The sequence below is a fragment of the Candidatus Pelagibacter sp. HIMB1485 genome (genome assembly GCF_052048055.1).
Classification (GTDB): domain Bacteria; phylum Pseudomonadota; class Alphaproteobacteria; order Pelagibacterales; family Pelagibacteraceae; genus Pelagibacter.
Genome location: NZ_JBNAIN010000002.1, coordinates 1 through 230,686, shown reverse-complemented (window position 1 = coordinate 230,686; position 230,686 = coordinate 1). Strand labels below are relative to the sequence as shown.

256 protein-coding genes, 7 tRNA genes, 1 pseudogene and 1 riboswitch (1 of these 265 cut by a window edge) are annotated in these 230,686 nt (G+C 30.1%); of the genes and pseudogenes, 182 read left to right on the top strand and 82 right to left on the bottom strand.

Annotation, left to right across the window (positions count from 1 at the left end; genetic code table 11):
- The 9 genes in view from ACTTA4_RS03720 to ACTTA4_RS03680 are tightly spaced (at most 57 nt apart) and all read left to right on the top strand, a layout consistent with a single transcriptional unit that may run on beyond the window.
- Positions 1-125 carry the 3' portion of a YeeE/YedE family protein gene (locus ACTTA4_RS03720; RefSeq protein WP_440633579.1) on the top strand. 295 nt of this gene lie to the left of the window's left edge, so 125 of the gene's 420 nt are visible here — the last part of the coding sequence; the start codon falls outside the window, past its left edge; it ends in the stop codon at positions 123-125.
- Positions 122-541 (top strand): DUF6691 family protein, encoded by a 420-nt coding sequence (locus ACTTA4_RS03715; protein ID WP_440633578.1) that lies wholly within the window; start codon positions 122-124, stop codon positions 539-541. Before ACTTA4_RS03720 ends, ACTTA4_RS03715 begins: the two co-directional genes overlap by 4 nt.
- A 46-nt stretch (positions 542-587) precedes the next feature.
- Positions 588-2,198: a hypothetical protein gene (locus tag ACTTA4_RS03710; protein ID WP_440633577.1), complete on the top strand. Its 1,611-nt coding sequence runs from the start codon at positions 588-590 to the stop codon at positions 2,196-2,198.
- A gap of 46 nt (positions 2,199-2,244) precedes the next feature.
- A complete protein-coding gene (locus ACTTA4_RS03705) occupies positions 2,245-2,814 on the top strand; it encodes an NAD(P)H-dependent oxidoreductase (protein WP_440633576.1) in 570 nt (189 codons plus the stop codon).
- The gene (locus ACTTA4_RS03700) at positions 2,786-3,259 is read left to right on the top strand and encodes a hypothetical protein (protein WP_440633575.1); all 474 of its coding nucleotides are present in this window, start codon (positions 2,786-2,788) and stop codon (positions 3,257-3,259) included. Before ACTTA4_RS03705 ends, ACTTA4_RS03700 begins: the two co-directional genes overlap by 29 nt.
- 57 nt (positions 3,260-3,316) lie before the next feature.
- Positions 3,317-5,749 carry a GcvT family protein gene (locus ACTTA4_RS03695; protein ID WP_440633574.1) on the top strand — a complete coding sequence of 811 codons (2,433 nt, stop codon included), beginning with the start codon at positions 3,317-3,319 and terminating at the stop codon, positions 5,747-5,749.
- On the top strand, positions 5,749-6,498 hold the full coding sequence (locus tag ACTTA4_RS03690) for an electron transfer flavoprotein subunit beta/FixA family protein (RefSeq protein ID WP_440633573.1): 750 nt from the start codon (positions 5,749-5,751) through the stop codon (positions 6,496-6,498). The genes ACTTA4_RS03695 and ACTTA4_RS03690 overlap by 1 nt, the downstream gene beginning before the upstream one ends.
- Positions 6,498-7,451 (top strand): electron transfer flavoprotein subunit alpha/FixB family protein, encoded by a 954-nt coding sequence (locus tag ACTTA4_RS03685; protein WP_075506139.1) that lies wholly within the window; start codon positions 6,498-6,500, stop codon positions 7,449-7,451. The genes ACTTA4_RS03690 and ACTTA4_RS03685 overlap by 1 nt, the downstream gene beginning before the upstream one ends.
- 23 nt (positions 7,452-7,474) lie before the next feature.
- Positions 7,475-9,094 (top strand): electron transfer flavoprotein-ubiquinone oxidoreductase, encoded by a 1,620-nt coding sequence (locus tag ACTTA4_RS03680; protein WP_440633572.1) that lies wholly within the window; start codon positions 7,475-7,477, stop codon positions 9,092-9,094.
- Position 9,095: 1 nt separating this feature from the next.
- Here ACTTA4_RS03680 and ACTTA4_RS03675 read toward each other — a convergent pair whose 3' ends face one another.
- From ACTTA4_RS03675 to hisI, 3 genes are read right to left on the bottom strand one after another with little or no spacing between them, the layout of a single operon-like run.
- The gene (locus ACTTA4_RS03675; RefSeq protein WP_440634176.1) at positions 9,096-9,470 is read right to left on the bottom strand and encodes a DUF2237 family protein; all 375 of its coding nucleotides are present in this window, start codon (positions 9,468-9,470) and stop codon (positions 9,096-9,098) included.
- The gene (locus ACTTA4_RS03670; protein WP_440633571.1) at positions 9,460-10,101 is read right to left on the bottom strand and encodes a putative 2OG-Fe(II) oxygenase; all 642 of its coding nucleotides are present in this window, start codon (positions 10,099-10,101) and stop codon (positions 9,460-9,462) included. Before ACTTA4_RS03670 ends, ACTTA4_RS03675 begins: the two co-directional genes overlap by 11 nt.
- A 5-nt stretch (positions 10,102-10,106) precedes the next feature.
- Positions 10,107-10,574: a phosphoribosyl-AMP cyclohydrolase gene (gene hisI / locus ACTTA4_RS03665; RefSeq protein ID WP_075506137.1), complete on the bottom strand. Its 468-nt coding sequence runs from the start codon at positions 10,572-10,574 to the stop codon at positions 10,107-10,109.
- Positions 10,575-10,650: 76 nt separating this feature from the next.
- Between hisI and folE the strand changes: the two genes are divergently transcribed.
- The 10 genes from folE (at position 10,651) to ACTTA4_RS03615 (ending at position 19,516) form a co-directional block, all read left to right on the top strand.
- Entirely contained in the window at positions 10,651-11,271 is a 621-nt protein-coding gene (gene folE / locus ACTTA4_RS03660; protein ID WP_440633570.1) for a GTP cyclohydrolase I FolE, read from the top strand.
- 1 nt (position 11,272) lies between these two features.
- Positions 11,273-12,274, top strand: coding sequence for an MDR family oxidoreductase (locus ACTTA4_RS03655; RefSeq protein ID WP_440633569.1), 1,002 nt, complete (start codon positions 11,273-11,275; stop codon positions 12,272-12,274).
- Positions 12,274-13,161 (top strand): LysR family transcriptional regulator, encoded by an 888-nt coding sequence (locus tag ACTTA4_RS03650; RefSeq protein WP_075506134.1) that lies wholly within the window; start codon positions 12,274-12,276, stop codon positions 13,159-13,161. The genes ACTTA4_RS03655 and ACTTA4_RS03650 overlap by 1 nt, the downstream gene beginning before the upstream one ends.
- 126 nt (positions 13,162-13,287) lie before the next feature.
- Positions 13,288-14,307, top strand: coding sequence for an extracellular solute-binding protein (locus ACTTA4_RS03645; protein ID WP_440633568.1), 1,020 nt, complete (start codon positions 13,288-13,290; stop codon positions 14,305-14,307).
- Positions 14,308-14,379: 72 nt separating this feature from the next.
- Positions 14,380-15,990 (top strand): ABC transporter permease, encoded by a 1,611-nt coding sequence (locus ACTTA4_RS03640; RefSeq protein WP_440633567.1) that lies wholly within the window; start codon positions 14,380-14,382, stop codon positions 15,988-15,990.
- Position 15,991: 1 nt separating this feature from the next.
- Positions 15,992-17,050, top strand: a complete 1,059-nt coding sequence (locus ACTTA4_RS03635; protein WP_440633566.1) for an ABC transporter ATP-binding protein — start codon at positions 15,992-15,994, stop codon at positions 17,048-17,050.
- A 14-nt stretch (positions 17,051-17,064) separates the two neighbouring features.
- Positions 17,065-17,751, top strand: a complete 687-nt coding sequence (locus ACTTA4_RS03630; RefSeq protein ID WP_440633565.1) for an AzlC family ABC transporter permease — start codon at positions 17,065-17,067, stop codon at positions 17,749-17,751.
- A gap of 1 nt (position 17,752) precedes the next feature.
- Complete coding sequence (locus ACTTA4_RS03625) at positions 17,753-18,061, top strand: AzlD domain-containing protein (protein ID WP_440633564.1); 309 nt, start codon at positions 17,753-17,755, stop codon at positions 18,059-18,061.
- A 1-nt stretch (position 18,062) separates the two neighbouring features.
- Positions 18,063-19,079: an MBL fold metallo-hydrolase gene (locus ACTTA4_RS03620; RefSeq protein ID WP_440633563.1), complete on the top strand. Its 1,017-nt coding sequence runs from the start codon at positions 18,063-18,065 to the stop codon at positions 19,077-19,079.
- Complete coding sequence (locus ACTTA4_RS03615; RefSeq protein ID WP_440633562.1) at positions 19,079-19,516, top strand: DUF4396 domain-containing protein; 438 nt, start codon at positions 19,079-19,081, stop codon at positions 19,514-19,516. Before ACTTA4_RS03620 ends, ACTTA4_RS03615 begins: the two co-directional genes overlap by 1 nt.
- Here the strand turns inward: ACTTA4_RS03615 and ACTTA4_RS03610 are convergent.
- Positions 19,503-20,819 (bottom strand): MATE family efflux transporter, encoded by a 1,317-nt coding sequence (locus ACTTA4_RS03610; protein ID WP_440633561.1) that lies wholly within the window; start codon positions 20,817-20,819, stop codon positions 19,503-19,505. The genes ACTTA4_RS03615 and ACTTA4_RS03610 overlap by 14 nt on opposite strands.
- Positions 20,820-20,835: 16 nt before the next feature.
- Entirely contained in the window at positions 20,836-21,363 is a 528-nt protein-coding gene (locus ACTTA4_RS03605; protein WP_440633560.1) for a cytochrome b, read from the bottom strand.
- On the opposite strand from ACTTA4_RS03605, the gene ACTTA4_RS03600 reads away from it, so the two are divergent.
- From ACTTA4_RS03600 to ACTTA4_RS03590, 3 genes are all read left to right on the top strand, one after another.
- The gene (locus tag ACTTA4_RS03600) at positions 21,358-21,825 is read left to right on the top strand and encodes a c-type cytochrome (protein WP_440633559.1); all 468 of its coding nucleotides are present in this window, start codon (positions 21,358-21,360) and stop codon (positions 21,823-21,825) included. The genes ACTTA4_RS03605 and ACTTA4_RS03600 overlap by 6 nt on opposite strands.
- Positions 21,826-21,902: 77 nt before the next feature.
- Positions 21,903-24,332, top strand: coding sequence for an FAD-dependent oxidoreductase (locus ACTTA4_RS03595; protein ID WP_440633558.1), 2,430 nt, complete (start codon positions 21,903-21,905; stop codon positions 24,330-24,332).
- A gap of 8 nt (positions 24,333-24,340) precedes the next feature.
- Complete coding sequence (locus ACTTA4_RS03590) at positions 24,341-24,862, top strand: hypothetical protein (RefSeq protein ID WP_440633557.1); 522 nt, start codon at positions 24,341-24,343, stop codon at positions 24,860-24,862.
- Between the two features lie 284 nt (positions 24,863-25,146).
- Here the strand turns inward: ACTTA4_RS03590 and ACTTA4_RS03585 are convergent, their stop codons facing one another.
- Genes ACTTA4_RS03585 through ACTTA4_RS03575 form a run of 3 tightly spaced genes read right to left on the bottom strand, consistent with a single transcriptional unit; the run spans position 25,147 to position 28,400 of the window.
- The gene (locus ACTTA4_RS03585) at positions 25,147-26,004 is read right to left on the bottom strand and encodes an NAD(P)-dependent oxidoreductase (protein ID WP_440633556.1); all 858 of its coding nucleotides are present in this window, start codon (positions 26,002-26,004) and stop codon (positions 25,147-25,149) included.
- Between the two features lie 13 nt (positions 26,005-26,017).
- Entirely contained in the window at positions 26,018-26,881 is an 864-nt protein-coding gene (locus tag ACTTA4_RS03580) for a DMT family transporter (protein ID WP_440614164.1), read from the bottom strand.
- A 13-nt stretch (positions 26,882-26,894) separates the two neighbouring features.
- A complete protein-coding gene (locus tag ACTTA4_RS03575) occupies positions 26,895-28,400 on the bottom strand; it encodes a UxaA family hydrolase (protein ID WP_440633555.1) in 1,506 nt (501 codons plus the stop codon).
- Positions 28,401-28,446: 46 nt separating this feature from the next.
- On the opposite strand from ACTTA4_RS03575, the gene ACTTA4_RS03570 reads away from it, so the two are divergent.
- The 13 genes from ACTTA4_RS03570 (at position 28,447) to ACTTA4_RS03510 (ending at position 42,817) form a co-directional block, all read left to right on the top strand.
- The gene (locus ACTTA4_RS03570) at positions 28,447-30,231 is read left to right on the top strand and encodes an IlvD/Edd family dehydratase (protein WP_440633554.1); all 1,785 of its coding nucleotides are present in this window, start codon (positions 28,447-28,449) and stop codon (positions 30,229-30,231) included.
- Entirely contained in the window at positions 30,232-31,200 is a 969-nt protein-coding gene (locus ACTTA4_RS03565) for a 2-hydroxyacid dehydrogenase (RefSeq protein ID WP_440633553.1), read from the top strand.
- A gap of 125 nt (positions 31,201-31,325) precedes the next feature.
- Entirely contained in the window at positions 31,326-32,342 is a 1,017-nt protein-coding gene (gene dctP / locus ACTTA4_RS03560) for a TRAP transporter substrate-binding protein DctP (RefSeq protein ID WP_440633552.1), read from the top strand.
- Between the two features lie 59 nt (positions 32,343-32,401).
- Entirely contained in the window at positions 32,402-32,971 is a 570-nt protein-coding gene (locus ACTTA4_RS03555; RefSeq protein WP_262590473.1) for a TRAP transporter small permease subunit, read from the top strand.
- Between the two features lies 1 nt (position 32,972).
- Entirely contained in the window at positions 32,973-34,295 is a 1,323-nt protein-coding gene (locus ACTTA4_RS03550) for a TRAP transporter large permease (RefSeq protein ID WP_440614168.1), read from the top strand.
- On the top strand, positions 34,292-35,161 hold the full coding sequence (locus tag ACTTA4_RS03545) for an NAD(P)-dependent oxidoreductase (protein ID WP_440633551.1): 870 nt from the start codon (positions 34,292-34,294) through the stop codon (positions 35,159-35,161). Before ACTTA4_RS03550 ends, ACTTA4_RS03545 begins: the two co-directional genes overlap by 4 nt.
- Positions 35,158-35,901, top strand: a complete 744-nt coding sequence (locus ACTTA4_RS03540) for an SDR family oxidoreductase (RefSeq protein ID WP_440633550.1) — start codon at positions 35,158-35,160, stop codon at positions 35,899-35,901. The genes ACTTA4_RS03545 and ACTTA4_RS03540 overlap by 4 nt, the downstream gene beginning before the upstream one ends.
- A 21-nt stretch (positions 35,902-35,922) precedes the next feature.
- The gene (locus ACTTA4_RS03535) at positions 35,923-36,765 is read left to right on the top strand and encodes a fumarylacetoacetate hydrolase family protein (protein ID WP_440614171.1); all 843 of its coding nucleotides are present in this window, start codon (positions 35,923-35,925) and stop codon (positions 36,763-36,765) included.
- A gap of 6 nt (positions 36,766-36,771) precedes the next feature.
- Positions 36,772-37,944, top strand: a complete 1,173-nt coding sequence (locus ACTTA4_RS03530) for a mandelate racemase/muconate lactonizing enzyme family protein (protein WP_440633549.1) — start codon at positions 36,772-36,774, stop codon at positions 37,942-37,944.
- Positions 37,937-38,848, top strand: coding sequence for an SMP-30/gluconolactonase/LRE family protein (locus ACTTA4_RS03525; protein ID WP_440633548.1), 912 nt, complete (start codon positions 37,937-37,939; stop codon positions 38,846-38,848). Before ACTTA4_RS03530 ends, ACTTA4_RS03525 begins: the two co-directional genes overlap by 8 nt.
- The gene (ppc, locus tag ACTTA4_RS03520; protein ID WP_440633547.1) at positions 38,823-41,513 is read left to right on the top strand and encodes a phosphoenolpyruvate carboxylase; all 2,691 of its coding nucleotides are present in this window, start codon (positions 38,823-38,825) and stop codon (positions 41,511-41,513) included. The genes ACTTA4_RS03525 and ppc overlap by 26 nt, the downstream gene beginning before the upstream one ends.
- The gene (locus ACTTA4_RS03515; protein WP_440618235.1) at positions 41,514-42,221 is read left to right on the top strand and encodes a cytochrome c biogenesis CcdA family protein; all 708 of its coding nucleotides are present in this window, start codon (positions 41,514-41,516) and stop codon (positions 42,219-42,221) included. It begins immediately after the preceding gene.
- Positions 42,222-42,229: 8 nt separating this feature from the next.
- Positions 42,230-42,817 carry an FMN-dependent NADH-azoreductase gene (locus tag ACTTA4_RS03510; RefSeq protein WP_440633546.1) on the top strand — a complete coding sequence of 196 codons (588 nt, stop codon included), beginning with the start codon at positions 42,230-42,232 and terminating at the stop codon, positions 42,815-42,817.
- Here ACTTA4_RS03510 and ACTTA4_RS03505 read toward each other — a convergent pair.
- Positions 42,807-43,910: a TauD/TfdA family dioxygenase gene (locus ACTTA4_RS03505; protein ID WP_440633545.1), complete on the bottom strand. Its 1,104-nt coding sequence runs from the start codon at positions 43,908-43,910 to the stop codon at positions 42,807-42,809. The two genes, ACTTA4_RS03510 and ACTTA4_RS03505, sit on opposite strands and share 11 nt — an antisense overlap.
- 67 nt (positions 43,911-43,977) lie before the next feature.
- Here ACTTA4_RS03505 and ACTTA4_RS03500 point away from each other — a divergent pair, with 67 nt between their 5' ends.
- Genes ACTTA4_RS03500 through ACTTA4_RS03490 form a run of 3 tightly spaced genes read left to right on the top strand, consistent with a single transcriptional unit; the run spans position 43,978 to position 45,717 of the window.
- Positions 43,978-44,784 (top strand): inositol monophosphatase family protein, encoded by an 807-nt coding sequence (locus tag ACTTA4_RS03500; protein ID WP_262590483.1) that lies wholly within the window; start codon positions 43,978-43,980, stop codon positions 44,782-44,784.
- A complete protein-coding gene (locus tag ACTTA4_RS03495; RefSeq protein WP_440633544.1) occupies positions 44,781-45,344 on the top strand; it encodes a DUF924 family protein in 564 nt (187 codons plus the stop codon). Before ACTTA4_RS03500 ends, ACTTA4_RS03495 begins: the two co-directional genes overlap by 4 nt.
- A gap of 1 nt (position 45,345) precedes the next feature.
- Positions 45,346-45,717: a DUF952 domain-containing protein gene (locus ACTTA4_RS03490; RefSeq protein WP_440618239.1), complete on the top strand. Its 372-nt coding sequence runs from the start codon at positions 45,346-45,348 to the stop codon at positions 45,715-45,717.
- On the opposite strand, the gene ACTTA4_RS03485 is transcribed toward ACTTA4_RS03490, so the two are convergent.
- The 7 genes from ACTTA4_RS03485 to ACTTA4_RS03455 all read right to left on the bottom strand — a co-directional run bounded on the left by ACTTA4_RS03485 (position 45,696) and on the right by ACTTA4_RS03455 (position 48,259).
- The gene (locus tag ACTTA4_RS03485; RefSeq protein WP_440614179.1) at positions 45,696-46,031 is read right to left on the bottom strand and encodes a DMT family transporter; all 336 of its coding nucleotides are present in this window, start codon (positions 46,029-46,031) and stop codon (positions 45,696-45,698) included. The two genes, ACTTA4_RS03490 and ACTTA4_RS03485, sit on opposite strands and share 22 nt — an antisense overlap.
- A 1-nt stretch (position 46,032) precedes the next feature.
- Complete coding sequence (locus tag ACTTA4_RS03480) at positions 46,033-46,365, bottom strand: DMT family transporter (protein WP_440618240.1); 333 nt, start codon at positions 46,363-46,365, stop codon at positions 46,033-46,035.
- A gap of 38 nt (positions 46,366-46,403) precedes the next feature.
- On the bottom strand, positions 46,404-46,724 hold the full coding sequence (locus ACTTA4_RS03475; protein ID WP_075505086.1) for a nuclear transport factor 2 family protein: 321 nt from the start codon (positions 46,722-46,724) through the stop codon (positions 46,404-46,406).
- Positions 46,725-46,737: 13 nt separating this feature from the next.
- The gene (locus ACTTA4_RS03470; RefSeq protein WP_075505873.1) at positions 46,738-47,061 is read right to left on the bottom strand and encodes a GYD domain-containing protein; all 324 of its coding nucleotides are present in this window, start codon (positions 47,059-47,061) and stop codon (positions 46,738-46,740) included.
- Positions 47,062-47,134: 73 nt separating this feature from the next.
- Positions 47,135-47,416: a hypothetical protein gene (locus ACTTA4_RS03465; protein ID WP_440618241.1), complete on the bottom strand. Its 282-nt coding sequence runs from the start codon at positions 47,414-47,416 to the stop codon at positions 47,135-47,137.
- Positions 47,417-47,442: 26 nt separating this feature from the next.
- Entirely contained in the window at positions 47,443-47,817 is a 375-nt protein-coding gene (locus ACTTA4_RS03460; RefSeq protein ID WP_440633543.1) for a hypothetical protein, read from the bottom strand.
- A gap of 13 nt (positions 47,818-47,830) precedes the next feature.
- The gene (locus ACTTA4_RS03455) at positions 47,831-48,259 is read right to left on the bottom strand and encodes a hypothetical protein (protein WP_440614184.1); all 429 of its coding nucleotides are present in this window, start codon (positions 48,257-48,259) and stop codon (positions 47,831-47,833) included.
- A gap of 163 nt (positions 48,260-48,422) precedes the next feature.
- Here ACTTA4_RS03455 and ACTTA4_RS03450 point away from each other — a divergent pair, with 163 nt between their 5' ends.
- Entirely contained in the window at positions 48,423-48,839 is a 417-nt protein-coding gene (locus tag ACTTA4_RS03450; protein WP_075505089.1) for a hypothetical protein, read from the top strand.
- Here ACTTA4_RS03450 and ACTTA4_RS03445 read toward each other — a convergent pair.
- On the bottom strand, positions 48,836-49,837 hold the full coding sequence (locus ACTTA4_RS03445; protein WP_440633542.1) for a cysteine synthase A: 1,002 nt from the start codon (positions 49,835-49,837) through the stop codon (positions 48,836-48,838). The two genes, ACTTA4_RS03450 and ACTTA4_RS03445, sit on opposite strands and share 4 nt — an antisense overlap.
- A complete protein-coding gene (gene epsC / locus ACTTA4_RS03440; protein ID WP_262590495.1) occupies positions 49,830-50,414 on the bottom strand; it encodes a serine O-acetyltransferase EpsC in 585 nt (194 codons plus the stop codon). The genes ACTTA4_RS03445 and epsC overlap by 8 nt, the downstream gene beginning before the upstream one ends.
- Before the next feature lie 73 nt (positions 50,415-50,487).
- On the opposite strand from epsC, the gene ACTTA4_RS03435 reads away from it, so the two are divergent.
- From ACTTA4_RS03435 to ACTTA4_RS03410, 6 genes are all read left to right on the top strand, one after another.
- Positions 50,488-50,898, top strand: a complete 411-nt coding sequence (locus ACTTA4_RS03435) for a VOC family protein (RefSeq protein WP_145595791.1) — start codon at positions 50,488-50,490, stop codon at positions 50,896-50,898.
- Positions 50,899-50,990: 92 nt separating this feature from the next.
- Positions 50,991-51,953: an ABC transporter substrate-binding protein gene (locus tag ACTTA4_RS03430; RefSeq protein ID WP_440633541.1), complete on the top strand. Its 963-nt coding sequence runs from the start codon at positions 50,991-50,993 to the stop codon at positions 51,951-51,953.
- Positions 51,954-52,021: 68 nt separating this feature from the next.
- Positions 52,022-53,083: a quaternary amine ABC transporter ATP-binding protein gene (locus ACTTA4_RS03425; RefSeq protein ID WP_440633540.1), complete on the top strand. Its 1,062-nt coding sequence runs from the start codon at positions 52,022-52,024 to the stop codon at positions 53,081-53,083.
- Positions 53,073-54,578 (top strand): ABC transporter permease, encoded by a 1,506-nt coding sequence (locus ACTTA4_RS03420; protein ID WP_440633539.1) that lies wholly within the window; start codon positions 53,073-53,075, stop codon positions 54,576-54,578. The genes ACTTA4_RS03425 and ACTTA4_RS03420 overlap by 11 nt, the downstream gene beginning before the upstream one ends.
- 9 nt (positions 54,579-54,587) lie before the next feature.
- Positions 54,588-55,205 (top strand): LysE/ArgO family amino acid transporter, encoded by a 618-nt coding sequence (locus tag ACTTA4_RS03415; protein ID WP_440633538.1) that lies wholly within the window; start codon positions 54,588-54,590, stop codon positions 55,203-55,205.
- The gene (locus ACTTA4_RS03410) at positions 55,202-55,957 is read left to right on the top strand and encodes an alpha/beta fold hydrolase (protein ID WP_440633537.1); all 756 of its coding nucleotides are present in this window, start codon (positions 55,202-55,204) and stop codon (positions 55,955-55,957) included. Before ACTTA4_RS03415 ends, ACTTA4_RS03410 begins: the two co-directional genes overlap by 4 nt.
- On the opposite strand, the gene ACTTA4_RS03405 is transcribed toward ACTTA4_RS03410, so the two are convergent.
- From ACTTA4_RS03405 to ACTTA4_RS03375, 7 genes are all read right to left on the bottom strand, one after another.
- Positions 55,944-56,609, bottom strand: a complete 666-nt coding sequence (locus ACTTA4_RS03405; RefSeq protein WP_440633536.1) for an HAD-IA family hydrolase — start codon at positions 56,607-56,609, stop codon at positions 55,944-55,946. The two genes, ACTTA4_RS03410 and ACTTA4_RS03405, sit on opposite strands and share 14 nt — an antisense overlap.
- Complete coding sequence (locus ACTTA4_RS03400; RefSeq protein ID WP_440618252.1) at positions 56,606-57,487, bottom strand: carbohydrate ABC transporter permease; 882 nt, start codon at positions 57,485-57,487, stop codon at positions 56,606-56,608. The genes ACTTA4_RS03405 and ACTTA4_RS03400 overlap by 4 nt, the downstream gene beginning before the upstream one ends.
- 2 nt (positions 57,488-57,489) lie before the next feature.
- On the bottom strand, positions 57,490-58,518 hold the full coding sequence (locus tag ACTTA4_RS03395; protein ID WP_440633535.1) for a carbohydrate ABC transporter permease: 1,029 nt from the start codon (positions 58,516-58,518) through the stop codon (positions 57,490-57,492).
- Between the two features lie 50 nt (positions 58,519-58,568).
- On the bottom strand, positions 58,569-59,789 hold the full coding sequence (locus tag ACTTA4_RS03390; RefSeq protein WP_440633534.1) for an ABC transporter substrate-binding protein: 1,221 nt from the start codon (positions 59,787-59,789) through the stop codon (positions 58,569-58,571).
- A gap of 85 nt (positions 59,790-59,874) precedes the next feature.
- On the bottom strand, positions 59,875-61,002 hold the full coding sequence (locus ACTTA4_RS03385; RefSeq protein ID WP_440633533.1) for a cobalamin-independent methionine synthase II family protein: 1,128 nt from the start codon (positions 61,000-61,002) through the stop codon (positions 59,875-59,877).
- Positions 61,003-61,005: 3 nt separating this feature from the next.
- The gene (locus ACTTA4_RS03380) at positions 61,006-61,968 is read right to left on the bottom strand and encodes an ester cyclase (protein ID WP_440633532.1); all 963 of its coding nucleotides are present in this window, start codon (positions 61,966-61,968) and stop codon (positions 61,006-61,008) included.
- Positions 61,968-62,912, bottom strand: a complete 945-nt coding sequence (locus ACTTA4_RS03375) for a cupin domain-containing protein (protein WP_440633531.1) — start codon at positions 62,910-62,912, stop codon at positions 61,968-61,970. Before ACTTA4_RS03375 ends, ACTTA4_RS03380 begins: the two co-directional genes overlap by 1 nt.
- Before the next feature lie 49 nt (positions 62,913-62,961).
- Between ACTTA4_RS03375 and ACTTA4_RS03370 the strand changes: the two genes are divergently transcribed.
- The gene (locus tag ACTTA4_RS03370) at positions 62,962-64,047 is read left to right on the top strand and encodes an ester cyclase (RefSeq protein ID WP_440633530.1); all 1,086 of its coding nucleotides are present in this window, start codon (positions 62,962-62,964) and stop codon (positions 64,045-64,047) included.
- On the opposite strand, the gene ACTTA4_RS03365 is transcribed toward ACTTA4_RS03370, so the two are convergent.
- The 6 genes from ACTTA4_RS03365 to ACTTA4_RS03340 are packed head-to-tail and all read right to left on the bottom strand — an operon-like array spanning position 64,044 to position 70,991.
- Positions 64,044-64,409, bottom strand: a complete 366-nt coding sequence (locus ACTTA4_RS03365; protein WP_440633529.1) for a rhodanese-like domain-containing protein — start codon at positions 64,407-64,409, stop codon at positions 64,044-64,046. The genes ACTTA4_RS03370 and ACTTA4_RS03365 overlap by 4 nt on opposite strands.
- A gap of 23 nt (positions 64,410-64,432) precedes the next feature.
- Positions 64,433-65,713 (bottom strand): histidinol dehydrogenase, encoded by a 1,281-nt coding sequence (hisD, locus tag ACTTA4_RS03360; protein ID WP_440614200.1) that lies wholly within the window; start codon positions 65,711-65,713, stop codon positions 64,433-64,435.
- A gap of 60 nt (positions 65,714-65,773) precedes the next feature.
- Positions 65,774-66,685: a bifunctional enoyl-CoA hydratase/phosphate acetyltransferase gene (locus ACTTA4_RS03355; protein WP_440633528.1), complete on the bottom strand. Its 912-nt coding sequence runs from the start codon at positions 66,683-66,685 to the stop codon at positions 65,774-65,776.
- Between the two features lie 4 nt (positions 66,686-66,689).
- Entirely contained in the window at positions 66,690-67,745 is a 1,056-nt protein-coding gene (locus ACTTA4_RS03350; RefSeq protein ID WP_440633527.1) for an ABC transporter ATP-binding protein, read from the bottom strand.
- A gap of 3 nt (positions 67,746-67,748) precedes the next feature.
- A complete protein-coding gene (locus tag ACTTA4_RS03345) occupies positions 67,749-69,941 on the bottom strand; it encodes an ABC transporter permease (protein ID WP_440633526.1) in 2,193 nt (730 codons plus the stop codon).
- 12 nt (positions 69,942-69,953) lie between these two features.
- A complete protein-coding gene (locus tag ACTTA4_RS03340; protein WP_262590513.1) occupies positions 69,954-70,991 on the bottom strand; it encodes an ABC transporter substrate-binding protein in 1,038 nt (345 codons plus the stop codon).
- 155 nt (positions 70,992-71,146) lie between these two features.
- Between ACTTA4_RS03340 and ACTTA4_RS03335 the strand changes: the two genes are divergently transcribed.
- Positions 71,147-71,995, top strand: a complete 849-nt coding sequence (locus ACTTA4_RS03335; RefSeq protein WP_440633525.1) for a bile acid:sodium symporter family protein — start codon at positions 71,147-71,149, stop codon at positions 71,993-71,995.
- Here ACTTA4_RS03335 and ACTTA4_RS03330 read toward each other — a convergent pair.
- Positions 71,988-72,944, bottom strand: a complete 957-nt coding sequence (locus ACTTA4_RS03330; protein WP_440633524.1) for a MarR family transcriptional regulator — start codon at positions 72,942-72,944, stop codon at positions 71,988-71,990. The two genes, ACTTA4_RS03335 and ACTTA4_RS03330, sit on opposite strands and share 8 nt — an antisense overlap.
- 114 nt (positions 72,945-73,058) lie before the next feature.
- Between ACTTA4_RS03330 and ACTTA4_RS03325 the strand changes: the two genes are divergently transcribed.
- A complete protein-coding gene (locus ACTTA4_RS03325; protein WP_440633523.1) occupies positions 73,059-73,256 on the top strand; it encodes a hypothetical protein in 198 nt (65 codons plus the stop codon).
- Here the strand turns inward: ACTTA4_RS03325 and ACTTA4_RS03320 are convergent.
- The 3 genes from ACTTA4_RS03320 to ACTTA4_RS03310 are packed head-to-tail and all read right to left on the bottom strand — an operon-like array spanning position 73,245 to position 76,895.
- Positions 73,245-74,249 carry an Ldh family oxidoreductase gene (locus tag ACTTA4_RS03320; RefSeq protein ID WP_440633522.1) on the bottom strand — a complete coding sequence of 335 codons (1,005 nt, stop codon included), beginning with the start codon at positions 74,247-74,249 and terminating at the stop codon, positions 73,245-73,247. The two genes, ACTTA4_RS03325 and ACTTA4_RS03320, sit on opposite strands and share 12 nt — an antisense overlap.
- On the bottom strand, positions 74,250-75,404 hold the full coding sequence (locus tag ACTTA4_RS03315; RefSeq protein ID WP_440633521.1) for an epoxide hydrolase family protein: 1,155 nt from the start codon (positions 75,402-75,404) through the stop codon (positions 74,250-74,252).
- Positions 75,405-75,407: 3 nt separating this feature from the next.
- Positions 75,408-76,895 (bottom strand): aldehyde dehydrogenase, encoded by a 1,488-nt coding sequence (locus tag ACTTA4_RS03310; RefSeq protein WP_440633520.1) that lies wholly within the window; start codon positions 76,893-76,895, stop codon positions 75,408-75,410.
- Between the two features lie 221 nt (positions 76,896-77,116).
- On the opposite strand from ACTTA4_RS03310, the gene ACTTA4_RS03305 reads away from it, so the two are divergent.
- The 3 genes from ACTTA4_RS03305 to ACTTA4_RS03295 all read left to right on the top strand — a co-directional run bounded on the left by ACTTA4_RS03305 (position 77,117) and on the right by ACTTA4_RS03295 (position 80,040).
- Positions 77,117-78,157, top strand: coding sequence for a TRAP transporter substrate-binding protein (locus ACTTA4_RS03305; RefSeq protein WP_440633519.1), 1,041 nt, complete (start codon positions 77,117-77,119; stop codon positions 78,155-78,157).
- Positions 78,158-78,247: 90 nt separating this feature from the next.
- A complete protein-coding gene (locus ACTTA4_RS03300; protein WP_440633518.1) occupies positions 78,248-79,531 on the top strand; it encodes a TRAP transporter large permease in 1,284 nt (427 codons plus the stop codon).
- Positions 79,531-80,040: a TRAP transporter small permease gene (locus ACTTA4_RS03295; RefSeq protein WP_440633517.1), complete on the top strand. Its 510-nt coding sequence runs from the start codon at positions 79,531-79,533 to the stop codon at positions 80,038-80,040. Before ACTTA4_RS03300 ends, ACTTA4_RS03295 begins: the two co-directional genes overlap by 1 nt.
- Before the next feature lie 18 nt (positions 80,041-80,058).
- Here the strand turns inward: ACTTA4_RS03295 and ACTTA4_RS03290 are convergent, their stop codons facing one another.
- The 3 genes from ACTTA4_RS03290 to ACTTA4_RS03280 all read right to left on the bottom strand — a co-directional run bounded on the left by ACTTA4_RS03290 (position 80,059) and on the right by ACTTA4_RS03280 (position 83,809).
- Complete coding sequence (locus ACTTA4_RS03290; protein ID WP_440633516.1) at positions 80,059-81,984, bottom strand: ABC transporter permease; 1,926 nt, start codon at positions 81,982-81,984, stop codon at positions 80,059-80,061.
- Positions 81,984-82,781 (bottom strand): ATP-binding cassette domain-containing protein, encoded by a 798-nt coding sequence (locus ACTTA4_RS03285; RefSeq protein WP_440633515.1) that lies wholly within the window; start codon positions 82,779-82,781, stop codon positions 81,984-81,986. Before ACTTA4_RS03285 ends, ACTTA4_RS03290 begins: the two co-directional genes overlap by 1 nt.
- 86 nt (positions 82,782-82,867) lie before the next feature.
- Positions 82,868-83,809, bottom strand: a complete 942-nt coding sequence (locus ACTTA4_RS03280; RefSeq protein ID WP_440633514.1) for an ABC transporter substrate-binding protein — start codon at positions 83,807-83,809, stop codon at positions 82,868-82,870.
- A 203-nt stretch (positions 83,810-84,012) separates the two neighbouring features.
- Between ACTTA4_RS03280 and ACTTA4_RS03275 the strand changes: the two genes are divergently transcribed.
- From ACTTA4_RS03275 to ACTTA4_RS03260, 4 genes are all read left to right on the top strand, one after another.
- Positions 84,013-85,359: an aspartate aminotransferase family protein gene (locus tag ACTTA4_RS03275; protein ID WP_075505902.1), complete on the top strand. Its 1,347-nt coding sequence runs from the start codon at positions 84,013-84,015 to the stop codon at positions 85,357-85,359.
- 31 nt (positions 85,360-85,390) lie between these two features.
- Positions 85,391-86,509: an alanine dehydrogenase gene (gene ald / locus ACTTA4_RS03270; RefSeq protein ID WP_440633513.1), complete on the top strand. Its 1,119-nt coding sequence runs from the start codon at positions 85,391-85,393 to the stop codon at positions 86,507-86,509.
- A 2-nt stretch (positions 86,510-86,511) separates the two neighbouring features.
- A complete protein-coding gene (locus tag ACTTA4_RS03265; protein ID WP_440633512.1) occupies positions 86,512-88,956 on the top strand; it encodes a GcvT family protein in 2,445 nt (814 codons plus the stop codon).
- 64 nt (positions 88,957-89,020) lie between these two features.
- Positions 89,021-89,097, top strand: a tRNA-Met gene (locus ACTTA4_RS03260).
- Positions 89,098-89,111: 14 nt separating this feature from the next.
- Here ACTTA4_RS03260 and ACTTA4_RS03255 read toward each other — a convergent pair.
- Both ACTTA4_RS03255 and ACTTA4_RS03250 read right to left on the bottom strand, forming a co-directional pair.
- On the bottom strand, positions 89,112-90,392 hold the full coding sequence (locus ACTTA4_RS03255) for a tetratricopeptide repeat protein (protein WP_440633511.1): 1,281 nt from the start codon (positions 90,390-90,392) through the stop codon (positions 89,112-89,114).
- A 47-nt stretch (positions 90,393-90,439) separates the two neighbouring features.
- A complete protein-coding gene (locus ACTTA4_RS03250; RefSeq protein WP_440633510.1) occupies positions 90,440-90,967 on the bottom strand; it encodes an adenine phosphoribosyltransferase in 528 nt (175 codons plus the stop codon).
- Between the two features lie 33 nt (positions 90,968-91,000).
- On the opposite strand from ACTTA4_RS03250, the gene ACTTA4_RS03245 reads away from it, so the two are divergent.
- Genes ACTTA4_RS03245 through ACTTA4_RS03210 form a run of 8 tightly spaced genes read left to right on the top strand, consistent with a single transcriptional unit; the run spans position 91,001 to position 97,725 of the window.
- Positions 91,001-91,873, top strand: a complete 873-nt coding sequence (locus tag ACTTA4_RS03245) for an S-methyl-5'-thioadenosine phosphorylase (RefSeq protein WP_440633509.1) — start codon at positions 91,001-91,003, stop codon at positions 91,871-91,873.
- The gene (mtnA, locus tag ACTTA4_RS03240) at positions 91,870-92,940 is read left to right on the top strand and encodes an S-methyl-5-thioribose-1-phosphate isomerase (protein ID WP_440633508.1); all 1,071 of its coding nucleotides are present in this window, start codon (positions 91,870-91,872) and stop codon (positions 92,938-92,940) included. Before ACTTA4_RS03245 ends, mtnA begins: the two co-directional genes overlap by 4 nt.
- Complete coding sequence (locus ACTTA4_RS03235) at positions 92,937-93,572, top strand: class II aldolase/adducin family protein (protein ID WP_440633507.1); 636 nt, start codon at positions 92,937-92,939, stop codon at positions 93,570-93,572. The genes mtnA and ACTTA4_RS03235 overlap by 4 nt, the downstream gene beginning before the upstream one ends.
- The gene (speD, locus tag ACTTA4_RS03230) at positions 93,572-94,612 is read left to right on the top strand and encodes an adenosylmethionine decarboxylase (protein ID WP_440633506.1); all 1,041 of its coding nucleotides are present in this window, start codon (positions 93,572-93,574) and stop codon (positions 94,610-94,612) included. Before ACTTA4_RS03235 ends, speD begins: the two co-directional genes overlap by 1 nt.
- 57 nt (positions 94,613-94,669) lie before the next feature.
- Positions 94,670-95,521 carry a transporter substrate-binding domain-containing protein gene (locus tag ACTTA4_RS03225; RefSeq protein ID WP_440633505.1) on the top strand — a complete coding sequence of 284 codons (852 nt, stop codon included), beginning with the start codon at positions 94,670-94,672 and terminating at the stop codon, positions 95,519-95,521.
- Between the two features lie 44 nt (positions 95,522-95,565).
- On the top strand, positions 95,566-96,258 hold the full coding sequence (locus ACTTA4_RS03220) for an ABC transporter permease (protein ID WP_440633504.1): 693 nt from the start codon (positions 95,566-95,568) through the stop codon (positions 96,256-96,258).
- Complete coding sequence (locus tag ACTTA4_RS03215; protein WP_440633503.1) at positions 96,258-96,935, top strand: ABC transporter permease; 678 nt, start codon at positions 96,258-96,260, stop codon at positions 96,933-96,935. The genes ACTTA4_RS03220 and ACTTA4_RS03215 overlap by 1 nt, the downstream gene beginning before the upstream one ends.
- Before the next feature lies 1 nt (position 96,936).
- Positions 96,937-97,725 carry a phytanoyl-CoA dioxygenase family protein gene (locus tag ACTTA4_RS03210; protein WP_440633502.1) on the top strand — a complete coding sequence of 263 codons (789 nt, stop codon included), beginning with the start codon at positions 96,937-96,939 and terminating at the stop codon, positions 97,723-97,725.
- Here ACTTA4_RS03210 and ACTTA4_RS03205 read toward each other — a convergent pair.
- Positions 97,715-98,104, bottom strand: coding sequence for a DUF6165 family protein (locus tag ACTTA4_RS03205; protein WP_440633501.1), 390 nt, complete (start codon positions 98,102-98,104; stop codon positions 97,715-97,717). The two genes, ACTTA4_RS03210 and ACTTA4_RS03205, sit on opposite strands and share 11 nt — an antisense overlap.
- Positions 98,105-98,136: 32 nt before the next feature.
- On the opposite strand from ACTTA4_RS03205, the gene ACTTA4_RS03200 reads away from it, so the two are divergent.
- Positions 98,137-99,078, top strand: coding sequence for a glycosyltransferase family 9 protein (locus tag ACTTA4_RS03200; RefSeq protein ID WP_440633500.1), 942 nt, complete (start codon positions 98,137-98,139; stop codon positions 99,076-99,078).
- On the opposite strand, the gene ACTTA4_RS03195 is transcribed toward ACTTA4_RS03200, so the two are convergent.
- Both ACTTA4_RS03195 and ACTTA4_RS03190 read right to left on the bottom strand, forming a co-directional pair.
- Entirely contained in the window at positions 99,068-100,120 is a 1,053-nt protein-coding gene (locus ACTTA4_RS03195; RefSeq protein WP_440633499.1) for an AbrB family transcriptional regulator, read from the bottom strand. The two genes, ACTTA4_RS03200 and ACTTA4_RS03195, sit on opposite strands and share 11 nt — an antisense overlap.
- Complete coding sequence (locus tag ACTTA4_RS03190; RefSeq protein WP_440633498.1) at positions 100,120-100,818, bottom strand: IclR family transcriptional regulator; 699 nt, start codon at positions 100,816-100,818, stop codon at positions 100,120-100,122. Before ACTTA4_RS03190 ends, ACTTA4_RS03195 begins: the two co-directional genes overlap by 1 nt.
- Positions 100,819-100,935: 117 nt before the next feature.
- On the opposite strand from ACTTA4_RS03190, the gene ACTTA4_RS03185 reads away from it, so the two are divergent.
- The 3 genes from ACTTA4_RS03185 to ACTTA4_RS03175 are packed head-to-tail and all read left to right on the top strand — an operon-like array spanning position 100,936 to position 103,911.
- Positions 100,936-101,916 carry a tripartite tricarboxylate transporter substrate binding protein gene (locus tag ACTTA4_RS03185; RefSeq protein ID WP_440633497.1) on the top strand — a complete coding sequence of 327 codons (981 nt, stop codon included), beginning with the start codon at positions 100,936-100,938 and terminating at the stop codon, positions 101,914-101,916.
- 28 nt (positions 101,917-101,944) lie between these two features.
- Entirely contained in the window at positions 101,945-102,415 is a 471-nt protein-coding gene (locus ACTTA4_RS03180) for a tripartite tricarboxylate transporter TctB family protein (protein WP_440618295.1), read from the top strand.
- Entirely contained in the window at positions 102,412-103,911 is a 1,500-nt protein-coding gene (locus tag ACTTA4_RS03175; protein WP_440633496.1) for a tripartite tricarboxylate transporter permease, read from the top strand. The genes ACTTA4_RS03180 and ACTTA4_RS03175 overlap by 4 nt, the downstream gene beginning before the upstream one ends.
- Here ACTTA4_RS03175 and ACTTA4_RS03170 read toward each other — a convergent pair.
- The 3 genes from ACTTA4_RS03170 to ACTTA4_RS03160 are packed head-to-tail and all read right to left on the bottom strand — an operon-like array spanning position 103,908 to position 106,431.
- A complete protein-coding gene (locus tag ACTTA4_RS03170; RefSeq protein ID WP_440633495.1) occupies positions 103,908-104,798 on the bottom strand; it encodes a DMT family transporter in 891 nt (296 codons plus the stop codon). The two genes, ACTTA4_RS03175 and ACTTA4_RS03170, sit on opposite strands and share 4 nt — an antisense overlap.
- On the bottom strand, positions 104,795-105,877 hold the full coding sequence (locus ACTTA4_RS03165) for a glycosyltransferase family 4 protein (RefSeq protein ID WP_440633494.1): 1,083 nt from the start codon (positions 105,875-105,877) through the stop codon (positions 104,795-104,797). Before ACTTA4_RS03165 ends, ACTTA4_RS03170 begins: the two co-directional genes overlap by 4 nt.
- Positions 105,877-106,431, bottom strand: a complete 555-nt coding sequence (locus ACTTA4_RS03160) for a thioredoxin family protein (RefSeq protein ID WP_440633493.1) — start codon at positions 106,429-106,431, stop codon at positions 105,877-105,879. The genes ACTTA4_RS03165 and ACTTA4_RS03160 overlap by 1 nt, the downstream gene beginning before the upstream one ends.
- A 20-nt stretch (positions 106,432-106,451) precedes the next feature.
- Here ACTTA4_RS03160 and ACTTA4_RS03155 point away from each other — a divergent pair, with 20 nt between their 5' ends.
- From ACTTA4_RS03155 to ACTTA4_RS03145, 3 genes are read left to right on the top strand one after another with little or no spacing between them, the layout of a single operon-like run.
- The gene (locus ACTTA4_RS03155; protein WP_440633492.1) at positions 106,452-106,964 is read left to right on the top strand and encodes a gamma carbonic anhydrase family protein; all 513 of its coding nucleotides are present in this window, start codon (positions 106,452-106,454) and stop codon (positions 106,962-106,964) included.
- A gap of 11 nt (positions 106,965-106,975) precedes the next feature.
- A complete protein-coding gene (locus tag ACTTA4_RS03150) occupies positions 106,976-107,896 on the top strand; it encodes an ROK family protein (RefSeq protein ID WP_440633491.1) in 921 nt (306 codons plus the stop codon).
- A 24-nt stretch (positions 107,897-107,920) separates the two neighbouring features.
- Positions 107,921-108,211 carry a DUF1330 domain-containing protein gene (locus ACTTA4_RS03145; RefSeq protein ID WP_440633490.1) on the top strand — a complete coding sequence of 97 codons (291 nt, stop codon included), beginning with the start codon at positions 107,921-107,923 and terminating at the stop codon, positions 108,209-108,211.
- Here ACTTA4_RS03145 and ACTTA4_RS03140 read toward each other — a convergent pair.
- Positions 108,208-108,813 carry a flavin-binding protein gene (locus ACTTA4_RS03140; RefSeq protein WP_440633489.1) on the bottom strand — a complete coding sequence of 202 codons (606 nt, stop codon included), beginning with the start codon at positions 108,811-108,813 and terminating at the stop codon, positions 108,208-108,210. The two genes, ACTTA4_RS03145 and ACTTA4_RS03140, sit on opposite strands and share 4 nt — an antisense overlap.
- Positions 108,814-108,816: 3 nt before the next feature.
- Positions 108,817-109,692 carry an NAD(P)-dependent oxidoreductase gene (locus ACTTA4_RS03135; RefSeq protein WP_440633488.1) on the bottom strand — a complete coding sequence of 292 codons (876 nt, stop codon included), beginning with the start codon at positions 109,690-109,692 and terminating at the stop codon, positions 108,817-108,819.
- Between the two features lie 11 nt (positions 109,693-109,703).
- Between ACTTA4_RS03135 and ACTTA4_RS03130 the strand changes: the two genes are divergently transcribed.
- The 5 genes and pseudogenes from ACTTA4_RS03130 (at position 109,704) to ACTTA4_RS03110 (ending at position 113,739) form a co-directional block, all read left to right on the top strand.
- Entirely contained in the window at positions 109,704-110,912 is a 1,209-nt protein-coding gene (locus tag ACTTA4_RS03130) for an MFS transporter (protein ID WP_440633487.1), read from the top strand.
- A 43-nt stretch (positions 110,913-110,955) separates the two neighbouring features.
- Positions 110,956-111,336 (top strand): annotated as a pseudogene (rpoZ, locus tag ACTTA4_RS03125) (DNA-directed RNA polymerase subunit omega); the annotation flags it as partial.
- Positions 111,337-111,516: 180 nt separating this feature from the next.
- Positions 111,517-112,509, top strand: a complete 993-nt coding sequence (gene dusA / locus ACTTA4_RS03120) for a tRNA dihydrouridine(20/20a) synthase DusA (RefSeq protein ID WP_440633486.1) — start codon at positions 111,517-111,519, stop codon at positions 112,507-112,509.
- A gap of 40 nt (positions 112,510-112,549) precedes the next feature.
- Positions 112,550-113,335, top strand: a complete 786-nt coding sequence (locus ACTTA4_RS03115; RefSeq protein ID WP_440633485.1) for a sulfite exporter TauE/SafE family protein — start codon at positions 112,550-112,552, stop codon at positions 113,333-113,335.
- Between the two features lie 2 nt (positions 113,336-113,337).
- Positions 113,338-113,739 (top strand): HIT domain-containing protein, encoded by a 402-nt coding sequence (locus ACTTA4_RS03110; RefSeq protein WP_440633484.1) that lies wholly within the window; start codon positions 113,338-113,340, stop codon positions 113,737-113,739.
- Positions 113,740-113,842: 103 nt separating this feature from the next.
- On the opposite strand, the gene ACTTA4_RS03105 is transcribed toward ACTTA4_RS03110, so the two are convergent.
- Entirely contained in the window at positions 113,843-115,297 is a 1,455-nt protein-coding gene (locus ACTTA4_RS03105; RefSeq protein ID WP_440633483.1) for a phosphomannomutase/phosphoglucomutase, read from the bottom strand.
- A 179-nt stretch (positions 115,298-115,476) separates the two neighbouring features.
- On the opposite strand from ACTTA4_RS03105, the gene ACTTA4_RS03100 reads away from it, so the two are divergent.
- Positions 115,477-117,414, top strand: a complete 1,938-nt coding sequence (locus ACTTA4_RS03100) for a ribonucleoside-diphosphate reductase subunit alpha (protein WP_440633482.1) — start codon at positions 115,477-115,479, stop codon at positions 117,412-117,414.
- Entirely contained in the window at positions 117,405-118,418 is a 1,014-nt protein-coding gene (locus ACTTA4_RS03095; protein ID WP_440633481.1) for a ribonucleotide-diphosphate reductase subunit beta, read from the top strand. The genes ACTTA4_RS03100 and ACTTA4_RS03095 overlap by 10 nt, the downstream gene beginning before the upstream one ends.
- Positions 118,419-118,432: 14 nt before the next feature.
- Here the strand turns inward: ACTTA4_RS03095 and ACTTA4_RS03090 are convergent, their stop codons facing one another.
- From ACTTA4_RS03090 to ACTTA4_RS03075, 4 genes are read right to left on the bottom strand one after another with little or no spacing between them, the layout of a single operon-like run.
- A complete protein-coding gene (locus ACTTA4_RS03090; protein WP_262589057.1) occupies positions 118,433-119,557 on the bottom strand; it encodes a bifunctional 2-methylcitrate synthase/citrate synthase in 1,125 nt (374 codons plus the stop codon).
- Positions 119,557-120,453: a methylisocitrate lyase gene (gene prpB / locus ACTTA4_RS03085; protein ID WP_440633480.1), complete on the bottom strand. Its 897-nt coding sequence runs from the start codon at positions 120,451-120,453 to the stop codon at positions 119,557-119,559. Before prpB ends, ACTTA4_RS03090 begins: the two co-directional genes overlap by 1 nt.
- Positions 120,453-121,955 carry an MmgE/PrpD family protein gene (locus tag ACTTA4_RS03080; RefSeq protein ID WP_440633479.1) on the bottom strand — a complete coding sequence of 501 codons (1,503 nt, stop codon included), beginning with the start codon at positions 121,953-121,955 and terminating at the stop codon, positions 120,453-120,455. The genes prpB and ACTTA4_RS03080 overlap by 1 nt, the downstream gene beginning before the upstream one ends.
- 53 nt (positions 121,956-122,008) lie before the next feature.
- A complete protein-coding gene (locus tag ACTTA4_RS03075; RefSeq protein WP_440633478.1) occupies positions 122,009-122,689 on the bottom strand; it encodes an HAD-IA family hydrolase in 681 nt (226 codons plus the stop codon).
- A gap of 69 nt (positions 122,690-122,758) precedes the next feature.
- Between ACTTA4_RS03075 and ACTTA4_RS03070 the strand changes: the two genes are divergently transcribed.
- Genes ACTTA4_RS03070 through rpsD form a run of 9 tightly spaced genes read left to right on the top strand, consistent with a single transcriptional unit; the run spans position 122,759 to position 132,634 of the window.
- Positions 122,759-123,382, top strand: a complete 624-nt coding sequence (locus ACTTA4_RS03070; protein WP_440633477.1) for a DapH/DapD/GlmU-related protein — start codon at positions 122,759-122,761, stop codon at positions 123,380-123,382.
- Between the two features lie 3 nt (positions 123,383-123,385).
- A complete protein-coding gene (gene glmS, locus ACTTA4_RS03065) occupies positions 123,386-125,206 on the top strand; it encodes a glutamine--fructose-6-phosphate transaminase (isomerizing) (RefSeq protein WP_440633476.1) in 1,821 nt (606 codons plus the stop codon).
- A gap of 35 nt (positions 125,207-125,241) precedes the next feature.
- Entirely contained in the window at positions 125,242-126,621 is a 1,380-nt protein-coding gene (locus ACTTA4_RS03060) for a class II 3-deoxy-7-phosphoheptulonate synthase (protein WP_440633475.1), read from the top strand.
- Between the two features lie 39 nt (positions 126,622-126,660).
- A complete protein-coding gene (nadE, locus tag ACTTA4_RS03055; RefSeq protein ID WP_440633474.1) occupies positions 126,661-127,398 on the top strand; it encodes an NAD(+) synthase in 738 nt (245 codons plus the stop codon).
- A 45-nt stretch (positions 127,399-127,443) separates the two neighbouring features.
- Positions 127,444-128,799 (top strand): cysteine--tRNA ligase, encoded by a 1,356-nt coding sequence (gene cysS / locus ACTTA4_RS03050; protein ID WP_440633473.1) that lies wholly within the window; start codon positions 127,444-127,446, stop codon positions 128,797-128,799.
- Positions 128,796-130,397: a citramalate synthase gene (gene cimA / locus ACTTA4_RS03045; protein WP_440633472.1), complete on the top strand. Its 1,602-nt coding sequence runs from the start codon at positions 128,796-128,798 to the stop codon at positions 130,395-130,397. The genes cysS and cimA overlap by 4 nt, the downstream gene beginning before the upstream one ends.
- Positions 130,398-130,399: 2 nt before the next feature.
- On the top strand, positions 130,400-131,263 hold the full coding sequence (locus ACTTA4_RS03040) for an urea carboxylase-associated family protein (RefSeq protein ID WP_440633471.1): 864 nt from the start codon (positions 130,400-130,402) through the stop codon (positions 131,261-131,263).
- Entirely contained in the window at positions 131,263-131,976 is a 714-nt protein-coding gene (locus ACTTA4_RS03035) for an RNA methyltransferase (protein ID WP_440633470.1), read from the top strand. Before ACTTA4_RS03040 ends, ACTTA4_RS03035 begins: the two co-directional genes overlap by 1 nt.
- A gap of 40 nt (positions 131,977-132,016) precedes the next feature.
- Positions 132,017-132,634 (top strand): 30S ribosomal protein S4, encoded by a 618-nt coding sequence (rpsD, locus tag ACTTA4_RS03030; RefSeq protein WP_440633469.1) that lies wholly within the window; start codon positions 132,017-132,019, stop codon positions 132,632-132,634.
- A 9-nt stretch (positions 132,635-132,643) separates the two neighbouring features.
- On the opposite strand, the gene grxD is transcribed toward rpsD, so the two are convergent.
- The 9 genes from grxD to sfsA are packed head-to-tail and all read right to left on the bottom strand — an operon-like array spanning position 132,644 to position 139,863.
- A complete protein-coding gene (gene grxD, locus ACTTA4_RS03025; protein WP_440633468.1) occupies positions 132,644-132,976 on the bottom strand; it encodes a Grx4 family monothiol glutaredoxin in 333 nt (110 codons plus the stop codon).
- Positions 132,976-133,206: a BolA/IbaG family iron-sulfur metabolism protein gene (locus ACTTA4_RS03020; protein ID WP_262589071.1), complete on the bottom strand. Its 231-nt coding sequence runs from the start codon at positions 133,204-133,206 to the stop codon at positions 132,976-132,978. The genes grxD and ACTTA4_RS03020 overlap by 1 nt, the downstream gene beginning before the upstream one ends.
- Complete coding sequence (purL, locus tag ACTTA4_RS03015) at positions 133,206-135,398, bottom strand: phosphoribosylformylglycinamidine synthase subunit PurL (protein ID WP_440633467.1); 2,193 nt, start codon at positions 135,396-135,398, stop codon at positions 133,206-133,208. Before purL ends, ACTTA4_RS03020 begins: the two co-directional genes overlap by 1 nt.
- Positions 135,395-136,078: a phosphoribosylformylglycinamidine synthase I gene (gene purQ / locus ACTTA4_RS03010; protein ID WP_440633466.1), complete on the bottom strand. Its 684-nt coding sequence runs from the start codon at positions 136,076-136,078 to the stop codon at positions 135,395-135,397. Before purQ ends, purL begins: the two co-directional genes overlap by 4 nt.
- A gap of 3 nt (positions 136,079-136,081) precedes the next feature.
- The gene (gene purS / locus ACTTA4_RS03005) at positions 136,082-136,324 is read right to left on the bottom strand and encodes a phosphoribosylformylglycinamidine synthase subunit PurS (RefSeq protein ID WP_440633465.1); all 243 of its coding nucleotides are present in this window, start codon (positions 136,322-136,324) and stop codon (positions 136,082-136,084) included.
- Positions 136,321-137,106, bottom strand: coding sequence for a phosphoribosylaminoimidazolesuccinocarboxamide synthase (gene purC / locus ACTTA4_RS03000; RefSeq protein WP_440633464.1), 786 nt, complete (start codon positions 137,104-137,106; stop codon positions 136,321-136,323). Before purC ends, purS begins: the two co-directional genes overlap by 4 nt.
- Positions 137,106-138,398: an adenylosuccinate lyase gene (gene purB / locus ACTTA4_RS02995; RefSeq protein WP_440633463.1), complete on the bottom strand. Its 1,293-nt coding sequence runs from the start codon at positions 138,396-138,398 to the stop codon at positions 137,106-137,108. The genes purC and purB overlap by 1 nt, the downstream gene beginning before the upstream one ends.
- A 3-nt stretch (positions 138,399-138,401) precedes the next feature.
- A complete protein-coding gene (gene map, locus ACTTA4_RS02990) occupies positions 138,402-139,172 on the bottom strand; it encodes a type I methionyl aminopeptidase (protein WP_440633462.1) in 771 nt (256 codons plus the stop codon).
- On the bottom strand, positions 139,165-139,863 hold the full coding sequence (gene sfsA, locus ACTTA4_RS02985) for a DNA/RNA nuclease SfsA (protein WP_440633461.1): 699 nt from the start codon (positions 139,861-139,863) through the stop codon (positions 139,165-139,167). The genes map and sfsA overlap by 8 nt, the downstream gene beginning before the upstream one ends.
- 20 nt (positions 139,864-139,883) lie before the next feature.
- On the opposite strand from sfsA, the gene ACTTA4_RS02980 reads away from it, so the two are divergent.
- The 8 genes from ACTTA4_RS02980 to ACTTA4_RS02945 all read left to right on the top strand — a co-directional run bounded on the left by ACTTA4_RS02980 (position 139,884) and on the right by ACTTA4_RS02945 (position 145,242).
- On the top strand, positions 139,884-140,633 hold the full coding sequence (locus ACTTA4_RS02980; protein WP_440633460.1) for a competence/damage-inducible protein A: 750 nt from the start codon (positions 139,884-139,886) through the stop codon (positions 140,631-140,633).
- The gene (locus tag ACTTA4_RS02975) at positions 140,633-141,034 is read left to right on the top strand and encodes a gamma-glutamylcyclotransferase family protein (RefSeq protein ID WP_440633459.1); all 402 of its coding nucleotides are present in this window, start codon (positions 140,633-140,635) and stop codon (positions 141,032-141,034) included. Before ACTTA4_RS02980 ends, ACTTA4_RS02975 begins: the two co-directional genes overlap by 1 nt.
- A gap of 5 nt (positions 141,035-141,039) precedes the next feature.
- Entirely contained in the window at positions 141,040-141,738 is a 699-nt protein-coding gene (locus ACTTA4_RS02970; protein ID WP_440633458.1) for a hypothetical protein, read from the top strand.
- 105 nt (positions 141,739-141,843) lie between these two features.
- Positions 141,844-142,968, top strand: coding sequence for a glycosyltransferase family 4 protein (locus tag ACTTA4_RS02965; protein WP_440633457.1), 1,125 nt, complete (start codon positions 141,844-141,846; stop codon positions 142,966-142,968).
- Positions 142,969-143,199: 231 nt separating this feature from the next.
- Positions 143,200-144,114, top strand: a complete 915-nt coding sequence (locus tag ACTTA4_RS02960) for an NAD-dependent epimerase/dehydratase family protein (protein ID WP_440633456.1) — start codon at positions 143,200-143,202, stop codon at positions 144,112-144,114.
- Between the two features lie 124 nt (positions 144,115-144,238).
- Positions 144,239-144,324: transfer RNA gene (locus tag ACTTA4_RS02955), tRNA-Leu, on the top strand.
- 4 nt (positions 144,325-144,328) lie between these two features.
- Positions 144,329-145,099, top strand: a complete 771-nt coding sequence (locus ACTTA4_RS02950; RefSeq protein WP_440633455.1) for an NAD kinase — start codon at positions 144,329-144,331, stop codon at positions 145,097-145,099.
- A 5-nt stretch (positions 145,100-145,104) separates the two neighbouring features.
- Positions 145,105-145,242 carry a hypothetical protein gene (locus ACTTA4_RS02945; RefSeq protein ID WP_440633454.1) on the top strand — a complete coding sequence of 46 codons (138 nt, stop codon included), beginning with the start codon at positions 145,105-145,107 and terminating at the stop codon, positions 145,240-145,242.
- A gap of 9 nt (positions 145,243-145,251) precedes the next feature.
- Here ACTTA4_RS02945 and ACTTA4_RS02940 read toward each other — a convergent pair.
- A tRNA-Thr gene (locus ACTTA4_RS02940) sits at positions 145,252-145,327 on the bottom strand.
- A 33-nt stretch (positions 145,328-145,360) separates the two neighbouring features.
- Entirely contained in the window at positions 145,361-146,104 is a 744-nt protein-coding gene (rlmB, locus tag ACTTA4_RS02935; RefSeq protein WP_440633453.1) for a 23S rRNA (guanosine(2251)-2'-O)-methyltransferase RlmB, read from the bottom strand.
- Positions 146,105-146,234: 130 nt separating this feature from the next.
- Here rlmB and ACTTA4_RS02930 point away from each other — a divergent pair.
- From ACTTA4_RS02930 to ACTTA4_RS02725, 42 genes are all read left to right on the top strand, one after another.
- Positions 146,235-146,320, top strand: a tRNA-Tyr gene (locus tag ACTTA4_RS02930).
- Positions 146,321-146,366: 46 nt separating this feature from the next.
- Positions 146,367-146,440, top strand: a tRNA-Gly gene (locus ACTTA4_RS02925).
- Between the two features lie 46 nt (positions 146,441-146,486).
- Positions 146,487-147,677: an elongation factor Tu gene (gene tuf, locus ACTTA4_RS02920; protein WP_262589086.1), complete on the top strand. Its 1,191-nt coding sequence runs from the start codon at positions 146,487-146,489 to the stop codon at positions 147,675-147,677.
- A 10-nt stretch (positions 147,678-147,687) separates the two neighbouring features.
- Positions 147,688-147,763, top strand: a tRNA-Trp gene (locus ACTTA4_RS02915).
- 17 nt (positions 147,764-147,780) lie between these two features.
- Positions 147,781-147,972, top strand: a complete 192-nt coding sequence (gene secE / locus ACTTA4_RS02910; protein WP_262589088.1) for a preprotein translocase subunit SecE — start codon at positions 147,781-147,783, stop codon at positions 147,970-147,972.
- Positions 147,972-148,502, top strand: coding sequence for a transcription termination/antitermination protein NusG (gene nusG / locus ACTTA4_RS02905; protein WP_262589089.1), 531 nt, complete (start codon positions 147,972-147,974; stop codon positions 148,500-148,502). Before secE ends, nusG begins: the two co-directional genes overlap by 1 nt.
- Entirely contained in the window at positions 148,502-148,927 is a 426-nt protein-coding gene (gene rplK / locus ACTTA4_RS02900; RefSeq protein WP_262589090.1) for a 50S ribosomal protein L11, read from the top strand. The genes nusG and rplK overlap by 1 nt, the downstream gene beginning before the upstream one ends.
- Positions 148,927-149,616: a 50S ribosomal protein L1 gene (rplA, locus tag ACTTA4_RS02895; protein ID WP_440633452.1), complete on the top strand. Its 690-nt coding sequence runs from the start codon at positions 148,927-148,929 to the stop codon at positions 149,614-149,616. Before rplK ends, rplA begins: the two co-directional genes overlap by 1 nt.
- Before the next feature lie 5 nt (positions 149,617-149,621).
- A complete protein-coding gene (gene rplJ, locus ACTTA4_RS02890) occupies positions 149,622-150,140 on the top strand; it encodes a 50S ribosomal protein L10 (protein WP_428081222.1) in 519 nt (172 codons plus the stop codon).
- Positions 150,141-150,146: 6 nt separating this feature from the next.
- Positions 150,147-150,512, top strand: coding sequence for a 50S ribosomal protein L7/L12 (rplL, locus tag ACTTA4_RS02885; protein WP_262589092.1), 366 nt, complete (start codon positions 150,147-150,149; stop codon positions 150,510-150,512).
- A gap of 56 nt (positions 150,513-150,568) precedes the next feature.
- Complete coding sequence (gene rpoB, locus ACTTA4_RS02880) at positions 150,569-154,654, top strand: DNA-directed RNA polymerase subunit beta (protein WP_440633451.1); 4,086 nt, start codon at positions 150,569-150,571, stop codon at positions 154,652-154,654.
- Positions 154,654-158,826 (top strand): DNA-directed RNA polymerase subunit beta', encoded by a 4,173-nt coding sequence (gene rpoC, locus ACTTA4_RS02875; RefSeq protein ID WP_440633450.1) that lies wholly within the window; start codon positions 154,654-154,656, stop codon positions 158,824-158,826. The genes rpoB and rpoC overlap by 1 nt, the downstream gene beginning before the upstream one ends.
- Before the next feature lie 169 nt (positions 158,827-158,995).
- The gene (gene rpsL, locus ACTTA4_RS02870; protein ID WP_075506813.1) at positions 158,996-159,367 is read left to right on the top strand and encodes a 30S ribosomal protein S12; all 372 of its coding nucleotides are present in this window, start codon (positions 158,996-158,998) and stop codon (positions 159,365-159,367) included.
- Positions 159,367-159,837, top strand: coding sequence for a 30S ribosomal protein S7 (gene rpsG, locus ACTTA4_RS02865; RefSeq protein ID WP_075506812.1), 471 nt, complete (start codon positions 159,367-159,369; stop codon positions 159,835-159,837). The genes rpsL and rpsG overlap by 1 nt, the downstream gene beginning before the upstream one ends.
- Positions 159,838-159,843: 6 nt before the next feature.
- A complete protein-coding gene (gene fusA / locus ACTTA4_RS02860) occupies positions 159,844-161,922 on the top strand; it encodes an elongation factor G (protein WP_440633449.1) in 2,079 nt (692 codons plus the stop codon).
- Positions 161,922-162,230, top strand: coding sequence for a 30S ribosomal protein S10 (gene rpsJ / locus ACTTA4_RS02855; RefSeq protein ID WP_023853699.1), 309 nt, complete (start codon positions 161,922-161,924; stop codon positions 162,228-162,230). The genes fusA and rpsJ overlap by 1 nt, the downstream gene beginning before the upstream one ends.
- 2 nt (positions 162,231-162,232) lie before the next feature.
- On the top strand, positions 162,233-162,943 hold the full coding sequence (gene rplC / locus ACTTA4_RS02850) for a 50S ribosomal protein L3 (protein ID WP_440633448.1): 711 nt from the start codon (positions 162,233-162,235) through the stop codon (positions 162,941-162,943).
- Positions 162,943-163,566 (top strand): 50S ribosomal protein L4, encoded by a 624-nt coding sequence (rplD, locus tag ACTTA4_RS02845; protein ID WP_440633447.1) that lies wholly within the window; start codon positions 162,943-162,945, stop codon positions 163,564-163,566. Before rplC ends, rplD begins: the two co-directional genes overlap by 1 nt.
- Position 163,567: 1 nt before the next feature.
- Positions 163,568-163,861 (top strand): 50S ribosomal protein L23, encoded by a 294-nt coding sequence (gene rplW, locus ACTTA4_RS02840; protein WP_262589101.1) that lies wholly within the window; start codon positions 163,568-163,570, stop codon positions 163,859-163,861.
- A 4-nt stretch (positions 163,862-163,865) separates the two neighbouring features.
- On the top strand, positions 163,866-164,705 hold the full coding sequence (gene rplB, locus ACTTA4_RS02835) for a 50S ribosomal protein L2 (protein ID WP_075506807.1): 840 nt from the start codon (positions 163,866-163,868) through the stop codon (positions 164,703-164,705).
- Positions 164,705-164,995: a 30S ribosomal protein S19 gene (gene rpsS, locus ACTTA4_RS02830; RefSeq protein ID WP_075506806.1), complete on the top strand. Its 291-nt coding sequence runs from the start codon at positions 164,705-164,707 to the stop codon at positions 164,993-164,995. Before rplB ends, rpsS begins: the two co-directional genes overlap by 1 nt.
- Positions 164,996-164,997: 2 nt before the next feature.
- Positions 164,998-165,396, top strand: a complete 399-nt coding sequence (rplV, locus tag ACTTA4_RS02825; RefSeq protein WP_440614293.1) for a 50S ribosomal protein L22 — start codon at positions 164,998-165,000, stop codon at positions 165,394-165,396.
- Positions 165,380-166,060, top strand: a complete 681-nt coding sequence (rpsC, locus tag ACTTA4_RS02820; RefSeq protein ID WP_075506804.1) for a 30S ribosomal protein S3 — start codon at positions 165,380-165,382, stop codon at positions 166,058-166,060. Before rplV ends, rpsC begins: the two co-directional genes overlap by 17 nt.
- Complete coding sequence (rplP, locus tag ACTTA4_RS02815; protein WP_075506803.1) at positions 166,060-166,470, top strand: 50S ribosomal protein L16; 411 nt, start codon at positions 166,060-166,062, stop codon at positions 166,468-166,470. Before rpsC ends, rplP begins: the two co-directional genes overlap by 1 nt.
- Positions 166,471-166,662: a 50S ribosomal protein L29 gene (rpmC, locus tag ACTTA4_RS02810; protein ID WP_440633446.1), complete on the top strand. Its 192-nt coding sequence runs from the start codon at positions 166,471-166,473 to the stop codon at positions 166,660-166,662.
- Positions 166,655-166,891 carry a 30S ribosomal protein S17 gene (gene rpsQ / locus ACTTA4_RS02805; protein ID WP_428080011.1) on the top strand — a complete coding sequence of 79 codons (237 nt, stop codon included), beginning with the start codon at positions 166,655-166,657 and terminating at the stop codon, positions 166,889-166,891. Before rpmC ends, rpsQ begins: the two co-directional genes overlap by 8 nt.
- On the top strand, positions 166,891-167,259 hold the full coding sequence (gene rplN, locus ACTTA4_RS02800) for a 50S ribosomal protein L14 (protein ID WP_008544079.1): 369 nt from the start codon (positions 166,891-166,893) through the stop codon (positions 167,257-167,259). Before rpsQ ends, rplN begins: the two co-directional genes overlap by 1 nt.
- 1 nt (position 167,260) lies before the next feature.
- On the top strand, positions 167,261-167,506 hold the full coding sequence (gene rplX / locus ACTTA4_RS02795; RefSeq protein ID WP_262589105.1) for a 50S ribosomal protein L24: 246 nt from the start codon (positions 167,261-167,263) through the stop codon (positions 167,504-167,506).
- Entirely contained in the window at positions 167,506-168,060 is a 555-nt protein-coding gene (gene rplE / locus ACTTA4_RS02790; protein ID WP_262589106.1) for a 50S ribosomal protein L5, read from the top strand. Before rplX ends, rplE begins: the two co-directional genes overlap by 1 nt.
- Positions 168,061-168,062: 2 nt before the next feature.
- Complete coding sequence (gene rpsN / locus ACTTA4_RS02785; RefSeq protein ID WP_075506797.1) at positions 168,063-168,368, top strand: 30S ribosomal protein S14; 306 nt, start codon at positions 168,063-168,065, stop codon at positions 168,366-168,368.
- 11 nt (positions 168,369-168,379) lie between these two features.
- The gene (gene rpsH / locus ACTTA4_RS02780; RefSeq protein WP_428080012.1) at positions 168,380-168,775 is read left to right on the top strand and encodes a 30S ribosomal protein S8; all 396 of its coding nucleotides are present in this window, start codon (positions 168,380-168,382) and stop codon (positions 168,773-168,775) included.
- A complete protein-coding gene (gene rplF / locus ACTTA4_RS02775; RefSeq protein ID WP_262589108.1) occupies positions 168,775-169,314 on the top strand; it encodes a 50S ribosomal protein L6 in 540 nt (179 codons plus the stop codon). The genes rpsH and rplF overlap by 1 nt, the downstream gene beginning before the upstream one ends.
- Positions 169,314-169,670, top strand: a complete 357-nt coding sequence (gene rplR, locus ACTTA4_RS02770) for a 50S ribosomal protein L18 (protein WP_440633445.1) — start codon at positions 169,314-169,316, stop codon at positions 169,668-169,670. The genes rplF and rplR overlap by 1 nt, the downstream gene beginning before the upstream one ends.
- 2 nt (positions 169,671-169,672) lie before the next feature.
- Complete coding sequence (gene rpsE / locus ACTTA4_RS02765; protein WP_075506793.1) at positions 169,673-170,188, top strand: 30S ribosomal protein S5; 516 nt, start codon at positions 169,673-169,675, stop codon at positions 170,186-170,188.
- The gene (gene rplO, locus ACTTA4_RS02760) at positions 170,188-170,640 is read left to right on the top strand and encodes a 50S ribosomal protein L15 (RefSeq protein WP_440633444.1); all 453 of its coding nucleotides are present in this window, start codon (positions 170,188-170,190) and stop codon (positions 170,638-170,640) included. The genes rpsE and rplO overlap by 1 nt, the downstream gene beginning before the upstream one ends.
- A 9-nt stretch (positions 170,641-170,649) precedes the next feature.
- On the top strand, positions 170,650-171,930 hold the full coding sequence (secY, locus tag ACTTA4_RS02755; RefSeq protein ID WP_075506791.1) for a preprotein translocase subunit SecY: 1,281 nt from the start codon (positions 170,650-170,652) through the stop codon (positions 171,928-171,930).
- Complete coding sequence (locus tag ACTTA4_RS02750) at positions 171,931-172,494, top strand: adenylate kinase (protein WP_440633443.1); 564 nt, start codon at positions 171,931-171,933, stop codon at positions 172,492-172,494.
- Between the two features lie 55 nt (positions 172,495-172,549).
- The gene (rpsM, locus tag ACTTA4_RS02745) at positions 172,550-172,933 is read left to right on the top strand and encodes a 30S ribosomal protein S13 (protein WP_075506789.1); all 384 of its coding nucleotides are present in this window, start codon (positions 172,550-172,552) and stop codon (positions 172,931-172,933) included.
- A gap of 2 nt (positions 172,934-172,935) precedes the next feature.
- Entirely contained in the window at positions 172,936-173,385 is a 450-nt protein-coding gene (rpsK, locus tag ACTTA4_RS02740) for a 30S ribosomal protein S11 (RefSeq protein WP_075506788.1), read from the top strand.
- On the top strand, positions 173,385-174,413 hold the full coding sequence (locus ACTTA4_RS02735) for a DNA-directed RNA polymerase subunit alpha (RefSeq protein ID WP_075506787.1): 1,029 nt from the start codon (positions 173,385-173,387) through the stop codon (positions 174,411-174,413). The genes rpsK and ACTTA4_RS02735 overlap by 1 nt, the downstream gene beginning before the upstream one ends.
- A complete protein-coding gene (gene rplQ, locus ACTTA4_RS02730; protein WP_262589113.1) occupies positions 174,413-174,856 on the top strand; it encodes a 50S ribosomal protein L17 in 444 nt (147 codons plus the stop codon). The genes ACTTA4_RS02735 and rplQ overlap by 1 nt, the downstream gene beginning before the upstream one ends.
- A 10-nt stretch (positions 174,857-174,866) precedes the next feature.
- Positions 174,867-175,784, top strand: coding sequence for an RluA family pseudouridine synthase (locus ACTTA4_RS02725; RefSeq protein WP_440633442.1), 918 nt, complete (start codon positions 174,867-174,869; stop codon positions 175,782-175,784).
- Here the strand turns inward: ACTTA4_RS02725 and lipB are convergent.
- Entirely contained in the window at positions 175,762-176,379 is a 618-nt protein-coding gene (gene lipB, locus ACTTA4_RS02720; protein WP_440633441.1) for a lipoyl(octanoyl) transferase LipB, read from the bottom strand. The genes ACTTA4_RS02725 and lipB overlap by 23 nt on opposite strands.
- Positions 176,380-176,440: 61 nt before the next feature.
- Between lipB and mgtE the strand changes: the two genes are divergently transcribed.
- Complete coding sequence (mgtE, locus tag ACTTA4_RS02715; RefSeq protein WP_440633440.1) at positions 176,441-177,814, top strand: magnesium transporter; 1,374 nt, start codon at positions 176,441-176,443, stop codon at positions 177,812-177,814.
- Here the strand turns inward: mgtE and ACTTA4_RS02710 are convergent.
- Entirely contained in the window at positions 177,811-178,656 is an 846-nt protein-coding gene (locus tag ACTTA4_RS02710; protein ID WP_440633439.1) for a pantoate--beta-alanine ligase, read from the bottom strand. The two genes, mgtE and ACTTA4_RS02710, sit on opposite strands and share 4 nt — an antisense overlap.
- A 4-nt stretch (positions 178,657-178,660) precedes the next feature.
- On the opposite strand from ACTTA4_RS02710, the gene ACTTA4_RS02705 reads away from it, so the two are divergent.
- Both ACTTA4_RS02705 and ACTTA4_RS02700 read left to right on the top strand, forming a co-directional pair.
- Positions 178,661-179,476, top strand: a complete 816-nt coding sequence (locus ACTTA4_RS02705) for a sugar phosphate nucleotidyltransferase (RefSeq protein WP_440633438.1) — start codon at positions 178,661-178,663, stop codon at positions 179,474-179,476.
- Complete coding sequence (locus tag ACTTA4_RS02700; RefSeq protein WP_440633437.1) at positions 179,473-180,771, top strand: UDP-glucose dehydrogenase family protein; 1,299 nt, start codon at positions 179,473-179,475, stop codon at positions 180,769-180,771. Before ACTTA4_RS02705 ends, ACTTA4_RS02700 begins: the two co-directional genes overlap by 4 nt.
- Position 180,772: 1 nt before the next feature.
- Here the strand turns inward: ACTTA4_RS02700 and ACTTA4_RS02695 are convergent, their stop codons facing one another.
- Genes ACTTA4_RS02695 through ruvX form a run of 7 tightly spaced genes read right to left on the bottom strand, consistent with a single transcriptional unit; the run spans position 180,773 to position 187,411 of the window.
- Positions 180,773-181,234 (bottom strand): RidA family protein, encoded by a 462-nt coding sequence (locus ACTTA4_RS02695; RefSeq protein ID WP_440633436.1) that lies wholly within the window; start codon positions 181,232-181,234, stop codon positions 180,773-180,775.
- The gene (locus ACTTA4_RS02690) at positions 181,224-181,487 is read right to left on the bottom strand and encodes a hypothetical protein (RefSeq protein WP_440633435.1); all 264 of its coding nucleotides are present in this window, start codon (positions 181,485-181,487) and stop codon (positions 181,224-181,226) included. Before ACTTA4_RS02690 ends, ACTTA4_RS02695 begins: the two co-directional genes overlap by 11 nt.
- Positions 181,487-184,069, bottom strand: coding sequence for a type I DNA topoisomerase (topA, locus tag ACTTA4_RS02685; RefSeq protein ID WP_440633434.1), 2,583 nt, complete (start codon positions 184,067-184,069; stop codon positions 181,487-181,489). The genes ACTTA4_RS02690 and topA overlap by 1 nt, the downstream gene beginning before the upstream one ends.
- A 37-nt stretch (positions 184,070-184,106) precedes the next feature.
- Positions 184,107-184,685, bottom strand: coding sequence for a glycerol-3-phosphate 1-O-acyltransferase PlsY (gene plsY / locus ACTTA4_RS02680; protein WP_440633433.1), 579 nt, complete (start codon positions 184,683-184,685; stop codon positions 184,107-184,109).
- Positions 184,686-184,687: 2 nt separating this feature from the next.
- Complete coding sequence (gene pyrC / locus ACTTA4_RS02675) at positions 184,688-185,974, bottom strand: dihydroorotase (protein ID WP_440633432.1); 1,287 nt, start codon at positions 185,972-185,974, stop codon at positions 184,688-184,690.
- The gene (locus tag ACTTA4_RS02670; protein ID WP_440633431.1) at positions 185,975-186,913 is read right to left on the bottom strand and encodes an aspartate carbamoyltransferase catalytic subunit; all 939 of its coding nucleotides are present in this window, start codon (positions 186,911-186,913) and stop codon (positions 185,975-185,977) included. It abuts the gene before it with no gap.
- A gap of 42 nt (positions 186,914-186,955) precedes the next feature.
- Complete coding sequence (ruvX, locus tag ACTTA4_RS02665) at positions 186,956-187,411, bottom strand: Holliday junction resolvase RuvX (RefSeq protein WP_440633430.1); 456 nt, start codon at positions 187,409-187,411, stop codon at positions 186,956-186,958.
- 50 nt (positions 187,412-187,461) lie between these two features.
- On the opposite strand from ruvX, the gene gatC reads away from it, so the two are divergent.
- Genes gatC through ACTTA4_RS02630 form a run of 7 tightly spaced genes read left to right on the top strand, consistent with a single transcriptional unit; the run spans position 187,462 to position 194,110 of the window.
- The gene (gene gatC / locus ACTTA4_RS02660) at positions 187,462-187,749 is read left to right on the top strand and encodes an Asp-tRNA(Asn)/Glu-tRNA(Gln) amidotransferase subunit GatC (protein ID WP_440633429.1); all 288 of its coding nucleotides are present in this window, start codon (positions 187,462-187,464) and stop codon (positions 187,747-187,749) included.
- On the top strand, positions 187,749-189,206 hold the full coding sequence (gene gatA / locus ACTTA4_RS02655; protein WP_440633428.1) for an Asp-tRNA(Asn)/Glu-tRNA(Gln) amidotransferase subunit GatA: 1,458 nt from the start codon (positions 187,749-187,751) through the stop codon (positions 189,204-189,206). Before gatC ends, gatA begins: the two co-directional genes overlap by 1 nt.
- Positions 189,203-190,666 (top strand): Asp-tRNA(Asn)/Glu-tRNA(Gln) amidotransferase subunit GatB, encoded by a 1,464-nt coding sequence (gene gatB / locus ACTTA4_RS02650; RefSeq protein ID WP_440633427.1) that lies wholly within the window; start codon positions 189,203-189,205, stop codon positions 190,664-190,666. The genes gatA and gatB overlap by 4 nt, the downstream gene beginning before the upstream one ends.
- 4 nt (positions 190,667-190,670) lie before the next feature.
- Positions 190,671-191,321, top strand: coding sequence for an O-methyltransferase (locus ACTTA4_RS02645; RefSeq protein ID WP_440633426.1), 651 nt, complete (start codon positions 190,671-190,673; stop codon positions 191,319-191,321).
- A complete protein-coding gene (trhO, locus tag ACTTA4_RS02640; RefSeq protein ID WP_440633425.1) occupies positions 191,321-192,226 on the top strand; it encodes an oxygen-dependent tRNA uridine(34) hydroxylase TrhO in 906 nt (301 codons plus the stop codon). The genes ACTTA4_RS02645 and trhO overlap by 1 nt, the downstream gene beginning before the upstream one ends.
- Before the next feature lie 19 nt (positions 192,227-192,245).
- Complete coding sequence (locus ACTTA4_RS02635; RefSeq protein WP_440633424.1) at positions 192,246-193,583, top strand: MATE family efflux transporter; 1,338 nt, start codon at positions 192,246-192,248, stop codon at positions 193,581-193,583.
- Positions 193,583-194,110: a thermonuclease family protein gene (locus ACTTA4_RS02630; protein WP_440633423.1), complete on the top strand. Its 528-nt coding sequence runs from the start codon at positions 193,583-193,585 to the stop codon at positions 194,108-194,110. The genes ACTTA4_RS02635 and ACTTA4_RS02630 overlap by 1 nt, the downstream gene beginning before the upstream one ends.
- Before the next feature lie 3 nt (positions 194,111-194,113).
- On the opposite strand, the gene ACTTA4_RS02625 is transcribed toward ACTTA4_RS02630, so the two are convergent.
- Genes ACTTA4_RS02625 through ACTTA4_RS02610 form a run of 4 tightly spaced genes read right to left on the bottom strand, consistent with a single transcriptional unit; the run spans position 194,114 to position 199,209 of the window.
- Positions 194,114-194,677, bottom strand: coding sequence for a sarcosine oxidase subunit gamma (locus tag ACTTA4_RS02625; RefSeq protein ID WP_440633422.1), 564 nt, complete (start codon positions 194,675-194,677; stop codon positions 194,114-194,116).
- Positions 194,664-197,675 (bottom strand): sarcosine oxidase subunit alpha family protein, encoded by a 3,012-nt coding sequence (locus ACTTA4_RS02620; protein WP_440633421.1) that lies wholly within the window; start codon positions 197,673-197,675, stop codon positions 194,664-194,666. The genes ACTTA4_RS02625 and ACTTA4_RS02620 overlap by 14 nt, the downstream gene beginning before the upstream one ends.
- Positions 197,676-197,680: 5 nt before the next feature.
- Positions 197,681-197,956, bottom strand: a complete 276-nt coding sequence (locus ACTTA4_RS02615; RefSeq protein ID WP_075506763.1) for a sarcosine oxidase subunit delta — start codon at positions 197,954-197,956, stop codon at positions 197,681-197,683.
- Positions 197,956-199,209, bottom strand: a complete 1,254-nt coding sequence (locus tag ACTTA4_RS02610; protein ID WP_440633420.1) for a sarcosine oxidase subunit beta family protein — start codon at positions 199,207-199,209, stop codon at positions 197,956-197,958. The genes ACTTA4_RS02615 and ACTTA4_RS02610 overlap by 1 nt, the downstream gene beginning before the upstream one ends.
- A gap of 67 nt (positions 199,210-199,276) precedes the next feature.
- Here ACTTA4_RS02610 and ACTTA4_RS02605 point away from each other — a divergent pair.
- Positions 199,277-199,368, top strand: a tRNA-Ser gene (locus ACTTA4_RS02605).
- Here ACTTA4_RS02605 and ACTTA4_RS02600 read toward each other — a convergent pair.
- The gene (locus tag ACTTA4_RS02600; protein ID WP_440633419.1) at positions 199,369-201,555 is read right to left on the bottom strand and encodes a lytic transglycosylase domain-containing protein; all 2,187 of its coding nucleotides are present in this window, start codon (positions 201,553-201,555) and stop codon (positions 199,369-199,371) included.
- Positions 201,556-201,598: 43 nt separating this feature from the next.
- On the opposite strand from ACTTA4_RS02600, the gene dapA reads away from it, so the two are divergent.
- The 10 genes from dapA to recO are packed head-to-tail and all read left to right on the top strand — an operon-like array spanning position 201,599 to position 208,921.
- Complete coding sequence (gene dapA, locus ACTTA4_RS02595) at positions 201,599-202,474, top strand: 4-hydroxy-tetrahydrodipicolinate synthase (RefSeq protein ID WP_440633418.1); 876 nt, start codon at positions 201,599-201,601, stop codon at positions 202,472-202,474.
- Positions 202,474-202,944 (top strand): SsrA-binding protein SmpB, encoded by a 471-nt coding sequence (smpB, locus tag ACTTA4_RS02590; RefSeq protein WP_440633417.1) that lies wholly within the window; start codon positions 202,474-202,476, stop codon positions 202,942-202,944. The genes dapA and smpB overlap by 1 nt, the downstream gene beginning before the upstream one ends.
- Positions 202,910-203,428: a 2-amino-4-hydroxy-6-hydroxymethyldihydropteridine diphosphokinase gene (folK, locus tag ACTTA4_RS02585; protein WP_440633416.1), complete on the top strand. Its 519-nt coding sequence runs from the start codon at positions 202,910-202,912 to the stop codon at positions 203,426-203,428. Before smpB ends, folK begins: the two co-directional genes overlap by 35 nt.
- Before the next feature lie 20 nt (positions 203,429-203,448).
- Positions 203,449-205,194 carry a RelA/SpoT family protein gene (locus tag ACTTA4_RS02580; protein WP_440633415.1) on the top strand — a complete coding sequence of 582 codons (1,746 nt, stop codon included), beginning with the start codon at positions 203,449-203,451 and terminating at the stop codon, positions 205,192-205,194.
- Positions 205,151-205,738: an orotate phosphoribosyltransferase gene (gene pyrE, locus ACTTA4_RS02575; RefSeq protein WP_075506756.1), complete on the top strand. Its 588-nt coding sequence runs from the start codon at positions 205,151-205,153 to the stop codon at positions 205,736-205,738. Before ACTTA4_RS02580 ends, pyrE begins: the two co-directional genes overlap by 44 nt.
- Positions 205,735-206,454, top strand: a complete 720-nt coding sequence (locus ACTTA4_RS02570) for a pyridoxine 5'-phosphate synthase (RefSeq protein WP_440633414.1) — start codon at positions 205,735-205,737, stop codon at positions 206,452-206,454. Before pyrE ends, ACTTA4_RS02570 begins: the two co-directional genes overlap by 4 nt.
- A complete protein-coding gene (acpS, locus tag ACTTA4_RS02565; protein WP_440633413.1) occupies positions 206,454-206,837 on the top strand; it encodes a holo-ACP synthase in 384 nt (127 codons plus the stop codon). The genes ACTTA4_RS02570 and acpS overlap by 1 nt, the downstream gene beginning before the upstream one ends.
- On the top strand, positions 206,837-207,574 hold the full coding sequence (gene lepB / locus ACTTA4_RS02560) for a signal peptidase I (RefSeq protein WP_440633412.1): 738 nt from the start codon (positions 206,837-206,839) through the stop codon (positions 207,572-207,574). The genes acpS and lepB overlap by 1 nt, the downstream gene beginning before the upstream one ends.
- Positions 207,574-208,239, top strand: a complete 666-nt coding sequence (gene rnc, locus ACTTA4_RS02555; RefSeq protein WP_440633411.1) for a ribonuclease III — start codon at positions 207,574-207,576, stop codon at positions 208,237-208,239. Before lepB ends, rnc begins: the two co-directional genes overlap by 1 nt.
- A 1-nt stretch (position 208,240) precedes the next feature.
- Positions 208,241-208,921, top strand: a complete 681-nt coding sequence (recO, locus tag ACTTA4_RS02550) for a DNA repair protein RecO (RefSeq protein WP_440633410.1) — start codon at positions 208,241-208,243, stop codon at positions 208,919-208,921.
- Here the strand turns inward: recO and hemB are convergent, their stop codons facing one another.
- Positions 208,922-209,911: a porphobilinogen synthase gene (gene hemB, locus ACTTA4_RS02545; protein ID WP_440633409.1), complete on the bottom strand. Its 990-nt coding sequence runs from the start codon at positions 209,909-209,911 to the stop codon at positions 208,922-208,924.
- Positions 209,912-209,984: 73 nt separating this feature from the next.
- On the opposite strand from hemB, the gene ACTTA4_RS02540 reads away from it, so the two are divergent.
- The 11 genes from ACTTA4_RS02540 to ACTTA4_RS02490 all read left to right on the top strand — a co-directional run bounded on the left by ACTTA4_RS02540 (position 209,985) and on the right by ACTTA4_RS02490 (position 219,513).
- On the top strand, positions 209,985-210,623 hold the full coding sequence (locus ACTTA4_RS02540; RefSeq protein ID WP_262589157.1) for an aspartyl/asparaginyl beta-hydroxylase domain-containing protein: 639 nt from the start codon (positions 209,985-209,987) through the stop codon (positions 210,621-210,623).
- A gap of 1 nt (position 210,624) precedes the next feature.
- Complete coding sequence (gene rpiB / locus ACTTA4_RS02535; RefSeq protein ID WP_075506748.1) at positions 210,625-211,050, top strand: ribose 5-phosphate isomerase B; 426 nt, start codon at positions 210,625-210,627, stop codon at positions 211,048-211,050.
- A 6-nt stretch (positions 211,051-211,056) separates the two neighbouring features.
- Complete coding sequence (gene glyA, locus ACTTA4_RS02530; RefSeq protein WP_262589158.1) at positions 211,057-212,364, top strand: serine hydroxymethyltransferase; 1,308 nt, start codon at positions 211,057-211,059, stop codon at positions 212,362-212,364.
- A gap of 3 nt (positions 212,365-212,367) precedes the next feature.
- Positions 212,368-212,826 (top strand): transcriptional regulator NrdR, encoded by a 459-nt coding sequence (nrdR, locus tag ACTTA4_RS02525; RefSeq protein ID WP_075506746.1) that lies wholly within the window; start codon positions 212,368-212,370, stop codon positions 212,824-212,826.
- A complete protein-coding gene (gene ribD, locus ACTTA4_RS02520; protein ID WP_440633408.1) occupies positions 212,807-213,919 on the top strand; it encodes a bifunctional diaminohydroxyphosphoribosylaminopyrimidine deaminase/5-amino-6-(5-phosphoribosylamino)uracil reductase RibD in 1,113 nt (370 codons plus the stop codon). The genes nrdR and ribD overlap by 20 nt, the downstream gene beginning before the upstream one ends.
- On the top strand, positions 213,912-214,505 hold the full coding sequence (locus ACTTA4_RS02515; protein WP_440633407.1) for a riboflavin synthase: 594 nt from the start codon (positions 213,912-213,914) through the stop codon (positions 214,503-214,505). The genes ribD and ACTTA4_RS02515 overlap by 8 nt, the downstream gene beginning before the upstream one ends.
- Positions 214,492-215,592, top strand: a complete 1,101-nt coding sequence (gene ribB, locus ACTTA4_RS02510) for a 3,4-dihydroxy-2-butanone-4-phosphate synthase (protein WP_440633406.1) — start codon at positions 214,492-214,494, stop codon at positions 215,590-215,592. Before ACTTA4_RS02515 ends, ribB begins: the two co-directional genes overlap by 14 nt.
- Positions 215,592-215,981, top strand: coding sequence for a 6,7-dimethyl-8-ribityllumazine synthase (ribH, locus tag ACTTA4_RS02505; RefSeq protein WP_075506742.1), 390 nt, complete (start codon positions 215,592-215,594; stop codon positions 215,979-215,981). Before ribB ends, ribH begins: the two co-directional genes overlap by 1 nt.
- Positions 215,978-216,379 carry a transcription antitermination factor NusB gene (locus tag ACTTA4_RS02500; RefSeq protein ID WP_262589163.1) on the top strand — a complete coding sequence of 134 codons (402 nt, stop codon included), beginning with the start codon at positions 215,978-215,980 and terminating at the stop codon, positions 216,377-216,379. Before ribH ends, ACTTA4_RS02500 begins: the two co-directional genes overlap by 4 nt.
- Positions 216,372-217,331: a thiamine-phosphate kinase gene (gene thiL / locus ACTTA4_RS02495; protein ID WP_440633405.1), complete on the top strand. Its 960-nt coding sequence runs from the start codon at positions 216,372-216,374 to the stop codon at positions 217,329-217,331. The genes ACTTA4_RS02500 and thiL overlap by 8 nt, the downstream gene beginning before the upstream one ends.
- Before the next feature lie 76 nt (positions 217,332-217,407).
- A complete protein-coding gene (locus tag ACTTA4_RS02490; RefSeq protein ID WP_440633404.1) occupies positions 217,408-219,513 on the top strand; it encodes a sodium-translocating pyrophosphatase in 2,106 nt (701 codons plus the stop codon).
- Here ACTTA4_RS02490 and bamE read toward each other — a convergent pair.
- A complete protein-coding gene (gene bamE, locus ACTTA4_RS02485; protein WP_440633403.1) occupies positions 219,500-219,982 on the bottom strand; it encodes an outer membrane protein assembly factor BamE domain-containing protein in 483 nt (160 codons plus the stop codon). The two genes, ACTTA4_RS02490 and bamE, sit on opposite strands and share 14 nt — an antisense overlap.
- On the opposite strand from bamE, the gene ACTTA4_RS02480 reads away from it, so the two are divergent.
- Genes ACTTA4_RS02480 through ACTTA4_RS02455 form a run of 6 tightly spaced genes read left to right on the top strand, consistent with a single transcriptional unit; the run spans position 219,981 to position 222,495 of the window.
- Complete coding sequence (locus tag ACTTA4_RS02480; protein ID WP_440633402.1) at positions 219,981-220,448, top strand: ubiquinol-cytochrome C chaperone family protein; 468 nt, start codon at positions 219,981-219,983, stop codon at positions 220,446-220,448. The two genes, bamE and ACTTA4_RS02480, sit on opposite strands and share 2 nt — an antisense overlap.
- A gap of 2 nt (positions 220,449-220,450) precedes the next feature.
- Positions 220,451-220,633 carry a 50S ribosomal protein L32 gene (gene rpmF, locus ACTTA4_RS02475; RefSeq protein ID WP_023853776.1) on the top strand — a complete coding sequence of 61 codons (183 nt, stop codon included), beginning with the start codon at positions 220,451-220,453 and terminating at the stop codon, positions 220,631-220,633.
- Between the two features lie 13 nt (positions 220,634-220,646).
- A complete protein-coding gene (gene plsX / locus ACTTA4_RS02470) occupies positions 220,647-221,648 on the top strand; it encodes a phosphate acyltransferase PlsX (RefSeq protein WP_440633401.1) in 1,002 nt (333 codons plus the stop codon).
- Positions 221,649-221,948 (top strand): HU family DNA-binding protein, encoded by a 300-nt coding sequence (locus ACTTA4_RS02465; RefSeq protein ID WP_440633400.1) that lies wholly within the window; start codon positions 221,649-221,651, stop codon positions 221,946-221,948. It abuts the gene before it with no gap.
- Positions 221,941-222,303: a MerR family transcriptional regulator gene (locus tag ACTTA4_RS02460; protein WP_440633399.1), complete on the top strand. Its 363-nt coding sequence runs from the start codon at positions 221,941-221,943 to the stop codon at positions 222,301-222,303. The genes ACTTA4_RS02465 and ACTTA4_RS02460 overlap by 8 nt, the downstream gene beginning before the upstream one ends.
- A complete protein-coding gene (locus ACTTA4_RS02455) occupies positions 222,304-222,495 on the top strand; it encodes a 50S ribosomal protein L33 (RefSeq protein WP_023853780.1) in 192 nt (63 codons plus the stop codon).
- Position 222,496: 1 nt separating this feature from the next.
- Here the strand turns inward: ACTTA4_RS02455 and ACTTA4_RS02450 are convergent, their stop codons facing one another.
- Entirely contained in the window at positions 222,497-222,787 is a 291-nt protein-coding gene (locus tag ACTTA4_RS02450) for a chorismate mutase (protein ID WP_440633398.1), read from the bottom strand.
- Positions 222,788-222,830: 43 nt separating this feature from the next.
- Between ACTTA4_RS02450 and ACTTA4_RS02445 the strand changes: the two genes are divergently transcribed.
- Complete coding sequence (locus ACTTA4_RS02445) at positions 222,831-223,856, top strand: COX15/CtaA family protein (protein ID WP_440633397.1); 1,026 nt, start codon at positions 222,831-222,833, stop codon at positions 223,854-223,856.
- A gap of 27 nt (positions 223,857-223,883) precedes the next feature.
- Here the strand turns inward: ACTTA4_RS02445 and ACTTA4_RS02440 are convergent, their stop codons facing one another.
- Positions 223,884-225,212, bottom strand: a complete 1,329-nt coding sequence (locus tag ACTTA4_RS02440; protein WP_440633396.1) for an O-acetylhomoserine aminocarboxypropyltransferase/cysteine synthase family protein — start codon at positions 225,210-225,212, stop codon at positions 223,884-223,886.
- A gap of 2 nt (positions 225,213-225,214) precedes the next feature.
- A riboswitch (SAM riboswitch) is annotated at positions 225,215-225,281 on the bottom strand.
- A gap of 141 nt (positions 225,282-225,422) precedes the next feature.
- On the opposite strand from ACTTA4_RS02440, the gene rplM reads away from it, so the two are divergent.
- From rplM to ACTTA4_RS02405, 7 genes are read left to right on the top strand one after another with little or no spacing between them, the layout of a single operon-like run.
- The gene (rplM, locus tag ACTTA4_RS02435) at positions 225,423-225,881 is read left to right on the top strand and encodes a 50S ribosomal protein L13 (protein WP_440614344.1); all 459 of its coding nucleotides are present in this window, start codon (positions 225,423-225,425) and stop codon (positions 225,879-225,881) included.
- Between the two features lies 1 nt (position 225,882).
- Positions 225,883-226,320, top strand: coding sequence for a 30S ribosomal protein S9 (gene rpsI / locus ACTTA4_RS02430; protein ID WP_440633395.1), 438 nt, complete (start codon positions 225,883-225,885; stop codon positions 226,318-226,320).
- A 33-nt stretch (positions 226,321-226,353) separates the two neighbouring features.
- A complete protein-coding gene (argC, locus tag ACTTA4_RS02425; RefSeq protein WP_440633394.1) occupies positions 226,354-227,376 on the top strand; it encodes an N-acetyl-gamma-glutamyl-phosphate reductase in 1,023 nt (340 codons plus the stop codon).
- Positions 227,373-227,597, top strand: a complete 225-nt coding sequence (locus ACTTA4_RS02420) for a hypothetical protein (protein WP_440633393.1) — start codon at positions 227,373-227,375, stop codon at positions 227,595-227,597. Before argC ends, ACTTA4_RS02420 begins: the two co-directional genes overlap by 4 nt.
- Positions 227,594-228,886 (top strand): homoserine dehydrogenase, encoded by a 1,293-nt coding sequence (locus ACTTA4_RS02415; protein ID WP_440633392.1) that lies wholly within the window; start codon positions 227,594-227,596, stop codon positions 228,884-228,886. Before ACTTA4_RS02420 ends, ACTTA4_RS02415 begins: the two co-directional genes overlap by 4 nt.
- On the top strand, positions 228,886-229,788 hold the full coding sequence (locus tag ACTTA4_RS02410) for an AEC family transporter (RefSeq protein WP_440633391.1): 903 nt from the start codon (positions 228,886-228,888) through the stop codon (positions 229,786-229,788). The genes ACTTA4_RS02415 and ACTTA4_RS02410 overlap by 1 nt, the downstream gene beginning before the upstream one ends.
- Positions 229,789-229,804: 16 nt before the next feature.
- The gene (locus tag ACTTA4_RS02405; protein ID WP_440633390.1) at positions 229,805-230,656 is read left to right on the top strand and encodes a DMT family transporter; all 852 of its coding nucleotides are present in this window, start codon (positions 229,805-229,807) and stop codon (positions 230,654-230,656) included.
- The last annotated feature ends 30 nt before the right edge of the window (positions 230,657-230,686 follow it).

Here is a 230,686-nt window from a genome sequence, read left to right as displayed (position 1 = left end):
GTGGTGGCTGTACAAGTGGCCACGGTATAAGTGGTATTGGAAGATTTTCTTTAAGATCAATTATTGCAACAATTACATTTATGATTGTTGGAATATTAACTGTATTTATAAAAAATTTATTATGAACAAATTAGCTTCCCTTATTTCAGGTATAATATTTGGTATTGGTTTAGTGATATCTGAAATGGTTAATCCAGCAAAAGTATTAGGCTTTTTAGATTTATTTGGAGATTGGGATCCTTCTCTTGCATTTGTCATGATGGGAGCTTTGGCTGTTTCATCTCCTTTGTTTCATATAATTAAGAAAAAAGAAAAACCACTACTTGCAGAGAAATTTAATTATTCAAATAACAAAACAATTAATAATCAATTAATATTAGGTTCAGCATTATTTGGTGCTGGATGGGGCTTAGGAGGGTTATGTCCTGGTCCAGCGATAACATCTGTTGCTTTATTGAATATTTACTCAATAACTTTTGTTGTTTCAATGTTTGTAGGATTTTACTTAGTTAAATCATTCAATTTAAGCTCCTCAAGATAAATTTATAATTTTTCTTAATTGTTTATAATGAGTAGAAATAATTTTTATGAATAAAGTTTTAAAATTTTTAGACAGTACTTTTTTAGATTTAGGTCGACAATTTAAATGGACTTATTTGCCTCCTTTGATGGTTTATGTTGCGGCTGGTATTTCTGGATTAACTGGAATAGTTGGAACTTTTTTTGTTAAAGATTATTTAAATTTATCTGCAGCTTTTTTAGCTGGACTTGGGTTCTGGGCTGGAATTCCATGGGCATTAAAAATGCCTTTAGGACATTTGGTAGATCTTATATGGAATAGAAAAAATTATATGGTTTACTTTGGCGCTTCTTTAATCGCTTTAAGTTTGCTGATTATGTATGGACTTATAATTCATACAGAAGACATGTCTGAAATTTTCACAGTTGAGACTTGGTTTGTGATTAGCGTAATTTTAGCACCTGTTGGTTATGTAATTCAAGATGTTGTTGCTGATGCTATGACTGTTGAAGCTGTCCCATTAACTGATGAGAGTGGAAATGATTACAGTAAAGATCAAGTTAAAATTATGCATACAACAATGCAAACCCTTGGTCGTTTTGCAATTATTGGAGGCACTGTTTTAGTTGCGTTGGTGAATGTAATTTTATTTAGAGATGTAGATAGCCTAGATCAGTCTGCTAAAATTTCTCTATACGGTAAAATTTATTTATATGCGTTAGTTATTCCAGTTGTTTCAATCTTAGGGGTATTTTTAGCAAAATATTTAAGGAATAAGAAAATTCAAAATTTAAAATCTAAAGGACTTGAATTTAAAGAAGAAAGAGGAACTGAGAAAACAAAAATTAATTGGTGGATCCTTGGAGGAAGCTTAATTTTTGTTATTTTCACTTTATCTATCGGATCGTTCAAAGTTCCTTTTGCACAAGAAATTGTTTTCATTGGTTCAGTTATCATAATTTTATTTTTGATGTTTAAGCTCATCAAAGAGTTGCCAGAAAATTTAAGGTTAACAATTGTTGGTACTGCAGTAATTATATTTATATTTAGAGCAATGCCAGGTCCTGGTCCTGGTCTAACATGGTTTGAAATTGATGAACTTGGTTTTAATGAACAATTTTTTTCAATTTTGTCTTTACTGGCATCAATTTTAACATTGGCTGGAATTGTTTTATTGAGACCTTTTATGGCCAATAACTCAATTGCAAAAATTATTGTTGTATTAAGTATAGCTGGTGCAATTTTATTTTTACCAAGTGTTGGAATGTATTATGGATTTCATAATTGGACCGCTTCAATAACAGGTGGTGTAGTTGATGCTAAATTTATAGCGATACTAAATACAGCTTTAGAGTCTCCATTAGGTCAGGTATCAATGATACCTTTATTAGCTTGGATTGCTAAAAATGCCCCTTCACATCTTAAAGCAACTTTTTTTGCAGTTTTTGCTTCTTTTACAAATTTAGCTCTTTCAGCAAGTGCTTTAGGGACAAAATATTTAAATCAAATTTTTACAGTTACTAGAGAAGTAAAAGATAAAGTTTCAGGAGAAATTCAAACTACTGCTGATTATTCAGAGCTTGGGATATTGTTAATTGTTGTAACTTTACTTACACTTATTTTGCCTATTTTATTTGTCTATATAATTAACAATAGTAAGTACAAAACCTCAGAATAAACAATAATTTTATAGTTTTTTTGGTTTTTTTTGTTAATTAAAAATTATGAAAAAAATTTTCCTAGTTTACGGTCATTATAATGAAAATTCATTTAACGCAGCAATTAAAAATGAATTCATAAAACATTCTGAATTAAAAGGTAACAAAGTAGACGTTGTAGATTTATACAAAGAAAAATTTGATCCTGTATTTGCTGGAGAAGACCCAAGTGCTGAAGTCTTAGATCATCGTAAGAGAATAGAAGAGTGTGATACAATTGTATTAGTTGCGCCAATATGGAATTTTAGAATGCCAGCAATTGTTGAAGGGTGGATTGATAAAGTATTGGCACCACCATGGGCATTTAGATTTAAACAACTAGTTGGAAACTATGGTTATCCAATTGGTAATTTAAGAAAAAAGAAAGCGGTAATTTTTTGCACATATGGTTCACCAAGACTAGCTATCACAACATTTTTTTTAAATTTACCGATTAGAAGACTTAAAAGAGGGGTATTTCATATGTGTGGCATATATAACATTACCTATCGAAGATATTTTGCAGTACCTTTTGTAAGCGACTCAAAAAGACAAGAGTTCTTAGAAGATGTTAGAAAAACTGCGAATAATATTTAGTACTTTATTAATTCTATTATTAACTACCGTTTATTCATTTTCGGAACTGGTAAATCCAAATAAAAATATTACTCCAAAAGAAGTTGTTGAAATTCAACTTAATGGTCTCAAACAAAATGATTTAGAATATAAAGATAGAGGGATAGAACAAACCTGGACCTTTGCTCACCCTAATAATAAAAGAGTAACAGGTCCCCTAGGTAATTTTAAGCGAATGATCAAAGGAGCCTCATATAAAATGATGATTAATCATCTAAGCCACACTATTACAGAGCTTGGCAGTAGTGACAAATGGGCTCAATTTGAGGTCATCATTTTAGATAAGGACAAAATTTATCACAAGTTCAATTGGCAGGTTGAAAAATATACAGACGAAGGAGTTTTAAAAGATTGCTGGTTGACCACAATGGTCTCAAGTCCAATTCCACTCGGCAGCTCAATTTGATTATCCACAGATACATTTTTGTTTCGTTACTAATAAAAATTTAGTAGGAATCACGAAATGAAAACAAAAACTAAAGTCGTAGTAGTTGGTGGTGGAGTAGTTGGTGTCAGTGCTCTTTATCATTTAGCAAAAAAAGGTTGGTCTGATGTTGTGCTTGTTGAGAGAAAAGAATTAACTTCAGGTTCAACTTGGCATGCCGCAGGTTTATTGCCGTTATTTAATATGAGTTACTCTGTAGGTCAGCTACATAAGTATGCAGTAAATCTTTATAAAACTTTAGAAGAAGAAACTGGAAAAAATGTTGGCTTTAGCGTTGTTTCAAATATTCGTTTAGCAAGTACTAAAGATAGAATGGATGAGTACCATCAGTATGCAGGTGTTGCTCGAACAATTGGAGTAGATGTAAAATTTTTAACTCCACAACAAGTAAAAGAAATTTGGCCTCTATGTCATACAGATGATTTAGTTGGAGCAATTCAACACCCAGAAGATGGATACATCCAACCTGCAGATTTAACTCAAGCTTTAGCTACTGGTGCAAGAAATAGGGGAGCCGAGATTTATAGAAACACAACTGTTCTATCAATGAGACAAACAAAAGATGGATGGATTGTTGAAACAGATAAAGGATCAATAGAGTGTGAACATGTAATTTCTTGTTCTGGAAATTTTGCAAGGCAAACTGGTGAAATGGTTGGATTAGATATTCCAGTTATTCCTGTTGAACATCAATATATCGTAACTGAACCTCATCCTGCTATTCAACAAAGAAAAAAAGATGGTTTACCAGAAATGGGTGTTTTAAGAGATAGTGATAGCAGATGGTATATGAGAGAAGAAGCAGGTGGATTAATTTTAGGACCTTATGAAGATGGTGCACCAGCATGTTATGTAGAAGGACCATCAAAGAATTCTGAATACGAATTATTTCAAGAAGATTTAGATAGATTAGCTCCACATATTGAAGGGGCAATACATAGAGTTCCGGCTTTTGGAGAAGTTGGAGTAAAGAAAGTTTATAATGGAGCAATTTGTTATACACCTGATGGAAATCCAATTGTTGGACCAGCTTGGGGATTAAAGAATTTTTGGATTAATGAAGGTCATAGTTTTGGAATAACTGCAGCAGGTGGTGCTGGTTGGCAACTTGCTGAATGGATTGTAGACGGTGAACCAACAATTGATATGTTGGGAGTTGAGCCAAGACGATATGGAAACTATGCAACAAAATCTTATTTAAAAGCTAAAAATGAAGAGGCTTACAGTCATGTTTTTATAGTTCACTATCCAGATGAAGAAAGACCTGCAGCAAGACCTTTAAGAACAGCTCCATGTTATGAAAGAATGAAAAATTTAGGAGCAGTCTTTGGTCAAAAATTTGGATGGGAAAGACCTAATTTTTTTGCAACAGATGGAATGGAACAAAAAGATGATTGGTCGTTTAGAAGATCAAAATGGTTTGATGCTATTAAAAAAGAATGTCAAAACGTAAAAGAAAATGTTGGTCTTTTAGATATGACTGCTTTTGCAAAATGTAGAATAAGAGGACCTAAAGCAGAAGAGTTTTTAGACTATTTAGTTGCAAACAAACTTCCAAAAAAGATTGGAAGAATAAATCTATGTCATGCATTAAATACTAAAGGTGGTGTGCATTCAGAATTTACAATTATGAAAGAAGCTGAAAATAGTTATTACTTAGTATCAGCTGGAGCAAATTTAAGATTAGATCATGATTGGATTCAAAAATGGATGCCAGATGATGGATCTGTAATTTTTGAAGATTTAACAAATAGTACAGGTGTATTGGTAGTTGCTGGCCCTAAAGCAAGACAACTAATGCAAAAAGTTTCAACAGATGATTTTTCTAATGAAAACTTTAAATGGCTTACAGCAAAAAATGTAAATGTAGGATATGCACCAGTTAATGCCATGAGAGTAAATTTTGTTGGTGAACTTGGATGGGAACTTCATCATCCAATCGAGTATCAAAATCATATTTTTGATAAATTAATGGAAGCTGGTAAAGATTTAGGAATTAAACCATTCGGTATCAGAGCAATGAATAGTTTAAGAGTAGAAAAATCTTACAAACTAGTAGGAACAGAATTATCGATTGAATATTCTCCTTATGAGTCTGGACTTGATAGATTTATTCATCCAAATAAAGGAAACTTTATTGGTTTAGAGGCACTTAATAAATGGAGAGAAAAAGGTTTTGATAACAAATTAGTAACTTTAGAAGTTCACAATACTAAAGATGCAGATGTTCTAGGAAATAATCCTATATTTAAAGACGGTAAAGTTGTTGGAAGAGCAACAGGTGGTGAGTTTGGATTTAGATTAGATAAATCAATTGCTCTTGCAATGGTAAAACCTGATTGTTCTAATGTGGGCGACAAATTACAAGTTGATATATTGGGTGAAATGTATGACGCTACCGTTTTAGATGAAAGTCCATACGATTCAGAAAATAATTTGTTGAGAGCTTAATGAAAATCTTAGTAGCAGTAAAAAGAGTTATTGATTATAACGTTCAAATCAGAGTCAAAGAGGATGGCACTGGTGTAGTTACAGACAATGTAAAAATGTCAACCAATCCACCAGATGATAATGCAATCGAAGAGGCAGTAAAAATTAAAGAAGCAGGAAAGGCAACTGAAGTGGTTGCAATAACTGTAGGTGAAGAAAAAGCTCAAGAAACTGTTAGAAAGGCTTTAGCAGTTGGAGCAGATAGAGGAATTCATGTTAAAGCAGATGGAATACTAGAACCTTTAGCTGTTTCAAAAATTTTACAAAAGATTGTTGAAAAAGAAAATCCAGATTTAGTTTTTATGGGAAAACAAGCAATTGATGATGATTGTAATCAAACAGGTCAAATGTTGAGTGCATTATTAAATTGGCCACAAGCAACTTTTGCATCAAAGATTGATGTAAAAGATAATAAGCTAGAAGTTACTAGAGAAATAGATGAGGGACTTGAAACAATTGAAATAAATGTTCCTGCTATTGTAACTTGCGATTTAAGATTAAATGAACCAAGATACGCTTCTCTTCCAAACATTATGAAGGCAAAGAAAAAACCAATTGAAGAAATTTCTGCATCTGATCTAGGTATTGATACTTCTCCAAGAGTAGAGCAAATTAAAGTAGAAGAGCCACCAAAAAGAAAAGCGGGCATTAAAGTGGCTAATGTAGCAGAATTAGTTCAAAAATTAAAAAATGAGGCAAAGGTAATATAATGGCAGTTTTACTTATAGCAGAGCATAATAATAAAGAGTTAAGACCATTTACATTAAATGCGGCTACAGCCGCTTCACAAATTGATAGCGAAGTTCATGCTGTGATAATTGGAAATGATAGTGCAGAGGCATCAAAACAATTATCAGAACTTCCAGTAATTAAAAAAGTATTAAGTGTTGAAGCACCACACTATGAAAATTTCACTGCAGAAAATTTTGCTCCAGTTGTGGTTAAGTTAGCAGAAAATTATTCTCATATTATTTGTTCAGCAAATACATTTGGTAAAAATTTAATGCCAAGGATTGCAGCTCATCTTGATACTTCACAAGTTAGTGACATTATCAAAGTAATATCATCTGATACTTTTGTTAGACCAATTTATGCTGGAAATGCTTTTGCAACAGTTAAAAGTAATGATGCAAAAAAATGTGTAACTATTAGACCAACTTCATTTGAACCTTGTGAAAGCTCAGGAGGTTCAGCACCAATTGAGAAAATTGATGCTGGTGAAGAATTTTCAAATACAAAATTTATAAAAAGAGAAGAAATTAAATCTGATAGACCTGAACTAGGTACAGCTAGAATTGTTGTATCAGGTGGAAGAGGAATGCAAAGTGGAGATAACTTTAAATTAATTACAGAAATTGCTGATAAGCTTGGAGCAGCTATTGGAGCATCAAGAGCTGCAGTTGATGCAGGTTATATAAGCAATGATCATCAAGTTGGGCAAACAGGAAAAGTTGTTGTGCCAGATTTATATATAGCTGTAGGAATATCAGGAGCAATTCAGCATTTAGCGGGCATGAAAGAAAGTAAAGTTATAGTTGCAATTAATAAAGATGGTGAGGCCCCAATTTTTAGCGTTGCTGATTATGGTCTTGAAGCAGATCTCTTTGAAGCTTTGCCTCAGTTCATGGAAGAGCTGAACAAATTAAACACTATACAAAAATAATCCTTACAGTTAAAAATTAGATTATGTCTAGAGAATCTATGGAATATGATGTTGTAATCATTGGTGGTGGCCCATCAGGATTAGCGACTGCAATTAAATTAAAACAATTAGATTCAAATTTGAATGTTTGTTTGCTTGAAAAAGCTTCAGAAATAGGAGCTCATATTTTGAGTGGGAATGTTTTTGAAACAAGAGCTCTAGATGAGTTATTACCTAATTGGAGAGAACTTAACTCGCCAATTAAAACAAAAGTAACAAAAGAAAAATTTTTATTTTTAGGAAAAACAAAATCTTTAAGTTGGCCAACTTGGCTTTTGCCAGCAGTTCAACAAAATCATAAAAATTATATTATTAGTTTAGCTAACTTATGTAGATGGTTAGCTGAACAAGCAGAAGCTTTGGGTGTAGAAATTTTTCCAGGTTTCCCAGCAAGTGAAATTTTATATAACGATGACGGGTCTGTTAAAGGAGTAGCTACCCAAGATATGGGTATAGATAAAGAGGGTAACAAAAAAGATAGTTTTGAACCAGGCATTGAGCTTTTAGGAAAAGTAACAGTATTTGCTGAAGGTTGCAGAGGTCATCTAGGAAAACAATTAATTCAAAAATTTGAACTGAGTAAAGGAAAAGATCCCCAGCAATATGGAATTGGTTTTAAGGAAATTTGGGAAATAGAAGAAAAAAATCATGAAGAAGGACTAGTAATGCATACAGCTGGATGGCCACTTGATAACAATACTTACGGTGGAAGCTTTATGTATCACGCTGAAAATAAACAAGTGTTTTTAGGCTATGTAATAGGATTGGATTACAAAAATCCACATTTATCTCCATATGATGAATTTCAAAGATTTAAAACTCATCCAGCAATTAAAAAAATAATAGAAGGAGGAAAAAGAATTTCATATGGCGCAAGAGCATTAATCGAGGGAGGATTTCAAAGTTTACCTAAAATGTTTATGCCAGGTGCATTATTAGTAGGATGTGATGCCGGTACATTAAATATGCCTAAAATTAAAGGCTCTCATACCGCAATGAAAAGTGGAATGATAGCAGCTGAAACTATTAATGAACACTTAAAAGAAAATAAAGATTTATCTAATTATGAAGATAAATTTAAAAAAAGTTGGTTATATAAAGAATTATTTGAGGCTCGAAATGTAAAACCTAGTTTTAGTTGGGGACTAATTTTAGGGATTATCTTTACAGGTATTGATCAAATTTTGTTTAGAGGAAAACTTCCTTTCACTCTTAAACACAAACATGCAGATCATGAAACATTAAAACCTGCAAGTCAAATGCCTAAAATTGATTATCCAAAGTACGATAATGTAATAACTTTTGATAAAACTAGTTCAGTTTATCTTACAGGAACTAACCATGCTGACAATCAACCTGTCCACTTACAACTTAAAGATCCCGATTTACCAATCAAATACACTTTAGAAAAATTTGATGAACCTGCACAAAGATATTGTCCTGCTGGAGTATACGAAGTGCAGAGAGAAAATGATGTTAATAAGTTTGTAATTAATTCGCAAAATTGTATTCACTGTAAAACTTGCGATATTAAAGAACCTTCACAAAACATAACTTGGGTGACACCAGAAGGTGGTGGCGGACCAAGATATGGAAATATGTAAATTAGGACAAATCTATTGCAAACTTTTTTAAAGTTTCAATAGGCACATATTTAAGAGTGTTTTCGTGGGTTCTTTTTAGAAATATTGGACATCCTTTACCAGCTTCAACTGCCCGTGCATACCAACTTGCACACACGCACCAGCCATCTCCATCTTTTAATCCAGGAAATCCAAATTCCGGATGAGGTGTAATTAAATCATTTCCTGCTTCCTTTAACCAATCTAAAAATTCATTTGTAACTTTTGCACAGACAGTGTGTATACCGTGGTCATTTTCATCTGTATTACAGCACCCATCTCTAAACCAACCTGTAAGTGGATCATTGGAACATTCTTCTAGGTCTTCGCCTAGAACATTTTTTTGATTAATATTTATAGACATTGTAAATATTTTCATCAATAGTTGCATTAAATGAAATTGATCTTCTCTCTTCATTTGTATTTTTAAATGGGAAAACTGAATGCATCAGATAATTAGGAAAAAAATAAAAATCCCCAACTTCTGGTTTAATATCAAGAATAGAATTACACAAAAACATTCTTGAACCATGTATTAGCTGTAAATTTCCACCAGAGTATTCTATATCATTTTTCTTTTGCTTATGTTTTCCTAAAGATTCTGGAACCTTTAAAAATCCAGCACCCGAAACATGTCCTCCATGCCAATGTGTTGGATTGTATTCATTTTCAAACTGTCTAACAATCCATGTTTTTTCTAAATGAAATTTTTTAATTTTTTTACCTGTTTCAATTTCTATCCATTTTTGCACACATGTTGATAAAAAATTTAACCATCCAGTCTCTTTGATAGTGTCTGGTTCTAAAAAAAATTCTTGAGTGACATCACCTACTAGATTATTTCCAAAATTTAATTTTTTTTGTTTTTCTTTATCCTCAATGATTTTATCAACATAAGAATTTAACTTATCAACTATTTTATTAGGTATTTTGATTTTAAATATTGATGGCCCAAATTTTTTTATAACTAAATATTTAACTTCTTCCATAAATATTAAATTTTTGTAGGATTTGGTTGTCCTTTATAAACTTCTTCAGGATCAAATTTTTTTTCTTTTTCAAGAAATTCCATTTCTACTTTACGTCCATTATCAATTGGTCCCATAGGAATAGATCTATAAAAGCATGATCTGTATCCAACATGGCAGCTAGCACCGTCTCCTATATCAACTGTTAACCAAATTGAGTCTTGATCATCATCAATTCTGATCTCTGTTACTTTTTGAGTGAACCCACTTGTTTTACCTTTGTGCCAGATTGCTTTTCTAGATCTACTAAAGTAGTGAGCTTCTTTGGTTTCAATTGTTTTTTTTAATGCTTCAACATTCATATAGCCGTGCATTAAAATATCTTTGGTTTTTGAACACATAGTAATGACAGGTATTAAGCCATCATTATCAAATTTTGGAGAAAGAAGATTTCCTTCCTCGATATCGTAGATATTTTCTCTTTTTTTGAACATAGAATGTGATTATGTAGCACATATCTAGATATAATAAATATTTTAAAATTAGGTAATTACTGTATAAAAAGGCGCTATGAAATTAGTAAAAGACACTAACAACAAGTTAAATGAAAATAAGCAAGTTTCAGACAAAGATGCTGAAGAAGCTTTTAAAACAATTTTAACATGGATGGGAGAGGACCCAAATAGAGAAGGTTTATTAGAAACTCCAAAAAGAGTTGTTAAAGCATTTAAAGAATATTTTAAAGGTTACAAAGAGGATCCAGATAAAATTTTGGATAAAACATTTGGTGATGTAGAAGGATATGATGACATGGTTGTTCAGAAAAATATTTCTGTTCAAAGTCATTGCGAACATCACATGGCACCAATTATTGGAAAAGCTCATGTTGCTTATATTCCGAAAGAAAGAGTTGTAGGCTTAAGTAAACTCGCAAGAGTAGTTGAAGTATTTTCTAAAAGACTTCAAACTCAAGAAAGACTTACAATGCAAATTGCAAATACTTTAATGGAATCATTAGATGCAAAAGGTGTTGCAGTAACAATTGATTCAACTCATCAGTGTATGACTATGAGAGGAATTAAAAAAGAACAAGCAACTACGGTAACAAATTATTATTTAGGTCAATTTAAAGAAGATTTAAGTTTTCAAAATAGATATTTACGATTTATTAGCACTACGCTAAAAGATTAAAGTGTCTGATCAATTCAAAGCAATAGTTCTTAATCAAGAAGGTGAAAATTTTTCTAGAGAAGTAAAATCTTTAGATAGAAGTTTTTTAAAACATGGGGATGTAACTGTTCAGGTAGAATATTCAGATTTAAATTTTAAAGATGGAATGATTCTAAAGAATGGTGGAAGACTAGTAAAAGAGTATCCGCACATACCAGGAATAGATTTTTCAGGAAAAGTAATTGAAAGTGAAAATTCAAAATTTAAATCAGGCGATGAAGTAATATTAACTGGTTTTAGAGTTGGAGAAGTATTTTTTGGTGGTTATTCTCAGATAGCAAAAGTTAATGCAGACTTCCTAGTAAAAAAACCTGATAACTTAAGTAGCAAGCAGGCAATGATTTTAGGGACAGCAGGCTTAACTTCTTTAATGAGTGCTTTTGCAATTCAAGCAAGAGAAAGTATTTTGCTTGGGGAAAAAGTAAATGATGTTTTGGTAACAGGAGCAACTGGAGGCGTTGGCAGTGTTGCAATAATGGTTTTAACAAAATTAGGATACAATGTAACTGCAGTATCTGGAAAAGAAAGTAAGTCAGATTATTTAAAATCTTTAGGAGCAAAAAACATTATAAATAGAGCTGAATTTGATAAAGACCCTAGACCAATAGATAAAGGTTTATGGGACGGAGTGGTAGACACTGTTGGAGGAAAAATTTTAGCAAACGCAATTGCACAAACAAAGCCTAATGGAATTATAGCTGTATGTGGAAATGCTAACAGTAATGAACTTAACACCAATTTACTTCCTTTTATGTTACGAGGAATTAAGGTTTGGGGAATGGATTCTGCAAATTGCAGTATAAAAAGAAGAGAATTTATGTGGGGTGAAGCCTCGAAGTTAATTGATTTTGAATTGCTTGAAAAATCAGTTTTAACAGTAGGTTTAGAGGAGCTAATTGAAACTTATCCAAAAATTTTAAAAGGTGAAATTTCTGGAAGAGTATTAGTAGATGTAAATAAATAATGGATTGGGATAAATTAAAAATTTTTCATGCTGTTGCAGAAGCTGGAAGTTTTACAAATGCTACTGTAAATTTAAACCTTAGCCAATCTGCAATCAGTAGACAGATACAGTCCCTAGAACAAGATTTGAAAGTACAACTATTTGAAAGACATGCAAGAGGATTAACACTTACAGAAAACGGTGAATATGTTTTTAAAACTGCACATGAAGTAATAAGTAAGTTGAAAGAAGTTGAAACATCTTTAGGTGATCAGAAGAATAAACCAACAGGAAAATTAACCATAACAACAGTAAGAAGTTTTGGGACTCACTGGTTAACGCCTAGAATTCAAGAATTTATGAGACTTAATCCAGAGATTGAGATTGAATTAGTATTTGATGATAAAGAATTAGATTTAAGCACAAGACAGGCTGATATTGGAATTTTCATGAGAAGGCCAAAACAGCTTAACTATATTCAAAAAAAGCTAGTTGATATTAAATATTATATTTATGGATCAAATAAGTACTTAGAAAAAAATGGAATGCCAAAGACAATAAATGATCTAAATAAACATAAATTTATTTCGTTTGGAAAAGGAGCACCTTCTCCAGTTTATAATCCAGATTGGGCATTAAAAATTGGAATGCATGATGGTAAAAAAAGAAAATCAATCATGAAGGTAAATAGTGTAATGGGTCTTTTGTTAGCCGTAGAATCCGGTGTAGGATTGGCGGCACTTCCTGAATATCTAGTAACAAACTCAAACAATGTAATTAAAGTACTTCCGAAAGTAGAAGGGCCCATAACAGAAGCGCACTTTGTTTATCCTCAGTCATTAAAAAATACTGCTAGAGTTCAAGCATTTAGAAATTTCTTATTTAGCAAAATCGGCGACTGGAAATAAAAATACTCTACATTTATTAATTGTAAAAAAAGTATTGATATATGCGTCAATATATGCGATTGATAATCATTCGCATTGAGAATAATTCTCATTCGCAAATAAACCAGGGTAAAGAAAGAGATACAAATGAAAAAAATAACATTATTAGCATTAATTTTATTTTTCTTTGCCAAAATGAGTATAGCAGGTGAAGTAAATGTTTTTAGTGCAAGACATTACGACTCTGACATTCAGTTGTATGAAAAGTTTACGAACAAAACAGGTATAAAAGTTAACGTAGTTTCAGGTAAAGACAAAGCGTTGCAAAAAAGAATAACTGAAGAAGGAAAAGACTCTAAGGCTGATTTATATATTACAGCAGATGCTGGAAGATTAGGTGCATTTGATACAAAAGGTATGTTCCAAAACTCTATGACGGCGACTATAGAGGCTTCTGTACCATCAAACTTTAGATCTGATAATTGGACAGGTATCGCTAAAAGAGCAAGAATTATTTATTATTCACCAGAAAGAGTAAGTTCAGAAGATTTAAAAGGGATAACTTATGAAAGTTTATCAGATTCAAAATGGAAAGGGAAAATTGTAATTAGAAAATCTAATAATATTTACAATCAATCTCTTGTTGCATCATTAATTAAAAATAATGGTAAAGAACAAACTTTAGAGTGGGCAAAAAAACTAGTTTCAAATTTTGCAAGAAATCCTAAAGGAAATGATAGAGCTCAAATTTTAGCTGTTGCTGCTGGTGAAGCTGATTTAGCTATAGCAAATACTTACTACTATGCTTTGATGTTATCTGGTCAAAAAGGAGAAGATCAAAAAGAAGCTGCTCAGAAAGTCTTACCTTATTTCCCAAATCAAAATGATAGAGGGACACATATGAATATAAGCGGTGGAGGTATTTTAAAAAATTCTCCTAATCCTGAAAATGCAAAAAAATTACTAGAGTTTCTTCTAACAAAAGAAGCACAACAACATATAGTAAACAATACATTTGAATACCCAATGATAGATGGTGTTGAACCACATCCTCTTATAAAAAAAATGGGTGAAAATTTTAAACAGGATTTAAAAACAAAAGTTGGAGATTATAAAAAAAATCAGGCTGATGCACTAGAGGTAATGTTGATGTCTGGTTGGAAATAAAAGAGGTTAACACTAAGTACTTTTGGTATAAAGTTTATTACCCTACTTAATACCATTAGTACTTCGTTAAAAATGGGTAATAAAATTAATATTTGGTTTTTGAGCTCTTTGCTCATTTCTATTATAGTTGCGATACCAATTATAACTGTATTTAGTAGTTTTTTTGAACCAACTGGTGAGTATTTATCAATAGTTAAAAACACATTTTTGTTTGAATATATCTTCAATTCAATAATTCTTGTAATTGGAGTTTTAATTACAACTTTTATAATTGGTGTTGGATCTGCTTATTTAGTTTCATTTTATAAATTTCCTGGAGTTAATTTTTTTAAATGGGTTTTAATTTTATCTTTTGCAGTTCCAGCTTATATCTATGCATATTCATTAACTGCTTTTTTTGAATATTATGGAACAGCTTTTTCAATTATGAAAAGCTTATTTGGTGATGGAAATTATAATACTGTTTTACCTAAATTTGATGGAATGCTAGGAGCTATAATTTCAATTTCATTTTCACTATTTGGTTATGTTTACGTGTTAACAAGAACTTCATTTCATTATCAATCTCAAAATTTGCTAGAACTTGGTAAAAACCTTGGTTTTTCAACAAAAAAAACATTTTTTAATATTATTTTACCATCAGCAAGACCAGCAATTATTGCAGGATTATCTTTAGTTGCTATGGAGACTTTATCAGATTTTGGTGCAGTATCTTTTTTTGGGATATCCACTCTAACTACTGGAATTTATGATGCGTGGATATCTTTTGATGATTTGGCTTTAGCAAACAGAATATCTTTTTTTCTTTTAATTTTCATATTTGGATTATTTTTTTTAGAGAATATATCTAGAAAAAAAGCACAGTATCATTCGCCTGCTAAAGGAAATTTTAAAACGAAAACTCTCAAAAAATTAACTGGTTATAAATCTTTAATGGCAATAACGTTTTGTTCATTTGTATTTATCGCTAGCTTTATATTTCCAGTTTTGCAAATGCTGTATTGGACAATTAAATTTCCAAAGCATTTTATGGATTTGAATATTGTAGTATTACTGTCAAATACATTGATGTTAGTCTTCTTATCAGGATTTCTTTTAATATTTTTATCTTTCGTATCAAATTATGGAAATAGAATTAGCAAAAATAAGTTACTAAATGTATTAACAACTTTTTCAATTACTGGTTATGCTATACCAGGAATAATATTAGCTGTAGCTTTCATAACTTTTATTTCTTGGTTTGATGAAAATGTTTTTTATTTTTTTGATATAAAACAAATTTTTATTGGATCTATACTTGGTTTAGTAATTGTTTATTTTGTAAGATTTTATTCATTAGCTAACAATGGTATTAAATCTGGATATTTAAAAATTAATTATTCAATTGATGAAAGTGCATATCTATTAGGTTATTCAAAATTAAAAACTTTTTTAAATATTCATATCCCTTATCTTAAAAACTCAGTCTTATTAATTGCTATTTTGCTATCAATCGAAATAATCAAAGAATTACCAATTACATTAATTATGCGTCCTTTTAATTTTGAAACATTTGCTACCCAGGCCTATATATTTGCCTCACAAGATTTATTAGAAGCTGCTGCTGCACCTTCATTAATACTTATTATGATTGCAAGTATTTTTATTTTAATTACATCTAAGTATATGTTTAAAGATAAATAAAATGAGAAATAATTTTTTAGAAATTGAGAATGTTACTTTTGCTGCAAGCTCTAAAAATAAAGTAATTAATGTTTCATTTAATATTGAAAATGAAGGAGATATAGTTTGTTTGCTAGGCCCTTCTGGAATTGGAAAAACTACAATTTTAAGAACAATAGCTGGACTTGAAAAAATTCAGTCTGGTAAAATTATTTTAAAAAATAAAATTATTTCATCTAAACAAAACCATGTTGAGCCCGAGGATAGAAATATATCTTTGGCTTTTCAAGACAACTCTCTATTTCCTCATTACAATGTTATGGAAAATATTAATTTTGGTGCTGAGAGAAATAAAAAAAAGAAGAAAGGTCTAAACCTTAAAGAAATAGTGAAATTTCTACATTTAGAAAAAATCTTAGAAAAATATCCTCATGAAATTAGCTCTGGAGAAGCTCAAAGAGCCTCTTTAGCTAGATCTTTGTTATCAAACCCTGATTTGTTACTTTTAGATGAACCGTTGTCAAATATAGATCAAAGTTTCAAAGAGGAAATACAAGTAAAGTTAAAGCAAATTTTAAAAGAATTAAAAATTACAACAATAATTGTTACTCACGACTCTTACGAAGCATTCTATTTAGGTAACAAATGTGGAATTATTTTAGACGGAGAACTCAAACAATTTGATGATCCCTATAATGTTTATCACTTCCCAAATTCTGTTGATGTAGTTAATTTTTTAAACAGAGGAATATTAATTCCAGCAAAAGTTACAGATGAAAATACTTTAGAAAATGATGATTTAGGTACAATTAAAGGTAAATTTACAAAACATTATCCAAAAGGATCTAAAGTCCAACTATTGTTACAGCCAGAAGATCTAGAACATGACGATAAAAGCAATTTAAAATTAGAAGTGGTAGATAGAAAGTTTAGAGGAACAAATTTTATATATACTCTAAAAACTAGCAGTGATTTATTAATACCTGTTTTTGTTCATTCTCATCACGTCCACCAACATGAAATTGATGAAAAATTTGGGATTAAACGACCGATAAATATTGATCACATAGTTTGTTTTTAATAGAACCCAAATAAATGCTTACAAAAAAACAATTATTTACTAGGGGTATGCTGGATATTTCTCCACACATGTTATCTGTGATTCCATTTGGAATAATTTGTGGAGCTATCGGTGTTGAATTGGGATTTGACCCATTATTAGTATATGCGATGTCTATTATTATTTTTGGTGGTGCATCACAAATTGTTTTTTTGCAATTATTATCAGGTGGTGCGTCTGGATTGGTAGCAGCAACATCTGTTGGCGTTATTAATTCAAGACATCTTTTGTATGGAGCAGTTTTATCAGAGTACTTAGAAAAATTATCATTAATAAAAAAATTATTAATCTCTTATATTATAGTCGATCAAGGTTTTGCAGAATCTAATAAATTTTTTAAAAAAAATAAATCAGAGCAATACTTACATTATCATTTGATTGGTACAGGTTGTACAATGTGGGTTTGTTGGCAAATTGCTACATTGTCAGGAATCATTTTAGGTTCATTTGTTCCAGAGGAACTTGGATTAAAATTTGCAATACCACTTACGTTTATAGCTATCATAATACAAGATTTAAAAAAAATTGATCATTTAATTGTAATGATTGTATGTGGATTGAGTTCATTATTATTTTATGATGCTCCATTTAGATCTTACATAATTATTTCACCTATACTTGCTTTGTTTGTTGCAGCTTTAATATTAAGGTTAAAAAAATAAAATGACTTGGTTATCTATTATAGTTGCAGGAATATTAACTTACTTTACTAGGATGACGATGGTGGCTTTAGTGAGTAGAGACATGTTGGGAGATAAAATAAAAGCTGTTTTAGCTTATGTTCCATCAGCAGTATTTCCAGCAATAATTTTTCCAGGAATTTTTATAAATGACTACGGCCAGTTTATTGAAATGGATGACCCTAAAATATTTGCTGCAATTGTTGCTGTAATTGTTGGTTTTTTTTCAAAAAATATAATCGCAACTATTTTGTCTGGTTTAATTTCTTATTGGTTTTTGATATTTATCTAAAATGATCTTTAGACAAATATTCGACAGTGTTTCTTCCACTTATACCTATTTAATTGCATCTGGAAGGGGACGTGAAGCTTTAATAATAGACCCAGTCTTAGAAAAAGTTGATCAGTATATTAATTTGTTAAATCAATTAGATTTAAAATTAGTAAAAGTGATAGATACCCATATTCACGCAGATCATATCTCTGGAATTGCTGAACTAAGAGATAAAACTAATTGTGTAACTGTTATGGGCAATAAAACACCTGCCGATGTAGTTGCAATGAGAGTATCAGATGAAGAGATAATTAAAATAGATGGAATTGATCTACAAGCTTTATATACACCTGGTCATACTTCTGAGAGCTTTAGTTTTTTGATGGGTGATAGAGTTTTTACAGGAGATACATTATTAATTAGAGGTACAGGTAGAACAGATTTTCAAAACGGTGATCCTAAAGACTCTTATAATTCAATATTTAACAAATTATTAAAACTACCTGATCAAACTCTAGTTTATCCAGCACATGATTATAAAGGAGAAATGGTAAGTACTATTATAGAAGAAAGACAATTTAATCCAAGATTACAGGTAAAATCAGTAGAAGAGTACGTGGATATTATGAATAATTTAAATTTACCAGATCCCAAAATGATGGATGTTGCAGTTCCTAGTAATCTTAAGTTAGGTATTGATTTAAACCGTCAAAAAGTAAACAATGGAATTGAGCCAGAGGAGTTTAACAAGATTAAAAAAGATGAGAATACAGTTCTGATAGATTTAAGAGAACAAATTGAAATAGATAAAGAAGGTAAACTAGATAACAGCAATATAGTCCCATTTCCTTCCATGCATGACTACATTGAGAAAAATAAAGATAGTTTAAAAAATAAAAAAATTCTTTTCTACTGTGCTCATGGACACAGATCTACTTTGGCAGTTCAGATTTCTAAATCGTATAATTTTGTTAACTGCTTTCACTTAATTGGTGGTTTAGAAAAATGGAAAAAAAAAGGATTAGAAATTAACTAATGACAGCATCAACTTTTCATTGGTCTTGTAAACATACATGGAGAAGAAGCGCAAAGAATACAGCATGGTGTCTATTAGGTTGTGCCATCGGAGATTTTGGAACAATTTTATTTTTTCAACTTACACAAATTCCGTTTCCAGTATTAGGAATAATGATTCTAGCAATAATAAACGGTTTAATCACAAGTATAATATTAGAAACAATAATTCTAATGAGACAAGGTTTTGAATTTAATAATGCTTTGAAGACAGCTTCTGGAATGAGTTTGATTTCAATGATTAGCATGGAAGTGATGATGAATTTGACTGACTTTGTTTTAACAGGTGGTGCAATTTTAACTTGGTGGGTTATTCCAATTATGTTGATAGTAGGTTTTTTAACTCCGTGGCCTTATAATTACTGGAGATTAAAAAAATACGGGATTAACTGTCATTAAATCTTAAATAAATCCTGTTTAAATAAAAATATAAAGATAAAGCTCTCAAGATCATAAATATCGTTAAAGATATCCATACCCCATGATTTGAAATGTAATTTGTTAGAACTAAAGAAATTAGTAAATATAAAGAAACAGAAAAAAACATAGCATTTCTAATTTCTTTTGTTTGAGAGGCTCCAATAAAAATACCGTCAAATTGATAACAAAAGGATGCAAAAAAAGGCAAAATAATCATCCAAATTGAATAATCTAAACTTAAAGATCTTATTAAATCAATATCAGACATCATAAAGATCACATTCTTATGAATAAAATAATACACAATAGAAATACCTAAGCCTGTTACTGAACTTAAAATAAATGAATTTTTTACAATAGAACTAAATAAATTTTTATCTTTTTTGCCCAAAGAATAACCAATAATGCCTTCAGTTGAAAATGCATAAGCATCTAAAATAAATGCGGATAGAAAAACAAGATTAATTAAAATCGCGTTAGCAGCTATATACTTCTCTCCAATTTTTGATCCAAGGTATGTGAACCATAAAAAAGAAAAAGTAAGCAATATAGTTCGAATAAAAATATTAAAATTAATATCAAAAATATTTTTTAATTTATTTAGATCAACAATTTCCCTTATTATAAAATTAATTTTTGTAAGATTGTTTAAATAAAAAAAAGTATAAATTAAAAATACTGTAGAGGTAATTATCCCAGAAAAAAGAGTTCCATAAGCAACACCTTTAATATTTAAATTGTATTGGGTTACAAGAATTATACTAAGTATAATATTTAATATTGAAAAAAAACCTACTGCAATACTTGAAATTTTTGTTTTTTGTAATCCAACAAAAAGACCTGTTATTATATAAAGAGTAAGTTCTCCAGGAGCTGAATAAATTCTAATTTTAAAATATTCCTTATAAAAAGTAGTAGTTTGTGAATTTAGATCAAATATTTGAAGACTTATCTTAAGAATTAAATTCTGAGCAAAAAATAAGACAATAGAAAGAATAATTACAAATAACAAATTTCTTAAAATAATATTTAGAATTTCTTTATAATTTTCTGCTCCATTTGCTTGAGAAACCATACCGACAGTCCCCATTCTTAGAAATCCAAAACTCCAAAAAATCATTGAAAATAAATTTGCTGCAACAGACGTCGCAGATAAATAGGAAACATTTCCTAAATTACCCATTAAAGAAGTATCAATTATAGCCACTAATGGAATAGCTAGATTGGCAAAAAATATTGGAATAGATAATTTTAGAATATATCCAATAGATGATTTTTCCATGTCTGATGATTAATTATTATAATATTTTTTTTAATAAATTTTCTTTAAAGAATAATTTATGTATTATTACAGCACTTACATGTAAGGCAACTAAACCAATAAGTACATAGTTAGATATAATATGAATATTATAAAATTGATCAGCAAGCTCAAAATTGTCTTTTATTTTTATTTCTTTTAAAAAAATCATCAGAGGCTCACCATTGAAGAGTTTCTTCAATATTCCTGAAATGGTTACTGATAAGACAGTGATGTATAATAATAAATGATTGAGTTTAGCAATAAACCTTTGTCCTATAAAAGTAGCAGGTCCTAACTTTGGAACAGGGTTAATTAAATTATTAAGTAACCTAAAAATTATAACGTAAAATATCCCAAGCCCAATTGTCACATGTATATTTTCAATAGTTATTCTTTCCTCTCCAAAATCTAAATCTACTAAATAAAAGCCAAGAGGAATTTGTATCAAAAGTAAAATTGCACTTAGCCAATGCAGAGACTTGGAAATAAATCCGTATTCTGTTAAAGTGTTCTTAACATGCATAGCATATTAAAACATACCAAGAAGATCTTTGGTACAGTAATCTTATCTTTAATAATGGTATTTTCTGGTTCATTAGCTAATGCAGAGTTGTCAGTAGAAGATATTATTAAAAGTAGAAAAGCACTATTTAGTAAAAATTATAGTACTGCAAAGAGGGTACAGTCTTTTTCTTCAAATGGAGATTTTGATAAAGCAATAGAGCTAATGAAGGAAATGAATGAAAATTACATTACATTGTTAGATCTATTCCCAGAAAATTCTAAAGAAGGATTTAAAACAGAGGCACTACCTATAATTTGGGAAGAAAAAGATGCTTTCAATGCATTAATGCAAAAATCTGCTGATGACATGATTAAACTCACTTCCATTATAGAAGATGTAGATGATATTAGAGGAACTCTAGGAAAATTAATGTGGGCGAATTGTAAGGCCTGTCATTCCAAATATAGAAAACCTCATTAATAAATTTATATACCCATTTTGGTTAATTAAAATTAATTTTGTTTAATTAATTTAAAATCTAAGTAGTTTCTTTTTCCATGGATAAAATTCAATCTCACGCCAAGCTCGTAATTGTTGGTGGTGGAATAATGGGAGTTAGTTTACTCTATCATCTTACAAAAGAAGGATGGAGTGATGTCGTATTAATTGAAAAAAGCGAACTTACTTCTGGATCAACTTGGCATGCTGCAGGTCAATGTCCTCATATGTTAACGAGTCTAAATCTTGCAAAAATACATCTTCATTCAACTAACCTTTATAAGTCGCTAGAAAAAGAAACTGAACAACCAACAGGATTTCATGAAACAGGAAGTTTAAGGTTAGCTTATACTAAAGAGGATCTTGAGTGGTTTGATTATACTAAAGGAATTTTAGATATAGCTGGTTCTCCATGTTCAATTATATCAACAGAAGAAATTCATCAATATCATCCTTTTATAAAGTTAGATGGAATTAAAGGTGCTTTTTTAACTCCAGAAGATGGCTACACAGATCCAACTAGCACAACAAATGCAATGGCTAAAGGAGCAAGAAATAGTGGAGCCAAAATTTATAGAAAAAATAGAGTAACTGATATTGAACAATTGCCTTCAGGAGAGTGGAAAGTAATTACTGAAAAGGGTGATATTGTTTGTGAGCATGTTGTTAATGCTGCAGGAAGTTTTTGTCCAGAAGTAGCACAGATGGTTGGTTTAAAAAATGTTCCAAGTATAAACATGATCCATCAATACTTAGTTACAGAAGCACATCCTGAAATAGAAAAATTAAGTAAAGAATTACCAGTTGTAAGAGATCCAGACTCTTCTTCTTATCTAAGACAAGAGGGTAAAGGACTTTTAATTGGTCCTTATGAAAAAGATGTAGCAGCTTGGGCTTTAGATGGAATGGATTGGAAATTTGATATGGAGTTGTTAGATCCAGATCTTGATAGAATTGCAGAACACTTAGAAAAAGGAATGGATCGTATTCCACAGTTTAAAGATGTGGGTATTAAAAGAATTATATGTGGTCCTATTACACATACACCTGATGATAATTTTTTAGCTGGTCCTGCACCAGGACTTAAAAACTTTTGGATGTTTTGTGCAGCAAGTATTGGAATTGCTCATGGAGGGGGAGCTGGAAAATATATGGCTCAGTGGATTGTACATGGTGACTCGGAAATAAATATGATGGAATTTGAACCAAGAAGATACATGAGTTGGGTTGATAAAAATTATTCAGTTGAAAAATCAAAAGAGCAATATCGAAGAATGTATGTAACTCCAATGCCTAATGATGTTGTAGAGGTTGGAAGACCAATGAAAACAACACCAATTTATCAAAAGTTGAAAGAAAAAGGTGCTGAATATTTTGATTTATATGGATGGGAAAAACCAGCTTGGTTTAATAAAGATAATATTAAAGAAGAATTAAGTTATAAAAGAAATAATTTATTTCCTATAATTCAAAAAGAATGTCTGCATGTTCATAACAATGTAGGCTTGATAGATCTATCAACTTTTTCAAAATATGAAATTACTGGAGAAGATAGTTATAACTTTTTAGAAAGACTTTGTGTTAATAGAGTTCCAAAAAAAGATGGAAGTATTGTTTTAACTCATCTTTTAAATGATATTGGAAGAATTCAAACTGAACTAACTTTAACTAAACTAAAAGATAACCATTATTACGCATTATCAGGAGCAGTATCAGAAATTAGAGATTTGGATTGGCTAAATCAGAATAAAAAAGAAAACGAAAAAGTTGAAATTAAAAATATAACTTTAGACAAAGGTGTAATTGGTATCATAGGACCAAAATCAAGAATGGTTTTACAAAAATTAACAAATACAGATTTAGGAAATGAAAATTTCCCTTGGTTAAAAAGTAAGGAAATAAGTTTAGGCGACATTACTGTAACAGCCTTAAGAGTAAACTATATGGGTGAACTTGGCTGGGAGTTGCATCATGACTTTAAAGATATGGAAAAACTATATGAGTTATTAAGCGAAGCTGGTAAGGAATTTGATATTATAGATTTTGGAACTCATGCAATGAATTCTATGAGAATTGAGAAGGGATATAGAGGTTGGGGTTCAGAATTAACTCCAGAAATTAGTGTAGTTGAAGCAGGCTTGGAAAGATTTTTTAATATTGAAAAAAAATCTGAATTTAAAGGGTCTAAAATTGTATCTAATTTAGTAAAAAATGACCCAAAGATTAAATTAGTTTATATGGAAGTTGATGCTGTAGATGCGGATGCTCATGGAAATGAACCAATTTACTTTAATGGTATTATAGTTGGTCTTACAACATCAGGGGCTTATGGGTATAGAGTAAACAAAAGTTTAGCTTTTGGATATGTTGAATCTAAATTTGCTAAAGTTGGAAATGAGTTTTTGATTAAAATCCAAGGAAAAGATGTTAAATCAAAAGTTATTGATGAACCTGCTTTTGATGTAAATAACGATAGGCTAAAATCTTAAAATAAACAATGCTTCCAGTATCAGTAACAGATCATATAGAGGAATACGTTTCTCAAGAGATATATGTTCAGGTTGCAATAATTAAGGGTAAAGAAAAAATTTCTACAGATTCAGCAATCAAAAAATATTTTATTAGTAATCATTTTAAAGAATTAAGTTTAGGAAAACCTTATGATCATTTTATTGATGGTTTAAGAGACAAATGTTTAGGTAAATTAAAAAATTCTCCTATGAGAAACACAGAAACAGATGATGAAACAATTATAATGTTACAAAAAAAATTAAATGAATTAAGTGAAGTAGAATTAGAGGATACTTATTGGGAAATAGAAACTGGAGAATTTTTTTCAGGTGAGCAAATTAAAGAGTTAGAAAAATATCGAGATAAATTAATTACAAAATTAAACTCAAGAGATGAAAATGAAGTTGTAAAAACAATTTTTAACTTTTGTGAAATTTATGAAAAGTTGTGTGAAAAAAAATATCCAGAAGCACCACTTCCACTAAAAATATTAAAATCTAAAAATTAATTTTTTTAAGGGTTCGCTCTTTAGTTGATACCTAAAGAGCTCCCTTTTTATCGCCTCTTTGGCATTAAATCCAAACGGATTTTATTATTTTAAGTTTTTTTATATCTAAAGATCTTCAGCTAAGTATCAGGTGGTAGCAATTTTAACATAAACCTCCTTCATATAAAAAGGTAATTATATCAAAATTATTTGCAATAAATTTATTTGCATTTAATGCAAATATATAAGTTGAATACAACCTACTGCTTTAGTAGATTCCCGATATCTTATTTAACTTCCTTCAATTAATTTTTATTAATTAATTCACTAATAAAATTTTCTCCATGACCATCATCAACAGCTTTTTGAAAATAATTTTTATTTAGTTCAGCAACTTTTTCTGCTTCAGGAAAATCTTTTAAAAGATCCTGAATGTAAGTTAAATCTTTAACAGAATTACTTGCAGTAAATTTAAATCCTGTGTAATCACCTTTAAGTAAATTATCAAAAACTCTGTTCAGAGCCGCAGAGTTTCCAGATCCTAGTTTTGCAACATCAAATACTTTTTTTAGATCTAATCCTAATCCAGTAGCACATTTTGCTAAATGATTTACTAATGCTCCATTTCCTAAAGATAAAAAGTTATTTAAAAGTTTTGATTTTGCACCCATACCTACTAGACCAAAATGAAAATAATCCTTACAAAATATATTAAAATAAGGCTCTGCTATTTTAAAATTCTCATCTGACGCCCCAACTATACCACCCAAAACACCTTCTTCTGCTTGAACAGGTCCTCCCATTACTGGACATTCAACGTAGTTGATATTATTTGATTTAAAAATTGCCTCAGTTTCAATAGAGCCCGTTTTATTGTGAGTAGTAATATCAATTACAATTGTTTTATTGCTTAAGATATTTGATAATTTTTCTGAAATAGATTTCGCAATAGGTGTATTGGTAACACACATAAACAAAGCATCTAAATTTTTAGATGCAAAATCTTCAAAAGATTTAACTTCTTTAGCTCCCTCACTTACTATCTTTTCAATAGGTTTACGATTTTTGTTAGCAATTACAAAAAGATTATTTTTGTGCTTAATGATGTTTTTAGCAATTCCATAACCCATATAACCAACACCAATAAAACCAATATTTTTCATCAAACCTCCAATTTTAAGTTTTTTTACCTTCAGTTCTTATAAATAATAAACCAAATATTATTACACCCACAACACCCACAATCTTATTTATATCAAATGGTACACCAAAAATGAAAAAATTAAAAATTGTAGACCAAACTAATTGAGAATATTGAAAATTAGTTACAAAAGATAAATTTGATAATTGAATTGCATAAATAATTAAAGAGTGGCTTACAAAGCCTGCAAAACCAAGTAGCGCTAAGTATAACCAAAAAATATTATTACTTAATGGTTCCCATTTAAAAAAAATATAAATACTAAATATTATTGCTCCCAAAATAGAAGTATAAAATATTGCTGCAAATGGATCGTTATCACTTGATACTACTTTTGTAAAAAATTGGTAAAGCGCCCAACATATAGGTGGAACGATTGGAAAAATTAAATCTACACTAAATATTTTCATGCTAGGACTTAAAGAATAAACAATTGAACTAAAACTAAGGAGCATCAAAAGAATTCCTTTAAAAGTCAAAATATCTTTTAAAAAATAAGCAGAAAGTAAAGCAACGATTAATGGGGCTGTAAAGAAAACTACATAAATATCTACTAGGTCAAACTTTTGAAGAGAAAAAAACATAAACGTTGTAGCTGTCACCATTAATGTTGATCTAATTATTTGAACTTTGAAATTTTTTTTTAAGTTTACTTTTGGCTTAAAAATTAAAAAAAACACAATTAAAGATACTAGATGAAAAAAAAATCTTCCCCATATAGCCTGTGGAATAGGCATGACTGTACCTAGGTATTTTGCACTAGAATCCATACAAACAAACATAAAGAAACCACCTGCAGCTAATAAAATTACGTTTAATAAAGATGTTTGATTTTGCACTTTAGGAAATTTTTTACATTACAACGCCTACTTGCCAAGGATTAAACTCCTCGTCACCGTAGCCATTGATTTCGCTTTTTGATTTATTTCCTGATGCAGTATTTACTACTAATTCAAATATTTTTTGACCAACTTCCTCAACTTTTTCTTTTCCTTCAGCTATTGTTCCGCAATTAATATCCATATCTTCTGACATTCTTTCAAACATTGCTGAATTAGTTGAGAGCTTTAAACTTGGAACTGGCTTACATCCAAAACAAGATCCTCTTCCAGTTGTAAAACAAATTACATTTGCGCCTGATGCAACTTGCCCTGTAACAGATACTGGATCATATCCAGGTGAATCCATAAAATTGAAACCTTTATTTTTTAAAGGTTCAGCATAATTCAATACGTCTTGTAAAATTGAGTTTCCACCTTTAGCAACTGCTCCTAAAGATTTTTCTAAAATAGTTGTAAGTCCACCTTTTTTATTTCCTGGTGCGGGGTTATTATCCATAGAACTATTATTTATCGATGTATAATGTCTCCACCATTCAATTCTTTTAATTAATTTATCTGCAGTTTGTTGTGAATTAGCTCTATTAATTAATAAATGTTCTGCTCCATATATTTCTGGTGTTTCAGATAATATTGAGCTTCCACCTTTTTTAACTAAAATATCTGCAGCAACTCCCAATGCAGGATTTGCTGTAATTCCTGAATAACCATCAGATCCTCCACATTGTAAGGCTAAAGTTAAATGACTAACAGGCTGAGATGTTCTTTGAACATTATTTGCTTCAGATAAAAGGTTTTTTATTTGAGATAATACTTTATCAACAATTTTTTTTGTTCCACCTTCATCTTGGATAGTTAAGAAGTGAATTCTGTTGTGCTTTTTAAGAGACTCATCAAATAAACTTACCTGTGCACATTCACAACCTAAACCTATAACAAAAACATGAGAAAAATTTGGATGATTTTTAAAACCATCAATCGTTCTTTGAAAAATTTGCATTCCTTCACTTTCAGTATTCATTCCACATCCTGTTGAGTGAGTAATAGGAACAATTCCATCTATATTTGGATAATCTTTTAAAATGTCTGAATATTTTATTTTTTCAACAATCATTTTTGTAACTGTTGCAGAGCAATTAACGGTACTAACTATTCCAATATAATTTCTTGTAGCTACTTGGCCGTTATCCCTTAAAATTCCATTGAAAAAAGTATCTGCTTTTTCGTCAACATTGTGTGATTTATCAGTTACTTTGAAATCTCTTTTAAATTCTCTAAATTCTAAATTATGAGAGTGAACATGCTCTCCTGGTTTAATATCATTTAAAGCAAATCCAATAATTTGATCATATTTGATAATAGGATCACCTTTTTTAATCTCTTTTAAACATACTTTGTGACCAAAAGGGATTGGATCTAACGTACTTATATCATGTCCTTCAATTTTAGTTTTTTCTGGTATGATAAATTGACTTACGCCAACATTGTCATTGCCATTTAAAACTATTAGATTATTCATAAATTTATTATATAACCAATAACTTAAACAAACCATTATATTAATTATGCCTAAAAAAAGAAAAAAGAGTTTCCGAAGTCAACAGTGGTTCAATAATCCAAAAAACCCTGACATGACGGCTTTATATTTAGAAAGGTACTTAAATTATGGTCTTACAAGAAAAGAATTACAATCTGGAAATCCAATTATAGGTATTGCTCAATCAGGCAGTGATCTTTCTCCATGTAACAGACATTTTATGTCTTTAACTAAAAGGATTAAAGATGGGATCAGAAGAGCTGGAGGAATTCCAATGGAATTTCCAACTCACCCTATTCAAGAAACTGGAAAAAGACCAACAGCTATGTTGGATAGAAATTTATCTTATTTATCTTTGGTAGAAGTTTTGTATGGTTATCCAATCGATGGAGTTATTTTAACTACAGGGTGTGATAAAACTACTCCTGCAGCCTTAATGGCAGCAGCCACAGTTAATATTCCTGCAATAGTTCTCTCAGGTGGTCCAATGTTAGATGGAGTTTACAAAGGAAAACTTGCCGGATCTGGATTAGTAGTTTGGGAAGCTAGAAAAATGTTAGCTAAGGGAGAAATTAAATACGAAGAATTTATGGACATGGTTGCATCTTCTGCGCCAAGTGCTGGTCATTGCAATACTATGGGAACAGCATCTTCAATGAATTCAGTTGCAGAAGCTTTGGGAATGTCATTACCTGGAGGAGCTGTAATCCCTGCACCTTATAGAGAAAGAGAACAGATTTCATATGAAACAGGAAAAAGAATTGTCGGAATGGTTCATGAAGATTTAACACCATCAAAAATTATGACACGTAAAGCATTTGAAAACGCAGTAGTGGTTGCAAGTGCAATAGGTGGATCAAGTAACTGCACAACACATTTAAGTGCAATAGCTAAACACATGGGAATTAAGTTTGATTTATCCGATTGGCAAAAATTAGGTCATGATATTCCTTTGCTAGTCAATTGTCAGCCAGCTGGTGAATATTTAATGGAAAGTTTTCACAGAGCAGGAGCAATACCAGCTGTTATGAAAGAATTAATTAAGAATAAAAAAATTCACACTAATATAAAGACTGTAACTGGAAAAACAGTTGGTGAAAATTTGAAAAAGAAAATTGATGTTGATAGTAAAGTAATCAAAACATTTAAAAATGCTTTAACAGAAAAAGCTGGTTTCTTAGTTATGAGAAGTAATTTCTTCTCATCTGCAATAATGAAAACATCAGTAATCAGTAAAGAATTTAGAGATCAATATCTATCAAACCCTAAACATCCAAATGCTTTTGAGTGTAAGGCAATTGTTTTTGAAGGTCCTGAAGATTACCATAAAAGACTTAATGACAAGAAATTAAAAATTGATGAGAACTCAATATTAATTGTTAGAGGATGTGGTCCAGTAGGTTACCCTGGTTCTGCAGAAGTAGTTAATATGCAACCACCTGACAGGTTGTTAAAAAAAGGTATTAGACATCTACCTACTTTAGGAGATGGAAGACAAAGTGGAACATCTGAAAGTCCTTCAATACTTCATGTATCACCAGAGTCTGCAGTTGGAGGAGATTTAGGAATAGTTAAAACAGGTGACAAAATTAAAATTGATTTAAATAAAAGAAGAGTTGATTTACTAATTTCTCAGGCTGAGTTTAAGAAGCGAAGAAAAAATAGAAAGAAATTTAAAGCAAATAATCAAACTCCTTGGCAAGAAATATTCAGAGATACAGTAGGTCAATTAGATGATGGTGCTTGTATTAATTCTAGAGGAAAATATTTGGATGTATCTCATACAAAAGGTTTACCTAGAGACTCTCATTAAATGAAACCAAAGATATTAGTTTCTAGAAAAATTTCAGATTTAGCAGAAGAAAAATTAAGCAAAGAATTTGATGTAACATTAAATCCAAAAGACGAGCCAATTCCAGAAAGTGAATTAATTAAGATAATAAATGACTATGATGGGATGATTTCTACAGGATTTGATAAAATTGGAGAAAATTTTTTCAATAATCTAAATGGTAAATTAAAAATCATTGCTCAGGTAGGAGTAGGTTACGATAATATTTCTGTTAACTCTGCTTTAGAAAAAAAAATAAAAGTTACCAATACACCTAACGTTTTAAATGAAGCTGTTGCAGAGCTTACTATTCTTTTAATTTTAGCTGCCTCAAGAAGAATTGGTGAAGCTTATAATTTAGTTAGAACTGATAATTGGAAAAATCAAAAACCCGACTTAACTAAATTTATGATTGGTAATTCGGTTACCGGCAAAACTTTAGGTATTATTGGCATGGGACGAATAGGAAGAATGGCTGCTAAAAGTGCAAAAGCATTTGGCATGAAAATAATTTATTATAATAGAAATAAGTTGTCTGCAGATTTAGAGGATGGTGCAAAATATTATTCGGATTTAAATTCAATGTTACCGAATTGTGATTTTGTAAGCATACACACACCAGCTACCGCAGAAACAAAATACATTCTTAATAAAGATACAATAAGTTTATTACCAAAACATGCAGTTGTCATAAATACATCAAGAGGATCAACAATTGATGACGATGCATTAATTGATGCACTAGAAAATAAAAAAATTTATGCAGCAGGTTTAGATGTTTTCAACAATGAACCAAATTTAGATAACAGATATTTAAAACTAGATAACTGTTTTGTTCTTCCTCATGTAGGTAGTGCGACACATGAAACACGTCTTGCAATGAGTATGATGGCAGTAGACAATATCTATTGTTTTTTTAATGAAAAACCTTTGATTTCAGAAGTAGTTTAGAACAATTCTATTCTCTGTGTTTATAAAATATATATAATTTCTATATATAATAATTAAACCGATTTAATTGAAATAGAAAATCATTTATGATTAACTTTCGAAAAAACATAAACGAGAGGAAGATAATGTTTAATTTAATATCTAAAACTTTAGCAGCGGTGGCTATGGTTTCAGTTGCTTTATTTGGCTCTGCAAATGCAAAGACTTTAAAGATTGAAACTCACTTTACTGCTAGCTCACCAAATGGTGAAGTTGCGGCTCAGTTCGCAAAAAATGTAGAAAAGTTTTCTGGTGGAAGCTTGAAAATTGAAATGTTCTACTCATCTTCAGTAACAGGTAAATCTGCTGAGGTATTTAACTCTGCACAAACTGGAATTATCGATTGTGATATGACTGGTGCTGGTTACCAAACTGGTAAAAATGCAGCATTCCAATTCGCAGGTGATGTAATGGGTGGATACGATAACCCATACCAACAATATGAATTCTTGAACTACCCAGGTGCTCAAGATGCTGTTGATGCATTATACAACAAATATGGAATGACTTTAATTGGTTGGTGGATACCAGGACATGAGTCTTTAATATCTAGCAGACCAATTCCAGATGTTGCTTCATTGAAAGACTTTAAATTTAGATCACCTCCAGGAATGGAAAGTATGATCTTTACAACTTTAGGTGCGAAGCCAATCGTTATGGACTTTGGTGAAGTTCCTACAGCTTTACAAACTGGTCTAATCGACGGTGCTGACTATTCATCTTTAGCAACTAACTATGCTGGTGGACACTATGAGCAAAACAAATATGCTACATACCCAGGTTTCCACTCTATGCCGGCTGACCACTTAGCTTGTAACACAAAAGTATGGAACAAGTTAAAGCCACATGAGCAAGGTGCTATGAAAGCTGGAATAGAAATCGCTGGAAGAACTATTACTAGCTTAGTTGAGAGAAAAAACGCTGAAGCTGTTAAAGCTTTAAATGAAATGGGCGTTACTCTTCATGACTGGTCTAGAGAAGATAGACTTAAATTCAGAACAGCTGCACTTGCTGCTTGGGAAGAATGGAAGACTAAATCTCCAGAAGCTGCGGCTTTAATCGAAATACACAAAGCTTACATGAAAGCTAATGGTATTATGTAATAAATAATTTTTGAAGGGCCTGAAAAGGCCCTTCGAATAAAATCTAAAATTTTTACTCAATGATAGATAAAGAGTTACAAGAACAAAACGAAAAAGTAGCGAGTAAAGATGATTTTCCAATTAATTGGATTGATAGAGTTTCCTTATTTTTAAGTCACACAATAAAATATTTAATTCCTGTAATTGTAATTGTGATGATGTATGAAATTTTTATGAGATATGTTTTATTTAAGCCAACCTTGTGGGCAAATGAGTTATGTTTGTGGCTTGCTGGTGTTTGCTATTTGGTTGGTGGAATATACGCAACAAGATTAAGAAGCCATATTAGAATAGTTTTACTTTACGACTGGGTTGGAAGACCAACTCAAAGAATTTTTGACTTAATTAGTACTATAATTATTGTTCTTTTTGCTACAGCAGTAATTTATGGTGGATGGGAAGATGCACATAGATCTTTTACTACCTGGGAGAGATTTGCAACTTATTGGGATCCTCCAATTCCAGCTACAATGAAACCACTTACACTTTTATGTGTATTTCTTATAGCAGTTCAATCTGTAAATAACCTAATCATTGATTGGAGAAATCCAAAAGAGAAACAATACGACCCTTCTAAAGAATTAAAGTAAGATGGAATTTGAAATAGGAACACTCTCGATAATATTAATAGTTGGATTATTAGCACTGATATCTATTGGTGTTCCGATGGGATTTGCATCAGGTTTCATGGGTGCAGTACTAGTATTTTTATACATAGGTGAGCATGCATTAGGAATATTGCTTTCAAGGTATTACTCACTGGTTGTTACTTATTCATTTTTATCAGTACCTTTGTTTATCTTTATGGCCTCCTTGCTCGAACGCTCTAATATTGCACGAGATCTTTATGATGCATTAAACGCGTGGTTAAGAAAAACTAGAGGTGGAGTAGGTGTAGTTACTGCAATCATGGCAACCATCATGGCTGCAATGAGTGGAATTATTGGAGGAGAAATAGTTTTATTAGGATTAATTGCATTACCACAAATGTTAAGACTTAAATATGATCAAGACATGTCTATTGGTATTATTTGTGCATCTGGATCTTTAGGAACAATGATACCTCCATCAATTGTTTTAATTATTTATGGATTAACAACAGAGACTTCTATTACGATGTTATTCCAAGAAGCAATTGTTCCAGGTTTAATGATCTCAGGTTTAATTATTACATACATTCTTATTAGAACAAGATTACAGCCTCATTTAGCTCCATTAAGTGATGAGCCGGCTTTAACTTTAAAAGAAAAAATGTCTTACCTACCAGGTCTACTTCCGCCAATTGGAATTGTAATTATTGTATTAGGTTCAATTTATTCTGGAATGACCGGTATTACTGAGGCAGCAGGAATGGGTGTTGTTGCTACTTTAATTATTATTTTTGCAAGAAAAGAACTGACATGGTTTTTATTTAAGGATGCATTAACAAGAACTTTCAAAGCATCTGGAACTATTTTGACAATTACATTTGGTGCAACAGTTTTAGCGGGAGCTTATTCTCTTGCTGGTGGCCCAAAATACGTTGCAGAAACAATTTTAGCTTATGATTTAAAACCAATGTATTTAATTTTTATGATGCAGATTATGTTTTTAATCATGGGAGCATTTATGGATTGGGTTGGAATTGTATTGTTAGCAATGCCAGTATTTTTACCTATAGTACTTGCACTTGGTTTTGATCCGATTTGGTTTGGAATATTATTCTGTGTAAATATGCAGGTTTCATTTTTAAGCCCACCATTTGGACCCGCTGCTTTCTATTTAAAATCAGTTGCTCCTCCACATATATCTTTAACAGATATCTTTAGAGGTTTTGCTCCATTTATAGTTATTCAGTTAATTGTATTAGCATGTGTTATGTTCTTCCCAGAAATAATGACACAAAATTTCCACGAGTTTAAACCAAAACCATGATAACAATTGGATTTATTGGAACAGGCCTAATGGGCCTACCAATGGCAAAAAATATATTAAAATCTGGATTTAAATTAAAAGCTTTCAATCGATCAATAGAAAAAGCAGAACCCTTAAAAGAGTTTGGTGCAGAAATTTCAAAAACAATAAGTGATGTAGTTAAAGATAGTGATTTTGTCATTACCATGTTAACTGATGATAGTGCTGTAGATGCAATAACTTCTAGTTCAGATTTTCTAGACAATTTAAAATCAGGCTCAACAGTCATTGATATGAGTTCTGTAAAACCTACGACAGCAACAAAACACGGAACTAATTTAAAATCAAAAAATGTAAATTATTTAGATGCACCAGTTTCAGGAGGAACAATCGGAGCAGAAGAAGCTTCTCTAGCCATCATGGTTGGCGGTGAACAAATTATTTTTGATAATTCAGAAAAAATTTTAAAAGCAATGGGAAACCCAACATTGGTTGGACCTATTGGAAGTGGACAAGTATCAAAACTAGCAAATCAAATTGTTGTTGGAGTTACAATAGGAGCTGTTGCAGAAGCCATAACATTATGTGAAAAAGCTGGAGCAGATCCAAATAAATTAATCAAAGCTCTTTCAGGTGGATGGGCGGATAGTAAAATACTTCAAACACATGGAAAAAGAATGATTGATAAAGATTTTAGCCCTAAGGGCAAGACCTATACTCATTTGAAAGATATGAATAATATTTTAGAATGTGCAAATTCTTATAATACTCATTTACCTATTTCAAATTTAGTTAAAGAAATGTATAAAACCTTAGTTGATAATGGTCATGGTAACACTGATCACAGTTCACTTTATAACGAGATTGAAAGGATAAATAAAAAATGAGCGGAAGACTTAATGGGAAACAAATTGTTGTAACAGCAGCAGGACAAGGAATTGGAAAAGCAACAGCAATTGCATTTCATAAAGAAGGAGCTCATGTAACGGCTACAGATTTAAACGATAAAACTTTAACAGAATTAAATAAAGAATATCCAGATATTAAAGTTACCAAATTAGACTCAACTGATAACAACGCTATCTTAGAATTTACTAAAACTCTTGATAAAGTAGATGTATTATTTAATGCAGTTGGATTTGTTCACCATGGAACAATATTGGAATGTGAAGAAAAAGATTGGGATTTTTCTTCTAATGTAAACGTCAAGTCGATGTATTTTATGTGTAAAGCTATTTTACCTTTAATGGTCAAACAAAATGGTGGAAGTATTATTAATATATCTTCATGTGCATCTAGCTTTAAAGGTTTTCCAAATAGATTTGTTTATGGGACAACTAAAGGTGCTGTTATCGGTTTAACCAAAGCAATTGCAGCAGATTTTGTGAAACAAAATATCAGATGTAATTCAATTGCTCCTGGAACAGTTTATTCACCTTCTTGGCAAGATAGGGTAAATCAAAGTCCAGATCCTGTTCAAGCAAAAAAAGATTTTATAGCAAGACAACCTATGGGAAGATTAGGTACCGCAGAAGAGATTGCTGCAGTTGCAGTTTATCTAGCAAGTGATGATGCAACATTTACAACAGGAAGTACAATTCATGTTGATGGTGGAATTTCAATATAATTTAATAACAAAAGGACAATTATGAAATTATTAAGAGTAGGCCAAAAAGGACAAGAAAAACCAGCAGCTTTAGACAAAGATGGTAAAATTAGAGATATAAGTTCACATATTTCAGATTTAAATCCTGATCATTTAAATTTTGAAACTATTTCAAAATTACAAAGCGCTGATTTGTCATCTCTTCCAGAAATATCTTCAAGTGAAAGAATTGGTTCATGTATTACTAAACCAGGAAAATTTATTGCAATTGGTTTAAACTTTTCAGATCACGCTGCTGAAACAGGAGCAGAAGTTCCATCTGAGCCAATTACTTTTATGAAAGCAACAAGTTGTATCAATGGTCCTAACGATGATATCGAAATTGTGTCTGGTTCAAAAAAATTAGACTGGGAAGTAGAATTAGGAATTGTAATTGGAAAACATACAAAACATATTTCAGAAGCTCAATCACAAGATCACATCTTAGGATATTGTTTAGTAAACGATATTAGTGAAAGAGAATGGCAAATAGAAAAAATGGGTCAATGGGTAAAAGGAAAATCTCATGACACGTATGGACCAATTGGACCTTACTTGGTAACCAAAGATGAAATTGCTGACATTAATAATTTAAAAATGAGTTTAGATGTTAACGGTCAAAGAATGCAGACTGGAAATACTAATACTATGATTTTTAATGTTAACGTTATTGTATCTTATTTAAGTAAATTTATGTCATTACAGCCAGGTGATATAATTACAACTGGTACACCTCCAGGAGTTGGTATGGGAATGAAGCCACAACAATTCTTGAAAGCTGGTGATACAATGAGATTATCAATTGAAAATTTAGGAGAGCAAAACTCTAAAGTAGTTGCTTTATAATCTTTTGTGAAAATAACTTCTATTAAAAGTCATGTACTTAAATATGAGTTAGAGAAAGAACTAGGTTATTCACAACAATATTATAAACACCGAACAGCCCATTTGGTTGAAGTACAAACTGACGAAGGCATTACGGGATGGGGTGAATGTTTTGGTCCAGGTAATATTACTTTAGCCAATAAGGTCATTGTTGAAAAGGTAATTCAGCCTTTAATAATAGGTGAAAACCCTTTGAATAAAGAACATATCTGGCAAAAAGTTTACAATCTTTTAAGAGATAGTGGTCAAAAAGGAATGCCAATACAAGCTTTGTCAGGAGTTGACATAGCTCTATGGGATATCTTAGGAAAAAAAACAAACTCTCCTCTTTACCAACTTGTTGGTGGGAAATGTAATAATGAAGTTCCTGTTTATGGATATGGAATGATGTTACAAAAAAAATCAGTGGATGAACTAATTCCGTTGTTTGAAGAAGAAGCTAAACAGATTAAATCAAAAAATTTTAAAGCGATGAAAATGAAGGTTGGATTAGGTCCAAAAGAAGATTTAAAGTTAGTTCAAGCAGTTAGAAATTCTATAGGTGAAGATTTTAAATTAATGGTGGATGCTAACCATGCTTATAATTTGAAAGATGCTCTTTATGTTGGAAAAGGACTTGATGAACTAGATGTTTATTGGTTTGAAGAACCTGTCGCTCCCGAAGATTACAACGGTTATCGAGAATTGAAAAAAAATATATCAACTAGTGTAGCTGGAGGTGAGGCAGAATTTACAAAGTATGGATGGAATAAATTAATTACCAATAATTGCATTGATATAGCTCAACCAGAAGTATGTGGATTAGGAGGTATTACAGAATATTTGAAAGTTGCAGCCTTGGCGCAGGCTAACTTTGTTCCTGTAATTAATCATGTTTGGGGATCTGCTGTAAGTATAGCGGTAAATCTTCATTTATTGACTGCACAACCAGATATGCCAGGGGGATTATTCCCAACAAAATCTATGCTAGAATTTGATACAACAGAGAAAAATATCTTTATTACAGATCTACCAAAAGAAAATTTTTCAATTTTAGATCAAGTTAAAAACAATAATGGATTTGCATCAGTGACAGACAATGTAGGTATTGGTATAAATCCTAATGAGGACTTTATTAAGGAGTTTGAAGTAAATGAATAAAATTAAAACTACAGAGCCAAAACCTATTTGGAAAATAAGATGTACTTTAGGTGAAGGAACACTTTGGGTTAAAGAACACAACTCAATTTATTTTGTTGATATAAAGAAAAAGAAAATTTGTTCTTTAAATATTAAAAATAAAAAAAAGAAAATATTTAAAGTAAATAAAGAAGTAGGTTTCATTGCTCATGTAAGAGATGATATATTTATTTTAGGATTGCAGGGTGAAATAAGAATTCAAAATTTAAAATCAAAAAAAGTTTTAAAATCGATACCTATAGAACCTAAATTAAAATTGAATAGAATAAACGATGGTAAAACAGATCCTGCTGGAAATCTTTGGTTTGGAACTATGGATAACTTAGAGAGAAAAATTGAAAAAGGATCTTTGTATAAATTAGATAAAAATCTTAAATTAACTAGAGTTGATAAAAATTATAGAATTACAAATGGCCCAGCATTTATTGATCAATATAATTTTTACCACACTGATAGTCCTAAAAAAACTATCTATAAAATTAAGATAAATAAAAATAATAAAATAATTAGTAAAAAAATATTTAAAAAGTTAACTCCTGAAGAAGGAGTTCCAGATGGAATGACTGTAGATAAAAATAAAAATTTATGGGTTGCCCATTTTCGTGGGGCATGTGTTTCAGTATTTAATAGTAGAGCAAAATTAATTCACAGAATTAAGTTTCCAGCCAAAAATATTACTAATTGTGCGTTTGGTGGTAAGAATAATCAAGAACTGTACGTTTCAACAGCTACAAAAGGAATGGACAAGGCTGATTTGCGAAAATTTAGATATTCAGGATTCTTTTTTGGTGTAAAAACAAACACAAAAGGAGTTTTACAAAAAAAATTTATTTTAAGTAATGAAGCAGAGAGATCTTTACTATGAACGAATACCTACTAAGCTTTTAAGAGAAGATATAAGATTATTAGGAACTTTTCTTGGAAGAGTAATTAAAGATCAAGAAGGCACAAAATTTTTTAATATTGTTGAGCGATTAAGATTATTATCTAAAAACACCTTATTAGATAAAAATAAAAGTAAGGTATTTTCCAAAATTTCAAAAGACATAAGAAAGCTTTCACCTGAAATTACATTTAAGGTCACTCGAGCTTTTTCACATATTCTAAATTTAATGAATTTAGCTGAGTCGTTAGATGCTTCTAGAAAACTTAATGAATACGACAATCCATATTTTAAGAATAAAAAACAAAATCTATTTATTGAAGATATAATCAACAGTCTATTTAAAAATAGAAAAATCTCTGACAAAAAAATTTATGATCAGGCAACAAAACTTGATATTGGAATAGTTCTCACCGCACATCCAACAGAAGTTAAGAGAAGAACACTAATTCAAAAATACGCAAATTTAACCACTTTGATGGAGCAACGCCATCTTTATAAAAAATACCCTGCAAAGATTATTGAAATTGATCGAAAACTATATTCGGAGATAGCTATTATTTGGAAAACTGATGAACTAAAAAGAACCAAGCCATCACCACTTGATGAAGCTAGATGGGGCTTGGCTGTAATAGAAGATAGTTTATGGGATACAATTCCAAGAGTTTATAAAAGGTTGAATGATATTTTTAGAAAAAACTTAAATAAAGATCTTCCTAGAAACTTTAATCCTATTCAATTTGGTTCGTGGATGGGTGGAGATAGAGATGGAAATCCAAATGTTACATCTGAAGTAACAAAAAAAGTAATTTTATTTTCAAGATGGCAAGCTGCAAAGTTATACGAAAGAGAGCTCACAAAATTAATTCAAGATTTATCAATGGAAGAATGTTCTAATAAAATTAAAAAAGTTACTGGAAATAGTTTTGAACCATATAGAGTTTATTTAAGACCTTTAAGAGATAAAGTAAGAAGAACACATCAGTTAATCGAAGCACATATAAATTACGATAAACCATTAGATGAAAATAAATTACTAAAAGATAAGTATGAAATTATAAACCCATTAAGAGAAGTTAGAACTTCCTTAAACATGCACAAAGGTCAACATATAGCAAATGCAGATTTGTTGGATTTGATAAGAAGAGTTAGATGTTTTGGAATAAATTTAGCAAGATTAGATATCAGGCAGGAGTCTGATAGACATGAAAAACTTTTAAATGAAATATTTAAAAAGAAAAATAAAATAAATTATTCACAATTACCTGAAGAAAAGAAAATTGAATTACTTAATAAATCAATAAAACAAAAAAAATCTTTTGTTAATAAAATTAATTTAAGAGACAAAGAGAATTTAGAAGTTTGGAAAACATTTAAACAAATATCTAAAGAGCCAGAACAATGTATGGGTGCGTATGTAATTTCAATGACTTCAAAAGCATCTGATATTTTATCTGTTTATTTATTGCAATTACAGGCCGAAACAAAGAATTTGTTAAGAGTAGTACCACTTTTTGAAACTTTAGATGATTTAAAGAATGCCAATGGTGTTATGCAAAATTTATTTAAACTTCCTTGGTACAGAAAAATGATCAACTCAAAACAAGAGGTAATGATTGGATATTCAGACTCTAGTAAAGATGCGGGAAAACTATCTGCAAGTTGGCATCAATACAAACTTCAAGAAGAACTTAGAAATTTAGCTAAAAAATATAAAATAGATCTTGTATTTTTCCATGGAAGAGGAGGATCTCCAGGAAGAGGAGGAGGACCAATTCAGGCAACTCTTAAATCTCAACCATCTGGAACAGTAAATGGAAAAATTAGAATTACTGATCAAGGAGAGGTGATACAACAAAAATATGGATATAAACCTTTAGCTGAATACAACCTATGTAGTTATATCGGTGCAGTAATGGAGGCAACTCTAAATCCACCTCCTAGATCAAAACCAAATTGGCGAGAGCTTATTCAAAAAATGTCTGAGATTTCTACATCTGCTTACAGAAAGTATTTAAATCAAAGTGAAGATTTTATTAGATATTTTAAAACTGTTACTCCACATAAATCTCTTGGAAAACTTGCAATTGGTTCAAGACCCACCAAGAGAAAAAATGTTGATAATATTCAAAGTTTAAGGGCAATTCCCTGGGTATTTGCATGGACACAAATTAGATTAATGCTACCTGCATGGCTTGGTACAACTGAGGCTTTGAGATATGGATCAATAAAAAAATTTAAAAAAACTATGACAGACATGGAGAGGAACTGGCCTTATTTTGTATCAACAATGGATATTTTGGACATGGTGATTTCAAAGGTTGATCCTGAAATATCAGTGATTTATGAAAATAATTTAGCTGACAAATCTTTGATAAGAATTGGAAAAAGATTAAGGTTTCAATTTGATGCATTGGTCAAATTGCACAATAAAATTACTCCAAAAGAAGTTATAAAAGAGAGAAAAGAGTTTAGAAAAGCATTATTTATCAGAAACAACTACACTGAGATGCTAAACATTCTTCAGGCAAATATAATGAATAAATTAACAAATAAAAAATATAAAAATTTAGATAAGAAATATTTAGACGATGCTTTAATGACATCTATTGCAGGAATTTCTGCAGCAATGAAAAACACTGGATAGATGATTGAATATTTAATTGCTTTTGGGGCAGGGTTAATAAGTTTTTTATCTCCTTGTGTTTTACCCTTAATCCCTGGATACATTTCTTATATCTCAGGTCAGTCACTACAAGAAATTTTAAATAAAAAACAAACAAATATTTTCCCATTGATTTTATTTTGTCTAGGGTTTTCAACTGTATTTGTTATCTTAGGAGCATCTGCATCTTTTTTAGGACAAGCACTTTTACAAAATTCAGAAATATTAAGAATTTTAGCTGGAATTATAATTGTAATTTTTTCTCTTCAATTAATTGGAATTATTAATATTTCGTATTTAAACTTTGAAAAAAGATTTGATGCAAAAGAATCAAGAAATATTCTTTTTCCATATGTAATTGGTGTTGCTTTTGGTTTCGGTTGGACACCATGTATTGGTCCAATTTTAGGATCAATTTTAGCTTTAGCATCTATCGAAGAAACATTATCAAAAGCAGTCATAATGTTAATTTTTTATTCTTTAGGTTTGGCTATACCATTTGTTTTATCAGGATATTTAATTCAAAGATTTTTATTATTTTCTAAAAACTTTAAGAAGAATATTAATTTAATATCAAAAATAGGTGGAATAACTTTATTAATAACTGGAATTTTGATTTTAACTAATCAATTGCAAGCAGTTGGTTTTTATATAATTAAAATCTTTCCTTTTATGCAAAATTTTGGTTAGTGTGTTTTATGAAAATTTATCAAATAGATTCAAGCGCTAGAAAAAAAGGCTCAACATCAAGAGCATTAGCAAAAAAACTTTTGGAAAAAATCAAAAAACCAGAGGATGAAGTAATTTATAGAGATTTAGATGATGAAATGCTTTTTGTAAGTGGCTTAACAGAATCTGGAATGAAAATTGATGAGAAGGATCAAACTGCAGAACATAAGAAAATGTTTGAACTTTCTGACAAGCTTGTAAAAGAATTAAAAGAGAGTGATATTATTATAATTTCAGCTCCAATATATAATTACGGACCACCCGCAACTCTTAAAGCTTGGTCAGATTTAGCTGCAAGAATAGGGGAAACCTTTAAATTTAAACCTAATGGTAGAAGAGAAGGGTTATTAAAAAATAAAAAAGCATACCTTGTAATTACTTCTGGCGGAACAAAACTAAATAGCTCAGAAGATTTTTTAACGCCTTGGTTAAAATTTATTTTAAATTTTTTTGGAATTGAAAAAGTTGAAGTTATAAGCGCTGATCAAATGGCCTTAGATTATGAAAAATCTATTAGGGATGCAGAAGCTCAAATAGAAAATATTTCTACAAATTAAACTTTCTTTTTAAGTGTCTTAATTTTCCTTCGGTACTATCGTAGTCTATATAGCAACCTTGTAAAAATCTTTCTCCTTCATTAGCATCATAAACTGTTCGTCCATGAAGCAACCTATGATTATCCATCATCATTAAATCTTTTGGGACAAGTTTAAATTCTATTCTATATTTATCTGAATTGTACATTTCAGACAGTTTTTTTCTTGCTTGATAGTATAAATCTAATTCTTCTTTATCTAAGATTGGAACAAAATCTAATCTTGGACTAAATCTTACTTGCTTAAAATTTTTATACTCATCTAATTCAATTAAAGGACATAAAGATTCTAAAATTACTTCTTTATCAATAAATTTAAATCTTACTTTTACTTCTGTTAAGATTTTATAATAATCAGGATAACTTTTTTTTAAATCTTCAGTAACAGTATATCCATCAACCAATGTAGAATATCCTCCTGAAACTTTACTTTCTATGCAATGCAAAAGTTGGATACATGGTACAGGGTTTCGATATGGATTATCTGTGTGCGGTGCAAGAGCTAAAGAAGTATATGCAAGATCATTAGGGTCAGGTTTTGATTTAACATCAAAATATTCTCCAAAGTTTGTTCGTCTAACACTGCCTATTGAGTTTGCAAACTCAACAATATAATTTTTATTTGTTGGTATATTTTTAATTACAACAAATCCAAACTTATAGAAAGAAACGAGTAAGTCATGCATTTCTTTACTTTCATAAAAATTATCTTGGTATTCAAAATTTTTGATATTGCTTAAACTGGAATCCCATTTAGTTTTTTCTATAGATTTTATAACTGTATCTTCTTTTGAGAATTCTAAAGCAATTTTATTAAGATTAAGCCTAGAACTAATTCCATCATTAAAGTTGACTTCTAAAAATTCCTCATGAATGGAGGCTTTATTAATGATTATATCATCACTCAAACTAGTTGGGTCAAAAAGTCTTTGTTGAGTTCCTTTATCAACAAATTCTTCACCATCCACTCTTTCTCTTAACCAAAAAGGATGTATTTCTTTTTTTTCAGTACCATTATTGAAGTAGACTTTATTTTCGTGAAGCTCAATTTTCATAAATAATCATTGAGCATTATTTAAAATTTAACTTTAATCAATATAAATTAAATAGTATGAGTTCTTTGTGAATAATTTTGATACAAAAAAATATCCAGTATTTTCAAGTTTTTTAAACCAGTTAGCAAAAGATCTAACAAAATTTTATTATGCTAAGTTGGATAAGCCATTCAAGATAACCAACAAGATGAAAGGTAAAGGTTACGATCCAGTAACTACATCTGACAAAGCTTTTGAAAAGTTTATAAGGTCTAAAATTTCTAAAAGATTTCCAGATCATCAAATTATAGGTGAGGAGTATGGTCACAAAAATACCAAAAGTGAATTTTCATGGGTAATAGATCCAATTGATGGAACTAGATCATATGTTGTTGGTAATCCTAGTTGGAGTAATTTGATTTCATTAAATTATAATGGGGAGCCAATTTTAGGATTAGCAAATTTTCCTAAAATGAAAAAATATTACTTAAATGTAAATAAAAACACCGCATACGTTTTTGAAAATAATAAAAAAAGAAAACTAAAAGTTAATTCTAAATTAAATTTTGCAAATTCGAAATTAGCTGCAGCTTTTCATAATCAATTAACCTTAAAACAACAATCCAAAATTCAAAAATTTATTAAAAGAATGCAATTTCCATGTTTTGATGCTTTAACATATTGTCAACTAGCTGAAGGTAGATTGGAAATGGTTGCACAGTGTGCAAACAAAATTTGGGACATTCATCCAATAATGCCAATAGTGAGAGCAAGTGGAGCCATAGTAACTACTTGGGGTAATAGAAATCCTGTTGTAGGAGGAAATATTATTGTCTCAAATAATAAAGCAAATCATAAACAAATATTAAAATTATTAAAGCCTTTAGCTGAATGATACCAGAACGAGCGCAATCAATTTTAGATTTCTGGTTTAAAGAAACTCCTTTTGAAATGAGATTTAAGAAGGACGATAAATTTGATCAAAAGATAAAAAAAAAATTTTTAAATGATTATGAGCTTGCTTGTCAAAATGAATATGATGATTGGCAGGATAATCCCATGAGCTGTTTAGCTTTAGTAATTTTGTTTGATCAATTTTCAAGAAATATATTTAGAGATAATAAAAAAGCATTTGCTCAAGATCAAAAAACTAGATTGATAGTAAATGATGCAGTGTATTCTGGATATTTAGAAGCTATGAATGTTGATCAAAGACTTTTTATGCTTTTACCTTTAATTCATAGTGAAGAAATTAGTGATCATGAAATGGCTTATTACTTATTAAATAAATATTTAAGGGAACATGAAGGATACAATAAGATTAAAAAATTTTGGCAAGACCACACCAAAACTATTAGACAATTTCATAGATATCCTCATAGAAATGAAATTTTAGGAAGAGAGTCTACTGAAGAAGAACTAGAATTTTTAAAAGGACCGAACTCTTCCTGGTAAAATGAATTTAGAATTTATTTTTAAAGTTATAGATAAAGAAGAATGGCAAAAAGCTAAGCAATTTGGAACTTATGGTGGATCTGAAAAAGATATTAAAGATGGCTATATTCATTTCTCAGAAGAAGATCAGGTCGAGGAAACCTTAAAAAAACATTTTCCAAATAAAGAAAACCTTGTTTTGCTTAGAGTAAATGCTTTTAAACTTGAGCACTTACTTTGGGAACAAGCATCAAATGGTGATATGTACCCACATTTATATTCTCCATTAGATATAACTACTGTTGTTAATGAATATGAACTATCTTTAAATGAAGATGGAAGTTATCAACTTCCAGACATTTTAAAAAAATATCAATTTAATCGACCTAAGTAATTAACCATTACTACACCAATAATAATCAAAGCAATTCCAATTATCCCATAAACATTAGGAACTTGATTAAATTTTAATACAGCAAAAAGAACAACTCCTGTTACTGTCAAACCACTATAAATTGAATAGGCAAATCCAACAGGTATTGCATGCATAGCTTTTGCAATTGAAAACATTGTAATACACATAAAAAGGATACATAAAATTGAAGGAGTTAGCTTTGTAAAACCTTCAGAGATTTTAGCAAAACTGTTTGAAGCTATTCCAAAAATTATACCGTTAGCTAAAAACAAATATCCTATAAGAGGTTTCATATTATTTACTACCTAACAAATTAACCATTAAAACTCCAATGATAATAAATGCTAATCCGATCATGGAGTAAAGGTTCGGAACTTGATTATATTTAATTACACCTACTATAACTGTTGCAATGATTGTTAATCCTGCAAATGAAGCGTAAGTGATACCCATTGGTATATTCTTCATCACCAATGAAAGCGCATACATGCACAATACAATTGTAATTGCGGTAATTATACTTGGGAAGAGAAGAGTGAAACCTTCAGCACTTTTAGCAAAACTATTTGAAGTAACTCCTAGGAATACAGCAACACCTAGGAACAAGTATGAAGTAGCGAGACTCATTTAATAATATTAAATGAAATCCCGCTAAATATATATAATTATTTAGGCATTGGAGTAGCACCAGTTTCTAAACTAACAATTTTTCCATTGTCATATTTATAAACTGCCATTACAGCTTCAACATTTCCATCATTAAATGTAACAAAAGCATGATGAATTCCAACTTCATCATTCTCGTAAACAATTCTAACTTTATCTTGATTGATGTCACCACTCATTGCCCATTTGATAACATCACCTTTAGTTAAAACATTTCCTGATTTATGCATTGTAAATTTAAAATCATCATGCAAAAGCTCATTCATCGCTGCTTCGTCTTTATTTTTTAATGCAGCACTATATTTTTCTAAGATAGACATTTATTCCTTTCTTTTATTCACCTGGTTTTTTAAAGTTTTTTCCAGCATCTGCAGCTTTGTTGAAAGTTTTATTATAATCAAATACTTCATGAATCATAATATCTTCCATTAAACCTGCATTCATAATTGCAACTTTCATTCCAAGAACACTTTCGTAATCACCTTCAATCACGTTAATTACATCAAATCTTCCTCGAACCCATTCATAACTGTGAAATTTTACTCCAACAGTATCACAAATAGCTTTGATAGCTGCTCCTCTGTCTGCATTAGGATCACTTTGCATTCTTAAAGCAAGATCACGACTTATCTTTCCAATAATATAAAATTTAGACATTTTTTCTCCTGTTGCTTAATTTAATAATTAAAGTCTAGCAGAGATAATCCAACATGTGGAGTCTCTGTTCTTTTTATACTTTAGCTAACTCGTAAATTTCATAACCATCCATTACTTCATCAAATACAGGTTTTGAAACTGGGTTTGACCCATCCATAAATGAATGAAGTGCTGCCATATCATGAACTACAATTTTAAACATTACTGTTGATTTATCAGGTGAAACACTAGCTATTGTTTTAGTAACATCAGCTACTTTTTTTCTTTCAGCCATACCTTCATCTGATTGCATAAAGCTCATAAACTTTTCAAAGCATCCTTCTTTTAATTTTCCTACTACCAATATATCTTTCATTTTTTTTCCCTTATCTTTATCTTTTATTAATATAGAGTTTGAACTACTTTCTTAACTCTATCTTCTCCATTAGGTACTGTTGAATTTATAAAGTCATGACAAGCGTTAGTTTTAGCCTCATCAAATTTAGATCCATAAAACTTATCAACAGCTTTGTTTACTCCTTCATCCCATTGCTTTTCAGGGACTCCAACTTCTAGGGCATAAGCTTTTAAAACTTTAACTGATGCCATAGATTTTTCTTTCATACTATATTCAAATGTTTCACCAATTGGCAAGAAATAGTTAGCCATATAAATACCACTACATTCCCAAGCTCTATTCTTGTCACTATCAGACATATCCGCATATGCAGAGGTCAGAAATAAAACACTGAATAAAATCACTATTATTTTTTTCATAATTTTCTTCTATTTATTTTATTGTAACAACAGTTGTTCCGGGAAAAGTATATCCCACAACATAACTAAATAGCATTTTTTGAAATTCTTGTATCATTGGCCATTTGCTTCCAAGCTCTTGGTGATTTTGAAAACCAGCAGGATTTTCATAATACTCAGTTAAAATAAAATACATATTTCCAGTCATACCTTGTGAAGGATCTGCAGGATTATTCCATTCAGGTCCTTTGATAACTGAATATGAATTTAATTTTTTTTCACCGGTCATTGGATGAGTTTCTTTCATCCATTTATGGTGCGTTTTTAACATTTCTTCGACTTTAGCAACATCACTAGCTGGAACTTTCAAAGTAATAGCAAACGCATTTGCTTTTGCATGGCCGTCAGCGTTAGCAATTGTAGTAAATAAACTAAGCATCAAAATTATTATTATTTTTTTCATTTTATCTTTCTTTTTAATTATTAATTATAAGTAACCGAAGACTGTTACATATTCATGACAAAGTCTCTCGTGTTTATAACGCGCGTCAGTTATGCAATTAAGGAGCACAAAAATTGCTGATTATGTTGTTTTATCTGATTATAAAATTTGATAGAGTTTTAATATGATCGAAAAGTTTAATGGAATTTTCTATTTAATAGTGTTCCTTGCCCATTTTATTGGAATAGGAGTTTATTGTTTTCAAACCATTGTTGGAACTAAAAAATTCATGGACAAATTTGAAATCGATCATAGTGCGGCAGTCATTGTTAGATTTGTAGGAGCTTTAATGCTTGGATGGGTAATCATGGCTCTTTATATAATGTTTGTTAGACCAAACGGAGTTGAAGATACTTGGGCATTTTTTACCTTAATAGTAATTATTCATGCATGTGTTTTTCTAACAAACTTTTATTCTATCAAAATTGATAAAACTGGAATAAATGAAAAAACTTCTAACGAAGGAATAATTGCTCCTGTTGTATTTCTAATTTTAAGTTCTATTCTTTGCTACGGTTTGGCAGATAAAATTTACGTTTAAAACCAAGAAGGTATTGGTAGACCTTTTTCTTCTAAGAATTTTTTATTAAACATTTTAGTTGCATACTTATCACTTCTGTCACAAAGAATAGTTACTATAGTTTTACCAGGTCCTAATTCTTTTCCCATTCTAATAGCGCCAGCAATATTTATTCCACAACTAGTTCCTAAACTTAGACCTTCATTTTGAATTAAATCATAAAGAATAGGTAGAGCTTCATGGTCATCAATAGAGTAAGCATCATCAATTTTAGCCTCACCAAAGTTTGCTGTAACTCTACTTGAACCAATTCCCTCTGTTATAGATCCTCCTTCAGATTTTAACTCTCCATTCTTTATATAATTATAAAGAGCAGAACCTTTGGGGTCTGAAAGGTAAATTTTGATATCTTTATTCTTTTCTTTTAATGCATTACTTACACCCGAAATGGTGCCACCAGTTCCAGATGAACACACAAAACCATCTACCTTACCATCTGTCTGTTCCCAGATCTCTTGACCTGTTCCCTCATAATGACCTTTTGCATTTGCAGTATTATCAAATTGATTAGCCCAAATAACTCCATTGTTATTTGAGGGTCTTAACTCATCTGCAAGTCTTGCAGCAATCTTTACAAAGTTATTGTCATCTTTATAGGGCTTCGGTTCAACTAATCTTAACTCAGCACCAAGGTTTCTTAGTAAATCTTTTTTTTCCTGAGTTTGATTGTTGTTCATTACAATAATAGTTTTGTAACCTAAAGAATTTCCCAAAAGACCTAATCCAATTCCAGTGTTACCGGCAGTACCTTCAACAACAGTTCCTCCTTTGGAGATTAATTTTTTTTCCTGTGCGTCTTTTATTAATGCAAGTGCAGCTCTATCTTTTACGGATCCACCTGGATTTAAAAATTCTGCCTTACCATAAATATTACATCCGGTAATTTCTGATGCAGCTCTAAGTTTTATAAGTGGAGTATTTCCAATCCCAGAAATAAAATCGTTTTGTGTATTATTCATTTTCTGATTTTTTATCACTATCAGGAGTAATTCCGTAAGGTTTAAATTCACTATCAGCTATTCCAACATTCTTAGCAGGAATTCCGACCATAACAGCATTCTCAGGAACATCTTTTGTAATTACAGCGTTTGCACCAATTTTTGCACATCGTCCAACAGTTACTGGACCTAACACTTGTGCTCCTGATCCAATGACTACTTCATCTTTAATTGTTGGATGTCTCTTCATGTTTCTTTGGTCATTTGAATTTATACTTGGTGCAATTCCACCTAATGTAACCATATGGTAGATAGTAACATTATCTCCAATATCTGAAGTTTCACCAATCACAACTCCCATGCCATGATCTATAAATAAATTTTTTCCAATTTTTGCATTAGGATGAATTTCAATTCCAGTTAAGAATCTTGAAAATTGAGAAATGATTCTTGCAACTAGATAAAATTTAGCAGTACTAAAAAAGTTTGCTATTCTATGAAAGAATACTGCTTTGACACCTGGATAGGTTAAAATCAAACTAAGCTTTGATTTTGCTGCAGGATCTCTATCAATTATCGATTGTAAATAATCATTCATTGTATTTTATGCTCACTTGAAATTTTAATAAGTGGCTTATATAGTCATTATATTCTGTTATTAAAGATTAATTATGTACAAAAACACTAATTGTTTTCATTTAGCTATACCTTGTGGTGATCTAGAGGTCGCAAAAAAATTTTATAGCGAAACTTTAGGATGTAGATTGGATAATTCTGCTCAAGAGTGGGCTGATGTTGACTTTTGGGGTAATGAATTAACACTTCATAAAAGTGATCATAAATTAGATAACGAAAGACATGATGTGGACATGGGAAATGTGTCTGTACCCCATTTTGGTGTACACTTATCTAGAAAAGATTTTGATGCACTTAAACAAAGATTAAAAGATAGTGGCACTAAATATTATGACGAACCATACTTAAGATTTAAAGGCACTAAGTATGAACAAGAAACATTCTTCGTAAAAGACCCTAACGAAAATATACTAGAGATTAAAACTCTTACATCTAACCCAGAATAGTAAAAATACATCTAATTTTTAGATACTTATTTTCTTTGACACCTTCTCTCAATTCGCGTTAGACTTTATTTATAAATAATTAAGGAGACATAATGAAAATAATCAAATCTACACTTGTAGCTGGATTAATTTCAATTTTATCAATTTTCTCTGCAAACGCTGAAAAAGTTAAAATTGGAGATCCAGGTTGGACAGGTGCAACTGCAATTGCAAATTTACTTGCTGCAGTAGTTATAGACAAAATGGGTGGTGAAGCAGAATTAGTTCCTGGAAACAATACTGCAATTTATGCAGCAATTGACAGAGGAAAAGGTGAAATCGATGTTCACCCTGATATTTGGTTACCAAACCAAGAAGCTTACACTAATGATTTAGTTCCAAAAGGAACTTTAAAATTAAGCAGCAAACCATATGAAGGAAACCAAGGTTACTGTGTTTCTCAACAGTTTGCAAAAAAAATGAATATTACAGCTATTGAAGACTTAGCTAGACCAGAAGTTGTTAAAGCAATGGACAGCGATGGAAATGGTAAAGGTGAGTTTTGGATTGGTGCTGATGGTTGGGCTTCTGCAAATGTTAACCAAGTTAAATTAAGAGACTATGGTTTATATGACGCTGGTATCGAAGAAGTTAGAGCTGCTGAAGCAGTTAAAAATGCAAGAGTACTAGACTCAATCAAAAAAGGTGAAGGTTATGCATTCTATTGTTACAAGCCTCATGCAATTTGGGGAATGGCTGACGTAGTAATGTTAACAGAACCAAAATATGATCCTGCAAAATATAAAATGATTCAACCTAAAGCAGATGCTGACTGGTACAAGAAATCTTATGTTGCATCAAAAGATGCTCTTAAGCAAATCCAAATCGGTTGGGCTACTTCTTTAGAGAGTCAATCACCAGCAATTGTAGAATTCTTTAAGAATTTTCAATTAACAGCTGATGATGTTTCTGCAATGGCTTATGCAGTTTCAGTTGAGAAAAAAGATCCAGCTGATGTAGCAAGAGCTTGGATGGAAGCAAATAAATCAACTGTAGACGGTTGGTTAGGACTATAATCTAAATCAAAATCTATACTCGGCAATTTAAGATTGCCGAGTATATTTTCCTATAATAAAAGACAAAAATGGATTCATCGAGTTCAGCAATACAAATTCAAAATGTTTGGAAAGTATTTGGTAATACTTCTAAAGAAGCATTAGATGCAATCCAAAATAAAAAAATTTCAAAAACAGAAGCTTTAGAAAATTACAACTCAGTTATTGGAGTTTCAGATGTTTCATTTGATGTTAAACAAGGTGAAATATTCTGTGTTATGGGGCTTTCTGGAAGTGGAAAATCTACATTAGTAAGGCATATTAATAGACTTTTAGAACCAACATCAGGAAAAATTTTAATTAATGGTCAAGATGTAATGGCCCTAGATAGAGAAAACCTTCAAGAATTAAGAAATAAAAAAATAGGTATGGTTTTTCAAAACTTTGCACTCATGCCTCATAGGTCTGTTGTTGATAATATTGCAATGCCGCTTGAGATAAGAGGTGTAAGCAAAAATGATAGATTAGATGCTGCAAATAAAATTTTAGAAATTGTAGAGCTGCAAGGTTGGGGTAATAAGTTTGCTCACGAACTATCTGGAGGAATGCAACAAAGGGTAGGTCTTGCAAGAGCACTAGCAGCTGATCCAGAATTTCTTTTGATGGACGAGCCTTTTAGTGCATTAGATCCACTGATAAGAAGACAGCTTCAAGCTGAGTTCATAAAACTCTCGAAACAAATGAAAAAAACCACAGTATTTATTACTCATGATTTAGATGAAGCAGTAAGAGTAGGACACAGAATTGCTATTATGAGAGATGGAAAAGTAATCCAAATAGGTACACCCGAAGAAATAGTTGTAAGTCCTGCAGACGAATATGTTGCTGACTTTGTAAAAGGAATTTCAAGACTTAAAGTTGTTCAAGCAAAAACAATTATGCAATCTATTGAGAGTTACGAAAGTGCTAATGAAAAATTAAATGAAAACAGCAATAGTGTTGGAGAAAATGAATTACTAAGCAAGCTCATAGAGTTATCAAAATCTAGCGAAGGACCATTGGTAGTTAAAGATAGTAATCAAAATAATATTGGTGTGTTAACACAATCAGATCTTTTAAAAGCGGTTATAGAAGGTGGAGATGGAGAATAAACAAATTCATAATCCAACCAGATCAGAATTAATTACAGATTTTGTAAAATCTAATCCTGAATATTATATTAAAGAATTTCAAAAAATTGGAAGCAAGCCTTCTTTTTCATTTTCATTTAATTTGTATGCTGGAATTCTAGGACCTATTTGGTTTGGAATGAGAAATATTTGGAATTGGGCTTTAGCTTTCTTAATTATAGAGACGTTTTCAGTTGTTCAAATTATTAGAGGTTTGTTTGGTAATATTACTAAAGAAGCTGTAGAAAAAATTAAACAAGTTGAGTCAACTATAGCTTTTAGAAACAAACAGTTAGAAGCAGCTATTACAAATAATCCAGACAAAGTTGAGGTTTATAAAAGAAATATCAAATCACTAGAGGATGCAATGCAAGGCTACATAGATGAAGTAGCAAGGATTGAGGCATCAGCTATTTGGATTACAATTTTTGGTATTGGATTGTTAATTGCCATTAAAATTGTTCAAGGAATACTAGCTAACTCGATATTAGAAAAAAGATATTCAGAATGGTTATCAGACAAAACTCTAAGACCTGGAATGCAAGTTAAGAATTTTGTCTCAAGTACAATGTTTGCTGCAGTTATTATGTTTTTTTCTGTAGTGCATTATAGTTTTCCAGGTGTCATTACATTAATGGATGATTTTCCAACTCATCCAGATATCAGGTTAACATCAATAAAATGGGTAGAAACAATCTTTGATTATGCAGTATTAAAAGGAGATGCGTTATTTACGGCAATAACTATAGGTATTAGATCAGTACTAGATTTCTTAGAGTTACTTTTTGTAAAAACTCCTTGGATAGTAATTATTACAACTATTGTAACCTTAACGGGATTAGCGGCAGGACCTAGAGCTGCAATATATTCAGCAGGATTTTTATGTTACATGGGATTTTTAGGTTTCTGGGTTAAAGCTATGACAACATTAGCTCTTTTAGGAACAGCAGCAGTATTAAGTATTGTAATTGGTATTCCTCTTGGAATTTTTTGTGCAAGGAGACAAAAATTTTATTCAATGATCAGACCAATTATGGATTTCATGCAAACAATGCCTGCTTTCGTATTCATGATTCCTGTAATAGCATTTTTTGGAACTGGAAAAGTTGCAGCAGTTATTATTACAATGATATTTGGTGGAACACCAGTTGTTAGATTAACTGTTCTTGGTTTAAGAGGAGTGCCAGAAACAATTAGAGAAGCTGCAATCGCTTATGGTGCATCCAAATGGTATTTGCTTAGAAAAGTAGATTTACCATTAGCAACTCCATCTATATTAGCAGGTGTTAACCAAACAGTAATGTTAAGTTTAGCAATGGTAGTTGTAGCATCATTAATTGGAGCCAAAGGTTTAGGTCAAGATGTATTAGAAGCACTTCAATACGCCAATGTAGGACAAGGTATTTTAGCAGGTGTTGCTATATTATTTGTAGCTCTTATTCTTGATAGAGTTGTTCAGGGTAGAAAAAGAGTTTAAGAAAAATCAATGGAATACGCACTGTTAGGTTTTTTTACTGGCCTAAGTTTAATTTTAGCAATTGGTGCTCAAAACATTTTTGTAATTGAACAAGGTTTAAAAAAACAACATGTATTTATAGTTTGTTTTATTTGCTCAGTTTCTGATTTAATATTAATTTTTTTTGGAATTTTTTTATTTCATTTCTTTAATCAATATTTTAACCCAATTGTAGAATTTATTTTTAACCTTCTTTTAGTGGTTTTTTTAATTCATTTTATCTATTCAAAAATTAAAACTCATTACAAAGAAGTTAATTTTCAAAGTAATGTTAGTGCAGTATCAAGGTTAAATATTTTCTTAAAAACATTGGGGTTCACATATTTAAATCCACATGTTTACTCTGATACGGTTTTTATTCTTGGAAATTTCTCTAAGAACTACTTATTAAATCAAAAATTTTCATTTGCGATAGGCGCATCTTTAGCTTCTTTTTTATTTTTTTTTATTCTAGGATATTTATCAAATTACCTTTCTAAGTATGCTAATGACAAAAAAATATGGCAGGTAATAAATATATTCATCATAGTTTTTATGAGTTTTTTAGTTTTGTTTATTTTAAAGGAAATGATAATTAAGCTTTTATGAGTAATATTTTTGTAGATGATAAAGGTGAAGGTTTTCCATTTGTTTTAGTACATGGATATTTAGGTTCCTCAGAGATGTGGTGCTTTCAAAAAGATTACTTTTCAAAAAATTTTAGAGTTATTGCACCAGCACTTCCTGGTTTTGGTGAAAGTCACAGTGCACAATCATTAAATTCTATTAATGCGATGGCAAAAAAAATCATTGAAATACTAGATGAAAAAAAAATCGAAAAATTTAATTTAATTGGACATTCAATGGGTGGAATGATTGTTCAAGAAATAACAAAATTAATTGGTGATAGAGTTAATAAATTAATCTGTTTTGCAACAGGATCTATTGGAGATATCCCCGGTAGATTTGAAACTATGGACGAAACAAGAGAGAAACTTAAGAAAGAGGGTGCTGAAGTATCATTTTCAAGAGTTCCACCTAAATGGTTTGTAAAAGGGGATAAAGATAAAAATTATTTTTTATGTGCTAATGCAGTTAAAAATGTTTCATTAGAAACTGCTGATAACGCCTTGCTTGCAATGAAAAATTGGAGAGGTATTGATAATTTAAAAAAAATTAAAAATGACACCTTAATTATATGGGGTGATAAAGATATCTCTTATAATTTTGAACAAGTCGATACATTAAATAAAAATATTAAGAATAGTCGATTAGAGATATTTGAAAATTGCAGTCACAATGTTCACTTAGAAGAACCAGATAGATTTAATAATCTAGTATATGATTTTATTTCAGAATAATATTTTTATTTAATTTCTCTAATTTTTTAAAAGCGTTCTTAAACTTTTTATTTAAGTGAAACTTTCCTGGACAAATTATGCATCTAATTTTTGCATTAACTGCTGAATTCAAACTTTCTTGAGAATCTTCAATAGCTAAACATTCCTTAGGTTTTAATTTAAGTTTTTTTAATGCAAGAAGGTATATGTCTGGATTTGGTTTTAAATTTTTAACTAATTTTGAATTTCCAATAAAATCAAAGTTTTTTTGACTAATTGATTTTCTTAATGAGAAAAGAATAGAATTAATATTATTTTTTGATGTAGAGGTTACAAAAGCTAATTTAATTTTTTCTTTATTACAAAGATTAATTATATTTTTAACACCTGGTCTTAATTTTAAATGATTTTTCTTTAAGTAATTATTGAATAGTTTAGTTTTTAAATCTCTTAATTGCTTAGCATTAACTTTAATACCTTTTGTTCTTGCATATTCTGTTATTCTGTCTTTACCACCTGATTTGTTTAGAAGTTTGATATATTCTTTTTTAGTCCAATACCAATCCAATCCTTTTTTTTTAAAAGCTTCATTAAAGGATTTTCTCTGAATTTCTGATGTTTCAACAAGGGTTCCAATAGAACCGAATAACAAAGCTTTGTAATATTTCTTCAACCTTTTACAGCTCCAGTAGTTAAACCACTGATAACTTGTCTCTGGAAGAACATGACTAACATAAATAATGGTGCCGTTGCAGAAACTACTGCTGAAACTGCCCACATTAGATTACCCTCATGTTGGTTAGTTCCTAAATAACTTTGTATCTTTGGAACCATTGTATGATTTTCTTGATTAAGTAGTAAAGCCGTTACAGTGAAATCATTGTAAGCAAGCATTAAACTAAATAATCCAGCAGTAATAACTCCAGGCCACATCACTGGCATTATGATATGTCTAAATGCTTGAAAATATGAACATCCATCAATCAACGCACTTTCATCAAGCTCTTTTGGAATTGTTTTAAAGAATGAATAGAGTAACCATAAAGTAAATGGTTGATTAATAGCAACCAAAACTACAATAGTTGTTGGCAGTATTCCCCATATTTGTAATTCAAAAAATGGAAATAGATAACCCGAGACTAGAGTTATATGTGGCATAGCTCTAAAGATTAAAGCTGCCATTAAAATCCAAAATGCATATTTCTCAGTTGATCTTGAAAGAGCGTAAGCTCCTAAAGTTCCCAAAAATAATGAAATACTAACAACAAACACAGTAACGATAATGGTATTTTTTGATGCTTTCCAAAATTCACCCTCAAACCAAGCTTCATGATAAGCATTTGTTGTAAATTTTTCACCAGTTTCAATTAATGTATTGAAAGCTGAAATCGCATACCACCAATCTGATCTTGAAAAAAAGTCTGCTCTTACTTTAAATGATCCCCAAAAAGTCCAGATGAACGGAAAACATGCAACTAATAACCAAGAAATAATAAATATGGTATTAAATGTTTTTAAAGTATTTGATTTTTTATCTAAACCGTAATCCATATTTATCTCGCAGTTTTAAATTCTTTCCATGTTCTAATTAATACAGGGGCAAGCAAAATAGCTATTCCTATGATTGTCATCATTGATGTTGCTGCAGCTGAACCAAATAAAATAACCTCTTCATTTACTAAGTTATCGTAAATTAACCATGAAAGAGATTGTGCACTACCTTCAGCACTAAAACCGATAATTGGTTCAAATACTCTAAAATTATCCATCAATGATATTAATGCAACAAATGTTACTACAGGGTAAATATGAGGTAGCACAATATGTTTAATTCTCTGAAATCTTGAAGCACCATCAATAATTGCAGCTTCAATAGGTTCCTGCGGGACAGTTTGAAGTGCAGCATAAAAAACTACGAATGCAAAAGGGGAGTGATGCCAAATTCCATATATTATAATTGTTATCCATGTAAGAGTTTTAGAGGATTTTAAAGATAAATATGGATCATCCATTAAATTTTGAATGTTGGCTCCTATTATTCCTTGAGAATCTATCATCCAGAATAATACTAAAGACCCAACTAATGGGGTTACAATCATTGGTAAAATAGTACCAAAGATTAAAGGACCTCTAATTTTTCTTGAGATTGCGTTTAAACTCAAAGCTATAATAAAACCTAACAACAAGACATTTGGAGTTACAAATATACAATAAGTTAATGTAAATATTAGTGCTTTGTAAAAAGGTAGATTAGTTACTTGATCAACAAATTCACCAAAAGTTTCTGTTTCATTCCAAAATTTTTTTATTTCTTCTGTTGCTAAATGGTTTCTATCTATATACGTCCCAAAACCATTAAATTTTCCAAGAGGTTTTGCTTCTCTTATTTTAGTAGTTGCTTCATTGTCGACTACAATTGAAACAGTACAGCCAAATGGATCACATTTTTTAACTTCTTTAACTACTTGATCATGCTGAGCGTAAAAAGATTGAATTCCTGTAGATATTATAGGAAGCCCAATAAATAGGATCATTGCTAATCCTGTTGGTAAAAAAAACCAAAAAAATGTTTTATTAGGCATTGAGAATTTTATTTAAAGTGGGGACTAAGTCCCCACTTAAAGATTAGATTTTATAGAAAGCCTTGTTCTTTAGCTTTACTAGTGTAAGCAGCTTCAACATCTTTTAATGCTTGTTCAGCTGACTCTTTACCTTGTAAAAACTCAACAATCTCACTTCCTAATGCACCATGCATTAAACCCATTTGTGGTAACATTGGATAAGGTTTTGCACCCATTTTTACAGCTTCAATTACACCAATAGATTTTGGTCCTGGTACAAATCCTTCTACTAACCAAACAGCTTGGTCAGCAGCATCAGCAACCATTTTCTTATTCGATGCAGCGTGAGCTAAAGCTCTAAATGTAGCTTCAGCATCAGCATCAGATCTATTTTTTGCAAGTGTGAAACCATCCCACCATAAAGTTGCAGCTGGGATATTTCCACCAGCAACTGTAGCTGGACCTGTTAGTTTTGTAGCTTTAGTAATATTAGCATCACCTTCATCATCTAAAAGTGTACCTGATCTAGAAGCCCATAATGTCATTAATGCAACATTTCCAGACTCCCATTCAACTTTAATAGCTTCACTATCATGAGTTAAATAATCTGGGTTACTTAACTCAGATAATTTTTTAAGCATGTTTAAAGTAGCAACACCTTTTGCATTATTTACATTTGGTTCTGCACTTCCAGACTTAAAGAATTCACCACCATGACCAATGTACATGTTCACAAATTCCTCAGCTAAGTTCCAACCTGCTTTGTAAGCAGCAGCATATGGATATTGCATTTTTCCTGAAGCTCTAATTTTTTCAGAAGCAGCAACTACCTCTTCATATGTTTTTGGAACAGCTATGCCAAGATCCTTTAAAACGTCTTCTCTATAGTATAAGTGTTGAGTGTTAGCCATAAATGCTACAGCCATTACTTTTCCATCAATTGTGATCAATTGAGAGTCTTGAATTCCTTTTCCATATTTTTTAACAAGATCATCTAAAGGTCTTATTAAATCTTGGTTCATCAAAGGAACGATTGAACTGTTTGCTGCAATTCTAGCTGAAAATTCAGATGGATTTGCAGTAAGAGCTGGCACTGCGATTTTATTGTGTTCAGAAGAATGAGTCACTTTAAAATCTGCACTTCCTTTACATTGTTTAGAAGTTTCAACGAAAGTTCTTAATGCAGGAAAATCATTAGCCAAAATATTTATTGAACCACTTTTTATGTTACAATCTGCGTTAGCAGAAGTTCCAAAAAGTAAAAACAATAAAGTAACTAGTATTTTTCTCATATGTTTTCTCTCTTTATATTTGTTGTTAAATTATAATTTAAGTTCAAAAACTATATCTATTACGAAGTTTAAATTAAAGAGGAAATTAAATCACTTTTGACGCAAGTTCTGCACCAAGCACCAAAGATTCTAGCTTCTTATAAACAATATTTTCATCAACATTTCCAAAGCCAGCAAAGGTACTAAAACCACAATCTGTTCCAGCAACCAGTTGATCTTTATCAATTACTTTTGAATAAGTTACAATTCTATTTTTTACAACCTCGGGATGTTCGACAAAGTTTGTGGTTGAGTCGATTACTCCAGGAGCAATTATTTTATCTTTGGGAATTTTTAAATTTTCAAAAATTTGCCACTCATGAGAATGTCTTGGATTTGACGACTCAATTAAGTAGGTTTGTATATTTGCCTTTAAAGCTATTGGCATAATTTTTTCTAGCGCAATATCGTGTAGATGGGGTCCTTCATAATTACCCCAGCAAATGTGCATTCTTATTTTGGAACTATCAATATTACTAATAGCGTTGTTTAAACACTCTATTTGTTTTTCTGCTCTGATTAAAAATTCTTCCTCAGACAAATCTTTAAAAGTCATATGTCTTGCAAGAGCTAAATCTGGACAATCTAACTGAAGTTTTAATCCATTTGATGTAATTTCTTCATATTCATCTTTCATCAGATTAGATAAATTTTCTAAATATTCATCATCATTTTTATAAAATTTATTTGGTAAGAAAGCTGAAATAACTCCTGGCGAGGCAGCATTCATAAAGGCATCTTTATGATTATTTTTTTCTAAAGCTTGTTTAAAATTATTTATATCTTTTGTTAGAGAAGTTTTGTCTTTAATTTTTAATTCACTTGTACAACAAGGTCTTGTGTAAGTAGGAGTACCGCCTGTTCTTGCAATTCTTTCTTTAAAAGATGGAAAGTCATCTAAATCTTTTGGCGCTTTTCTTTCACTCTCTCCTGAAAAGCCATCAATTCTATCTTTAACATAAGTTGCATAGCTAATCTTAGACATTTCACCGTCACTAATATAGTCAATTCCAACTTCTATTTGTTTTTTAACAATATTATCTACATCTCTTTGAACAATTTCATCAAATTGATTTAAATCTATTTTTTCTTTTTGATCTTTCTTAAATAAAAGATCAGATAATTCATCTGATCTTGGTAAACTTCCTACATGTGTTGTTTTAATTTTACTCATAATTTATTTCATTAAAATTTGTTTCCAAATTGCAACCTCATCAAACAAAACCCATTCTCTTATAACATTTCCATCAATTATTTCTGCATGGTTTATACCCATTATAAAAATATTTTGATTTGATTTTTCTCCAAATTCTTCAGTGTCTTTAGAATGTTTACCTTCTAGAAACCATCTTATTGATACTTTAGGATTTTTATCTGCTTCTTCTAAATAACCAATGTGCTCAACAGAAAACTTCATATCACTCAAAGTATTTTTCAAAGTATTCCAAAATTTGATTATATCCTCTCTCCCATGTCCGATTTTGTTTCCGGGCCAATAAATAGTTGCAGCTCTTGCATAATCGGAAAAATCATAATCATCTTTAAAGATATTTTTTAATATTTTGGAGTATTTACCTCCAGCAGAATCATTAGGTACAACGCCTTGCTTGTAATCTGAAATCATCTCAGAATTTGAATTAAATAATTGTTTTGCTTTTTCAACGCCGCCTTCTTTATCTATAAGCATTTGAGCAAAATCTTTTGGTGTAAATCCTATTTGTCTTACCATTGCACCTTGATCACGAACAATCCATTCATCATAGACTTGATTATTTTTGCATGCACAATCAGCAATTACTCTGTAATAAATATCTTTACCGGTTGGTTTGCCGTATGAACCATCACCAAGATGTGTTCCTTTACTTAAAATTCTATGAGATGAATGATAACCAATATCATCATTTCCATTCCAAATCACATCTTCTCCAAGCAGTTGTCTGTTAGGAAATTCTTTTAAGGTTGCATAAGTAGCATCAATCACAGGTTTATTTCCATACGTGACACCAAAAGGTGATCTAACTGGAATATTATCACTATAAAATTGAGCAATAGACTCAACATCTTTGTTTTCCCAAATTTGTTTAGTTATTTTTAGTATGTAATCAGGAAAATTTTTATATTTTGGATCAAAACCTTTCATTAGATTTGTGTTACACAATTTAAGTAACATTCCTCATTTTCATCTATTTTAATATTAACGTTAGAATTAATTGGAATAGAAATTGTATCTTTAGAATTTAAAATACACTGAAAATCATCAATCATTATTTCCCATTTTCCAGTTCTTGAGAACATTATTGTAGGTTTTTCAAATTTTAAATTAGCAATATGGCCTTTACTGGATTTTAAAATTGAAAGATTAAATCCTGTATCTTGATTTATAACTGGAGAGAATTCCTTCTTTTCAAATTTATTTCCAAGAATTTGAATTAAATTAATATTCTCATTTAGTTTACTCTCATATTTCGAATTTTCATTACCTTTACATATAAATTTTTCTAGTTGATCTAATTTGTAGTTATCAAATTTTTTTATTTCTTCTTGAGAAATAGGCTCAAGAATTGTTTTTCCCTCTGGAATTTTATTTACAGATAAATCAATTAATGAATTATCGTTTAATAGTGCCATACCAGTTTTTTTTGCTTTTTCCAAAACACTTGGAACCCAAGTTATAATTCCAGGATCATCTCCACCCAAAACAACAAAAATTAATCCTTCTTCGTCACCTGCGTTTTCAAATGCTCTAAACATGTTAGTTGGCATTGAAATTATGTCACCAGCATTCAAAATTGTTTCATCTTTTCCTTCTGCTCCCCAATAAAATCTCCATCTACCAGAATAAATAACAAATACTTCTGCAGTTGTATGACTATGTAGGCCTGAACCATTTTGGGGAAGTGCTGACACAGCGCCTAAATTAAAACTATGAGGCATAGCAATTTTTATAAATTGTTTGCTATCTTCAGCTACACCAGGTCCAACTATAGAGTAATTTTTTCTTTCTTTGTGACCTTCAAGTTTTCCTTCTACAAACGGTAGGGTACTTGGAACCAGCTCATTAAATTTTGCCAACCTATTTTCCATATGTTTTTCTAATTGAATTATGATATTAACCCTACTTAAATTATTATAAATGCCAATACAACAATTTGATACAGGTTTAAAAGAACAACAGGGTGTAAAAAAATTAGAAATTACACCTGAAGAAAATTTCAATAATAAAACAAAAGTAAGAAACTACTTAAAAACAATCATAGAAGGTGGAATATCTAAATTAGATCAAAATATAGAAAATTATTTTGATAAAGATGTAAAAGTTAATTGTTTTCACCCTGTTAATGAATTTGAGGGTTCAAATACTTTTAAAGAAAAATTTTGGCTACCTCTATTTGAAGCTTTCCCAGACATTGAGAGGAGAGAACAGATAGTTATTGGAGGTACATTTAGAGATAAAGTTCAAGTTGGATCAGTATCGATGCTTTCAGGCACATTCAAAAAACCTATTTTTGGGATAAAGCCAATTAATAAAATGGTAAATCTTAAATGCTGCGAAGTCCATGAATTGAAAAATGATAAAATTGTAGAGAGTTATATCTTAATTGATTTATTAGATTTGATATTTCAAACAGGAAAAAATCCAATTAATCCTTCAAGAGGTTCTGAGGGAAATTGGCTAAATCCAATTAATACCGATGGTGTAAATTATTTCGAAAAAGATATGAAAGTTTCTGAAGCAAGTTTAGACCAATCTTTAACGATGCAAAGGAGCTTGAACATAAAGCCAGAGTTGGAAACTAATTCAAATGAAGAATTAAAAGATAAATTAATTAATCATCCACAAAGTGAATTTTGGCATGATAAAATGATATGGTATGGACCAAGTGGAATAGGCACTGGAAGAAACTTAGAGGGATTTGTTGATAATCATCAGTTACCATTTAGAAAAACTTTTAAAGAAAGAAATTATTGGAAGCTAGGACATTATTGTGAACTTGGCGATGGAAACTTTTCAATGACTGCTGGCTGGCATAGCATACAAGCAATTTATGGGTCAGATGACTGGTTAGGATACAAATCTGATAATCAAAAAGTTACTATGAGAGTAATGGATTTTTACCATCACCACGAAGGTAAAATTAGAGAAAACTGGGTACCTATAGACTTAATACATATACTAAAGCAAATAGGTATTGATGTTTTAGATTTAATAAAAGACTAATCTTTTAACTTATTCCACTCAGACATACCGCCTGTAATATTTTTAACGTTCTTAATTCCCATTTCCTTCATTGTTTTTGTAGCAAGAGTTCCTTGACCACCTAAACCACAAAATACAACATATTCTTTGTCAGGATTATTTTTAAAAGTATCATTTTCAATAGGACTTCCTTCAGCTAAATAAAATTCTAGCAAACCTCTATCTAAATGCATTGCATTTCCAATAGTCCCTTTAGAAAAGCTTTCTTTGTCTCTAACATCAATAAATTGAACATTAGGATCATTTAATTTCTTTTTAGCTTCTTCAGCAGTGATATTTTCAATTTCATTGCTGACGCTCATTACTTCTTCAAATTTTTTCATTTTAAATCCTATTTATAAATTTTTTAGTAACCGTATTTTTTTAATCTAACATCGCCAGTTCTTGCATGAGCTTCCATTCCTTCATATCTTGAAAGTCTAGCAGCAGCTGCTCCAACAAGTTCAGTAGATTCTTTGGTCATTCTTTGGAAACTTAAAGTTTTGATAAATTTACCTACAAACAAACCACCCGTATATCTTCCAGCACCTTTAGTTGGAAGAATATGATTTGTTCCTGAACATTTATCACCATAAGCAACAGTTGTTTCTTCACCGATAAATAAAGAACCGTAATTTTTTAATCTTTTGTGGAACCACTCTAAGTTTTTAGTTTGAACTTCCAAGTGTTCAGGTGCGTACTCATCACTAATTGTAGCCATTTCCTCGTCTGTATCACAAAGAACAACTTCTCCGTAATCCCTCCAAGCAGCTTCAGCATTAGTTCTTGGTAACTCAGGAAGATCAGCAATAAGTTCAGGCACTCTTTTAATTACCTTTTCTGCTAATTCTTTACTTGTTGTCCAAAGCCATGCTGGTGAATTATATCCGTGCTCTGCTTGACCAACTAAATCTACTGCAACGATTTCTGGATCTGCGTTTTCATCAGCAATAATTCCAATTTCTGTCGGGCCTGCAAATAAATCAATACCTACTTTACCAAATAAAATTCTTTTAGCTTCAGCAACAAATTGGTTTCCAGGACCCACTAATATATCAGCAGGCGCATTTCCAAATAAACCATTTGTCATTGCAGCTATTGCTTGAACACCACCAAGGTTCATAATTACATCTGCACCACAAAGATCAGCTGTGTAAACAATAGTTGGATGAACACCAACACCAGGTTTTGGAGAGCTACATACTAAAATATTTTTAACTCCGGCTACTTTTGCAGTTGTTACACTCATTACTGCAGATGCAATGTGAGCATATCTTCCAGCAGGTACATAACATCCAGCTGTATTAACAGGAATTAATCTTTGACCTGCATATAAACCTTCAGACAATTCAACTTCAAAATCTTGACCATAATTTTTTAATTGAGCTTCCGCAAATTTTCTCACTCTTTCGTGAGCGAACTGAACATCATCTTTAGTTTTTTGATCTAAATTTTTTTTAATATCTTCAATTTTTTCTTTAGAGATAACTACTTCACCTTCATACTTATCAAATTTTTTAGAAAGTTCTTTGCAACCTTCTTCTTTACTTGTTTCAATATCTTTAAGAATATTTTCAACTATTTCTCTAGTTTTTGTATCGTCAGTTGATGATGTCTTTGGTGATTTTTTTAAGTATGTAATTGCCATTTCTCTCCTTTTAAATTTAAAGTTTTTTAGGTTAATTTTTTATAAAATTCAATTAATCATTTAGTCCAAAGCTACTACTGCCGCAGCTATTGATGCTAATCTTGCTTGCGCTTCATCAGATCTACTAGTTATTACAACTGGGACTTTTCCTCCCACCACAACTCCTGCAGCACATGCACCCATAAAATAAATCATCATTTTAACTAGGGCATTTCCAGTTTCAACACTCGGAACTAATAATACATCAGCTTCTCCAGCAACTAAATTTTTAATACCTTTTATTCCAGCAGATTTTTTTGAAATACTGTTATCAAATGCTAAGGGTCCAAAAACATCTGCATTCAAATTTTCTTCTTTAGCAAGTTTTGTTATTTCAGCTGCTTCAATAGAACTTGGTACACTTTCTAAAACTTCTTCTGTTGCAGACAATACAGAAACTTTTGGTCTTTCTATTCCAATACGATTTGAAAAATTTATTACATTTTTGAGAATATGCATTTTGGTTTTAACATTTGGCAAAACATTTAAAGCACCATCTGTTATTATTAATGGCTTATCCTCTTTTTCAACTGTCATATGCCAGATATGACTTAATCTAGTTTTTCCTAATAAGTTGTACTCTCTCTTTAAAACTTCTTTCATTAGAACATCAGTATGAATATGTCCTTTAACAATTATTTTAACTTTACCTTCACTTGCAAGTTTAGCAGCAATTTTTGCCGTATTGTTTTCAACTGGCTCATGGATAAGTTCATATTTTGAAATATCCCAACCAAGATCCTCAGCACATTTTTGTATTTCAACATCATGACCAATAAAAACTGGTTCAATTAGATTTTCATTTACAGCATCTTGAACAGACAGCATGGGTAGGGGTTTGCCAGCATTTACAACTGCAACTCTTACTCCTTTTTTACTGTGAGCTATATCTAACAGTTTATTTGGACAGACAATTTCTTTATTTGAAAGCATAATTTTAGTCGTTAAGAATTTTTACTTCTTGCTCATTTATACTCAAGAAAACTTCTTCTCCAACTTTAAAAATGTCATTTGTATCACCTGATACAACATATAATTTCCCAACTTTAGAATTTAAAATGTATTGATAACTACTGCCCACAAAAGATGCATTATTTACAGTAGCATGAATACAATTATCACCTTTATTTCTATCAATTGATATTTTTTCGGGTCTTAAGGCAACAGAAATATCTCCATTTAACTCGTTGTCACTTTGAATTTTGATATTCATTTCAGCTATTTTGATATCATATGAATTTGAATTTTTATTTATGACCTCAGCTTTCACAACATTTGCATCACCAATAAAGTTTGCAACAAATTTGTTTCTAGGAAAATTATATAGATCTTTTGGACTACCTTCTTGAGCAATTACTGCATTATTCATTACAATTACTTTATCCGAGATAGCTAAAGCTTCCTCTTGATCATGCGTTACGTAAATAGTTGTTACCCCCAACTTTTGTTGTATTTCCCTAATGTCTTCTCTCACTTGTCTTCTTAATTTTGCATCTAAGTTTGAAAGAGGCTCATCAAACAGAAGCACTTTTGGCTCCAATACAATTGCTCTTGCAACAGCAACTCTTTGTTGTTGTCCTCCAGATAGTTCAGAAGGCATTCTGTTTTCATATCCTTCAAGGTTTACTAGTTTTAATGTTTCTAATGATTTTTGAACGTATTCCTCTTTATTTACATTGATCATTTTTAAACCATAAGAAACATTTTCCAATACACTCATGTGTGGAAATAAAGCGTAAGATTGAAATACCATAGACACATCTCTATCTGTTGCAGGCAGTAATGTTACGTCCTCATCATCAACTAAAATTTTTCCACTTGTAGCTCTTTCTAGACCTGCAATAATTCTTAGTGAAGTAGTTTTCCCACATCCAGATGGACCAAGCAAAGTTGTCAACGTTCCAGCTTCAAATTTACAACTAACATTATCAACAGCTGTAGTTTCGTTAAATTTCTTTGTAATATTTTCAAACTTTACTTCAGCTTTTTTCATTATCTAAATTCCCTGTAAAATTGATGAGTTTTGATCTCTTCTTCCTAGTTTACGTTTTCCTATTATTAATTGCATTAACATAATTGTAAACAACATTACTACAATTAAAGCAGATGAATATACTATCGCTAAACCATAGTCATTATTTTCTAATCTTCCTAAAATATAAGATACTGCTAGATCGTAATTTGCACTGACCAAGAATATAACAGCACTAATTGCTGTCATTGCTCTTACAAAACTAAATACTAATGAAGCAGTAATTGCTGGTTTAAGCAATGGAAGAATTATATTTCTAAAAGTTTGAGCACTTGATGCATTTAAAGTTGAAGAAGCTTCATCTAAATGAGGATCAAGTTGGTTCATGGCGGCTATTCCAGCTCTTACACCAACTGGCATATTTCTAAATACAAATGCAATTACTAAAATAATTCCTGTTCCTGTTAGCTCTAATGGTGGGACGTTAAAAGCAAAAACATAACTAACACCAATAACACTACCAGGTATTGCAAAACTCAACATGGTTCCAAATTCAAAAGCATTTTTACCTTTAAATCTATGTCTTGTTAAAAGATAAGCAGTCAAAATTCCTATTGCAGCAGTTGGTAAAGATGAAATTAAAGCAATTGTAAATGTTGTATTAAATGAATTCCACGCAGTTCCAGTCCATAAAAATCCTCTATCTTCTACCCACTCAACACTGAAGGCTTCAATGTAATGTTTTAAAGTAAAGCTATGATCAATGCCCCACATCTCCACAAATCCACCAAACATAATCATGACGTAGATAATAAAAGTTAGTAAAGCCCATGGAAGTACTGTTGAATAAATGACCCATTTTGTTTTATTTGGTAGCTCAGGATGAACACCGCTATCTCCTTTACCTGAAATTGAAATATAAGATTTTTTTCCTAACCACTGATTTTGAAGATAAAAAACAACTAAGACAACAGACAGTAAAATCATTGCAAGTATTGCCGCTTTAGTTTCATCATATTGTGCACCAACAATTGCAAAAAATATTTCGGTAGATAAAACATCATATTCGGCTCCAAGCACCAAAGGGTTTCCAAAGTCTGCTAAACTTTCAATAAACCCAAGTAAAAATGCATTGGCTATTCCTGGCCTCATTAAAGGTAATGTAACAGTTTTAAAAACTTGCCATTTAGAGGCTCTCAATGTTTGTGATGCCTCTTCCATTGATGGGCTGACACTTTCAACAACTCCAATTAAAACTAAAAATGCAATAGGTGTGAAAGCAAGTGTTTGTGCAAACCAAATCCCTGGTAAGCCATAAATCCATCTTGAAGGTTCGATATCAAATCCCCATTCAAGAAACGAACTTACAACACCGGTTCTTCCAAATAAAATTATGATAGCTAAACCAATTACAAATGGAGGGGTAATGATTGGTAAAACAGATAATATTCTAACTGTTTTTTTAAATCTAAAACTGGTTCTTGCAATTAAAAGAGCAAAACCTAAACCTAAAATTGTTGACGAAAAAGCAGTAAGTGTACCCATGGTAATAGTATTCCAAAAAACACCACAAGCATAATCACTGTATAAACAATCTAATCCCCATATCCCTTTGTTAAAAATCTTTTCTGAAAAATTACTTATTTCGTAACCACCTTCTGTACCTTTAAAGGCAACACCAAACATTCTAAAAATTGGAAAAAATACAAATGTTGATACTAAAATAATTATACTTCCAATACTTCCTACAATAAAATTATCTCCATTTAACCAGCCACGAGATGCAAGACCATGAGTAATATAAAATATAAAAGCACAACATGTTAGTACTGCACCTGAACCCATTCCATATTGATTTTCTACATCTCCAAAAATTGATTGGAATATTTCATAATTCCACCCTCTGATCCCAACAGCAAAACCTTGTAAGAAAAAATAAAAGAAACCAAATAAACCTGAGTATAAAAATATTTTTGAATACAGAGGATTGGTTTGATTTAATTTAATTGTAGTTAAGGGTAAAAATAATGGAAAGATTAATGGGAATAACCAATATTTTTTATTTATAAAAACTTGAGGTAGGGCAGATCCGTAATCTTCTAAAGAATACTCTAAAATCCAATTGATTGAGAAAAACCCGTCACCTGTTACATACCATGGAAAGAGAAAGAAACCTGTTCCACCAATTAGTATCCAGCAAATGACGAGCCCTCTCATTAATTCCTAAAATTATCTAGGAATTACAGATACGTCTTTATCCCACTTAGATAACAGACTCGCTCTTGTTGCTTTATCTCCATAAACTTTAAAATTGTAATCAATCAAGTTTATAGTTGATAAATCTGGAGCATCAGGATCAGCTTTTGCTTTAGTATTAGATGGTACTTGCAAAGATTTTCCTGAAGTGAACACCATAGTTTGTATTGCAGGACTTAATGCCCAGTCATAAAACTTTTTAGCTTCTTTCATATTTCTTGCACCAGCAATAATACTCATTGATCCAACTTCATAACCAGTTCCTTCTTCAGGAGAAACAGTTACTACAGGTAAACCTTTCTTAGTTTGTTTCACACCATCGTGTTGGAAACAAATACCAATTAAGTTTTCACCTCTTCCAGTAGCTTTAATTGGAGCAGAACCAGATTTAGTATAAGTGTTTATATTTGCATGAAGTTTCTTCATGTAATCCCAGCCTTTATCTTCTCCAAAAATTTGAAGAATTGTAGCTAAAGTTGTGTAAGCAGTTCCAGATGAATTTGGATTAGCTACTTGGATTTCACCTTTGTAAATAGGTTTTGTTAAGTCCATCCATGATTTAGGAGCTGGAAGACCTTTTTTTGCTAAAAGATCTTTGTTGTATCCAAAACCTAATGCACCAACATAAATCCCTACAGATTTATAGTCAGCATTTTTTGCTTGGTTTTGTGCTGCTGGCAATAAATCATCAAAGTGTTTTGATTTATATTTTTCAGTTAAATTTTCCTGAGCAGCTGTTAAGTGTGGATCACCTGTTCCACCAAACCAAACATCACCTTTTGGATTAGAAGCTTCTGCTTTAATTTTTGCAAAAGTTTCACCACTACTTGCTCTTGTCATTGCAACTTTTGTGCCTGTTTCTTTTTCATAAGCTTGTTCAAGCATTTCACAAACATCAATTTCAACACTGCAATATAAAGTTAATTTTGCAGCTGAAGCTTTGTTTGTTAAGCCAAACATTGTTAATGAAAAAAGAAGGACAATAGATGCTATTTTTAATAGTTTATTCATAATATCCTCTCTAAAGTTATATTAACGAGAAAGTTATTATGATTTTAATTTAATTGTTACCGTTTTATTACAAAATACACCTTCAGGTTTAATTTTTTTTTTAGTTATCCATATCAGATGTATGATATAAAAATTTTTATTGAGAGGGTAGATATTTGGAGATTGTAACTAAAATAGCACCGTTAGCTTTAGCGTTGATAATGCTTGGCCTAGGACTTGGTTTATCTATTAAAGATTTTACAAGAGTAATTAGAAATCCAAAAGATTTTTTAATTGGAATAACTTGCCAATTAATTCTTTTACCAATTGTAGCTTACATATTAGTTTTGATTTTAAGATTACCAATCGAAATAGCCTTAGGTTTAATGATTATAGCTGCAGCACCAGGAGGTATTACATCAAATGTTCTTACAAAGTTTGCAGATGGAGATGTAGCTTTATCAATTTCCTTAACAGCTGTTGGAAGTTTAATTAGTATTATTTCAGTTCCATTTATAGTTTTTACCTCAGCTGGAATGCTAGGGGTTACTGAAATGTCTACAGATATTACTATGACTGGGATTGCATTAAAAATGGCTTTAGTTGTAACTGTTCCAGTGATTATAGGAATGGTTATAAGAGGATTTGCAGAAAATTTTATCTCTTCAAATATTAACATCGTCAATAGAACTACTAGTTTATTATTTGTTATTGTGTTTGCAGCAATATGGATTGAGGAAAGAGAAAATATTTTTAATTATTTAGCTCAAGCTGGAATAGCGGTTTTAATTTTAAATATAGTGATGATGATTTTAGCTTTTTATATTGCTAAAGTTTTTGCAACTGGAGTTGCTCAGAGAAAATGCATTTCTTTAGAGTGTGGTCTTCAAAATGGAACTTTAGCAGTATTTGTTGCATCTCAAATTTTTAATGATGTTGCTTACATGATACCAACAGCTGCTTATGCTTTAGTCATGTATATTACGGGATTTATTTTTATATATATTTTAAGAAGATCTAGTTAATTGTAGTTTTATTTAAAATTCTATAAATTAGTTCTGAAATCTCTTGGATTGTTTTTTCTTGTATTTTTTGGGTTTTTGAAAAAACTTTTTTTTCAATACTAAGTGAAATTAATTTTTTTTGATCTATTTTAGCATAACCCTTTTTAATTAAAAAATTTACTTTTCGAACAACAGTTGGTCTTGGGATACCCGTAATGTCTGATATAGACATAGAATTTAAACCAACTTTGTCTGCAAAAGATATTCTTTTTCTCCATTTTTCAATATCTATATCTTGAATAACTAAATCTTTATTTGATGATGCATTAGCTATTAAAAGTAAGCCTATACATAATGTTTCTAAATCACCGAATTCTTTCCTCCATCGAAAATAGTAAGAAAAAATAAATTTATAAAATTCGTACCAACAAAAAGAAAAATGTTTCTTAATACCATCTGATATTTCTGTTGAGGAAAGAGAGTTTGTAATTTGATTTTCTTGTTTTAAAATTTTTGAAGAAATAGATATTAAATACGATAAATTTTTTAATGCAGATATTGGCTGCACTGTTTCATAAGCAGATCTATCAATAAAAATTTTCTTCCTTGTTCGTTTTATTACGCCTATTTTTTCTAAATAAATAATCTTTCTTCTTACACTTTCTTTTGGGATTTGAAGATCTCTAGAAATTTCAATAATTTTAATTTCTTCGATTTCTAAAGTTTTGTCTTTATAAAAGGTGTTGTAATCGACCTGAATTCCATTTTTTCTATAGAATTTAAAATCATTATTAACTAAATAGATTAAGACCATATACATTTCTATATCTTTGAAATTGGAATAAGCATTAATTATCCATTCAGATACAAATTTATAAAAAGCTGGAACGAAATTATTAAATTTTTTATTGATTACTGAAGTAACCATTTTTTCATCTAGTGCGTCAGATATGCTCGGTAGTGTGCTCATGATTTAAAAAAACCCAATATGGACAATACATAAATAAGAGTCAACCCATTTTGGACATTCCTAATATGTAATAATGTAACTATTAATGATTAAATGATTTTGTATTTAAAAATTATGAGTACAGAAAGCTTAAATAGAACATCCGTTGAAATTGAGAACCCCCCTCAAAATATTGAAGCTCCACAAAGAGTGAATGTGGATGTTCTAAAGCAAAGACTTCTTGAAGAGAAAAAAAAGGAAAAAGTTAAAAGAACAATTATTGTTTCTTCTGTTGTTGCTTGTTTAGGAGTTCTAACTTTTTTAACTTATTAAAGTTTCTAAATCTTTTTTAATAATATCTGGAATATTAATTTCTTTTTTAAGATTTTGTTTGAAACGATTAAATTTGTTTTGTCCTGGATACATTATTTCTTTAACACCTTTAATCTTAGGAAGTTTTTTTATTGTTTTAATATTGTCTTTAATTCTTTCATTATAATTTTTTTGAAATAAGTTTGCTTTAAACGTTATAAATAAATGTCCAATATTTTGTGGTCCTGAAAAGTCATCAAAAGGATCTTTAACTCGACCTGCATGATTTCCTCCAGTTAGTACACCACTTAAAATATCTACCATCCAAGCAAGTCCCGAACCTCTAAATCCAGCAATAGGCAATTGAACTCCTGCTAATGCTTTTTTCGCATCAGTAGTTGGTTTTCCAAATTTATCTAATGCTACACCAGCTGGAATTGTTTGATTGTTTCTTGCAGCAACTCTAATTTTACCTCTGTTAATCATTGAAATTGATGTATCTAAAATAAAAGGAATTTTAGAACCAGTGGGAGTTCCAAAACAAATTGGATTAGTTCCAAATAAAGTTTTTAACGCACCATGAGGAGCAACTGCTGGGGGAGCATTTGTATAAATCATTGCTATTAAATTTTTCTTAACCGCTTGTTCTGCGTAATAACCTGATAAACCATAGTGACCACTATTTTTTACCGCAACCATTCCAATACCAGTTTTTTGAGCATTTTTGATTGCAGTTTTTATTCCAAGATCAGCAGCAACAAATCCAATACTATTGTTTGCATCAATATGTGAGATAGAAGATGAAATTTTTTTAATTTTTATTTTTGGTTTTGGATTAATTACTTTCTTAGAAATTCTATCACAATACATTTTAAGTCTTGATAAACCATGACCATAAGCACCAACTAGTTCTGCATTGATTAAAGCATTAGCAGAAATTAAAGCATGATCTTTACTTAAACCGAATTTTTGAAAAATCTTAATTACTTGTTTTTTTAATAGGGGTGTTTTCACTTATTTGAATATTTTTAAATCTTCGTTAAAAAAATTTTTAATATCATTAATTAATAAATTTGGAACCTCTAAAGCTGCAAAATGACCACCTTTAGGAAATTTTTTCCATCTTTTAATATTAAAAATTCTGTTTACGTAAGATTTTGGAGGCCACTCTAGCATTTCTTTTGGAAATTCTGCTATTGCTGTTGGAACATTTATTTTTTTAAAATTTTTTGGAAAAGACCTGCCACCTTCTTTTCTTCTTCCAAAATAAATCCAAGCAGCAGTATTAAAACTATTTGTAATAATATAGATCATTATGTTTGATATTAATTCATCATTTGAAAATGTTTTTTCTATCTTCCCTTTATTTAGGTGTGACCAACCGTGAAACTTTTCTAAAATCCAGGCGGCTGTTCCGACCGGACTATCTATCATTGCATAAGATAAACTTTGTGGCTTTGTTGCTTGTTGAGTTCTGTAGCCTTCTTGCATTATTTGATCAAAGTTGAATTTTTTTTCCCATTTTTTCTCTTTATTATTTCTTGGTCCTTTTGGATGTCGGATTGGCAAACAATTAATATGAATTCCCTTACAATTTTTTGCACTATCAAGACCAATCCATGCAGCAATAGTCGCTCCCCAATCTCCACCTTGCACAATGTAATTTTTATGACCTAAATTTTTGACCATAAATTTATTTAAAATTTTTCCAATCTTTCTTGGACCTAAAGCTTTTTTAATCGGAGTTGAAAAACCAAATCCTGGTAATGAGGGCACAATGACATCAAAACCATCTTCAATTTTTCCACCAAATTTTTCAGGATGAGCAAGCTTTGGAATGATATCAAAAAACTCAATTACACTGCCAGGCCATCCGTGCAAAAGTAATAATGGTCTTGATTTAGGGTTTTTACTTTTTTCAACAATAAAATGCAGATTTATACCATCCACATTAGTCTTATAGTTTTTAAAAGAATTAATTTTGTTTTCAAATTTCTTCCAGTTATATTTTGAAACCCAATATTGAGATATTTTTTTTAAATAATTATAATTAGTTCCATACTCCCATCCATTTACATTTTGCATCATGTTCCACGGATAGGCTCTTACTTTTTTGTAAATATTATTAAGCGTGCTTTTAGGCACACTTATTTTGTATGGTTTGATCATCAATTAGTTATGACTTATCCAAATAGTTTTCGTTTGAAGAAATGAATTTAAAGCTTCAGTACCTTGATCTCTACTTAAAGAGCCTGATTGCTTATATCCCCCAAAAGGTGTTTTGATATCTCCCTCAGAAAAAGTATTCACTGACACAGTTCCACAAGGTAAACTTTTAGCTAAATGAAATGCTCTATTTATATCTTGAGTAAACACACTTGCATGCAATCCATATTTAGAATTACTAGCAATTTTCAAAGCTTCTTCATCATTTTTTACAGTTAACACTCCAAGCACAGGTCCAAAAATTTCCTCTTGAGCGATAGTCATATTTTCTTTTAATCCATCAAACAAAGTTGGTTTTGCATAAAAACCCTTTTGCTTCTTACTTGAAACTCCACCAGATAAAAGTTTTGCTCCTTCATCAATACCTGTTTGAATATATCCATCAACAGTTTGTAGGTGACCTTTAGAAATCATAGATCCCATATTTGATTTAAGATCTAATGGATCTCCAACTTTTAACTTTTTAACTTTTTTGATAATTTTATGTAAAAATTCATCTTTAACTTTCTTATGAACTATCTGTCTCATATTGGCTGAACAGTTTTGTCCACCATTCCAAAATGCAGAATTCATCGCGTTATCTATTAAGTCATCAGTAATTTTAGCATCTTCTAATACTATAAACGGACTTTTTCCTCCCATTTCTAATGCAACAGGTTTTAAATTACTTTCACTTGCGTATTTTAAAAAGTATCCTCCAACCTCAGTTGAACCTGTAAATGAAACTGCATCAACATCTTTATGTCGACCTAAAGCTTCACCAACATCACCATAACCTGGAAGCACATTTAAAACACCATCCGGAACACCAGCTTCTTTTGCAATTTGAGCAACTCTAATAGCTGTGAGTGGTGTATCCTCCGCTGGTTTAATTATTACTGAACAACCTGCTGCAAGTGCTGGGGCCATTTTCCATACTGCCATCATTAAAGGAAAGTTCCAAGGAACAATTCCAGCAACAACACCAATTGGTTCTTTAACAATTAAACTAGTTATAGACGGCTCCGTTGGACCAACTTTTCCAAAAACTTTATCAATTAATTCTCCATACCACTGAAAATGCATTGGAGCATCATTTGCGACTTCATTGATACAATCAGCAATAAGTTTACCAGTGTCTATACATTCTAAAACTGAATTTTCATCTCCATGTTTTCTAAGTAATTCAGCAAATTTTAATAAAACTTCTTTCCTGTGTTCTGGAGAACTTTTAGACCAAACTCCACTGTTAAAAGCTTTTCTTGAAACTTTAACTGCTAGATCAACATCTTTATGATTACATTTTGCAACAGCACAAAGTTTTTTACCAGTTGCAGGATTTATTGTTTCAAATTTTTTTCCATCAATAGCATTTACATATTTTCCATTAATAAATGCTCTTCCTTCAAATTTAATTTTACTGGCTATTACTTTATATTTGTTACCTGAGCTCATAAATTTTCCTATAAATTGAATTTATTTTTCTTCTTAAATTAAGTCTAAGACACCTTGCGACTAAAATAAATACATTAACTATTAAATTATTAATACAACTTTAAATTGTAATCCCATTTTGATTAGACAAGTTTTTTTTTGTGTGTACTTCCGTTGTAAACTTAATTAGGCTTAAATTAATTTAAATTGATACTTTAACTAACTAAGAGGAGATAAATAAAATGTTTATTAAAACAATAAGCAAGACACTTATTAAAGTGGTTGCGATTATTTTCTTTGCACAAGCTGCTTATGCAGAAGTAACTCTTAAGCTTGGAACTACTGGTAGATTGGGCATGCCAATTGGCGACGCAATCGATCAGGCTTTAATACCAGCTATGGAGAAAGCATCTGGAGGTAAAATGAAAATTGAACCTCACTACCAAAGAAGCTTATGCGCAGAACAAAAATGTGGTGAACAAGCTAACCAAGGGCTTATAGCTTTGTGGACTAGTTCTACTGCAAACTATGGTAACTTTGGTCCTGAATTAGCAATTTTCGATTTGCCTTTTATTTTCAAATCATTAGAGGATGCTAAAAGAATATCAGATGAATGGTTAGCTGAAAGACAGTGTAAACTAGCTCTTGAAAATGCTGGTCACATTTGCCTTTCTGTATATTCAAGTGGAGGATTTAGACAGCTTGGAAATGCAACAAAACCCGTTCACGAACCAGATGATATGAAAGGACTTAAATGGAGAACTACTAAAAGTCCAGTTGAGTTCATGCTAGTTAAAAATTGGGGTGCAACACCAACACCTTATGACTGGAGTCAATTATATCAAGGTCTTCAATCAGGTGTAGTTGAAGGTCAGTATGTTGCTACTCCATGGCAGCATGTAGCAAAACTTCATGAAGTTGCAAAATATTTCACTGAGATCGGAGGAATGTGGTCTGGAAATATTTTAGCGATGGATGCTAAACAGTATAATGCATTGTCTGACCAACAAAGAAAATGGTTACACGAAGCAGCTGATGCTTATGGAGAAAAAGTAAACGAGTTGGATAACGCTTGGATTAAAAATGGTGAAGATGCAATTAAAGCATCTGCTAAAGAGTGGTATGTTCCAACAGAAGCAGAAATGACTAAGTGGAGAGCTGGTGCAATCGGTGCTTGGTTAGATGCTAAGGGTACTTTTGAACCAGAAGTAGCTAAAAGAGTACTTCTAGAACAAGGTATGGATGGATTTGTAGCTCAGTTAGAAGCAGCTGGAGCTCTATAAATCTTCAATTAAAACTTTGTGAAGACCATTTAGTTCTATTTTAGAATTAGATGGTCTTTACCTAAAAAAAATCATAACTTATAAATATCTATGGAAAGTATTATTTTACTTGTCGTACTTCTTTTGCTAATTTTATTAGGAGCTCCAATTGGCTTTATATTAATACTGATACCATTTGTTTATATTCTATTAACAGATGCTGTTCCTCTTGTTTTAATTCCTAGTCAAATGTTTACCGCTATAGACTCGGTTCCATTGACCGCCATTGCATTCTTCATGTTAACAGGTGAGCTGATGACAAGCGCAACAATTACTGACCGTTTAGTTGCTTTAAGTAGAGCATTAATTGGACGTATAAGAGGAGGGTTGGCTCAAGTTAATGTTCTTGTGAGTATGTTTTTTGCAGGCATGAATGGTTCTGTTGTAGCAGATACAGCAACCGTTGGAGCGTTAGTTTTACCAGCTATGAAGAAAGCAGGTTATCCTGCAGCATTTTCAGCTGCGGTTACAGGTGTAAGTTCCACAATAGGAGGAATTATTCCACCTAGTATCATGATGATCGTTCTTGCTAACGCAACTGAAATTTCAATTGCATCTTTATTTGCTGCTGGGATTGTTCCAGGTATTTTGATTGGTGTTGTGATAATGGTAATCAATCATTACTTTGCAGTTAAATATAATTTCGAGCGTAGTGATCAGCCGTTCTCAGTTCGTCGAGCTGGTAAAGAATTGTATCGTTCTTCATTTGCTCTTTTGATACCTTTGGTATTGGTAGGTTCAGTAATGGGAGGTGTCGCATCGGTTGTTGAGGCAGGTGCTATCACTGCTTTAGTTGCATTGTTTACAGGCGTATTTGTATACCGAACTATCAAATGGAAAGATTGCACAGGTGCTTTTCGTAGAGCATTCCGTAATTCAGCAATGGTTTTTATTATCATAGCTGCTTCAGGACCTTTTAGTTGGTTACTTACCTCACTTGGAGCAATTGGTGACCTTGAAACTTGGCTTTTAGGTTTAGCGGATTCTCCAATATTATTTATTTTAGCATTAATATTGTTTATTTTTCTTCTTGGAACCGTAATGGATTCAGCAGTAAACATTATTATTGTTGGCCCAGTACTTGTGAATGTTATGTCTCAAGCAGGTTTTCCAGAGGTACAAGCTGCAATCGTTGTAATAGTAGGGTTTTTAATTGGGTCAGTTACACCACCAGTTGGCGTTGCGTACTTTACATCTGCAACAATAGCACAAGTTCGTTTAGAAAAAGTAGCTGTTGCTTTAATTCCTTACCTGGTTGGACTTTTTTTACTTTTATTTTTTATCTTGGTTGTTCCAGAATTAACAATGTTTCTTCCTAATCTATTGAGTAATTAATGATGAAATTTTTGAATAGTATTGATCGTTTTGTTCATAGGATACTCGAAGCTATGTGCTCAATATTTTTGGCGGCGATGGTTGGCTTTACTCTTTATAACGTTACGATGAGATATGTTTTTAATAATCCTCCTGTATGGGGAGACCTACTAACAGTATTAAGTAATATTTGGCTGATGTTTATAGCACTCTCTTTGACAGCTAGAGATAATGAACATGTAGCTTTAAATTTAATATATGAAAAATTACCTGAGAGAGTTTCCTTGTATATTCGTCAGTTCTGGAAAGTTATGATTATGATAATTGGTATCGTCTTAATTATATATGGAATTGAACTTGTAGAGGGTATGAGAGGGAAGTATTGGGAAATGTGGTACTTTGAAATTAGTATGCAGGGTATTGAGTTCAAACCAAATTATATGCCTAAAAAATATGCAGTTGCAATTTTGCCATTAGCTGGATTTTTAACTACCGTTGGTGCTGCAATAAGTTTTATTAAAAAAGTCTAACTTTAAAATAAAAGCTAATTAACCTTTACCTCTCCAAGGTATAGTTTTATCGATTATTTTTCTTAAAGTTACATCAAACAACAAACCAAGAAGACCCATTATAAATATTGTTATCCATATAACTTCGTACTGGAAGTATTTTTTAGCAACGTTTTCAACGAAACCAATACCAGTTGTTCCAGCTAAAAATTCTGCTGCAACCAATGTTCCCCAGCACATACCAACCGCAACTCTTATTCCTGTTAGAATTTCTGGAAGAGAATTTGGGAAAATTACATATCTTAAGATTTGTTTTTTTGTAGCTCCTAATGAGTGAGCAGCATGAATTTTTGATAATTGAGTTCCTGATGCTCCAGCTCTTGCTGAAATAATCATGATAGATAAAGAGACCATAAATAATAAAAATATTTTTCCAGAGTTATCAATTCCAAGTACAGAAATAATTAATGGAGCCCAAGCAAGTGGGGGAACGGGTCTATAAAGTTCAATTAATGGATCAAAGAAACCTTTTGCAAATCTATTAAGACCCATAAATAATCCTAATGGAACACCAATAATAATTCCAAACACTAATCCTAAAAATACCCTCATAAAAGAGTCCCAGATATGTCCGTATGGAACAGGAACTTTGAATAATTTAAAGTCACCAGTAACAACTTTTAAAACATTGCTTTTAAAGTTCTCTTTAACTATTCCATCTTTTGTATGAACCGGATATTCACCTGGCAAAATATCAGCTATCCAATCTGGTAAAACGAAGCCAATCATTTTACTAACATCAACCATTTCAATCCATAAAAGAGGAACATTTTTGTATCCAACACTTGGTTTAGACATCAATACAAATTTATTAAAAGTATCAGATGGTTTAGGTAACCATCTACCAGAACCTTGCTCTGAACAAGTAGGTCCACTTGCTACAATTGTTCCAGCAGGAAATAAAAGTATATCGATTAATCTTAATCCAGCTTGTTCTTTATTTTGTAACTCATCAAATTCTATGATTGCTGCTTGCATTTCATTTAATGCATTAGGAGGGTAGATACTTGCAAATTCTATTCTTCTTGCAATTTTAACAATATTTTTTGCATAGTCAGAAGCTATCTCTTCACTGTCATCTAAACCTTTTCTGTAAGCTTTAATGTCATCTTTAAGTTGTTTAATTGAGTTTTTGAAAGGTGGATTATGATTTTTTAATTTAAAAAACTTGTCGTCAATTTTTTTTAATTCTGCTGCAGCTGCATGAAATTTTAAACCTTTATTTGTTTGAGGTGCAGTTGGTATTTCAATTGTATTTTCAATAGAACCACTTCCAGCGTCTATTGTAGTAATTCCCCAACCACCTTGCTCATCAATAAGTTTTTGTCTTTCATTTTTTTGTGCATCTGTCTCAAAAGGATAATCTTTCTTTTTGAAGTTTGAACTTAGAAGTTTTATTTCCTCTGTTATTTCTTGAAGTTTAATTTTGGTATCCATTTCCATTAATTCTTCACTTGTTAAAAGTGGAATTAATTTAGAAGTTCTATCAATGTAGCTTACAAGAATTGTTTTTTGTTGATCATTTAGATCAGGAGATCCATTTATTTCATTTGCAATTTTTACTAGATTTTTATTTTCAATTTTAATAATGGATGTACTTTTGAATTCTCTTTCTTCAATAGGGAATTGATATTTTAAACCTAACAAAGACTCATTAATTTTAGCAACCTGACATAATTCATTTGCTGATTTTGGATAAAAACCTTTTGCAATATCCCATGAATAATAAAGCCAGAGCATTAAGATTGCACTACTTCCAACAATTACCCAGTGTGTTCCACCTTTAGCTCTTTCTGGATTTCCAAAAACAGCATCTACTTTTTCAGTTCTAATTAATCTTCTTCCATAAAGAACACATCCAATAACAGAAACGATAATTAGTATTGTTACAAATTGGGTTAACATTAACTATCTTTCCCCATTATCTCTTCTTCCATATTCCAGATCATGGATAAAATTTCTTCTCTAGTAGATGAAAATTCTTTATTTTTTTTAATTTCTCTTAAATCTTGAGTAAGACCCATTTCAGCAAATGGAAGATTGTACTCTTTATGTATTCTTCCAGGTCTTGGCGCCATTACATATAATCTTTCACCAAGTAAAAGAGCTTCTTCTACAGAGTGAGTAATTAAAATAATTGTTTTTCCAGTTTCTTTCCAAATTTTTAAAACTAAAGACTGCATCTTTTCTCTTGTTAATGCATCTAAGGCACCTAATGGCTCATCCATTAAAATTAAATCAGGATCATTGATCAAACATCTTGCAAGAGCAACTCTTTGCTGCATACCACCTGATAATTGATAGGTTGGGGTGTTACCAAATCCTTTTAGTCCAACTATATCTAACCATTCTTCAACTTTTTTTGCTGTTACTTCTGGATCTTCACTTTTCATACGAAGACCAAAGTTTACGTTTTCAGCAACTGTTAACCATTCAAATAAAGCACCTTGTTGAAACACCATTCCTCGTTCAACACCAGGTCCATCTATTTCGTTGTTGTTTAAAGTAATTTTTCCTGAAGTAGGTCTTAAAAATCCTGCAGTAATATTTAATAAAGTTGTTTTTCCACAACCAGATGGGCCAAGAACAGTAAGTAGTTCTCCTTTTTTTAAAGTAAAACTAACATCTTTTAATGCATGAACTGTTTCTCCTTTTGGAGTTTTAAAAATCATATTTAGATTTTGAGAAACAAGATCACTCATAGCGCCCTTATATTAGAAATTTTTTAAAAAAAATAGGCACTAATTTTTAAATCAGTGCCTATTTAAAAAGTTTTAAACCTTTAAAATTATAAAGGTAAGAAACTTGTGTCTACGTTACCAGATGGAGTTCCCATTCCTTTTAAGAAACCATCTAAGTTTCCGCTCTCCATAGATGCTTTAGTTTCTTCTGGAGTTAAGAATTTAAATCCACTTAAAGTTTCTTTCATATCAGCAACTTTCATTTCAGAAGCTTTTGCCATAGAATTCATATCAGATTTACCTGATCTGTATCTGTCGTTTGCTTCGTGAGTTACTTCGATGAAAGTTCTTAGCATTCCTGGATTTTCTTTCATGAATTTATCTGTAACAGATGTGATATCTATACCTAAGATACCAGCAGCTCTTGCTTCATCTACAGTTAATAATCTTGAACCAACTGCAGTTGCTGCTTTAATAGAGTTACCACCAAATAAACATGCCATTACAACATCACCACTTACTAATGCAGCAGCACCTTCTTCTGGGTCCATTTGAATGATATCCATTTTGCCTCTGTCAGCACCAACAACTTTCATACTTTCATCAAAAACGTATTCAGCCATTGTTCCTAGTGGAACAGCAACTTTTTTACCTTCTAATTCAGTAGCGTTAGCTTTTGTAATTCCAGATGCATTTGATGTTACACAAGTAGTTCCACCCATTCCGTATTCCATTGCGATATCAACTAATTTTATTGGCGCGTTAGATTTTACAGCGTTAATGAAAGGTACTAAACCTTGTGAGTAAGAAATATCAATATCTCCTGCTAACATTGCATCAGTCATAGCTCCACCGTTAGTGAAGTTTGTCCACTTAACTGGTACACCAAGAGCTTTTGCAAAATTTTTCTTCTGCATGTCCTCTAGATTTGGACTTGGCCATTCTAGAAAGTATGCAACTCTAACTTCAGTAGCTGCAGAATTTGCAACTGAAATTGAAAGGTTAAGAGCAAAAATAGATCCTAGAATAAAACTTAGTATTTTTTTCATTTATTCCCCTATGTTAATTTAATTAAATTATCGTTATTTAAATTCAATTTTGAGCGGTTGTAAAACAAAAAGATAAGTTCAATTAAAAGTTGTATACTTATGACGCATCATTTTGGGTGGTCAAAATATTTCTAGCAAACTAATTGATTTAGTCTAATAGTTGGAAATATTTATAACAGTTAATAAAGAGAGAAAAAAATTTTATGAGCTCAGAAACAAGAACTTCAGTTCCAAATTCATTAAATGAACATTGGATGCCATTTACATCGAATAAAGATTTCAAAGCAAACCCAAGATTAATTACTGAAGCAAAAGGAGTTTATTTAAAAACTCACCATGGAAAAACACAAATTGATGCGAGCTCAGGATTATTTTGTAATCCATTAGGACATGGAAGAAGAGAAATTACAGAAGCAGTTACTAAACAATTAGAGACTCTTGATTATGCTCAACCATTTCAACAAGGCTTTGGTGGATCATTTGAATTAGCTACAAAAATTTCAAAACACACTCCAGGTGATTTAAACAAAATGTTTTTCACTATTTGTGGTTCAACTGCTGTTGAAACAGCAATTAAAATCGCAATTGCTTATCATAGAGCAAAAGGAAATGCTCATAGATTTAGATTTGTAGGACGTGAAAGAGGTTATCACGGAATGAACATTGGATGTGTTTCAGTTGGTGGAATGATTAACAATGTTAAAACATTTGCAAGTATTTTAATGCCAGGTGTTCAACACATGAGGCATACACATTTACCAGAACATAAATTTGTTAGTGGTCAGCCTGAAACAGGAGGAGATCTTGCAGATGATCTAGAGAGAATTGCAAGTAACTTTGGACCAGAAAATATTGCAGCATGTATCGTAGAACCAATTGCTGGATCTACTGGTACGTTAGTTCCACCAAAAGGATATTTACAGAGATTAAGAGAAATTTGTGACAAGCATGGGATTCTTTTGATATTTGATGAAGTGATTACTGGATGGGGAAGAACAGGTTCTTCTTTTGCAAGTCATGAGTTTGGTGTTACTCCAGATTTAATGACTATGGCTAAAGCAACAACTAATGGTGTCGTTCCAATGGGTGTAGTTGCATGTAAAGATGAAATTTATGATGCAGTAATGGATGCTTCTCCAATGGGATCTGTTGAATTATTTCATGGTTATACTTATTCAGGAATTCCAGTTGCAGTAGCAGCAGGTTTAGCTGTTCAAGATATTTTTGAAAAAGAAGATATTTTTAACAGAGCAAAAAATTTAGCACCTTATTTCCAAAAAGGATTATTTTCTCTTCAAGACTTAGAGTCTGTTGAGAACATAAGAGGTTATGGAATGATGGGTGGTATTGATATGAAAATGAATACCAAACCAGGTAAAGCAGGTTATGAATGTTTTAAAGCTTGTTATGAAGCAGGAGTAAACTTTAAAGCAACTGGTGACTGTCTAATTATCGCTCCTCAATTTATATGTGAAGAAAAACATATAGATGAGATTATTGATAAACTAAGAACAGGTATTACGAACTATCAAAAAAACCAAAAGAACTAATTAGTTTTTTTTAAAGACATGGAGAGTGCTTATGAAGATAGGCGTACCTAAGGAGATAAAACCTCAAGAAAACAGAATAGGGTTAACACCAGAGAGTGTTAAAACTTTAGTTTCGGAAGGTCACGAAGTTATTGTTGAAAACAATGGTGGGTTTGAAGCTGGATTTGAAAATGATCAATATACAAATGCAGGCGCAAAAATAGCTAGCACTGCAGCTGATATTTTTAATGATGCAGATATAATTGTAAAAGTTAAAGAACCTCAAAAAGTTGAGGTTGATATGATTAGAGAAAATCAAATCGTTTATACCTATCTTCATTTAGCAGCAGCGAAAGAATTAACTGAAGGCTTAATTAAATCAAAGAGTGTAAATATAGCTTATGAAACAGTAACAGATGATAATGGGAGATTACCATTATTAGCCCCAATGAGTGCAGTTGCAGGACGTATGTCAGTACAAGCTGGTGCTCATTGTTTAGAAAAAAATCAAAGTGGAAGAGGACTTTTGTTGGGAGGTGCTCCAGGCGTTACCGGTGGAACTGTTGTAATTTTAGGTGGTGGTGTTGTAGGTGAAAACGCTGCAGTTATTGCAACAGGAATGCAAGCTAAAGTTCATATCGTTGATAAATCAGAGGCTAGATTAAAACAATTAGTAGAGATGTTTGGTGACAAAATTATTCCAGAGCAAAGTGATAAAATTGATCTTCCAAAATTAGTTTCTGAAGCAGACTTATTGGTTGGTGGGGTTTTAATTCCAGGTGCGGAGGCTCCAAAATTAGTTACTAAAGATATGATTAAAAGTATGAAAAGAGGCTCTGTAATAGTTGATGTTGCAATTGATCAAGGTGGATGTGTTGAAACAAGCAAACCAACTACTCACGGCGAACCAACTTATATTGTTGATGATGTTGTTCATTATTGTGTAGCAAATATGCCAGGTGGAGTTCCAAGAACTTCAACATTAGCATTAAATAATGCAACATTACCTTATCTAGTTAAACTTGCTAACAATGGTTATCAAAAAGCATTAAGTGAAGATAAAAACTTTTTAGCTGGATTAAATGTTCATAAAGGAATGGTAACTTATAAAGCAGTTGCAGATGTGTTTGGTCACAACTTTGTAGATCCAGGAGAAGCTGTCAAACATTAGTAATGGAAAAAAAGTATCCTTCTAGCACAAAGGTAGTTGTTGTTGGAGGTGGAGTTATTGGTTGCTCTGTTGCTTATCACTTAACAAAATTTGGTTGGAAAGATGTTGTTCTTTTAGAAAGAGATCAATTAACATCAGGTACAACTTGGCACGCAGCAGGATTAGTTAGTCAGTTAGGTCCAACAGCTGCAGTTACAAAAATTAGAAAATATACTTTAGATTTATATAAAAAATTAGAAAAAGAAGTTGATCACTCGGCTGGTTTAAGAATTAACGGAGCTTTATCTATTGCTCAAACAGATGCTAGATGGCAAGAGCTTCAAAGACAGGCAACTACGGCTCAATTATATGATGTTGATATTAAGATTTTAGATAAAGATCAAATAAAGAAAAATTATCCAATTATGTACACAGAAGATTTAAAAGGTGGAGTATTAATGCCTGGTGATGGTGCAGCTGATCCAAGTGGTGTTACACACATGTTAGCAAAAGGTGCAAGATTAGGTGGTGCAAAAATATTTGAACAATCACCTGTTGAAACAATATTAACTAAAAATGGTAGAGTTAGTGGTGTTAGAGTTAATGGGCAAGATATTGAATGTGAATATGTGGTTCTTGCAACAGGTATGTGGTCCAGACAAATTGGAGAAAGAATAGGAGTAAGTATTCCTTTGTACCCTGCAGAACACTTCTATGTAATTACAGAGCCAATTGAAAATCTTTCACCAACATTACCTGTAATAAGAGATTTTGACAGTAGTACTTATATTAAAGAAGATGCTGGAAAACTTTTAATTGGAATATTTGAAGGTAAATCAATCCCAGCATTTAATAACACTAATAAAGTTCCAGAAGATTTTTCATTTGGTGAATTTCCAGAAAATTTTGATCATTTTGAACCATATTTAGAAAAATCGATGAAACGATTTCCAGTTTTAGAGCAAGCTGGAATTAGAAAGTTTTTTTCTGGGCCAGAGTCTTTTACGCCTGATACAAATTCTTTATTGGGTGAAGTTCCTGAGGTTAAGAATTTATTTGTTAGTTGTGGCTTGAATAGCATTGGTATTGGTAGTGGAGGCGGAGTTGGAAAAGTAACTGCAGAATGGTTAATGACTGGTCATATCAATGAAGATATTTTTAATTATGATATAAAGAGATTTCAAAAGTTTCATTCAGAATTAGGTTTTATTAAAGATCGTATCACGGAGTCACTTGGGGATTTGTATGGAATGCATTGGCCTTATAAACAACACAAAACATCAAGAAATGTAAAAAAACTACCATACCATGATGAATTGAAAAGTTTTGGGGCATGCTTTGGAGTTTCTGCTGGATACGAAAGACCAATGTGGTTTGCTTTAGATGGAGAAAAAGCTGAGTATGAATACAGTTATAACTATCAAAATTGGTATCCATCAGTTGAATACGAGACTAACAATACTCTTACAAATGTTGGTCTATATGATTTATCTCCGTTTTCTAAATTCGAAATTAAATCTGATAAAGCTTATGAAGATCTTCAGAGAATTTGTACATCAAATATAAAACAGGAACCTGGAAAATGTACTTATACTCATATGCTTAATAATGATGGAGGAATTGAAACAGATCTTACAGTAGTTTGTATTGATCAAAATCATTTTAGAATAATTAGTTCTGCGGCAACAAGAGAAAGAGATAAGTTTCATATTAAAAAGCATCTATCTGAAGATGTTGAGTTAATTGATGTTACTGATGATTATTGTGTATTTGGAATATTTGGACCAAAGAGCAGACTGTTGTTGCAAGATTTAAGTTCAGATGATTTTAGCAATGAAAATTTTAAGTTTGCAAATTCAAAATATATAGAAATTGATGGAATTAAAATATGGTCCCAAAGATTATCTTATGTTGGTGAGTTAGGGTATGAACTTTATGTTAAAATTTCAGACTCTAAAAATATTTATGAGAAATTAATAGAAAAAGGTAAAAAATATAATTTATCTAATTGTGGAATGCATGCACTAGATACAATGAGAATGGAAAGTGGTTTTTTACATTGGGGTCATGACATTTCACCTGAAGAAAATCAATATCAAGCGGGTCTTAATTTTACAATTAGTTATAAAAAAGATTTTAATTTCATAGGTCGAGAAGCACTGGAAAAAATTAAAGATAAAAAAGTTGATAGGAAATTTGCTATGTTTGTCCTTAAAAATAATGAACCTGGAAAACCTCTTCTACTTCATGATGAACCAATTTATAAAGATAATAAAATAGTTGGAAGAACTACATCAGGTAATTATTCTTTTAACTTTAAAAAAAATCTAGCATTTGGTTATATAAATAACGACTATTCAGATAATGAACTTTTAAATGGAAATATTTCAATAGAAATTGAAAAAGTTAAATATCCAGCAGAAATTATCTTTAAACCATTGAAACAAACTAATTTTAAAAATAATTAGTTTTGGTTTAGATTAAAAGTTTATTGAAAAATTATTGATTTATAATAAAAGTAAGATTTTTTATGGCGGGGTAGCTCAGTTGGTTAGAGCGCGGGACTCATAAGCCCGAGGTCAGTGGTTCGATCCCACTTCCCGCTACCATTCCAAAAACTATATCAATTCGCAATCACATCAAAAGCGAGAACGATTCTATCTTCGTCAGATTTGAAAGGTATTGTGTAATGAAATAAAGATGCGGGAAAAAGACATAAAGTACCAGTTTTTAAATTAATAATTTTAAAATTTGAATTCTGAGAATTTTCTAAATCTTCTTTCTTTTTATCATCAAGAGACACAACTAGATTTCCACTATTTAAATCCATTTTTTTTGGAACATTTATATAAATACTTCCACTTAACCACCCATGCTCATGAATATGAGGTTTTATATTGCCACCACTCTTCATTTTAATTAACCATCCATCTATATAATAATTTCTAGGCCAATTTTTCAAAAAACCTTCCTCGCTTCTTAAAAATTTCTTATAGTAATTTTGAATTTCAGTATCGATTACTTTTTTTATTTTTGGAATATTATTATTTTTGTTAAAAAAAATATTATTTGCACTCTGAACACCATTAATTAATAAAGGTTGTGGATTAATTTTAAATTCATCGCTTTCAATAATATTCTTACTCGTTTTTACAAACAAATCTTTAAAATCACATATTTCATTTAAGTCAATTACTTGAATAAAATCTAATGGATTTTCACAAAATAAATTTTTTTTTCTAATACCAAATTTATTTTTTGATAAATATATAATAGAACCATTTAAGGCATTAATATTTTTATTCTTTATTTCAATATCAAGTTTTTTTGATAATTTTTCTTTATCATTTAACTCATATAAGCTTTTTAAAAGATAGCTTTGACTTTTTTTAAAATTAATATTCTTAAAAATTTTAATTGCTTTTTTATATTGTTTAATTTTAAAATATAAAAGCCCCAAATTATATTGAGCGTTTAAATAATTTTTGTCTTCACTAGGTACCATATTGTATGCATGAATAGCTTTTTCTGCTTCATTTATTTTTTCATAACATAAACCTAAATTACAATAAGCTGCAAATTGATGTGAGTTGATACTTATTAGCTTTTTAAAATTATCAATTGCATTATAGAAATTACCTTTTTCTAGGAAAACTATACCGAGATTATTGTATGCATTTTGATATGATGCATCTATTTTAATTGCTCTATTAAATAACTTTATTGCTTCATCAAAATTTCCAATTTGTTTATGTATCAATCCTAAGTTATTGTGACTTTGTAAATTTAAAGGGTCTAATTCAATAATTTCTTCATATTTACTTTTAGACTGTTCTAATTTTTGTTCATTATAAAATTCAAATGCCTCTGTAAAAAGTTGATTAATTTTTAAGTTGTTAATCATTTTAGTTGTTTTTTAAATTAATTAATTATTAGATTAAATTAATTTTTTTAATGACCTGGAAAATCAATTAAATTTTCTACTTTGTAATTTTTCTTTATTAAATTATTAGACCCTCCTAAATCAAATAGATTAATGACAAAAACAAATGCACTTACTTTAGCATCGCACATTTCTACTAATTTAGCAGCAGCTTCAGCGGTACCTCCAGTTGCAATTAAATCGTCTATTATCAAAACAGATTCATCTTTTTGAATAGAATCTTTATGAACTTCAATAGTTGCAGTTCCATACTCCAATTCAAAATCTACTGAATGCACTTCAGCTGGTAATTTATTTTTTTTTCTTAACATTATGAAAGGTTTTTTAAGAATATAAGAAACCGCAGAGGCAAATACAAAACCTCTAGATTCTATTGCAGCAATTTTGTCAATTTTATATTTTTTAGATCTTTCAATAATTTGATTAATACTTTCAGCAAAAGCTTCCTCATTCTTAATTAAGGTAGTTATATCTCTAAATAGAATGCCTTTTTTAGGATAATCGGGAATCGATCTAATATGATCTTTTAAATTCATAATACTTATTTATAAATAAATATATTTTAAATTATGACAACAAATAAATTGGGAATAATTGGTGGAAGTGGACTTTATGATGTTGAAGAATTTACAAAAAGAGAATTATTAGAAATCAATACGCCTTGGGGTAAACCATCTGATCAAATATTAAAGACAAATTACAATAATAAAGAAGTTTATTTTTTACCTAGACATGGAAGAGGGCATTTTGTTTCTCCATCGAATATAAATTTTAGAGCAAACATTGATGCACTTAAACAACTAGGTGTTACTGATATTGTTTCAGTCTCAGCTGTAGGATCTTTGAAAGAAGATTTACCACCTGGAAAATTTGTTATTGTTGATCAGTTTGTTGATAGAACTTTTGCACGAGTAAAAACTTTTTTTGATGATGAAATCGTTGCTCATGTATCGATGGCACATCCTACATCGAATGGACTAATGAATGCTTGTGAAGATGCGATTAAAAAATCCAATATAGAATATCAAAGAAATGGAACTTATGTTGTTATGGAAGGACCTCAATTTTCAACATTAGCAGAGTCTAATTTATATAGATCTTGGAAAGCCGATGTAATAGGCATGACCAATATGCCTGAAGCAAAACTCGCAAGAGAAGCTGAAATTAGATATGCATCAGTTTCAATGGTAACAGATTTTGATTGTTGGCATCCAGATCATGAAAATGTTGATGTTCAACAAGTGATTAAAGTTTTATTAGGAAATGCTGAAAAAGCAAAAGTTATGATAAAAAATTTAATTGATAATTTTGAGAACCATATAGATCCAAATGATCCAACCAATAATTGCTTAGATGTAGCTATTATTACTGCTCCGGAAAAACGAACCCAAAAAACAATAGATAAGTTAAAAACGGTTGCGGGTAGAGTTTTAAGTAAATGATAATTAAAGGAAAAGAATACCGAACAATATGGTACGAGGATAAAATAGTAAAAATAATTGATCAAACAAAACTTCCACATCAATTTATAATAAAAGGTCTTAAATCAGTTAAAGATGCAATAAATGCAATCAAAGTTATGGAAGTTAGAGGTGCTCCCTTAATTGGGGCAACAGCTGCCTACGGAATAGTTTTAGCTATTCATGAGGACAACTCTCAAGAATTTATAAACAAATGTTCAGAAGAATTAATTAAATCAAGACCTACTGCTATAAATTTAAAATGGGCAGTTGATCGTATGATGAAAAAGTTATCTGGCATCAATAGTGATCAAATTTTAGATATAGCTTTAAAAGAAGCTAAAGATATTTGTGATGAAGATGAAAAGTTTTGTGAGAATATAGGTATTAATGGATTTAAAATAATTGAAGAAATTTACAATAAGAAAAAAAGTACAGTAAATATTTTAACTCATTGTAATGCAGGTTGGTTAGCAACTATTAACTGGGGAACAGCGACTTCACCTATTTATCACGCTCATAAAAAAGGAATTCCAGTTCATGTCTGGGTAGATGAAACAAGACCAAGAAATCAAGGTGCAAATTTAACTTCATATGAGCTAAACGAAGAAGAAATTCCAAATACAATTATTGCTGATAATACTGGAGGTATCTTAATGCAGAGAGGGGAAGTTGATATGTGTATTGTTGGAACAGATAGAACTTTATCAAATGGAGATGTATGTAATAAAATTGGAACTTATCTAAAAGCTTTAGCTGCACATGATAATAAAGTTCCTTTTTATGTTGCACTTCCAAGTTCAACAATTGATTGGAATATTAAAGATGCAAAAGACATTCCTATTGAAGAAAGAAATTTTGAGGAATTGTCTCATGTTGAGGGTATTGATGAAAACAATCAAGTTAAGAAAGTTTTGATATACCCACAAAAAAGTAAAGCAATGAATTTAGCTTTTGATGTAACTCCTGCAAAATATGTAAGTGGATTTATTACTGAGAGAGGAGTATGCGAAGCTTCCACCAATGGACTAAAAAACTTATTTAAATGAAAAATTTAATTTCTGAAATTATTCGATATTCAAAAATGTTGAATACAAAAAAATTATCAGCTTTAAGATCTGGAAATATTTCAGTAAGGTATAAAAATGGTTTCCTAATTACCCCTTCTGGAAAAAAATACTCAACTTTAAAAAGTAAAGATATAGTTTTCGTTTCATTAGATGGTAAGTTTGACAAGAAAAAAGGTATTCCATCTTCAGAATGGAAATTTCATCAAGATATTTATAAAAATAAAAAAGATGCTAAAGCAATTGTTCACGCTCACTCAACAAATGCAACTGCTGTATCTACTCATAATAAAGGAATCCCTTCTTTTCATTACATGGTTGCAATGGCTGGTGGCCATGACATTAAATGTGCAAAATATGCAACCTTTGGAACAAGAGAGTTATCCAAAAATGTTTTAAGAGCTTTAAAAGGTAGAAAAGCTTGCTTAATTGCAAATCACGGTCAGATTGCATTTGAAGATAATTTACCAAAAGCTTTTGAGTTAGCTGAAGAGGTTGAAAATATATCGCTTCAGTATATAACGAGCCTGAAATTGGGTAAGCCGCGAATTCTTTCTATTGCAGAAATGAATAAAGTTTTATCCAAAGCTAAAAATTATAAAAAGGATAGCTAATGACCAAAGTTGGAGAGCACATAACTTTAGACATCATTGGAACCACAAAAGAGTACGAACCCTCTGTTTATGAAAAAATAATTCATGAAATTGCAAAAGCTGCAAAAGTAACAATACTAAATATTTCAAAATATAAATTTGAGCCTCAAGGTTTCACAATATTGGCTCTTTTAGCAGAAAGTCATATTAGCTTTCATACATTTCCTGAAAAAGGAATTATTAGTTTTGATTTTTTTACTTGTGGAAAAGTAAGTCCATCAGTTGCAATTGATATAATTAAAAAAGAATTTGAACATACAAGAATTGTTAAAAAAGAATTTAATAGAGACACAAAATCACTATATCATGACATTTATAGCTCTCCAGGTTTGCAAAAATCTTATGTTGTAAATGATGTTTTAGAAGATTTTAAATCTAAAGTTGGTCAACATATTGAAATTTTAGATCTTGAGCAGTTTGGAAAATCATTATTTATAGATGGTGAAATCCAAGTTGCTGCAACAGATGAACACTTATACAGCTCTACATTTGTTGGTTCAGGTTTAAATCTAAACAAAGATAATGAAAGGGTAGCTATAATCGGAGGAGGTGATGGTGGAGTTGCAAGAGAATGTATTTCTAAAAATTTTAATTTTATCGATTGGTATGAGTTAGATCCAGAAGTTGTAGATGTTTGTAATAAACATCTTGGTGATATTGGAAAAAAAGCTACAGAAAAAAATTCAGTTAAATGTGTATGGGGAGATGCATTTGAAAGCATTAAATCAGTAGCTGATGATACTTACGATCATATTTTTGTAGATCTAAATGATGACCAGTTTTGCATCGACTTAGCTGCAAAAAATATGGATTCTTTGGTTAGAATATTAAAACCAAAAGGAGTAATTACAGCTCAAGTTGGTAGCCAAGATAAAAAACCTAAGCAAGTTGATAACTGGTTAAATGTATTTAATCAAAATTTTGGTAATGCTAAATTATCTAGAGTTTACATACCAAGTTTTGATTGTGCTTGGAATTTTTCGTCATCAATAAATCATTAATTTTTCTTTTTTCTTTCTAAAAATTGTGAAATAATTATTCCAATTAAAGGAGAAAATATGAATATATTCAAAAAAACTATTTTAACAGTTCTAGCTTCTTTTTTGATCATCGGAAATGTTTCTGCTGAGAAAATTAAAATTGGAACTGAAGGTGCTTATCCTCCATGGAATTCAAAAGATGCTTCTGGCAATTTAATTGGATTTGAGGTTGAGCTAGCCCAAGAGCTTTGCAAAATTATGAAATATGAGTGTACAATCGTTGAGCAAGATTGGGATGGAATGATACCTGCGTTAGTAATGAGAAAATTCGATGCAATCATGGCCGGTATGTCAATCACTGATGAAAGAAAGAAAACTATCACTTTCTCACAAGGTTATGCTGATGAAGTTGCATCTCTTGCTGTAATGAAAGGTTCAAGCTTAGAAGGCATGGATACACCAGAGGGTATCAACTTATCTTTAGGTGGGTCAGATGTTAAAAAAGCTCTAAAAACTTTAACAGGAGCTCTTGCTGGAAAAACAGTCTGTACTCAAACAGGTACAATTCACCAAAACTTTTTAGAGTCTGGTGATGTTGGGAGTGTGAATGTTAGAACTTACAAAACTCAAGACGAGGTAAACTTAGATTTAACTTCTGGAAGATGTGATGTTGCACTTGCTGCGGCTGTAGCATTTACAGATTATGCAGATAAATCTGGTAAGCCAGTTGTTTTAGTTGGACCAACTTTTTCAGGTGGAGCATTTGGAAATGGAGTTGGTGTTGGAATCAGACAAGCTAGTGATAGTGCTATTGGAAAAAGAGACGCTAAAATCTTAAAAGATTTCAATAAAGCAATTAACAAAGCTAGAAAACAAGGAATTATTAGCAAACTTGCAATTAAACATTTTGGTTTCGACGCTTCTATGTAATTAATTTTGGATTTGGCGACTATAATATATAGTCGCCAATCTATATGGAACTTCTTGCATTTGGAAAAACAGGTTGGGGTGATGAGTTATTTTACGCAACCTTAATGACAGTTGCTGTATCTGTTACAGCAATGTTTGTTGGGTTTCTTTTTGCTTTAATTTTTACTCCGCTTAAACTTTCAAAGTATAAAACACTAAACTTTGTAGGTAATTTTTACACCACAGTAATTAGAGGTGTACCAGAACTATTAGTAATATATTTATTATTTTTTGGTGGGAGTGGTGCAATCATGTATGTTGCATCAATATTTGGTTATTACGAATATATAGAGATTAATGCATTTATCACTGGCGCAGTTGCTATTGGTATAATTTCAGGAGCTTACTCAACAGAAGTTTTTAGAGGAGCTATTCAATCAATAGATAAAGGGCAATTCGAAGCTGCAAAAGTTTTAGGAATAAACAAGTTTGGTAAATTTTATAAAATTATTCTTCCTCAAATGTTAAGACTTGCGATTCCAAATTTAAGTAATGTTTGGCAAATTACTTTAAAGGACACCTCTTTAATATCAGTAACTGGTTTGGTTGAAATCATGAGACAGTCTTACATTGCTGCAGGGTCTACAAGAGATCCATTATTTTTTTATTCTTTTGCAGCAGTTTTATATTTATTGCTCACTTACATAAGTATGAAGTTAATTAATAAATTAGAAGCAAAATATAGTAGGGGTTATTAATGGATTTTGATTTAATGATCACTAGTTTTCCAAAACTTTTAGGAGCAACTGTTATTACTTTAAAACTTTTATCAGCTTCTTTATTTTTTGGATTATTCCTTGGACTATTTTTTGCAATTTTAAGATTAAACAAAAATATATTTATTAACAAATTTGCTTATGGATACTCATATGTTTTCAGGGGCACTCCGTTATTAGTTCAAATTTTTATTATTTACTTTGGTTTAGGACAAATTGAATATTTAAGATCAACAGTTTTATGGGTTGTTTTAAAAGAACCTTATTGGTGTGCAATTATTGCTTTTACATTAAATACAGGTGCTTATACCTCAGAGATTTTAAGATCTGCATTTCAAACTATAAAACCAGGAATTATTGAAGCTGGAAAAAGTCTAGGTATTTCAAATAAAATTATATTTTATAAAATTCAAATACCTATTGCTATTAGACAATCACTTCCTGCATATGGAAATGAAATTATTTTAATGATGAAAGGTACTTCATTAGCAAGCACCGTAACACTAATGGACTTAACTGGTGTTGCAAAATACATCATATCAACAACATTTAAACCTATTGAAGTATTTATTGTAGCTGGTGGAATATATTTATTTATGACTTTTGTTATTCATAATGTGATTAAGTATTTAGAAAAAAAATATAGCTTCCAACAATAAAATGTATCTTTCTCAAAAACAGATTGATGATTATCAAAATCTTGGTGCAATAATAATTAAAGGTGCATTTCAAGATTGGATTGAACCATTAAGAAATGGTTTTCAAAAAGTTTTAGACAACCCTAGTAAACATGGAAGGGAAAATGTGAGTGTGAATGAGGGAAGATTTTTTGAAGATTATTGCAATTGGGAAAGAATAAAAGAATTCAAAAATTGTATGTTTAATTCTCCTGCAGCTCAAATAGTTGCTGAGGCTACAAATTCAAAATCTATAAAGATTTTTCATGATCATCTTTTTATTAAAGATCCAGGTACAAATAAAGAAACACCTTGGCATCAAGACATGCCATATTATTGTGTTGATGGAGATGATACAGGAAGTTTTTGGATACCATTAGATGAAGTAAATAAAGAAAATAACCTTAAATTAATTTTAGGATCACATAAATGGCAAAAACTTTTAAGACCTACTAAATGGTCTAACGATCAACCTTGGTATGAAGATGATAGTTCATTTATGAGTCTTCCAAAAAAAGAAGAATTTGAGGAAAATATATTAGTTCCAGACCTAAAATTAGGTGATGCAGTTTTGTTTAATTTTAAAACTGTTCATGGTTCCACAGGAAATCAAAGTTCTCAATCCCGTAGAGCATTCTCTATGAGATTTATAGGTGATGATGTTACTTTTACTGAAAGAGGTGGTCCAACATCACCACCATTTGATGGAATTAATTTAAAATCAGGAGATCAAATGAGGGAGGATTGGTTTCCAAAAGTTTTTAGTAACTAGTATACTCTTTAATTTCTTTAATAGCAGAACCAGTATGGTTATTCATTTCTAGTTTTATTTTTGCACGATCATCATTTAAAAAATGAACATCTCTAGAAAGTTTTATAAATTTTTCTCCAAAATCTTTATTTTTTTCACAATCTCTTTTATCATCTTCAATAACCCAAAGTTTGGCATTTATATCTTTTAAGTCTTGAAATAATTTTTCAAGCTTCTCATCAGACTTAACATTTTTTTCTAACTGATTTTTAAGAATAGAGTGTTCGTTATTTATGAAATTTAATTTTTCTGGGTCTTTTATTTTACCTTGTTTGATTTCTAATATTGAAATCTTGTCTAAAAGCTCTCCAACAGAAACCTCGACTATAATTTTATTCATAAAACTTTATACTATGTTAAGTTGTTAGAATTATGTCTAATATTTTAATTATTAAACATGGATCTTTAGGCGATATAGCTCAAGCATGTGGGGCAATTCAAGATATTTCTGAAAATCATAAAGAAGATCAAATTCATTTATTAACAACCAAACCTTATTTTGAACTATTTAAAAAAAACCCACATATTTCAAATGTTATTCTAGATAAGAGATTGTCAAAGATTAACTTAATTTATTTATATTTACTAATGAGAGAGATTAAAAAACATAATTTCTCAAAAGTTTATGATCTTCAAAATTCTAGCAGAACATCATTTTACAAAAATATATTATTTCCTAAGGCTGACAAAACCATCTGGTGTTCAACAGAAACAACTCTACCAGAAGGAACAACTAAAAAAGATTTTGATAAAGATTCTGTTCTTTCAAGATTTGATCATCAGTTAAAATCTTCAGGAATTAATACCAATCATACAATGAAACCAGACTTTTCATGGAGTACAGTTGATATTTCAGAAATAAAAAATAATTATGAATTAGTTAAATACATAATACTTTTTCCTTTTTGCTCACCTCATTTAACTTCAAAGAAATGGCCTTACTACAACGACCTAATCTCTTTAATAAATGAAAAATTTGAAAATAAATTTAAAGTTGTTACTGCACCTGGACCAGATGAAATTAAAGATGCAAAAAATATAAATGCTTTATGTGTTTTAGATAATGGTAAAGCTTTAAATATTTCGCAATTATCTGGATTGATTAAAGATAGTTCGTTTGTCGTTGCTAATGATACTGGACCCGCTCATATAACCGCACACTTAGGATCAAAGGGTGTTGCTTTATTTGGTTCACATACAACTCCTTTTAAAGTCAGTATTGAAAGAGATAACTTTAAAGCGATACAAGCCCCTGAATTATCAAAACTCTCAGCAGAAAAAGTTTTTGAAAGACTTTCTGAAATTATTTCTTAATTTTTTCTAAAACTCTTAAAAATATTGGAACTGTGAAAAGTATAAAAAGCAATCTTATTATATGGTGAAAAGCAACAAAGTCTGGGTCTAAATCAAAAGCAATTGCTATAACTGCCACTTCATAAATTCCTCCAGGACTAAAAGATAATATTAAAGTTAAAATATTTGTATCAACAAAGAATGTCGCAAGATAGGCTGCAATCAAACCTAATACTACCAAAATAGTGGTAGCAACAATACTATGAAGAGAATTATTGGCTATCTCTTTAACAGTTTTTTCAGCAAACCTACATCCGACAGAAGAGCCAAGAATTAGCAGACAAAAATTTACCGTTTCATCTGGTAATTTATATGAGGCTATATCTGTAATTTGTAATAAACCACTCGCAAATAATGTTCCAGATAGTAAAGCAGCAGGAATTCTAATTTTATCAAAAACAAAAATAAAAAATAAAGATACAACAATAAGTAAAATTAAATTTAAATGATTTTGAGCTAAATAATTGAAGTTATCATTTAACAAAACATTGTTGTCAGTATTATTAACTATAATAAATGGAATGACGGTTATAATAATTATCAATCTAATTAAGTGAGAGGTTGCAACTTGAGATAAATCCGTTTTTTCATTTTCAGCTAAAATCATTAAAGGACCCAGGGCACCAGGAGCTGCCGAAAAAATGGAAGCTTTTTCTCCATAACTAGCAAATTTTTGGAGGTATTTAGCAACAACTAAAATACAAATTATTATGTAGATTAGCATAATTAGTGAAGTCCAAATCCAATCAAACATTTGATTAAATAGATTTTGATCGATGTAATTTCCAATATGCAAACCTAAAATTATCAAGATAAAACTTAACACAATTTTAGGCATAATGATTTTTAGTCCTGACAATGCAGCAATTGAAGTGATTATCATTGGCCCTAAAAACCATGCTAGAGGTATATTTAAATATTCTGCAAATATTGCACTAGGAAAAGCAATAATTAAAACAGAAATAAATTTAACTGTGAAAATTTGATTAATCTGTTTTAGCATTATCTAGTTTGAATTAAATTCTTTTCAATTTTTACTCTAGATGACCTAAGAACATTTAGAAAGTTAATACAGTTTTTTTTATTAAAATTAGAAATATGACCAGCAACAGTTAATGCACCAAGAATTTGATTTTTTTTTCTAAATATTGGAACTGATATAGATGCCATTTCAGAATCTCTTTCTCCAAAAGTCATAGCATATCCATTTTTTAACACGTCATTTTTATCTTTAATTTCTAAATTATTATAAGCCGACAAAACATGACCACTTGAACCTTTGTTAATAGGTTTTTTGCCTCCAATTACTTCTTGGTGTCTTATTGATTTGTTAGGTGAACTTGATTGGATACATACTCTTACATCATTTTGTCTAACAAAAAAACTTGCTGTCTCTTTTGTTTTGGATGATATGAAATCTAATTCAGCTTTAATAGAATTTTTTAAATTAAAACTACTTTCATAAATTTCAAATAATCTTGGGATTGTATGACCAATTTTAAATTCACCACTTTTTATTTTTCTAATGTATCCAAAATTCTCAAGTGATTTTGATATTCTTGAAATTCTACTTTTATGATCTCCTGTAATATTAGCGATCTTTGTTATAGTTAAAGCTTCATTTTTTTCGGTAAAACAATTTAGTATTTCTAAAGCCTTATTTACAGCATCTACTCCAATAGTTTTTTTGTCAGTTTTCATAATGTTCTATTAATTAGAATATATTGTTCTATTCAATAGAACAATAGTATTTATTTATTTAGACAACGGTCATTAAAATAAATTAAATCCAATTAAATTAAATAGAGAGGGAAAATAATGAAAAACATAAAAAAACTATTTTCAGTATTATTCTCAGCAATCCTATTATTCTCAGCAACAACTACTAGCTCAGTAGCAATTGATAAATTGCACTTTGTAATCGGTGGTGGTGCTGGTGGTGGTTGGGATGGAACTGCTAGAGGTACTGGAGAAGCTTTAACAAAAGCTGGTATGTTAAAAAGTGCATCATTTGAAAATATGTCAGGTGGTGGTGGTGGTAAAGCACTTGCTTACATGATTAATACTAAACCTGCTAATACAGTTTTAGTTCAATCTACACCATTAGTATTAAGATCAATTACTAGACACGAAGGTTACGTAAAAGGTAGTGGAACTTTATCTTATAAAGATGTTGTGCCGATTGCTGGTGTTATTGGTGACTACGGTGCTATTGCAGTTGCAAAAAACTCACCTTACAAAAACTTTAAAGATGTAGTTGATGCATACAAAAAAGATCCAAGCTCAATTAAAATGGCTGGTGGATCAGTAAGAGGAAGTATGGACCATTTAATTGGTGCTTTAGCATTCCAAGCTGCAGGTGCAGATCCAAATGCTGTTGCATACATTCCTTATGATGCTGGTGGAAAAGCTTTAGCAGGACTTTTATCTGGAGAAACTCAAATCATTTCAACTGGTTTAGGTGAATTGATGGGTGCAAGAGATCAAGTAACAATTATTGGTATTACTGCTCCTTCAAGAGTTTCTGATGCACCAGATGCACCAACTCTTAAAGAACAGGGTTACGATGTACAATTCGTTAACTGGAGAGGTTTCTTTGGCCCTCCAGGTATGAGCAATGCTGATAAAGCAGCAATTGCAAAAATGCTTGGCGATGTACAAAAAACTCCTGAATGGGAAACAGTGAGAGCAAGAAATGCATGGGTTAATATTTATAACCCTGAAGGTAAGTTTGTTTCTTTCTTAGAAAAACAAACTGAAGAAATGACAGCTCTTATGAAAAAACTAGGAGTAATCTAACCTTTGGTTAGAAATTAAAATTAGAGCAGTGAATATAAATACTACAAAAATTATATCACTGCTCTTTTTTGTTTTTTCTGCATTCTATTTATATTTAGCTTATCAAATTCAAGTTTTCACGTTTGATGAAAATGCTCCATTTAATGCTAGAACATTTCCAATTTATTTAGGTTATGCAGGATTATTTTTTTCTGGATTAAAACTTATTTTACCAGACCCAAATACGATTAAAGTAGAGCATAAAAATTTAGAGTATAAAAAAACTGGTATACTTATATTAATTGCAATTATTTACGGAGCTACAATTTTAAAAGTTGGTTATTTTTTAACCACTTCATTATTTTTATTTGCTTCATATTATTTTTTAGGAGAACGAAGGTGGATTTTAATGTTTTTATTATCCTTTCCATTTGTTGCTGCCTTTATGTATTTGCTTCATGGTATTCTTGATATTTATTTAAGAGATCCATTTTTACAATTAATTGGAGTAATGGGATGATTGAAGGAATACTAATTGGATTAACAACAGCACTTACACTTCAAAACATATTAATGGTAATGGTTGGTTGTTTTTTTGGAACAATCATTGGAATGCTTCCTGGTCTTGGTCCAATGACGGCAATAGCCTTAATGATACCTATTACATATGGTTTTGAACCTGCAACTGGATTAATATTGATGGCTGGAGTTTATTATGGAGCAGTGTTTGGAGGTTCAACTTCTTCAATATTATTAAATGCCCCTGGTGTTCCAGGAACAGTTGCAACTTCATTTGATGGTTATCCAATGGCACAACAAGGTAAAGCTGGAAAAGCTTTAGCAATTGCTGCTTGGAGTTCATTTGCAGGTGGAACACTATCTGCAATTTACTTATTATTTATGGCACCAAGTTTATCTAAAGTGAGTTTATCTTTTAGATCACCTGATTATTTTGCTTTGATGATTTTAGGTTTAACGGCCATTGCAGCTTTTTCATCTAAGGGACAATTTTTAAAAGCAATGATGATGGTTGTTCTAGGTTTAATGTTAGCTTCAGTTGGTCAAGACAGTTTGTCTGATATTACAAGATATACATTTAACAATATGAACTTAACTGATGGTATTAGCTTTGTACTAGTTGTGATGGCTACTTTTGCAATGAGTGAAGCTTTAACAATTATTTTAAAGAGAAATGATCCAACAACTGCTGCTAAACAAGTTTCATTAACTGAATTAGGCTCAATTAAGATTAATAAAGAAGAACGAACTAAAATGTATAAAACAATTCCAAGATCATCAGTAATTGGTTTTTTAATTGGTGTTTTACCTGGAGCTGGCGCAACAATTGCTTCTTTTTTAGCTTATGGAATGGAAAGAAATGTAGTTAGTGATCAGGAAAAAGAAAAATTTGGTAAGGGAAGTGTAAATGGTTTATCAGCACCAGAAACTGCAAACAATGCTGCTTGCTCTGGTTCTTTTGTGCCAATGCTTACTTTAGGGATTCCTGGGAGTGGAACTACAGCAGTAATGCTTGGGGCTCTTTTAGGTTTTGGTGTTCAGCCTGGTCCTAGACTTTATATGACTAATCCAGAGATTTTTTGGTCGATAATTATGTCTATGTATATTGGAATGGTAATTCTTCTTATATTAAACTTACCACTCATACCTTATATAGCTAGAATTCTTGCTGTACCTAAAAATTATTTAATTCCTTTAATTTTATTTTTTTCTGTTACTGGCATTTACGTCATGTCATTTAATAATTTTGATATTTATTTAATGATTGGGATTGCAGTAGTAGCAACTTTTTTAAGATTATATGATTTCCCTATGCCACCTTTGATATTAGCTTTTGTACTTGGTGGATTGATGGAAGAAAACTTGAGACGATCTTTATTATTAAGTAATGGTTCGTGGGAATTTTTGTGGGACAGAACATTAACTGCGTGTATCCTTGCTACTACAATTTTAATTGTAGTTTGGCATATTTACAAAACTTTTAAGAAGAAAAATTAAGATTTAATATCTATTCGTTTTCTAATTATTTCTTTATTAAGCTTCATTTCACGATAAGACATAATGAAAACTCCTAAAAATATAATACTAGCACCAATCCAAGTGAAGAGATCAGGGATTTCGCTAAATACAAAGTAACCAATTAGAGATGCAAATACTAAACTTAGAAAAGAATAGGGTTGTGTCATGCTTACATCAACTAATTTATAAGCGTGATTAATACAAAGATGCAACAATGTACCAGATAGACCTGCAAAAAATAAATAAACCAAAGTTTGTAGACTAGGTGTTTGCCAATAAAACAATGCAATAAGGAAACTAAAAATAGTCATATAACAGTATCCATAAGATAAAATTGTAATCGAACTATCGTCTTTTGTTATAGTCTTTGTAATTATGATCACAATTGACCACATAAAAGATGATGCCAGCGCCATATACACTCCAATAGAGATGTCAATAATACCTGGTCTTAAAATTACCAGCATACCTATAAATCCTAAAATCAGTGCAAAACTTCTGTAGATATAAATTTTTTCTCCAAGAAACAAAACAGCCAAAATAGTTACTATAAAAGGAACAACAAAAGATATTGCAGTAGCTTTTTCAATTGGCATCATTGTTAAAGCTGAAAAATATAAAAGCATTGAAGGCAAGTTTAAAACTGCTCTAAGAAAATGTTTTTTATGATGATTTGATTTAAAAACTGCAAATTTAGTTTTTAACATATAAGGAAAAATAATCAGAAAACCAAATAAAAATCTAAAAAAACCTGCTATATAAACATTAACTTCCTCTTGTGCTAATTTTAAAAAAGTTAACATTAATGTTCCACAAAAAACTGAGATTATAATTAAAAAAATTGCTAATTTATTATTCGAAATCAATTTAATATTTTTTTGTATTCTTCAATTATTTTTGACCATTGAAATTTATTCGCAAATTCTTTTGCATTTTTTCCATGTTCTAAATATTTTTTATTTTCTAACATTGAATTAATTGAAGAATAAATATCATCAAGATTATTTCCATCACATATTAAACCAGTATTTTCATGATTTATTGCATCTGCCGCACCTCCATCTTTACCACCTATAGATGGTACACCGTACTGTGCTGCTTCAACATATGCAATTCCAAACCCTTCAACAGATTTTTTATGAATTATAGAAGGCATTACAAATAAATTTGATTTAGCGATTAGTGCATTTTTTAAATCATCACTTATGTCTTTAAAAAACATTACTTGTTCATCTAAATTTAATTCTTTTACTAATTTTTTGATATTCTCTTCTTCATCACCGTATCCAATACAAATGTAGACAATATCTGGGTAAATTTGTTTTAGATTTCTAAGAGCCATAACTACTTTTTCATGATTTTTTCTTTTATCAAATCTTGAAACAGTAATTAATCTTGGCGTTTTAACTTTTAGTAAGCTTTCAACTTTTTCCAATGATTTTTTGTTTAATTCTTGAGCTGGATCAACACCAGGATTAATTACAATAATTTTATTTTCATTAACCCCACATTCAATAGCAAGGTTTTTGGTATATTGTGAGTTAGCAATAACTTTTTCTACATTGTTAAGAACATTCAAAACTCTTTTATTTTGACTTGATCCTTTAGGATGATTGATCTCTTTGCTATGAATAAGACAGTATTTTTTTTTAGAAGTTTTAATTAATTCTAAACTTTTCCAATGATCTCCTATTATTCCTTCAACCTTATTCTCTTTGATAAATTCATTAATTAATTGAGCTTTTCTATATTTTCTAAGAAGTTTTATTCCACCAACTCTTTCAATTGAAAACGAAGCTTGTTCATCAAAATCTTTATGATTATCAATATAATCTGCAAACACTTTTATCATAAAGTTTTTAGATAACTCTCTTGATAAACCCCACATCAAGCTTTGCATTCCACCTAGTTCAGGAGGAAAAGATCTAGTAACAATTAAATACATTAATTAGTTTTCCACTTTATGCTGCAGCCAGCACTAGGAATTTGGTCTTTAGGACCTTCACCTGTATTAGCAATTTGTTTCATAGCTTTTAACAAATCACTTTCACCTTCTTTTAAAGGTATAAGATTTCTTAACTCTCTTAATCTTCCTCGATATTGAAGTTCTAAATTTTTGTTATATCCAAAAAAATCTGGCGTACATACAGCATCATATGCTTTTGCAATATTTTGCGTTTCGTCGTTTAAGTAAGGAAAATTAAAATTATTATCTTTTGAAAATTTAATCATATTTTCAAAAGAGTCTTCAGGATAATTTTCTGCATCATTTGCACAGATTGCAACTGAATTTATTCCAATTTTTTTTAATTCATTACAATCTTCAACTATTTCTTTTGTAACTGCTTTTACATATGGACAATGATTGCAAATAAACATTATCAAAGTTCCATTTTCTCCTTTGATATCCTCTAATGAAAGAATTTTATTATCTGTTGATTTTAATTCAAATGGAATAGCTTTTTGACCAAAATCACATATTGGAGTTTGTATTGGCATACTGTAAGAATATATAAATTATGTTTTATGATTTAAAAGATAAAAAACCAAAAAACTCTGGCGAAAATTGGGTAGCTCCTAATGCAACCATAATTGGAGATGTTACATTGGAGAAAAATACAAGCATTTGGTTTAATGCTGTTTTAAGAGGCGATATAGAAAATATTCATATAGGTGAGGGATCTAATATTCAGGATGGTAGTGTTTTACACACAGATCCTGGCTGCCCATTAAAAGTAGGAAAAAATGTTACTGTAGGTCATTTAGTAATGCTTCATGGATGTACCATTGGAGATAATAGTTTAATTGGGATTGGTGCAGTAATTTTAAATAAAGCAAATATAGGAAAAAACTGCATTATTGGAGCAAAAGCTTTAATAACTGAAAATAAAGTTATACCGGATAATTCTTTAGTAGTGGGATCACCTGGAAAAATTGTAAGAGAAGTTACCGAGGAAGAAAAAAAAGCAGTAGAGCAAAATACCAAACACTATCAAAATAACTGGAAGAAATATTCTAAATCTATTTTTTAAAAGTTAAATTTATGAAGAGTAAATTTAAAATAGGGATTGATTATGGAGGTACTAAAATTGAAGGTATTCTTTTAGATCATGATGGCAAACAGCTGGAAAGAAAAAGATATTCATATGAAAGAAATTATTTATCAGGAATTGAAACTGTAAAAAAACTTGTAGATGAATTTGATAAAATTAGTGAAGAAGTATGTTCTGTTGGTATTGGAATACCTGGATTTTCCTCGAGACAAACTGGAATAATTACTAATGCAAATTCTCTTTGGTTAAATGACAAACCTTATAAAAAAGATTTAGAATTAGCTTTAAATAGAGAAGTAAGATTAATGAATGATGCAAATTGTTTTACATTGTCTGAAGCTGTAGATGGAGCTGGAAAAGATTATAAATCTATCTTTGGAATAATTATTGGCACAGGTTTTGGGGGTGGATTATCTTACAATAAATCAATAATTGAGGGATCAAATCAAATTGCAGGGGATTGGGGACATCAACCATTGCCTTATCCAACTAAAGAGGAACAAGAAATAAAAATAAGCTGTCCTTCAAATAACTGTGGCAGAGCTTTGTGCGCAGAACAATTTATGTCTGGTATTGGTTTTAAAGATAGGTTCAATCAAAAATATGATACTAATTTTACTTCAGAAGAAATTGTTAAACTTGATTTAGAAAAGGATCCAAGAGCTAATTTAGAATTGGGTTTGTATGAAGATAGAATGGCAAGATTAATGGCTGTAATGATAGGAATTTTTGATCCTGATGCAATAATTCTTGGTGGAGGAATGTCAAATATTGATCGGTTTTATAAAAATATTCCAACTTTGATACCCAAGTACACTTTTTCAAATAAAGTAGAAACTAAAGTGTTAAAAAATTTACATGGGGATTCAAGTGGAGTGAGAGGGGCAGCTTGGCTTTGGAATAATGAGTAGAACAATTAAAAAAAGGAGATAATTATGTCAGCAGGTTACGTTATAGCTCAATTAAAAGTAACAAATTCAGAAAACTATAAAGAATATGTAGCTAAAGTTACAGAGGTTGTAAAAAAATTTGGTGGAGAATATCTAGTTAGAAATGGTGAATACCAAGTAGTAGAGGGTGAAGATAATTTTCCAAGATTAGTAATCATTAAATTTCCATCATATGAAAAAGCTTTAGAATGGTATCACTCTGATGAATATAAGCCAGTTAAAGACATACGTCTTCAAAACTCTGAAGGAAGCAATATAATTGTGAAAGGAATTTAAGGTACTAGCCAGGTATCTTTATTATTTTCTAAATCAAATTTTGCTCTTCGATGACCTTTAGCGGCTAAATATAACCATTCTATTGATTTTATTTTGCACTGAATAACCGTAAAGTTTTTATAACCTTCTTCACTTTGTTCTTTAGTGTAATCAAAATTATCAAGTTCAGGTTTCAGTCCAGATGTAGGAGTATCAGACTCAGTTCCTGGTCCATTATCAACTAAATAACATTTTCTAGATATGTGCTGGGTTTTTGACCAAGATTCTTTAGTTACTTCGTTATTATGATTAATAGTACACTCTACTTTCAGTCTAACCTGAATTTTTTCATCTTTATCATAAAATAACATTGCTGCATTTTTGTTTGATTTTAATTTTTCAATTTTATCTGAGCGAATATCACTATGATACTGAACTAAATTATTAGATTGATCTGATTTTCGAAGAACTACAATTCTACCATCTAAATCAGATTGGCTACCACATATAAACACAGGTATTCTAAAAGGCGAACTTCTGTCTTTGACAGCTCTATTTAACATAGACCAAATTTTCTTTTTGATCTCTACAAAGTCCTCATAATAAGGAACAGTATCAGTCACAAATTATTTTTTCTTTTTTAATCTAGCAATAAGTGCAGAGCTATCCCAACGATTACCACCCATTTCTTGGACTTCAGCATAGTAACCATCTATGATTTCTGTAATTGGTACAGGCGAACCATTTCTTTTTGCTTCTTCAATTGCAATTTTTAAATCTTTTCTCATCCAATCAATAGCAAATCCATAATCAAACTTATCATCAGTCATAGTTCGATATCTATTTTCCATCTGCCAGGACTGTGCTGCACCTTTAGATATAGTTTCCATTACTTTGTCCATGTCTAAACCTGCATTTATTCCAAAGTTAATTGCTTCTGATAAACCTTGAACTGCTCCAGCTATACACATCTGGTTCATCATTTTAGTAAGCTGTCCACTTCCACAAGATCCAATTAATTTTACTTTTTTACTGTAACAATCAATTACTGGTTCTGCTTTTTTAAAAACTTCTTCATCACCACCAACCATAACAGTAAGTATTCCACCTTCAGCACCAGATTGACCTCCAGATATAGGTGCATCTAAAAAATCAAAACCTTTTTCTTTTGCAGCCTTATATAATTCTCTGGATACTTCTGCTGATACAGTTGAGTTATCAATAAATATTGATCCAGCTTTTGCTGTGTTAAATAATCCATTTTCTCCTGTAGCTACTTCTCTTAAATCATTATCGTTACCCACACATGTAAAAATAAAATCTGCACCTTCTGCTGCCTTAGCAGGAGTATTAGCCATTTTACCTTTGTATTCACCAATCCATTTTTCAGCTTTAGATTTTGTTCTATTAAAAACAGTTACATTGTGTCCGGCTTTTGATATATAACCAGCCATTGGGTAGCCCATAACCCCAAGACCTATGAAAGCAACATTACAAGTCATAATTTTTTTCTATGTTTAAAAGTTTAAGTTTAAAAGTAATTGTATTTGGATTTATTTTTACATTTTTTTCTAGTTTTGGACAGAGTTTTTTTCTTGGACTTTTTAATTCAAGTATAAGAGATACTTTATCGATTACCCATGGACAATTTGGCTCAATTTATGCTTCAGCAACATTATTTAGTAGTATACTTTTTATATGGTTAGGAAAAAAAATTGATGATGTAAATGTATTTAAGTTTTCTTTATTCGTAATTCCGCTTTTAGCCTTTTCATGTTTTTTCTTTTCTAAAATATATTCAATACCATTTTTATTTGCTGCAATATTTTTAATGAGATTTTCAGGTCAAGGAATGATGTCTCACACAGCAAGCACAACAATTTCAAGATACTTTACTAAATCAAGAGGTAAAGCTCTTAGCGCAGGTTGGTTTGGATTATCTTGTGGTGAATTTATTTTACCTGTTTTAATTGTTTATTTATTAACTTTATATACTTGGCAAAATATTTGGTTAACAATTTCAATTATTGTAATTTTATTTTTACCAATTGCTTCTTATTTATTAATTAAAAACTTAAGTTTGGATTCAAGAGAAGTTGACAATAACCAAAAGAAAGAAGATAAAAGTATTAAGCAGTGGACAAGACTTGAAGTATTAAAAGATTATAGATTTTATATTGTTAGTTCAAACATGCTTGCTATGCCATGGATTGCAACAGGAGTTTTTGTTTACCAATCTTTTGTCACAAGCTCTAAAGGTTGGGGTGAATTTACTATCGCACAATCATTTATGTCTTATTCTATATTCACTGTTTCAACATTATTATTAGCAGGTCCATTAATAGATAAATTTAGTAGTAGAAAACTATTAATTTATATGAATATCCCATTGTTGATCTCTACTTTTGTAATTATTTTATTTGATTCATCTGTCACAGCATTTGTGTTTCTTGGGTTGATTGGAATATCAAATGGATTTGCCAATGTGTTAGGTTCAGCTACTTGGGCTGAAATTTATGGAGTGAAACATATTGGATCAATTAAAGCTTTAACTACTGCATTAATGGTATTTTCTACAGCATTTGGAACCGCTTTATTTGGTGTTTTGATCGACATTGGTTTTTCAATTGAAAAAATTGCCGTTGTTTCTGCGATTTATATATTCTCGTCTTTAGCTCTATTATTTTTAACAAGAAAGAAGCTAAATCCTATTTATATTTAGAAAACACTTGATTTTTTTGAGCCTCAGGTATAAACAACCGCCCATGGCTAGAGTAACCGTAGAAGACTGTATAGATAAAGTAGAAAGTCCTTATGAATTAGTTTTAGTAGCTAAAGAGAGAGCTACTCAACTTAATGCTGGTTTAGAACCAACAATAGATAGGGATAATGACAAAAATACAGTGATATCTTTAAGAGAAATTGCTGAAGAGAAAATTAAAGTATCAGATTTAACTGAAAGCGCTGTTTACAAACTTAGAAAACATGTTGAACAAGTTGATGACGGGGTAGAGGATGATGAAGATATTGGTGATGATTTTGAAAATCTTTACAAAGGAGAAATTTCAAAAAGTGGTACTCCAATTTTACCATCTAAAAGAGCAAGAAAAACTCCAGAAAAAATTCAAGTGTCAAAGGAAGATTTAGCTGAATTGTCTGAAACAGCTGCACCTGAAGTTGATGCTGCAGTTGGCCAAGAAACTATGAATGAACAAGGTGAAGTTTCATTAGATGAAGTTTCAGAATCAGAAAATCAAGAAGCAGATGTTGCTTCTGAAGATCCAGAAGCTTCAAACTCATAAAAAAATAATATAAAGTCTTAGTTTATGAATAGGTTAGTATCAGTTGCTCCTATGATGGACTGTACAGATCGTCATGAACGATATTTTTTAAGACTAATATCCAAAAATATACTTCTTTATACTGAAATGGTTGTCGATGAAGCAATCAATAGAGGTGATAAAAAAAAATTACTAGAATTCAATATCAATGAAAAGCCAGTTGCACTCCAATTAGGTGGATCTTCACCTAAGTTGCTTGCGGAGGCAACAAAAGTTGGAGAAGACTTTGGTTACGATGAAATTAATTTAAATTTAGGATGTCCAAGTAGAAAAGTAGAGAAAAATAGATTTGGTGCTTGTTTAATGAAAGAGCCAAACTTAGTTGCAGATTGTTTAACTGAAATGCAATCAAAAACTAAATTACCTGTAACCATAAAAACTAGAATTGGATATGACAATGTCGAAGATTATGAAAACTTACATAATTTCATATCTACTCTAAAATCTACGGGTGTTAAAACTTTTATAATCCATGCAAGAAAGGCTATGCTTGGCAAGTTTACACCTAAACAAAATCTAAATATTCCACCTTTAAAGTACGAGTTTGTTTATAAGTTAAAAGAAGATTTTCCAAATGAAGAAATAATAATCAATGGAGGAATAATCTCTGTTGATCAAATTAAACCTCATTTAGAAAAAACAGATGGCGTTATGATTGGAAGAGCTGCTTATCATACACCTTATTTGTTAGCAGATATTGAGAGAGAAATTTTTAATAATGAGGATATTCCTAGTAGGCAAGATGTTATTGAGCAGTTAATTCCTTATGTAAAAGATGAGCTAAAAAAAGGAACTCGTTTAAACCAAATCATGAGACACACATTAGGTTTATTTCACGGTCAATCTGGTGCTAGTCATTGGAAAAGATATTTAAGTGAAAATATGTGTGTTAGAGATGCTGATGTAAAAAAAATTGATCACATAATGGATAAAATTAAATACAACAATGTTGATATGAGAGAAGGTCAATCTGCTTAGTTCAATCTTAGCAAATGAATATATCTATATTGTTTTATTAATGGTTTTGACTGCAATTCCAGTAGGATTTGTAGCTGGCCTTTTTGGTATCGGCGGTGGTTTAATAACAGTCCCGTTTCTTTATTACATATTTGGCAAACTTGGAATTGATCAAGCTTATATAATGCACTTAGCGGTAGGAACTTCTTTTGCAATAATAATTCCAACATCAATAGTTTCAGTTTTAACTCATCATAAATTTAATTCAGTCGATTTTAATGTAGTTAAAAGCTATGGTTTTTTTGTAGTTGCAGGAGTTGTTTTGGGAACAATATTTGCTGCAACTTTCAAAACAAAATCATTAGTACTTTTTTTTGCAATCGTAATCTTTTTTTTAGGAATTTATTTACTTACAATTAAAGAAAAGGAACAAAATGTAATATCTGAAATGAAATTGTATTTAAAAATAATACTTGGTGCGATTGTTGGATTTATTTCAGCTATAACAGGTATAGGTGGTGCTGTTATGAATGTACCAATCCTAAAATTTTTCGGTTATTCAATTAATAAAGCAATTGGAAGTGCTGCAGCGATTGGTTTTTTAATTGCACTATTTGGTGCTACAGGTTTTTTTATTTCAGGAAGTTATTTAAAAACAAATTTACCATTTAGTATTGGATTTTTAAATGTACCAGCTTTTTTAATCTTTATTCCGATTACAACTTTTATGGCAAGACTAGGTGCAAGAACAGCTCACAGAATAGATAAAAATAAAATTAGTAAATTACTTGCTATTTTCTTACTAATCGTAGCAGTTAAGTTTTTCTACGAATATATTAAATTATAAGTATGTCGTTTAAGTTAAATAGGAAATTTTTAAAGACTTCATATCATCTTCTTGATCTTAAATTATGTACTATTAGGCTAAACGATAATTCTAAATTTCCATGGATAATTCTAATTCCCAAAAGAAATAAGATTACCGACATAACCGACCTTAATTCTAAAGATCAAACTCTTCTAATGAAGGAAATTGTTTATGTCAGTAAAGTAATGAAAAAATTATTTAAAACTTCAAAACTCAACGTAGAAAAAATTGGAAATATTGTTCCTCAGTTGCATATACATATTATTGCTAGAAGTATAAAAGATAGTTCTTGGCCATTATCTGTATGGGTTGTTAAAGGAAACAATTACTCAAAAACAGCTCTAAAAGTAATAGTTGATAAATTAAGAAAAGCTTTAAAATAAAAAGAGGTGACTTCAGTCTCCCTCCATCACCTCAATTAATTTTTTAAATGATTCTTTACAGTTTTATGAACACTTATTAGTTGAAAATTAACTTTATTAAGTACTAAATTTTTTGATCGTATTCGCCTATTTTCCCAGTTTTTTGAAGTAAATCGTCAATAAAATCAAAGATTTTCTTCTTTCTATTATCTGAGGTTGGGCTTTCAGTTACAATTACTAATGAAGGTTTATTAGATGATGCTCTTATCAATCCCCAAGATCCATCTTCAAAAGAAAATCTTATACCATTAACCGTAAGAACATCTGTAATTTCTTGATCATCAATTTTAGTTTTATTATTTTTTAATTGTTCTACTTTTTTAACTAATTCTTCAACTACTTGATATTTTTCTTCATCTTTACAGAATGGCGCCATCGTTGGTGTTTGAAAAGTATTTGGCAATTCATTAATTATTTCACTCATTTTTTTATTTTCATTATCTAATAAATGACAGACATGAATGGCTGAATTTATCCCATCATCGTAACCATATCCTAAAGGCTGATTGAAAAAGAAATGACCACTTTTTTCAAAGCCTGCTAATGCCTTTTCAGTGTTAACTTTACGTTTAATATGGGAATGACCTGTTTTCCAATAAATTGTTTCACAATTGTTTTCTATTAAAATTTTGTCTTTTGAGTACAAACCTGTTGATTTTACATCAACAACAAATTTAGAATTTTTGTGTTTAGTAGATAAGTTTCTTGCTATCAGTAAACCAATTTTATCAGAGAATATTTCGTTACCTTCATTATCAATAACACCAACTCGATCTCCATCACCATCAAAGCCAAAACCTATATCAGCATTATTTTCTTTAACCACTTTAGCAATTTCATGAAGCATTTCTAAATCTTCAGGATTAGGATTGTATTTTGGAAAATTCCAATCTAAGTTACAATCTAACTCGATAACTTCACATCCAATACCCCTTAAAATATCTGGTGCAAAAACACCTGCAGTTCCATTACCGCAAGCAACTACAGCTTTAATCTTTTTATTTATTTTGTTTTTATTAATCAGGTCATCTTTATAAATTTTATCGAAATCTTTTATTTCCTTTTCATTTCCATCACCTTTTGAAAACTTTTCATTCAATGTTATTTCTTTTAATTCTCTCATTTCTTCAGGCGCATGAGTTAAGCCTTTTTTGATACCCATTTTTACACCAGTCCAACCATTTTCATTATGACTTGCTGTAACCATAGCAACTGCATCTGCATCTAAATTAAATTGTGCAAAATAAACCATCGGAGACAATGAAAGACCAATATCTTCTATATGACATCCTGTTGACTTTAATCCTCTTTTAAGTGAAGTTTTTATTTCCTCACTGTAAGATCGGTAATCATGTCCAACAATAATTCTTGGATGATCTTTTTTGGTATGATTTTTTATTTGTGTCCCAAGTCCTTTGCCGAGATTCTCTATACCCGCTGCGTTTATGTCTTTTTCATACAACCAACGGGCGTCATATTCTCTAAAACCATAAGGATCTATTTTTAAATTTTCACTCATTTATCCACTACTTACTCTTTTTATGTTAATTTCTTTAAAAAAATTTTATTTTTTTATTGAAAATCATATTGTCGCGTTCTATAAATGTTCCATTGATTAAACGTTTATTTAGTATACTTAATCAAAGCGCCTACAACATATAGTTGTTTTCGCAAAACTAAAATAATATAATAACAAATATGAACAAGATTCTATCTCAAGCCCTCAAGAAAGCTGTCTCCGAATATAGCCCAGAAGTTAAAGAAGTTTCAAAAGCGAATAAGCCTGATTTATTTTCTTTAAATAACGAAACAGAATTATTTCAAAACGAAAAAGGTATAATAATTAAAATTGATCGTTCTAAAGATTCAAATCTTACTGATTTTGGTAAAGCGACTTTAAAAGATAGATACCTTGGTTTAAACGAATCTTATCAAGATTTATTTGCAAGAGTAGCAAGCACTTATGCTGATGATAATTTACATGCACAGAGAATTTATAATTACATAAGTAATCTTTGGTTTATGCCAGCAACACCAGTTTTATCAAACGGTGGAACTAAAAGAGGTTTACCTATTTCATGTTTTTTAAATGAAGCATCTGATAGCTTAGGCGGAATTTTAGATCTTTGGAGTGAGAATGTTTGGCTTGCTGCAAAGGGTGGGGGAATTGGAAGCTACTGGGGTAACCTAAGATCTATTGGAGAAAAAATTGGTAGAGTTGGAAAAACTTCAGGAATAATTCCTTTTATTAAAGTAATGGACTCTTTAACAATGGCAATTAGTCAAGGCTCATTAAGAAGAGGCTCTGCAGCTTGTTATCTTCCTATCGATCATCCTGAAATAGAAGAGTTTATTGAAATGAGAAGACCAACTGGTGGAGATCCAAATAGAAAAGCATTAAATTTACACCATGGTGTTTTGGTTTCAGATGCTTTCATGAGAGCAGTTGAAACAGATGAACAGTGGGCATTAAAAAGTCCAGCAGACGGAACTGTGCAACAAACTATTTCTGCAAGAAATTTATGGATAAGATTATTAACTGCTAGAATTGAAACTGGTGAGCCTTATATAATTTATATAGATACAGTTAACCGACAAATTCCTCAACATCATAAGTTAGCAAATCTTACTGTTAAAACTTCTAACTTATGCAGTGAGATAACTCTTCCTACAGGAATTGATAAAGACGGTAGAGATAGAACAGCGGTGTGCTGTTTATCATCTTTAAATTTAGAAAAATATGAAGAATGGAAAGATGATCCAGATATGATTAGTGATGTAATGAGATTTTTGGATAATGTGTTATCTGATTTCATTAATAAAGCTCCTGAACAATTTAAAGATGCTAAATACTCTGCTGAAAGAGAGAGAAGTGTTGGTTTGGGTGTGATGGGCTTCCATTCTTTCTTACAGAAAAATAGAATTCCACTTGAGTCTGTAATGGCAAAATCATGGAATAAAAAAATATTTAAAAATATTCATGAAAAAGTTAATCAAGCTTCTAAAGATTTAGCTGAAGAAAGAGGAGCGTGTCCTGATGCTGCAGAGTATGGTTATCAAGAAAGATTTTCTAACAAAACTGCAATTGCACCAACAGCATCAATTTCTATTATTTGTGGAGGAGCTTCTCCAGGAGTAGAGCCCATTGCAGCAAACAGTTATACTCACAAAACTTTATCTGGTTCGTTTAATGTGAGAAACAGATATCTTGAAGAAATTCTTGAAAGTCATGGTAAGAATGATGAGGAAACTTGGTCTAGTATTACTACAAACCAAGGCTCAGTTAACCATTTAGATTTTTTAACTGATTTAGAAAAAGATGTATTTAAAACTGCATTTGAACTTAATCAAAGCTGGATAATTGAATTGAGCGGAGACAGAACTCCTTTTATTTCACAAGCTCAATCAGTTAACTTATTTTTACCTGCAGATGTTCATAAAAAAGAATTACATAAAATTCATTTTGATGCTTGGAAGAAAGGTTTAAAGAGCCTTTACTATTGTAGATCAAAATCAATTCAAAGAGCTGAGAATGTTAACGACTCTAAGTCAACAGACATCATGGCTAATGTATATAAAAATAAATCAACCGAAAATAGTGAACCAGAGTATGAGGAGTGTTTATCATGTCAGTAGCAGAAAAAGTTAAGTCAGAAATTATTCAACCGCAAAAAAACAATAATGGATTGCTTGTTGCAAATCCAGTTTACAAACCTTTTAGATACCCATGGTGTTATGATGCATGGTTAACTCAACAAAGAATTCACTGGTTACCAGAGGAAGTTCCACTTGGAGATGATGTGAGAGATTGGCAAAAAAATCTTTCAGCTTCAGAAAAAAATCTATTAACACAAATTTTTAGATTTTTTACTCAAGCAGATGTTGAAGTTAGTAACTGCTACATAAGACATTACATGAATGTATTTAAACCAACTGAAGTATTAATGATGATGTCTTCTTTTGCTTCAATGGAAACAGTTCATATTGCAGCTTACTCACATTTGTTAGATACAATTGGTATGCCAGAGTCTGAGTATTCAGCATTTATGAAGTACAAAGAAATGAAAGATAAATACGATTACATGCAAGGTTTTGATGTTAAATCAAATCATGATATTGCAAAAACAATTGCTGTATTTAGTGCTTTCACAGAAGGTCTTCAGTTATTTGCAAGTTTTGCAATTTTGTTAAACTTTCCAAGACATAACAAGATGAAAGGAATGGGTCAGATTGTTACTTGGTCGGTGAGAGACGAAACATTGCATTGCAATTCGATGATCAGATTATTTAAAGATTTCATTAAAGAAAATCCTGAAACATGGACACCTCAATTGAAAAAAGAAATTTATGAAGCTTGCAGAACAATTGTTGAGCATGAAGATGCTTTTATTGATTTGGCTTTTCAAATGGGTCCAATGGAAGGTTTGACTGCAGATGATATTAAAAAATATATTCGATTTATTGCAAATAGAAGATTAGATCAATTAGGATTAGAAGCGATCTATGACATTGATAAAAATCCATTAACTTGGTTAGATACAATGCTAAATGCTGTAGAGCATATGAACTTCTTTGAAGGAAGAGCTACAGAGTATTCTAAAGCATCAACTCAAGGAACTTGGGCAGAAGCATTTAGTTAATAAATATATTTGTATTATCTGTAATTTAATTCCATTACTTTTCGATGCTTGCTACCTTTATATTTAGCAAGTGGTCTAATAAGTTTGTTGGCAGCGTGTTGTTCCATAATATGTGCTGACCAACCAGTAATCCTAGAAATAACAAATATAGGTGTGAAAAAATCAGTATCAAATCCCATTAAATGGTACATTGGACCAGTAGGGTAGTCTACATTGGGATGGATATTTTTCTTTTTGATCATAACTTTTTCAACAATGTCATAAATTTTTTCAAACTTTTTATCTTTTTTAAGTTTGGCAACTTTACCAAAATAATTTCTCATAGTTGGAACTCTAGAATCTCCTGATTTATAAACTCTATGACCAAAGCCCATAACTACCTCTTTGTTTTTAAGAGCATTGTTAATCCATTTTAAAGCATTTTCTGGTTTTTTAATTCTGTTCATCATGTGCATCACTTCTTCATTAGCACCACCATGTAATGGACCTTTTAAACTAGCAATTGCACCTGTAATTGCTCCATGAATATCAGATAAACTACTTGTAATCGTTCTAGCAGTAAAAGTTGAAACATTGAAACTGTGCTCAGCGTACAATATTAGAGAAACATCAAAAGCTTTAACAATTTCTTTTTGAGGTACTTTTCCAAAGCACATATAAAAAAAGTTTTCAGCAAAAGTTAAATTCTTTTTAGGTTTGATTATTTTTTTACCACTTCTAATTCTGTAAAATGCAGCAAGAGCAGTGGGTGTTTTTGCAAAAATTCTTAATGCTTTTCGCATATTAGCCTCTGGAGTAGAGTTGGAGGTTTCTTTATCTTCTAATCCCATTACACTAACAGCTGTTCTTGCAACATCCATTGGATGAGATTTTTTTGGCATGTGTTTTATAATTTCATACAAATTTTTTGTAAGTTCTCTATTGTTTCTTTCTTCTTTTTCAAACTGTCTTAATTGGATAGTGTTAGGTAAATCTTTGTTTAAAATTAAATAGGCAACTTCTTCAAATCTGCAGTATTCACATAAATCTTGAGCAGCATACCCCCTATAAGTCAGAGAGTTAATCTCCGGCATAACTTTTGAAACTTCAGTTTCATCTACAACAATTCCAAGTAAACCTTTTTTAATATCATCACTCATTATTCATGTCCTTCTGTACTAAAATTATAAATTTTTTCATCTAAAGAATTGTATTTTTCGTATTCTACCAATTCATACAATCTTTTTCTTGTCTGCATCTTATCTATTATATTATTCTGATGTCCATTTGCATAAATGTCTCTTAATCCATCTTCAACATTTTTCATTGCTAGTCTTTGTGTAGTTACTGGATATATAACAATATTATAGCCAAGGTTTTCTAACTCCTTATAGTTAAATAACTTGGATTTACCAAATTCTGTCATATTAGCTAACAAATAACATGAAAGTTCTTTTCTTACTTTTTCAAAATCTTTTTCATCATGCAAAGCTTCAGGAAATATAATTTCTGCTCCAGCATCAATATAAGCTTTACATCTATCAATCATTTTATCAATTCCCTCAACACTTTTTGCATCTGATCGTGCTATAATTTTAAAATTTTGATCTTTTTTTGCAGCTACACATTCTTTTATTTTTGAAACCATGGCCTCTGTTGAAACAAGTTCTTTATTATCTAGGTGCCCGCATCTTTTTCTTTCAATTTGATCTTCCAAATGAACACCAGTTAATCCAAACTCTTCGAAAGTCTCTATAGTTTCTTTACAAGATTTAAATCCTGTATCTATATCAACAATTGTTGGAAGATTTGTTACCCTAGATATTAAATAAGATCTGGTACTTACATCTTGAAGTGTTGTTAAACCAATATCAGGAAAACCAAGATCATTAGCCATAACACCTCCCGATACATAAACTGCATCATAACCAATTTCCTCAATTAATTTCGCTGTTAGTGGATTGTAAGCACCAGGAACCCTCAGAATTTTATTTGATTTAAGTTTTGAATCAAAATCTATTCTTTTTTGGCTTGGTTCTTTTTCAACAAAGTGCATTAAAAAATTCCTTTTTTTAAATTTCTTTTTAACTTACTTTTTTTTACTTCAATATTTAGTTTGTCTAATTTACCAGCTTTTAAGTTTTTTAAATTTTGAACATTTCTTAAAAAACGATCACTCTCTTTTTTATCTAAAATGCCATCTGTTAGAGTTAAAAATTTATTTATATAATTTTCTCTTTTAAATGGTCTTGCTCCATATGGATGAGCATCAGCTCTATCTAGTTCTTCAGTTACTTTTTTCCCACTGTTCAATGTAACAACAACTTTTGCTCCAAAAGATTTCTTTTTTGGATTGGGATCATGATATTTTTTTGTCCATTTTTTATCTTCATAGGTTGTTATTGAATTCCATATCTTAATAGTACTTTTTCTATTAGCTCTTGATTTTGTATAAGATTTTACATGATGCCAATCACCATCTTCAAGAGCAACTGCAAAAATATACATAATAGAGTGATCCAATGTTTCTCTACTTGCATTTGGATCCATTTTTTGTGGATCATTTGCACCTGTTCCAATTACATAATGTGTATGATGACTTGTATAAATATCTATTTTTTTAATTTCGTTTAAATTTGGTATTTTTGTTTTTAATTTTTTTGCAAGGTCTATCAAGGCTTGAGATTGATACTCTGCAGAATATTCTTTTGTATAAGTTTCTAATATAGCTTTTTTACTTTCTCCTTTTTTAGGTAATGGAACTTTATATTTTGCTTTTTTACCATCAAGAATTCTTGCAATCACACTATCTTCACCTTCATAAATTGGACTTGGAGCACCTTCACCCCTCATAACTCTATCAACAGCCTCTATTGCAAGTTTACCTGCATGAGCAGGTGCATATGCTTTCCAGCTTGATATTGCTCCTTTCCTAGATTGTCTTGTAGAAATAGTTGTGTGTAGTGCTTGCTGAACTGCTTGATAAATTGTTTCAGTATTTAATTTTAACATGGATCCTAATCCTGCAGCAACACTTGGACCTAAGTGAGCAATGTGATCTACTTTATGTTTATGTAAACAAATACCTTTAACTAAATTCACCTGAACTTCGTAAGCAGTAATAATTCCTCTTAATAGATCTAAACCACTTTTTTTATTTTGTTGAGCCACACTTAAAAGTGGGGGAATGTTATCACCTGGATGACTGTAATCTGCAGCTAAAAAAGTATCATGAAAATCAAGTTCTCTTACAGCAGTTCCATTTGACCAAGCTGCCCATTCGCAATCAAATTTTAATTTTGAATTAACACCAAAAAGAGTTGCGCCATTTTTTCTAGAATGCTTTAAAGCCATTTCTCTGGATGAAACTACTGGTCTCCTATTTAAAGAAGCAATAGCAACTGAAGCATTATCAATAATTCTGTTGATAACCATTTCAACTGCTTCTTTATTTAGTTTAGCATTATCACTTGCAATTTCTGCAATTTTCCAGGCAAGTTGTTTTTTCTTAGGTAAATGAATTTTAGACGGAAAAACTTTAACTGTATGTAGTAACAAAATAACTCCTTATAAGTAATTTTGTTTTAATAGCTAAAATAAATTAATCAATATTAAAGATATTTAGATATGATTTTTTCGATACCAACAAAATCTTTTATTAGGTGATTATGGTATATTTCATCAGTTTTTTTTTCAGTGTATCCATCCTCAAGTAATATCATTGGAATCTCTGCAGCTTTTGCAGAATTAGCATCTGTTTCACTATCTCCAATCATAATAGATTTTTTTAAATCACCATCTAAAATTTCTATAACTGTAGTCAAATGTCTTGGATCAGGCTTACAATAATCAAATGTATTGTACCCCGCTACATATTCAAAATAATCATAAATTCCAATTTTTTTTAAAAGATCAACAGCTAGATGTTCTGTTTTATTAGTACATACAGCCATAGAGATATTTTCATTTTTACACCAATTTAAAAAATTTTTTGTGCCATTAATTAAAACACTTTCTCTTAAAATATTTTTACCATAATAAGATATGAACTCATCAGTCATATCATTTTTAACTTTTTCATTAATACTAGTCAGTTCTTTTTTTGCTTGGCTCCATATTGATCTACCAATCATAGCACCAGCACCTTTTCCAACTGAACTTTTTAAATCATCTAGTGATTTGGTAGGGTATCCAAATTTTTTCATCACATGATTGTGCGCAAGCATCAAATCTGGTGCTGTATCGACTAATGTTCCATCTAAATCAAATAATACTGTAAATTTTTGTTTCATATCAAAAGTATTTTAAAGAAATAATTTGTGAATTAATTAACATATATACTTAATGTAAAGAAAATCTAGATGAAACCTACAAAGCAGCAAAATAATCAAAACAAACTTCGAAATAAGTTTTTAAAAGCTGGTGTTAAAATGACAGATCCTGAAACTATTTTTTTTTCAAATGATACTAAAATTGGAAAAGGAGTTACAATCGAACCATATGTGGTAATTGGTTCTAAAGTTAAAATAGGAAATAATGTTATTATTAAATCTTTTTCACATTTAGAATCTTGTAAGGTAGAAAATAAAGTTGAGATAGGTCCTTATGCAAGAATTAGACCCGATACAATTCTTAAAGAAAGTTCAAAAGTAGGTAATTTTGTAGAGATTAAAAAATCAATTGTTGGAAATAAATCAAAAATTAATCATTTATCTTATGTTGGAGATAGTGATATTGGTAAGATGGTAAATGTTGGAGCTGGAACAATTACTTGTAATTATGATGGTGTAAAAAAAAGTAAGACAATAATTAAAGATAAAGTATTTATAGGATCAAATTCATCTTTAGTAGCTCCTGTAAAAATTGACAAAGAAAGTATTGTTGGTGCAGGGTCTGTAATAACAAAAAATGTTAAAAAAAAATCTCTAGCACTAACCAGATCTGTACAAGTGGAAATTAAAAATTATAAAAGAAAGACAAAATAAATTATGTGTGGAATTATAGGAATATCTAGCAATAAATCTGTTTCTGCAAATATAATAAATTCTTTAAAAAAACTTGAATATAGAGGTTATGACTCTGCTGGGGTTGCAACTTTATTTGATGGTCAGTTAAATGAAGTTAAATCTGAAGGAAGAGTTGATAATTTAGAACAAAACTTTGATCTAAAATCTTTAAAAGGAAATATAGGTATAGGCCATGTCAGATGGGCTACTCATGGAATTCCTAATAGTATTAATGCCCACCCACACTCATCAGACAATGTGTCTGTTGTCCATAATGGAATAATAGAGAACTCAACAATTTTAAAAAAACACTTAATTAATAAAGGCCATGCTTTCAAATCTCAGACTGATACCGAGGTAATTGTTCATTTAATTACAGAAAATTTAAAAACTATGGAACTTGAAGAGGCATTAACCAAAACTTTAAAACAACTTCATGGAAGTTTTGCATTAGGTATAATTTTTAAAGATATGCCTGATTTGATTGTAGGGGCGAGAAGAGGATCACCATTAGCTGTTGGTTATGGTCCTAATGAAAATTACCTAGGGTCAGACTCTTATGCTTTAAAATCCATGACAAACAAAATTACTTATCTTGATGATGGAGAGTTTTGTATTGTTAAAAAAGATCAAGTTTATTTTTATAATGAAGAAGGCAAGAAAATTAACAAAAAAATTTTAGAATTATCATCTAATGAATCAACTTATGATAAAGGTGACTTTAAACACTTTATGGCTAAAGAAATAGAAGAGCAACCTGTAACAATTAAAACTGGAATCAAAGAGTATTTAGATAGTGTAAATAATGAGATAAATATTTTCAATTTTCCATGGAAAATCAACGAAATTAAATCAGTTACTTTAATTGGTTGTGGTACAGCTTATCATTCATGCTTAATGGCAAAATATTGGTTTGAAGAATTAACTTCTTTAGATGTTAATATCGATATAGCTTCTGAGTTTAGATATAGAAAAAATAGGTTTAAAAAGGATAGTTTATATATTTTTGTTTCTCAGTCTGGTGAGACTGCAGATACTTATGCGGCCTTGGATCTTTGTAACAAAAATAACATGAAAACATGTGCTGTAGTTAATGTAATTGAAAGCTCTATAGCAAGAGATTCAAATTTTGTTTTACCAATTCACTGCGGACCTGAAATTGGTGTTGCATCAACAAAAGCTTTCTTAGGTCAAATACTTGTATTATATATTTTAGCTTTAAAAATTGGATCTTTGTCTGGTCAAATTGATAAAAAAAATTATCAAGAAAAAATTAAAGATCTTAAAAACCTACCAAGCTTAATAGAAAAAACTTTATTAATAGATAATGATATTCAAGCAATCTCTTCAACATTCAATGAAGCTAAAGGATCTATGTTTCTTGGAAGAGGTTTCTCTTTCCCAATAGCTTTGGAAGGTGCATTGAAATTGAAAGAATTATCTTATGTTCATGCAGAGGGTTATCCAGCAGGTGAAATGAAACATGGACCACTTGCTTTAATAGAAGAGGGGATGCCAGTTGTTGTTCTGGCACCAAGAGACAGTTACTATAAAAAAACAATTTCTAACATGCAGGAAGTTATAGCAAGAGGTGCCAAAGTTCTTTTAATCACAAACAAAAGTAAGGATGAAATTTTTTCGGAGAATATTTGGGAAACTATTGAGGTTGAAAATACCAATGATGATTTATTACCATTCCTTTTAACAATTCCACTTCAAAAGCTTGCATATTATTCAGCCTTGAAAATGGGTTATGATATAGATAAGCCAAGAAACTTAGCTAAATCAGTCACAGTTGAATAAAGTTTAAACTCTGCTAAAACACCTCTAGGTTGAATATGAAAAATTGGAAAAAAAATAGTTGGAGAAAATATCCGGTTAAACACATACCGGAATATCCAGATAAAAAAGAACTGAATAAAGTTTTAGATAAAATTGGAACTTTTCCTCCTTTAGTATTTGCTGGAGAGACTAGGCATTTAAAAGATCAGTTAGCTGATGTTGTAGATGGAAAAGCATTTTTACTTCAGGGTGGAGATTGTGCAGAAAGTTTTGCTGAATTTAACCCTGATAATTTAAGAGATACATTTAAATTAATTTTGCAAATGTCTTTAGTTTTAACTTACTCAGCTTCTTTACCAGTAGTTAAAGTCGGAAGAATTGCTGGTCAATTTTCAAAACCAAGAAGTTCTCCTGTTGAAAATAAAGATGGTGTGGAGCTTCCAAGTTATTTAGGTGACAATATAAACGGAATGGAATTTACCGAAAAAGCAAGAATACCTGACCCAAAAAGATTATTTAAAGCTTATTCTCAATCTGCAGCAACTCTAAACCTTATAAGAGCATTTTCAAAAGGAGGTTTTGCAGATTTGAACAAAGTCCATTTATGGAATCTAGGCTATATTAAAAAAAGCCCAGAAGCCAAAAAATTTAAAGATCTTGAAGATAAAATTGCAGACGCTATAGCATTTATGAGAGCGTGTGGAATTACCTCAGATTTCAATAATAGATTATATACAGTAAATTTTTGGACATCACACGAAGCGTTATTGTTACCTTTTGAAGAAGCCATGACTAGAACAGACTCTACTACAGGTGAGAACCATGATACTTCAGCTCATTTTGTTTGGATTGGAGACAGAACAAGACAGCTTGATGGAGGACATGTTGAGTTTTGCAGAGGGATTGAAAACCCAATAGGTATAAAATGTGGACCAACACTAAAACCAGATGATTTAATTAATCTTTGTAACCGAATTAATCCAAAAAATGAAAAAGGTAAAATAACTTTAATTTCAAGATTTGGAGCAGATAATGTTTCAAAATTTTTACCAAAATTAATTAGAGCAATTAAAAAAGAAGGATTGAACGTAATTTGGTCTTGTGACCCATGTCATGGAAATACAATTAAAGCTGCAACAGGCTTTAAAACTAGACCATTCAACAGTGTACTAAATGAAGTAAAAAATGTTTTTGCATGTCACCAAAGTGAAGGAAGTTATGCAGGAGGTCTTCACATTGAATTAACTGGTCAAGATGTAACTGAATGTATTGGTGGAGCACAAAAAATTTCTGAAGAAGATCTTTCTTCAAGATACCATACTCATTGTGATCCTAGGTTGAATGCTAACCAAGCTTTAGAATTAGCTTTTATGATTTCAGATGAGATTAAAAAGAATAGCTCATATTCTAAAAATGCAGATAGAGCGGCATCTTAAGTCATTGTAAAATCTTAATAAAAAAATATTTTATAAACAATGAATGTTACAGAAAAAACAAAGTTTATATCTAATTGGATTAAAAACTATGTAGACAATATGCCCACAAAGGCACAGTCTCTTGTTATAGGAATATCTGGTGGTATCGACTCATCTGTTTCTAGTACCTTAAGCGCGATGACTGGTTTAAAAACAATAGTTTTATCGATGCCAATTAAACAAAAATCACATCAACATGATCTAAGTTTAAAACACCAGGAATGGTTAGTAAAAAATTTTAAAAATGTTGAAGCTCATACAATTAATTTAGATGAATTGTTTTTGGCATTTAGTTCAAGTTTATCTAAATTTGATAATGAGCATGGAATGGCAAATTCTAGAGCAAGATTAAGAATGACTACACTTTACCAAGTTGCTGCAGCTAATAAAGGAATAGTAGTTGGAACTGGAAATAAGGTAGAAGACTTTGGTGTAGGGTTTTACACAAAATATGGAGATGGAGGTGTAGATATCTCTCCTATAGCGGATTGTAATAAAACTCAAGTTTGGGAGCTTGGCAAAGAACTTGGTATTTTAAATGAAATTATTGAAGCAGCACCTACAGATGGTTTGTGGGATGACGGTAGAACAGATGAAGGTCAGCTTGGGTTAAAATATGAAGAACTTGAGGAAGCTATGGATAATCCTAAATCCTCCAATAGAGCAAAATACGAAACCATTAGAAAACAAAATTTGCATAAAATGGAGCCTATTCCAGTATGCAAAATTCCAAATTAATCAAATAGATTCACAAATCTATAATTTAAGTATATTTCTAAAATTATGAGTAACGATATTTTTTTAACTAACAATCTTACAAACAAAAAAGAAAAATTTGTTCCAATAGATGAACAAAATATAAGAATGTATGTTTGTGGACCAACAGTTTATGATGACCCTCATATTGGAAATGCAAGACCAATAGTTGTTTTTGATATCCTTTATAAAATTTTCAAAAAAAAATATTTAAAAGTTACTTATGTTAGAAATATTACAGATGTAGATGATAAAATTATTAAATCCTCAAAAGAAAATAATATTTCAATTTCAAAGTTAACAAATAAAGTTACAGAAAGTTTTGGTGAAGATTGTAATTATTTAAATTGTGAAACACCAACTCATCAACCTAAAGCAACTGAAAATATTGATTTGATGATTGAAATGGTTTCTGAATTAATCAAAAAAGGTTTTGCTTATGAGAATAAGAACCATGTCTATTTTGAGGTAAAAAAGTTCAATGATTATGGTCAGCTATCAAACAAAAAACTAGAGGACTTAATTGCTGGATCAAGAATTGAAATAAGTGAAAATAAAAAAAATTCGGAAGATTTTGTTTTATGGAAGCCATCAGCAAGTGACGAACCTTCTTGGGACTCACCATGGGGAAAAGGAAGACCTGGATGGCATTTGGAATGTTCTGCAATGTCAAAAAAATTTTTAGGAGATGAGTTTGATGTTCATGGAGGGGGTATTGATTTAATATTTCCCCATCATGAAAATGAAATAGCACAATCAAGATGCGCTAATGGCACAAAGGTATTTGCTAATTATTGGTTGCACAATGCATTTATTACTATGTCTAATGAAAAAATGGCAAAGTCTCAGGGTAACATTTTAAAAATAAAAGATTTTAGAAATAAGATAAGTGGCCAGATTTTAAGGTTAGCTTTAATGAGCGCACATTACAAACAACCATTAGATTGGAATGATAAGCTTTTAGAAGATTGTCAAAATACAATTAATAAATGGTACAATGTTTATGTAGATAGTAAAAAAAATACAGATATCTCGGATGAAATACTTGAACCTCTTTATGATGATTTAAATACACCAGGTTACATAGCAAATTTACATAAATTATATGAAAAAGCACAAAAAGGTGATGACAATGACAAAGCTTTATTTGTTTCTGCTTGTCGATTTGTAGGTTTATTAAATCAAAATAAAGAGCAGTGGTTAAGTTTCAAAAAAAGTAAAGCCTCTATTTCTGAAGAAGAAATATTGAAGAAAATTGACGAAAGAAATAAAGCAAGAGAGGAAAAAAATTATGAAGAAGCTGATAAAATTAGAAAAGAACTCTCAGACAAAGGTGTTTTAATAGCAGATAAAGATGGTAAAACGATTTGGAAATTTAAATGAGTAAAGAACAACTTTATATTTTTGATACAACATTACGTGATGGTGCACAGACACAAGGTGTAGATTTTTCTATTGATGATAAAGAGAAAATTGCATCTGCATTGGACTTATTGGGTGTTGATTATGTTGAAGGAGGTTGGCCTGGTGCTAATCCAACAGACACAGAATTTTTTAATAAAGATTATAATTTTAAATCAACTAAATTAACAGCATTTGGAATGACAAAAAAATCAGAGCATAGTGCTGAAAATGATCCAATGTTATCATCATTAATTAACTCAAAAAGCTCATCTGTTTGTTTGTTCGGTAAATCATGGGATTTCCAAGTGAAAGTTGCCTTAGGAATTACTAACGAGCAAAATTTAACCAACATAAGTGAAAGTACTAAGCATATTGTTAATTCAGGTAAAGAATTTATGTTTGATGCTGAACATTTTTTTGATGGATATAAATCTAATTCTGAGTACGCATTGTCTTGTTTAAAAGCTGCTTATGAAAATGGAGCAAGATGGATTATTTTATGCGATACTAATGGTGGAACACTACCTCATGAAATTTCTAAAATTGTAACTGAAGTAACTAAACATATTCCAGGAAAAAATTTAGGAATACACGCTCATAATGATACTGAAAACGCTGTTGCTAATAGTCTTGCAGCAGTTCAAGCTGGCGCAAGACAGGTTCAAGGTACTATAAATGGATTAGGTGAAAGATGTGGTAATGCAAACTTGATGTCATTAATACCCTCATTTTTCTTAAAAAAAGATTTTTCTGATAAATTTGAACTTAGTATTAAGAGAGAAAATTTGAAAAATTTAACACAATGCTCAAGATTACTAGATGAAATATTAAATAGAAAACCTAACAAACATTTACCTTATGTTGGTGCATCAGCTTTTTCACATAAAGGTGGAATGCATGTATCTGCAGTTCAAAAAGATCCAAAAACTTATGAGCACATTAATCCTGAAGAGGTTGGAAATTCTAGAAATATCGTAGTTTCAGATCAATCTGGACAATCAAATATAATGTCTAGATTAAATTCAATTGGGATTAATATTCAGAAAAGTGATCCAAAAATAAAAAAACTTTTAGATGAAGTAAAAGATAGAGAGTTCATTGGTTACAGCTATGATGGCGCAGATGCATCTTTTGAATTACTAGCAAGAAGATTGATGGGAGAGATACCAAGATATATTTCAATTAATGAATACGATGTTTCTGTAAAGAAAGATAAAACAGGAGAGATTATATCTTATGCTAAAGCACAATTAGAAGTAGATGGAGATAAAATTTTATGTGAGGGACAAGGAAATGGACCTGTTAATGCTTTAGATAATGCAATAAGAAAGAATGTTAACAAGCTTGCTAAATATTCTGAATATTTGAAAGATTTAAGACTTGTTGATTACAAAGTTAGAATTTTAAATACAGGTACAGAAGCAGTTACCAGAGTTAGTATTGAAAGCACAGACTCTAAAGGAGTGAACTGGTTTACAATTGGAGTATCACCCAACATAATTGATGCTTCATTCAAAGCTTTAGTGGATAGTTTAGATTATAAATTGTTTAAGGATAAAGCACCTGGAAGTTTATAAAAATGAAAATTAAAAAATTTTCTGAAAAACCATCAAATATTAATAGTAGAATAGGGGCAAAACCCATCGTTTGTTATCCAAATAATACTATTGAGGATAAAAATTTAAACATTCTACATTCTGCAAGAGATCATTTAGTTAAAAAAAAGGAAGTAATTATACCTCCACGAGATGCGAAAACATTTGAGGTTAAATTTGGTGAGTTTTTTAGAATTGAAAGTGTAGATGGCGCACAAGTAGGAGATTTAAATTTATTTAATTTAAATAATTTAGAAGAAAAATTTTATTCAGGAAAAACAAGAGCTTTATATGGGACTCATCTTTCTGTTGGAGACAAAATGTTTAGTAGTTTTCCATATCTAAGGTCTTTAGCTACAATAACTTGGGATACTTTAGATTGGTATGATTATGATCAGGATGGTGGTTCTGTTCATGATGTAATTGGAACCAGATGCGATCCTTATACCTCAAAACTTTTGAGTGATAATGATTACCACTACTGTTGTCATTCAAATTTAACTAGAGCATTAGTTAAAGAAAAAAATGTTCAATTAGATCATGCAGAAAAAATAGTTCATGATGTATTAAATGTATTTATGCTAACTGGTTTTACTAATGACACCAAACAATACTTCATGAAAGCTAGCCCTGTAAGGCCAGGAGATTATCTGGAGTTTTTTGCTGAAACAGATTTGTTGGGTGCTCTTTCAGCTTGTCCCGGGGGAGATTGTGGATCTGAACACTCTTCCGATGTTGCAAAATGTTATCCATTAAAAGTTTCTATTTGGTCTGTAGATCCCAAGTATTTAAAAGATATTAAACCTTCTGCTGTTTCTAGTTATAACAGAGATCACGGCATTGATTAATGTCTGTTAACAATATTTCTTTCATTTTACATAAGCCTCAGCTTTCAGAAAATATTGGAGCATGCGCACGAGGGATGAAAAATTTCAATTTTCAGAAATTAGTTGTTGTAGATCCTAAACCAATATTTCCAAACGATAAAATTTTAGCAACTTCTGTTGGTGCTAAGAATATTATTAACAAAACAAAGAGTTATGAAAATTTAGAAAGGTCTTTGAAGAATATTGATATTGTTATTGCAACATCTGCGAGATTTAGAAATAAAAATATTAAGCATATTCAATTAGAAGATTTAAAAAAAATTAACTATAAAAAAAAAGTAGCATTCCTTTTTGGATCAGAAGCATCAGGTTTATCTAATAATGAGATTAGTTACGCAAATTATACCCTCCAAATTCCAACAAACCCTGAATTTAAGTCATTAAACCTCTCTCATAGTCTTATAATTATTGCTCAATATGTATCAAGTATTCTTAATTCAAAAGTGACCCCTTTTAATAAATCAAATAAAGTAAAATCTGCCTCTAAAAAAGAGATTGTTGCTATGGCTAATTTATGTATTCAGAATCTTGAAGAGATTAATTTCTTTAAATCAAAAGAGAAGAAGCCAATAATGCTAGAAAACCTGAGAAATGTCTTTTACCGGATGGAATTATCATCAAAAGAATCGCGTATTTTATCTGGTGTATTTGCAAGTTTAGGCAAAAAACGTTGATTGACAAAAGTAAGAGTAAGTTTATAAAGCCCACTATTAAATGACAAAAAGATTAAACTCTAAACATAAAGTAGACAGAAGATTAAAGGTTAACCTATGGGGTAGACCTAAAAGTCCTTTTAATACTAGAGCATATGGACCTGGTCAACATGGTCAAACAAAAACATCTAAGCCTTCAGATTATGGAATTCAGCTACAAGCTAAGCAAAAACTAAAAGCATATTACGGAAATATTAACGAAAAACAGTTCAGAAACATTTACAAAAAAGCAGTTATGCTCAAGGGTGATACAGGTGAAAATTTAATTGGCCTTTTAGAAAGAAGATTAGATGCGGTTATCTATAGAGCAAAATTTGCAACTACTATTTTCTCAGCTAGACAATTAATTAACCACGGTCACGTAAGAGTTAATGGTAAGAAAGTAAATATTGGAAGCTATTTAGTAAAAGAAGAAGATACAATTGAAATTAGAGACAAATCTAAGCAATTAGCAATTATTGATATCGCTCTAGCAAATAAAGAAAGAGAAACTCCAGAATACATCCAAATGGATGAGAAAAATAAAAAATTAAAATTTGTAAGAGTTCCTAAATTTGAAGAAGTTCCTTATCCTGTAATAATGGAACCCAATCTTGTAATTGAATATTACTCTAGATAATTTCTAGATTTAATTTTTAAAATTAATACCTTTATCCTCAAGAACTTTTTTAAGTTCTCCGTTTTCGTACATTTCTTTTACGATATCACATCCACCAACAAATTCTTTTTTAATATACAATTGAGGAATTGTTGGCCAGTCACTGTAAATTTTAATACCTTCTCTGATGTTTTGATCTTCTAAAACATTTACTCCTTTAAAATTTACTTCAAGAATTTTTAACATGTTTGAAACAGCCATTGAAAAACCACACTGTGGAGCATCTGGAGTTCCTTTCATAAACAAACAAACATCATTGTTGTCTATATGATTTTGAATTATATTTTTTGTATTATCGTCCATTATTGCTCCTTTGTTTTAATTGCTAGGGCATGTAATTCATTTCCCATACGTCCTTTTAGAGAATTATATACCATTTTATGTTGTTCAATTTTACTTTTTCCTGAAAACTGAGAAGAAGTCACAGTCGCTGAATAATGATTTCCATCACCTGCTAAATCTTGAATCTCTACAACAGCATCAGGCATCGCTTCTTTAATTAAACTCTCAATTTCTTTTAAATCCATTGCCATTAGTTACTCATATAGTCTTTAAGCCACTTTGTATTTGAACTTATTAATTCGTCAATTGTAACTTTTGTCTTATCATCAAAATATAGTTCATTTTCACTAATTGTACCAAGTTCGTCAAAATGAACAGCATTTTTATTCATTATATCTGTGACTTTTTTTAAATCTTTTTTATTAACCTCAATAATGTAACGCCCTTGATCTTCACCAAAGAAATATTCCAATTCATTGATTAAATATTTTGGTTTATTTAAATTTATTCCTTTTTTACCTTTGATACACATTTTTGCTACCGCTGTAATAATTCCACCTAAAGAAACATCATGAGCACTTTTGATTAGATTAATTTCGATAAGTTTCAGTAAAGTTTCTCCATTATTTTTTTCATTAAATAAATTTATTTCTGGGGGAGGACCATTTTTTTTGTCTAATATATTCCTTGCAAATAACGTTTGATCTAAATGTCCCTCTGTTTTTCCAATAACTAAAACCACATTATCAATCTCTTTAAAATCCATAGTGATCATTTTATTGTAATCCTTTAACAAACCTACACCTCCAATAGCAGGAGTTGGCTTTATACCTTTATCTTTAGTTTGATTGTAAAAAGAAACATTTCCTGAAACTACTGGGAATTTTAAATATTCACTTGCTTCACCAATTCCCTGAACACATTCGACAAACTCACCCATATTCTCTTCATTTTCAGGGCTTCCAAAATTTAAACAATTAGTAATAGCTATAGGTTTTGCACCAACAGCAATTAAATTTCTAAAACTTTCACAAACAACTTGTTTCCCACCGGTAAGAGGATGAGCCCAACAATATACAGCAGAACTGTCAACTGAAGCAGCTATAGCTTTATGTGTTCCATGCACTCTCACAACCCCAGCATCTCCACCTGGTTTTTGAATAGTATCTCCCATAACTGTATGATCATATTGCTCCCAAATCCAATCTTTGCTACAAATATTCGGGTTTGCTAAAACTTTTTTCAGAACATCTATAATTTTGAAATTTTTTAAATCTTCTTTTTTAATTTTATTCTTTTTAGGTAGCTTTGCTTTTTTCCATTTACGATCATACATAGGTGAATTTTCAACTAATGTATTTACAGGGATATCAGCTACATTTTCATTATCAAAGTAAAGTTGTATTTTTTTTGAATTAGTAGTTTTGCCAATCACTGCAAAATCTAAATTCCATTTATCAAATATTTTTTTTGCTTGTTTTTCTTTTCCATTTTCTAAAACAATCAACATTCTTTCTTGGCTTTCAGAGAGCATAATTTCATAGGGAGTCATTTTAGCTTCTCTACAAGGAACTTTGTTGAGATTTATTTCAATTCCAAGATTTCCTTTAGAGGCCATTTCAATACTTGATGAGGTTAATCCTGCTGCCCCCATATCTTGAATAGCAATAATAGAGTCTCCAGCCATTAATTCTAAACAAGCTTCAAGTAACAGTTTTTCAGTAAATGGATCTCCAACTTGAACAGTGGGTTTCTTTTCCTCTATTTTGTCATCAAAACTTGCTGAAGCCATACTAGCTCCATGAATTCCATCTCTTCCTGTTTTTGAACCAACATAGATAACTGGTTTATTTAAACCTGCTGCTTTTGAATAAAAAATTTTGTCTTTTTTGACCAAGCCAAGGGTCATTGCGTTAACTAAGATATTTCCATTATATGAGCTATCAAAACTTGTTTGCCCTGCAACTGTTGGAACACCCATACAATTTCCATATCCTCCAATTCCATGAACAACACCTCTTAATAGATTTTTTGTTTTTTTGTGTTGAGGTGACCCAAAATGAATTGAGTTTAAATTTGCAATAGGTCTAGCACCCATTGTAAATACATCCCTCATAATACCACCAACACCAGTTGCTGCACCTTGATAGGGCTCAATAAACGATGGATGGTTATGACTTTCAATTTTAAATACAATTGCATCATTATCTTCAATATCAATAACACCAGCATTTTCTCCTGGTCCCTGAATTACTTTTTTTCCTTTTGTTGGAAGTTTTTTTAAATGAAGTCTTGAGGATTTATAAGAGCAATGCTCATTCCACATTGCAGAAAAGATACCAAGTTCAGTAATATTTGGTGTTCTTTTTAATAATTCACAAATTTTAGCATATTCATCTTTCTTTAAACCATGATCAATAGCTACCTGTTCGTTTACCATCATTTTAAATTGTTAATTAAATTATTAAAAAACATTGAACCATCTTCTCCGGATAAACAATTGTCAATCATTCTTTCAGGATGAGGCATCATCCCTAAAACATTTTTTTCTTTATTAAATATACCAGCGATATTTTTAACCGAACCATTTGGATTAAAATCTTCTTCTACTTTTCCATTTTCGTCACAATAATTTATTGCAACTTGCTCATTATCTTCAATTTCCTTTAATTGATCTTTTGTACAAAAATAATTTCCTTCATTGTGAGCTATATGAAATTCTAAAACATCATTTTTAATATTATTAAAATAATTATTTGATTTGTTATTAATTTTTACAAACACATTTTTACAAATGAATTCTAAATATTTGTTTCTTAACAACACACCAGGAACCAAGCCTGTTTCAACTAGTATTTGAAAACCATTGCAAATTCCCATGACCATACCACCAGAGTTTGCAAAATTAATTACTGATTTCATAATTTTAGATTTAGAAGCCATACTTCCACATCTTAAATAATCACCATATGAAAACCCTCCAGGCAACACTATTAGATCACTTTTTGGAAGTTCCACATCATCATGCCAAACCATTTTGTTTTTAAATCCAAATTTTTTTAGAGCAACATCCATATCTCTATCACAATTAGATCCAGGAAAAGTAATGACGGATGATTTCATTGATTATTTAAGATCAATAATTTTATAGTTTTCAATTACGAGATTAGCTAAAAGTTTTTTACACATTTCTTCTACTTTATCTTTAGCTTTTTTTGGATCATTTTCTTTTGTATCAATTTCAAAGTATTTTCCTTGTCTAACTTCGTTGACATCATCAAAACCCATCCCATCTAAAGTTTGATGAATAACTTTACCTTGAGGATCTAAAACATCTTTTTTTAAGGTAATGATTACTGAGATTTTCATTTTTTCTTTCTTTTAACAGATGACAATTTTGTAACATTCACAGCACTCACATTTGATTGTTCATGCAAAATACCCAATCTTTTTGCAACTTCTGTGTAAGCTGGAATTAAATCACCTAAATCTTTTCTAAATCTGTCTTTATCAAGTTTTTTATCGGTAATACTGTCCCAAAGTCTGCATGTGTCAGGGCTAATTTCATCTGCCAGTATTACTTCTTGCTTACCATTAGATTTTAATCTTCCAAACTCTAGTTTGAAATCAATCAATTTAATTCCAACTCCTCTAAACATGCCAATCATAAAGTCATTAATTCTTAAAATCATTTTTTTAACTTTATCAACTTCATTTTTAGTAGCCCAATCAAAAGCTATTATGTGCTCTTCTGCAATTAGAGGGTCACCTAATTTGTCATCTTTTAAACAGTACTCAATTAATGGTTCTTTTAAAACAGTTCCATCTTCAATACCTAGTCTTTTAGTGATAGATCCTGTTGCAACATTTCTAACAATAAATTCAATTGGAATTATCTCAACTAGTTTTATTATTTGTTCACGCATATTTAATCTTTTTACTAAATGATTTTTAATTCCTATTTGAGATAAATTTGAGAGAATATGTTCAGATATTCTATTATTTAAAACACCTTTTCCTTCAATTGTAGTTTTCTTTTGATTATTGAATGCTGTCGCATCGTCTTTAAAATATTGAATAACTATATTTTTATCATTTGTTGCATAAATGATTTTTGCTTTACCTTCGTATAGTTTTTTTCCTTTTTTCATTATTTAAAAACTCTTCTAAAGATCAAATTCACATTTTTAAAGTGTTTTGCGTAACTAAATATTGATTTAAGCCTTTTCGTTGTAATTTTGCTCATAATAAACTTATCATTAGATATCACATCAAATAAATTTAGGTTTTCTGCAAAACATTTTTTTGCATACGATTGAACCATTCTGTAAGATTTTTCTCTACTTAAACCAGATTTAGTTAATTCTAGCATAACTTCTTGAGAGAAAATTAGCCCTTTTGTTATATTCAAGTTTTCTAACATTTTTTTAGGGTAAACAATCATGTTGTCTAAAATATTTGTTAATCTAACTAATGCAAAGTCTGTTGTAATATTTGCATCAGGACCAATGTTTCTTTCAACACTCGAGTGTGAAATGTCTCTTTCATGCCATAGCGCTATATTTTCTAGAGCTGGTATCACAGCACTTCTAACCATTCTAGCTAAACCAGTTAAGTTTTCACTTAAAATTGGATTTTTCTTATGTGGCATCGCAGACGATCCTTTTTGTTTTTTTGAAAAATACTCTTGTAATTCATAAACCTCTGTTCTTTGTAAATGTCTTATCTCAATTGCAACTCTCTCAATTGAACCTGCAATAATACCTAAAACTGAAAAATAAAATGCATGACGATCTCTTGGAATCACTTGTGTTGAAATTGGCTCAACTTTTAAACCAAGTTTTTTTGCAACATGCTTTTCTACATTTGGACTTATATTTGCAAAAGTCCCAACTGCTCCTGATATTGCACAGGTTGATACTTCATCTATTGCATCTTTAAGTCTTTTTCTGTTTCTTTTAAATTCCTCATAAAAAGAAGCTAATTTTAATCCAAATGTAACTGGTTCGGCATGAATTCCATGACTCCGCCCCATACATGGAGTCATTTTGTATTTTTTTGCCTGCCTTTTAAGTACTTTTAAAATTTGGTCGATGTCTTTTAGAATTATTTTTCCAGATTGAACTAATTGAATATTAAAACTGGTATCAAGCACATCTGATGAAGTCATCCCTTGATGTAAATATCTTGCTTTAATTCCTGCTTTTTCTGTAACAGAGCTAAGAAAAGCTATAACATCATGTTTAACTTCAGATTCAATTTTATGTATTCTATTTACATTAATAACTGCTTTTTTTCTGACAATTGAAGCTACTCCTCTTGGAATTTGACCAAGTTTTTCCATTGCCTCAGCAGCTGCAACTTCTACATCTAGCCAAATTTTATATTTATTTTCCTCTGACCAAATATCAGTTAATTCTTTTCGAGAGTATCTTTTAATCATTAATTATAAGTATGGAGGCTTTGAATAACCTTTAGCAGATTCTGTAAAGATTTCATAACCATTTTCAGTAATTCCTAACGTATGTTCAAATTGAGCTGATAAAGATTTATCTTTTGTGACAGCAGTCCAACCATCATTTAACATTTTAACATCATATTTACCTGAATTTATCATAGGCTCTATTGTAAAAGTCATTCCAGGTTTTAACTCTGGTCCTGAATTTTTATTTCCATAATGTAAAATGTTTGGTGGTTCATGAAATGTTGTACTTATACCGTGACCACAAAAATCTCTAACAACAGAGTATCCTTTTTCTTCAACAAATGATTGAATTTGGTAACCAATATCACCTAATTTAACTCCTGGTTTTAAAATTCTAATTGCTCTCATCATAGATTCGTAAGTAGCATCTATTAGATTGTTTAATTTAATTGGTGTTTTACCAATGCAAAACATTCTACTGGTATCACCATAATGTTCATCTACAATTGCAGTAACATCAACATTTACCGCATCACCATATCTTAAAACTCTATCTGAAGGAATTCCATGACAGACAACATGATTTAATGAAGTACATAAAGATTTTGTAAAACCTCTATAGTAAAGTGGAGCAGAGTGTCCTCCATTATCTCTTATAAATTCATATCCTAATTTATCTAAATAGTCTGTTGAGACACCTTCCTTAATGTTATCAGTTAACATATCAAGCGTCCTTGCTGCTAAATCACCAGCAACTCTCATTTTTTCAAATTTTTCTTTATAATCACTCATCTAAAATTTTAAGTTTTTTATCTATAATAATTTTTTTTGAACTTATATCACATTTATAAGCTAGAAAATTTACCCCAGCTTTTTTAGCTTTTTTATAATTTTCATAATATTCTTCATCTATATCTTTAGCTATTTTAAAATATTTCATATTTTGAATTTGAACTAAAAAAATCAGATAACCTTTGTAACCTTTATTTATGGCATCAATAAGAGTTAATAAGTGTTTAGACCCTCTTGAAGTGATGGCATCTGGAAACTCAGCAGTTTCTTTGTCTCTAAATAAAGTAACGTTCTTGACCTCTACAAAGCTTTTTTTATTTTTTTTTTCTAGCAAAAAATCAAATCTAGTTTCCTTATTAAAAAATACCTCAGGTTTTATTTTATCGTTATTTTTTAATTCTTTGATCAAATTATTTTCGATAGCATGATTTACTATCTTATTAGCCATATGAGTATTGACACCTACTAATTTTTTTCTTGATTTAATTATTTCAAGTCCAAACTTTAGTTTTCTCTTAGGATCATTATTTGGTAGCAAATACACTTCATTACCTTCATCTAATAAACCTTTCATAGAACCCGTGTTAGGACAATGAGCTGTGACAATTTCTTTACCAAGTTTTATGTCGGTAAAAAACCTTTTGTAACGTTTGATTAGTTTGCCTTTTACTAAAGACTTGGTAAATTCCATGAGTAAATTATATATTTCATATGGATAAAAAAGCAAAATTTAAAGCTTCAATTTTAATTATTGGAAATGAAATTTTATCAGGAAGAACACAAGATACCAATACCTCAACATTAGCAACCTGGTTAAATTCTATAGGGGTAAAAGTTGAGGAAGTTAGAGTAATCCCTGATGTAGAAAATACTATAGTTGAAACACTAAATTTACTTAGATCAAAATATGATTATGTTTTTACAACTGGTGGTATTGGACCTACACATGACGATATAACAGCTCAATCAGTTTCAAAAGCATTTGGTATAAAATACGAAGTTCACAATGAAGCTTTCAAAATTCTAGAAGAATATTATCAACCTGGAGAATTTAATCAGGGAAGACAGAAAATGGCATGGATGCCTGAAAATGCAAATCTTATTTTAAATCCAACAAGCGGCGCTCCAGGATTTAATGTTGAGAATGTTTATTCGCTTCCAGGGGTTCCTTCTATATTAAAATCTATGTTAGGTGGATTAACAAATAATATAGTTGGAGGTGAACCAATCAAAAGCTTAACTATAAGTTTAAGAACAGTTGAAAGTGAAATAGCAAGTTCATTAACAAAAGTACAAAATAATAATTTGGACGTAGAGATTGGTAGTTATCCATTTTTTCATGCTGGGAAGCTTGGTGTATCGATAGTTATTAGATCAGAAGATCAAAATAAAATTGATGATTGTAATTTGCAGATTTTAAAATTTGTAAATGAAAAAAAAATTGAGGTAGTTGAACGCTAATGTTGTATTTTGCTTACGGTAGTAATCTCCACCATTTTCAAATGAAACGAAGGTGCAAAGACAGTGTTTTTTTAAAAAAAATAAATTTAAAAGATTTTAAATTAACATTTAGAAGCAAATATAGAGCAGCAGACATTGAGCCAAAAAAAAATTCCATCGTACCTGGTGGATTATTTGAAATTTCAAAAAGTGATGAGAAAAAGTTGGATGTTTATGAGGATTTTCCAATTTTATATAAAAAACATTATTTTTATTATTATGGAAAAAAGGTCATGACTTATACTATGGTGAAAAAAACTCCTTTTATGTATCCGACTGAACGATATCTAAATATTGTTAAAAGAGGTTATAAAGATTGTAAACTGAATTATTCAGCTTTAATCAAAGCAATAAAGCAATAAATAAATTGATAAAATTAAATTCAAAATCAAAAAAATTACTTCTTTTGCAACGAAATGAATTGCTTTCAAAAAAACAGTATAAATTAAGAAAAATTTTTGGAAGATTAATTTTTACAAATTTTTTTGTTAATTTTTTTCAAAATCCAAATATTGAAAAAAATGCTGAATTTCTTTTTTCTAAAGAGATTGAAACATTTAAAAATTATTTACCACACTCTGTGAAGAATATAATTGATATTGGATGTGGATTAGGCATTATAAATATCTATTTAAACAATTTGTATTTAACCAAACCTAAGTTTTTTCTTTTAGATAAAAATAAGATTGATAAAAAAATAAAATATGGTTTTAGTTATAAGTATGAGAGCTATAACGATTTAAATGAGACTAAAAAATTACTTTTAGAAAATAAGATAAATATCGAATCTATAAAAGTGTTTGATGTTGAAAAACAAATTAAAATAAGTGAAAAAATAGACTTGGTAATCTCATTAAAATCAATGGGATATCATTATCCTTTTGAGATATATAAAGGTTTATTTAAAAAATGCTGTTCAAGTAATACAGTATTTATTTTTGATGTAGCTGATGATTATTTTAATGAAAAAATTTTTAGAAAATATTTTGATACTTTAGAGGTTATTTATGAGGAAAAAAGTATCCATCCACTAAAAAGATTATATTGTACAAACTTAAAATTTTAGAAAAAGTATTTTTTTTAATATTAAATTAAATTGAGAATATTTTTGATTATAATATCCTATAAGTAAAAATGATTAGATTAATTTGTTATATTTGAGAGTGATTGAATGAAAAATATTATCCATATCATTTCTATGAAAAGAGGACTAGGAGGTGTTCAGCAATCTTTCTTATCATATTACAAATTTGCTCAACATAGCTCAAGATATAAACATTATATTTTTAGCAATCATGAAGTATCTAAAAATTATGGTTATTTAAGAAATTTTTTTAAAATACAAAAAAACTTTTTTACTTTTTTAAAACATATAATTTCAAAAAATTCTATTATTTATTTACACAATAAGTTGCCTAGTAAAAAAATATTTTATTTACTTAAATTATTACCAACAAATAATAATATTATATTTGCTGAGTCAGGTACAGCTTGGAATATTAAAACACAAGATCAGATAGAAATTTATAAAAAAAATGCAGATTTAGCAAAACAAATAATTGTATGTTCTATCGCAACAAAGCACATGTTAGTTAAAAGGTTCAAAATAAACGCAAAAAAAATAAAATTAATTTATAATGGTCAAGAAGATCCATTAATAAAAAAAAAAAATTCAAAAAAAAAAAAATTAAATATTGGTTTTATTGGAAGATTAGAGACAATTAAAGGTGCTCATTTATTTATTGAAGCTGCTAATTTACTAAAAAAAAAAAATTTAATTTTTTGGATAGCAGGTGATGGTGATTTAGAAAAAGAACTTAAGGAAATATCTAAAGGAAATAAAAACGTTAATTTTATTGGTAATGTAAAAAATCCTTTTGATTTTATTAAAAATTTGGATATTTTAGTTGTACCATCAATCAGGGAACCTTTAGGTCTTGTAAGTATAGAAGCTGGTCTTTGCAAAGTTCCAGTTATTGCATCCAATATTGATGGGATACCAGAGGTTATTTCAAATAAACATAGCGGGATATTGATTAATCCAACTAGAAAAATAAATCTAAAAAAATATAATAATCAAAAATCTTTACCAAATTTTGTCATAAACCCAAATAATCAAAAATTAGTTAAACCCAAAGAATTAGATCCGAAGATATTATCAAAATCTATTTTATTATTATCCAAAAATAAAATATTAAGATTAAAATATGGCCTTAAATTATATCAACATGTAAGAAAAAGGTTTTCAATCAAGAGTTATTTTAAGGGTATCGAAGATTTATATGAACAATTTTAATTACTAAAACAATTAACTTTAAAAATCTCAAATTGAAACTTTGATAAGGCAAAACAAGCATAACTGAGACAATAGATAAAAAATATGTTACTTTAAAGTTAAATTTAAATATAGTCTAATAGGATTGTTTGATAATTTTTATAGTTTAATTCAATCAATAGAATTAATGAGTACAAATTATTAATAGATAAATATAAAAAATTATATATTAAGTTAATTAAAGTATTAAATATGAAAAATGTATTAATTACAGGTCACAATGGTTTTCTTGGAAAAGTTTTAATAAAAAAATTAAAAAATAAAAAACTAAATGTATTTGGTATTTCTCGAGGAATTAATCCAAGTTTGGAATGTGTAAATTATTTTGGAGACGTCACTGATTTAAATAGACTTCACAATATAATGTCTTCAAAAAGTATAGATACTGTAATTCATTTAGCGGGAAAGGCAATTGTTTCAGAATGTGAAGAAAGTCCATTTGATGCTTTTAAAGTAAATGGATTAGGGACCGCAGCGGTATTGGAGGCATCTAGAATAACTCATGTAAAAAAAATAATTTCTGTAGAAACTGACAAGGTTTATGGTAAGCAAAAGATAATGCCCACACCAGAAACTTCTAAATTGAATCCAGGAGGTCCTTATGAATTTTCAAAAGTTTTATCGGCTGAAATTTCAGATTTCTATCGAAAATATTATAAGATGAATATTATTAGTGTAAGGCCAGCTAATTTAATAGGAGGTGGTGATCATAATACAACAAGGATAATGCCAAACGCTTTTAGACATATATTACAAGGTAAAGGAATTCCTATTTATGAAGAAGCTAAAAAAATGACAAGAGATTTTATATATGTGTCAGATGTTGCTGAAGCATTATATATTTTGTCTAAAAGAAATAATAAGCATTACAGATATAATTTAAGTCCTAATAAAAAAATAAATATTTATGAATTTGGTAAGTTAATTAACAAAACATTAAAATGCAAAGTGCCTCCGCAAATAATAAAAAAAAATATTAAATTTAAAGAAATACCTGAGCAATCAATTGATGGTTCTTTGTTTGAAAAAGAATATAATTTTAAATATACAGATTTAAAAACTATTATAAAAAAATCTTTTCTAGAATATAAAAAAAATATTGTTTAAATTAACGTTAAGAATCAAAAAGATACTAAGATCATAAATTAAGTATAAAGAATAAATTATAAATTTTACATATTTAACTTGTTCAATTATAAATATTAACATAAACACTAATAAAATCTTTGATGCCCTCGTGGTGAAATTGGTAGACACAAAGGACTTAAAATCCTTGCCGCTTGCGGAGTGCCAGTTCGAGTCTGGCCGAGGGCACCATTAAATGAGCATGCTTCAAATAATTTCTGATAATAATAAAAAATCTTCAAATATAAAAAAAATTCTATTAAAGAAAATTAAATCAAATCATTATCAAAACAAGAATTTAATTATTGTTATTGGGGGCGATGGTTTTATGCTCCAAACTCTTAAAAGAAACAAAAATTCAAATAAATTTTTCTATGGGATTAACTCTGGAAACTATGGTTTTTTAATGAATAAATTTTCTTCGAAAGATGTTATAAAAAACCTTTCTAAAGCAAATATGGTTTCAATTTCTCCTTTAGAAATGATTGTAAAAAATAAAAATAATCAAATCAAAAAATCTATAGCGATTAATGAAGTTTCTGTATTAAGGCAGAGCAGACAAGCAGCTTCGTTATCAATCAAACAAGGTTCTAGACAAATTATAAAAAAATTAGTTTCTGATGGAGTTTTGGTGTCTACACCTGCTGGAAGCACTGCTTACAATTTATCTGTTCATGGACCTATATTAAGTCTTCATTCAAAAAAATTATCCATATCTCCAATTAGCGCATTTAGACCAAGAAGGTGGAAGGGTAAAATAGTTAATGATAAATCTAAAATTGTTATCACAAATCTCAATCCATCTAAGAGACCCATTAGTGCAGTTGCAGATAATTTGGAAGTAAGAAATGCAAAATCTATTACCGTTAAAAAAAATAATAAAATTAAGTTTAATCTTCTCTATGATAAAAGTAGAAGTCTACAAAAAAAAATTAAAATTGAACAAATAAGAAAAGAAACAAGTTAGATTTAATGAATAAATTTAATCCAATTATAATAGTTGCTTTAGTTTTGTTTGCAGGATTTTTTGCATTTAAATTAATGTCATTCTTCGGTTGCTATGTTCGTATCGAGAATTTTGATAAGTGTTTGAAGTTAACTGCTTGGTAAAGAAAGAAGTGGTGCCCCCGCACGGATTCGAACCGCGGACCTATTGATTACAAATCAATTGCTCTACCAACTGAGCTACAAGGGCATGCGCAATAATTATTAATTATTTGTTAAATAATCAACTCTTTTTTTTTAAATAACTTAAATGATGAAACACTATTGCTGCACTATTTGATATATTCAAACTTTCTATTTCTTCATTGATGTCAATTTTGACAAAAAAGTCTGCATATTTTCCAGTGTGTTGCCTCATTCCAAATCCTTCTGATCCAAAAAGTAAAATATTATTTCCCTCCCATTTGACATCAGTAAAATCTTTTTGGCCCTTTGAATCAAAACCATAAACCCAAAAATTTTTTTCTCTTAAATTTTTTAAAGTAGAATTAATATTTGAAACTTCAAAAATATTTACATGCTCCATACATCCACTCGCTGATTTATACATTAGTTTACTATCCTTTGGAAAATGTCTCTCTTTAATAATTACACCATCAATTTTAAAAGAAGCTGCACTTCTAATGAGTGAACCTATATTTCTTGGATCAGTAACTTCATCCAAACATACAAAGGTTAAATTATTTTTTTCTTTAATAAATTCCTTTAATTCTGGTTGATCTAAATGTTCAATCTCAGCAACATATCCATTATGCATTAATTGTTCTTTTGATGAGTATTTGTCTAACTCTTTTTTTGATTTAAAATAGACTTTTACCTCTTCAAGAAGATTTGTATTTGGATTTTTTCTATGAATATTTTTTTTAGCATCCTCTGTTAAAAATACTCTTAAAACTTTCCTATTTGGATTACGCAATGCTTCCATTACCGCATGTTGACCAACAATAAAAAAAGATGATTTATTCATAAAATTATGATCTGTTTTACACGGTTTTTAATAGTTTTTCTTAATAAATCACGTGTTGCATTTGGATAAATAAAATATATAAAACGCATGTTATTTGAAGCTATATTAAACAAGGGGACACTTCCCCAAAGGAGGGGTTCCAGAGCGGTCAAATGGGGCGGGCTGTAAACCCGTTGACTTCGGTCTTCGAAAGTTCGAATCTTTCCCCCTCCACCATTTAATATAATTTTAAATAACAATGGAGTGTTACTCTTGGGGTCGTGCGGGTGTAGTTCAATGGTAGAACGCTAGCCTTCCAAGCTGGATGTAAGGGTTCGATTCCCTTTACCCGCTCCAAGAAATTAAAGTAAGAAACAAAAAAAAAAACTGAGGTTAAAAAGAAATGTCAAAAGAAAAATTCGTACGAAGTAAACCCCACTGTAACATTGGGACTATTGGTCATGTCGACCATGGTAAAACAACTCTTACTGCAGCTATAACAAATGTATTAGCTGAAGCTGGTGGTGGAACAGCTGTAGCATACGATCAAATCGATAAAGCTCCAGAGGAAAAAGAAAGAGGAATTACAATTTCAACAGCACACGTTGAATATGAAACTGAGAAAAGACACTATGCTCACGTAGACTGCCCTGGTCACGCTGACTATGTAAAAAATATGATTACTGGTGCTGCACAAATGGATGGAGCAATATTAGTTGTTAATGCAGCTGATGGTCCTATGCCACAAACAAGAGAACATATTCTTTTAGGAAGACAAGTTGGTATTCCAGCAATTGTTGTTTACTTAAATAAAGTAGACCAAGTTGATGATAAAGATATGATTGAACTTGTAGAAGAAGAAATTAGAGAACTTTTAACTTCATACAAATATCCTGGAGATACAACTCCAATCGTTAAAGGTTCGGCTTTAGCAGCAGTTGAAAAAAGAGATGATGAAATTGGAAAAAATTCAATTTTAGAATTAATGAAAGCTGTTGATGAACATATTCCACAACCAGCTAGAGAAGTTGATAAACCATTCTTGATGCCAGTTGAGGACGTATTTTCAATTTCAGGAAGAGGAACAGTTGCAACTGGAAGAGTAGAATCTGGTGTAATTAAAACTGGTGAAGAAGTTGAAATCGTTGGAATTAAAGAAACAAAAAAATCAGTTTGTACTGGAGTAGAAATGTTTAGAAAACTTTTAGACTCTGGTGAAGCTGGTGATAACGTAGGAATTTTATTGAGAGGTATTGAGAGAACTGACATTGAAAGAGGTCAAGTTCTTTGTAAGCCTGGATCAATAACTCCTCATACTAAATTTGAAGCTCAAGCCTATATTCTTAAAAAAGACGAGGGTGGAAGACACACTCCTTTCTTTACAAAATATAGACCGCAGTTTTATTTTAGAACAACAGACGTTACAGGAGAAGTAGAATTACCAGCAGGTACTGAAATGGTTATGCCAGGTGATGATGCTAAATTCACAGTTAAACTGATTACACCTATTGCAATGGCAGAAAAATTAAATTTTGCTATTAGAGAAGGTGGAAGAACTGTTGGAGCAGGAGTAGTAACTAAAATTATAGAGTAACTCTATAAATAGGAGTGTAGCTCAATTGGTAGAGCGCCGGTCTCCAAAACCGGAGGCTGAGGGTTCGAGTCCCTCCGCTCCTGCCAATTTGAGCTAAAGAATTATGAAGAACCCGATTAAATTTATTCAGGAAGTAAAACAAGAGGCTTTCAAAGTTACTTGGCCTACTTGGAAAGAAACTTTGCAAGGTGCTTTAATGGTATTCGTTATGGCAGTTGTAATGTCTTTATTCTTTCTTTTATTAGATCAGGTTCTTAAATTCTTCTTAGAATTGTTGTTAAAGGTGAGTATTTAATGAAAAATTGGTACATTGTTCAATCACACTCCAGTTTTGAAAATAAAGTTGCTTCATTAATTAAAGAAGAAGCAGATAAGGCTAAAATAAGTGAGAAATTCGAGGAAATTATAGTTCCAACTCACGATGTAACGGAAGTTAAAAGAGGAAAGAGAATTCAAAGAAAAAAGAAATATTTTCCTGGATACGTATTAATAAAGAGTGAAATGGATAACAATATTTATCATATGATCAAAGGAATAAAGAGAGTTAGTGGTTTCCTTGGATCAAAAGGCATCCCAGTACCTGTTTCTGATAAGGAAGTTGAGAAGATTTTAGGCCAAATTAAAGATGGTGTGGCTCAGCCAAAATCTGGTATAGATTATAGCGTTGGTGAAAAAGTTCAGGTTGTTGATGGTCCATTTGCATCATTTAATGGAATGATTGAAGAAATTGATGAAGAAAAAGCTAGACTTAAGGTGTCAGTTTCTATATTTGGTCGTCCAACACCGGTAGATTTAGAATATAACCAAGTTGAGAAAGTAAGTTAATGGCAAAAGAAATAAGTGGATTTATAAAATTACAAATTAAAGGCGGACAAGCTAATCCTGCTCCTCCTGTTGGTCCTGCTTTGGGTCAACGTGGCGTTAATATAATGGAATTTTGTAAAGCATTTAATGACAAAACAAAATCTATGGCTGGAAAACCTGTTCCAGTTGAAATTACTGTTTATAAAGATAAAAAATTTGATTTTAAAATTAAATCACCACCAGCATCTTTTTATATTAAAGAAGCTGTTAAATTAAAAGGTGGATCAAAAGAGCCAGGGAGAAATATTGTAGCTTCAATTTCAAAAAAACAATTAGAAGATATTGCTAAAGAAAAAATGAATGATTTAAATGCCCACGATATAAATGAAGCAGTAAAAATTATTGCAGGTTCAGCTAGATCAATGGGTATAGAGGTGAAAGAATAATGTCTTCAAAAAGATATAAAAAATTACCAGAAAAAACCAAAGACTTAAATGCAGAGTCCATTGAAAAATTATTACCTGAACTGAAAAAAAACTGCACAACAAAATTTGATGAATCTCTAGATTTAAGTTTTCAAATAAATAACAAACAAAAGAAAAGTGAAGTCAACATCAGAACTGTAGTAAATCTTCCAGGAGGAACAGGTAAGAAAGTAAAAGTTGCTGTTGTTTGTGAAGATAATAAAGCTCAAGAAGCAAAAGATGCAGGTGCAGATATTGTTGGTGGAGATGAATTTGTTGAACAAATAAAAGGTGGGGATTTAAATTTTGAAAAATTAATTTGTACACCAGGAATGATGATTAAACTTTCGAAATTAGGAAAAGTATTAGGTCCTAAAGGATTAATGCCAAATCCAAAACTTGGTTCAGTATCTGAAAATATTAAACAAGCAGTTACTGATGCAAAATCAGGACAAGTTGAAATTAGAAATGATAAAGATGGAAATATCGGGGTAAGTATTGGAAAAAAATCATTCAGTGATGATCAATTATTAAAAAATTATAATGCAATAATAGATGCATTAGAAAAAGAAAAGTCTAACAACACACTCAAAGGTGATTTAATAAAAGGTGTTTTTGCAACTTCAACTATGGGTGTTTCATACAAAGTTAAATTAGGAAAATCGATATAACTATGATGAACAAAGAACAAAAGAAAAATTATATTGAAGAAATGACCTCTAAATTTGAGAGCAGTAAAGCAGTGATGGTTACACACTATCAAGGCTTAACAATGACTCAATTAGATGATTTAAGAGCAAAAATGAGAGAGCATGGAATTGTCTTTAAGATCACTAAAAACAGAATTACAAAATTAGCGTTGGAAAAAACTAAGTGTAAAGATTTATCTAATCTTTTCACAGGTCCAACAGCAGTTGCATTTGGTGAAGATGCAATAATGTCTGCAAGAATTTTGTCTAAATTTGCCAAAGATAATGAGAATCTTAAATTAATTGGTGGAATAATGGATGATGAGGTTTTGGATCAAGCCGGTGTCCAAAATGTTGCTAGTTTACCTACACTGGATGAAGCAAGAGCCAATATTGTAGGTATTTTAAACGCTCCAGCTTCAAAATTAATTAGTATTTTGCTTGCACATTCGGAAAAAATGAGTAGTTTGTCCGCAGAAAATTCTGAAACACAACCCAAAGAGTAGAAAAATATGCCTGACCTAAATAAAATTATTGAAGATTTATCAAGTTTGACTGTTGCAGAAGCAGCTGAACTTTCAAAACAGTTAGAAGAAAAGTGGGGTGTAACTCCAATGGCAGCAGCAGCTCCAGCAGCAGCAGGTGGTGCAGCTCCAGCAGAAGAGAAAGATGATTTCACTATCATGCTAGTTTCTGCAGGTGATAAAAAAATTAATGTTATTAAAGAAGTAAGAGCAGCTACTTCATTAGGTTTAAAAGAAGCAAAAGATCTAGTAGAGGGAGCACCAAAAGAAGTTAAATCTGGTGTTAACAAAAAAGATGCTGAAGAGATCAAAGCTAAATTAGAAGCTGCTGGCGCAAAAGTAGAACTTAAATAAATTAATTAGAAAGAATTCAAATACTGATTATTTTTAATCAGTATTAATAAATATAGATGCAATTATCTTTTACTGAAAAGAAAAACATTAGAAAAAGTTTTGGTAAACTAAAAGAAAGCTTATCAATACCAAATCTTATTGAAGTTCAAAAAAATTCTTACAAAGAATTAACCGAATTCTATGCTGAAACCGAATTAACAAAAGGTTTTGATAGAGTATTCAAAAGTATTTTTCCAATTGAAGATTTGAATGACAAGGCAACTCTTGAATATGTTTCATACAGATTAGAAAAACCTAAATTTGATGTTGAAGAATGTATAACAAGAGGTTTAACATATTCCTCAGCTCTTAAATGTACTTTAAGATTAGTTGTTTACGAAATAGATCAAGAGAACAATACTAAAGATATTTTATCAGCAAAAGAACAAGAAGTTTACATGGGTGAAGTTCCTATGATGACCAACAGTGGAACGTTTATTACCAATGGTGTTCAACGTGTTGTTGTAAACCAAATGCATAGAAGTCCAGGTGTTTTCTTTGATCATGACAAAGGAAAAACACATGCAAGTGGTAAATTATTATTTAATTGTAGAGTAATACCTAACAGAGGATCCTGGTTAGATTTTGAATATGATGTTAAAGATTTTTTATATTTTAAAATCGATAGAAAGAAAAAAATATTTGCCTCAACATTGCTTTTAGCTTTAGGTTTTTCTAAGTCAGAAATTGTTGATGAATTTTATGATAGTGAGCAATACATTTTTGATTCTAAGACAGAAAAATGGAAAACTAAATTTAACCCTGAAAATTATAAAGCTAAAAACTTTTCAGAAGAAGTAATTGATGCAAAAACTGGTGAAGTAGTAATAAAATTAGGAGATAAGATAAATTTTTTAAATGCTAAAAAATTAGCTAACGATGGACTTAAAGATATTTTAGTTTCAAGGGAATCTCTTTTTGGAAAATTCTTACATAGAGATGTTAAAGTGAGTGATGAAGAAGAGGGTACGTTTAAAATTGGTACCGAGCTTAATGATGCAATTATTCAACAAATATTGGATGCAAATATTCACTCTTTACAAATTTCTGTAACAAATTCCATAAATAAAGGACCATATTTATTAACAACAGTTTTAGCAGACAAAAATAACTCTAAAGATGAAGCTATAACTGAAATATATAAAATGCTAAGACCTGGAGAGCCGCCAACAATAGAAATAGCTACTCAAATATTTAGTAATCTTTTCTTTAGCTCAGACAGATATGATCTATCTGATGTTGGTAGAGTGAAAATGAATTCAAGACTAAACCAAGAGTGTTCTGATAAAATTACAATCTTAAGAAATGATGACATTATTGCAATCATTCACAAAATGTTAGATTTGCGAGATGGTAAGGATGATGTTGATGACATTGATCATTTAGGAAATAGAAGAGTACGTTCTGTAGGTGAGTTAGTTGAAAACCAAGCAAGAATTGGTGTTTATAGAATGGAAAGGGCTATTAAAGAAAAAATGACTACTCTAGATGTAGAATCTGCGATGCCACAGGATTTAATTAACGCAAAACCACTAACTGTTTCATTGAAAGATTTTTTTGCTAGCTCTCAACTTTCACAGTTTATGGATCAAACGAACCCATTATCTGAAATTACACATAAAAGAAGAGTTTCTGCTCTAGGACCAGGTGGATTAACGAGAGAAAGAGCGGGATTTGAGGTTCGAGACGTTCACCCTACTCATTATGGAAGAATTTGCCCAATTGAGACTCCAGAGGGACCAAACATCGGTTTGATAAATAGTTTATCAACTTATGCAAAAATAAATAAATATGGTTTTATTGAAAGCCCATATAAAAAAGTAAAAGATGGAGTTGTGCAGGATAAAGTTGAGTATTTATCTGCAATGGAAGAAACCAAATTTACAATTGCTCAAGCAAATACAAAGTTAGATAAAAATGGAAAGATAGTTGAGGAACTTGTTTCTTGCAGACAAAATTTAAATTTCCTTTTATCAAAACCTGATGCAATTGATTATATCGACGTTTCACCAAAACAACTTGTTTCTGTTGCAGCTTCTTTAATACCTTTCTTGGAAAATGATGATGCTAACAGAGCTCTAATGGGTTCTAACATGATGAGACAAGCAGTTCCTCTTTTAAAACCAGAATCTCCATTGGTAGGTACTGGAATTGAAAGTGATGTGGCTTTAGACTCTGGTGTAACGATTGTTGCTAAGAGAGATGGAGTTGTTGATAAAATTGATGGTAAGAGAATTGTTATTAAAGTAACAGAAGAAACTGATTTTAGTGAATCAGGTGTAGATATTTATAACTTACAAAAATTTAAAAGATCAAACCAAAATACATGTATTAACCAAAGACCACTTGTTAGAGTTGGTGATAAAGTTAAATCTGGCGATATTATTGCAGATGGTCCATCAACAAAATTAGGTGAATTAGCACTTGGAAAGAATGTAACAGTAGCATTTATGCCATGGCAAGGTTACAACTTTGAAGACTCAATTTTGATTTCAGAAAGATGTGTAACTGACGATGTATTTACTTCAGTACATATTGAAGAATACGAAATAATGGCAAGAGACACAAAACTTGGAGAAGAAGAAATTACCAGAGATATTCCTAATGTTAACGAGGAAGCTTTAAAAAATCTTGATGAGTCAGGAATAGTTTACATTGGAGCTGAAGTAAACGCTGGTGATATTTTAGTTGGAAAAGTTACACCAAAAGGTGATTCAGCATCAGGACCAGAAGAAAAACTATTAAGATCAATTTTTGGAGAAAAAGCTATTGATGTTACCGATACATCTTTGAGAATGTCACGAGGTGCTAGTGGTACAGTTGTTGATGTAAGAGTATTTAACAGACATGGTATTGAAAAAGATGAAAGATCAATAACTATTGAAAGAGCTGAAATTGAACAAGTTCAGCAGGATAAATTAGTGGAGGAAGAAATTTTAGAGAGAAGTATAAAACAAAGAGCTTCACAAATTCTATCAGGATCATCATTAACTAAAAAAGTAAAAGATTTATCTGAAGGAACAAAACTTGATTTTGATGTAATTAACAATCTTTCTATAAATGATGTATTTAAAATAACAGTTGGAAATGTAAATGATGAAGCAACTTTGGCACAACTTAAAGATCAATACAACAAAGCAAAACAGGACATTACAGAAAGATTTGAAGATAAAGTTTTAAAAATTAGAAGTGGTGATGATTTATTACCAAGTGTTATGAAAATGGTAAAAGTTTTTGTAGCTATTAAGAGAAGATTAAGACCAGGTGATAAAATGTCAGGAAGGCACGGTAACAAGGGTGTTGTTAGTAAAATAGTACCTGTTGAAGATATGCCATATAGAGAAGATGGTAGACCAGTAGATATTGTTTTAAATCCTCTAGGTGTTCCAAGTAGGATGAATGTAGGTCAAATTTTAGAAACCCATCTAGGTTGGGCTTGTAAAGAATTTGGTGAAAAGATTAAAAACTTAGTTAATGAAAATAACAAAAAAATAGAAAGAACTGAAAAAATAGAAAAATTCTTAAAGTCTGTTTATGGAGAAGATACTTTCAATGAAAAAGTAGACAAATTAAGTAAGAACGAATTTAAAGACCTGTGTGAAAATCTACAAAATGGTATTGCAATATCAACACCTGTTTTTGATGGCGCTAAAGAGAAAAATGTAACTGACATGTTAGAGTTAGCGAACTTACCAGGATCTGGTCAAACTTATTTGTGGGATGGAAGAACTGGAGAAAAATTTGATAGACCAGTTACTGTTGGAATAATTTATATGCTGAAACTTCATCACTTGGTTGAAGATAAAATTCATGCAAGATCTACAGGTCCTTACAGTTTGGTTACACAACAGCCTCTTGGTGGTAAAGCACAATTAGGTGGTCAAAGATTTGGAGAAATGGAAGTGTGGGCTCTTGAAGCTTACGGTGCTTCTTATACTTTACAAGAAATTTTGACTGTAAAATCTGATGATGTTGCTGGTAGAGTTAAAGTTTACGAAACTATAGTTAAAGGTGAAGAGAATTTCGAGTCTGGTATTCCAGAGTCATTTAACGTCTTAGTTAAAGAAATTAAATCATTAGCATTAAACGTGGAGCTTAATTAATGAAAAAAGAATTAACTGATTTATTTAAAGGAAGCGAAATTTCAGAAGCGCAAAATTTTAATAGTATTAAAATTTCTTTAGCTAGTCCTGAAAAAATTAAATCTTGGACATTTGGAGAAATAAAAAAACCAGAAACTATAAATTATAGAACTTTTAGACCAGAAAAAGACGGTCTATTCTGTGCAAGAATTTTTGGTCCAATCAAAGATTATGAATGTTTATGCGGAAAGTATAAACGAATGAAATTTAGAGGTATCATATGTGAAAAATGTGGCGTTGAGGTAACAAAATCTAATGTAAGAAGAGAGAGAATGGGCCACATTAATCTTGCAACTCCTGTGGCACATATTTGGTTCTTGAAATCATTACCAAGTAGAATTGCACTTGCGGTAGATATGAAGTTGAAAGAGATCGAGAGAGTTCTTTATTTTGAAAATTTTATAGTAATCGAACCGGGATTAACTGGTTTGCAAAAAAACCAACTTTTAAATGAAGAGGAATTAGCTAAATATCAAGATGAATTTGGAGAAGAAAGCTTTACTGCAGGTATTGGAGCAGAAGCTGTTCTTGAGATGTTAAAAAATCTTGACTTAGAATTAGAAAGAAAAAATCTTATTAGCTTTATTAAAGAGACTAAATCTAAAGTTAATGAAGAAAGAGCAATTAAGAGATTAAAACTAATAGAGTCGTTTATCGAAACTGGTCAAAAACCAGAGTGGATGATTATGACTGTGGTTCCAGTTATTCCACCAGAATTAAGACCCTTGGTTCCACTAGATGGTGGTAGATTTGCTACTTCAGATCTTAACGACCTATATAGAAGAGTTATTAACAGAAACAATAGATTAAAAAGATTAATGGATCTTAAAGCTCCAGACATCATTGTTAGAAATGAAAAAAGAATGCTTCAAGAATCTGTTGATGCTCTTTTCGATAATGGAAGAAGAGGTCGTGTTATTACTGGAACAGGTAAAAGACCACTCAAATCTCTTGCAGAAATGCTTAAAGGTAAGCAGGGTAGATTTAGACAAAACTTATTAGGAAAAAGGGTAGATTACTCTGGAAGATCAGTAATTGTTGTCGGTCCAGACTTAAAATTACATGAGTGTGGATTACCAAAAAAAATGGCTTTGGAGTTATTTAAACCTTTTTTATACGCAAGATTAAACAAATTAGGTTTAGCATCTACAATTAAACAAGCTAAAAAATTAGTAGAGAAAGAAACTAATGCTGTATGGGATGCATTAGAATTAATCGTAAGAGAGCACCCTGTTTTATTAAATAGAGCACCGACACTTCATAGACTTGGTGTTCAAGCTTTTGAACCAAAATTAATTGAAGGTGATGCAATTGAGCTACACCCTTTAACTTGTGCTGCTTTCAATGCTGACTTTGATGGTGACCAAATGGCTGTTCACGTACCATTAAGTTTGGAAGCTCAGTTGGAAGCAAGAATATTAATGCTATCAACAAACAACATTCTATCACCTTCAAACGGTAAACCTATTATTGTTCCAAGTCAGGATATGATTTTAGGAATATATTATCTTTCACAGGAACCGGTATCAGATAAACCGTCTGGATACTTTACTAATTCTGATCAAATAGAGTTTGCATTATCTTCAGGTGAAATTAACGTTCATAGCACTATTATTTCAAGATATGAAACTGTTGATGAACAAGGAAATAAAAAGATTGAAAAATATACATCAACTGCAGGAAGATTTTTATTAGCCAACCTATTACCAAAAAATAGCAATATTAAATTTTCATTAGTTGATAGATTGCTACCAAAAAAAGTTGTTTCTGAAATAATTGATGTGGTTTTCAGATTCTGTGGTCAGAAAACGACAGTTATTTTCTGTGATAAGCTTAAAGATTTAGGATTTAAGCATGCATTTAAAGCAGGAATTTCATTTGGAAAAGATGATTTAATTATTCCTGAAAATAAAACTCAATTAATTGATGATACTAAAAAATTAATTGCAGATTATGAAACTCAATATGCCGAAGGTTTGATTACAAGAGGAGAGAAGTACAACAAGGTTGTCGACGCATGGTCTAAATGTACTGATAAAGTTGCAGGTGAAATGATGAAAAGAATTTCTGCAACTGAAAAAACTGAAGAGGGTTTAAAAATAAATTCAGTATTTATGATGGCTGATAGCGGTGCTAGAGGTTCAGCAGCGCAAATGAAACAATTAGCTGGTATGAGAGGATTAATCGCAAAACCTTCAGGTGAAATTATTGAGAGTCCAATTATCTCTAACTTTAAAGAAGGTTTAACAGCTTTAGAGTATTTTAATTCTACACACGGCGCAAGAAAAGGATTAGCAGATACCGCCCTTAAAACAGCAAGCTCTGGTTATTTAACAAGAAGATTGTGTGATGTTGCTCAAGATCTAACAGTAACAAAAATTAAATGTGAAGAACCAGGTTTTATTGAACTATCAGAGATCTTAGAGGGGGGTAATGTAGTTGTTAGTTTGGCAGAAAGAGCACTAGGTAGAGTTACAGCTGCTGAAGTGAAAAATCCTTTAAGTGGTGAGGTTATAATCAAAAAGTCTGAAATGATTGACGAGGCAGGTTGTGATAAAATTGATGCAGCAGGTGTTAAATCTATAAAAGTTTATTCAGTAATGACTTGTAGTTCTAAAGAGGGTGTTTGTGCTACTTGTTACGGAAGAGATTTATCTAGAGGTAAAATGGTGCATGTGGGTGAAGCAATTGGTATGATTTCAGCTCAATCAATTGGAGAACCAGGTACGCAGTTAACGATGAGAACGTTCCACGTTGGGGGAACAGCTTCGGTTAAACAAGATAACCAAATTATCAGCAAAAGCGATGGAACATTGAAAATTATTAACTCAAATATTTTAGAAGATTCTAAAAAGAATTTAATTGTTATGGGAAGAAATACTCAACTTTCTATTGAGGATGATAAAGGAGTTCAAATAGCAGTTTATAAAGTTGCTTATGGATCAAGATTATTTTTTAATAATGGAGATAAAGTTAAAGCAAATACAAAAATTTGTGAATGGGATCCATATACAACTCCAGTTATTGCTGAAAAGAGTGGTATTGCAAGTTATGTTGATTTAATAGATGGTGTATCAATTCAAGAAACTACTGATGATGCAACTGGTATTTCATCAAAATCTGTGATTGATTGGAGAGGTCAATCTAAGAGTACAGATTTAAAACCAAGAATTACTTTAAGAGATGAAAAAGGAAATGTAATTAAAAAAGCAGATGACAATGAAGCTAGATATTACTTAGTACCAGATTCGATTTTATCAATTAAAGATGGTCAAAAAGTTTATGCTGGCGATGTTATTGCAAGATTACCTAAAGAAACAACAAAAACTAAAGATATTACCGGAGGTCTTCCAAGAGTAGCTGAACTTTTCGAAGCTAGAAAAGCTAAGGACAGTGCTATTATTGCTGAAAATGATGGAAGCGTTGTTTTTGGAAAAGAAGTTAGAGGTAAACAAAGAATTTCGATTGTTCCAGAAGACGGATCAGAACCATCAAATTATTTAATTCCAAAAGGAAAACACATTAACTTTAATCCTGGTGAAAAAATTCAAAAAGGTGAATATCTTTTAGATGGACAGCCATTACCGCATGATATTTTAAGAATTTTAGGTATTAAAGAATTAACAGAATATTTTGTTAATCAAGTTCAAGAAGTATATCGATTACAAGGTGTAATTATTAACGATAAACATATTGAAACAATTCTAAGACAAATGCTTAAGAAGGTTGAAGTTAAGGTATCTGGAGATTCAAGCTATTTACCGGGTGAAGTAGTTGATAGAATCAAGTTTGATAATACTAATGAAAAATTAGTTGCTGAAGGCAAAACTCCTGCAGTTGGAGAAAGAGTTTTAATGGGTATTACTAAAGCTTCACTTCAAACAGAATCATTCATTTCTGCTGCATCTTTCCAAGAGACAACAAGAGTATTAACAGACGCTGCAATTAAAGGGAAAGTTGATCCATTAAACGGTTTAAAAGAGAACGTAATAGTTGGAAGATTAGTTCCTGCTGGAACGGGTAATATCAAGAACAGATGGAACAACAAGGCCTTAGAAGATGATAATAGCTTCTTAGCAGAACAAGATAAACTTGAAGCTTCTGAGCCTGAAGAAACACAAGTAAATCAATAAAAAAATCACCTAAAAATTGCAGTTTTAGTTTGACAATAGCTGATTAATAAGTATTTTGGCGATGTTTTTGGTTGGAATGTAGTGCTCTTGAGGTACTAAACGCTGCCACAAAATAACCTGTCAGTTATTTTCATCTCAAAAATAAATTAATTAATTTTAAAAAAAAATTATGCCAACTATTAATCAGTTGTTAAGAAAAAAAAGAGTTAAACAAGTTTCTAGGAACAAAGTTCCTGCTTTACAAAAGCAACCTTTGAAAAGAGGTGTTTGTGTTAAAGTTTATACAACCACTCCAAAAAAACCAAACTCTGCATTAAGAAAAGTTGCTAGAGTTAGATTGTCAAACGGTTTTGAAGTAACTGCTTATATTCCAGGCGAAGGTCATAACTTACAAGAACACTCAGTAGTACTAATTAGAGGTGGAAGGGTTAAAGATTTACCTGGTGTTAGATATCATATCTTAAGAGGAAATTTAGATACACAAGGTGTTGCAAATAGAAAACAGAGAAGATCTTTATACGGAACAAAAAAAGGTAAATAATGTCTAGAAAAAAAACTCAACCCAAAAAAAATGTAGTTCCTGATCCAAAATTTAATTCAACTATAATTCCAAAATTAATAAATAACATCATGTATGATGGTAAAAGAGGAATTGCTGCAAAAATAGTTTATGAAGCAATAGAGAAAATTAAAACAAAAACTAAAGACGAGCCTATAAATATTTTCAATGAAGCGATTAACAATATCAAACCAACAGTAGAAGTTAGATCACGAAGAGTAGGTGGTGCAACTTACCAAGTGCCTGTTGAGGTAAAAAGTAAAAGAGCCCAAGCGCTTGCAATAAGATGGTTAGTTGACTCAGCTAGAAAAAGAAAAGACAAACACATGGCAGATAAAATTTTTAACGAACTGTATGATGCTTATGAAAAAAAAGGTGCTGCAGTAAAAAAACGAGAGGATGTTCATAAAATGGCAGAGTCTAATAAGGCATTTGCTCATTTTAGGTGGTAAAAAATTATGGCTAGAACTCATACATTAGATAAATATAGAAACATTGGGATCATGGCCCACATAGACGCTGGTAAAACAACTACTACAGAAAGAATTTTATATTATACAGGAAAAAGTCATAAAATTGGTGAAGTACATGATGGTGCTGCAACAATGGATTGGATGGAGCAAGAACAAGAGAGAGGTATCACAATTACTTCTGCAGCAACAACTTGTTTCTGGAATGACCACAGAGTTAATATAATTGATACTCCGGGCCACGTCGATTTTACAATTGAAGTAGAAAGATCTTTAAAAGTACTAGATGGTGCTGTGGCTGTATTTGATGGAGTTGCTGGTGTAGAGCCTCAATCTGAGACAGTATGGAGACAGGCAGACAAATACAAAGTTCCGAGAATTTGTTTTGTAAATAAACTTGATAGAACTGGTGCTGATTTCTTTAGATGTGTTGATATGATCAGAGATAGATTGGGTGCTAAACCATTAGTTTTACAAGTACCTATTGGAATTGAAGCTTCATTAACTGGTGTTGTTGATCTAGTTAAAATGAAAGCCCAAGTATGGAAAAATGAAGCACTAGGCGCAGAGTGGGAATATAAAGATATACCTGATGATTTAAAAGAAATTTCAGAAAAATACAGAACCGAACTAATTGAGTCTGCAGTTGAGCAAGACGAAAAGTTAATGGAAGCGTATTTAAACGGCGATGAAATTAAAGAGGAAGATTTAGTTAAATGTATCAGAAAAGGAACTTTAAATTTTAGCTTTGTTCCTGTTTTAACTGGTTCAGCTTTTAAAAATAAAGGTGTTCAACCTTTATTAGATGCTGTTATTAATTACCTTCCAAGTCCAGTAGATATTGGGTCTATTAAGGGAACTAAAGTTGGTTCAGATGATGAAATTGAAATGAAGTTTGAGGATGGATCATCTTTTTCAGGTTTAGCATTTAAAGTTGCAAATGATCCTTTTGTTGGTTCATTAACATTTGTTAGAATTTATTCTGGTACAATTAAATCTGGTACAGCTGTGTACAATTCTTCATCAGATAAAGAAGAAAGAATTGGTCGTATGCTTTTAATGCATGCAAACTCTAGAGAAGATATTAAAGAAGCAAATGCAGGTGATATTGTTTCTTTGGCAGGTTTAAAAAATACTATGACAGGTCATACTTTGTGTGACAAAGAAAATCCTGTTTTATTAGAGCCAATGGAATTCCCTGAACCAGTAATTGAAATTGCTGTTGAGCCTAAAACAAAAGGTGACCAAGAAAAAATGGGTGAAGCTTTAGCAAGACTAGCTAAAGAAGATCCATCATTTAGAGTATCATCTGACGAGGAATCTGGTCAAACAATCATCAAAGGTATGGGTGAGTTACACTTAGATATTATTGTTGATCGTATGAAAAGAGAATTTAAAGTTGAAGCAAATGTTGGAGCTCCACAAGTTGCTTACAGGGAGACAATAGAAAAATCAGCTGAATTTGAATATATACATAAAAAACAAAGTGGTGGCGCTGGTCAATTCGCTAAAGTAAAATTATTTGTTGAACCTCAAGAACCAGGTAAGGGTAGAGAGGTTGAAAGTGCCATTAAAGGTGGAGCTATTCCAAAAGAATTTATCCCCGGTGTTGAAAAAGGTATTGAGACAGTTTCTGATAGTGGAATATTAGCAGGTTTTCCTATGATTGATTACAAAGTAACGATTGTTGATGGTTTGCATCATGATGTAGACTCAAGTGTTCTAGCATTTGAACTTGCCAGCAGAGCATGTTTTAAAGAAGCTTGCACTCAAGGTGGATTAAAGCTTTTAGAGCCCATTATGAGAGTGGAAGTTGTTACTCCAGAAGATTATATGGGTGATGTAATTGGTGATCTAAACAGTAGAAGAGGCCAAATTAGCACTCAAGAGCAAAGAGGTAATGCAACTGTAATCACGGCAATGGTTCCTTTAGCAAATATGTTTGGCTACATAAACAATCTAAGATCAATGTCTCAAGGACGAGCGCAATATTCAATGTTCTTTGATCATTATTCTAAAGTTCCACAAAACGTTCAAGATGAAGTAACTAAAAAGGTAGCAGGTTAATGGAAAAACAAAATATTAGAATTAAACTAAGAGCATACGATAATAAAGTTTTGGATGCTTCTACCGAAGAAATAGTTAATACAGTTAAAAGAACTGGAGCTACTATAAAAGGTCCAATACCACTTCCTACTAGAATTGAAAGATATACAGTTTTAAGATCTCCACACATTGATAAAAAAAGTAGAGAGCAATTTGAGTCTAGAACTCACAAAAGATTAATAGATATTATAGAACCAACACCACAAACAGTAGAAGCTTTAATGAAACTAGACTTAGCTTCAGGTGTAGATGTGGAGATAAAAATTTAATTATGAGCGAGATAGCTTTATTAGGTAAGAAAATTGGCATGACTAGAGAATTTTATAAATCTGGTCAGTTGGTGCCTGTTACAGTTCTTAAAGTTGAAAAAGCTAGAGTTATTCAAGTAATTGAAGAAGAAAAAAGAGGTTACAAAGCTGTTCAACTTGGATATGGAAAAATTAAAAATTCAAAATTAACAAAAGCAATGAAAGGTGTTTTTGCAAAGAAAAACACTGAAGCTAAGAAAAAATTAAAAGAATTTAGAGTAAACGATACTTCTGCTTACAAAGAAGGAAATGAATTTGGTTTAGAAATTTTCAAAGATATAAAATTTGTAGACACAAGATCAAAAACGATTGGTAAAGGTTTTGCTGGTGCAATGAAGAGACATAATTTTGGAGGCTTAAGAGCTAGCCACGGTGTTTCTATTTCTCATAGAGCTCATGGTTCAACAGGACATAGTCAAGATCCAGGTAAAGTTTTTAAAGGAAAAAAAATGGCTGGTCATATGGGTGATAAGTTAAGAACAAAGCAAAATATCGAAATAATAAAAACAGATTTAGAAAATGAGTTACTTTATTTAAAGGGATCCATTCCAGGATCAAAAAATGCTGAAGTGATGGTTAAAAAATCAGTAAAAAATATAAACAAAATGACAATCAGTGAAAAGCAAGCTGCTGCTGAGGAAGCAAAAAAAACACCAGATAAAAAGAAAAAATAATGAAATTAGATAAAATTAGCATAGACGGAAAAAAAGATACTATTGAAGTCTTAGATAAAATATTTTCTGCAAAAATTAATCAAAAGTTAGTTGCTAGTGTTTTATACAAAACAAATGCCAACTACAAAGGTAGACACGCTAAAACTAAACAACAAAATGAAGTAAAAGGTCCAACATCAAAAATTTATGCACAAAAAGGAACTGGTGGAGCAAGACACGCTAGTAGAAAAGCTCCTATTTTTGTTGGTGGTGGTATAGCTCATGGTCCAAAAGGTGAATTAGCTTACAAAAAAAGAAAGTTAAATAAAAATGAAAAAAAACAAAGTGTTGCTTCTTTAATTACTGAAAAAAATAATAATAAGAACTTATTAATTTTAAATGATTTTAATTCTGAAATTAAAAAAACAAAAGAAATGAATTCAATAATTAATAAACTAGAGATTTCTAATTCATTAATTATACTTGATAAAAACTCTAAAGAAAAGATAGAAAAATCTGTAAGAAATATTCCTAACGTAAAAGTTACTGACGTAAATCATTTTAGTGCTTACGATATTATAAAATTTAAGAAAGTAGTTTTTACTGAAAGCTCAGTAAAAGAATTGGAGAAAAGGTATTCTTAATATGGATAAAATTCATTTATACGACAAAATTCTTTTTCCAGTTGTTACTGAGAAATCAACAAATCTATCAGAATTGAACAAAATTACTTTTAAGGTTCCTGATGGTGCTAATAAAAAAAACCTAAAAAAAAATATTGAAAAAATTTTTAAAGTTAATGTCACTAAAATTAACATCATCAATAAACAGAATAGAACTAAACTCACTAGAGGTAAAAAAGTGAAAGTTTCAGGATACAAAAAAGCAATTATAACTCTAAAAAAAGGTCAAAGCATTGATCTAACAACAGGAATTTAAGAAAATGGCATTAAAAACTTTTAAACCATACACAAAATCTACCAGAGGTACTATTTTAGTAGATAGAACAGGTCTATGGAAAGGCAAACCTTTTAAAACTCTTGTTTCTCCAAAAAATGCTATGAAGGGTAGAAATAATAATGGACACATCACTTCAATTAACAGAGCAGGTGGTCATAAGAAGATGTATAGACATGTTGATTTTTATAGAAAAAAATTTGACATGGAGGCTACTGTTGAAAGAATAGAATATGATCCGAATAGATCTTGCTACATAATGTTGGTTAAATTTGAAGATGGAACACATTCGTATTTTTTAGCTCCTCAAAAAATTAAAGTCGGAGATAAGATTGAGAGTGGATCGAAAAAAGAAATTAAAATTGGAAATTGCATGCCGTTACAAGATATACCTGTTGGTATCAATATTCATAACGTTGAAATTCAACCAGGTGGTGGAGGTAAAATAGCTAGAGCCGCTGGTTCTTCAGTTACAATTAGTGGATTAGATGGAAATTATAGTTTAATTAAATTAGCGTCAGGTGAAGTACGTAAAATAGACTCTAGAGCTTTAGCTACTATTGGAATTTTAAGTAATCCTGATCAAAAAAATATTAAAATTGGAAAAGCTGGTAGATCAAGATGGTTAGGAAGAAGACCTCATACTAGAGGTGTTGTTAAAAATCCAGTTGATCACCCACATGGAGGTGGTGAAGGTAAGTCAGCAGGAGGAAGGCATCCAGTGTCTCCAACAGGACAATCAGCAAAAGGTTTAAAAACTAGAGATAATAAGAGAACAGATAAATTTATAGTTAAGAGAAGAAATAAAAGGAAGGATACTAAGTAATGGCTAGGGCTGTATGGAAAGGACCATTTGTTGAAGAAAGCTTGATGAAAAAAGTAGACAAGTACAAAGATGATCCGAAGAAAATTCCAATTAAAACTTGGTCTAGAAAATCTACTATTCTTCCAGATTTTGTAGGGGTAGCTTTTCAAATATATAATGGTAAAAAATTTATTCCAATAACAGTATCAGAGGATATGGTTGGTCATAAATTAGGAGAGTTTGCGCCAACAAGAACTTTTTTTGGACATACACCAGCCGATAAGAAAGCTAAACCAGCAGAGAAAAAATAATTATGGGAAAGAAAAAGAAAATTGATAAAAACAACAATAAGACTGTAAAGTCTATAAACAATGGAATTAGATCTAGCGTAAGAAAGATTAATCCAATTCTAAAAAGTATTGTTGGTAAAAAGGTTGATGTAGCTATTAGAGACCTGCAGTTTTCAGAAAAAAGAGTTACAAGAGATATTAGAAAGACAATTAGCTCAGCTGTTGCAAACGCTGAAAATAACTTTCAATATGATATTGACAATTTAATTGTCAAAGAAGCGTATTGTGGAAAAAAAATTGTTATGAAAAGATTTAGACCAAGAGCAAAAGGTAGAGCGGCACCAATTTTAAAACCTTGGTCAACAGTAACTATAATTTTATCAGAGGCAAAACAAATGGAGAAACATGGGACAAAAGGTTAATCCTGTAGGTTTTAGATTAGGTGTAAACAGAGGTTGGGACTCTGTTTGGTATGCTAAGAAAAAAGATTTTGGCAACTATCTAATTGAAGATTTTAAAATAAGAGAATACATCAAGAAGAATGTAATTAATTCGGGTGTATCTAAAGTGATGATAGAGAGAACATCAAACAAATGTTACGTTACAATTTACACATCTAGACCTGGATTTGTAATTGGTAAAAAAGGTAGTGATATTGATAAAATTAAAAATAACTTATCAAAATTTACGACAAATGAAGTCAACTTAAATATCAAAGAGGTTAAAAAACCTGAAACAAATGCATATTTAGTTGCTGAAAACATTGCACAACAGTTAGTAAAAAGGATTTCATACAGAAGAGCCATGAAAAGAGCTATGCAATCATGTATTAGACTAGGTGCAAAAGGCATTAAAGTTTCGGTAAGTGGAAGATTAGGTGGTAATGAGATCGCTAGAACTGAATGGTTAAGAGATGGTAGTATACCATCACACACTTTAAGAGCAGATATAGATTATGCAGAAGCGGAAGCTCTTACAACATATGGAATTATTGGAATTAAGGTTTGGATCTATAAAGGTGAAGTTTTTGCAAGAGAATTTAGCCAGGAAACAAACAAAGTCACTCCAAAGGAAGGTAAACAATAATGCTTCAGCCTGTAAGAACTAAATGGAGAAAAGCTCATAAAGGAAGAATTCATGGTAATGCTACTAGAGCAAGTACTATTAATTACGGTGCATATGCCTTGAAAGCATTACAGCCTGAAAGAGTTACTGGAAAACAAATTGAAGCTGCTAGGGTTGCTTTAACTAGACATATGAAAAGACAAGGCAGAGTATGGACAAGAGTTTTTCCAAATATTCCAGTTTCTAAAAAACCAATAGAAGTTAGAATGGGTAAAGGAAAAGGATCACCAGAATATTTTGCTTGTAGAGTAAAACCTGGAAGAATTTTATTTGAAGTCGATGGTGTTTCTGAACAAATTGCCAAAGAGGCACTTTACAAAGCTTCAGCAAAGCTACCAATAAAAACAAAGACAATAAAGAGATTTGCATAAATGAAAAAACAAGAAATTAAAAAATTAAGCAAAGATGAAGTTATCAAAAATATTGATAAGCTTAAAAAAGACTTATTTAATTTTCGATTTCAAAAAATGAATTCTCAAATAACTAATCCTGCAAAAATTGGAGATACAAGAAAAACAATTGCAAGATTGAAAACAATTTTAAAAGGAAAATCAAATGCCTAAAAAAATATTAACAGGAGTGGTGATAAGCGACAAACCTAATAAAACAATTACAGTTATGGTAGAGAGAAAATATTCACACCCTGTATTGAAAAAAGTCATTAGAGTCAGAAAAAATTACAATGCTCATGATGAAAATAATACATTTAAAACAGGTGATAAAGTTTCAATTATTGAAAGCAAACCATTTTCAAAAAATAAAAAATTTCAAGTTATGGAGAATAATAAATAATGATTGGTGTACAGACAGAATTACAAGTTGCTGACAACACTGGTGCAAAAAGAATAGAGTGCATCAAAGTATTGGGTGGATCTAAGAGAAGATATGCCAGCATTGGAGATACAATTGTAATTGCTGTGAAAGAGGCTATCCCTAAGGGCAAAGTAAAGAAAGGAACCGTTCATAAAGCTGTAGTAGTAAGAGTTAAAAAAGGAATTCATAGAAACGATGGATCAAAAGTAAAATTTGATAATAATGCAGCAGTATTAGTTGACGATAAGGGCGAACCAGTTGGTACTAGAATATTTGGCCCTGTTACTAGAGAATTAAGAAGTAGAGGGCAAATGAAAATAATTTCACTAGCGCCGGAGGTTTTATAAGATGATTAAAAAAGGTCTAAAAGTAAGAGTGCTAACTGGAAAAGACAAAAAAAAAGAGGGTGAAGTTATCGAAATCGACAGAGCAAATAATAGAGCCAAAGTAAAAGAAATTAATATGGTTAAAAAACACGTTAAAACAACAAAAGAGAAAAAAGGTGGTATTTTTTCAAAAGAAGGTTTTATTCATTTATCAAATTTAAAATTAATAGATGAAAAAGCAGAAAAGAAAAAAGAGGCTAAGAAATAATGACTCCAAGATTAAAAGAAATTTTTAATAAAGAAATACAACCAGCTTTAAAAGACCAATTTGGCTTCAAAAATATTTACATGGCGCCAAGAATTGAAAAAATTGTTTTAAATATGGGTCTTGGTTTAGATGGTTCAGACTCTAAAATTCTTAAATCGTGTGAAGAGGATATGGCTAAGATAACAGGCCAAAAACCTGTAACTACAAAATTCAAAAAATCTGTAGCTAATTTTAAGACAAGAAAAGGATCTAATGCAGGCTTAAAAGTAACTTTAAGAAAAAATAAAATGTATGAATTTTTAGATAGATTAGTAAATATTGCTCTTCCTAGAATTAAAGATTTTAGAGGATTGTCGCCAAAAGGTTTTGATAAATTCGGAAATTATACTTTTGGCATAAAGGAACACATCATTTTTCCAGAAGTTAGTTTTGATAGAGCTGATAAAGTTAGAGGCTTAGATATCGTTATTGTTATAAAAGCTATTAACAAAGAGCACAGCTTTGCATTGTTAGAAAAAATGAATTTTCCGTTTATTAAAAAAGGAGACAATTAAAAATGGCTAAACTTAGTGCTGTAAATAAAAACAAAAAAAGAATTAAACTTTCAGACAAGATGTTCAAGAAAAGACAAAATTTAAAAAAAATAATAATGGATAAAAAACTTCCATTAGAGGAAAGATTTAAGGCACAGCAGAAATTATCAAAATTGCCAAGAAATTCAGCTAAAACAAGAGTGATGAATAGATGTGAGATAACAGGTAGACCACATGGTGTTTATAGAAAATTGAAAATATCAAGAATTGCTCTTAGACAATTAGGTTTACAAGGAAAAATACCTGGCTTAGTTAAGTCGAGCTGGTAGGAAGGAAAATTATGAGTTTAAGTGACCCAATAGGAGATATGATAGCTAGAGTTAAGAACGCTCAAGCAAGAAATCATAAAAAAGTAGATCTGCCATCATCAAACTTTAAATCAAAAATTGCAGATATACTAAAAAATGAAGGTTTTATAAAAGATTTTAAAATTAGTTCAGAGGATAATAAACCAACATTGTCTTTAGAACTTAAATATCATTCTGGTAACCCAGTAATTAGTGCATTTGAAAGAGTTTCTAAACCAGGAAGAAGAATTTTTTCTAGTGCTGAAGGTTTACCTAAAATTAATAACGGTCTAGGTATTGCAATAGTTTCTACACCAAAAGGTGTAATGACTGATATTGACGCCAGAAAACAACGTGTTGGTGGTGAAATTATTTGTAAGGTATTTTAATGTCTAAAATTGGAAAAATAAATATATCAATCCCAGAAAAGGTTAAAGTTGCTTTAGCTGGCAACATTATAAATATAGAAGGGCCACTAGGAAAGAAATCAATAAATATTGATTTAGATATGTTTAATTTGGATATCAAAGAAGGAAAAGAGATTTCAATTAAACCAAAAAAAATTGACCAAAATTCAAAAAGACTTTGGGGTATGAACAGAAGTTTAATTAATAATGCCGTGATTGGCTCGAGTACTGGCTACGAAAAAGTGTTAGAGCTTGTAGGTGTTGGATATAGAGCGGCATTAAAAGGAAATCAGCTAAATTTACAATTAGGCTACAGTCATGATATTGATTTTGACATTCCAGAAGGAATTAAAATTGCTGTAGAAAAACAAACTACACTTAAGATCACTGGATCTGACAAACAATTAGTTGGTGAAGTTGCATCAAAAATTAAAACATTTAGAAAAATTGAGCCATATAAGGGTAAAGGTGTTAGAGAAAAAGGCCAATATGTTCTTAAAAAAGAAGGTAAGAAAAAATAATGAAACTAAACACTAGTATTAGAAAAAGATTTAGAGTTAGCAACAAAGTAAAAAAAGTTGCTCCAAAAGATAGATTTAGATTAAGTATTTCAAGATCTGCCAAAAATATTTCAGCTCAAATCATTGATGATACAAAAAAAGTAACTTTGTTATCAGCTTCATCCATTGAGAAAGATGTAAAATCATCTGATAAAATTAACAAAACAGAGCTTTCAAAATTAGTTGCCCAAAAGCTTGCAAAAAAAGCTCAGGAAAAAAATATTACAAAAATTTATTTTGATAGAGGATCTTATAAATATCATGGTAGAATTAAAGTATTTGCAGACACGTTAAGAGAAAATGGGATGGAATTTTAATTATGGAAAATAACAAAGACAAAAAAACAGACGATATTTTAGAAAAGTTAGTTCATATCAACAGAATTACAAAAGTTGTAAAAGGTGGAAGAAGATTTGGTTTTTCAGCTCTTGTAGTGGTAGGGAATCAGGCTGGAAAAATTGGAATAGCACACGCGAAAGCAAAACAAGTTCCAGATGCAATTAAAAAAGCTAATGAAATGGCGAGAAGAAAATTAACACATATACCTTTGAGAGAAGGAAGAACAATTCATCATGATGTAAAAGCTAAAGATGGCTCTGGTAGAATAGTTTTAAGAGCAGCATCAAAAGGTACAGGTATTATTGCAGGTGGTCCAGTTAGAGCAGTATGCGAGGTATTGGGTGTAAAAGATATTGTTGCTAAATCAATGGGCACATCAAATGCACACAATGTGATTAGAGCTACTATGAAAGCTTTAATGAAACAAAATTCACCAAAACAAATTTCAGCAATAAGAAATAAAAAAATATCAGAAATTATTGAAAAAAGAGGATAATGATTACATTAAATACAAGACAGAAAATTAATAAACCTAAAATTAGAGTAGGAAGAGGTATTGGTTCTGGAAAAGGTAAGACATCTGGGAGAGGTGTTAAAGGTCAAAAATCTAGATCTGGTGTTGCAATAAAAAGTTTTGAAGGTGGTCAAATGCCTTTATACAGAAGATTACCTAAAAGAGGTTTTAATCCAATTTCAAGAGAAAACATTGCAATTTTAAACTTGGAAAAAATTCAGTCTTATATTGATAAAAAAAATATTAATCCAAAGGAAGTGCTTAATTCTTCATCTCTAAAAAAATTAAAATTAATAAACAAAAACTCTACAAAATTAAAAATATTAGGTACTGGAGAGTTAAAAGATAAAATTAATATTGAGGCTGACTTGGCATCAAAATCAGCAATAGAAAAACTGGAAAAAATTGGTGGATCTATTCAATTAAAAAAATAATTTGTTTAAATGAGCGCATCATCTTCAACAAATGATCTAAGAAATAGAATAATTTTTACCATAGCAATCCTTGCGGTATATAGATTTGGTACGTTTGTTCCTTTACCAGGAATTGACCCAGAACAATTAAAAATCATGATGGACGGTAATCAAAAAGGGTTACTCGGTATGTTCAATGTTTTTGCTGGTGGTGCCGTCAGTAGAATGGCAATTTTTGCTCTTGGTATAATGCCATACATATCATCAGCTATTATAGTTCAGTTGTTAACAGGGGTTTCTGATTATTTTAAGAATTTAAAGGCTCAGGGAGAAACTGGCAGAGCAAAGATTACTCAAATTACAAGATATGGAACAGTTTTACTCGCTACAGTTCAAGGTTATGGTTTATCGGTAGGTTTAGAGTCTTCTGCCGATTTAGTAATTAATCCAGGAGCATTTTTTAAAATTACAACAGTAACAACTATTGTTGCTGGTACAATTTTTCTTATGTGGTTAGGAGAACAAATCACTCAAAGAGGAATTGGAAATGGAATTTCTTTAATTATTTTTGCAGGTATCGTTGCTGAAATACCTAGAGCTTTAGTTACAACTTTTGAATTAGGTAGAACAGGTGCCGTATCAACTTTCATGATCTTAGCAATTTTTGTTCTTTTAATATTAACTATTTTATTTGTTGTTTTTATGGAGAGAGCTTTAAGAAAAATTCTTATCAATTATCCTAAAAGACAAATGGGAAACAAAATGTACGGTGGAGAGTCTTCTCATTTGCCACTGAAAATTAATCAAGCAGGAGTAATACCAGCAATTTTTGCCTCTGCTTTATTATTGTTACCAGTTACTTTTTCTAATTTTTCTTTTTCGAACAATGAAACTTTTTTAAATTTAAGTTCTTATTTCACTCAAGGTCAGCCTTTGTACATGTTGCTATATGCATCTGGTATAATATTTTTCACATTTTTCTATACTTCAATTACATTTAACCCAACTGAAACTGCAGAAAACTTAAGAAAATATGGTGGCTTTGTACCAGGAATTAGACCTGGTGAGAGTACAGCATTATATATTGAAAATATTTTAACTAAACTTACTACAATAGGTGCTCTATATTTGACACTTGTATGTTTAATGCCAGAATTTTTAATAGCTAATTACCCAATTCCTTTTTATTTGGGTGGTGCATCTATTCTTATTGTTGTTGTTGTAGCCATTGATACTGTAACTCAAATTCAAACAAGATTAATGAGCTCTCAATACGAACAATTAATTAAGAAAACTAAATTTGGAAAGTAAGTGAATATAGTTTTGTTTGGACCGCCTGGAGCTGGTAAAGGTACTCAAGCTAAATATTTAGTAAAGAAATTAAATTCCTTTCAAATCTCAACTGGTGAACTTTTAAGAGAAGAAATTTATAAAAATTCAGATATTGGTAAGATGATTACCAATGACATGAAAAATGGTAAATTTGTAAGTGATGAAATTGTAAATAAGCTTATTGAAAATTTAGTTTCTGACCCTCAAAAAAAAAATAGATTAATATTTGATGGATACCCCAGATCTTTGAGCCAAGCAAAAAATTTAGATATCTTACTCGAGGCATCAAATCAAAAGATAGATTTAATTTTGTATCTTAAAGTTGATAAAGATACAGTGGTAAAAAGACTAGAGAAAAGAAAAATAATTGAAAATAGGTCAGACGATGAAACAAGTACTATTCTAAAACGTTTTGATACATACATGAACACAACAGAGCCAGTACTTAATTATTACTCAGAGAATCCTAAATTTAAGGAAATTGATGGGAGCTTAGAAATAGACGAAATAACAAGGAAAATAGACACTTTTATAAATGTTTAAGACGTTGACTTTGATTAATCTTCTTATATAAAAGGCACAATTTATCACAAAAATTATGGCTCGTATAGCAGGTATAAATATTCCACAAAATAAACTTGTCCACATTGGACTAACATATATTTACGGAATTGGAGATAAATTCTCACAACAAATTTGTTCTTCTCTAGAAATTCCAAGAGCCAAAAGAGTAAACGAGTTAACTGATGATGAAATTTTAAAAATAAGAGAATATATCGATCAAAATTTTAAAGTCGAAGGAGATCTTAGAAGAGATTATTCTTTAAGTATTAAAAGATTAATAGATCTTGCATGTTATAGGGGAACAAGACATAGAAAAAAATTACCTGTAAGAGGTCAAAGAACAAGATGTAATGCAAGAACAAGAAAAGGGAAAGCAATCGCTATTGCAGGGAAGAAATTAACACCAACTAAAAAATAATAATGGCAAAAACAGAAAAAACTGACAATAAAGATCAGAAGGTAGAAAAATCTTCTAAAAAAAGTGCTAAGAGTTCTTATTCAAAAAAGAAAAAGATAAAAAAAAATATTTTAAATGGAATTGCTTATGTGCAGTCGACATTTAATAACACAATAATTTCAATTGCTGATACAAATGGAAATGTAATATCCTGGGCATCTGCTGGACAGAAAGGATTTAAAGGATCAAGAAAATCTACACCTTATGCAGCTCAAATAGCAGCTGACTCCGCAGCATCAAAAGCATTAGAGTATGGAATGAAAACTTTATCTGTTGAGGTAAAAGGGCCTGGTTCAGGAAGAGAAACAGCATTAAGAGCTTTACAAGCAAGAGGTTTTAAAATTTTATCAATTAAAGATACAACACCTATGCCTCACAACGGAACTAGACCACCAAAAAAAAGGAGAGTTTAATGGAAGTAGAAAACGTTAATGTTAAAAATTGGAAATCTTTAATTAAACCATCTAAATTAGATGTTCAAATTAGTGATGACTTAACACATGCCAAGATTATCGCTGAGCCTTTAGAAAAAGGTTACGGATTAACTTTAGGAAACTCTTTAAGAAGAATTTTGCTTTCTTCAATCAGAGGAGCTGCAGTTACTTCAATTCAAATAGATGGTGTTTTGCATGAATTTACATCAATTAAAGGTGTAAGAGAAGATGTAACGGACATAGTATTAAATGTTAAATCACTAGCTTTAAAATGTAATTCTGAAGGTACAAAAAAATTAGTTTTAGACGCAAAAGGTCCGGGTGAAATAAAAGCTTCAGACATTGCTCCTGTGACGGATGTAGAAATATTAAATCCTGAGTTAGTAATTTGTAACTTAGATGAAAACACTACTTTTCACATGGAAATGAATGTAAACACTGGAAAAGGTTATGTTCCAGCTGAGCTAAATAAACCAGAGGAGCCACCACTAGGTTTAATTGCCATTGACTCTTTGTATAGTCCTGTAAAAAAAGTTTCTTATTCTGTTAGCACAGCAAGAGAAGGTAAGGCTCTTGATTATGATAAATTAACAATGGAAGTAGAGACTAACGGTTCAATTTCTGCAGAAGATGCCGTTGCGTATTCTGCTAGGATTTTTCAAGACCAGTTGAAAATGTTTGTTAATTTTGATGAGCCAGTTGAAGCTCCAGTAAAAGAAGTTTCATCTGAACCTGAGTTTAATAAGAATTTATTAAGAAAAGTTGATGAATTAGAGCTATCAGTTAGATCAATGAATTGCTTAAAAAATGACAACATAATTTATATTGGTGATTTGGTTCAAAAATCTGAGGGTGAAATGTTAAGAACACCAAATTTTGGAAGAAAATCTTTAAATGAGATTAAAGAAGTTTTAACTGGAATGTCTCTGTATTTAGGTATGGAAATACCAAACTGGCCACCAGATAATATTGCAGAAATGTCTAAAAAATTAGAGGAAGCAATTTAATGAGACACGGCTTAGCCAACAAAAAGTTAAATAGAACTTCTGAGCATAGAAAAGCTCTGTTAAAGAATATGTTAAATTCTTTAATAAAATATGAACAGATTAAAACTACATTGCCAAAAGCAAAGTTTTTAAGACCTCAAGCTGATAAAATTATTACTTTAGGTAAAAAAGATACATTGCAAACAACTAAGATGCTTGTGTCTCAACTGCAGGATATTAAATCAGCTAATAAAGTAAAAAAAACCCTTTCTAAAAGGTATTCAAATAGAAAAGGTGGCTATACTAGAATTATTAAAGCGGGTTTCAGATATGGTGATAATGCTCCAATGGCAATTATAGAATTTGTAGATAGAGATGTTGAAGCAAAAAGAGTAGATAAGAAGAAAAAAGATACGTCAAAAGAAGCTCCAAAAACAGAAGAAAATAAACAAGCTACAGCTTAAATCCTAAGTCATGAACAAGTCATACATCGTTGATTCAACGTGTAATGATATGCGTATTGATAGATGGATTAGATTAAATATTGGAAAAATACCTCAAGGTTTAATTGAAAAATATCTTAGGACAGGAAAAATTAAAATTAACAAAAAAAAAGTTAAAAGTTCTCACAAAATAAAAAAAGGAGATCAGATAAATATATTTAATATTGAATTTAAAGAAAGAGTAGAACAAAAAAAAATAAAATTTTTACCAACTAAAGAAATAATAAAATCAAACGAAGATCAAATTATTGATGATAATGATAATTTTGTTGTATTAAATAAAGCAGCAGGAATATCAGTACAAGGTGGTACAAAATCTAAAAAAAACTTAGTTGATATTTTTGCAAAGAGTGAAATTTTTAAAGGAACAAAACCTTATTCTGTTCATAGATTAGACAAAGATACATCTGGCGTATTTATAATGGCAAAAAATAGAGAGAGTGCGCAGCTACTAACATCATTATTCAGATTAAGAAAAGTACATAAAACTTATCTTGCCATATGCCAAGGAGAAATTAATAAAAACACAGGTGTTTGGGATGATGACTTAATAAGATATGATGGTGATAAAAAGTTAGTAGAAAAAGCAAAAACTATATTCAAAGTAATAGATAAAAATTCTGAAGCATCTTTATTAGAGTTAAAACCAATAACTGGAAGAAAACATCAGTTACGTAAACAACTTTTTGCAGTTGGTAATCCTATATTTGGAGATACGAAATATAAACTATCTAAGTCAGATAAAGGTATAAATAAAAATCTTATGCTGCACTCGTATCAAATTAAATTTAAAATTAATGATATGAAGCATACTTATTCAGCCTTATTACCAGAATATTTTAAAAAGTTGTTAAAATCAAAAAGACTTAGTTTTTCAAATTTGAAATAAAATTTTCGATAATTTCATTATTTAAGTTAGAATAATCTTGATTTGAAATTTTTTTTAAATTTGTAATACCTTTATCTGAAATTCCACAAGGTACTATTTTTTTATAATTTTCTAGGTTGTTATCAACGTTTATTGCAAATCCATGATATGCAATCCACTTACTCACTCGAATACCTATTGCAGCAATTTTTTGAATTTCATTTTTGTCTTTATACCATATTCCAATATTTTCTTTATCAGGAAAGGTTTCAATATTATATTTCTTTAAACTTTGAATAATTGTGTTTTCAATGGTTGTAATAAATTTTCTAATGTCTTTTTTTTCTCTTAGATCAATAACAAAATAACAAATTAATTGACCTGGACCATGATACGTAATTTTTCCACCTCTGTTTGTTTTTAATAGATCAATTGATTTATCAATTATTTCATTTTCTTTATACGATGTACCTGCAGTAAAAATTTCAGGATGCTCTAAAATCCAAATTAACTCTTTTTCTTTATTAGCTGTAATATTTTTTAATCTAGACTCTAATAGATCAATTGCCTCAAAATAATTTACCGGTTTTATTGACTTTTTGATCTCTATATCCATTTAAAATTTGTAATATTTTAATTATGTATTAATAGTGCACAACTAAATTATAGGTACATTTATGTCTTTAATTAAAAAAACTAAAGATAAAAAAGTAAATTTTGAATTCAATAAAGAATATTTGAGAGTTGTTACCTCTAAAATAGCTAACAATGATGCAAAATTTATTAATGACTCATTTAATGAAATGCACCCTGCTGATGCAGCAGACATAATTGAACACTTAAGCATTAGTGATAGAGAAAGTTTAATTAAATTAAATAATTTTAATATTGATGCAGAGGTTTTTGTAGAATTAAATGAGTCTATACAAACTGAAATAATTAAATATTTATCTTCAGACTCAATTGTAACTATTCTTACTAACCTTGAGTCAGATGATGCTATTTCGATTTTAGAAAATGTACCCGAAGAAGACAAGAACACTATATTAAGCTCATTACCACCTAAAGACAGATTTGCTCTATTAGAAAGCTTAAGTTATCCTGAAGATACTGCTGCTAGACTTATGCAGCGTGAGTTTACAGCTATACCAAGCAACTGGTCTGTAGGTCAAACAATTGACTACCTAAGAGAAAATAAAGATCTGCCTGAGGAATTTTTGGAAATTTTTATTGTTAATGAAGAATTTAAACCTATTGGAACAGTTCCATCATCAAGAGTGCTTACTTCACCGAGAGACACAAAGATGGCAAGCATTATGTCTGAATCTCAACTATTAGTGCCTGTAGATATGGATAAAGAAGAGGTGGCTAACCTTTTTGAAAATTATAATCTTAACTCAGCAGCTGTAGTTGACAAAAATAATAAATTGGTAGGAATGATAATGAACGATGATGTTCTTACAGTTTTAAAAGAAGAGGCTGAGGAAGATGCATTAAGACTTGCAGGTGTAGGTGATGAGGAAATTACAGATGGTGTTGTTACAAAAACTAAAAGAAGATTTAACTGGCTTTTACTGAATTTATTTACCGCTTTTTTAGCTACTTGGTGTATTAGTCTGTTTGGAGCAACTATTGAGCAAATGGTTGTTCTTGCTTTCCTAATGCCAATTGTTGCTTCAATGGGCGGTAATGCAGGAATGCAAACATTAGCTGTTACAGTCAGAACAATTGCAACAAATGACTTAACCCAAAATAATTTTTCATCAAATGTTTTTAAAGAATTTTCAATTGGTATATTAAATGGAATTATATTTGCCGCTATAAGTGCTTTAATTGTTCAAATTTGGTTTCAAGATAGTATTCTTTCAATAATTATTTCAATATCAATGGTACTAACGATGATTATAGCTGGACTGTTTGGTATACTCGTTCCTTTTACATTAAAAAAAATGAATATTGATCCCGCAATTGCATCTAGTGTTTTTGTTACGACCATTACTGATGTAATAGGTTTTGTGTCATTTTTGGGTGTTGGGGCTTACTTTCTTTAAAAGTTATCAATTAATCTTATGTTATCAATATAGTAAGCAACAAATAAACGTGAGCCTTTAACAGTATTAGATATTTTAAGATTTTTAATTGATCTTAATTCCAAGTATTCAATTTTAATTTTTAAAAACTTCTCAAAATATTTCATTTGAATTTTTAAATTTTGTTTTATTTTTTTTCTATTTGCTAAATTTCTTTTAAATTTAATTAAATTTTTGCTCAAAAAACTTGCTTTTTTAATTCCATTTAAGTCTAAATGGTTATTTCTTGAAGACAAAGCTATTTTACTTTTATTTCTGATTGTTTTGCATGGAATAATAGAGGCTTTACATTTATTTTTTAGATAATTTTTTATTAAGAAATATTGTTGATAATCTTTTTTGCCCATAAATATTTTTTTCGGATTTACTAGATTGGTTAATCTTCCCATTACATCTAGAACTCCTTCAAAATGCCCTTTTCTATATTTAGCACATAAAATTTTGTCTTTATTTGCGATTTTTATGTTTGATTTTTTATTATTATTATAAATGTCTTTAAATTTTGGGATGTATAAGAAATCTACTTTTTTAGTTTTTTTTAAAATTTTAATATCCTTTTTAATATTGGTGGGATAGTTCTTAAAATCTTTTTTATTGTTAAATTGTTTGGGGTTAACGAAAATACTTACTATTGTCTTTTTGCAAGTTCTGTTTGATCTTTCTATAAGTGATATATGACCCTCATGTATACTCCCCATTGTGGGAACAAACCCAACATCATTAAATGGCCTTAAAGCTTTATATAATGAATTATTATTTAATATAATTTTCATTTGTATTAGAAATTTAGATAAGTAAAACATTTATATGATTAAACAAGCAATTATTCCTCTAGCAGGTCAAGGAACTAGACTATTGCCTTTAACAAGTGTTTTTGCAAAAGAACTACTCCCAATAAATGGAAAGCCAGGAATTGAATATATTTTAGATGAGTGTATTGAGGCTGGAATTAAAGAAGTTGTTTTCATCATATCAAATAAAAAAAAGATGATTAAAAATTATTTTTATAGTGATTCTTTTTATAAAAAAATTATTAGAAAGAAAAAAGATCCCCGAATAATTGCTGAATATAAAAAAATATTAAAATATAAAAAATTAATAAAATTTGTATATCAAAATATACCCAAAGGGACAGGCGATGCTGTTTTTAAAACAAAAAAATATATAAAAGATAAATATTTTTTAATGTTATTACCTGATGATTTAATAATAAAAAAAAACTGCTCCAAAGACATGATTAAAGTACATCATAAACATAAATCTTCTGTAATGGCCAGTATGAAAGTTAATTCCAAAACAGTTTCAAGATGGGGCATCTATAGTTTAAACAAAAAAATATCAAAAAATGATTATTACATTGATGGAGTGGTTGAAAAACCTTCAATTAAAAATGCTCCCTCCAATAAAGCAGTAATTGGACGATATATTCTTCCTAAAACAATATTTAATAAACTATCCAAGCAAAAACCTGGTAATGGTGGTGAAATACACATAACAGATGCTATTCAGACTTTAATTAAAGAAGGTGAAAAATTTATTGCACATAATTTTTCAGGTAAATATTTAGATTGTGGTACAATGCAAGGATTTATTAATTCAAACAAAGAAATAGGAAAAATATGAAACTTTGCATGATAGGCACAGGTTATGTTGGCTTGGTTAGTGGCGTCTGTTTTTCTGATGTCGGTAATATTGTTTACTGTGTAGATAAAGATAAAAAAAAAATAGAAGAATTGAATAAAGGCAATGTTCCTATTTATGAGCCTGGTTTACAAGAAATATTAAAAAAAAATTATAAACAAAATCGTTTGAAATTTACTACAGATTTAAAAAAAGCAGTTTCAAGTTCAGATATAATTTTTATATGTGTTGGAACTCCAACTAGAAAAAATAGTAATTCAGCTGATTTAAAATATGTATTTAGTGTTGTAAAAGAATTAAAAAAGATAATTAAAAGTTACAAAATTATTATAACTAAATCTACAGTTCCAGTGACTACTGGTGATAAAATTGAGAATATTTTAAAAAATTTAAAAAAAAGAAAATTAGTCGATATCGTTTCTAATCCTGAGTTTTTAAGAGAAGGTGAGGCCATAAGAGATTTTATCTATCCTGATAGAGTAGTCATTGGAACTGATAGTAAAAAAGCTAATAAGATTTTAAAGTCACTTTACATGCCTATTATTAAAAAAAATAGCAGGTATTTTAATACCACACGTAGAGGTGCTGAGTTAATAAAATATGCTTCAAATGCTTTTTTAGCGACTAAAATTTCATTTATTAATGAGATTGCAAACCTTTGTGAAAAAACGGGTATAGACGTTAAAGATATATCTTTTGGTATGGGATCGGATGAGCGTATTGGAGATAGATTTTTGAGAGCTGGACCAGCTTATGGAGGATCATGTTTCCCTAAAGACACTAGAGCTTTAATTGATACTGGTAAAAAATTTAATACAGATTTGTCTATTGTTAAAACTGTAGTTTCATCGAATGATAAACGTAGATTTTTATCAATCAAAAGGGTTGAGAAAATATTAAATAACAAATTTTTAAATAAAACAATTACATTTCTTGGAGTAACATTTAAACCTAATACCGATGATATGAGAGAAGCTTCTAGTATACCAATGATCAATTATTTTAATAAAAAAAATTGCAAGATAAGATATTTTGATCCCTCGGGAGAAAAAAAAGAATTTAAAAATTTAAAAAATGTTAAATTTTTCGATAAGATTAAACCTGCATGTTTGTATTCTGATTTAGTAATTTTACATACTGAATGGAATGAATTTAAATTATTGAATTTTAAAAAATTAGTTAATAAGAGAAATTTTAAGATTTATGACATGAGAAATATGTATTCCCCTGTTAAAATGAAAAAATTGAATATCAATTATTTTGGGATTGGAAGATAGTTTAGTTTAGCTCAAATATAGCATCAACTTCTACACTAACTCCAAGTGGTAAACTATTAGTACTTACCGCAGCTCTTGTATGCATACCAGCATCACCAAAAATTGATGCAATTAAATCAGAAGCACCATTAATTACTTTTGGTTGTTCTGTAAAGTTATCAGTTGAATTAACAAATCCTGTTAATTTGATACAAGACTTTATTTTAGATAAGTCTCCATCACAAGCAGCTTTTGCTTGAGCAACTAAGCTTAATCCACATCTTTTAGCTGCTTCATAGGCTTGATCTGTACTTAAATCTTTTCCAACTTTTCCTTTAATTAATTCTCCATTTTCATCAATTGAAATTTGGCCAGAAATAAAAAGTAAATTTCCTGACTTTTTTGTTGCTACATATGAACCTACAGGTGCTTTCGCTTCAGGCAAGGTTATTTTAAGTTCATTTATTTTATCTTCAATTTTCATTTTTTAATTTCTCCATAAATTCTTTGTGAGACTTGCTATTTTTAAATTTAATTAATTTCTCTTTTAAATTTAGTTTATTAAGTTTTTTTTTTCCTTCTTTATATTTTTCAGAAGTTTTTTCTTTAATTAATTCAGCCTTACATTTTGCATATTCTTTACTTAATTTATCAAATTTATTACAATCATCTGCTAAAGATAAGTTAACATTAGTGATTGTAAAAATTAACAAATAAATAAATAATTTAATTTTCATTATTTTTTAGTTTTTTTCTTCTTTTTAGTTTTATCGTATTCTTTCCTTTTCTCAATAAGGATTAAAGCCTCTTCCATTGTAAGCTCTGTTGGATCTTTTTCTTCAGGAATTGTTGCATTTAAAGATTTATATTTAATATAAGGACCATATTGTCCCTTCATAACTCTAACTGGTTTTTTATCTTCTGGGTGTTCTCCTAAATCCTTAATAATTGAAGAAGACATTCTTCCTGGTTTTGCTTCAGCAATAAGAGTAATTGCTCGATTTAATCCTATAGAGAAAATTTCATCAATATTCTCTATTCTAGCGGATTTGTTTTCACACTTAAGATAAGGACCAAATCTTCCAGTATTTAAAATTATTTCTTTTTGATTATCAGGGTTAACACCAATTGATTTTGGAAGAGAACATAAAAACTGAGCTTTTTCTAAGTCTATACTTTCTAGCTCTAAACCTTTTGGTATAGAAACATTTTTAATTAATTCATTAACATCTGCTTTAGATTTTTTGGTTTTTTTCTTTTTTTTAGTTTTTGGCTCTTCTATTTCTTCTTCCTTAAGTTTTTCATATTGAAGATAGGGACCAAATCTTCCATTTTTTAGATATATATCATTACCATTTTCATGTTTTCCTAAAAATTTAGGTTCTGCTAACTGCGTTTGAGCTGCTGCTTTTGCTTTAGACAACGGTCTAGTAAATTTACATTCTGGATAATTTGAACATCCTATAAAAGCTCCACCTCTAAAACTATTTTTAAGACTTAGTGAACCTGTATCACATAGCTGACACTTTCGAACAACATTTCCATCTTTATCAGTGTCAAAAATTAATGCACCTAGACTTTCATTTAAAAGATCTAACACTTCTCTAGTTCTTTTCTCTTTAACCTCAGAGACGTTATTATTAAAATCCTTCCAAAACATTTCTAAAACTTTTATCCAGCTTTCTTTACCAGATGTAATTTCATCTAATTGATCTTCCAAACCTGCAGTAAAGTTATAATCAACATATTTGGAAAATAATTTTTCTAAAAATGCAGAGATAAGTTTGCCACGATCTGTAGGAAAAAACCTTTTATTTACTATTTCTGCATAACCTCGATTAGCTATGGTTGAAATTATACTTGCGTAAGTAGAAGGTCTACCAATACCCAATTCTTCTAATTTTTTGACTAAACTTGCTTCAGAATATCTTGGAGGTGGCTGTGTAAAATGTTGTTCATCTATTAATGCTTCAATATTAATTGGCCCTTTAGACATTTCTGGTAAAATTTCTTCATCATCATCTTTACTTGTATTTGAGTAAACTTTTAAAAAACCATCAAATTTAAGTACAGAGCCACTTGCCTTACATATTGTTTGATTATCTTCAGATTCTATTGTTATGGTATTTCTGTCAAATTGGGCAACTTCCATTTGTGAGGATAAAGCTCTGGACCAAATTAAATTATATAGTTTTTGTTGATCACTGCTTAAATATTTTTTTAGAGTGTCGGGTGCTCTATTTATATCTGTTGGTCTAATAGCCTCATGAGCTTCTTGTGCATTCTTAGCTTTTTTACCAGAATAATTATTTGCAGAAGCTGGCAAATATTCATTACCATACTCATTTTTAATAAAATTTCTAAAATCATTTACTGCATCAGCTGATAAATTAGTTCCATCAGTTCTCATATAAGTAATCAATCCAACAGTATCCCCATCAATCTCAACACCTTGATATAGTTTTTGTGCAATTTGCATTGTTCTTGAAGCTCCAAAACCCAACCTACTAGATGCTACTTGTTGTAGTGTAGAAGTTGTAAATGGACCTGACGGGTTTCTTTTTACAACTTTCGATGAAATATCTGTTATTTGAAATTTTTTCTCTTTTATTTCTTTGATTGCTTTTTCAATACTATTCTTGTCTTTAAAAGTAAATTTTTCTATTTTATCACCATTTAATTGCGAGATGCTTGCAGTAATAGTGTTTTTATTATTATCTCCAAATTTAAGAGTAAGTGTCCAAAATTCTTCTGGATTAAATAATTCTATTTCATGTTCTCTTTCAGTGATTAATTTTAAAGCTACAGATTGAACTCTTCCAGCTGATTTTGACCCAGGTAGTTTAGTCCAAAGTATTGGAGAAATATTAAAACCAACCAAGTAATCAAGAGCTCTTCTTGCCATGTAGGCATCCACTAACAAAGGTTCGATTTGTCGTGGATTTTCAATACCATGAATTACGGCTTTTTTTGTTATTTCATTAAAAACAACTCTTTCAATTTCTTTATCTTTTAAAAGTTTTTTTTCATCAAGATATTCTTTAACATGCCATGCTATAGCTTCACCTTCACGGTCAGGGTCAGTCGCGAGTATTATTTTAGAGGATTCTTTTGCAACATCAGTTATTTCTTTTAAATATTTTTTTGAAAAACTATCAACTTCCCATTCCATTTTAAAATTATGATCAGGATCAACCGATCCATTTTTTGATGGTAAATCTCTTATATGACCATAACTAGCTAAAACAGTATAATTATCACCAAGGTATTTGTTGATGGTTTTAGCTTTTGCAGGACTTTCAACTATGACTAGATTCATAATTTAACAAACTACTTAAAAGTGTTTGATAGTCAAATTAATAAATTTTAGTCTTGTTTTCTTCTTTATTTATCAGTCGTTTAATATTTTCTCTATGAGTATAGAAAATTAAAATAAACATTATTCCAAAAAATAATTCATTTTCTGCTGATTCAAACAGAAATAAATAAACAGGAACTGAAAAGGATCCAATTAATGATGCTAATGATGAAAATTTAGAGATAAAAAAAGTTACAAGCCAACAAATACCAAAAACTATTCCAAATATTATGTTTATACTACATAATATACCAACATAAGTTGCTACTCCCTTACCACCTTTAAACTTTAACCAAACTGGAAAAACATGACCCAGAAAAGCGCATAAAGCTGATACATAAATTAAATCAGGAAAATTTACTTTTACATATAAAACTGGGATAACAGCTTTAACTATATCAAGTATTAAAGTTGAATAACCAACAAATTTATTTCCTGTTCTTAGAGCATTTGTTGCTCCAATGTTACCTGATCCAATTTCTCTAATATCTTTTTTTAAAAATATTTTAGTTAATATCAATCCAAAAGGGATAGAACCCATTAGGTACGAGACAATACCTATTGTGAATAATTCCATTTTTATATCTTAAATAATTCTTTACCTTTTACAAATGTATTGGTTACTTTTCCTTGAAGTTTTTTGTCCTCAATAGACGTATTTTTGGATTTAGAAATTAAATTTTCTTTTTTTACAATCCAAGGTTTATTTATATCAACAATACAAAAGTCAGCATCATTACCAATTGAAAGATTTCCTTTATTGATATTTAAAATTTTAGCTGGATTAGATGTTAGTGCTTGGATTATTGTTTCAAGTTTTACAGATCCATTATGAAATAGTTCCAAACTTAAAGACAATAAAGTTTCTATACCAGACGCACCTGTTGCTGCTTGCGAAAATGTCAATCTTTTTGATTCTTCATCTTCGGGTTTATGATCTGAAACAATGACATCAATTGTTTTATCTTTTAATCCTTGGACTAAAGCCAATCTATCCTCTTCTTTTCTCAATGGCGGAGATAATTTTAAAAATGTTTTAAAATCTCCAATATCATTTTCATTTAAGGAAAGGTTATTTATTGAAACTCCACAAGAAAATTTAATATCATTTTTTCTTTGTTTAATGATTTCTACTGATTTGCCCGATGATAGTTGAGATATGTGATATCGACACTTTGCTTTTTCTAACAATGTTAAATCTCGTTCAATAATTATTCTCTCAGCCACATCTGGTATACTTGATAACCCAAGTTTTGTAGCGATTATACCTGAATTTATCATACCGTTTTTTGCCAACTCATAATCCTCAGCATGTTGCATTATTAGGCACCCCAAATCTTTTGCTGAATTCATTATTCTTGACATTAATCTAGTATTTTGAATTGTCTTTACACCATCTGTAAAAGCTACAATCCCTTTATTAGCTAATAATCCAAACTCTGTCATATTAGTTCCCTCAACATTTTGTGTAAGAGATGCGCATGGAAATATATTAATCTTAGATTTATCTCGTCCTCTTCGTTTTAAAAAATCTACAATTGAAACATTATCAATTACAGGGTCTGTATTAGGCATTGTTACTACGGATGTTACACCGCCAGATAGAGCTGCATTACTTAAAGTTCTAAAATTTTCTTTATACTCATACCCAGGTTCTCCAACAAAAACTCTCATATCAACTAAACCAGGGAATATATATTTTCCTTTTAAATCAATTGGTTTTTCTCTAGATGGTAAATTATTTGTATTTACTTTTTTTCCTATTGCTTCAATTTTACCTTCTTCTCCAACAATTAGTCCTCCATTTTCATTTATTGAATTTTGAGGATCAATTATATTTGCGTTAATAAAGTATTGTTTTTTCATTTATTCACAGAATATTTTTAAACAGGCCATCCTTACAGCAACTCCAAGTTCAACTTGTTCTTTGATTACACTTTTATTTATATCGTCTGCCAATCTAGTATCTATTTCAATACCTCTATTCATTGGTCCAGGATGCATTATCAATGCATCAGGTTTAGCATAATCTAATTTATCAGGTGTTAAACCGTAATATTCATAATACTCTCTATTTGATGACAAATAAGAACTTGTCATTCTCTCATTTTGTAATCTTAGCATCATTACAATGTCACAATCTTTCAATCCTTTTTTCATATCGGTAAAAGTATTAACACCAAACTTTTCAATTTCCTTTGGCATTAAATTTGTTGGAGCAACAATATTTACTTGAGCACCAAGCATCGTTAATAAATAAATATTCGATCTTGCGACCCTCGAGTGAAGAATATCTCCACATATAGCAATTTTTAATCCTTCAATTTTTTTTTTTCTATTTCTTATTGTTAAAGCGTCCAGTAATGCTTGAGTAGGGTGCTCACGCCTTCCATCACCTGCATTTAATACTACACAATTTACTTTCTGAGATAATAAATTGCATGCTCCAGAGTCTTGATGTCTTATTACAATAATATCAGGGTGCATTGCATTTAGAGTCATTGCTGTATCAATTAAAGTTTCACCTTTTTTAATTGCTGAATTATTCATATTCATTGACATCACATCAGCTCCAAGTCTTTTTCCAGCTAACTCAAATGAACTTTGTGTTCTTGTTGATGGTTCAAAAAATAGATTAATTTGAGTTTTACCTCTTAAAACATCAATTTTTTTGTTTTTACTTTGATTTAATTTAATGAAGGTTTCAGATTCATCTAAAATACAGTTAATATCACTTACTGATAGATCTTGTATACCTAACAAATGTTTTTGAGAAATTTTAATAGCTTTGATGTTTTTTGCCATTAAAATTAACTCTATAACTATAAAGCCATTGAATGGCAAGGATTAATTATTTAGATAATCTATGGCTCCCTGAAGAATAAAAGCTGCTGCGTTCTGATCTATGTTCTTTTCTCTCTTAGATACATTAACATCTAATTGACTTGATAAATTAAAAGCCCCAACAGTTGACAATCTCTCATCCCAGAGACACACATCAACATCTATCTCTTTATCTATATTTTTAGATACATCATTGACCGACTGTGCCGAAGATCCTGAAGATCCATCCATATTTAGAGGATAACCAATGATAATTGCCTTGATGTCATTCTCTTCAATAATGTTTTTTAATTCTTCAATTAATTCATTATTTTTTGATTTGTGTATAGTTTTATAAGGGGTAGCAATTAATTGCTTTTCGTCACAAATTGATACACCAATTCTTTTTGAACCTAGATCTAAACCTATCAAACGACATTTTTCTGACTGTTTTTTTTTGAATTCTTCTATTGTGATCATGTTGTATATTTTAAACTATAGTGATAGTTTGCGTCATATTTAAATATCATATGAGCATCGATCTTAAAACCATAAAGCATATATCTAAATTATCAAGAATTTCAGTAGATGAGAAAAAAGCTGAAAAACTTGTTAGTGATTTGAATTCAATTTTTGATTTTATTGAGAAACTTAATGAACTTAAAACCGAAAATGTTAATCCACTTACATCTGTAGCTGAAACGACTTTAAAATTAAGACCTGATGAAGTTAAAAGTAATAATTTAAGAGAACAAATAATAAAAAATTCTCCAAAAGATAATGAAGATTATTTTGTTGTACCAAAAGTTATAGAATAATGTCTGATATAACTAAGCAAACACTTTCTGAATTAGTTAATAATATTAAAGAAAAAAAACTTTCTTCTACAGAAGTTACCAAAGCTTTTGTTGATAGATCAGAAAAATCAAAAGAGTTAAACACTTATATAACTGAAGATTTTAGTAATGCTTTAGATAAAGCTAAAAAATTTGATGACAAACCAAATTTAGATTTAAAGTTACCAGGAATTCCTATGGCTGTAAAAGATTTATTTTGCACAGCTAATGTAAGAACAACAGCTGGTAGTAAGATATTAAATAATTTTATACCTACTTATGAATCCACTGTTACTCAGAATATTTGGAACCAAGGAGCAATTCTTATTGGTAAATTAAATTGTGATGAATTTGCAATGGGATCTTCAAATGAAACAAGTTTTTTTGGTAATGTTCAAAATCCGATTGATAAAAATTTAGTTCCAGGTGGTTCATCTGGAGGTTCATCTTCTGCTGTAGCAGCACAATTAACACCAATTACAATTGGAACAGATACAGGTGGATCTATTAGACAACCGGCGTCATTTACAGGAACAGTGGGTTTAAAACCAACTTATGGTAGTTGTTCTAGATACGGAATAGTTGCTTTTGCATCTTCTCTTGATCAAGCTGGTCCAATGGCTCAAAATGTTAAAGATTGTGCCTTGTTGCAAGAGGTAATTAGCTCATACGATCAAAAGGACTCAACTTCTATTGATTTTAAAAGAAACCAATACAGCAAAGAATTAACAAAAGACATTAAAGGAAAAAAAATAGGTATACCAAAAGAATATAGAGTTGAAGGAATGCCAAAAGAAATTGATGATCTTTGGCAAAAAGGTATTGAGTACGTTAAAGATTGTGGTGCAGAAATAATCGATATTTCTCTTCCACACACAAATTATGCTTTACCAACTTACTATATAGTGGCACCAGCTGAAGCATCTTCTAATCTTGCAAGATATGACGGTGTTAAATATGGCTTTAGAGCTGATGGAGAAAACCTTATTGATATGTATGAAAAAACTAGATCAGAGGGATTTGGAGCAGAAGTTCAAAGAAGAATAATGATAGGCACATATGTTTTATCTTCAGGTTATTACGATGCATATTATTTGAAAGCTCAAAAAGTTAGAAAACTAATTAAAAATGATTTTGATGAAGCGTACAAAAAAGTAGATGCAATATTAACTCCATCAACGCCAAGTTCTGCTTTTAAAATTGGTGAAAAAACAAATGACCCAGTTTCAATGTACTTAAACGATATTTTTACTGTTCCTGTAAATTTAGCAGGTTTACCAGGAATTTCTATTCCAGCTGGTCATGACAGCAAAGGCTACCCTTTAGGTTTACAAATTATTGGAAAAGCATTTGATGAACAAAATATCTTAAACATTGCTTATGCAATGGAAGAAAAAATTAATTTTAAAAATAAAATTACTGATTGGTGGATTAAGTGAGTAAAGAAAAGTCAGAATATTTAATCAATAGAAATGATAATCAATACGAAGTTGTCATTGGTTTAGAGGTTCATGCTCAAGTACTTTCCCAATCAAAGTTATTTTCTACGTCAGCTACTAAATTTGGCGCTGAACCAAACACACAGGTAAGTTTAGTAGATGCTGCTTTTCCTGGAATGCTTCCAGTGATTAATGAATTTTGTGTTAAGCAAGCAATTAAAACTGGAATAGGATTAAAAGCTAAAATTAACAAAAGATCAGTATTTGATAGAAAAAATTATTTTTATGCCGATTTACCACAAGGATACCAAATCTCTCAATTTAAGGACCCAATAGTTGGTGAAGGTAAAGTTATTTTGGATATGCCAGATGGTCAAAAAGAGGTTGGTATTGAAAGATTACACTTAGAACAAGACGCAGGTAAAAGTATCCATGATTTGGATCCAAAAAACACCTTTGTTGATTTAAATAGGTCAGGTGTAGCTTTAATGGAAATTGTTAGCAAACCTGATTTAAGATCACCAGAGGAAGTTAATGCCTATATTAAAAAATTAAGATCAATAATGAGATATTTAGGAACTTGTGATGGTAATATGCAGGAAGGATCTTTGAGAGCAGATGTTAATGTTTCTGTGAGAAAAAAAGGAACAAAAGATTTTGGTACAAGATGTGAAATTAAAAACGTTAATTCTATTAAATTCATGCAAATGGCTATTGAATATGAAGCTAATAGACAAGTTGATTTAATTGAAGATGGACAATCTGTTGATCAAGAAACAAGACTTTTTGATACTAAAAAAAATGAAACAAGATCCATGAGATCAAAAGAGGATGCTCATGATTATAGATATTTTCCAGACCCTGATTTATTACCACTAGAAGTTTCCGATGAATTCATAAATCAATTGCAATCAGAAATACCAGAGTTACCTGATGAAAAGAAAAAGAGATTTATAGATCAATTTAAATTAACTCCATATGAAGCAAATATCATGGTTTCAGATATAGAAACCTCAAATTATTTTGAAGATGTTGTTAAAAAATCTGATGTTAAATTAGCAACAAACTGGATCATAGGTGAATTATTTGCTGCACTTAATGAAAAAAATTTAGAAATAACCGATAGTCCAATTAGTGCCGGTAATTTATCAAAATTAATTAATTTAATTAAGGATGGGACAATTTCAGGAAAAATTGCAAAAACTGTTTTTGAACAAATGATGGAAGGAGACAAGGATCCTAAAAAAATTGTTGAAGAAAAAGGTTTAAAACAAGAAAGCGATCCAAAAGCTTTAGAGGCTTTAATTGATAAAGTAATTGATAGCAATAGAGATAAAGCTACGGAATATAAATCTGGTAAAGTTAAATTATTTGGCTTCTTTGTTGGACAAGTAATGAAAGTTTCAGGTGGAAAAGCTAACCCTCAGTTAGTAAATGAGATTTTAAAGAAAAAACTTTAGGTTTATGGGCTCAGACCTAAAAATTAGCACCAAAATTCAAGAATACATTTTAAATAATGGACTAGATCTTCATTCAGTTCAAAAAGAAATTATTTCTTATAATGAGTCTCTGGGAGACATTAAAAGGATGCAAATATCTATCTCACAATCTCAATTTTTACACTTAATAGTAAAAACATCTAATGTTAGAAAAATACTAGAGATTGGAACTTTTACTGGCTTAAGTGCTTTGTCAATGTCTCTTGCTTTACCAGAAGATGGTAGAATTATTGCTTTGGACAAAAATCAAGAAACTAACGAAATTGCAATAAAATTTTTTGAAAAAGCAAAACAAGGTCATAAAATTAAAACAATAATTAAACCTGCTTTAGAAAGTTTGAATGAAATAAAAGAAAATGATTTTGATTTAATTTTTATTGATGCTGATAAGAAAAATTATAAAGAATATTACGAAAAATCTTTAATATTATTAAAGAAAAATGGCTTAATTATAATTGATAATGTTCTGTGGTATGGTCAAGTTGTCGATGAAAATTGTGATGATAAAATCACTTTAACTATTAAAGATTTTAATAATTATGTTTCCAAAGATAAAAGAGTTGAAAAAATTATAGTTCCATTAGGTGATGGTATGACAGTTTGTAGAAAATTATAATGTTTGATGTTTTTGGATTTTATAAGTTTATTAAAATTTCTCATTTAAAGAAAAATCAAAAAATACTTCAAAATCAATTATTAAATAAAAACATACGTGGAACAATTATCATTTCCAGTGAAGGGTTAAATGGAACAATTTCTGGAAAGAATAAAGATATTAAACTGATCAAGGATTATTTACACAAATTATTTAAATTTGAAAAATTTGATAGTATTAATAATTCAAAAAGCACTTTTCAGCCGTTTCATAAACCAAAAGTAAAAATTAAAAAAGAAGTGGTTCCAATGAATTTAAGTTTAAAAAAGAGAATTAAAAAAAAAGATAGTCACGTTAACCCTCAAAAGTGGAACTCATTAATTAAAGATAAAAAAACAGTTTTAATTGATGCGAGAAAACCTTTTGAATATAAAGTTGGAACTTTTAAAGGTTCAATTAATCCAGATGTAGATAACTTTAGAGATTTTCCAAAATACCTTAAAAAATTAAAAAAAAATCAACCTATTGCTATGTTTTGTACTGGAGGTATTAGGTGTGAAAAAGCGTCAGTCTTTTTGGAAAATAAAGGCTACAATAATGTCTACCAATTAAAGGGTGGTATTTTAAACTATTTAAAAAAAACAGACCCAAAAAAAAGTTTATGGAAAGGTGAGTGCTTCGTCTTTGACAACAGAATTAGTTTAAAGCATGGTTTGAAAATAGGTTCTTACTCAATGTGTAGTGGTTGTAGAAAACCTATTTCTCCAAAAGATAAAAAATCTAAAAAATATGAAGAAGGTGTTTCTTGTCCAAATTGTCACGATAATTTAACAAATGATCAAAAATCAAGATTTAGAATGAGACAAAAACAAATTAACCTTGCCAAAAAAACTGGAAAAAGTCATATCTTTCAAAAAGAATATTAAAATATTTTAGTTTAAAGAAATGAATTTATTAAAAGATGACGTTTCTCAACTTATAAAAAAACTTGCAATACCAGCAAGTGTTGGGACATTATTTCAAACATTATACACTCTAGTTGATACTTTTTATGCTGGGAAAATTTCGCCTGAAGCTTTATCTGCATTAAGTAAATCCTTTCCAATCTACTTTCTAATTATCGCCACGTCTATTGGTGTCACTGTTGCTGGAACTTCATTAATTGGTAGTAGTATTGGAGAAAAAAATGAAAAAAATGTATTAGGTTATTTTACAAATATCATTTTTTATTCAGTAATAATTTCAATAATTGTATCGATAATTGGATTTAGTTTTTCTGAAAAATTATTTTTAACAATGAATTCATCCATAGAGGTAATTACTCTTGGCCTTGAGTATACTAATGTAATATTTTATGGAACTATTCTCTTTATTCTTGTTGTTGCTTTAAATTCATTTCTTCATGCTGAGGGAGATACAGTTACATATAGAAATGCTCTTATATTATCTTTTTTTTTAAACATTTTATTAAATCCAATATTTATATTTGGATTTTTATTTATCCCAGCTTTTGGTGTTGCGGGTATAGGTTATGCAACTTTGATTGCCCAATTTCTTTCTCTAATAATCGTTTTAATTAAATTGTTAAAAAATAAACGTATTAAAGAGATCACTATTCAAAATTTTAAGATTAAATTTTTCTACATTAAAAACATTTTCCTCCAATCAATGCCAATCACAATAGCTATTCTTGGGTACTCAATTGCTGCAACGATTGTATTTACTTATGTTGCATTTACAGGAGAATATGCCGTTGCTGGTTATGGAGCAGCAACAAGGATAGAGCAGGTTGTCTTACTGCCTGTATTGGGAATAAATACAGCAATAATATCAATTATTGCACAGAATATAGGTGCGAAATATTATGATAGAGTAAAACAATCTTATTTTACTTCAGTAAAATACGGCTTGATTATAATGTTAGCGTCTGGAGTTTTAGTATTTGTAACTGCAGATCTAATGCCAAAATTTTTCTCATCAAACACTGAAGTTATTGAATATGGGTCGATGTATTTAAAAATTTCTGCATTTATCTTACCAGCATACCCAATTTTTTTTCTATCAAATGGTTTTTTTATGGCTTTGAAAAAATCTGAGAAAGCAATGGTTAACAATATATTAAGAAACGTTTTGGTTCCATTTTTATCTTATTATATAGCACGTTCTATTGATGCAGACTTTAAAACTTTCTTTTATATCTGGGCGATATTGCAATGGTTAATATCAATCTTACTATTCTTTTATGTTAAATATTATATTAACAATAAATTAACTACTGGTTAATGTTTTATACAAAAAAGAAATTGGTAATTTTGATAATTATTTCATCTATATTTTTTATACTTACTTATAACGATGTAAGATCTGAAAATATAAATAAAATATCAGGTTTTGCTAAAGTTGTTGATGGAGATACAATTAAGATCAATTCAAAAAAAATTAGATTATACGGTATTGATGCACCTGAAAAAAAACAAAAATGTAAAAAAACTTATTTAACAATATCTTTTATGTCTTTTACTAAAGATTATATGTGTGGAGAAGTATCTACTCAAAAGTTAATTAAAAAGATTAATAAACAAAAATTAAATTGTAATATTTTGGATGTTGATAGGTATAAAAGGTTAATAGGTGAGTGTTTTAAAAGAAACATAAATTTAAATTCTTGGATGGTTTCAAATGGTTATGCAGTAGCATACAGAAAGTATTCTAAAAAATATGTTTCTGATGAAATTAATGCCAAAAATAATAAATTAGGGATTTGGCAAGGTAAATTTGAAATGCCGTGGGATTATAGGCGTAAAGATTAATTTTTATAATCTTGAAGAGCTATCTTCCATCCATTCCCAAAGGTGTTTGGCAAATGATCTTCTAACAAATAAATTAACATAATCTTTGTCTTTATTGTGAATGATAACGTCTATATGATTTAGCAAAGTTTGAGTTGTTGACCCTTTTTTTTCACGAAATAAATTAAAATTAAAAGGACATCCTGAAGAAAAAAGTTCATATATTTTATCACCTTTTATTTCTAATTGAACAAATTGGTCAGTTACATCGGTTACTGCTCCTAATGATGTTTTTGAAATATTGTTAAATAATATATCATTTAATTCGTATATATTGGTTTCTTTGCTAGTAGTCTCATTTGATACAATCATCCATTCATCTGGACTTAACCATATCGCAGTAAGTTTATCACTAGATGAGGATGTATTTGCTTCTATTGGCAAAATCATATTTAAACTTTTTCCTACATTTGTAAAAAATTCTCTTGTTTTGCCTCTTAAATTTAATTTCATTATTGGTGCAATTTCTTTTACAGTAACACCGTTGTTATTAATTTCACTATTTGTTACTTGATTATAATTTAGCATTTAATCTTTCATTAGTTTGATCAAAAAATACTGGATTTGAAACAGTTACATTAATTGTTTTATCTTCCATAGGGATAAATAGTTTTTTACCCATCATATCTTTCCCACCTCTTACAACTGCTAGGGCTATAGATTTATTTAAATTTGGACTAAAGTAACTTGACGTAACATGACCAAGCATTTCAACAGGTTTTTTATCTAGTTCAGAAACAATTTGCGCTCCTTCTTCTAATACAACCTCAGGGTCATCTGTTAATAATCCCACCAATTGTTTTCTGTCTTCTCTCATAGTATCGGATCTGTATAGAGATCTTTTACCAATAAAATCATATTTCTTTTTACTAACAATCCAATCCATTTGTAAATCTATTGGTGTCATTGTTCCATCTGTATCTTGGCCAACAATAATAAAACCTTTTTCAGCTCTCAGTAAGTGCATCGTTTCTGTACCATAAGGAGTAATATTAAATTCTTTACCAGCCTCTATGCATTTCTCCCATAGATCTTTTCCATAACTTGCTTGCACGTTAATTTCAAAACTTTGCTCACCTGTGAAACTTATTCTCATAATTCTGCAAACAATACTTCCGATTTTTGCTTCTTTAAAAGACATGTGTGGAAAATTTTCATCAGACAAATCTAAATCAGGAATAATTTTTTTAAGAATTTTTTTACTATTTGGGCCACACAAACTTGCTGTAGCAAATTGATCTGTAACTGAAGTTAAATATACATCTAATTCTGGCCATTCAGTTTGAAGGTAATCTTCTAATTTTCCAAGAACATTTGCTGCACCACCAGTTGTTGTTGTCATTAGATAGTGATTTTCACCTAATCTTGTAGTAACACCATCGTCATATACCATACCATCTTCATTTAACATTAAACCATATCTACATTTGCCAATGCCAAGTTTTGACCATGCATTTGTATAAACTCTATTTAAAAACTCTGAGGCATCACTTCCTTGTATATCAATCTTACCAAGTGTGGACGCATCCAATATTCCTGAACTTTCTCTTGCAGCCTTGCTTTCTCTTTGAACTGCTTGGTGCATAGTTTCACCATTGATAGGGTAGTACCAAGCTCTTTTCCACTGACCTACGTTTTCAAATTCTGCTTTTTGTTTAACATGCCAATCATTCATAGGTGTTCTCCGAAAGATATCAAAAAACTTCCCAACATTACGTCCTACAATTGTTCCAAATGTTAAAGGAGTATAAGGAGGTCTAAAAGTAGTTGTTCCTAGTTCTCCCATCTTAACACCTGCTGTATCTGCTATTATTCCCAAAGCATGCATATTTCCTAATTTTCCTTGATCAGTTCCCATCCCAGTTGTTGTATATCTTTTGACATGTTCAATAGATCTGAAACCCTCTCTTAATGCTAATTTTATATCTTTTGCAGTTGCATCATTTTGATAATCAACAAAAGGCTTAGTTTTCCCTAAAACTTTATCAGACGGTAATAACCATATGTTTCTTTTTGAAATTTCATGGTCGTTATTAACAGTAATATTTTCAAAATCTGTTTTATTTATATCTAAAAAATCTTTTAGTTTTTCATTTAAGTTTTTAAGTATTTCATCAAGCTTAAAATCACCACAACAAGATCCAACACTTATTTGATCTGAATTATTTTTATTTGGAATAAATATTTTTTTATCTTCATCAAAAGTAAGTTTGCTACCTGACTGAGTATATAGGTGAACAGCTGGAGTCCATCCACCAGCAACCCCTAAACAATCACATGAAATAGAAATTTTATTTCCAGTTACTGAAGTTCCATCATTTGATAGTTTCATTATTGAGACATTGTTTAATCTTTTATAACCGGAGGTATCAACAACTGTATGTTCCCAGTATATTTTTATACCTGCATCAATAACTCTTTTTTCTAAATTTGTTTCGGATTGCTTTCTAATATCAACTACTGCTTCAACTTTGATACCTTTATCGTTTAATGAAAGTGCACTTTCATATGCACTGTCATTATTTGTAAAAAATACAATCTTCCTTCCACAGGCAACGCCATAAAAATCACTATATTTTTTAATTGCAGAAGAAAGCATTATTCCAGGTCTATCATTATTATTAAATACCATCGGTCTTTCCAAAGCACCTGTTGCTAAAATTACCTTCTTTGCTCTTATTTTAAGTAACCTTTGTCTAATTTTATTTGTCTTATCTTTTTTTTCTAAATGATCTGTTAAGTTCTCTCTTGCTAGCAAATAATTATATTGATGGTACGCAGCAACACTTGTTCTACTTTTTATTTCTAAATTTTTAATATTTTTAAGTTCTTCAATTTCTTTTTTTAACCATTCAGATGAAATTTTGTTATCAATTTTATTATTTTCATTGTTTTCATAAATAGTTGATCCTCCTAATTCATTTTTTTCATCTAAAAGTAAAGTTTTGTAGTTATTCTTTGCAGCATTTTTAGCTGCTAGAATTCCAGATATACCTGCGCCAACTACAAGAACATCACAATGAATATTTCTGTGATCGTAAATGTCAGGATCGTTTGATGTTGGTGATTTCCCCAGTCCAGCTGAGTGTCTTATAAAGTATTCATATTTTTCCCAGAAGCTTGCAGGCCACATAAATGTTTTGTAATAAAATCCTGCAGGAAGTAGGGGTGATAAAAAATTATTTATTCCACCAATATCAAAGTTTACACTTGGCCAGCAATTTTGACTTGATGCCTCCATTCCTTCATATATTTCAACTTCAGTTGCCCTAACATTTGGTTCTGTTCTACTAGTATTGGGATTAATTTGAACAATAGCATTGGGTTCCTCAGAACCTGATGTCATTATACCTCTTGGTCTATGGTATTTAAAACTCCTACCTACTAAATGAACATTATTTGCCAATAAAGCAGAAGCAAGTGTGTCTCCTTTAAATCCATAATAAGTGGTACCATTAAATTTAAACGAAACTCTTGTTGTTTCATCAATATATTGACTAGATTTAACTCTTAAATTTTCTGACATTTGTTTTATATCGAAGGGGGTTTCTCTCCCATTTTATAGATTGCTTTAATCTCATCATTCGAAGTGTCTCTAATCATATTAAACCATTTACGACAACCATGAGCATGGTTCCATCTTTCATATTGAACACCTTTAATATTTTTTCTCATAAATAAATATTCTGCCCATTCATCATCACTAAGTTCTGTCGGTTGTTTTGGTCTTTCTATATGGGCTTCACCACCAGCTTTAAATTCTTGCTGATCTCTCTCACCACAATATGGACAATTAATAACAAACATTAGTGAGCAACTGCTGCAGCACCATGTTCATCAACAAGGTCTCCACTTACAAATCTATTTAAATTGAATGCTGCATTAAGTTTATGTGGCTCATCATTAGCAATTGTGTGTGCAAACAAATCTCCTGATCCAGGTGTTGCTTTAAAGCCTCCAGTACCCCAACCACAATTAAAGTAAAGTCCTTTGATAGAAGTTTTACTTAATATTGGACTTGCATCAGGACATATATCTACAATTCCTCCCCATTGTCTTAACATTCTCATACGGCTAAAAATTGGATACAATTCTAAAATAGCATTTAAAGTACCTTCAACTATTTGATGACTTCCTTTTTGAGTATATGAAACATAATCATCTGTTCCAGCGCCAATAACTAATTCACCTTTATCAGACTGACTCACATAAGCGTGTACAGCGTTTGACATAACAACCGTATCAATTATTGGTTTCACTGGTTCTGACACTAGTGCTTGAAGAGGTTTGCTTTCTAGAGGAAGTCTTATTCCAGCCATATTAGCGATCACACTTGAGTGTCCAGCTGCCACAACTCCAATTTTTTTTGTTTTAATAAATCCTTTTGTTGTTTCTATACCTTCAACACTATCACCATTTCTTTTTATACCTTTTACTTCACAATTTTGAATTATATCAACACCCATTTCATCAGCACCTCTAGCATAACCCCAGGCAACAGCATCATGTCTTGCTGTACCAGCTCTCCTTTGCAATGTACCACCAAGTACTGGATATCTTATATCTTGGGATGTATTTATAATTGGACAAAACTTTTTAACTTCTTCTGTACTCAAGTAAACAGCATCAATGCCATTTAGTCTATTTGCGTGTGTTCTTCTTTTTAAATCTCTTACATCTTGCAAATTGTGAGCAAGATTCATTACACCTCTTTGACTAAACATTACATTGTAGTTTAACTCTTGAGATAATCCTTCCCAAATTTTTAGCGCGTGATCATAAAGTCCAGCACTAGCGTCCCATAAATAATTAGATCTAATAATTGTAGTGTTACGACCAGTGTTTCCTCCACCAATCCATCCTTTTTCAACAACGGCAATATTTTTCATATTGTGTTTTTTTGCTAAATAGTATGCTGTTGCTAGACCGTGACCACCTCCACCAACTATAACAGCATCATACTCTTTTTTTGGAGCAGGGTCTTTCCATGCTCTTTGCCAATTCTCATGATATGAAAGAGCGTTTTTGATTAATGAAAATACTGAGTATTTATTTCCCATAATAATTGAATAATTACTTTATAAATATTGAATTTTCAATAAAATCACTTATTACACAATGTCATACGGAGAGATGGGTGAGAGGCTGAAACCAGTCGTTTGCTAAATGACCGTGCGAGGAAACTTGTACCGAGGGTTCGAATCCCTCTCTCTCCGCCACTAATATAAAGGCTGATCTTTAAAAAAATCTTTCATTACTATTGGATTTTGTTCAAGTACATATCTGTACACATTATAATTTTCCAATACACGCTGAACATAGTTTCTAGTTTCTCTAAATTTAATTAGCTCAACCCAATCAACATAATTTATCTGTTTTTTTTGTGGATCCTTATTTAATTTTTTCCAATATTTGACTCTATTTGGACCAGCATTGTATGCAGCTATTGCAAATGGGTAAGCACCATCATATTGCTGAATTAAACCGGCAATATAATGAGATCCCAAATTTATATTGTACTCTGGATCAGTTGTTAATCGAGATTTTGCATAAGGAAGCTTTGCTTGTTTAGCAACTAATTTTGCTGTGTAAGGCATTAATTGCATTAAACCTTTTGCACCAGCATGACTATTTGCTTTTAAATCAAATTCACTTTCTTGTCTTATAATTGATAAAATTAATGCACTTTCAGGAATCTTTCTTCCGTTAATGTATTTAGGTGTGCTTATTAATGGATAATTGTATTTGTTATGAAATCTTTTTTGATAAGATGCAATTTTTGATACTTGTATTGCAAAATCATATCTACTAATACTTGTAGCAAGTTCAGCAGCTAAAAGTTCACTGCCTTCAGAAACGTTATCATTAGCAAGATGTCTTAAGATGAATTTTGTATACTTGTCTTTATCTAACTCATGTAAAAGATGTGTAATTTTTACTAATTCTTTATTAAAAAAAGCTTTTCTATATTCATCTTCAACCAACATTGTTTTATCAAGTTCAAATTTTCCATTAGGATTAATTTTTAAAAATGCTAGTTGTCCGTAATATGTAGTTAAATATTTTGTAGCCTCTTTATACCATTTTTCCGATTGATCCTTATCTTGTAGTTTTTCATATGATCTACCTAACCAGTATGCGCCCCTAGAAACACTTATTGGATAGTTAACATTATCAAAAAAGTTTTTAAAATGATCTTTGGCAAGAAGTGGATCATTTAAAAAACTTAGTGCTATCCAACCACTCATCCATTCTGCCTCTGCAAATTCAGATCCTTCAGACATTCCGTGATTGCTACTAATTTTATAAGCTAGTTCATATTGTTTTTTGTAAATTAACTTTCGAGAAATGATTTCTCTTTCTTTCCACCATTTGTCAGGTCTAACTAAATAATCTTTATCATTTCTTATCTTGAGCAAAATTTCAGTAGAAGACTCCAATCGTCCCTTTTTTCTCCTCCACTTTAAACGATCATAGTTTAATCCAGCATCATTTTTAAATTTGTTTGGAACATTTTTGATTGCTTGATCTACTCCGTATCCCTTGGTCATCAAAATATGTCTTGCAGTATAGAGCAATTCATAGTCTTTAGGTAAATATCTGATCAATCTTTTTAAATCCCAATGATCACTATTCCATGCTAGATGATCAGCTCTTTTAATATAGTCATTTGCATCAAGATATTTTTTGTATTTTTTTCTGAAAAACCTTAACTCATTTTTTGATAAATCTGCAGAAATCCATCCATTTTTAATCAGAGCAATACCTTTTGCTTTATCTCCTGATAAAATATGACTTTCACCTAAAATCATCTTACCATATCCACTTAAAGGTTCATTTTTTGAAAACCAATTTATTATTTTTCTTGGAGATACTTTTTCCGTAGAAAGTTTATGCTCAGCCAAATATCTCAATCTATCTATTCTTGGATAATCTGAATTTTCCTCGATAAAGACTTGGTAATCAAAAAATGTCTCTTGATTACCTGTTGTTAATAAATGTCTCCACTTTATAAAATTATATATAGATCTATCTTTAGCTTTTTTTGAGATGTTAATTGCAGATTTCCACTGACTTTTTTGCATTTCGCCAATAGCTTTTTTTGCAATCCCAAAATCTTTTTTATTATAAAATTTAGAAATTTTTACTGTTCCTGAATTTATTAACCCTCTTATAACTGGCTTTTTTTTAGGTAAAAGAAAACTAAGTTTAGTCTCTTTTTTAGTAACCTTTTTCTCAACTTTAACTTTTGACGGTTTTTTTAGAGGTTTGATTGTATTTAATATTATTTTTTTGTTTAATTCTTCAGAGGATAGCGATGGTTTTTTTAAAGGTACAATCTGTGCCCAACTGAAATTAAAGCTAATCAAGGAAGTTATTATTAAAAATAATAATTTTTTAATCATAATCTTTTGGTATATGAATCTTTAAACTATGTTATAAGTATTTATGTTCAAAGGATCAAATGTTGCTTTAATTACGCCGTTTAAAAACAATCTCTTAGATGAGGAGGCGTATATTAAATTAATACATTTTCATATTGAAAATGGAACTAATGGGCTTGTACCTGCTGGTACAACAGGAGAATCCCCAACATTAAGTCATGATGAACATCAAAAAGTAATTGATCTCTGCATAAAAGAAAGTAATGGAAAAATTCCAGTTATAGCTGGAACAGGTTCAAATTCTACTGAGGAAGCTATTTCTTTAACTTCACACGCTGAAAAGGCAGGTGCAAATGGTGCTCTAATCGTAACACCTTATTATAATAAACCTACTCAAGAAGGTTTGTACCAGCATTATAAAGCTATAAATGACAAATGCGGGATACCAATAATAATTTACAATATACCAGGTAGATCAGTTATTGATATGAATGTTGATACAATGGCAAGACTGTTCGAGTTAAAAAATATAGTTGGTGTAAAAGATGCCACTGGAGATTTGGATAGGGTTGATCAACAGTTATCAAAAATGGGTAAAGAATTTGTTCAATTGACTGGTAATGATGACAATGCGCTAGAATTTAATAAAAGAGGTGGAGTAGGTGCAATAAGTGTAACAGCAAACATAGCACCAAAACTTTGTTCAGATTTTCAAAAATTTTCTAAATCTGAAAATGATATTGGTGAAGCTGAAAAATTAGATAAAATTTTACAGCCAATTCATCATTCAATGTTTGTTGAAAGTAATCCTAGTCCAGTAAAATATGCTGCTAAATTATTAAATCTATGCGAAGATGATGTTAGATTGCCTCTGGTAAAAGTTACTGAACAAACTAAGGAAATTGTTAAAAAGTCTCTTCAGTCAGCAAAATTGATTTAATGAACAAAAAAACCAATTCTGGTTTAAAAATAATTTGTTTAAATAGGAAAGCTAGTTTTAATTATTTTTTTGAGGATATTTTAGAAGCAGGAATTGTTCTTAAAGGTTCTGAAATAAAATCAGTAAGAGATGGAAAAATTAATATAGCAGACTCTTATGCAGTTGAAAAAAATGGAGAAATAATTTTAATTAATTCTCACATTTCACCTTACAAACAAGCAAGTTATTCCAATCATAACCCAACCGATGAAAGAAAGTTGCTGCTAAATAAAAGAGAAATAAATAAATTAATTGGAAAAATGCAAAGAGACGGATTTACTATTGTTCCAACAAAAATGTATTTTAAAAAAGGGAAGGCCAAAATTGAATTAGCAGTTGCTAAAGGAAAGAAGCAATACGATAAAAGAGCAACAAAAAAGAGCAGAGACTGGAATCGTGAAAAGGCAAGATATATCAGAAAATCAAGCTAAAATTGTTTATTTAGGTATTGGCTCTAATTTGGGTGATAGAAAAAAAAATATAGAAATTGCAAAATCTCATTTAAGCGAAAATAATTTGGATTTTTTATCTATCTCAAGTTTTTATGAAACACCTTCTTGGCCGGACCCCAAAAAACCTAAATTTTTAAATGTAGTTATCAAGGCAAAGTTTTGTTTTGATCCAGAAAGTCTCCTTAAAATATGTAAGAAAATTGAAATCTTATTAGGAAGAAAAAAAGGTAAAAAAAATGATCCACGTATTTGTGATATTGACATTATTGATTTTAATAAAAAGGTTTTAAAAGTAAAAAACAAATTAACTTTGCCTCATAAACTTATGCATAAAAGAAATTTTGTTCTCATCCCTTTTTTTGAAATTCAAAAAGAATGGCATCATCCAATTATTAAAAAAGATCTTAAAAGCTTGATTTCTTCACTCTCTAAAGCAGACATTAGGTCTATTAAACAAATTTAAATTAATGTTATAATAAGGTTATGCTAAATTCTAATGAACTAATTAATAAAGTTAAAAATTATAATAAATTTTTAAATCCTGAAAAATTAGATAAAGCTTATAATTTTGCTGTAAAGGCCCATAAGAGTCAAAAGAGAGCCTCCGGTGATCCTTACTCTGTACATCCAATTGAAGTTGCAAATATTTTAACAGAGTTAAAATTAGACAGTGCTACAATTGCCACTGGGTTATTGCATGACACTATTGAAGATACCTTTGCAACTTATGAAACAATAAAAGCTGAATTTGGTGATGAGGTTGCTGATTTAGTAGATGGTGTCACTAAAATATCTGTTTTTGAAAATACAGCAGGATCAAATTCTAAAGTAGAAAATTTTAGAAAATTAATTTTAGCAACATCAAAAGATATTAGAGTTTTGTTAGTAAAAATTGCAGACAGATTGCACAACATGAGAACAATTAAAGCAATTACTAAAGCGGAAAAAAGACAAAGGATTGCTCAAGAAACAATGGAAATTTATGCTCCATTGGCAGACAGAATGGGTATGCACAGAATACGTGATGAGCTTGAAGATTTATCGTTTGAAATTTTAAATTACGATGCAAGAAAATTAATAAAAAAAAGACTTGATGAAATAAAATTAGATAGAAAAGATATTTTTGAAGAACAATCATATGAACTCAGTGAAATATTGAATGATCACGAAATTAATGCTGAAATTTATGGAAGAGAAAAAACTCCATTTTCAATATGGAGAAAAGTTCAAAAAAAAAGAGTTTCATTAGAGCAGATAACAGACATCATTGGCTTTAGAATTATATTAGATACTATTGATAACTGTTATAAAACTCTTGGTATATTTCATAAGAAATGGAACTGTATTCCTGGTAAATTTAAAGATTACATCTCTTCGCCCAAAATAAATGGATATAAGTCAATTCATACTTCAGTTATTGGTTCAAATAAAAAGCCTATAGAGATTCAAATTAGAACAAAAGAGATGCATGACTTTGCACAAAGAGGTGTTGCATCGCATTGGCAATATAAATCTTCTGAAAAATTTAATTCATTAAGTTGGAAAGAGTATGATTGGTTAAAAGATTTAGTGGAGATTATTGAAAAAAACGAAAATCCTGAGGACTCTTATGAGTATACAAAGCTCCAAATGTTTCAGGAAAATGTCTTTTGCTTCACACCAAAAGGATCTGTAATTAAATTACCAAAAGATGCAACAGCAATTGATTTTGCTTATGCTGTTCACACTAAAATTGGTAATTCTGCAATCGGATGTGAAGTAAATGGAAATAACAGTGAATTACAAACAATATTGAGAAATGGTGATAGGGTTAACATTCTCACATCTAAAAATAGTTCACCATCACTGCATTGGATACCTACCACCAAAACTGGTAAAGCAAGAGCTGCTATTAGAAGATATTGGCATGATAAAGGTGAGCAAAAAGAGGAAAAAACAAAAAAATATAACACTACACTTTGGATTTCTTTGCCTGATAAACCCGGTCAACTTGGTGACATAAGTTCATTAATTGGAAGTCATAAACTTAACATTTCTAATTTAGAAATGGCAGGTAAAAATCCAAATTATATTAATTTTAAATTCAGATTAATAATTAGAAATCTTAAGAATTTTACAAATTTTATTGCAGAGCTAAAGCAAAAAGGTATAAAATTTAAGATAATTAGACACGAAGAAAAAAGAAATGCTTTCACTCAAAAAATCCTTAAATATTTTAAAAAAGACTGATGCGTTATTAGAAGGACATTTTGTTTTATCCTCAGGACTACACTCTCCAAAGTATATTCAATGTGCTAAACTTTTAAGCTTTCCTTATTTAGCTGAAAAAATTTGCAAATCACTAGCAAATAAAATTAAAAAAAATTTTAAAAAAATAGATTTAATACTCGCACCTGCTATGGGTGGTGTAATAATAGGTTATGAAATTGGTAAAATTTTAAAGAAAGAAACAATTTTTTGCGAGAGGGTTAATGGAAAATTTACTCTCAGACGAGGTTTTAGTATAAAAAAAGGAGCAAGAGTTTTAATTATAGAAGATGTGATTACGACAGGTAAATCTAGTTTGGAATGCGTAAAACTTATTAAAAAATCAAATGCAAGACTTGTTGGATTTGCTTCTATAATTGACAGATCAACAAAAAAATCTCTGAAAATAAAAAATAAAATTGTTTCTCATTTAAAAATAGATGTGCCTAGCTATAACCTTAAAAATATACCTAAATCTCTAAAATCAATTCCCATTACCACTCCAGGAAGTAGATTTATTAAGTGAAAAGACTAGGTGTAAATATAGATCATATTGCAACACTGCGTAATGCACGTGGTGAAAAACATCCCAATCCAGTATTTGCAGCAAAAAAAGTTATAAAATTGGGTGCAGACTCCGTAACTATTCATTTGAGAGAAGATAGAAGGCATATAAATGATTTAGATACTAAAGAGATTTGTGCTTTGAATAAAGTTTTAGTGAATCTTGAAGTCTCAATGAATAGTGAAATAATTAAAAAAGCTTTAATATATAAACCAAATTACATTTGTATTGTTCCAGAAAACAGAAAAGAAATAACTACTGAAGGTGGTTTAAATCTAAAAGATAATTATAAAAAATTAAAAGAAATAATTTTTAAATTTAAAAAGTCAAATATTAGAACTAGTTTATTTATCAATCCTAATTTAAATGATATTAAACTTTCAAAAAAATTAAATGTGGATTGTGTTGAAATTCACACAGGAAAACTAGCTAATTATGTTAAATCGCATAAAAATTTTTCAAGCGAATTAAATAGAATTAAAAAAAGCTCAAAACTTGCATCTAAGCTAGACATAGAAGTACATGCAGGTCATGGTTTAGATTATAAAACGACTAGAATTTTAACAAAAATTAAAGAAATCGAGGAATTCAACATAGGACATTTTATTATTGGAGAGTCGATATTTTATGGTCTACCCAAAGTAATTAAAGATTTTAAAAAAATTATTAAAAATTAATGAAAATTTTAGGTATTGGAGTGGATATTATTGAAAATAAAAGAATTAAAGAAGCTATAAAAAATAAATCTTTTATTAATCGAGTTTATAGTGTGAGAGAACAAAGACAATCAAACTTAATAAAAAATAAAGTGGCCTTTTTTTCAAAAAGATTTGCAGCAAAAGAAGCATTTGCAAAAGCTTTGGGTACTGGATTTAGAATTAAATTGAACTTTAAAGATATAGAAGTAGTTAACGATAAAATGGGTAAACCAAATTATGTTACAAACAAAAAAATCACTAAAATGATCCAAAATAAATTTAAAATTAAAAAATATAATTGTTTTCTATCCATTTCTGATGAAAAAAAATATTCAACAGCATTTGCCATTATTCAATCATAATGAAACTAGATAAAAACTTTTTTTCAGAAAATATAAAAACTTTATTTTATGCTTTGATAATTGCAGTAATAATTAGATCACTTTTAGTGCAACCTTTTTATATACCTTCTTCTTCGATGGAACCCACATTACTTGTAGGTGACAGATTATTTGTTACGAAATATTCATACGGGTATAGTAAACATTCGTTCCCTTTTAGTCCGCCAATACTTAATAAAAGAATAATGTTTAAAAGTCCTGAAAGAGGGGATGTAATTGTATTTAAAACACCAGCTGACAATAGAACAGATTATATAAAACGTTTAATTGGGCTGCCAGGAGATAAAATCCAGTTTATTGATGCCAATCTATATTTAAATAGTAGCGAAATACTTAAATCTAAAATCCCACTTAAAACAAAAATTTATTGTGGTGATACAACAATAGATGTCTTAAAGTTTGAGGAAAAATTACCTAATGGTAAAAAATTTCATACAGTTTATTTAAAAAATTATACCTATCAAAATTCAGATGTTTTTACAGTTCCAGATGATCATTATTTCTTTTTAGGTGATAATAGGGATTGCTCTAAAGATAGTAGATTTCTTTCAAGTGTTGGTTATGTTCATAAAGATAACTTAGTTGGTAAGGCTCAATTTATTTTTTTTTCATCTGATAAAAAATTAGGAAGTTTTATTGAATTTTGGAAATGGCACAAATCTATAAGATTTAAAAGAACCTTTAATGTTATTAATTAATGAAAATAAAGTATCAAGAACTAGAAAAAAAAATAAATATAGTTTTTAAAAACAAAAATTTATTAGACCAATCTCTAACTCACAAAAGTTTTAATTCCTCTAAAAATAATGAGAAAATTGAATTTTTAGGTGATCGTGTACTAGGACTGGTCATGGCTAAAAAATTATTAGAAATTTATCCCAACGAAAAAGAGGGAATACTTGATAAGAAATTTGCTTCACTAGTAAATAAAAAATCTTGTCTTGAAATTGCAAAATCAATTAATTTAGAAAAATATATAAAAACTTTTAATCCAAGAAATAAAAATATAAAAATTGAAGATAAAATTATTGCAGATAGTTGTGAAGCTTTAATAGGAGCAATTTATCTGGATAAAGGTTTTAATATTGTTGAAAAATTTATTTTAAAGCAGTGGGAAGCAAAAATTAGTGATAGCGTTGTTACCGAAATTGATGCCAAAACCAAGTTACAAGAGCAAACATTAAAAAAATTTAAAAGTCTTCCTAAATATAAATTAATCTCAAATACTGGACCAAGACACAAACCTATATTTAAAGTAGGTGTAAAATTACCTAATACAAAATACTTTATTGGAATTGGCAATTCCAAAAAAAATGCTGAGCAAAGTGCTGCTACAGAGTGTTTAAATAGTTTCAATAAATGATATGAATTGGTCTGATGAAGGTTTTTTGTTAAGTAAAAATAGATATAACGAAAACTCCTTGATTGTAGAAATTTTCACCAAAGAAAAAGGCAAAGTGTCAGGCATCATATTTGGTGGAACATCAAAAAAAATTAAAAATTATCTGCAAATAGGAAATAAATTGCATGTTAATTATAACTCAAAAAATGAAAATAGGATTGGCTACTTTAAAGTTGAAATTTTAAATGCTTACAGCCCTATGTATTTTGATGATAGACAAAAATTATCATGTTTAACTTCTGCCATGAATTTAATTAAAATTTTAACAGCAGACGCCCAATCAAATGAAAAAGTTTTTTTCATAATTCAAAATTTCTTTTTAATTTTACAAGATAAAAATTGGTTAAAAAAATATATTTTTTGGGAATTAGAATTACTAAAAATATTAGGTTATGATTTAGAATTAGAAAATTTAGTAGAGAAAGATACTGAAAATAACGAAACAGTTTACTATGTTTCATCATTAAATGAAAAAAAATATGTTCCAAACTTTCTTATTGAAAAAGATAAAGAGGTTCAAGATATTAAAATTTTACTAAAAGGTTTGAAGTTAGTTAATGATTATCTAGATAAGACAATTTTAAAACCAAACAATATTAATTTTCCAAACAATAGATTGTTATTTCTAAATACTTTAAGGTGATTACTTTATTATCTTGTCAATTCGATCAGCGTAATAACTCACAATTGCATTTGCACCAGCTCTTTTGAAAGCCACTAAACTTTCATACACTACATCTTTATTTACAAGGTTTTTATTAATAGCATTTTCTATTAGACTGTACTCACCAGATACTTGATACGCAAAAACTGGGATTTTGAATTTTTCTTTAATTGATTTAATTATATCCAAATATGGCATTCCTGGTTTAACCATAACCATATCAGCTCCTTCTTTTATATCTAAAGCAACTTCTCTTAATGCTTCATCAGCATTTCTAAAATCCATTTGATATGTTTTTTTATCTCCTTTCAAAGATTTTTTTGACCCTACTGCATCTCTAAAGGGACCATAAAAGCTGGATGCATATTTTGCTGCATAAGATAAAATCTGAACATCTTGGAAATTGTTTTGATCGATTGCTTTTCTAATTTTACCAATCCTTCCATCCATCATATCTGATGGAGCTAAAACATCACAACCCATTTCAGCTTGAAGCAAAGATTGGTTTATTAAAACTTGGATTGTTTCATCATTTAAAATTTTATCAGATTTGATTAATCCGTCATGTCCATGAGAGGTATAAGGATCCAATGCAACATCACACATAATTCCAATTTGATTTTTGTATTTTTTTTTAATCATTCTTGATGCTCTACAAACAAGATTATTTTCATTGAGTGCTTCTGAACCAAGTTCATTTTTCAATGATTTTTTTGTATTTGGGAAAAGAGCAACCATTGGAATTCCTTTGCTTATCGCTTTGTCGATAATTTGACTGATTCTATCTACTGAATACCTGTAGACGCCAGGCATCGATTTTATATGTTGTTTTTTATTTACTCCATCAATAAGAAAAATTGGAAGAATAAAATCATTAGGACTTAGGGTATTTTCCTGTATTAGTTTTCTAGTCCAGGAAGATTTTCTGTTTCTTCTTAATCTTAGGCTTGGATATTTTCCTACAATCATGTTTAAATTTACTTTATTAATGCGACAAATGTATTATACAAATATCTCTTAAATTAAGTACAAAACCATTTTTATGAGCATTGATAACACAAAAGTTGTAAACCTAAACCTAAAAAAAGAAGAAAGAATTTTAGATTTTAGTGATTTTCAAAAACAAAACTTGAAATTTGATATAAATAAACTTCAAGAGGCTTATAACCAAATTATTAAGACAAAAAAATTCGAAGATGCTGGGATAACACACTTTGGAGCTATTTCATTAACTCAAATTCCTGGTGATCCTGATTCAATCAAAGGCAATAAAGCTAGAGGTGTTTATTGGACTAAACCTGATAAAACTGGAAAAGAGGTTTCTAGAGATGTAGAAATTGATGAAGCAGCTTATTCTGAATTTATAAAAGATTATGAGAATACTTATTTTAAAGAAGTTTATGATGTTTTATCAAGTAAATATAAATTGGGTAGAGTAAGAATTTTGCTAAAAGAACCAAGATCAACTTTAAGTTGGCATAGAGATCCAGAACCAAGATTGCATATTCCAATCGTAACTAATCCTGGATGCTTAATGGTTATAGATAATGTTGCAAAACATATGCCTGCAGATGGTTCTGTTTGGGTGACTAATAACACAAAATATCATAATGCATTTAATGGTGGTGAAGAAAATAGAGTCCACCTTGTTGCTTGTGTGCTAGATTATAAATTCAATTAATTTGAAAAAGATATTTATCTCTTCAGATCACGCTGGTTTTAAACTTAAAGAAGCAATTAAAATTTATTTAGAAAAGAAAAAAATTAATTTCCAAGATTTTGGTCCTTCAAATGAGAATAGCGTTGATTACCCAGATTACGCACATAAAGTTGCAAGAAAAGTAAATTCATCTAAAAAAAATATTGGTATTTTGGTATGTGGATCAGGAACTGGAATGAATATTGCGGCAAATAAACATAAAAATGTTAGAGCTGCTCAATGCTTTAATGAAAAATCGACTAAATTATCTAGATTGCATAATGATGCAAATATCATTACATTAGGATCTAGGTTACTAACTAAAAAAAATGCATTAAAATTTATTAGTATTTTTTTAAATACTAAATTTGAAGGTGGGAGACACTTAAAAAGAGTAAAAAAAATATAATTAATTATGTCTAGTGAAAAAAGTTATTTAAACGATAGTTATAAGAGTTTCTTTGAAGATGGTTTATCTAGTAAGGACCCCGAATTATATAAAGCTATAAAAGACGAACTCTTAAGACAACAACAACATATAGAATTAATTGCATCAGAAAATATAGTTTCACAAGCAGTTCTTGAAGCTCAAGGATCAGTTTTAACTAATAAGTATGCCGAAGGATATCCTGGAAAAAGATACTATAATGGTTGCGAACATGTCGATGTTGCAGAAAGTCTTGCAATTGAGAGATTAAAAAAATTATTTAATTGTAAATATGCAAACGCACAACCTCACTCTGGAGCCCAAGCAAATGGAGCTGTATTTTTAGCTTTATTAAATCCTGGAGATACATTTATGGGAATGAGTTTAAATTCAGGTGGACACATAACACACGGATTGAAAATATCTATGTCAGGTAAATGGTTTAACGCTATAGGTTATGACGTTGATAAAGAGTCTGAACTTATTGATTATGATAATGTTGAAAAACTTGCTTTAGAACACAAGCCTAAATTAATAATAGCAGGCGGCAGTGCTTATTCTCGAGTAATAGATTTTAAAAGATTTAGAGAAATAGCTGATAAAGTAGGAGCCTATTTAATGGTTGATATGGCACATTTCTCAGGACTTGTGGCTGGTAAAGGTTATCCAAATCCATGTGATTACGCTCATGTTGTAACCTCAACTACACATAAAGTTTTTAGAAGTGCAAGAGGTGGAATAATTTTGTCTAATGACGAGGAGCTTGGTAAAAAGTTTAACACAGCTGTTTTCCCTGGTTATCAAGGTGGACCTTTGATGCATATTATTGCTGCTAAAGCTGCTGGTTTTCTAGAAGCTCTTCAACCAGATTTTCAAGATTATATAAAATCTGTTTTAGCTAATGCAAAAATCTTAGCCGAAACTTTAAAAAACAATGGATTTAAAATTTATTCAGATGGAACTGATACTCATTTAATGCTTGTTGATTTAAGACCTTTTAATGTTAAGGGAAATCTTGCAGCGGAAAGTCTATCAAGAGCCAACATAACATGTAATAAAAATGGAATACCTTTTGATACAGAGAAACCAATGATTACATCGGGAATTAGATTGGGTACTCAAGCTGCTACTACACGTGGATTTGGATTAAATGAATTTAAAACTGTAGGTGAATTGATAACAAAAACTATTAAAGGTTTATCTGAAAATCCTGATGATAACAGTAAAGTTGAAAACGAAGTAAGAAATGAAGTTATTAATCTAACTTCGTCATTTCCAATATATAAAAATTTATAAATAATGATTTGTCCTTGTGAAAAAAAAGGTGATACGTCAGTTGTAGATTCTAGACCAACTGAAGATGGAACTGCAATAAGAAGAAGACGATTATGTATATGTGGCGAAAGATTTACTACCTTTGAAAGAATTCAATTTAGAGAATTAATGGTTGTTAAAAAAAATGGAAGAAAATCTTCTTTTGACAGAGATAAATTATCTAAATCAATCTATATAGCATTAAAAAAGAGACCAATTGATACGGAAACTGCTGAGAAATTTATAAGTAAAATCTCAAGATCATTAGAAGAACTTGGACAAACAGAAATATCAACTAGTACAATTGGAACAATGGTTATGGAAGGATTAAAAGAGCTTGATCCTGTAGCATACGTGCGTTTTGCTTCCGTTTATAGAAATTTTAGAGAAGAAAAAGACTTTGTGCAATTCGTGGACAGATTAGATGTCTACAAAAAAAGATAATTTTACTATTAAAGATAAACAATTCATGCAAATTGCCCTTAATTTGGCAATTGCTCGTGAAGGTTTAACCGGTACAAATCCATCTGTTGGATGTGTAATTGTTAAAAATAATAAAATTATATCTATAGGACAGACTTCATACAATGGAAGACCTCATGCTGAACGAAATGCAATTAAAGATTCTATAGAAAATGTTGCTGGCTCAAAGATGTATGTCACATTAGAACCATGTTGTCATAAAGGAAAAACACCACCTTGTACAAATTTAATAATTAAATCAAAAATATCAGAAGTTATTTATTCAATTTCTGATATTGACGAACGTGTTAGTGGCAAATCTTTTAAAGTTTTAAAATCAAGTAAAATAAAAGTTGGAAAAAATCTTTTAAAAAAAGAAATTAGTCGGTTTTACTATCCTTATTTTTTTAATAGAAAAAATAAAATACCTTTTGTTACAGGTAAAATTGCAGTTTCAAAGAACAATTTAATTTATAGTAAAGAAAAGCAAAAAATTACTAATATTTATTCTGATAAATTTTCGCATTTTTTAAGATATAAAAACGATACGATATTAATTTCACACAAAACCTTAAATAAGGATAATCCAAAACTTAATTGTAGACTTAAAAACAAAAATAATTTTTCACCTATAAGAGTTATTTTAGACGGTAAGCTAAATTCTAATCCAAACTCTTACTTAATCAAATCTGCATCTAAAATAAAAACAATTATTTTTTATAATGAAGCAACAAAATCAAAACTCTCATTATTTAAATCTAAAAAAGTCTTATTAATCAAATCTAAAATTAATAAAAATAAAGAATTCAAATTAAAAGAAATATTAAAAAAACTTTATTCTTTAGGAAGTAGAAATTTATTGGTTGAAGGTGGAGATAAACTTACAAAATCATTCATAAATGATAAAATTTTTAATAAATTTTATTTGTTTAAAAGTTCAAATAATTTATCTAAAAATACAGAATTTGTTGAATTTAACAGTTTAAATACTTTAAAATCAAAATATAGATATAAGTCAAAACTAAATCTGAAATTAAAAAAAGATAAAATAGAATTATATAAAAATTATGTTTAACGGAATTATATATAACCAAGGTACTGTAAAAAGAATCACCAAAAGACCAAAAGGCATCAATATATTTGTTAAAAGCAACTTAAAGGTTTCATCAAAAGATATGGGATTATCAGTTGCGTGTGATGGTGTATGTCTCACATTAATTTCGTATAAGTCAAAAATAATGGAGTTTTATTTATCTAATGAAACATTAATTAGGTCCAAATTTAAATTTCTCAAAACAAATGATGTTTTGAATTTAGAGTTGCCTTTGAAATATGGAACTAAAATTTCAGGTCATATTTGCCAAGGTCATGTTGATACGGTCGGAATAGTTAATTTTATTAAAAAAATAGATAAATCTTATCTTTTTGATTTTGAAATACCAAAAAAGGAGAGAAAACATCTAATAGAGAAGGCTTCAATATGTGTAAATGGTATCTCTCTTACAATTTCAAAAATTACAAAAAAAGGTTTTCAAATTTGGATTATTCCTCACACGTATAAAGAAACTAATTTATCTACTTTAAAAAAATCTAGTTTAGTAAATATTGAGATTGATATCTTGTCTAAATATGTAAGAAATTATTTTAATGACAAAAAATAATTTTGCATCAATAGAAACTATTATTAGCATTGCCAGAAAAGGCGGAATGTTCATATTGGTAGATGATGAAAAAAGAGAAAATGAAGGTGATTTAGTAATATCGACATCGGATACCAATTCTAAAAATATAAATTTTATGGCCAAGTATGGCAGAGGTTTAATTTGTTTAGCTCTTGATAGCGTTCAGGCTAAAAAATTAAACCTCTCATTAATGTCACCAATTAATCAATCAAGAAATAAAACTGCATTTACAATATCAATTGAAGCAAAAAAAGGAATTACAACAGGAATTTCAGCAAAGGATAGAGCAAAAACAATTAAAGTTGCTTCAAAGAAAAATGCAAACAAAAATGAAATTGTATCTCCAGGTCATGTGTTTCCGATAATAGCAAAAGATGGAGGTGTACTTGTTAGAGCAGGGCATACAGAAGCTTCAGTTGATATTTCAAAATTAGCAAAAAAAAATAACTCAGCTGTTATTTGTGAAATTATGAATGAAGATGGAACAATGGCCAAAGGTAAGGATTTATTTAATTTTGCAAATAAGCATAAACTTAAAATAGGTAAGATTGAAGATTTGATTGCTTATAGACTTAAAAAAGAGAAATTAATTAAACTAAAAAAACAAAGCTCAATAATTGTAAAAGATCAAAAGTATAATATTCGAATTTATGAAAATTTAATTGATGGTGCAGAGCATTTTGCTTTAATTAAAGGAAAAACAAAAAAAGGTATTACTCCAAGGGTAAGAGTAATCTCTTCAAATGTGGTTCAAAATTATTTAATTAATCAACAATTGCCAAACTCATTTAACAAAACTTTAAATTATTTTAAAAAATATAACAATTGTGTATTAGTCTTTATTAAAGATTCTAATTTAAAATCTGTAACCCAAACTTTGAAAGATTATAAAAATAAAGATTTTTATAAAAAGGGTAATGACAAATTAATAAGAAATTATGGAATTGGAGCTCAAATTATAAAAGATTTGAAAATTAAAAATATGATATTAATCACAAAATCTCCAAAAAAAGTTATTGGTTTAGATGGTTATGGTATAAAAATTACTAAACAAGAATTGATATAATGAAGAAAAAAATTTTGATTGTTATAGCTGATTATTACAAAGATATTGCAGATGGACTACTTAAAAGTGCTTTAAAATTAATCTCAAAAAAAAATAATATAAAAGTCATTAATGTTCCAGGAGCTTTTGAAATCCCAGTAACTATTTCAAAAAACATAAATAAGCATGATGCCTTTTTAGCTTTAGGCTGTGTTATTAAAGGTCAAACTCCTCACTTTGATTTTATTTCTCAAGCAGCAACTAATGGTATTATGGAATTATCAATTTCAAGTAAAAAACCAATTGGGAATGGAATAATTACTTGTTTGAATATGTCTCAAGCTAAAGCGAGAAAGAAAAAAGGTGCGGAAGCAGCTGAAGCAGTAATTTCTGTTCTATCTCAAAAATGAGAACACATTTTAATCCAAAAAATAATCCTAGGGTTATAATAATTCAAAAACTCTATGGTAAATTTTATAACGAAGATGATGAATTACAGTTTCCAAAACACAGATTTAAAAAATTTATTAAAGATATTGTACTAGGAACTATCGAAAGAAATGATCTAATTATAGATGAATTAAAAAATAAATTAGGTGATGAATTTGTCTTTGAAAATTTAGATAAGGTTTTTCAAACTATTTTAAAAGCTGCTACATATGAATTAATGTACAAACCTAATTTATCTTTAAACATCATTATTAAAGAGTATTTAAATTCATCAAATTATTTCTTAGAAAATTCACAAACTAAGTACCTAAATGCTTTGCTTGATAATGTTGGAAAAAAATTAAGAACAAATGCATGAATTTGAATTAATAAATAATTATTTTTCTAATATTTCTAAAAAAAATAAAGCTGCTTTAAGTTTAAATGATGATGTTTTTTTTGATAAAAAAAAAGGAATAGTTATTTCAGTAGACACATACAACATAGGTACACATTTTATAGATTTTAAAAGACCAGATTTAGTCATTAAAAAGATTTTAAGATCTTCAATTTCTGATTTGATTTGCAAAGGAGTTAAGCCAAAATATTATTTTATTGCTGGATCAGGGAACAAAAAAAACTTTACAAGAAACAATCTTAAAAAAATATCCAATTCTTTAAGGGAAGAGCAGAAAAAATATGATTTATTATTAGGAGGAGGGGATACAACTTTTTCTACGAAACTTAGCTTTACAATAACTTCAGTTGGATATTCAAAAAAAATAATCTACAGAAATCAATCTAATGTAAATAATGATATATATGTTACAGGAAATTTAGGTGATAGTTTTATTGGACTTCAAGTTTTAAAAAATAAAATTAAGTTAAATAAATCAAAAACTAAGTATTTTATAAATAAATACTATATGCCAGATATCCAAAATAAGTTTTCTAAAAATTTACTTTCTCTAGCTACCAGCTCTATGGATATATCCGATGGTTTAATCACTGATTTGAATAAATTAATAAATAAGCAAAATGTTTCTTATAAAATTTATGAACAATTTATTCCTGTATCAAGAAATCTTAACAACTTAATCAATAGCAGGAATTTAAAAAAAATTGATCTAGTATCTTACGGAGATGATTATCAAATTTTATTTACTGCTAAACCAAACAAAGCCAGAATCATAAATAAATTAAGTAAATCTCTCGGTGTAAAAATTTCGAAAATAGGAACTATTTTATATGGTAAAAACAAGTCTTTAATTTTAGATCAAAAAGGCAGAGAAATCGCCAATAATGTAGGTGGTTATATCCATCAATTTTGAAGTTAATTATTGTCTTTTTTGACTTTTTTTGTATTGTCCGGGCTTAAAAAATTAACAACCAACAACTAAGGGTTATATGAGCGCAACTGTCGAAACTATTTTATTATACACAATCGGAGCTGGTTTTTTATCCATCGTTTATGGATTTTTAACTGGAAAAAACATTTTAAATTCAAGTGCAGGAAATGCAAAAATGCAAGATATTGCTTCAGCTATTCAAATTGGAGCAAAAGCTTATCTAGCAAGACAATACAAAACAATTGCAATTGTTGGTGCAGCTGTTCTTGTAATTGTTAGTATTGCATTTAGCCCATTAGTTGGTCTTGGTTATTTAATAGGCGCAGCATTATCTGGTATTGCAGGGTATGTTGGTATGTTAGTTTCAGTAGAAGCTAACGTTAGAACTGCTGAAGCTTCTAGAAAAGGTCTAGCTCAAGGTCTATCAGTTGCTTTTAAATCTGGTGCTGTAACTGGTATGTTGGTCGCTGGTTTAGCATTGTTAGCAATAGCAGTTTATTATTTTTTATTATTGAAATTTGAAGTGGATGAAAGAGAAATAGTGAATGCTCTAGTTGCTTTAGGGTTTGGTGCTTCTTTGATTTCAATTTTTGCAAGATTAGGTGGGGGTATTTTTACTAAGGGTGCAGATGTTGGAGCTGACCTTGTTGGTAAGGTTGAAGCTGGAATTCCTGAGGATGACCCAAGAAATCCAGCTGTAATTGCAGATAACGTTGGAGACAACGTTGGTGACTGTGCTGGAATGGCAGCAGATTTATTTGAAACATATGCCGTTACTATTGTTGCAACTATGGTTTTATCATCAATTTTCTTCGTAGGTGATCTTAATATGATGATCTATCCTCTTACAATTGGTGCTGCTTGTTTATTGACATCTATTGTAGGTACATTTTTTGTTAAACTTGGAAAAGATAACAATGTGATGAACGCATTATACAAAGGATTTATTGTATCTGCTGTTGCGTCATTAGTTATTCTTTGGCCTGTAACTGATCATGTAATTGGTTTTACAAATGAATACACTGTTAATGGAAATACGTTTAATGGAATGGATTTATATTACTGTGGAGTAATTGGTTTAGTTATTACTGGTTTGTTAATCTGGATTACAGAATATTACACAGGAACAAGTTATAGACCTGTTAAATCTGTAGCTTTATCATCAACAACTGGTCATGGAACTAATGTTATTCAAGGTTTAGCTGTATCAATGGAAGCAACAGCAATACCAGCGTTAATCATTGTAGCTGGTATCTTAATTACAAATTCTATTGCAGGTCTATTTGGTATTGCAATTGCTGTTACAACAATGCTTGCATTAGCTGGAATGGTTGTTGCATTAGACGCTTACGGTCCAGTAACTGATAATGCTGGTGGGATAGCCGAAATGTCTAACTTGGATAAAAAAGTTAGAAAAACTACAGATGCTTTAGATGCCGTTGGTAACACCACAAAAGCTGTAACAAAAGGATATGCAATAGGTTCAGCTGGTTTAGGTGCGCTAGTTTTATTTGCTGCTTACACTGAAGATATTAAACACTTTTCTAAAGAAGCAGGTTCTGCTCTTGAAGGAATAGTTGTAACTTTTGATTTATCAAATCCATATGTTGTTGTTGGTTTATTAATCGGAGGAATGTTGCCTTACTTATTTGGTTCTATGGGAATGCAAGCAGTTGGAAGAGCAGGTGGTGCTGTAGTAGTAGAAGTAAGAAGACAGTTTAAAAAATTCCCAGGTATTATGAAAAGAAAACAAAAACCTGATTATGCAAAATTAGTTGACTTGTTGACTGTTGCTGCAATTAAAGAAATGATAATTCCATCATTATTACCGGTGTTATCACCTGTAGTTTTATATTTTATAATTCTATCAATAGGCGGTCAGGTTGCAGCTTTAGCTGCAGTTGGTGCAATGCTTTTAGGAGTTATAATTACAGGACTTTTTGTAGCTGTTTCTATGACTGCTGGAGGCGGCGCATGGGATAATGCTAAGAAATATATTGAAGATGGTAATCACGGTGGTAAAGGTTCAGAAGCTCATAAAGCTGCTGTAACAGGTGACACTGTTGGAGATCCATATAAAGATACAGCAGGTCCGGCTGTTAATCCAATGATTAAGATTACAAATATTGTAGCTTTATTATTATTAGCAGTTATCGCTGGCTAATTTCTTTACGTTTTTTGGCCCTCGTACCTAGAGGGTCATTAATCTTTTGTCTCATACTAGACATGAAATCGTATATAAATGAGTTTCTTTTAAAACCAGCTTGTGTTGTAGCTTCCACAATTTTTATATTTTCCATATCATCTTTATTATAAAACTCCTTCTTTTTTAAAATACCGTATTTATCTATTTCTAAAACTAAGACATCATTTTTAAAAATTTTCATTCTACCCAAGTTTTTTAGCTGCGATTGTGTTTGCTTTCTTTCAATATATATCCAAACATCATTATTGAATTTACTTGTAGTAGATGGAACACCTAATATTTTTTTAATATCATTTTTGTTTGTTTGATTTATGATTAGCGTTTCTTGTTTTTTCTCTAAAAATGGAACACCATGGTGCTTTACAACAGGTTTAAATGAACAATTTGAAAGTATTAAAAATAAAAAAAATATATATAATTTATTCATGAGCAATGAGTATATACATATCTATAATAAATTGATTAATTTCACTAGAAATAAAGATTTATATAAGGATTTAAATAGAGAAGATAGTTTTTCTGATCGATTGACGTTATTTTTACTCCATTTTTCATTTTTTCTTAAAAATTATAAAAATGAAGAAAATAAAAAAGTATTACAAGAAATTTATGATTTCAACTTTAGACAATTAGAATTGAGCATTAGAGAAATAGGATATGGAGACCAATCTATAAACAAAAAAATGAAAGATTATATTAATTTGTTTCATTCAATGGTTTCTGAGATTCATTTTTGGGACGATTTATCGAAATCAGATAAAATTGAAAAATTATCAATATTTTTAGAAGATTTTAATAATATTGATGATTTACTTGATTATTTTGATGAATTTAACTTAAATTTATCAAAAAAAACTTTGAATTATTATTTAAAAAGTGTAATTAACCCATAATTATGGCTGTACCGAAACGAAAACAAACCCCATCCAGAACTGGAATGAGACGGGCACAAACAATGAAATTTTCAACTAAAAATATAGTTGAGGATAAAAAATCAGGTGAATACAGGCTTTCTCATCATCTAGATTTAAAAACTGGCATGTATAAGGGTAGACAAGTTTTAGACCCAAAAGAATAGTATAATTATCTTAATGTCCGAAAAAATTAAAATTGCAGTTGATGCAATGGGAGGTGATGGATCACCAAAAAAAGTTATAGATGGCATAATTTATAACCACCAATCAAATAAAAACATTTTTTACAAAATATTTGGAGACAAAAATAAAATTTCTCAATTAATTGAAAATAAAATTAATAAAGAGTTCTATGAAATTTTCCATACAGAGAATGCAATTAAAAGCACGGACAGTCCTTTAGAAGGCGCAAAAAGAGGAAAAGACACTAGTATGTGGCTTGCTATTCAAAGTGTCAAAGAAAAGCAGGCTGATATAGTTATATCTGCTGGTAATACTGGTGCTTTATTAGTTGTATCAAAATTAAATCTTAAAATGATCGAAAATATAGACAAACCTGCTTTGTCTGCGCTTTGGCCAAATAAAAAAGGTATGAGCGTTGTATTAGATCTTGGAGCTAATATTGAGTGTAGTTCAAAAAATTTGAGTGATTTTTCTTCGATGGGAGCTGCTCTTTATAATTCATTATACCCAGATGAAATAGCCAATGTTGCTTTATTGAATATTGGCTCAGAAGAATTAAAGGGTAATGAAGTAATAAAAGAAACATATCAAGTTCTTAATGATAAAAAATCTGAAAATTTTAATTTTTCTGGATACATCGAGGGTAATCACATAATGGATGGTGAAGTTGATGTAATTGTATCTGATGGATTTACTGGAAATGTAGCATTAAAAACAGCTGAAGGGACAGCAAATTTTATTACAAGTGAATTAAGAAAAGCGATGACTGGAAATTGGATAGGAAAACTATCTTCTCTTTTAAACATTTCAAATTTAAAAAAATTTAAAAAAAGATTAGATCCAAGGCTGTACAATGGTGCAATTTTTATAGGATTAGACTCTCCAGTAGTAAAAAGTCATGGTGGTACTGATTACGTTGGCTTTGCTAACTCATTAGATGTTTGTCATAGAATTGTTAAAGGTAATTTGATAGAAAAGATTAAACAGAATCTTTAAATGAGAATAAATTTAACTAAAAAAGATTTAGTTAATTTAGTTTATATGCAACTAGGTTTTTCTAAACAGATCTCAGAAAATTTAATTGATGATTTTTTATCAACAATTGTTTCCAACATTAAATCTAAGAAAAAGCTAAAATTATCTAAATTTGGAACTTTTTCTATTAGACAAAAAAAAAGTAGAATTGGTAGAAACCCAAAAACCAAGGAAACTAAAGTAATAACTAGTAGGGATGTTGTTTTATTTAAACCTTCAAAAGAATTTAAAGAGTTTATAAATCTTAAAGATTATGGATAAAGCTGATCAGGCTTATAAAACTATTGGTGAAGTTGCTAAAATTTTAGACTTAAAAGTCAATAAGAGAGGTTCTTTGCCAACTCACATAATAAGATTTTGGGAAACACAGTTTAAACAAATCAAGCCAAAAATTCTTAATTCTAATAGAAGATACTATGATGAAAAAAATATTGATCTTCTTAAGAAGATTAAATATTTGCTAAAAGATCAAGGAATGACAATTAATGGAGTCAAAAAGATCCTTGATAATGAAGATACATTAAAGCTTGACGAAATGGCAGATAAATCTATAAAAGCTGAAAAATTAAAAAATAAGTTAACTAAAATATCAAATATTTTAAAAACACTAAAATAAATGGCGAAAAAAACACACGTAAAAGTTAGAATGGTGCCTGAAGCTAAACCAGATAGTCCTTACTTTTATTATGTAAAAAAACCTGCAGGTGGCGAAAAAGCTAAAGTAAAATTATCAGCAAAAAAATACAATCCTGATACTAGAAAACACGAAATGTTTGTGGAGAAAAAGCTTCCACCACATAGTAAATAAATTATTTTTTTTTAAAATTTCTTCTTTCGTAATCAATATAAGACCAAATCATATTTTTCCAAATACGATTAGTTATTTTTGGATCTATGCCTTGTTTTAAGGATTTTGCTTTAATTTTTCTTAAAATAAAATTAATTCTTTTCTTATCTACGATTTCTTTTTTAAATTCTTTAAGCTTTAAAACTTCCTCAACTAGCTTTGTTCTATATTTTATAAGTGATAACAGTTTATTATCTAATTTATCTAGCTTAACTCTTATTAAATCTAGTTTTTTTTTATTATTTGGCGACATTTAATTTATTGGAATACTTAATAATTATTATATTTATTTGAGCATGTACAGTGAGAATAATCATTTAAATAATCAACTTAAATTGTGGATGCTATCATTATTAGTTTTAGTTTCTTTAATAATATTTGTTGGAGGCTTGACTAGATTAACTGACTCCGGTTTATCAATTACTACTTGGGAATTATTTGTTGGTTTTTTTCCTCCTTTTACAAATGATAAATGGTTGGAATATTTTAGTTTATATAAAACAATTCCTGAATACAGCCAACAAAACTACAATATGACTCTTGATGAATTTAAAGTAATATTTTGGTGGGAGTGGGGGCATAGGCAGTTAGGGAGAATAATTGGTTTAACCGTATTATTCCCAATGGTTTATTTTTCACTAAAACAAGGAGTTTGGATTATAAAAAAATATGGAATTATTTTTTTATTAGTTTGTTTTCAAGGGTTTTTAGGTTGGTTCATGGTATCAAGTGGATTAGTTGAAAGAATTGATGTTAGCCATTATAGACTAGCAATACATTTGGTAACAGCATTTATCATTTTATCAATTGTATATTGGCAATTTTTAAAGTTATCATCCTCTTCAAATCAAACAATTTCAATTAATCTTTTTATAGTAAAAATTTTTTTAGTTTTATTATTTTTCCAACTAATTATAGGTGCTTTTGTATCTGGTATGGATGCTGGTAAAATCTATAACACTTGGCCATTGATGGGAGTTAATTATTTTCCTGATGATAGTAGTTTTAAAGAGTTTTTGAATTTGAAAGTTTTTGATAATCCTTCTATTGTTCAATTTATACATAGAAATTTAGCATACTTAATTATAGTCATTTATGCCTTAATCCTCTTTAAGGTAATTAACACTGGAAACAAAAAATTATACAAACCTATCACTGTAATTGGTTTGACTTTGGCATTTCAAATTTTTCTTGGTGTGATAACTATTTTATCTGGAGTAAAAATGTTATTTGCATCTTTACACCAGATAAATTCTATTTTGATAATACTTTCAACTTTGTATTTTATATTTATCTCAAAATACAAAAGACAGATTAATTAATTTCTATTTGTAGACATATAAATAACACTAACTAACTGCTTTTAAATTACCTTTTGATGATTTGTCTAAAGCTTGATCTAAATCGTCAATTATATCATCAATATGTTCTAAACCAATACAAAGTCTAACATATCCTGGAGTTACACCTGAAGCAGCTAACTCATCATCATTTAATTGACTGTGAGTAGTTGTTGCTGGGTGTATTGCTAAACTTCTAGCATCACCTATATTTGCAACGTGATAAAACATTTTTAAAGCCTCAATGAACTTTTTACCAGCTTCGATACCACCAGCTAATTCAATACCAACTAAAGCACCATTACCATTTTTCAGATATTTTTTTGCTCGACTTGATATCTCTTCAGTATGTTCAGTGGAATAAATTACTCTCTCAACAGCTTTATGTTTTTTTAAGTACTCCACAACTTTTGCAGCATTATTACAGTGTTGTTTCATTCTTAAAGCAACTGTTTCAAGTCCTTGTATGACGCCGAATGCATTATCTGGAGAAAGTGCTGATCCTAAATCTCTTAATAGGGTTACTCTTGCTCTAACTGCAAAAGCAACATTTGCACCTGTTAATTCGGGCACAGCTTTACCCCAAACAACACCTCCATAACTTGCATCAGGTTCATTAAATAGTGGCTGTCTTTTTGGATCTGCTGTCCAATCAAAATTTCCACCATCTACTAGTGCACCCCCAACTACTGTTCCATGACCTGCTATATATTTTGTTAAAGAATAAACAACCACAGCAGCACCATGTTCAATTGGTTTACAAATTACAGGGGCAGCAGTGTTATCTAAGATTAATGGAATGTTATATTTTCTACCAATATCTGAAACCTCTTTAATTGGAAAAACTCTTAAATATGGGTTTGGTAATGTTTCTCCATAAAAAGCTCTAGTTTTATCGTCTATTGCTTTTTCAAAGTTTTTTGGATCTGAAGGATCTGCATATCTTACTTCTATACCAAGCTTACTTAAAGTATGCGTAAATAAAGAAACTGTTCCACCATAAAGATCTGTTGAACTAACAATATTATCTCCAGCTTGAGCAACGTTTAATATTGCAAAAGTAGAAGCGGTTTGCCCAGATGCTACAGTTAAACTTGCAAGACCACCTTCAAGCGCAGCGATTCTCTTTTCCAACACATCGTTAGTTGGATTCATTATTCGTGTATAGATGTTTCCAAACTCTTTTAACGCAAATAAATTAGCTGCATGTTCAGTGTTATTAAATTGATACGAGGTTGTTCTATAAATTGGAACTGCTACTGAATTTGTAGCTGGATCACTTCTGTAGTCTCCACCATGTATAGCAATAGTTTCTGGATTATTTCTTTTTGTACTCATTTTTACTCCTTTTTTAGTGCTTTTGCTTTATGCAAGGCGCACAATACAGTTCAAATGCCTACCGATTATAATTTTATGAAAATTCCATTTTAGCAGTTTTATGCCCGCAATAGGATCAAATCGGCAAGTGATAAATAGCATATTAGTTATGTTTTACAAGCTAAATATAAAATTGACTTTGAATAATTTAATAGTATTAATCCTCGCACAATGACAAAATTCACAAAAAAAGATCAAGTTACTTCATCTTGGTACGAGATAGACGCAAAAAATGCAGTTGTTGGAAGATTAGCGACTGTTGTATCTAATATAATTAGAGGCAAAAATAAGACTACTTATACACCTCACATGGATGATGGAGATTTTGTTGTAGTAAAAAATATCGAACAAGCAAAATTTACTGGCAAGAAGTTTCAAAACAAAAAGTACTATAGACACACAGGACATCCTGGTGGAATTAAAGTTACCACACCAGAAAAACTTCATGAAAAAAAACCTGGAGAAACTTTGAAATTAGCAGTTAAAAGAATGTTGCCTGGTGGTGTTTTGGGTAGAAAACAACTAACAAAATTAAAAATTTATTCTGGAAGTGAGCATCCTCATGCTGCACAAAACCCAAAAGTTATAGAATTAGATAAACTAAACAATAAAAACATTGCAAGAAATTAATATGGAAAACGTACAATCAAACATAAAAACTCCTAAATTAAAGTTAGACTTTAAAGATAGTAAGTACGCGACAGGTAGAAGAAAAACTTCAATAGCAAAAGTTTGGTTAAAAAAAGGTTCTGGTAAAATTTATGTTAATGGCAAATTATATAATGAGTATTTTGCTGATGAAATTCACAAAATGCAAATTACAAGACCTTTTGAAATTATAAATCAAGCTACAGATTATGATGTTAGATGTAGTGTAAAAGGTGGCGGACCTACAGGTCAAGCTGGAGCAATGGTTCATGGTATTTCTAAAGCTTTGGTTCTCTTTGATGAAAATTTAAAAACAACATTGAAAACTGAAAAGCTTACAACCAGAGATTCTAGAGCTGTTGAGAGAAAAAAACCTGGTAGAAGAAAAGCTAGAAGAAGCTTCCAGTTTTCTAAAAGATAATTTTTTTTACAATTTAAACTGCTATAATAAAAAATGCCTAAGCTTAATGCATTAGTTGCCGGATCTACAGGATATATTGGTGTTCAATTAATTAAGTTATTAATTAACCATAAATATATTAATATTAAATATCTATGTGGAAACTCGTCTGTTGGAAAAAATATTTCTAATTATGATAAATCTCTGTCAAAAAAAAAATTACCTAAAATCGTAAAATTTAATCCTAAACTGTTAAATGGTATTGATGTTGTCTTTACAGCTCTACCAAATGGTGAAGCTCAAGATATAGCAAAAAAACTTAATGATAATGTTACTTTAATTGATTTAGCAGCAGATTTTAGATTAAAAAAAGCTAATGATTATTTAAAATGGTATAAACAAAAACACCGAGCTCCAAAATTACAGAAGAAAAGCATCTATTGTTTACCCGAAATAAATCGCGATGAATTAAAAAATCACAATATAATTTCATGTCCAGGATGTTATCCAACATCAATATTATTACCTCTTGTTCCGCTAATTAAAAAAAAATTAGTTAAATTAGACAATATAATCATTGATTCAAAATCTGGATATTCTGGCGCCGGTAGAGGAGTTCATAAAAAATATAAAGATAAGAATTTATACGAGTCTTTGAGTGCTTATGGTGTTGGTTTTCATAGACATAATTCTGAAATTCATCAATTTTTAAGCAAATTTACAAATAAAAATTTTCAATTTAGTTTTACTCCACATTTATCTCCAATGTTTAGAGGTATATTAAGTACAATTTATTTAGATTTAGAAAAAAAAGTTAATCAATCAAAAATCATCAAAACACTTAAGATCTCTTATAAAGGAGAAAATTTTGTTAAAATATTAGATTCTGATAAACTGTTGAGCACAAATGATGTTATCAATACAAACAATTGCTTTATTACAGTGTGTAAATCAAAATATAAAAACAAAATAATCATTATTTCTGCGATAGACAATTTAATCAAAGGTGGAGCAGGTCAGGCTGTTCAAAATTTAAATAATAAATTTAATTTTCCTGAAAGAACTGCTTTAAAATGAAATATTTGTTAATTATTTTTCTAATTTTTTTATGTAATTGCTCTTTAAATAAAGATTCTCAGTATTGGAAAGAACATCCTGCTGAAAATAAAAAAAATCAAAAAAAAATAACTGAAATACTTAAAAAGTCAGACGATATAACAAAAATGACATTAGAAGAATATGAGATTTATATAGATGACTATACTAAAAAAAGTAAATATCCAGATATAAGCAAATGAATAATATAGTGAATGTTGCAATTGTTGGACTTGGTCAAGTTGGTAATTATTTATTTAATGAACTAATTGTTAAAAAAAAAGATATTGAACTTAAAACAGGAAAAAGAGTTCATGTAGTAGCTATTTCTGCAAAAAATATAAATAAAAAAAGAAAATATAAAATTAATAGAAAAATTTTTTATAAAAACCCTTTTGAAATTTTTAAAAAAGAAAAAGTTGATATTTTATTTGAAGTAATTGGACAATCTGATGGGGTTTCTAAAAAATTAGTTGAAACTGCTTTAAAGAATAAAATTCATGTAATTACACCAAACAAAGCTTTAATTTCAAAACATGGAAACAATTTAGCAAAACTAGCTGAAAAAAATAATGTTAATCTAGAATTCGAGGCATCTGTTGCTGGTGGGATACCGATATTGAGATCTATTAAAGAGGGATTAGCTACAAATAAATTATCTAAAGTTTATGGAATTTTAAACGGTACTTCAAATTATATATTGTCAGAGATGGAAAATTCTGAGCAAAATTTTGCTGATGTTTTGAAAAAAGCTCAAATGCTTGGATATGCTGAACCAGGAAATCCAAAATTAGATTTAAATGGTTTTGATGCATTTGCAAAAGTGAGAATTTTATCCGCTTTGGCTTTTAATAGTAAAATATCAAATAAAAAATGTTTAATGGAAGGAATAGAAAAGATTGATTTAAAAGATATTAAAATTGCAAATCAATTAGATTTAAGAATTAAACTACTGGGTATCTCTGAACTCAAAAATAATCAACTTTTTGAAACTGTTCATCCATGTCTTGTAAGTAAAAAATCATATATTGGTAATGTAAATGGAGTAATGAATGCTGTTATCCTTAATGGCAAACCAGTAGGAGAAAGTGTATTACAAGGGGAGGGTGCTGGACCAGGTCCCACTTCATCATCTTTATTATCTGACTTATTATCTATTTTAAGAGGAAACATTAAAAAGCCATTTGGTGTAAGTGTAAATAAGCTTAAAACTTTAAAGACTTATAACGTAAATAATTATGTTAATTCTTTATATTTAAGATTTGAAGTTAAAGATAAACCAGGCGTTTTATCTCAAATAACCAATCGTTTAGCTAAATATAAAATTTCTGTTAAAAGATTAATTCAAACCCCAGATAAAAAAAATAATAAAGCTACCATCGTAATAGTTACTCATAAAACCACAGAATTAAATTGTAATAGCTGTTTATCTATATTTAAAAAAAATAAGAATATCTTAAAATCACCTACGTTAATTAGATTGCTTGATTAATGGAAATATATTTCAAACTTATTGAAGTATTATTTCCTGTTTTTTTTGTTGTTGGGATTGGGTATTACCTTGGTAAGAAAAAACCAGATTTTGATAATTCCTTTATAACTACTTTTGCCTCAAATGTTGGTACACCTGCAATGGTTATATATTCTATTACTTCTACAGGTATAACATTTGAACAATATACCAGTTATTTTATTTATTATTTAATTGCTATTGCTGGTTTTGGTTTAACAGGCATAATTATTTTATATCTATTAAAAACTAAAGATATCATTAGAGAAATCCCAGTATTTCTTCTTCCTAATAATGGAAATATGGGTATTCCTATTTGTCTTTTTGCTTATGGTTCACAAGGTTTAGGAATAGCTGCATCAATATCTTCTCTTATAATTTTACTTCACTTTACATTAGGAGTGTTTCTAGCCGACAGAAAATTTGACTTTAATATTTTAATTAAAAATCCACCTTTTTACGCAATTATATTTTCAGTTACTTTTATTTATTTTGACTTGGAGATGCCCAAGGCAATTATTAATTTAACTGAATTGTTAACATATACAGCAATTGTTTTAATATTAATGTCGTTAGGAATTGCATTAACAAAATTAAAAATTTTTTCTTTCACTAATTCAATAATTGCCTCTATTGGAAGAGTAATAATTGGACCCGTGATTGGTTTTTTAATTATAATTTTTTTTGATCTTTCTGGATTTGGTGCAGGTGTAATTTTAATTCAATCTGCTATGCCAAGTGCTATTTTAAATTATTTAATTGGATCAATGTACTCACCAAAAGAAATAGTAGATAACATCGCTAGCACTATTGTTGTTTCTACATTAATGTCATTTATTACAGTTCCAATAGTCGTATTCTTTGCTTTAAAATACTTCTATTAAGATATATCTTTCAGTTGTGAAGGCTATAATTTTAAATGCATCTGCTTGGATGATTGTCCCTGTTATGGATGCGTTTGCTAAATATTTAAGCTCATCAATGGATGTTTTGCAAATAACATGGGCTAGATATTTTTTTACCATAGTTTTTACTCTGTCTTTAATGCTTATATTTTATAGAAAGTCATTAGTTTGGACTAAAAAACCGGCTCTTCAACTAATAAGAGGTTTGATATTTGTTTTTTCTACGTATTTATTCTTTTATGCGATTTCTGAAATTTCACTCCCTAAAGCTTTAACTTTAGCATTTGTAGCACCAATTTGTGTCACAGCTTTATCTCCATTTTTTTTAAATGAGAAAGTAGGGGTAAAAAGATGGACTGCTGTATCGTTAGGATTTGTTGGTACTTTGATTGTTATTAGACCTGGATTTATTGAACTTAATTTAGCTACTTTAGCTGCTTTAGGTAATGGAATTTGTTATGGATTTTACCTTATTATAACAAGAAAACTTAGCACTTCAGATAACCCTCTTTTAACGCTTTTGCTTTCAGGTTTAATAGGAACAGTCATTATTAGCTTATTTATGCCATCTGTATGGGTAAATCCAACTACAAATCAGTGGATTTTAATGGCTTTAATCGGCCTTATAGCCTCTGTAGCCCATCTTTTCTTAATTTTATCACTCAAATATGCTGATGCCTCAAAATTAGCTCCTTTGGGCTATACAGAAATCATAACAAACATATTAATTAGCTATTATTTCTTTCATGAATTACCAGATAATTGGACTTATTTAGGTCTTTTTATAATTGTCTTAAGTGGTCTATATATAACCAGAAGAGAATACATTTTAAAAAGAAATAATTAATAGTAACTATTTTTATACTAATTATTAATG

Coding starts and splice junctions, on each gene's coding strand:
- ACTTA4_RS03715 (WP_440633578.1), top strand. CDS start 122: ATGAACAAATTAGCTTCCCTTATTTCAGGTATAATATTTGGTATTGGT.
- ACTTA4_RS03710 (WP_440633577.1), top strand. CDS start 588: ATGAATAAAGTTTTAAAATTTTTAGACAGTACTTTTTTAGATTTAGGT.
- ACTTA4_RS03705 (WP_440633576.1), top strand. CDS start 2,245: ATGAAAAAAATTTTCCTAGTTTACGGTCATTATAATGAAAATTCATTT.
- ACTTA4_RS03700 (WP_440633575.1), top strand. CDS start 2,786: ATGTTAGAAAAACTGCGAATAATATTTAGTACTTTATTAATTCTATTA.
- ACTTA4_RS03695 (WP_440633574.1), top strand. CDS start 3,317: ATGAAAACAAAAACTAAAGTCGTAGTAGTTGGTGGTGGAGTAGTTGGT.
- ACTTA4_RS03690 (WP_440633573.1), top strand. CDS start 5,749: ATGAAAATCTTAGTAGCAGTAAAAAGAGTTATTGATTATAACGTTCAA.
- ACTTA4_RS03685 (WP_075506139.1), top strand. CDS start 6,498: ATGGCAGTTTTACTTATAGCAGAGCATAATAATAAAGAGTTAAGACCA.
- ACTTA4_RS03680 (WP_440633572.1), top strand. CDS start 7,475: ATGTCTAGAGAATCTATGGAATATGATGTTGTAATCATTGGTGGTGGC.
- ACTTA4_RS03670 (WP_440633571.1), bottom strand. CDS start 10,101: ATGGAAGAAGTTAAATATTTAGTTATAAAAAAATTTGGGCCATCAATA.
- hisI (WP_075506137.1), bottom strand. CDS start 10,574: ATGTTCAAAAAAAGAGAAAATATCTACGATATCGAGGAAGGAAATCTT.
- folE (WP_440633570.1), top strand. CDS start 10,651: ATGAAATTAGTAAAAGACACTAACAACAAGTTAAATGAAAATAAGCAA.
- ACTTA4_RS03650 (WP_075506134.1), top strand. CDS start 12,274: ATGGATTGGGATAAATTAAAAATTTTTCATGCTGTTGCAGAAGCTGGA.
- ACTTA4_RS03645 (WP_440633568.1), top strand. CDS start 13,288: ATGAAAAAAATAACATTATTAGCATTAATTTTATTTTTCTTTGCCAAA.
- ACTTA4_RS03640 (WP_440633567.1), top strand. CDS start 14,380: ATGGGTAATAAAATTAATATTTGGTTTTTGAGCTCTTTGCTCATTTCT.
- ACTTA4_RS03635 (WP_440633566.1), top strand. CDS start 15,992: ATGAGAAATAATTTTTTAGAAATTGAGAATGTTACTTTTGCTGCAAGC.
- ACTTA4_RS03630 (WP_440633565.1), top strand. CDS start 17,065: ATGCTTACAAAAAAACAATTATTTACTAGGGGTATGCTGGATATTTCT.
- ACTTA4_RS03625 (WP_440633564.1), top strand. CDS start 17,753: ATGACTTGGTTATCTATTATAGTTGCAGGAATATTAACTTACTTTACT.
- ACTTA4_RS03620 (WP_440633563.1), top strand. CDS start 18,063: ATGATCTTTAGACAAATATTCGACAGTGTTTCTTCCACTTATACCTAT.
- ACTTA4_RS03615 (WP_440633562.1), top strand. CDS start 19,079: ATGACAGCATCAACTTTTCATTGGTCTTGTAAACATACATGGAGAAGA.
- ACTTA4_RS03610 (WP_440633561.1), bottom strand. CDS start 20,819: ATGGAAAAATCATCTATTGGATATATTCTAAAATTATCTATTCCAATA.
- ACTTA4_RS03600 (WP_440633559.1), top strand. CDS start 21,358: ATGCATAGCATATTAAAACATACCAAGAAGATCTTTGGTACAGTAATC.
- ACTTA4_RS03605 (WP_440633560.1), bottom strand. CDS start 21,363: ATGCATGTTAAGAACACTTTAACAGAATACGGATTTATTTCCAAGTCT.
- ACTTA4_RS03595 (WP_440633558.1), top strand. CDS start 21,903: ATGGATAAAATTCAATCTCACGCCAAGCTCGTAATTGTTGGTGGTGGA.
- ACTTA4_RS03590 (WP_440633557.1), top strand. CDS start 24,341: ATGCTTCCAGTATCAGTAACAGATCATATAGAGGAATACGTTTCTCAA.
- ACTTA4_RS03585 (WP_440633556.1), bottom strand. CDS start 26,004: ATGAAAAATATTGGTTTTATTGGTGTTGGTTATATGGGTTATGGAATT.
- ACTTA4_RS03575 (WP_440633555.1), bottom strand. CDS start 28,400: ATGAATAATCTAATAGTTTTAAATGGCAATGACAATGTTGGCGTAAGT.
- ACTTA4_RS03570 (WP_440633554.1), top strand. CDS start 28,447: ATGCCTAAAAAAAGAAAAAAGAGTTTCCGAAGTCAACAGTGGTTCAAT.
- ACTTA4_RS03565 (WP_440633553.1), top strand. CDS start 30,232: ATGAAACCAAAGATATTAGTTTCTAGAAAAATTTCAGATTTAGCAGAA.
- dctP (WP_440633552.1), top strand. CDS start 31,326: ATGTTTAATTTAATATCTAAAACTTTAGCAGCGGTGGCTATGGTTTCA.
- ACTTA4_RS03555 (WP_262590473.1), top strand. CDS start 32,402: ATGATAGATAAAGAGTTACAAGAACAAAACGAAAAAGTAGCGAGTAAA.
- ACTTA4_RS03550 (WP_440614168.1), top strand. CDS start 32,973: ATGGAATTTGAAATAGGAACACTCTCGATAATATTAATAGTTGGATTA.
- ACTTA4_RS03545 (WP_440633551.1), top strand. CDS start 34,292: ATGATAACAATTGGATTTATTGGAACAGGCCTAATGGGCCTACCAATG.
- ACTTA4_RS03540 (WP_440633550.1), top strand. CDS start 35,158: ATGAGCGGAAGACTTAATGGGAAACAAATTGTTGTAACAGCAGCAGGA.
- ACTTA4_RS03535 (WP_440614171.1), top strand. CDS start 35,923: ATGAAATTATTAAGAGTAGGCCAAAAAGGACAAGAAAAACCAGCAGCT.
- ACTTA4_RS03525 (WP_440633548.1), top strand. CDS start 37,937: ATGAATAAAATTAAAACTACAGAGCCAAAACCTATTTGGAAAATAAGA.
- ppc (WP_440633547.1), top strand. CDS start 38,823: ATGAAGCAGAGAGATCTTTACTATGAACGAATACCTACTAAGCTTTTA.
- ACTTA4_RS03515 (WP_440618235.1), top strand. CDS start 41,514: ATGATTGAATATTTAATTGCTTTTGGGGCAGGGTTAATAAGTTTTTTA.
- ACTTA4_RS03510 (WP_440633546.1), top strand. CDS start 42,230: ATGAAAATTTATCAAATAGATTCAAGCGCTAGAAAAAAAGGCTCAACA.
- ACTTA4_RS03505 (WP_440633545.1), bottom strand. CDS start 43,910: ATGAAAATTGAGCTTCACGAAAATAAAGTCTACTTCAATAATGGTACT.
- ACTTA4_RS03495 (WP_440633544.1), top strand. CDS start 44,781: ATGATACCAGAACGAGCGCAATCAATTTTAGATTTCTGGTTTAAAGAA.
- ACTTA4_RS03490 (WP_440618239.1), top strand. CDS start 45,346: ATGAATTTAGAATTTATTTTTAAAGTTATAGATAAAGAAGAATGGCAA.
- ACTTA4_RS03485 (WP_440614179.1), bottom strand. CDS start 46,031: ATGAAACCTCTTATAGGATATTTGTTTTTAGCTAACGGTATAATTTTT.
- ACTTA4_RS03480 (WP_440618240.1), bottom strand. CDS start 46,365: ATGAGTCTCGCTACTTCATACTTGTTCCTAGGTGTTGCTGTATTCCTA.
- ACTTA4_RS03475 (WP_075505086.1), bottom strand. CDS start 46,724: ATGTCTATCTTAGAAAAATATAGTGCTGCATTAAAAAATAAAGACGAA.
- ACTTA4_RS03470 (WP_075505873.1), bottom strand. CDS start 47,061: ATGTCTAAATTTTATATTATTGGAAAGATAAGTCGTGATCTTGCTTTA.
- ACTTA4_RS03465 (WP_440618241.1), bottom strand. CDS start 47,416: ATGAAAGATATATTGGTAGTAGGAAAATTAAAAGAAGGATGCTTTGAA.
- ACTTA4_RS03460 (WP_440633543.1), bottom strand. CDS start 47,817: ATGAAAAAAATAATAGTGATTTTATTCAGTGTTTTATTTCTGACCTCT.
- ACTTA4_RS03455 (WP_440614184.1), bottom strand. CDS start 48,259: ATGAAAAAAATAATAATAATTTTGATGCTTAGTTTATTTACTACAATT.
- ACTTA4_RS03450 (WP_075505089.1), top strand. CDS start 48,423: ATGATCGAAAAGTTTAATGGAATTTTCTATTTAATAGTGTTCCTTGCC.
- ACTTA4_RS03445 (WP_440633542.1), bottom strand. CDS start 49,837: ATGAATAATACACAAAACGATTTTATTTCTGGGATTGGAAATACTCCA.
- epsC (WP_262590495.1), bottom strand. CDS start 50,414: ATGAATGATTATTTACAATCGATAATTGATAGAGATCCTGCAGCAAAA.
- ACTTA4_RS03435 (WP_145595791.1), top strand. CDS start 50,488: ATGTACAAAAACACTAATTGTTTTCATTTAGCTATACCTTGTGGTGAT.
- ACTTA4_RS03430 (WP_440633541.1), top strand. CDS start 50,991: ATGAAAATAATCAAATCTACACTTGTAGCTGGATTAATTTCAATTTTA.
- ACTTA4_RS03425 (WP_440633540.1), top strand. CDS start 52,022: ATGGATTCATCGAGTTCAGCAATACAAATTCAAAATGTTTGGAAAGTA.
- ACTTA4_RS03420 (WP_440633539.1), top strand. CDS start 53,073: ATGGAGAATAAACAAATTCATAATCCAACCAGATCAGAATTAATTACA.
- ACTTA4_RS03415 (WP_440633538.1), top strand. CDS start 54,588: ATGGAATACGCACTGTTAGGTTTTTTTACTGGCCTAAGTTTAATTTTA.
- ACTTA4_RS03410 (WP_440633537.1), top strand. CDS start 55,202: ATGAGTAATATTTTTGTAGATGATAAAGGTGAAGGTTTTCCATTTGTT.
- ACTTA4_RS03400 (WP_440618252.1), bottom strand. CDS start 57,487: ATGGATTACGGTTTAGATAAAAAATCAAATACTTTAAAAACATTTAAT.
- ACTTA4_RS03395 (WP_440633535.1), bottom strand. CDS start 58,518: ATGCCTAATAAAACATTTTTTTGGTTTTTTTTACCAACAGGATTAGCA.
- ACTTA4_RS03390 (WP_440633534.1), bottom strand. CDS start 59,789: ATGAGAAAAATACTAGTTACTTTATTGTTTTTACTTTTTGGAACTTCT.
- ACTTA4_RS03385 (WP_440633533.1), bottom strand. CDS start 61,002: ATGAGTAAAATTAAAACAACACATGTAGGAAGTTTACCAAGATCAGAT.
- ACTTA4_RS03380 (WP_440633532.1), bottom strand. CDS start 61,968: ATGAAAGGTTTTGATCCAAAATATAAAAATTTTCCTGATTACATACTA.
- ACTTA4_RS03375 (WP_440633531.1), bottom strand. CDS start 62,912: ATGGAAAATAGGTTGGCAAAATTTAATGAGCTGGTTCCAAGTACCCTA.
- ACTTA4_RS03370 (WP_440633530.1), top strand. CDS start 62,962: ATGCCAATACAACAATTTGATACAGGTTTAAAAGAACAACAGGGTGTA.
- ACTTA4_RS03365 (WP_440633529.1), bottom strand. CDS start 64,409: ATGAAAAAATTTGAAGAAGTAATGAGCGTCAGCAATGAAATTGAAAAT.
- hisD (WP_440614200.1), bottom strand. CDS start 65,713: ATGGCAATTACATACTTAAAAAAATCACCAAAGACATCATCAACTGAC.
- ACTTA4_RS03355 (WP_440633528.1), bottom strand. CDS start 66,685: ATGCTTTCAAATAAAGAAATTGTCTGTCCAAATAAACTGTTAGATATA.
- ACTTA4_RS03350 (WP_440633527.1), bottom strand. CDS start 67,745: ATGAAAAAAGCTGAAGTAAAGTTTGAAAATATTACAAAGAAATTTAAC.
- ACTTA4_RS03345 (WP_440633526.1), bottom strand. CDS start 69,941: ATGAGAGGGCTCGTCATTTGCTGGATACTAATTGGTGGAACAGGTTTC.
- ACTTA4_RS03340 (WP_262590513.1), bottom strand. CDS start 70,991: ATGAATAAACTATTAAAAATAGCATCTATTGTCCTTCTTTTTTCATTA.
- ACTTA4_RS03330 (WP_440633524.1), bottom strand. CDS start 72,944: ATGAGCACACTACCGAGCATATCTGACGCACTAGATGAAAAAATGGTT.
- ACTTA4_RS03325 (WP_440633523.1), top strand. CDS start 73,059: ATGAGTACAGAAAGCTTAAATAGAACATCCGTTGAAATTGAGAACCCC.
- ACTTA4_RS03315 (WP_440633521.1), bottom strand. CDS start 75,404: ATGATCAAACCATACAAAATAAGTGTGCCTAAAAGCACGCTTAATAAT.
- ACTTA4_RS03310 (WP_440633520.1), bottom strand. CDS start 76,895: ATGAGCTCAGGTAACAAATATAAAGTAATAGCCAGTAAAATTAAATTT.
- ACTTA4_RS03305 (WP_440633519.1), top strand. CDS start 77,117: ATGTTTATTAAAACAATAAGCAAGACACTTATTAAAGTGGTTGCGATT.
- ACTTA4_RS03300 (WP_440633518.1), top strand. CDS start 78,248: ATGGAAAGTATTATTTTACTTGTCGTACTTCTTTTGCTAATTTTATTA.
- ACTTA4_RS03295 (WP_440633517.1), top strand. CDS start 79,531: ATGATGAAATTTTTGAATAGTATTGATCGTTTTGTTCATAGGATACTC.
- ACTTA4_RS03290 (WP_440633516.1), bottom strand. CDS start 81,984: ATGTTAACCCAATTTGTAACAATACTAATTATCGTTTCTGTTATTGGA.
- ACTTA4_RS03285 (WP_440633515.1), bottom strand. CDS start 82,781: ATGAGTGATCTTGTTTCTCAAAATCTAAATATGATTTTTAAAACTCCA.
- ACTTA4_RS03280 (WP_440633514.1), bottom strand. CDS start 83,809: ATGAAAAAAATACTAAGTTTTATTCTAGGATCTATTTTTGCTCTTAAC.
- ACTTA4_RS03275 (WP_075505902.1), top strand. CDS start 84,013: ATGAGCTCAGAAACAAGAACTTCAGTTCCAAATTCATTAAATGAACAT.
- ald (WP_440633513.1), top strand. CDS start 85,391: ATGAAGATAGGCGTACCTAAGGAGATAAAACCTCAAGAAAACAGAATA.
- ACTTA4_RS03265 (WP_440633512.1), top strand. CDS start 86,512: ATGGAAAAAAAGTATCCTTCTAGCACAAAGGTAGTTGTTGTTGGAGGT.
- ACTTA4_RS03255 (WP_440633511.1), bottom strand. CDS start 90,392: ATGATTAACAACTTAAAAATTAATCAACTTTTTACAGAGGCATTTGAA.
- ACTTA4_RS03250 (WP_440633510.1), bottom strand. CDS start 90,967: ATGAATTTAAAAGATCATATTAGATCGATTCCCGATTATCCTAAAAAA.
- ACTTA4_RS03245 (WP_440633509.1), top strand. CDS start 91,001: ATGACAACAAATAAATTGGGAATAATTGGTGGAAGTGGACTTTATGAT.
- mtnA (WP_440633508.1), top strand. CDS start 91,870: ATGATAATTAAAGGAAAAGAATACCGAACAATATGGTACGAGGATAAA.
- ACTTA4_RS03235 (WP_440633507.1), top strand. CDS start 92,937: ATGAAAAATTTAATTTCTGAAATTATTCGATATTCAAAAATGTTGAAT.
- speD (WP_440633506.1), top strand. CDS start 93,572: ATGACCAAAGTTGGAGAGCACATAACTTTAGACATCATTGGAACCACA.
- ACTTA4_RS03225 (WP_440633505.1), top strand. CDS start 94,670: ATGAATATATTCAAAAAAACTATTTTAACAGTTCTAGCTTCTTTTTTG.
- ACTTA4_RS03220 (WP_440633504.1), top strand. CDS start 95,566: ATGGAACTTCTTGCATTTGGAAAAACAGGTTGGGGTGATGAGTTATTT.
- ACTTA4_RS03215 (WP_440633503.1), top strand. CDS start 96,258: ATGGATTTTGATTTAATGATCACTAGTTTTCCAAAACTTTTAGGAGCA.
- ACTTA4_RS03210 (WP_440633502.1), top strand. CDS start 96,937: ATGTATCTTTCTCAAAAACAGATTGATGATTATCAAAATCTTGGTGCA.
- ACTTA4_RS03205 (WP_440633501.1), bottom strand. CDS start 98,104: ATGAATAAAATTATAGTCGAGGTTTCTGTTGGAGAGCTTTTAGACAAG.
- ACTTA4_RS03200 (WP_440633500.1), top strand. CDS start 98,137: ATGTCTAATATTTTAATTATTAAACATGGATCTTTAGGCGATATAGCT.
- ACTTA4_RS03195 (WP_440633499.1), bottom strand. CDS start 100,120: ATGCTAAAACAGATTAATCAAATTTTCACAGTTAAATTTATTTCTGTT.
- ACTTA4_RS03190 (WP_440633498.1), bottom strand. CDS start 100,818: ATGAAAACTGACAAAAAAACTATTGGAGTAGATGCTGTAAATAAGGCT.
- ACTTA4_RS03185 (WP_440633497.1), top strand. CDS start 100,936: ATGAAAAACATAAAAAAACTATTTTCAGTATTATTCTCAGCAATCCTA.
- ACTTA4_RS03175 (WP_440633496.1), top strand. CDS start 102,412: ATGATTGAAGGAATACTAATTGGATTAACAACAGCACTTACACTTCAA.
- ACTTA4_RS03165 (WP_440633494.1), bottom strand. CDS start 105,877: ATGTATTTAATTGTTACTAGATCTTTTCCTCCTGAACTAGGTGGAATG.
- ACTTA4_RS03160 (WP_440633493.1), bottom strand. CDS start 106,431: ATGCCAATACAAACTCCAATATGTGATTTTGGTCAAAAAGCTATTCCA.
- ACTTA4_RS03155 (WP_440633492.1), top strand. CDS start 106,452: ATGTTTTATGATTTAAAAGATAAAAAACCAAAAAACTCTGGCGAAAAT.
- ACTTA4_RS03150 (WP_440633491.1), top strand. CDS start 106,976: ATGAAGAGTAAATTTAAAATAGGGATTGATTATGGAGGTACTAAAATT.
- ACTTA4_RS03145 (WP_440633490.1), top strand. CDS start 107,921: ATGTCAGCAGGTTACGTTATAGCTCAATTAAAAGTAACAAATTCAGAA.
- ACTTA4_RS03135 (WP_440633488.1), bottom strand. CDS start 109,692: ATGACTTGTAATGTTGCTTTCATAGGTCTTGGGGTTATGGGCTACCCA.
- ACTTA4_RS03130 (WP_440633487.1), top strand. CDS start 109,704: ATGTTTAAAAGTTTAAGTTTAAAAGTAATTGTATTTGGATTTATTTTT.
- dusA (WP_440633486.1), top strand. CDS start 111,517: ATGAATAGGTTAGTATCAGTTGCTCCTATGATGGACTGTACAGATCGT.
- ACTTA4_RS03115 (WP_440633485.1), top strand. CDS start 112,550: ATGGTTTTGACTGCAATTCCAGTAGGATTTGTAGCTGGCCTTTTTGGT.
- ACTTA4_RS03110 (WP_440633484.1), top strand. CDS start 113,338: ATGTCGTTTAAGTTAAATAGGAAATTTTTAAAGACTTCATATCATCTT.
- ACTTA4_RS03105 (WP_440633483.1), bottom strand. CDS start 115,297: ATGAGTGAAAATTTAAAAATAGATCCTTATGGTTTTAGAGAATATGAC.
- ACTTA4_RS03100 (WP_440633482.1), top strand. CDS start 115,477: ATGAACAAGATTCTATCTCAAGCCCTCAAGAAAGCTGTCTCCGAATAT.
- ACTTA4_RS03095 (WP_440633481.1), top strand. CDS start 117,405: ATGTCAGTAGCAGAAAAAGTTAAGTCAGAAATTATTCAACCGCAAAAA.
- ACTTA4_RS03090 (WP_262589057.1), bottom strand. CDS start 119,557: ATGAGTGATGATATTAAAAAAGGTTTACTTGGAATTGTTGTAGATGAA.
- prpB (WP_440633480.1), bottom strand. CDS start 120,453: ATGCACTTTGTTGAAAAAGAACCAAGCCAAAAAAGAATAGATTTTGAT.
- ACTTA4_RS03075 (WP_440633478.1), bottom strand. CDS start 122,689: ATGAAACAAAAATTTACAGTATTATTTGATTTAGATGGAACATTAGTC.
- ACTTA4_RS03070 (WP_440633477.1), top strand. CDS start 122,759: ATGAAACCTACAAAGCAGCAAAATAATCAAAACAAACTTCGAAATAAG.
- glmS (WP_440633476.1), top strand. CDS start 123,386: ATGTGTGGAATTATAGGAATATCTAGCAATAAATCTGTTTCTGCAAAT.
- ACTTA4_RS03060 (WP_440633475.1), top strand. CDS start 125,242: ATGAAAAATTGGAAAAAAAATAGTTGGAGAAAATATCCGGTTAAACAC.
- nadE (WP_440633474.1), top strand. CDS start 126,661: ATGAATGTTACAGAAAAAACAAAGTTTATATCTAATTGGATTAAAAAC.
- cysS (WP_440633473.1), top strand. CDS start 127,444: ATGAGTAACGATATTTTTTTAACTAACAATCTTACAAACAAAAAAGAA.
- cimA (WP_440633472.1), top strand. CDS start 128,796: ATGAGTAAAGAACAACTTTATATTTTTGATACAACATTACGTGATGGT.
- ACTTA4_RS03040 (WP_440633471.1), top strand. CDS start 130,400: ATGAAAATTAAAAAATTTTCTGAAAAACCATCAAATATTAATAGTAGA.
- ACTTA4_RS03035 (WP_440633470.1), top strand. CDS start 131,263: ATGTCTGTTAACAATATTTCTTTCATTTTACATAAGCCTCAGCTTTCA.
- rpsD (WP_440633469.1), top strand. CDS start 132,017: ATGACAAAAAGATTAAACTCTAAACATAAAGTAGACAGAAGATTAAAG.
- grxD (WP_440633468.1), bottom strand. CDS start 132,976: ATGGACGATAATACAAAAAATATAATTCAAAATCATATAGACAACAAT.
- ACTTA4_RS03020 (WP_262589071.1), bottom strand. CDS start 133,206: ATGGCAATGGATTTAAAAGAAATTGAGAGTTTAATTAAAGAAGCGATG.
- purL (WP_440633467.1), bottom strand. CDS start 135,398: ATGATGGTAAACGAACAGGTAGCTATTGATCATGGTTTAAAGAAAGAT.
- purQ (WP_440633466.1), bottom strand. CDS start 136,078: ATGAAATCATCCGTCATTACTTTTCCTGGATCTAATTGTGATAGAGAT.
- purS (WP_440633465.1), bottom strand. CDS start 136,324: ATGAAAATCTCAGTAATCATTACCTTAAAAAAAGATGTTTTAGATCCT.
- purC (WP_440633464.1), bottom strand. CDS start 137,106: ATGAAAAAAGGAAAAAAACTATACGAAGGTAAAGCAAAAATCATTTAT.
- purB (WP_440633463.1), bottom strand. CDS start 138,398: ATGATTAAAAGATACTCTCGAAAAGAATTAACTGATATTTGGTCAGAG.
- map (WP_440633462.1), bottom strand. CDS start 139,172: ATGAGTGATTATAAAGAAAAATTTGAAAAAATGAGAGTTGCTGGTGAT.
- sfsA (WP_440633461.1), bottom strand. CDS start 139,863: ATGGAATTTACCAAGTCTTTAGTAAAAGGCAAACTAATCAAACGTTAC.
- ACTTA4_RS02980 (WP_440633460.1), top strand. CDS start 139,884: ATGGATAAAAAAGCAAAATTTAAAGCTTCAATTTTAATTATTGGAAAT.
- ACTTA4_RS02975 (WP_440633459.1), top strand. CDS start 140,633: ATGTTGTATTTTGCTTACGGTAGTAATCTCCACCATTTTCAAATGAAA.
- ACTTA4_RS02965 (WP_440633457.1), top strand. CDS start 141,844: ATGAAAAATATTATCCATATCATTTCTATGAAAAGAGGACTAGGAGGT.
- ACTTA4_RS02960 (WP_440633456.1), top strand. CDS start 143,200: ATGAAAAATGTATTAATTACAGGTCACAATGGTTTTCTTGGAAAAGTT.
- ACTTA4_RS02950 (WP_440633455.1), top strand. CDS start 144,329: ATGAGCATGCTTCAAATAATTTCTGATAATAATAAAAAATCTTCAAAT.
- ACTTA4_RS02945 (WP_440633454.1), top strand. CDS start 145,105: ATGAATAAATTTAATCCAATTATAATAGTTGCTTTAGTTTTGTTTGCA.
- rlmB (WP_440633453.1), bottom strand. CDS start 146,104: ATGAATAAATCATCTTTTTTTATTGTTGGTCAACATGCGGTAATGGAA.
- tuf (WP_262589086.1), top strand. CDS start 146,487: ATGTCAAAAGAAAAATTCGTACGAAGTAAACCCCACTGTAACATTGGG.
- secE (WP_262589088.1), top strand. CDS start 147,781: ATGAAGAACCCGATTAAATTTATTCAGGAAGTAAAACAAGAGGCTTTC.
- nusG (WP_262589089.1), top strand. CDS start 147,972: ATGAAAAATTGGTACATTGTTCAATCACACTCCAGTTTTGAAAATAAA.
- rplK (WP_262589090.1), top strand. CDS start 148,502: ATGGCAAAAGAAATAAGTGGATTTATAAAATTACAAATTAAAGGCGGA.
- rplA (WP_440633452.1), top strand. CDS start 148,927: ATGTCTTCAAAAAGATATAAAAAATTACCAGAAAAAACCAAAGACTTA.
- rplJ (WP_428081222.1), top strand. CDS start 149,622: ATGAACAAAGAACAAAAGAAAAATTATATTGAAGAAATGACCTCTAAA.
- rplL (WP_262589092.1), top strand. CDS start 150,147: ATGCCTGACCTAAATAAAATTATTGAAGATTTATCAAGTTTGACTGTT.
- rpoB (WP_440633451.1), top strand. CDS start 150,569: ATGCAATTATCTTTTACTGAAAAGAAAAACATTAGAAAAAGTTTTGGT.
- rpoC (WP_440633450.1), top strand. CDS start 154,654: ATGAAAAAAGAATTAACTGATTTATTTAAAGGAAGCGAAATTTCAGAA.
- rpsL (WP_075506813.1), top strand. CDS start 158,996: ATGCCAACTATTAATCAGTTGTTAAGAAAAAAAAGAGTTAAACAAGTT.
- rpsG (WP_075506812.1), top strand. CDS start 159,367: ATGTCTAGAAAAAAAACTCAACCCAAAAAAAATGTAGTTCCTGATCCA.
- fusA (WP_440633449.1), top strand. CDS start 159,844: ATGGCTAGAACTCATACATTAGATAAATATAGAAACATTGGGATCATG.
- rpsJ (WP_023853699.1), top strand. CDS start 161,922: ATGGAAAAACAAAATATTAGAATTAAACTAAGAGCATACGATAATAAA.
- rplC (WP_440633448.1), top strand. CDS start 162,233: ATGAGCGAGATAGCTTTATTAGGTAAGAAAATTGGCATGACTAGAGAA.
- rplD (WP_440633447.1), top strand. CDS start 162,943: ATGAAATTAGATAAAATTAGCATAGACGGAAAAAAAGATACTATTGAA.
- rplW (WP_262589101.1), top strand. CDS start 163,568: ATGGATAAAATTCATTTATACGACAAAATTCTTTTTCCAGTTGTTACT.
- rplB (WP_075506807.1), top strand. CDS start 163,866: ATGGCATTAAAAACTTTTAAACCATACACAAAATCTACCAGAGGTACT.
- rpsS (WP_075506806.1), top strand. CDS start 164,705: ATGGCTAGGGCTGTATGGAAAGGACCATTTGTTGAAGAAAGCTTGATG.
- rplV (WP_440614293.1), top strand. CDS start 164,998: ATGGGAAAGAAAAAGAAAATTGATAAAAACAACAATAAGACTGTAAAG.
- rpsC (WP_075506804.1), top strand. CDS start 165,380: ATGGGACAAAAGGTTAATCCTGTAGGTTTTAGATTAGGTGTAAACAGA.
- rplP (WP_075506803.1), top strand. CDS start 166,060: ATGCTTCAGCCTGTAAGAACTAAATGGAGAAAAGCTCATAAAGGAAGA.
- rpmC (WP_440633446.1), top strand. CDS start 166,471: ATGAAAAAACAAGAAATTAAAAAATTAAGCAAAGATGAAGTTATCAAA.
- rpsQ (WP_428080011.1), top strand. CDS start 166,655: ATGCCTAAAAAAATATTAACAGGAGTGGTGATAAGCGACAAACCTAAT.
- rplN (WP_008544079.1), top strand. CDS start 166,891: ATGATTGGTGTACAGACAGAATTACAAGTTGCTGACAACACTGGTGCA.
- rplX (WP_262589105.1), top strand. CDS start 167,261: ATGATTAAAAAAGGTCTAAAAGTAAGAGTGCTAACTGGAAAAGACAAA.
- rplE (WP_262589106.1), top strand. CDS start 167,506: ATGACTCCAAGATTAAAAGAAATTTTTAATAAAGAAATACAACCAGCT.
- rpsN (WP_075506797.1), top strand. CDS start 168,063: ATGGCTAAACTTAGTGCTGTAAATAAAAACAAAAAAAGAATTAAACTT.
- rpsH (WP_428080012.1), top strand. CDS start 168,380: ATGAGTTTAAGTGACCCAATAGGAGATATGATAGCTAGAGTTAAGAAC.
- rplF (WP_262589108.1), top strand. CDS start 168,775: ATGTCTAAAATTGGAAAAATAAATATATCAATCCCAGAAAAGGTTAAA.
- rplR (WP_440633445.1), top strand. CDS start 169,314: ATGAAACTAAACACTAGTATTAGAAAAAGATTTAGAGTTAGCAACAAA.
- rpsE (WP_075506793.1), top strand. CDS start 169,673: ATGGAAAATAACAAAGACAAAAAAACAGACGATATTTTAGAAAAGTTA.
- rplO (WP_440633444.1), top strand. CDS start 170,188: ATGATTACATTAAATACAAGACAGAAAATTAATAAACCTAAAATTAGA.
- secY (WP_075506791.1), top strand. CDS start 170,650: ATGAGCGCATCATCTTCAACAAATGATCTAAGAAATAGAATAATTTTT.
- rpsM (WP_075506789.1), top strand. CDS start 172,550: ATGGCTCGTATAGCAGGTATAAATATTCCACAAAATAAACTTGTCCAC.
- rpsK (WP_075506788.1), top strand. CDS start 172,936: ATGGCAAAAACAGAAAAAACTGACAATAAAGATCAGAAGGTAGAAAAA.
- ACTTA4_RS02735 (WP_075506787.1), top strand. CDS start 173,385: ATGGAAGTAGAAAACGTTAATGTTAAAAATTGGAAATCTTTAATTAAA.
- rplQ (WP_262589113.1), top strand. CDS start 174,413: ATGAGACACGGCTTAGCCAACAAAAAGTTAAATAGAACTTCTGAGCAT.
- ACTTA4_RS02725 (WP_440633442.1), top strand. CDS start 174,867: ATGAACAAGTCATACATCGTTGATTCAACGTGTAATGATATGCGTATT.
- lipB (WP_440633441.1), bottom strand. CDS start 176,379: ATGGATATAGAGATCAAAAAGTCAATAAAACCGGTAAATTATTTTGAG.
- mgtE (WP_440633440.1), top strand. CDS start 176,441: ATGTCTTTAATTAAAAAAACTAAAGATAAAAAAGTAAATTTTGAATTC.
- ACTTA4_RS02710 (WP_440633439.1), bottom strand. CDS start 178,656: ATGTTTTACTTATCTAAATTTCTAATACAAATGAAAATTATATTAAAT.
- ACTTA4_RS02705 (WP_440633438.1), top strand. CDS start 178,661: ATGATTAAACAAGCAATTATTCCTCTAGCAGGTCAAGGAACTAGACTA.
- ACTTA4_RS02700 (WP_440633437.1), top strand. CDS start 179,473: ATGAAACTTTGCATGATAGGCACAGGTTATGTTGGCTTGGTTAGTGGC.
- ACTTA4_RS02695 (WP_440633436.1), bottom strand. CDS start 181,234: ATGAAAATTGAAGATAAAATAAATGAACTTAAAATAACCTTGCCTGAA.
- ACTTA4_RS02690 (WP_440633435.1), bottom strand. CDS start 181,487: ATGAAAATTAAATTATTTATTTATTTGTTAATTTTTACAATCACTAAT.
- topA (WP_440633434.1), bottom strand. CDS start 184,069: ATGAATCTAGTCATAGTTGAAAGTCCTGCAAAAGCTAAAACCATCAAC.
- plsY (WP_440633433.1), bottom strand. CDS start 184,685: ATGGAATTATTCACAATAGGTATTGTCTCGTACCTAATGGGTTCTATC.
- pyrC (WP_440633432.1), bottom strand. CDS start 185,974: ATGAAAAAACAATACTTTATTAACGCAAATATAATTGATCCTCAAAAT.
- ACTTA4_RS02670 (WP_440633431.1), bottom strand. CDS start 186,913: ATGGCAAAAAACATCAAAGCTATTAAAATTTCTCAAAAACATTTGTTA.
- ruvX (WP_440633430.1), bottom strand. CDS start 187,411: ATGATCACAATAGAAGAATTCAAAAAAAAACAGTCAGAAAAATGTCGT.
- gatC (WP_440633429.1), top strand. CDS start 187,462: ATGAGCATCGATCTTAAAACCATAAAGCATATATCTAAATTATCAAGA.
- gatA (WP_440633428.1), top strand. CDS start 187,749: ATGTCTGATATAACTAAGCAAACACTTTCTGAATTAGTTAATAATATT.
- ACTTA4_RS02645 (WP_440633426.1), top strand. CDS start 190,671: ATGGGCTCAGACCTAAAAATTAGCACCAAAATTCAAGAATACATTTTA.
- trhO (WP_440633425.1), top strand. CDS start 191,321: ATGTTTGATGTTTTTGGATTTTATAAGTTTATTAAAATTTCTCATTTA.
- ACTTA4_RS02635 (WP_440633424.1), top strand. CDS start 192,246: ATGAATTTATTAAAAGATGACGTTTCTCAACTTATAAAAAAACTTGCA.
- ACTTA4_RS02630 (WP_440633423.1), top strand. CDS start 193,583: ATGTTTTATACAAAAAAGAAATTGGTAATTTTGATAATTATTTCATCT.
- ACTTA4_RS02625 (WP_440633422.1), bottom strand. CDS start 194,677: ATGCTAAATTATAATCAAGTAACAAATAGTGAAATTAATAACAACGGT.
- ACTTA4_RS02620 (WP_440633421.1), bottom strand. CDS start 197,675: ATGTCAGAAAATTTAAGAGTTAAATCTAGTCAATATATTGATGAAACA.
- ACTTA4_RS02615 (WP_075506763.1), bottom strand. CDS start 197,956: ATGTTTGTTATTAATTGTCCATATTGTGGTGAGAGAGATCAGCAAGAA.
- ACTTA4_RS02610 (WP_440633420.1), bottom strand. CDS start 199,209: ATGGGAAATAAATACTCAGTATTTTCATTAATCAAAAACGCTCTTTCA.
- ACTTA4_RS02600 (WP_440633419.1), bottom strand. CDS start 201,555: ATGATTAAAAAATTATTATTTTTAATAATAACTTCCTTGATTAGCTTT.
- dapA (WP_440633418.1), top strand. CDS start 201,599: ATGTTCAAAGGATCAAATGTTGCTTTAATTACGCCGTTTAAAAACAAT.
- smpB (WP_440633417.1), top strand. CDS start 202,474: ATGAACAAAAAAACCAATTCTGGTTTAAAAATAATTTGTTTAAATAGG.
- ACTTA4_RS02580 (WP_440633415.1), top strand. CDS start 203,449: ATGCTAAATTCTAATGAACTAATTAATAAAGTTAAAAATTATAATAAA.
- pyrE (WP_075506756.1), top strand. CDS start 205,151: ATGCTTTCACTCAAAAAATCCTTAAATATTTTAAAAAAGACTGATGCG.
- acpS (WP_440633413.1), top strand. CDS start 206,454: ATGAAAATTTTAGGTATTGGAGTGGATATTATTGAAAATAAAAGAATT.
- lepB (WP_440633412.1), top strand. CDS start 206,837: ATGAAACTAGATAAAAACTTTTTTTCAGAAAATATAAAAACTTTATTT.
- rnc (WP_440633411.1), top strand. CDS start 207,574: ATGAAAATAAAGTATCAAGAACTAGAAAAAAAAATAAATATAGTTTTT.
- recO (WP_440633410.1), top strand. CDS start 208,241: ATGAATTGGTCTGATGAAGGTTTTTTGTTAAGTAAAAATAGATATAAC.
- hemB (WP_440633409.1), bottom strand. CDS start 209,911: ATGATTGTAGGAAAATATCCAAGCCTAAGATTAAGAAGAAACAGAAAA.
- ACTTA4_RS02540 (WP_262589157.1), top strand. CDS start 209,985: ATGAGCATTGATAACACAAAAGTTGTAAACCTAAACCTAAAAAAAGAA.
- glyA (WP_262589158.1), top strand. CDS start 211,057: ATGTCTAGTGAAAAAAGTTATTTAAACGATAGTTATAAGAGTTTCTTT.
- nrdR (WP_075506746.1), top strand. CDS start 212,368: ATGATTTGTCCTTGTGAAAAAAAAGGTGATACGTCAGTTGTAGATTCT.
- ribD (WP_440633408.1), top strand. CDS start 212,807: ATGTCTACAAAAAAAGATAATTTTACTATTAAAGATAAACAATTCATG.
- ACTTA4_RS02515 (WP_440633407.1), top strand. CDS start 213,912: ATGTTTAACGGAATTATATATAACCAAGGTACTGTAAAAAGAATCACC.
- ribB (WP_440633406.1), top strand. CDS start 214,492: ATGACAAAAAATAATTTTGCATCAATAGAAACTATTATTAGCATTGCC.
- ribH (WP_075506742.1), top strand. CDS start 215,592: ATGAAGAAAAAAATTTTGATTGTTATAGCTGATTATTACAAAGATATT.
- ACTTA4_RS02500 (WP_262589163.1), top strand. CDS start 215,978: ATGAGAACACATTTTAATCCAAAAAATAATCCTAGGGTTATAATAATT.
- thiL (WP_440633405.1), top strand. CDS start 216,372: ATGCATGAATTTGAATTAATAAATAATTATTTTTCTAATATTTCTAAA.
- ACTTA4_RS02490 (WP_440633404.1), top strand. CDS start 217,408: ATGAGCGCAACTGTCGAAACTATTTTATTATACACAATCGGAGCTGGT.
- ACTTA4_RS02480 (WP_440633402.1), top strand. CDS start 219,981: ATGAGCAATGAGTATATACATATCTATAATAAATTGATTAATTTCACT.
- bamE (WP_440633403.1), bottom strand. CDS start 219,982: ATGAATAAATTATATATATTTTTTTTATTTTTAATACTTTCAAATTGT.
- rpmF (WP_023853776.1), top strand. CDS start 220,451: ATGGCTGTACCGAAACGAAAACAAACCCCATCCAGAACTGGAATGAGA.
- plsX (WP_440633401.1), top strand. CDS start 220,647: ATGTCCGAAAAAATTAAAATTGCAGTTGATGCAATGGGAGGTGATGGA.
- ACTTA4_RS02465 (WP_440633400.1), top strand. CDS start 221,649: ATGAGAATAAATTTAACTAAAAAAGATTTAGTTAATTTAGTTTATATG.
- ACTTA4_RS02460 (WP_440633399.1), top strand. CDS start 221,941: ATGGATAAAGCTGATCAGGCTTATAAAACTATTGGTGAAGTTGCTAAA.
- ACTTA4_RS02455 (WP_023853780.1), top strand. CDS start 222,304: ATGGCGAAAAAAACACACGTAAAAGTTAGAATGGTGCCTGAAGCTAAA.
- ACTTA4_RS02450 (WP_440633398.1), bottom strand. CDS start 222,787: ATGTCGCCAAATAATAAAAAAAAACTAGATTTAATAAGAGTTAAGCTA.
- ACTTA4_RS02445 (WP_440633397.1), top strand. CDS start 222,831: ATGTACAGTGAGAATAATCATTTAAATAATCAACTTAAATTGTGGATG.
- ACTTA4_RS02440 (WP_440633396.1), bottom strand. CDS start 225,212: ATGAGTACAAAAAGAAATAATCCAGAAACTATTGCTATACATGGTGGA.
- rplM (WP_440614344.1), top strand. CDS start 225,423: ATGACAAAATTCACAAAAAAAGATCAAGTTACTTCATCTTGGTACGAG.
- rpsI (WP_440633395.1), top strand. CDS start 225,883: ATGGAAAACGTACAATCAAACATAAAAACTCCTAAATTAAAGTTAGAC.
- argC (WP_440633394.1), top strand. CDS start 226,354: ATGCCTAAGCTTAATGCATTAGTTGCCGGATCTACAGGATATATTGGT.
- ACTTA4_RS02420 (WP_440633393.1), top strand. CDS start 227,373: ATGAAATATTTGTTAATTATTTTTCTAATTTTTTTATGTAATTGCTCT.
- ACTTA4_RS02415 (WP_440633392.1), top strand. CDS start 227,594: ATGAATAATATAGTGAATGTTGCAATTGTTGGACTTGGTCAAGTTGGT.
- ACTTA4_RS02410 (WP_440633391.1), top strand. CDS start 228,886: ATGGAAATATATTTCAAACTTATTGAAGTATTATTTCCTGTTTTTTTT.